This is a genomic window from Azospirillum griseum (assembly GCF_003966125.1).
Taxonomy (GTDB): domain Bacteria; phylum Pseudomonadota; class Alphaproteobacteria; order Azospirillales; family Azospirillaceae; genus Azospirillum; species Azospirillum griseum.
The window spans coordinates 101,926-330,909 of the sequence record NZ_RXMA01000003.1 but is presented as its reverse complement, the minus strand read 5'-3'; the positions used below and the strand labels follow the sequence as shown (position 1 = coordinate 330,909).

General features: G+C 67.6%; 188 protein-coding genes, 3 tRNA genes, 1 pseudogene and 1 riboswitch (1 of these 193 only partly in view). Of the genes and pseudogenes, 75 read left to right on the top strand and 117 right to left on the bottom strand.

Annotation, left to right across the window (positions count from 1 at the left end):
• Nucleotides 1-289 precede the first annotated feature (289 nt).
• From EJ903_RS05905 to EJ903_RS05895, 3 genes are all read right to left on the bottom strand, one after another.
• The gene (locus tag EJ903_RS05905; protein WP_126613037.1) at nucleotides 290-1,885 is read right to left on the bottom strand and encodes an aldehyde dehydrogenase (NADP(+)); all 1,596 of its coding nucleotides are present in this window, start codon (nucleotides 1,883-1,885) and stop codon (nucleotides 290-292) included.
• A gap of 96 nt (nucleotides 1,886-1,981) precedes the next feature.
• A complete protein-coding gene (araD1, locus tag EJ903_RS05900) occupies nucleotides 1,982-2,971 on the bottom strand; it encodes an AraD1 family protein (protein WP_126613035.1) in 990 nt (329 codons plus the stop codon).
• A 16-nt stretch (nucleotides 2,972-2,987) separates the two neighbouring features.
• A complete protein-coding gene (locus EJ903_RS05895) occupies nucleotides 2,988-3,887 on the bottom strand; it encodes an SMP-30/gluconolactonase/LRE family protein (protein WP_126613033.1) in 900 nt (299 codons plus the stop codon).
• Between the two features lie 144 nt (nucleotides 3,888-4,031).
• On the opposite strand from EJ903_RS05895, the gene EJ903_RS05890 reads away from it, so the two are divergent.
• The 3 genes from EJ903_RS05890 (at nucleotide 4,032) to EJ903_RS05880 (ending at nucleotide 8,675) form a co-directional block, all read left to right on the top strand.
• Nucleotides 4,032-5,009 carry a LysR family transcriptional regulator gene (locus EJ903_RS05890; protein ID WP_126613031.1) on the top strand — a complete coding sequence of 326 codons (978 nt, stop codon included), beginning with the start codon at nucleotides 4,032-4,034 and terminating at the stop codon, nucleotides 5,007-5,009.
• Between the two features lie 133 nt (nucleotides 5,010-5,142).
• Complete coding sequence (locus EJ903_RS05885) at nucleotides 5,143-8,211, top strand: hybrid sensor histidine kinase/response regulator (protein ID WP_126613029.1); 3,069 nt, start codon at nucleotides 5,143-5,145, stop codon at nucleotides 8,209-8,211.
• Nucleotides 8,208-8,675, top strand: coding sequence for a hypothetical protein (locus EJ903_RS05880; protein ID WP_126613027.1), 468 nt, complete (start codon nucleotides 8,208-8,210; stop codon nucleotides 8,673-8,675). Before EJ903_RS05885 ends, EJ903_RS05880 begins: the two co-directional genes overlap by 4 nt.
• A gap of 18 nt (nucleotides 8,676-8,693) precedes the next feature.
• Here the strand turns inward: EJ903_RS05880 and EJ903_RS05875 are convergent, their stop codons facing one another.
• The 9 genes from EJ903_RS05875 to EJ903_RS05835 all read right to left on the bottom strand — a co-directional run bounded on the left by EJ903_RS05875 (nucleotide 8,694) and on the right by EJ903_RS05835 (nucleotide 19,757).
• A complete protein-coding gene (locus EJ903_RS05875) occupies nucleotides 8,694-9,959 on the bottom strand; it encodes a glycerate kinase type-2 family protein (protein ID WP_126613025.1) in 1,266 nt (421 codons plus the stop codon).
• Between the two features lie 36 nt (nucleotides 9,960-9,995).
• Nucleotides 9,996-10,961, bottom strand: a complete 966-nt coding sequence (locus EJ903_RS05870) for a D-2-hydroxyacid dehydrogenase (RefSeq protein WP_126613023.1) — start codon at nucleotides 10,959-10,961, stop codon at nucleotides 9,996-9,998.
• Nucleotides 10,962-10,993: 32 nt separating this feature from the next.
• Entirely contained in the window at nucleotides 10,994-12,997 is a 2,004-nt protein-coding gene (gene tkt, locus EJ903_RS05865; RefSeq protein ID WP_126613021.1) for a transketolase, read from the bottom strand.
• A gap of 94 nt (nucleotides 12,998-13,091) precedes the next feature.
• On the bottom strand, nucleotides 13,092-14,966 hold the full coding sequence (locus tag EJ903_RS05860; protein ID WP_377005480.1) for a TRAP transporter large permease: 1,875 nt from the start codon (nucleotides 14,964-14,966) through the stop codon (nucleotides 13,092-13,094).
• A gap of 13 nt (nucleotides 14,967-14,979) precedes the next feature.
• A complete protein-coding gene (locus tag EJ903_RS05855; RefSeq protein ID WP_126613018.1) occupies nucleotides 14,980-16,023 on the bottom strand; it encodes a TRAP transporter substrate-binding protein in 1,044 nt (347 codons plus the stop codon).
• Between the two features lie 147 nt (nucleotides 16,024-16,170).
• Nucleotides 16,171-17,064 (bottom strand): NAD(P)-dependent oxidoreductase, encoded by an 894-nt coding sequence (locus EJ903_RS05850; protein WP_126613016.1) that lies wholly within the window; start codon nucleotides 17,062-17,064, stop codon nucleotides 16,171-16,173.
• Between the two features lie 31 nt (nucleotides 17,065-17,095).
• On the bottom strand, nucleotides 17,096-17,860 hold the full coding sequence (locus EJ903_RS05845; RefSeq protein ID WP_126613014.1) for an SDR family NAD(P)-dependent oxidoreductase: 765 nt from the start codon (nucleotides 17,858-17,860) through the stop codon (nucleotides 17,096-17,098).
• Nucleotides 17,861-17,898: 38 nt separating this feature from the next.
• The gene (locus EJ903_RS05840) at nucleotides 17,899-18,915 is read right to left on the bottom strand and encodes a transketolase family protein (protein ID WP_246015228.1); all 1,017 of its coding nucleotides are present in this window, start codon (nucleotides 18,913-18,915) and stop codon (nucleotides 17,899-17,901) included.
• Entirely contained in the window at nucleotides 18,912-19,757 is an 846-nt protein-coding gene (locus EJ903_RS05835; RefSeq protein WP_246015226.1) for a transketolase, read from the bottom strand. Before EJ903_RS05835 ends, EJ903_RS05840 begins: the two co-directional genes overlap by 4 nt.
• A gap of 179 nt (nucleotides 19,758-19,936) precedes the next feature.
• Here EJ903_RS05835 and gcvA (EJ903_RS05830) point away from each other — a divergent pair, with 179 nt between their 5' ends.
• Complete coding sequence (gene gcvA / locus EJ903_RS05830) at nucleotides 19,937-20,833, top strand: transcriptional regulator GcvA (RefSeq protein ID WP_174237252.1); 897 nt, start codon at nucleotides 19,937-19,939, stop codon at nucleotides 20,831-20,833.
• Between the two features lie 9 nt (nucleotides 20,834-20,842).
• Here the strand turns inward: gcvA (EJ903_RS05830) and EJ903_RS05825 are convergent, their stop codons facing one another.
• From EJ903_RS05825 to EJ903_RS05790, 8 genes are all read right to left on the bottom strand, one after another.
• Nucleotides 20,843-21,784: a DMT family transporter gene (locus tag EJ903_RS05825; RefSeq protein WP_246015224.1), complete on the bottom strand. Its 942-nt coding sequence runs from the start codon at nucleotides 21,782-21,784 to the stop codon at nucleotides 20,843-20,845.
• A gap of 167 nt (nucleotides 21,785-21,951) precedes the next feature.
• Nucleotides 21,952-23,790, bottom strand: a complete 1,839-nt coding sequence (locus EJ903_RS05820; RefSeq protein WP_126613007.1) for an IlvD/Edd family dehydratase — start codon at nucleotides 23,788-23,790, stop codon at nucleotides 21,952-21,954.
• Between the two features lie 113 nt (nucleotides 23,791-23,903).
• Nucleotides 23,904-25,913, bottom strand: a complete 2,010-nt coding sequence (locus tag EJ903_RS05815) for a methyl-accepting chemotaxis protein (protein ID WP_126613005.1) — start codon at nucleotides 25,911-25,913, stop codon at nucleotides 23,904-23,906.
• A 35-nt stretch (nucleotides 25,914-25,948) separates the two neighbouring features.
• Nucleotides 25,949-26,890 carry a Gfo/Idh/MocA family protein gene (locus EJ903_RS05810; RefSeq protein WP_126613003.1) on the bottom strand — a complete coding sequence of 314 codons (942 nt, stop codon included), beginning with the start codon at nucleotides 26,888-26,890 and terminating at the stop codon, nucleotides 25,949-25,951.
• Between the two features lie 74 nt (nucleotides 26,891-26,964).
• Nucleotides 26,965-28,161, bottom strand: a complete 1,197-nt coding sequence (gene mmsB / locus EJ903_RS05805; protein WP_126613001.1) for a multiple monosaccharide ABC transporter permease — start codon at nucleotides 28,159-28,161, stop codon at nucleotides 26,965-26,967.
• Nucleotides 28,158-29,723 (bottom strand): multiple monosaccharide ABC transporter ATP-binding protein, encoded by a 1,566-nt coding sequence (gene mmsA / locus EJ903_RS05800; protein ID WP_126612999.1) that lies wholly within the window; start codon nucleotides 29,721-29,723, stop codon nucleotides 28,158-28,160. Before mmsA ends, mmsB begins: the two co-directional genes overlap by 4 nt.
• A 94-nt stretch (nucleotides 29,724-29,817) precedes the next feature.
• Nucleotides 29,818-30,894, bottom strand: a complete 1,077-nt coding sequence (gene chvE, locus EJ903_RS05795; protein ID WP_126612997.1) for a multiple monosaccharide ABC transporter substrate-binding protein — start codon at nucleotides 30,892-30,894, stop codon at nucleotides 29,818-29,820.
• 409 nt (nucleotides 30,895-31,303) lie between these two features.
• Nucleotides 31,304-32,950 carry an electron transfer flavoprotein-ubiquinone oxidoreductase gene (locus EJ903_RS05790; protein WP_126612995.1) on the bottom strand — a complete coding sequence of 549 codons (1,647 nt, stop codon included), beginning with the start codon at nucleotides 32,948-32,950 and terminating at the stop codon, nucleotides 31,304-31,306.
• 158 nt (nucleotides 32,951-33,108) lie between these two features.
• Between EJ903_RS05790 and EJ903_RS05785 the strand changes: the two genes are divergently transcribed.
• The 6 genes from EJ903_RS05785 to EJ903_RS05760 all read left to right on the top strand — a co-directional run bounded on the left by EJ903_RS05785 (nucleotide 33,109) and on the right by EJ903_RS05760 (nucleotide 40,704).
• Nucleotides 33,109-34,023, top strand: a complete 915-nt coding sequence (locus EJ903_RS05785; RefSeq protein WP_126612993.1) for a uracil-DNA glycosylase — start codon at nucleotides 33,109-33,111, stop codon at nucleotides 34,021-34,023.
• 286 nt (nucleotides 34,024-34,309) lie between these two features.
• Nucleotides 34,310-36,313 (top strand): lytic transglycosylase domain-containing protein, encoded by a 2,004-nt coding sequence (locus EJ903_RS05780; protein WP_246015222.1) that lies wholly within the window; start codon nucleotides 34,310-34,312, stop codon nucleotides 36,311-36,313.
• Between the two features lie 65 nt (nucleotides 36,314-36,378).
• A complete protein-coding gene (moaB, locus tag EJ903_RS05775) occupies nucleotides 36,379-36,915 on the top strand; it encodes a molybdenum cofactor biosynthesis protein B (protein WP_126612989.1) in 537 nt (178 codons plus the stop codon).
• Between the two features lie 41 nt (nucleotides 36,916-36,956).
• Nucleotides 36,957-38,036: a phosphotransferase gene (locus tag EJ903_RS05770; RefSeq protein ID WP_126612987.1), complete on the top strand. Its 1,080-nt coding sequence runs from the start codon at nucleotides 36,957-36,959 to the stop codon at nucleotides 38,034-38,036.
• Between the two features lie 27 nt (nucleotides 38,037-38,063).
• Nucleotides 38,064-39,782: a tetratricopeptide repeat protein gene (locus EJ903_RS05765; RefSeq protein WP_126612985.1), complete on the top strand. Its 1,719-nt coding sequence runs from the start codon at nucleotides 38,064-38,066 to the stop codon at nucleotides 39,780-39,782.
• A gap of 58 nt (nucleotides 39,783-39,840) precedes the next feature.
• Complete coding sequence (locus EJ903_RS05760) at nucleotides 39,841-40,704, top strand: arginase family protein (RefSeq protein WP_210211383.1); 864 nt, start codon at nucleotides 39,841-39,843, stop codon at nucleotides 40,702-40,704.
• Here the strand turns inward: EJ903_RS05760 and EJ903_RS05755 are convergent.
• Entirely contained in the window at nucleotides 40,701-41,474 is a 774-nt protein-coding gene (locus tag EJ903_RS05755; RefSeq protein ID WP_126612983.1) for an AraC family transcriptional regulator, read from the bottom strand. The genes EJ903_RS05760 and EJ903_RS05755 overlap by 4 nt on opposite strands.
• A 230-nt stretch (nucleotides 41,475-41,704) precedes the next feature.
• Between EJ903_RS05755 and yddG the strand changes: the two genes are divergently transcribed.
• From yddG to EJ903_RS05740, 3 genes are all read left to right on the top strand, one after another.
• The gene (gene yddG, locus EJ903_RS05750; protein ID WP_126612981.1) at nucleotides 41,705-42,649 is read left to right on the top strand and encodes an aromatic amino acid exporter YddG; all 945 of its coding nucleotides are present in this window, start codon (nucleotides 41,705-41,707) and stop codon (nucleotides 42,647-42,649) included.
• 94 nt (nucleotides 42,650-42,743) lie between these two features.
• Complete coding sequence (locus EJ903_RS05745) at nucleotides 42,744-43,082, top strand: hypothetical protein (RefSeq protein WP_246015220.1); 339 nt, start codon at nucleotides 42,744-42,746, stop codon at nucleotides 43,080-43,082.
• Nucleotides 43,083-43,246: 164 nt separating this feature from the next.
• Nucleotides 43,247-44,161, top strand: coding sequence for a LysR family transcriptional regulator (locus EJ903_RS05740; protein ID WP_126612979.1), 915 nt, complete (start codon nucleotides 43,247-43,249; stop codon nucleotides 44,159-44,161).
• A gap of 13 nt (nucleotides 44,162-44,174) precedes the next feature.
• Here EJ903_RS05740 and EJ903_RS05735 read toward each other — a convergent pair whose 3' ends face one another.
• Nucleotides 44,175-45,809, bottom strand: coding sequence for a GMC family oxidoreductase (locus EJ903_RS05735; protein ID WP_126612977.1), 1,635 nt, complete (start codon nucleotides 45,807-45,809; stop codon nucleotides 44,175-44,177).
• Between the two features lie 141 nt (nucleotides 45,810-45,950).
• On the opposite strand from EJ903_RS05735, the gene EJ903_RS05730 reads away from it, so the two are divergent.
• Nucleotides 45,951-46,862, top strand: a complete 912-nt coding sequence (locus tag EJ903_RS05730) for a LysR family transcriptional regulator (protein ID WP_126612975.1) — start codon at nucleotides 45,951-45,953, stop codon at nucleotides 46,860-46,862.
• A gap of 196 nt (nucleotides 46,863-47,058) precedes the next feature.
• Complete coding sequence (locus tag EJ903_RS05725) at nucleotides 47,059-47,583, top strand: septal ring lytic transglycosylase RlpA family protein (protein WP_210211382.1); 525 nt, start codon at nucleotides 47,059-47,061, stop codon at nucleotides 47,581-47,583.
• 316 nt (nucleotides 47,584-47,899) lie between these two features.
• Here EJ903_RS05725 and EJ903_RS05720 read toward each other — a convergent pair whose 3' ends face one another.
• Entirely contained in the window at nucleotides 47,900-49,954 is a 2,055-nt protein-coding gene (locus EJ903_RS05720) for an NADPH-dependent 2,4-dienoyl-CoA reductase (RefSeq protein ID WP_126612973.1), read from the bottom strand.
• Between the two features lie 368 nt (nucleotides 49,955-50,322).
• Between EJ903_RS05720 and EJ903_RS05715 the strand changes: the two genes are divergently transcribed.
• Together EJ903_RS05715 and EJ903_RS05710 are read left to right on the top strand one after the other, a co-directional pair.
• Nucleotides 50,323-52,017: a methyl-accepting chemotaxis protein gene (locus EJ903_RS05715; protein WP_246015219.1), complete on the top strand. Its 1,695-nt coding sequence runs from the start codon at nucleotides 50,323-50,325 to the stop codon at nucleotides 52,015-52,017.
• Nucleotides 52,018-52,160: 143 nt separating this feature from the next.
• Nucleotides 52,161-52,775, top strand: coding sequence for a TetR/AcrR family transcriptional regulator (locus EJ903_RS05710; protein WP_126612971.1), 615 nt, complete (start codon nucleotides 52,161-52,163; stop codon nucleotides 52,773-52,775).
• A 20-nt stretch (nucleotides 52,776-52,795) separates the two neighbouring features.
• On the opposite strand, the gene EJ903_RS05705 is transcribed toward EJ903_RS05710, so the two are convergent.
• The 3 genes from EJ903_RS05705 to EJ903_RS05695 form a co-directional block, all read right to left on the bottom strand.
• Nucleotides 52,796-53,359: a hypothetical protein gene (locus EJ903_RS05705; RefSeq protein WP_126612969.1), complete on the bottom strand. Its 564-nt coding sequence runs from the start codon at nucleotides 53,357-53,359 to the stop codon at nucleotides 52,796-52,798.
• 100 nt (nucleotides 53,360-53,459) lie between these two features.
• A complete protein-coding gene (locus tag EJ903_RS05700; protein WP_126612967.1) occupies nucleotides 53,460-54,641 on the bottom strand; it encodes an acetyl-CoA C-acyltransferase family protein in 1,182 nt (393 codons plus the stop codon).
• 45 nt (nucleotides 54,642-54,686) lie between these two features.
• Complete coding sequence (locus EJ903_RS05695) at nucleotides 54,687-55,481, bottom strand: enoyl-CoA hydratase/isomerase family protein (protein WP_126612965.1); 795 nt, start codon at nucleotides 55,479-55,481, stop codon at nucleotides 54,687-54,689.
• A gap of 151 nt (nucleotides 55,482-55,632) precedes the next feature.
• Between EJ903_RS05695 and EJ903_RS05690 the strand changes: the two genes are divergently transcribed.
• From EJ903_RS05690 to EJ903_RS05670, 5 genes are all read left to right on the top strand, one after another.
• Entirely contained in the window at nucleotides 55,633-55,902 is a 270-nt protein-coding gene (locus EJ903_RS05690; RefSeq protein WP_126612963.1) for a hypothetical protein, read from the top strand.
• Between the two features lie 1,326 nt (nucleotides 55,903-57,228).
• Nucleotides 57,229-57,606, top strand: a complete 378-nt coding sequence (locus EJ903_RS05685; RefSeq protein WP_126612961.1) for a hypothetical protein — start codon at nucleotides 57,229-57,231, stop codon at nucleotides 57,604-57,606.
• Complete coding sequence (locus EJ903_RS05680) at nucleotides 57,599-57,934, top strand: hypothetical protein (protein ID WP_126612959.1); 336 nt, start codon at nucleotides 57,599-57,601, stop codon at nucleotides 57,932-57,934. The genes EJ903_RS05685 and EJ903_RS05680 overlap by 8 nt, the downstream gene beginning before the upstream one ends.
• Nucleotides 57,931-58,305 carry a hypothetical protein gene (locus tag EJ903_RS05675; RefSeq protein ID WP_126612957.1) on the top strand — a complete coding sequence of 125 codons (375 nt, stop codon included), beginning with the start codon at nucleotides 57,931-57,933 and terminating at the stop codon, nucleotides 58,303-58,305. The genes EJ903_RS05680 and EJ903_RS05675 overlap by 4 nt, the downstream gene beginning before the upstream one ends.
• A complete protein-coding gene (locus EJ903_RS05670; protein ID WP_126612955.1) occupies nucleotides 58,302-58,610 on the top strand; it encodes a hypothetical protein in 309 nt (102 codons plus the stop codon). Before EJ903_RS05675 ends, EJ903_RS05670 begins: the two co-directional genes overlap by 4 nt.
• Nucleotides 58,611-58,728: 118 nt before the next feature.
• Here the strand turns inward: EJ903_RS05670 and EJ903_RS05665 are convergent, their stop codons facing one another.
• Together EJ903_RS05665 and EJ903_RS05660 are read right to left on the bottom strand one after the other, a co-directional pair.
• Nucleotides 58,729-59,079, bottom strand: a complete 351-nt coding sequence (locus EJ903_RS05665; protein WP_126612953.1) for a hypothetical protein — start codon at nucleotides 59,077-59,079, stop codon at nucleotides 58,729-58,731.
• Nucleotides 59,072-59,398, bottom strand: coding sequence for a hypothetical protein (locus EJ903_RS05660; RefSeq protein ID WP_126612951.1), 327 nt, complete (start codon nucleotides 59,396-59,398; stop codon nucleotides 59,072-59,074). The genes EJ903_RS05665 and EJ903_RS05660 overlap by 8 nt, the downstream gene beginning before the upstream one ends.
• A gap of 149 nt (nucleotides 59,399-59,547) precedes the next feature.
• Between EJ903_RS05660 and EJ903_RS28140 the strand changes: the two are divergent.
• The 3 genes and pseudogenes from EJ903_RS28140 to EJ903_RS05650 all read left to right on the top strand — a co-directional run.
• Nucleotides 59,548-60,249: pseudogene (locus tag EJ903_RS28140) on the top strand (MobA/MobL family protein); the annotation flags it as partial.
• Nucleotides 60,250-60,507: 258 nt separating this feature from the next.
• Nucleotides 60,508-61,935, top strand: a complete 1,428-nt coding sequence (locus tag EJ903_RS27575; protein WP_246015215.1) for an LPD7 domain-containing protein — start codon at nucleotides 60,508-60,510, stop codon at nucleotides 61,933-61,935.
• A 344-nt stretch (nucleotides 61,936-62,279) separates the two neighbouring features.
• On the top strand, nucleotides 62,280-63,434 hold the full coding sequence (locus EJ903_RS05650; protein ID WP_126612947.1) for a hypothetical protein: 1,155 nt from the start codon (nucleotides 62,280-62,282) through the stop codon (nucleotides 63,432-63,434).
• A 32-nt stretch (nucleotides 63,435-63,466) separates the two neighbouring features.
• On the opposite strand, the gene EJ903_RS05645 is transcribed toward EJ903_RS05650, so the two are convergent.
• The 9 genes from EJ903_RS05645 to EJ903_RS05610 all read right to left on the bottom strand — a co-directional run bounded on the left by EJ903_RS05645 (nucleotide 63,467) and on the right by EJ903_RS05610 (nucleotide 72,791).
• Nucleotides 63,467-64,027 (bottom strand): recombinase family protein, encoded by a 561-nt coding sequence (locus EJ903_RS05645; protein WP_126612945.1) that lies wholly within the window; start codon nucleotides 64,025-64,027, stop codon nucleotides 63,467-63,469.
• 258 nt (nucleotides 64,028-64,285) lie between these two features.
• Nucleotides 64,286-66,070 (bottom strand): ATP-binding protein, encoded by a 1,785-nt coding sequence (locus EJ903_RS05640; protein WP_126612943.1) that lies wholly within the window; start codon nucleotides 66,068-66,070, stop codon nucleotides 64,286-64,288.
• Entirely contained in the window at nucleotides 66,063-67,280 is a 1,218-nt protein-coding gene (locus EJ903_RS05635; RefSeq protein ID WP_126612941.1) for a hypothetical protein, read from the bottom strand. The genes EJ903_RS05640 and EJ903_RS05635 overlap by 8 nt, the downstream gene beginning before the upstream one ends.
• A 404-nt stretch (nucleotides 67,281-67,684) precedes the next feature.
• Nucleotides 67,685-67,900 (bottom strand): hypothetical protein, encoded by a 216-nt coding sequence (locus EJ903_RS26925; protein ID WP_158627881.1) that lies wholly within the window; start codon nucleotides 67,898-67,900, stop codon nucleotides 67,685-67,687.
• A gap of 240 nt (nucleotides 67,901-68,140) precedes the next feature.
• On the bottom strand, nucleotides 68,141-69,523 hold the full coding sequence (locus EJ903_RS05630; RefSeq protein ID WP_158627880.1) for a site-specific integrase: 1,383 nt from the start codon (nucleotides 69,521-69,523) through the stop codon (nucleotides 68,141-68,143).
• 137 nt (nucleotides 69,524-69,660) lie between these two features.
• Nucleotides 69,661-71,169 (bottom strand): DUF6538 domain-containing protein, encoded by a 1,509-nt coding sequence (locus tag EJ903_RS05625; RefSeq protein WP_126612937.1) that lies wholly within the window; start codon nucleotides 71,167-71,169, stop codon nucleotides 69,661-69,663.
• 91 nt (nucleotides 71,170-71,260) lie between these two features.
• Nucleotides 71,261-71,336, bottom strand: a tRNA-Glu gene (locus EJ903_RS05620).
• Nucleotides 71,337-71,381: 45 nt separating this feature from the next.
• A complete protein-coding gene (locus EJ903_RS05615) occupies nucleotides 71,382-72,416 on the bottom strand; it encodes a threonine aldolase family protein (RefSeq protein WP_126612935.1) in 1,035 nt (344 codons plus the stop codon).
• 33 nt (nucleotides 72,417-72,449) lie between these two features.
• Nucleotides 72,450-72,791: a hypothetical protein gene (locus EJ903_RS05610; protein WP_126612933.1), complete on the bottom strand. Its 342-nt coding sequence runs from the start codon at nucleotides 72,789-72,791 to the stop codon at nucleotides 72,450-72,452.
• 93 nt (nucleotides 72,792-72,884) lie between these two features.
• On the opposite strand from EJ903_RS05610, the gene EJ903_RS05605 reads away from it, so the two are divergent.
• The 3 genes from EJ903_RS05605 (at nucleotide 72,885) to EJ903_RS05595 (ending at nucleotide 75,440) form a co-directional block, all read left to right on the top strand.
• Nucleotides 72,885-73,889: an RluA family pseudouridine synthase gene (locus EJ903_RS05605; RefSeq protein WP_246015213.1), complete on the top strand. Its 1,005-nt coding sequence runs from the start codon at nucleotides 72,885-72,887 to the stop codon at nucleotides 73,887-73,889.
• Nucleotides 73,890-74,041: 152 nt separating this feature from the next.
• The gene (gene rpoH, locus EJ903_RS05600) at nucleotides 74,042-74,926 is read left to right on the top strand and encodes an RNA polymerase sigma factor RpoH (RefSeq protein WP_126612930.1); all 885 of its coding nucleotides are present in this window, start codon (nucleotides 74,042-74,044) and stop codon (nucleotides 74,924-74,926) included.
• A gap of 37 nt (nucleotides 74,927-74,963) precedes the next feature.
• Nucleotides 74,964-75,440 carry an Lrp/AsnC family transcriptional regulator gene (locus EJ903_RS05595; protein ID WP_126612928.1) on the top strand — a complete coding sequence of 159 codons (477 nt, stop codon included), beginning with the start codon at nucleotides 74,964-74,966 and terminating at the stop codon, nucleotides 75,438-75,440.
• 21 nt (nucleotides 75,441-75,461) lie between these two features.
• Here the strand turns inward: EJ903_RS05595 and EJ903_RS05590 are convergent, their stop codons facing one another.
• From EJ903_RS05590 to EJ903_RS05565, 6 genes are all read right to left on the bottom strand, one after another.
• Entirely contained in the window at nucleotides 75,462-76,688 is a 1,227-nt protein-coding gene (locus EJ903_RS05590) for a winged helix-turn-helix domain-containing protein (protein WP_126612926.1), read from the bottom strand.
• A gap of 125 nt (nucleotides 76,689-76,813) precedes the next feature.
• Entirely contained in the window at nucleotides 76,814-77,785 is a 972-nt protein-coding gene (locus EJ903_RS05585) for a PDR/VanB family oxidoreductase (protein WP_126612925.1), read from the bottom strand.
• A 26-nt stretch (nucleotides 77,786-77,811) separates the two neighbouring features.
• On the bottom strand, nucleotides 77,812-78,555 hold the full coding sequence (locus tag EJ903_RS05580; protein WP_126612923.1) for a GntR family transcriptional regulator: 744 nt from the start codon (nucleotides 78,553-78,555) through the stop codon (nucleotides 77,812-77,814).
• A 30-nt stretch (nucleotides 78,556-78,585) separates the two neighbouring features.
• Complete coding sequence (locus EJ903_RS05575) at nucleotides 78,586-79,665, bottom strand: aromatic ring-hydroxylating dioxygenase subunit alpha (protein ID WP_246015211.1); 1,080 nt, start codon at nucleotides 79,663-79,665, stop codon at nucleotides 78,586-78,588.
• Nucleotides 79,666-79,902: 237 nt separating this feature from the next.
• On the bottom strand, nucleotides 79,903-81,315 hold the full coding sequence (locus tag EJ903_RS05570) for a methyl-accepting chemotaxis protein (protein WP_126612921.1): 1,413 nt from the start codon (nucleotides 81,313-81,315) through the stop codon (nucleotides 79,903-79,905).
• A 62-nt stretch (nucleotides 81,316-81,377) separates the two neighbouring features.
• Nucleotides 81,378-82,532: a serine hydrolase domain-containing protein gene (locus EJ903_RS05565; RefSeq protein ID WP_126612919.1), complete on the bottom strand. Its 1,155-nt coding sequence runs from the start codon at nucleotides 82,530-82,532 to the stop codon at nucleotides 81,378-81,380.
• 218 nt (nucleotides 82,533-82,750) lie between these two features.
• Here EJ903_RS05565 and EJ903_RS05560 point away from each other — a divergent pair, with 218 nt between their 5' ends.
• A complete protein-coding gene (locus tag EJ903_RS05560; RefSeq protein WP_126612917.1) occupies nucleotides 82,751-84,682 on the top strand; it encodes a sigma-54-dependent Fis family transcriptional regulator in 1,932 nt (643 codons plus the stop codon).
• 23 nt (nucleotides 84,683-84,705) lie between these two features.
• Here EJ903_RS05560 and EJ903_RS05555 read toward each other — a convergent pair whose 3' ends face one another.
• The 12 genes from EJ903_RS05555 to EJ903_RS05500 all read right to left on the bottom strand — a co-directional run bounded on the left by EJ903_RS05555 (nucleotide 84,706) and on the right by EJ903_RS05500 (nucleotide 101,849).
• Nucleotides 84,706-87,126 carry an efflux RND transporter permease subunit gene (locus EJ903_RS05555; RefSeq protein ID WP_126612915.1) on the bottom strand — a complete coding sequence of 807 codons (2,421 nt, stop codon included), beginning with the start codon at nucleotides 87,124-87,126 and terminating at the stop codon, nucleotides 84,706-84,708.
• The gene (locus EJ903_RS05550; protein WP_246015209.1) at nucleotides 87,123-88,331 is read right to left on the bottom strand and encodes a WD40/YVTN/BNR-like repeat-containing protein; all 1,209 of its coding nucleotides are present in this window, start codon (nucleotides 88,329-88,331) and stop codon (nucleotides 87,123-87,125) included. Before EJ903_RS05550 ends, EJ903_RS05555 begins: the two co-directional genes overlap by 4 nt.
• A gap of 37 nt (nucleotides 88,332-88,368) precedes the next feature.
• Nucleotides 88,369-89,727, bottom strand: a complete 1,359-nt coding sequence (locus EJ903_RS05545; protein WP_126612913.1) for a DUF1329 domain-containing protein — start codon at nucleotides 89,725-89,727, stop codon at nucleotides 88,369-88,371.
• A gap of 26 nt (nucleotides 89,728-89,753) precedes the next feature.
• Entirely contained in the window at nucleotides 89,754-91,427 is a 1,674-nt protein-coding gene (locus tag EJ903_RS05540) for a DUF1302 domain-containing protein (protein WP_126612912.1), read from the bottom strand.
• 98 nt (nucleotides 91,428-91,525) lie between these two features.
• Entirely contained in the window at nucleotides 91,526-92,644 is a 1,119-nt protein-coding gene (locus tag EJ903_RS05535; RefSeq protein ID WP_126612911.1) for an NAD(P)-dependent alcohol dehydrogenase, read from the bottom strand.
• Between the two features lie 12 nt (nucleotides 92,645-92,656).
• On the bottom strand, nucleotides 92,657-94,135 hold the full coding sequence (locus tag EJ903_RS05530) for a benzaldehyde dehydrogenase (RefSeq protein WP_126612910.1): 1,479 nt from the start codon (nucleotides 94,133-94,135) through the stop codon (nucleotides 92,657-92,659).
• Between the two features lie 297 nt (nucleotides 94,136-94,432).
• Nucleotides 94,433-95,311 (bottom strand): formyltetrahydrofolate deformylase, encoded by an 879-nt coding sequence (gene purU / locus EJ903_RS05525; protein WP_174237250.1) that lies wholly within the window; start codon nucleotides 95,309-95,311, stop codon nucleotides 94,433-94,435.
• A gap of 46 nt (nucleotides 95,312-95,357) precedes the next feature.
• Nucleotides 95,358-96,632: a serine hydroxymethyltransferase gene (gene glyA / locus EJ903_RS05520; RefSeq protein WP_126612909.1), complete on the bottom strand. Its 1,275-nt coding sequence runs from the start codon at nucleotides 96,630-96,632 to the stop codon at nucleotides 95,358-95,360.
• A gap of 46 nt (nucleotides 96,633-96,678) precedes the next feature.
• Complete coding sequence (locus EJ903_RS05515; RefSeq protein ID WP_126612908.1) at nucleotides 96,679-97,218, bottom strand: sarcosine oxidase subunit gamma; 540 nt, start codon at nucleotides 97,216-97,218, stop codon at nucleotides 96,679-96,681.
• Between the two features lie 7 nt (nucleotides 97,219-97,225).
• On the bottom strand, nucleotides 97,226-100,225 hold the full coding sequence (locus EJ903_RS05510) for a sarcosine oxidase subunit alpha (RefSeq protein ID WP_126612907.1): 3,000 nt from the start codon (nucleotides 100,223-100,225) through the stop codon (nucleotides 97,226-97,228).
• Nucleotides 100,222-100,584 (bottom strand): sarcosine oxidase subunit delta, encoded by a 363-nt coding sequence (locus tag EJ903_RS05505; protein WP_126612906.1) that lies wholly within the window; start codon nucleotides 100,582-100,584, stop codon nucleotides 100,222-100,224. Before EJ903_RS05505 ends, EJ903_RS05510 begins: the two co-directional genes overlap by 4 nt.
• An 11-nt stretch (nucleotides 100,585-100,595) precedes the next feature.
• Nucleotides 100,596-101,849, bottom strand: a complete 1,254-nt coding sequence (locus EJ903_RS05500; RefSeq protein ID WP_126612904.1) for a sarcosine oxidase subunit beta family protein — start codon at nucleotides 101,847-101,849, stop codon at nucleotides 100,596-100,598.
• A 142-nt stretch (nucleotides 101,850-101,991) separates the two neighbouring features.
• Between EJ903_RS05500 and EJ903_RS05495 the strand changes: the two genes are divergently transcribed.
• A complete protein-coding gene (locus tag EJ903_RS05495) occupies nucleotides 101,992-102,984 on the top strand; it encodes a GlxA family transcriptional regulator (protein ID WP_126612902.1) in 993 nt (330 codons plus the stop codon).
• A 138-nt stretch (nucleotides 102,985-103,122) separates the two neighbouring features.
• Nucleotides 103,123-104,352: an MFS transporter gene (locus EJ903_RS05490; RefSeq protein ID WP_126612900.1), complete on the top strand. Its 1,230-nt coding sequence runs from the start codon at nucleotides 103,123-103,125 to the stop codon at nucleotides 104,350-104,352.
• Nucleotides 104,353-104,399: 47 nt separating this feature from the next.
• On the opposite strand, the gene EJ903_RS05485 is transcribed toward EJ903_RS05490, so the two are convergent.
• The 5 genes from EJ903_RS05485 to EJ903_RS05465 form a co-directional block, all read right to left on the bottom strand.
• Entirely contained in the window at nucleotides 104,400-105,497 is a 1,098-nt protein-coding gene (locus tag EJ903_RS05485; protein WP_126612898.1) for an alpha/beta fold hydrolase, read from the bottom strand.
• 80 nt (nucleotides 105,498-105,577) lie between these two features.
• Nucleotides 105,578-106,870 (bottom strand): 3-oxo-tetronate kinase, encoded by a 1,293-nt coding sequence (gene otnK, locus EJ903_RS05480; protein WP_126612896.1) that lies wholly within the window; start codon nucleotides 106,868-106,870, stop codon nucleotides 105,578-105,580.
• A gap of 5 nt (nucleotides 106,871-106,875) precedes the next feature.
• Nucleotides 106,876-107,664, bottom strand: a complete 789-nt coding sequence (gene otnI, locus EJ903_RS05475) for a 2-oxo-tetronate isomerase (RefSeq protein ID WP_126612894.1) — start codon at nucleotides 107,662-107,664, stop codon at nucleotides 106,876-106,878.
• A 57-nt stretch (nucleotides 107,665-107,721) separates the two neighbouring features.
• Complete coding sequence (ltnD, locus tag EJ903_RS05470; RefSeq protein ID WP_126612892.1) at nucleotides 107,722-108,657, bottom strand: L-threonate dehydrogenase; 936 nt, start codon at nucleotides 108,655-108,657, stop codon at nucleotides 107,722-107,724.
• A gap of 123 nt (nucleotides 108,658-108,780) precedes the next feature.
• The gene (locus EJ903_RS05465) at nucleotides 108,781-110,085 is read right to left on the bottom strand and encodes an MFS transporter (RefSeq protein WP_126612890.1); all 1,305 of its coding nucleotides are present in this window, start codon (nucleotides 110,083-110,085) and stop codon (nucleotides 108,781-108,783) included.
• A gap of 216 nt (nucleotides 110,086-110,301) precedes the next feature.
• Here EJ903_RS05465 and EJ903_RS05460 point away from each other — a divergent pair, with 216 nt between their 5' ends.
• The 6 genes from EJ903_RS05460 to EJ903_RS05435 all read left to right on the top strand — a co-directional run bounded on the left by EJ903_RS05460 (nucleotide 110,302) and on the right by EJ903_RS05435 (nucleotide 116,153).
• Entirely contained in the window at nucleotides 110,302-111,306 is a 1,005-nt protein-coding gene (locus tag EJ903_RS05460; protein WP_126612888.1) for a LacI family DNA-binding transcriptional regulator, read from the top strand.
• Between the two features lie 70 nt (nucleotides 111,307-111,376).
• Complete coding sequence (gene otnC, locus EJ903_RS05455) at nucleotides 111,377-112,105, top strand: 3-oxo-tetronate 4-phosphate decarboxylase (protein WP_126612886.1); 729 nt, start codon at nucleotides 111,377-111,379, stop codon at nucleotides 112,103-112,105.
• 188 nt (nucleotides 112,106-112,293) lie between these two features.
• Nucleotides 112,294-113,112: a cysteate racemase gene (cuyB, locus tag EJ903_RS05450; RefSeq protein WP_281274745.1), complete on the top strand. Its 819-nt coding sequence runs from the start codon at nucleotides 112,294-112,296 to the stop codon at nucleotides 113,110-113,112.
• Between the two features lie 192 nt (nucleotides 113,113-113,304).
• A complete protein-coding gene (locus EJ903_RS05445; protein WP_158627879.1) occupies nucleotides 113,305-114,093 on the top strand; it encodes a substrate-binding periplasmic protein in 789 nt (262 codons plus the stop codon).
• 37 nt (nucleotides 114,094-114,130) lie between these two features.
• Complete coding sequence (locus tag EJ903_RS05440; protein ID WP_126612882.1) at nucleotides 114,131-115,063, top strand: LysR family transcriptional regulator; 933 nt, start codon at nucleotides 114,131-114,133, stop codon at nucleotides 115,061-115,063.
• Nucleotides 115,064-115,112: 49 nt separating this feature from the next.
• Nucleotides 115,113-116,153: an amino acid ABC transporter substrate-binding protein gene (locus tag EJ903_RS05435; protein WP_126612880.1), complete on the top strand. Its 1,041-nt coding sequence runs from the start codon at nucleotides 115,113-115,115 to the stop codon at nucleotides 116,151-116,153.
• Between the two features lie 212 nt (nucleotides 116,154-116,365).
• Here EJ903_RS05435 and EJ903_RS05430 read toward each other — a convergent pair whose 3' ends face one another.
• The 3 genes from EJ903_RS05430 to EJ903_RS05420 all read right to left on the bottom strand — a co-directional run bounded on the left by EJ903_RS05430 (nucleotide 116,366) and on the right by EJ903_RS05420 (nucleotide 117,429).
• Nucleotides 116,366-117,112 carry a glucose 1-dehydrogenase gene (locus tag EJ903_RS05430; protein ID WP_126612878.1) on the bottom strand — a complete coding sequence of 249 codons (747 nt, stop codon included), beginning with the start codon at nucleotides 117,110-117,112 and terminating at the stop codon, nucleotides 116,366-116,368.
• Between the two features lie 161 nt (nucleotides 117,113-117,273).
• A tRNA-Asp gene (locus EJ903_RS05425) sits at nucleotides 117,274-117,350 on the bottom strand.
• Between the two features lie 3 nt (nucleotides 117,351-117,353).
• Nucleotides 117,354-117,429: transfer RNA gene (locus EJ903_RS05420), tRNA-Asn, on the bottom strand.
• A gap of 210 nt (nucleotides 117,430-117,639) precedes the next feature.
• On the opposite strand from EJ903_RS05420, the gene EJ903_RS05415 reads away from it, so the two are divergent.
• Nucleotides 117,640-118,218 (top strand): hypothetical protein, encoded by a 579-nt coding sequence (locus EJ903_RS05415; RefSeq protein ID WP_126612876.1) that lies wholly within the window; start codon nucleotides 117,640-117,642, stop codon nucleotides 118,216-118,218.
• 27 nt (nucleotides 118,219-118,245) lie between these two features.
• Here the strand turns inward: EJ903_RS05415 and panD are convergent, their stop codons facing one another.
• The gene (panD, locus tag EJ903_RS05410) at nucleotides 118,246-118,692 is read right to left on the bottom strand and encodes an aspartate 1-decarboxylase (protein ID WP_126612874.1); all 447 of its coding nucleotides are present in this window, start codon (nucleotides 118,690-118,692) and stop codon (nucleotides 118,246-118,248) included.
• A gap of 441 nt (nucleotides 118,693-119,133) precedes the next feature.
• On the opposite strand from panD, the gene EJ903_RS05405 reads away from it, so the two are divergent.
• Nucleotides 119,134-119,643: a winged helix DNA-binding protein gene (locus tag EJ903_RS05405; protein ID WP_126612872.1), complete on the top strand. Its 510-nt coding sequence runs from the start codon at nucleotides 119,134-119,136 to the stop codon at nucleotides 119,641-119,643.
• 4 nt (nucleotides 119,644-119,647) lie between these two features.
• On the opposite strand, the gene EJ903_RS05400 is transcribed toward EJ903_RS05405, so the two are convergent.
• The 15 genes from EJ903_RS05400 to EJ903_RS05330 form a co-directional block, all read right to left on the bottom strand.
• Nucleotides 119,648-120,409 carry a LamB/YcsF family protein gene (locus EJ903_RS05400; RefSeq protein ID WP_126612870.1) on the bottom strand — a complete coding sequence of 254 codons (762 nt, stop codon included), beginning with the start codon at nucleotides 120,407-120,409 and terminating at the stop codon, nucleotides 119,648-119,650.
• Nucleotides 120,410-120,445: 36 nt separating this feature from the next.
• Nucleotides 120,446-121,468 (bottom strand): 5-oxoprolinase subunit C family protein, encoded by a 1,023-nt coding sequence (locus EJ903_RS05395; RefSeq protein ID WP_126612868.1) that lies wholly within the window; start codon nucleotides 121,466-121,468, stop codon nucleotides 120,446-120,448.
• Complete coding sequence (pxpB, locus tag EJ903_RS05390) at nucleotides 121,465-122,223, bottom strand: 5-oxoprolinase subunit PxpB (RefSeq protein WP_126612866.1); 759 nt, start codon at nucleotides 122,221-122,223, stop codon at nucleotides 121,465-121,467. The genes EJ903_RS05395 and pxpB overlap by 4 nt, the downstream gene beginning before the upstream one ends.
• 88 nt (nucleotides 122,224-122,311) lie before the next feature.
• Nucleotides 122,312-123,076 carry a substrate-binding periplasmic protein gene (locus EJ903_RS05385; protein WP_158627878.1) on the bottom strand — a complete coding sequence of 255 codons (765 nt, stop codon included), beginning with the start codon at nucleotides 123,074-123,076 and terminating at the stop codon, nucleotides 122,312-122,314.
• Between the two features lie 97 nt (nucleotides 123,077-123,173).
• Nucleotides 123,174-123,956 carry a putative hydro-lyase gene (locus EJ903_RS05380; RefSeq protein ID WP_126612863.1) on the bottom strand — a complete coding sequence of 261 codons (783 nt, stop codon included), beginning with the start codon at nucleotides 123,954-123,956 and terminating at the stop codon, nucleotides 123,174-123,176.
• Nucleotides 123,957-124,050: 94 nt separating this feature from the next.
• A complete protein-coding gene (locus tag EJ903_RS05375; RefSeq protein ID WP_126612862.1) occupies nucleotides 124,051-124,755 on the bottom strand; it encodes an ABC transporter ATP-binding protein in 705 nt (234 codons plus the stop codon).
• A 4-nt stretch (nucleotides 124,756-124,759) separates the two neighbouring features.
• On the bottom strand, nucleotides 124,760-125,479 hold the full coding sequence (locus tag EJ903_RS05370; protein WP_126612860.1) for an ABC transporter ATP-binding protein: 720 nt from the start codon (nucleotides 125,477-125,479) through the stop codon (nucleotides 124,760-124,762).
• The gene (locus EJ903_RS05365) at nucleotides 125,479-126,477 is read right to left on the bottom strand and encodes a branched-chain amino acid ABC transporter permease (protein ID WP_126612858.1); all 999 of its coding nucleotides are present in this window, start codon (nucleotides 126,475-126,477) and stop codon (nucleotides 125,479-125,481) included. Before EJ903_RS05365 ends, EJ903_RS05370 begins: the two co-directional genes overlap by 1 nt.
• Nucleotides 126,477-127,343, bottom strand: a complete 867-nt coding sequence (locus tag EJ903_RS05360) for a branched-chain amino acid ABC transporter permease (RefSeq protein ID WP_126612856.1) — start codon at nucleotides 127,341-127,343, stop codon at nucleotides 126,477-126,479. Before EJ903_RS05360 ends, EJ903_RS05365 begins: the two co-directional genes overlap by 1 nt.
• A gap of 158 nt (nucleotides 127,344-127,501) precedes the next feature.
• Nucleotides 127,502-128,827, bottom strand: coding sequence for an ABC transporter substrate-binding protein (locus tag EJ903_RS05355; protein ID WP_210211380.1), 1,326 nt, complete (start codon nucleotides 128,825-128,827; stop codon nucleotides 127,502-127,504).
• A gap of 147 nt (nucleotides 128,828-128,974) precedes the next feature.
• Nucleotides 128,975-129,883 carry a LysR family transcriptional regulator gene (locus tag EJ903_RS05350; RefSeq protein ID WP_126612855.1) on the bottom strand — a complete coding sequence of 303 codons (909 nt, stop codon included), beginning with the start codon at nucleotides 129,881-129,883 and terminating at the stop codon, nucleotides 128,975-128,977.
• A 34-nt stretch (nucleotides 129,884-129,917) separates the two neighbouring features.
• Nucleotides 129,918-130,487 (bottom strand): hypothetical protein, encoded by a 570-nt coding sequence (locus tag EJ903_RS05345; RefSeq protein WP_126612853.1) that lies wholly within the window; start codon nucleotides 130,485-130,487, stop codon nucleotides 129,918-129,920.
• Complete coding sequence (locus EJ903_RS05340; protein WP_126612851.1) at nucleotides 130,484-131,140, bottom strand: ParA family protein; 657 nt, start codon at nucleotides 131,138-131,140, stop codon at nucleotides 130,484-130,486. The genes EJ903_RS05345 and EJ903_RS05340 overlap by 4 nt, the downstream gene beginning before the upstream one ends.
• Before the next feature lie 128 nt (nucleotides 131,141-131,268).
• Nucleotides 131,269-131,916 (bottom strand): hypothetical protein, encoded by a 648-nt coding sequence (locus tag EJ903_RS05335; RefSeq protein WP_210211379.1) that lies wholly within the window; start codon nucleotides 131,914-131,916, stop codon nucleotides 131,269-131,271.
• Nucleotides 131,913-132,809 (bottom strand): helix-turn-helix domain-containing protein, encoded by an 897-nt coding sequence (locus tag EJ903_RS05330; RefSeq protein WP_126612849.1) that lies wholly within the window; start codon nucleotides 132,807-132,809, stop codon nucleotides 131,913-131,915. The genes EJ903_RS05335 and EJ903_RS05330 overlap by 4 nt, the downstream gene beginning before the upstream one ends.
• A 706-nt stretch (nucleotides 132,810-133,515) precedes the next feature.
• Here EJ903_RS05330 and EJ903_RS05325 point away from each other — a divergent pair.
• Complete coding sequence (locus EJ903_RS05325) at nucleotides 133,516-134,739, top strand: plasmid replication protein (RefSeq protein ID WP_126612847.1); 1,224 nt, start codon at nucleotides 133,516-133,518, stop codon at nucleotides 134,737-134,739.
• 31 nt (nucleotides 134,740-134,770) lie between these two features.
• Here EJ903_RS05325 and EJ903_RS05320 read toward each other — a convergent pair whose 3' ends face one another.
• The 6 genes from EJ903_RS05320 to EJ903_RS05295 all read right to left on the bottom strand — a co-directional run bounded on the left by EJ903_RS05320 (nucleotide 134,771) and on the right by EJ903_RS05295 (nucleotide 141,159).
• Entirely contained in the window at nucleotides 134,771-135,745 is a 975-nt protein-coding gene (locus tag EJ903_RS05320; RefSeq protein ID WP_126612845.1) for an HlyD family secretion protein, read from the bottom strand.
• Nucleotides 135,730-136,482: an ABC transporter ATP-binding protein gene (locus EJ903_RS05315; protein ID WP_126612843.1), complete on the bottom strand. Its 753-nt coding sequence runs from the start codon at nucleotides 136,480-136,482 to the stop codon at nucleotides 135,730-135,732. Before EJ903_RS05315 ends, EJ903_RS05320 begins: the two co-directional genes overlap by 16 nt.
• Before the next feature lie 15 nt (nucleotides 136,483-136,497).
• The gene (locus EJ903_RS05310; protein ID WP_126612841.1) at nucleotides 136,498-137,634 is read right to left on the bottom strand and encodes an ABC transporter permease; all 1,137 of its coding nucleotides are present in this window, start codon (nucleotides 137,632-137,634) and stop codon (nucleotides 136,498-136,500) included.
• A 122-nt stretch (nucleotides 137,635-137,756) separates the two neighbouring features.
• Nucleotides 137,757-139,136, bottom strand: a complete 1,380-nt coding sequence (locus tag EJ903_RS05305; RefSeq protein WP_126612839.1) for a sensor histidine kinase — start codon at nucleotides 139,134-139,136, stop codon at nucleotides 137,757-137,759.
• Nucleotides 139,133-139,807: a response regulator transcription factor gene (locus tag EJ903_RS05300; protein WP_126612837.1), complete on the bottom strand. Its 675-nt coding sequence runs from the start codon at nucleotides 139,805-139,807 to the stop codon at nucleotides 139,133-139,135. Before EJ903_RS05300 ends, EJ903_RS05305 begins: the two co-directional genes overlap by 4 nt.
• Nucleotides 139,807-141,159 carry a glycosyltransferase family 87 protein gene (locus EJ903_RS05295; protein WP_126612835.1) on the bottom strand — a complete coding sequence of 451 codons (1,353 nt, stop codon included), beginning with the start codon at nucleotides 141,157-141,159 and terminating at the stop codon, nucleotides 139,807-139,809. Before EJ903_RS05295 ends, EJ903_RS05300 begins: the two co-directional genes overlap by 1 nt.
• 251 nt (nucleotides 141,160-141,410) lie before the next feature.
• On the opposite strand from EJ903_RS05295, the gene EJ903_RS05290 reads away from it, so the two are divergent.
• Nucleotides 141,411-142,193, top strand: a complete 783-nt coding sequence (locus tag EJ903_RS05290; RefSeq protein WP_126612833.1) for a MipA/OmpV family protein — start codon at nucleotides 141,411-141,413, stop codon at nucleotides 142,191-142,193.
• Between the two features lie 42 nt (nucleotides 142,194-142,235).
• Here the strand turns inward: EJ903_RS05290 and EJ903_RS05285 are convergent, their stop codons facing one another.
• Together EJ903_RS05285 and EJ903_RS05280 are read right to left on the bottom strand one after the other, a co-directional pair.
• Nucleotides 142,236-143,156 (bottom strand): LysR family transcriptional regulator, encoded by a 921-nt coding sequence (locus EJ903_RS05285; RefSeq protein WP_126612831.1) that lies wholly within the window; start codon nucleotides 143,154-143,156, stop codon nucleotides 142,236-142,238.
• A gap of 4 nt (nucleotides 143,157-143,160) precedes the next feature.
• On the bottom strand, nucleotides 143,161-143,790 hold the full coding sequence (locus EJ903_RS05280; protein ID WP_246015207.1) for an NUDIX domain-containing protein: 630 nt from the start codon (nucleotides 143,788-143,790) through the stop codon (nucleotides 143,161-143,163).
• Nucleotides 143,791-143,999: 209 nt separating this feature from the next.
• Here EJ903_RS05280 and EJ903_RS05275 point away from each other — a divergent pair, with 209 nt between their 5' ends.
• The 6 genes from EJ903_RS05275 (at nucleotide 144,000) to fabF (ending at nucleotide 150,357) form a co-directional block, all read left to right on the top strand.
• Nucleotides 144,000-146,186: an O-linked N-acetylglucosamine transferase family protein gene (locus EJ903_RS05275; protein WP_126612829.1), complete on the top strand. Its 2,187-nt coding sequence runs from the start codon at nucleotides 144,000-144,002 to the stop codon at nucleotides 146,184-146,186.
• Between the two features lie 85 nt (nucleotides 146,187-146,271).
• Nucleotides 146,272-146,991, top strand: coding sequence for a DUF6134 family protein (locus EJ903_RS05270; RefSeq protein WP_126612827.1), 720 nt, complete (start codon nucleotides 146,272-146,274; stop codon nucleotides 146,989-146,991).
• Nucleotides 146,988-147,764, top strand: a complete 777-nt coding sequence (locus EJ903_RS05265; protein ID WP_246015205.1) for an SDR family NAD(P)-dependent oxidoreductase — start codon at nucleotides 146,988-146,990, stop codon at nucleotides 147,762-147,764. Before EJ903_RS05270 ends, EJ903_RS05265 begins: the two co-directional genes overlap by 4 nt.
• The gene (locus EJ903_RS05260; protein ID WP_126612825.1) at nucleotides 147,761-148,246 is read left to right on the top strand and encodes a nuclear transport factor 2 family protein; all 486 of its coding nucleotides are present in this window, start codon (nucleotides 147,761-147,763) and stop codon (nucleotides 148,244-148,246) included. Before EJ903_RS05265 ends, EJ903_RS05260 begins: the two co-directional genes overlap by 4 nt.
• Before the next feature lie 177 nt (nucleotides 148,247-148,423).
• Entirely contained in the window at nucleotides 148,424-149,023 is a 600-nt protein-coding gene (locus EJ903_RS05255) for a TetR/AcrR family transcriptional regulator (RefSeq protein WP_126612823.1), read from the top strand.
• Between the two features lie 47 nt (nucleotides 149,024-149,070).
• Nucleotides 149,071-150,357 carry a beta-ketoacyl-ACP synthase II gene (gene fabF, locus EJ903_RS05250; protein WP_126612821.1) on the top strand — a complete coding sequence of 429 codons (1,287 nt, stop codon included), beginning with the start codon at nucleotides 149,071-149,073 and terminating at the stop codon, nucleotides 150,355-150,357.
• A gap of 27 nt (nucleotides 150,358-150,384) precedes the next feature.
• Here the strand turns inward: fabF and EJ903_RS05245 are convergent, their stop codons facing one another.
• Genes EJ903_RS05245 through EJ903_RS05225 form a run of 5 tightly spaced genes read right to left on the bottom strand, consistent with a single transcriptional unit; the run spans nucleotide 150,385 to nucleotide 155,884 of the window.
• On the bottom strand, nucleotides 150,385-151,038 hold the full coding sequence (locus tag EJ903_RS05245) for a DUF3833 domain-containing protein (RefSeq protein ID WP_126612819.1): 654 nt from the start codon (nucleotides 151,036-151,038) through the stop codon (nucleotides 150,385-150,387).
• A gap of 25 nt (nucleotides 151,039-151,063) precedes the next feature.
• Nucleotides 151,064-152,407 carry an MFS transporter gene (locus tag EJ903_RS05240; RefSeq protein WP_126612817.1) on the bottom strand — a complete coding sequence of 448 codons (1,344 nt, stop codon included), beginning with the start codon at nucleotides 152,405-152,407 and terminating at the stop codon, nucleotides 151,064-151,066.
• Between the two features lie 2 nt (nucleotides 152,408-152,409).
• Entirely contained in the window at nucleotides 152,410-153,636 is a 1,227-nt protein-coding gene (locus EJ903_RS05235; protein ID WP_126612815.1) for an SAM-dependent methyltransferase, read from the bottom strand.
• Complete coding sequence (locus tag EJ903_RS05230; protein WP_126612813.1) at nucleotides 153,633-154,502, bottom strand: DUF1365 domain-containing protein; 870 nt, start codon at nucleotides 154,500-154,502, stop codon at nucleotides 153,633-153,635. Before EJ903_RS05230 ends, EJ903_RS05235 begins: the two co-directional genes overlap by 4 nt.
• Nucleotides 154,502-155,884 carry an NAD(P)/FAD-dependent oxidoreductase gene (locus EJ903_RS05225; RefSeq protein ID WP_126612811.1) on the bottom strand — a complete coding sequence of 461 codons (1,383 nt, stop codon included), beginning with the start codon at nucleotides 155,882-155,884 and terminating at the stop codon, nucleotides 154,502-154,504. The genes EJ903_RS05230 and EJ903_RS05225 overlap by 1 nt, the downstream gene beginning before the upstream one ends.
• A gap of 168 nt (nucleotides 155,885-156,052) precedes the next feature.
• On the opposite strand from EJ903_RS05225, the gene EJ903_RS05220 reads away from it, so the two are divergent.
• Together EJ903_RS05220 and EJ903_RS05215 are read left to right on the top strand one after the other, a co-directional pair.
• The gene (locus EJ903_RS05220) at nucleotides 156,053-156,655 is read left to right on the top strand and encodes a sigma-70 family RNA polymerase sigma factor (protein WP_126612810.1); all 603 of its coding nucleotides are present in this window, start codon (nucleotides 156,053-156,055) and stop codon (nucleotides 156,653-156,655) included.
• Nucleotides 156,652-157,356 (top strand): ChrR family anti-sigma-E factor, encoded by a 705-nt coding sequence (locus EJ903_RS05215; protein WP_126612808.1) that lies wholly within the window; start codon nucleotides 156,652-156,654, stop codon nucleotides 157,354-157,356. Before EJ903_RS05220 ends, EJ903_RS05215 begins: the two co-directional genes overlap by 4 nt.
• Nucleotides 157,357-157,418: 62 nt before the next feature.
• Here the strand turns inward: EJ903_RS05215 and EJ903_RS05210 are convergent, their stop codons facing one another.
• Nucleotides 157,419-157,904 carry an acyl-CoA thioesterase gene (locus EJ903_RS05210; RefSeq protein ID WP_126612806.1) on the bottom strand — a complete coding sequence of 162 codons (486 nt, stop codon included), beginning with the start codon at nucleotides 157,902-157,904 and terminating at the stop codon, nucleotides 157,419-157,421.
• A 307-nt stretch (nucleotides 157,905-158,211) separates the two neighbouring features.
• Here EJ903_RS05210 and rbsK point away from each other — a divergent pair, with 307 nt between their 5' ends.
• Together rbsK and EJ903_RS05200 are read left to right on the top strand one after the other, a co-directional pair.
• Nucleotides 158,212-159,144 (top strand): ribokinase, encoded by a 933-nt coding sequence (gene rbsK, locus EJ903_RS05205; protein WP_126612804.1) that lies wholly within the window; start codon nucleotides 158,212-158,214, stop codon nucleotides 159,142-159,144.
• Between the two features lie 29 nt (nucleotides 159,145-159,173).
• The gene (locus EJ903_RS05200) at nucleotides 159,174-159,539 is read left to right on the top strand and encodes a DOPA 4,5-dioxygenase family protein (protein WP_126612802.1); all 366 of its coding nucleotides are present in this window, start codon (nucleotides 159,174-159,176) and stop codon (nucleotides 159,537-159,539) included.
• Nucleotides 159,540-159,580: 41 nt separating this feature from the next.
• Here EJ903_RS05200 and hutG read toward each other — a convergent pair whose 3' ends face one another.
• From hutG to EJ903_RS05185, 3 genes are read right to left on the bottom strand one after another with little or no spacing between them, the layout of a single operon-like run.
• Nucleotides 159,581-160,390: an N-formylglutamate deformylase gene (hutG, locus tag EJ903_RS05195; RefSeq protein ID WP_126612800.1), complete on the bottom strand. Its 810-nt coding sequence runs from the start codon at nucleotides 160,388-160,390 to the stop codon at nucleotides 159,581-159,583.
• Nucleotides 160,390-161,943, bottom strand: coding sequence for a histidine ammonia-lyase (gene hutH / locus EJ903_RS05190; RefSeq protein ID WP_417281843.1), 1,554 nt, complete (start codon nucleotides 161,941-161,943; stop codon nucleotides 160,390-160,392). Before hutH ends, hutG begins: the two co-directional genes overlap by 1 nt.
• The gene (locus tag EJ903_RS05185; RefSeq protein WP_126612799.1) at nucleotides 161,940-163,304 is read right to left on the bottom strand and encodes a formimidoylglutamate deiminase; all 1,365 of its coding nucleotides are present in this window, start codon (nucleotides 163,302-163,304) and stop codon (nucleotides 161,940-161,942) included. The genes hutH and EJ903_RS05185 overlap by 4 nt, the downstream gene beginning before the upstream one ends.
• 105 nt (nucleotides 163,305-163,409) lie before the next feature.
• Between EJ903_RS05185 and hutI the strand changes: the two genes are divergently transcribed.
• The 4 genes from hutI (at nucleotide 163,410) to EJ903_RS05165 (ending at nucleotide 167,449) form a co-directional block, all read left to right on the top strand.
• Nucleotides 163,410-164,675, top strand: a complete 1,266-nt coding sequence (gene hutI / locus EJ903_RS05180) for an imidazolonepropionase (RefSeq protein ID WP_126612797.1) — start codon at nucleotides 163,410-163,412, stop codon at nucleotides 164,673-164,675.
• Nucleotides 164,672-165,397, top strand: a complete 726-nt coding sequence (hutC, locus tag EJ903_RS05175; protein ID WP_126612795.1) for a histidine utilization transcriptional repressor HutC — start codon at nucleotides 164,672-164,674, stop codon at nucleotides 165,395-165,397. Before hutI ends, hutC begins: the two co-directional genes overlap by 4 nt.
• Nucleotides 165,398-165,447: 50 nt before the next feature.
• Complete coding sequence (gene hutU / locus EJ903_RS05170; RefSeq protein WP_126612793.1) at nucleotides 165,448-167,133, top strand: urocanate hydratase; 1,686 nt, start codon at nucleotides 165,448-165,450, stop codon at nucleotides 167,131-167,133.
• A 121-nt stretch (nucleotides 167,134-167,254) separates the two neighbouring features.
• A complete protein-coding gene (locus tag EJ903_RS05165) occupies nucleotides 167,255-167,449 on the top strand; it encodes a hypothetical protein (protein ID WP_126612791.1) in 195 nt (64 codons plus the stop codon).
• A 44-nt stretch (nucleotides 167,450-167,493) separates the two neighbouring features.
• Here the strand turns inward: EJ903_RS05165 and EJ903_RS05160 are convergent, their stop codons facing one another.
• From EJ903_RS05160 to EJ903_RS05135, 6 genes are all read right to left on the bottom strand, one after another.
• Nucleotides 167,494-167,919 (bottom strand): Lrp/AsnC family transcriptional regulator, encoded by a 426-nt coding sequence (locus EJ903_RS05160; protein ID WP_126612789.1) that lies wholly within the window; start codon nucleotides 167,917-167,919, stop codon nucleotides 167,494-167,496.
• Nucleotides 167,920-168,279: 360 nt separating this feature from the next.
• A complete protein-coding gene (locus EJ903_RS05155) occupies nucleotides 168,280-168,924 on the bottom strand; it encodes a 2-dehydro-3-deoxy-6-phosphogalactonate aldolase (protein ID WP_126612787.1) in 645 nt (214 codons plus the stop codon).
• A gap of 17 nt (nucleotides 168,925-168,941) precedes the next feature.
• Nucleotides 168,942-169,967: a 2-dehydro-3-deoxygalactonokinase gene (locus EJ903_RS05150; RefSeq protein WP_126612785.1), complete on the bottom strand. Its 1,026-nt coding sequence runs from the start codon at nucleotides 169,965-169,967 to the stop codon at nucleotides 168,942-168,944.
• Complete coding sequence (locus tag EJ903_RS05145; protein WP_246015203.1) at nucleotides 169,964-170,779, bottom strand: IclR family transcriptional regulator; 816 nt, start codon at nucleotides 170,777-170,779, stop codon at nucleotides 169,964-169,966. The genes EJ903_RS05150 and EJ903_RS05145 overlap by 4 nt, the downstream gene beginning before the upstream one ends.
• A 117-nt stretch (nucleotides 170,780-170,896) precedes the next feature.
• Nucleotides 170,897-174,013 carry a tetratricopeptide repeat protein gene (locus EJ903_RS05140; protein WP_126612782.1) on the bottom strand — a complete coding sequence of 1,039 codons (3,117 nt, stop codon included), beginning with the start codon at nucleotides 174,011-174,013 and terminating at the stop codon, nucleotides 170,897-170,899.
• Between the two features lie 44 nt (nucleotides 174,014-174,057).
• The gene (locus EJ903_RS05135; RefSeq protein WP_126612780.1) at nucleotides 174,058-175,257 is read right to left on the bottom strand and encodes an ATP-binding protein; all 1,200 of its coding nucleotides are present in this window, start codon (nucleotides 175,255-175,257) and stop codon (nucleotides 174,058-174,060) included.
• Between the two features lie 281 nt (nucleotides 175,258-175,538).
• Here EJ903_RS05135 and xdhA point away from each other — a divergent pair, with 281 nt between their 5' ends.
• Genes xdhA through xdhC form a run of 3 tightly spaced genes read left to right on the top strand, consistent with a single transcriptional unit; the run spans nucleotide 175,539 to nucleotide 180,224 of the window.
• Nucleotides 175,539-177,014 (top strand): xanthine dehydrogenase small subunit, encoded by a 1,476-nt coding sequence (xdhA, locus tag EJ903_RS05130; RefSeq protein WP_126612778.1) that lies wholly within the window; start codon nucleotides 175,539-175,541, stop codon nucleotides 177,012-177,014.
• A complete protein-coding gene (gene xdhB, locus EJ903_RS05125; RefSeq protein WP_126612776.1) occupies nucleotides 177,007-179,358 on the top strand; it encodes a xanthine dehydrogenase molybdopterin binding subunit in 2,352 nt (783 codons plus the stop codon). The genes xdhA and xdhB overlap by 8 nt, the downstream gene beginning before the upstream one ends.
• 41 nt (nucleotides 179,359-179,399) lie before the next feature.
• Nucleotides 179,400-180,224: a xanthine dehydrogenase accessory protein XdhC gene (gene xdhC / locus EJ903_RS05120; RefSeq protein ID WP_126612774.1), complete on the top strand. Its 825-nt coding sequence runs from the start codon at nucleotides 179,400-179,402 to the stop codon at nucleotides 180,222-180,224.
• Nucleotides 180,225-180,306: 82 nt separating this feature from the next.
• Here the strand turns inward: xdhC and amaB are convergent, their stop codons facing one another.
• Together amaB and EJ903_RS05110 are read right to left on the bottom strand one after the other, a co-directional pair.
• A complete protein-coding gene (amaB, locus tag EJ903_RS05115; protein WP_126612772.1) occupies nucleotides 180,307-181,803 on the bottom strand; it encodes an L-piperidine-6-carboxylate dehydrogenase in 1,497 nt (498 codons plus the stop codon).
• A 47-nt stretch (nucleotides 181,804-181,850) separates the two neighbouring features.
• On the bottom strand, nucleotides 181,851-183,509 hold the full coding sequence (locus EJ903_RS05110) for a thiamine pyrophosphate-binding protein (RefSeq protein ID WP_126612770.1): 1,659 nt from the start codon (nucleotides 183,507-183,509) through the stop codon (nucleotides 181,851-181,853).
• A gap of 113 nt (nucleotides 183,510-183,622) precedes the next feature.
• Here EJ903_RS05110 and gcvA (EJ903_RS05105) point away from each other — a divergent pair, with 113 nt between their 5' ends.
• The gene (gene gcvA / locus EJ903_RS05105; protein WP_126612769.1) at nucleotides 183,623-184,519 is read left to right on the top strand and encodes a transcriptional regulator GcvA; all 897 of its coding nucleotides are present in this window, start codon (nucleotides 183,623-183,625) and stop codon (nucleotides 184,517-184,519) included.
• 27 nt (nucleotides 184,520-184,546) lie between these two features.
• Here the strand turns inward: gcvA (EJ903_RS05105) and phoU are convergent, their stop codons facing one another.
• On the bottom strand, nucleotides 184,547-185,323 hold the full coding sequence (phoU, locus tag EJ903_RS05100; protein ID WP_126612766.1) for a phosphate signaling complex protein PhoU: 777 nt from the start codon (nucleotides 185,321-185,323) through the stop codon (nucleotides 184,547-184,549).
• Between the two features lie 299 nt (nucleotides 185,324-185,622).
• Between phoU and EJ903_RS05095 the strand changes: the two genes are divergently transcribed.
• The 4 genes from EJ903_RS05095 to EJ903_RS26920 all read left to right on the top strand — a co-directional run bounded on the left by EJ903_RS05095 (nucleotide 185,623) and on the right by EJ903_RS26920 (nucleotide 197,764).
• Complete coding sequence (locus EJ903_RS05095) at nucleotides 185,623-186,294, top strand: hypothetical protein (protein WP_210211378.1); 672 nt, start codon at nucleotides 185,623-185,625, stop codon at nucleotides 186,292-186,294.
• Between the two features lie 13 nt (nucleotides 186,295-186,307).
• Nucleotides 186,308-188,455 carry an adenylate/guanylate cyclase domain-containing protein gene (locus tag EJ903_RS05090; protein ID WP_246015201.1) on the top strand — a complete coding sequence of 716 codons (2,148 nt, stop codon included), beginning with the start codon at nucleotides 186,308-186,310 and terminating at the stop codon, nucleotides 188,453-188,455.
• A gap of 3 nt (nucleotides 188,456-188,458) precedes the next feature.
• The gene (locus EJ903_RS05085; protein ID WP_126612764.1) at nucleotides 188,459-190,198 is read left to right on the top strand and encodes a ShlB/FhaC/HecB family hemolysin secretion/activation protein; all 1,740 of its coding nucleotides are present in this window, start codon (nucleotides 188,459-188,461) and stop codon (nucleotides 190,196-190,198) included.
• 63 nt (nucleotides 190,199-190,261) lie between these two features.
• Nucleotides 190,262-197,764, top strand: coding sequence for a two-partner secretion domain-containing protein (locus EJ903_RS26920; RefSeq protein ID WP_158627877.1), 7,503 nt, complete (start codon nucleotides 190,262-190,264; stop codon nucleotides 197,762-197,764).
• 3 nt (nucleotides 197,765-197,767) lie between these two features.
• Here EJ903_RS26920 and EJ903_RS05060 read toward each other — a convergent pair whose 3' ends face one another.
• From EJ903_RS05060 to EJ903_RS05040, 5 genes are all read right to left on the bottom strand, one after another.
• Complete coding sequence (locus EJ903_RS05060) at nucleotides 197,768-199,111, bottom strand: GH1 family beta-glucosidase (protein ID WP_126612762.1); 1,344 nt, start codon at nucleotides 199,109-199,111, stop codon at nucleotides 197,768-197,770.
• Nucleotides 199,112-199,154: 43 nt separating this feature from the next.
• Nucleotides 199,155-199,490, bottom strand: a complete 336-nt coding sequence (locus EJ903_RS05055) for an acyl carrier protein (protein ID WP_126612760.1) — start codon at nucleotides 199,488-199,490, stop codon at nucleotides 199,155-199,157.
• 396 nt (nucleotides 199,491-199,886) lie between these two features.
• Complete coding sequence (locus EJ903_RS05050) at nucleotides 199,887-203,390, bottom strand: indolepyruvate ferredoxin oxidoreductase family protein (RefSeq protein WP_126612758.1); 3,504 nt, start codon at nucleotides 203,388-203,390, stop codon at nucleotides 199,887-199,889.
• Nucleotides 203,391-203,554: 164 nt separating this feature from the next.
• Nucleotides 203,555-204,895, bottom strand: coding sequence for a GH1 family beta-glucosidase (locus tag EJ903_RS05045; protein WP_126612756.1), 1,341 nt, complete (start codon nucleotides 204,893-204,895; stop codon nucleotides 203,555-203,557).
• A gap of 52 nt (nucleotides 204,896-204,947) precedes the next feature.
• Entirely contained in the window at nucleotides 204,948-206,138 is a 1,191-nt protein-coding gene (locus tag EJ903_RS05040) for a cysteine desulfurase family protein (RefSeq protein WP_126612754.1), read from the bottom strand.
• 133 nt (nucleotides 206,139-206,271) lie between these two features.
• A riboswitch (FMN riboswitch) is annotated at nucleotides 206,272-206,427 on the top strand.
• 136 nt (nucleotides 206,428-206,563) lie between these two features.
• On the opposite strand from EJ903_RS05040, the gene ribB reads away from it, so the two are divergent.
• The 5 genes from ribB to EJ903_RS05015 all read left to right on the top strand — a co-directional run bounded on the left by ribB (nucleotide 206,564) and on the right by EJ903_RS05015 (nucleotide 209,963).
• Nucleotides 206,564-207,250: a 3,4-dihydroxy-2-butanone-4-phosphate synthase gene (gene ribB, locus EJ903_RS05035; protein WP_126612752.1), complete on the top strand. Its 687-nt coding sequence runs from the start codon at nucleotides 206,564-206,566 to the stop codon at nucleotides 207,248-207,250.
• A gap of 110 nt (nucleotides 207,251-207,360) precedes the next feature.
• Nucleotides 207,361-208,017, top strand: a complete 657-nt coding sequence (locus EJ903_RS05030; protein ID WP_126612750.1) for a TetR/AcrR family transcriptional regulator — start codon at nucleotides 207,361-207,363, stop codon at nucleotides 208,015-208,017.
• 4 nt (nucleotides 208,018-208,021) lie between these two features.
• Nucleotides 208,022-208,255 carry a YciI family protein gene (locus EJ903_RS05025; RefSeq protein ID WP_246015199.1) on the top strand — a complete coding sequence of 78 codons (234 nt, stop codon included), beginning with the start codon at nucleotides 208,022-208,024 and terminating at the stop codon, nucleotides 208,253-208,255.
• A 3-nt stretch (nucleotides 208,256-208,258) separates the two neighbouring features.
• Nucleotides 208,259-208,870 (top strand): DNA-3-methyladenine glycosylase I, encoded by a 612-nt coding sequence (locus EJ903_RS05020; RefSeq protein ID WP_126612746.1) that lies wholly within the window; start codon nucleotides 208,259-208,261, stop codon nucleotides 208,868-208,870.
• A 283-nt stretch (nucleotides 208,871-209,153) separates the two neighbouring features.
• Complete coding sequence (locus EJ903_RS05015) at nucleotides 209,154-209,963, top strand: transglutaminase-like domain-containing protein (protein WP_126612744.1); 810 nt, start codon at nucleotides 209,154-209,156, stop codon at nucleotides 209,961-209,963.
• Between the two features lie 15 nt (nucleotides 209,964-209,978).
• On the opposite strand, the gene EJ903_RS05010 is transcribed toward EJ903_RS05015, so the two are convergent.
• On the bottom strand, nucleotides 209,979-210,194 hold the full coding sequence (locus EJ903_RS05010) for a hypothetical protein (protein WP_126612742.1): 216 nt from the start codon (nucleotides 210,192-210,194) through the stop codon (nucleotides 209,979-209,981).
• Nucleotides 210,195-210,792: 598 nt separating this feature from the next.
• Here EJ903_RS05010 and EJ903_RS05005 point away from each other — a divergent pair.
• The 3 genes from EJ903_RS05005 to EJ903_RS04995 all read left to right on the top strand — a co-directional run bounded on the left by EJ903_RS05005 (nucleotide 210,793) and on the right by EJ903_RS04995 (nucleotide 211,736).
• On the top strand, nucleotides 210,793-211,005 hold the full coding sequence (locus tag EJ903_RS05005) for a hypothetical protein (protein WP_126612740.1): 213 nt from the start codon (nucleotides 210,793-210,795) through the stop codon (nucleotides 211,003-211,005).
• A 128-nt stretch (nucleotides 211,006-211,133) separates the two neighbouring features.
• Nucleotides 211,134-211,469: a hypothetical protein gene (locus EJ903_RS05000; protein WP_126612738.1), complete on the top strand. Its 336-nt coding sequence runs from the start codon at nucleotides 211,134-211,136 to the stop codon at nucleotides 211,467-211,469.
• Between the two features lie 6 nt (nucleotides 211,470-211,475).
• Nucleotides 211,476-211,736, top strand: coding sequence for a hypothetical protein (locus tag EJ903_RS04995; protein WP_126612736.1), 261 nt, complete (start codon nucleotides 211,476-211,478; stop codon nucleotides 211,734-211,736).
• A gap of 2 nt (nucleotides 211,737-211,738) precedes the next feature.
• Here the strand turns inward: EJ903_RS04995 and EJ903_RS04990 are convergent, their stop codons facing one another.
• Both EJ903_RS04990 and putA read right to left on the bottom strand, forming a co-directional pair.
• Nucleotides 211,739-213,802, bottom strand: coding sequence for a hypothetical protein (locus tag EJ903_RS04990; RefSeq protein WP_126612734.1), 2,064 nt, complete (start codon nucleotides 213,800-213,802; stop codon nucleotides 211,739-211,741).
• Nucleotides 213,803-214,009: 207 nt separating this feature from the next.
• Nucleotides 214,010-217,144, bottom strand: a complete 3,135-nt coding sequence (putA, locus tag EJ903_RS04985; RefSeq protein WP_126612732.1) for a bifunctional proline dehydrogenase/L-glutamate gamma-semialdehyde dehydrogenase PutA — start codon at nucleotides 217,142-217,144, stop codon at nucleotides 214,010-214,012.
• A gap of 142 nt (nucleotides 217,145-217,286) precedes the next feature.
• Here putA and EJ903_RS04980 point away from each other — a divergent pair, with 142 nt between their 5' ends.
• Both EJ903_RS04980 and EJ903_RS04975 read left to right on the top strand, forming a co-directional pair.
• The gene (locus EJ903_RS04980; RefSeq protein WP_126612729.1) at nucleotides 217,287-217,766 is read left to right on the top strand and encodes a winged helix-turn-helix transcriptional regulator; all 480 of its coding nucleotides are present in this window, start codon (nucleotides 217,287-217,289) and stop codon (nucleotides 217,764-217,766) included.
• Between the two features lie 268 nt (nucleotides 217,767-218,034).
• The gene (locus tag EJ903_RS04975) at nucleotides 218,035-221,001 is read left to right on the top strand and encodes a methyl-accepting chemotaxis protein (RefSeq protein WP_126612727.1); all 2,967 of its coding nucleotides are present in this window, start codon (nucleotides 218,035-218,037) and stop codon (nucleotides 220,999-221,001) included.
• 81 nt (nucleotides 221,002-221,082) lie between these two features.
• On the opposite strand, the gene EJ903_RS04970 is transcribed toward EJ903_RS04975, so the two are convergent.
• Complete coding sequence (locus EJ903_RS04970) at nucleotides 221,083-221,649, bottom strand: TetR/AcrR family transcriptional regulator (RefSeq protein ID WP_126612725.1); 567 nt, start codon at nucleotides 221,647-221,649, stop codon at nucleotides 221,083-221,085.
• 196 nt (nucleotides 221,650-221,845) lie between these two features.
• Between EJ903_RS04970 and pepN the strand changes: the two genes are divergently transcribed.
• A complete protein-coding gene (pepN, locus tag EJ903_RS04965; protein WP_126612723.1) occupies nucleotides 221,846-224,503 on the top strand; it encodes an aminopeptidase N in 2,658 nt (885 codons plus the stop codon).
• Nucleotides 224,504-224,606: 103 nt separating this feature from the next.
• Here pepN and EJ903_RS04960 read toward each other — a convergent pair whose 3' ends face one another.
• Nucleotides 224,607-224,987 carry a c-type cytochrome gene (locus tag EJ903_RS04960; RefSeq protein WP_126612721.1) on the bottom strand — a complete coding sequence of 127 codons (381 nt, stop codon included), beginning with the start codon at nucleotides 224,985-224,987 and terminating at the stop codon, nucleotides 224,607-224,609.
• Nucleotides 224,988-225,131: 144 nt separating this feature from the next.
• The gene (locus tag EJ903_RS04955) at nucleotides 225,132-225,758 is read right to left on the bottom strand and encodes an SRPBCC family protein (RefSeq protein WP_417281842.1); all 627 of its coding nucleotides are present in this window, start codon (nucleotides 225,756-225,758) and stop codon (nucleotides 225,132-225,134) included.
• Nucleotides 225,759-226,069: 311 nt separating this feature from the next.
• On the opposite strand from EJ903_RS04955, the gene EJ903_RS04950 reads away from it, so the two are divergent.
• Nucleotides 226,070-226,507 carry a response regulator gene (locus tag EJ903_RS04950; RefSeq protein ID WP_126612719.1) on the top strand — a complete coding sequence of 146 codons (438 nt, stop codon included), beginning with the start codon at nucleotides 226,070-226,072 and terminating at the stop codon, nucleotides 226,505-226,507.
• A gap of 56 nt (nucleotides 226,508-226,563) precedes the next feature.
• Here the strand turns inward: EJ903_RS04950 and EJ903_RS04945 are convergent, their stop codons facing one another.
• Nucleotides 226,564-228,984 carry the 3' portion of an efflux RND transporter permease subunit gene (locus EJ903_RS04945; RefSeq protein ID WP_126612718.1) on the bottom strand. Its footprint extends 705 nt past the window's final position, so 2,421 of the gene's 3,126 nt are visible here — the last part of the coding sequence; its start codon lies off the right edge, out of view; its stop codon occupies nucleotides 226,564-226,566.

The following is a 228,984-nucleotide window of genomic DNA, read 5'->3' as shown; positions in this document are numbered from 1 at the left end:
GTCGAACTTCGACTTCGACTGCGCAAACGCCGAACCCGACGCGAGCGCGACGGCGGCAACACCAACCATAAGAGCAATGCGTGACATGTGCGTGTGTCCTCACTGAGTTGAAAAAGGTTCTTTTTGTTCTTGTCGATGGGCACCCGGATCATGCGCCGCCCCCCGAACCGCGACGATTGCTTTTCAGGGGTCAACAGCGTTTTCCGGCGGCGAAGTCCAACCAACCGTCTTTCGAACAATCTTTCACACGGACGAAAAACGGTCAATAACTAACTCACCATGATTTATTTTATGGTGAGGTGGTACCGTCCCGGCCAAGAACCCCGTCAACACGCCGCCACAGCCCCAGCGGGTTGCCCCGGCGCAGCGCCTCGGGCAACAGCGCGTCGGGCAGATCCTGGTAGCAGACCGGGCGCAGGAAACGGCGGATCGCCAAGGTGCCGACCGAGGTGGTGCGGCTGTCGGAGGTCGCCGGGAACGGCCCGCCATGCACCATCGCCTCGCACACCTCGACGCCGGTCGGCCAGCCGTTGGCCAGGATGCGCCCGGCCTTGCGCTCCAGCACCGGCAACAGGGCGCGCGCCGCCTCGGCGTCGGCCCCGTCCATGTGCAGGGTCGCGGTCAACTGGCCTTCCAGCCGCTCCAACACCGCGCGCAGGGCCTGCGAGCCGGCGCAACGGATGACCAGCGACGCCGCGCCGAAAATCTCCTCATGCAGCGCCGGATCGTCCAGGAAGGCGTCGGCGCTGGTGGTGAACAGCCCGGCACGGCACTGGTGCGGCCCGCTGGTTTCCGGCCCGCGCGCCCGCGTCGTCACCGCCGCGTTGCCCGACAGACGCGCCACCCCACCGGTGAAGGCGGCGTGGATGCCCGGCGTCAGCATGGTGGCCGGGGCCGCCCCGCCCACCGCCGTGGCGGCGGCGTCCAGGAAGCGGTCCAGATCCGGCCCGTCGATGGCCAGAACCAGACCGGGATTGGTGCAGAACTGCCCGGCCCCCATGGTCAGCGAGCCGACAAAGCCGGTCCCCAGCGCCTCCGCCCGCGCGGCGAGCGCGGCGGGCAGCAGGATCACCGGGTTGATGCTGCTCATCTCGGCGTAGACCGGGATCGGCTCCGGACGGGCGGCCGCGACCTTCATCAGCGCCACACCACCGGTGCGCGAACCGGTAAAGCCCACCGCCTTGATGCGCGGATCGGCCACCAGCGCCGTGCCAACCCGGTTGCCCGAGCCGAACAGCAGCGAGAACACGCCCTCCGGCAGACCGCAGGCGGCGACCGCCGCCTGCACGGCGCGACCGATCAATTCCGAGGTGCCGGGATGGGCCGAATGGGCCTTCACCACCACCGGGCAACCCGCCGCCAGCGCCGACGCCGTGTCGCCGCCCGCCACCGAAAAGGCCAAGGGGAAGTTGCTGGCCCCGAACACGGCGACCGGCCCCAAGGCGATGTGCCGCTGGCGCAGATCGGCGCGCGGCAGCGGCGCGCGGTCCGGCTGGGCCGGGTCGATGCGGGCATCGAGCCAGCTTCCCTCGCGCACCGTGCGAGCGAACAGGCGCAATTGGCCAACCGTGCGCCCGCGCTCGCCCTCCAGCCGGGGACGCGGCAGGCCGGTTTCCGCCATGGCACGCTGAATCAGCTCATCGCCAATCGCCATGATGCCGTCGGCGATGGCCTCCAGAAACGCCGCCCGCGCCTCCAGCCCGGTGTCCCGGAACGCGTCGAAGGCGTCCCAGGCCAGCGCGCAGGCCCGCTCGACCTCAGCGCTGCCGCCACCGCCGAAGCCCGGCTCCAGCGCCGTTCCGGTGGACGGGTCGATGGCGTGAAAAACGGTGTCGGTGCCACGCAGAGCGGTCGCACCGATCAGCATCTCGCCACGGATGGTCATGATCGCAATCCCAAACTGTGAACCGCGCCGCGCCCCGCAGACATCCGTCCGGGGCGCGGCGTGGGAAAGAAACGAAAGGAACGAAGCAAACGGCGCTCAGAGCGCCTTGACCGCGCGATAGGGCGTGTCCGCCGTGCCCAGCGGGTTGCGCAGGGGCCGACCGAAATCGGGAACCTCGATCTCCATCACATCGCCGTCGGTCAGGCGCAGCCCGTCGCTGAAGCTCAGGGTCGCGGTGCCGAAGCAATGCACATGGACGTCGCCCGGACGGCAGAACAGCGGGTATTTGAAATGGTGGGCTTCCAGATTGGCGATGCTGTGGCACATGTTGGCCTCGCCGGACAGGAAGGGCTTTTCCCAGATCACCGCTCCGTCGCGCCGCACCCGCGAGGAGCCGCGCAGGTCGTTGGGCAGCGCCCCGGTCAGCAGTTCCGGCCCGACCGCGCAGGCGCGCAGCTTGGAATGGGCGAGGTACAGGTAATTCTGACGTTCGGTGACGTGGTCGGAAAACTCGTTGGCGAGCGCGAAGCCCAACCGGTGCGGCGTGCCATCGGGACCGATCAGATAGATCCCGGCGATCTCCGGCTCCTCGCCGCCGTCCAGCGCGAAGGAGGGCGAGGCCAACGGCGCGCCCGGCGCGGTCAGGATGGAGCCGTCGCCCTTGTAGAACCATTCCGGCTGAACGCCGAACACGCCCGGTTCGGGGCGACCGCCCTCGACCCCCAGGCGGAACATCTTCATCGAATCGGTCTGCTTGGCCGGATCGGCGAGATCCTTGTGCATCTTGTCCCGCCCCTCGGCGCTGCCCAGATGGGTCAGGCCGGTGCCGGTGACGAAGAGATGCGCCGGATCGGGATGGTCAATCGGCGACAGCAGGCGGCCATCGGCCTCAATTGCCGCCAGATCCACCGCATCACCCAGCCCGTGGCGTTCGACCACCGCCGCCAGACCAACCGCCCCGGCGATGGCCTCTTGCGCCAGCGCGAAAACGGACGCGGCGTCACGGACCAGACGGGTCACGCCGTCCGTTCCGGTTGCGGCCACCGCGCGCGCGCCCGCCGCGTCGAGACATTGCACCAGCCTCATCGATCCTGTCCTTTTCTCAAAGCACGCTCGGCAACCCGAACCGCGCGGGCGGCAGGCCCGTCACGCCGGGGGAGCAGACGAACACACCACCGGCCAGCGGCTCGTCCGTCCGTTCATGGGCGGCGGTGGTGATGAACAATTGGTCCAGCGCCGGACCGGCGAACACGCAGGAGGTGACGCGCGAGGCGGCAACCCGCACCACCCGGTCCAGCGTGCCATCGGGCCGGAAGCGGCTGACCCGCCCGCCGTCCCAATGGGCCACCCACAGCCCGCCCTCGGCGTCGCAGGTCATGCCATCGGGATAGCCGTCGGCCTCGGTGAACTGGATGTGGACGCGCTTGCCCGACAGGCTGCCATCCTCGGCGATGTCAAAGGCGTAAATCCGCCGGGCCGCGCTGTCGGTGTGGTGGATGCGCCGCCCGTCGGGCGACAGCGCCGGGCCGTTGGCCACCGTGTAACCGCTGTCCACCGCCGTCACCGCCCCATCGGGATCGAGCCGGAAGAAGGAGCCGGTCGGCGCGCTTTCGGAATCATCCATGCTGCCGATCCACAGGCGGCCCCGCGCGTCGGCCTTGGCGTCGTTCAGCCGGTTGCCGGGCCGGTCGGCGTCCAGCCTCGCCAGTTCGCCGACGATCTCCACCCCGGACGCCCCCAAACGCAGATGCACCACCCGGCGGGAGCGCAGGCCCGCGACGAATCCGTCGCCGTCGGCGCGCTCCACCAGCCAGCAGGCGGCGTCCTCCAGCGCCCAATCACGCCCCTGTTCGGTTGCAACATCCAGGCGGAGGATGCGCGCGCCCCGGATGTCCACCGCGTAGACCGCGTTGTCGGACGGCGACCACAGCGGGCCTTCACCCAGAACGGCGCGGGGCTGCCAGACGCACCGCGCCTCGATGGTCGTGCCGCCGCTGCTCATCCCCGGTTCTCCGCCGCCGAATTAGTTGACCTTCCAAACGATAAAGCGCGATGCGATAACCGTCCAATACGAATATTTGACGAAATGATACATGTTTGCGTATAATTTTGCCCATCCCTCCTTCCGCAACCCGGAGCGTTCGTCATGGCCCCGCCGCGCTTTGCCGCCGATTGGTTTCAACGGGTGCGGCTGAAGATGCGCCACCTCCAACTGTTCATGGCGCTGGACGAACACCGCAACCTGCACCGCGCCGCCGCCAGCCTGAACATGTCGCAACCCGCCGCGTCGAAGCTGCTGGGCGATCTGGAAGACATGCTGGGGATCGAGCTGTTCGACCGCCATGGCCGGGGCATCGAACCCAACTGGTACGGCAGCCTCATGATCCGCCACGCCCGGATGATCCTGAGCGAGCTGAAGGAGGCGGGGGAGGAGCTGAACGCCCTTCAGGCCGGGCACAGCGGCCGGGTCTCCATCGGCACGGTGATGGCCCCGGCGGTGGAACTGGTGGTCCCGGTCGTCAGCGCGATGACGCAGGAGCATCCCGGCCTGAAGATCGCCGTCGGCGTCGAATCGAGCGACGTTCTGGCCGAACGGGTGCATCAGGGGACCATGGATTTCGCCATCGGCCGCCTGCCCAGCGGCATGGATCCGATGACCTTCGTTTACGAGGAGATCGGCGACGAGGAGCTGTGCTTCGTCTGCCGCGACGACCACCCGCTGCTGCATCTGGGCCGCGATGTGGTGGTGGAGGATCTGATCGGTGCCACCTGGATGCTGCAGCCGGTCGGCACCCTGTTGCGGGAGCGGGTGGACGCGCTGTTCCGCTCGCGCGGGTTGCCGCCGCCGCAACGGGTGATCGAAAGCGCGTCGCCGGTCATGTCGATGGCGATGATCGCCCAGACCGACTCGCTGACCGTCTTTGCCCGCGCCTTGGCGGAGCTGTATTCCACGCCCGGACGTTACGCCATCGTGCCCTTCTACAAACGGTTCAGTGTGGAGCCATACGGCATCTTCCGGCTGCGCGAACGCCCGCTGTCGCCCGGGGCGCAAACGCTGCTGACCGCGCTCCGCGCCGCCGCGCTTGCCCGCCAACGTCCGCCCGACCACCCGGTCAAGCCCTGAGCGTGATCCCCGACCAACGAACTGTTTCACACCATCGTGGTTCCCCGTTAATCTTTTTCCCTGATAACGGGTCTTGCGGGTCAGCGGCGCGCTCCGGCGGTTGGAACGGGCGCGCCAAGCAGTGGGATTGCCGATGGACACAGGCCCATACGCCCTGATGGCGGAGCTGCTCGACAGCCTCAATGTCGGGCTGTGCCTGTTCGACGCGGGCGACCACGCCCTGGTGTGGAACCGGACCTTCCTGGCCCTGTTCCCCGAACATGACGGCCACATCCGGGTGGGGGAGCATTACTCCGACAATCTGCGGCGCTTCTACCAGCAGCGGCTGGACGCCGCCGAACTGCCGATGATCGACCGCTACATCGCCGAAGGCATTGCCCGCCACCGCAGCCAAAGCCAGCCCTTTGTCTTCGCCCATCGCGGCCAATGGGTGCGGGTGGCGTCGCTGCCCATCGGCGGCCCCCATGCCCCGCAAGGCCGCCTGCGCGTGTGGACGCCCCTGGTGGCCCCAACGGGGGGCATGCAATGGGAACGCCCGACCGTCGGACAATCCGCTGGCACCGACGATGCCTTCCTGGAGCATGTCGCCGACGGCATCATGGTGCTGGACAACCAGGGCCTCATCACCGCGATCAACGAACAGGCGCTGTTCCTCTATGGGCTGGCCCACAAGGCGGACGCCATCGGGCTGCGGTACGAGGAGCTGTTGCACCGGGTGTGGACCGGCGACGCCGACCGCGTGTCGGCCACGCTGATCGAGCGCCAGCGCTTTCCCGGTGCGCCGTTCGAGGTGGAGTTGCCGAACGGGCGCTGGTTGCGCGTGATCGAACAGCGCGGGGTGGAAGGCCGCTCCTTCAGCAGCCATGTCGACATCAGCGACCTGAAGCGGCTGCAACGCGCCGCCGACGCCGCCCGCGCGGAGGCCGACCGCGCCAACGCCGCCAAATCGCATTTCCTGGCGATGATCAGCCACGAAATCCGCACGCCGATGAACGCCATCATCGGCATCGGGCGGATCGCCCTGCACGCCGCGCAGGACCCCGCCCAGCGCGGCTATCTGGAAACCATCAACACCTCCGCCGGTCGGTTGCTGGGAATCATCAACGACCTGCTCGATTTTTCGAAGATCGAGGCGGGCAAGGTGGACATCGTTCACCAGCCCTTCGCGCTGGACGAGGCGCTGGAACCGCTGTGCGACCTGATTCTGGGCAGCCCCGGCAACGATCAGGTGGAGATCACCGTGCGCATCCGCCCCGGCACACCCGACCGGCTGGTCGGCGATCCGCTGCGGCTCAGCCAGATTCTGGCGAATCTGACCAGCAACGCCCTGAAATTCACCGAACGGGGCGACATCCTGATCGAGGTGGAGGAGATCACGCGCGACGGCGAGCGGGTGGATCTGCGTTTTTCCGTCGCCGACACCGGCATCGGCATTCACCCGGACCAGCAGGCCGCGCTGTTCCAGCCCTTCGTCCAGGCCGATGGCTCGATCACCCGGCGCTACGGCGGCACCGGCTTGGGCCTGTCGATCTGCAAGCAGTTGGCCGACCTGATGGGCGGTCGCATCGGCGTGGCCAGCGTGCCGGGTCAGGGCAGCCGCTTTTCCCTGGAGGTGACGCTGGGTCTGGCACCCGCCGATGCCGCCCCGGCTCCGCTTGCGGCCTTGCCACCGGCGCGGGTACTGGTGGTGGACGATCACCCCGCCGCCCGCACCGCCTTGGTGGAGATGGTCGGCGCGCTGGGCTGCGAGGTGACGGCGGTCAATTCCGGCCCGGCCGCCCTGCTGGCGGTCGATCAGGCCGCCCGGCAAAACGCACCGATCCACGCGGTTCTGCTGGATTCCGTCATGCCCGGATGGGACGGGGCGTTGACCGCCGAACGGCTGCGCACCAGCCGCCGCGCGGCGGGGGTGCGCGTGATTCCGATGATCGCCGCCAACGCCCGACACAGCGGCGCATGGCCCAGCCACGGAACCGGTCAGACCGACGTGCTGTTCAAGCCGGTGGTCCCGAGCCGTCTGCGCACCCGTCTGGTCGAGGTGTTGCGCCAGCACACACCACCCGACACCCCGCCCCACCCCGCCCCCAGCCCGCGCCCGGTGGCAGCGCGGCTGCGCGGCGCGCGTCTTCTTCTGGTGGACGACAACGCGCTCAACCGCGAAGTCGCCCTGCACATCCTGGCCGACACCCAGGCCAGCGTGGACATCGCCGAAGACGGTGTCCAGGCGGTGGAGCGGGTGTGCAGCGGCGACTACGATCTGGTGCTGATGGACATTCAGATGCCGGAGATGGACGGGCTGGAGGCCACACGCCGCATCCGGCGGATCGAGCGGTTCCGCGCCCTGCCCATCGTCGCCATGACCGCGCACGCCATGGCCGATCACCGGCTGGCCAGCCGCGACGCCGGAATGAACGAGCATCTGACCAAGCCCATCGACCCGGACCTGTTGATCGACACGCTCCTGCGCCTGATCGACCCGGTGCGGCTGGCCGCAAGGCGCAGCGGAGGGACCACCAGTCACCACGCCGCCGCACCGACGACGGCCCCCCCACCCGCCCCGGAAGACAGCGCCGCCGCATCGGAAACCGCTGAACAGGCCCGGCGGATCGGGCTGGATTGGGACGCCGCGCTGCGCCGGGTGGATGACGACACCGCGACGCTGGAAAAGCTCATTCGCGGCTTCTGCAAGGACACCGCGCGCTACCCCGCCGACTTGCGGGCGGCGGCGGCGGATGAAGACGCCGACCGCATCCGCTTCCTCTCGCACGCCCTGCGATCATCCGCCGCCTACATCGGGGCGATGGCATTGTCAGGACTGGCCGGGCGCACCGACGAAACGGCGCGCGCCGGTCATCGCCCCTTGGCCGTCGGGTTGGCCACGGAGCTGGCGGACGAGCTGGAGCATCTGCTGTCCGCCCTGCCCGCCCTCTATTCCGCTCCGGAGCTGGCGACAGGCGGCGGCGATGCCGATCTGGAGCCGGGGTTGCTGCGTCTGGCCGCTCTGCTGGAAAACGCCGATCTGCGCGCCGAGGATGCCTGGACAGAGCTGCGCAAGACGCTGCCCCCGGCACACCGGGAGTTTGCCGAGGCCGTCACCGCCCTGCTCGACGATCTGCGCTACGCCGAGGCGTTGGACCGGGTGCGCGCGTTCACCGCCGATCACCGCCGCACCTCCACCGTCACACCTCGGGGAACCGCATGAGCCACCGTGAACCCCGGCCGTTCCGCCAGACATGGCGCGCGCTGGCCCTGTCCGCCGTGATTGTCACCGCATCGTTGCCAGGCGCAACCACCCCGGCCTGGAGCCAAACGCCCGAAGCCACGGCACCCACCCCACCCCCGGCGGATAGCACGCCCAGCGCGGGACTGGCCCCGATGACCGACACGGAAACGGCGAGTCTGGGATGCGTGCTGGTCGCGGGCGGGGTCGGCTTGGCCACCTTGACGGCGGGCGGCGTCGCCCTGATCGCGGCGGAGGCCGGGGTGGGAGCCGGGGCCACCAGCACGGCGGTGGCCGTGCCGGTCGTGGTCGGGACCATGGCCGCCGGGTGCAATCTGGGCGCGCTCGCCGCCCCGGCCTTCCTGTGGGTGAAGCACCAGGGCCACACGCTGGGCAGCGCCGCCGCCGCCCTGTGGTCGGGCGGCTGGACCGGCGGCGGCCCTTAACGTCAAGACCGCCGCGCCTCACCCGCCGATCAGGATGGCGCGGAAGTCGTTGACGTTGGTCAGCGTCGGCCCCGTCACCAGCGAGTCGCCGAGCGCCCCGAAAAAGCCGTGGCCGTCGTTGTTGGCCAGCGCGTCCTTGGGCCGCAGACCCAGCGCCCAGGCGCGGGCCAGACTGTCGGGGCCAAGGATCGCCCCGGCGATGTCCTCCAGCCCGTCCACCCCGTCGGTGTCGGCGGCCAGGGCGTGCACGCCCGGTTCACCGTCCAGCGCAATGCCCAGCGCCAGCAGGAATTCCACGTTGCGCCCGCCGCGCCCGGTGCCGCGCACCGTCACCGTGGTTTCCCCGCCCGACAGCAGGATGCAGGGCGCGGTGAAGGGCTGACCGCGCTGGGCCACCTGCCGGGTGAGGCCCGCCAGCACAGTGCCGACGTCGCGCGCCTCCCCTTCCAGGCTGTCGCCCAGGATGTGGACCGGCCAACCGGCGGCGCGGCCAACGGCGGCGGCGGCCTCCAGCGAGTGTTGCGGGGCGGCGATCATTCGCACCTCGGCCCCGGCCAGACGGGGATCGTCCGGCTTGACGCTCTCGCCCCGCCCGCTCTCCAGGATCGCTTGGGCCACCGGCGGCAGGGTGATGCCGTAACGGCGGACGATGGCGAGCGCGTCGGCGCAGGTCGTCGGGTCGGCCACCGTCGGGCCGGACGCGATGTCGAGCGGACGGTCGCCCGGCACGTCGGAAATCAGCAGGGTGACGACGCGCGCCGGATGGCAGGCGGCGGCCAGCCGCCCGCCCTTGATCGCCGACAGGTGGCGGCGCACGCAGTTCATTTCCGAAATCGTCGCCCCGGATTGCAGCAGCGCGACGTTCACCGCCTGCTTGTCGGCCAGGGTCAAACCCTCCAACGGCAACGGCAGCAGGGCCGATCCACCGCCGGAAATCAGGCACAGCACCAGATCATCCGGCCCCAGCCCGCCGACCATCGCCAGCATCCGTTGGGCAGCGGCCAGACCGGCGGCGTCGGGAACCGGGTGGGCGGCCTCGACGATCTCGATCCGCTCGCAGGGCTGGGCGTAGCCGTAACGGGTGACGACCAGACCGGAGAGGGGGCCGTTCCAATGATCCTCCACCGCGCGGGCCATGGCGGCGGATCCCTTGCCCGCCCCGATCACCACCAACCGGCCCTTCGGCGGGGCGGGCAGGTGGGGCGGCAGCCCATGGGCGGGCTGGGCCGCCTGAACGGCCGCGTCGAACATCCGGCGCAGCAGGTCGCGCGGGTCAAGGCTCATCGCACACAATCCCCTCTCGGTTTCACCCCAGGCCCGTCAATAGGCCCCGTGGACAAGGTTGCTGGGACGCCCGGCGACAAAGTTTTCGATGTTGTCGATCAACTGGTCGGCCAGGGTCTGTTGCGCCTCGTCCGACGCCCACGCCACATGCGGCGTCAGGATCACATTGGGGCGTCCGGCGATTTGCATCAAGGGGTTGTCGGCGGCGGGCGGCTCCACCTCCGTCACGTCGAAGCCGACGCCGGAGATCAACCCCTCGTCCAGCGCGGTGACGAGATCCGCCTCCACCACCAGACCGCCGCGCGCGGTGTTGACGATCAGCGGGCGGCGGGCCATGCGGCGGAACTCCGGCAGACCGATCATGCCACGGGTCTCCGGAGTCAGCGGGCTGTGCAGGGTCAGCACGTCGCTGGTTTCCAGCACCTCGTTCCACGGGGTGTAGAGCGGGCCAAGGCCGCTTTTGCCCTTGTGGGCGGCGAACAGCGGGATCATGCCGAAGGCCCGCGCGATCTCCGCCACCCGCTGGCCCAGCACCCCTTCGCCGATGATGCCCAACCGCGCCCCGCGCAGATCGCGGATCGGGTGGTTGAAGAAGCAGAACTGCCCGGCCTTCTCCCATTCCCCGGCCAACACATCCTGACGGAAGCCGACGATGCTGCGGCGCAGGGCCAGAATCAGGGCGAAGGTGTGCTCCGGCACCGTGCTGACGGCGTAGCCCCGGATGTTGCTGACGGCGATGCCGTTCCGGCCGCAATAGTCCTTGTCCACGCAATCGGTGCCGGTGGCGGCGACCGCGACCAGCGTCAGGTCGGGCAGCCGGGCCAGGATGTCGGCGGTCAGCTTCACCTTGTTGACGATGGCGACGCTGGCCCCGGCCAGCCGCTCCACCACCTGGTCCGGCGCGGTGCGGTCGTGCTCGATCAGCTCATGGGCGAAGGACGGGCGGCGCAGCCGGATTTGCGGCGCGATGGTCGCGCGGTCGAGAAAGACGATCTTGTGCATGGAACTCGATCCTTGAAGGACAGCGATGGCGGTCACAGACGCGCGCGGGCCTGCGCGACCACGGCGGCGGCGGTGATGCCGAATTTTTCATAGAGCGCGTCGGCGGGGCCGGAGGCGCCGAACCCCTCCATCCCGACAAAGCCGCCGTTGTCGCCCAGATAGCGGTCCCAGCCGAAGCGCACCGCCGCCTCCACCGCCACCCGCGCCGTGCCGGTTCCCAGCACGGCGGCGCGATAGTCCGGCGGCTGCGCGTCGAACAGCTCCCAACAGGGCATGGAGACGACGGCGGTCGGGATCCCGTCGGCCTGGAGCCGGTCGCGGGCGTCGAGCGCGATGGGCAGCTCCGACCCGGTGGCCAGCAGGGTGACGCGGCGCTCCCCACCCTCCGCCTCGGCCAGCACATAGGCCCCCCGGCGGCTGAGATTGTCGGCCACATGGGCGCGCCGCACCGACGGCAGCGTCTGGCGGGCGAAGATCAGGGAGGACGGGCCGTCGCGCCGGTCCATCGCGATCTCCCAGCATTCGGCGGCCTCCACCGCGTCGGCGGGGCGCAGCGTCAGCATGTTGGGCATGGCGCGCAGCGAGGCGAGGATTTCGACCGGCTGGTGGGTCGGCCCGTTCTTGCCGATGCCGATGGAATCATGGCTGAAGACGAACTTCACCGGCAGCCCCATCAGGGCGGCCATGCGCATCGCCGGGCGCTCGTAATCGGAAAAGGCCAGATAGGTGACGGCCAGCGGGTTGACCCCGCCATGGGCGGCCATGCCGTTGGCCATCGACCCCATGACATGCTCGCGCACGCCGCAATGGATGTAGGAGCCGGATTGGTCCCGCGCGGTGAAGGCGGACAGGGTCCGTTTGTGGTTGGTCGGGGCCTCCAGATCGGCGCAGCCGACCAGGATCTCCGGCATGAGCGCGCACAGCAGGGCGGCGATGTCGCCGGAGGTCTGGATCGCCGGTTGCGCCAGCGCCTCGTCCGCCGCGCGCTGTTTGAACGCGGCGAGCGCGTCGCGCCAGCCCTCGGCCATCCGGCCTTCGAACAGGCGGGCAACCTCGGCCCGGCGGTCGGCGGGCAGGGCGGCGATCCGCTCGGCCCAGGCGCGGCTCTCCGCCCGTCCGGCAACACCAGTTTGCCGCCACGGCTCCAGCACGTCGTCGGGGATGACGAAGGGGGCATGCGACCAGTTCAGCCGGGCGCGCATGGCGTCCGTGTCCTCTTTGAACAGCCGGGCGCTGTGGCCGCCGCGCTGCCCTTCCAGGCGGGGGATGCCACGGGCGATGATGGTGCGGCAGGCGATCAGCGACGGGCGCGGGTCGGCCTTGGCCGCCGCGATGGCGGCGGAAACCGCCGCGATGTCGTGGCCGTCCACCGCCTGGACGTGCCAGCCCGCCACGCGGAAGCGTTCGGCCACATCCTCACTGATCGACAGGTCGGTCGATCCGTCGTCGGTGATGCGGTTGTCGTCCCAGAAGAAGGTCAGTTTGCCCAGCCGCAGATGACCGGCGAGCGCGATGGCCTCCTGCCCGACGCCCTCCTGCAAGCAACCGTCGCCGACAAAGGCCCAGGTGCTGTGATCGGCCACGTCCGCGCCGTAACGGGCGTTCAGCCACGCCTCGGCCACCGCCATGCCCAGCGCGTTGGCGATGCCCTGCCCCAGCGGGCCGGTCGTCACCTCGATCCCCGCCGCCGGGTCGTATTCCGGGTGCCCGGCGCAGTGTGATCCCAGCTCGCGGAAGTGTTTCACCGCCTCCAGCGAGATTTTCTCGTGCCCGGTCAAATGCAGCAGGGCGTAGAGCAGCATCGAGCCATGACCGTTGGACAGCACCACGCGGTCGCGGTCGGGCCAGGTCGGGTTGGCGGGGTCGAATTTCAGATGATGGGCGTAGAGCGCGGTGGCGATCTCCGCCATGCCGAGCGGCACGCCCTGGTGCCCTTCGGTCGCCCGTTCGATGGCGTCAACCGCCAGGAACCGGATGGCGTCGGCCATGCGCTGAAGCGTGTCGGCCGGAAGGGCGGTGGTGTCGGGGGTGGACATGAGGGGTGCAGTCTCCCGTTCGCCCCCGCCGGGTCGGGCGGGGGCGTGCTGCGGACAAGATGGATGGAACGGAACGGGCCGTCGGTTGCGGGGATCAGCCCAGGAAGCCGATGGAGATCCAGGGAACCGCCGCCACCACGATCAACCCGACGATCAGGGCCAGGATGTAACCGATGATCGGCTTCATCCCTTCGTCGGGATGGATGCGGCTGATGGCGCAGGCGGCGTAGTACCCGACACCGAAGGGCGGGGCGAACAGGCCGACGCCCATGGAGAGGATCACCACCATCGCGAAATGCACATCATGGATGCCCATCTGGCGGGCGATGGGGAACAGCAGCGGGCCGAACAGCACGATGGCGGGAATGCCCTCCAACACGCTGCCCAGGATGATGAAGGCGACGATCGACACCGCCATGAACATCACCGCCCCGCCCGGCAGGGCCGCCATCGCCCCGGCAAGCTGGCCGGAGAAGCCGGACTGGGTCAGCGCCCAGGCCATGCCGGTGGCCGCCCCGATGATGAGCAGGATGGCACCCGACAGCGACGCGGTGTCCACCAGCATCGGCCCCAGACGGCTCCAGTCAAAGCGGCGGTAGATCAGCAGACCGGCCAGCACCGAATAGACGATGCCGATGGTCGAGACCTCGGTCGCGGTGGCCACGCCCTCCACCACGGCGGCGCGGATGACGAAGGGCAAGGCCAGCGCTGGCAGCGCGATCAGGAACTTGCGCCCGATCTCCGACCCGGTCGCCCGGCGGACGTTGGACAGATCCTCGTTGCGGTAGCGCCACCAGACCACGGCGCACAGCGTGACGGCCAGAACCACACCCGGCAGCATGCCGCCGGTGAACAGCGCGGAAATCGACACGCCGGTGACGGATCCCAGCGTGATCAGCACCAGGCTGGGCGGAATGGTTTCGGTCTGCGCCCCGGTGGCCGACAGCAGCGCCACCAGATCGCCCGGCTTGGCCCCGCGCGCCTTCATCTCCGGGAACAGAACCGGGGCAACCGCCGCCATGTCGGCGGCCTTGGACCCGGAAATGCCCGACACCAGATACATCGCCCCGACCAGCACATAGGACAGACCGCCGCGCACATGGCCGAGCAGGCTGGCGAGAAACGACACCATCGCGGCGGCCATGCCGGTCATTTCGATCAGCAGGCCCAGGAAGACGAACAGCGGCACCGACAACAGGATCAGGTGGGACATGCCCTCGTCCATCCGCCCGACCAGCACCAGCAACGGCGTGTGGGTGGTCAGGGCGAGGTAGCCGAAGGTCGCCAACCCGAAGGCGAAGGCGATGGGAACCCCGGCCAGCACGCCGACGGCGACCAGACCGACGAAGAACACCAGAAGATTGAGATTGCCCAGGCCCCGGAACAGCGGTTCCAGCGCCCAGAAGCCCCCGGCAACGGCGGCGACCAGCGCCAGCGCGCCCACCGTGTGCCGCCAATCGGCGACCTTCAGCAGCCGCAGCGCGCCCACCGCCAGCATCAGCAAACAGCCGACCGGCAGCGCCGCCGCCCGCCAGGAGTTGGCCAGATCGAGCGCCGGGGTGGTGATGAAGGCCTCCTCCTCGGCGAACTCCAGCGCCGGACCGACGATCATCGCCAGGAAGGCCAGCGGCGCGGCGACCGCCACCACATCGAGAAAGGCACGGGTGGCGGGGGCGGCCATGCCGGTCAGGGCGGTCATCCGCATGTGCTCGCCCCGCCGGAAGGCGACCACCGCCCCCAGCATGGCCAGCCAAAGGAAGAGGATGGAGGCCAGCTCGTCCGACCAGACGATGGGCCGGTGCAGCACGTAACGGCTGACCACACCGGCCATCAGCACGATGATTTCCGCCACCACCAGCAGCGCGGCGGGGATTTCGATCAGAGGACCCAGGACGCCGTCGAGTGCGGCGACCCAACGAGGCGGAGGAACGGCGGCGTCGCCGCCGTGCCCCGCGTGAGAGTGTTGCACGGCGGCCATCGGGTCACGCCAGCTTTCCGACCGACTTTTCCAGAACCGACCAGGCTTCTTCGCCGTACTTGGCCTTCCAGTCGGCGTAGAAGCTGGTCTTGCGCAGGTTGGCGCGGAAGGCTTCGGCGTCGGCCTCGATGAAGGTGATGCCCTTGGCCGTCAGATCCTGGCGCAGCGAACCGCTGAGCCGGGCGATGTCGGCGCGCTGTTCAAAGGCGGAGCGGTCAAACTCGCGCTCGACGACGGCGCGCAGATCGGCGGGCAGCCGCTCCCAGGCGCGGCGGTTGCCGAGGATCCAATAACCGTCCCAGACATGGCCGGTCAGGCTGATGGATTTCTGCACCTCGTAAATCTTGGCGGTGGCGATGATCGCCAGCGGGTTTTCCTGCCCCTCGACCACCTTGGTCTGCAGCGCCGAATACAGCTCGTTGAAATTGATCGGGGCGGGACCGGCCTCCAGCGACTTGAACAGCGAGGTCAGCATCGGGGCCGGGGGGACGCGGATCTTGAAGCCCTTCAGATCGTCCGGCGTGCGGATTTCACGGGTCGAGGAGGAGATGTGACGGAACCCGTTGTCCCACACCCGCGACACGGTGATCAGCCCGGCCTTGCCGATCTGGGCGCGGACAAAGCTGCCCATCTCGCCGTCCATCGCCTTCCACACGGCGTCGTAGTTGGCAAAGGCAAAGCCGGTGTTGACCATGCCCGCCGTCGGCACCAGCGTCGCCAGGATCGAGGAGGACAGGTTGAAGAACTCCACGCCGCCGCTGCGCACCTGCGACAGCAGATCGGTGTCGGAACCCAATTGGTTGGCGGGGAACAGGCCGATGTCCAAACGCCCGTTGGTCGCCTCGCGGATGCGGTCCAGCGCTTCCTTGGCGCGGGTGTTGACCGGATGCGTCGGATCCTGCCCGGTCGCCAGCTTGTAGGTGAACTCGGCGGCGTTGGCCGGGCGGCTCAGGATCCCGCAGAGCGGAACCGCCGCCGACAGGGCGGCCCCCGATGCCAGCAGCGACCGGCGGGTGATGCCCGTTGGACGGTTGGTGATCTTGGACATGCGTTCCTCCCGTGGATCGATGGGTGTGTGTGCCCGTTTTCAGGGTCGCGTTCGATAGGGTTTTGCCCGAAGACCGGCGCAGCCGTGCCACAGCCGGGTCCGGTCAGGCGGTCGGGCGGCCTGTGGCCGTTCGACCGGTGCCGTTCTTCAACAGGTGCCGTTCAACAGGTGGTAGGAGCGGATGACCTGGCTGTCGTCCGCCGCCCCGTCACCCCGGCCCGAGGTGGCGAGAAACATCTGATGGGCAACAGCCGCCAGCGGCAGGGCGGCGTGGCTGTCCCGCCCGGCCTCCAGCACGATGCCCAGATCCTTGACGAAGATGTCGACGGCGCTGGTCACGGGCGGATCACCCTGGACCATGCGCGGCCCCCGATCCTTCAGCATCCAGCTCGACGCCGCCGAACCGCCCAGCACGTCGAGCAGCACGTCCGGCGCGATGCCGACCTTGGCGGCCAGCGCCAGCGCTTCCGCCGCCGCCGCGATGTGGACGCCGCACAACAGCTGGTTGACCGTCTTGACCATCGCCCCCTGGCCCGGCGTTTCGCCCGCGTGGACGATCTTGCCGCCGACAGCCGCCAGCAGCGGACGCACCGCCTCCAGCACCGCCGCCGGTCCGGCGGCCATGATGGTCAGCGATCCGGCGATGGCCCCGACCATGCCGCCCGAGACGGGCGCGTCGAGGAAGGCCCGCCCGGCCCCGGTCACGCGGTCGGCCACGGCCGCCACCGCCGAGGGCGGGCAGGTGGACATCAGCACGATCACACCCCCCGGCGGCAGCGCCTCCAGCCCGCCCGCCCCGAACAGGGCGGCTTCGGCCTGTTCGGCGTTGACCACCATCAGCACCAGCGCGTCGGCACCGCTGGCGGCGTCCGCCACGCTGGCCGCAGCGGTTCCGCCCGCCTCGGCCAAGGCCACACCGGCCGCCGGACGCAGATCGAAGCCACGCACCGCGAAACCTGCGGTCAGCAGGTTTTTCGCCATCGGCAGGCCCATGGAGCCAAGCCCGACAAAGCCCACCGTCCGCACCGGCCGGATCGCCATGGTTGTCTTCCTTCCCCGTGTGTCCGGCCGATCAGCCGTGGATCAGCATGCCGCCGTTGACGTCGATCACCGCGCCGGTGATGTAGGACGACAGGTCCGACGCCAGGAACAGGAAGGCCCCGGCCACGTCCTTCGGCTCGCCCAGACGGTTCAGCGGGATGCCCGCCAGGATTTCCGTGGTCTTTTCCGGGCTGATCTTTCCAGCGTTGATGTCGGTCTGGATCAAGCCGGGGGTGACGCAGTTGACGCGGATGCCGTCGATGCCGAATTCGCGCGCCATCGCCTTGGCCAGACCCAGCACACCCGCCTTGGCCGCCGAATAATGCGGCCCGCCGAGAATGCCGCCGCCGCGCTGCGCCGACACCGACGACATGCAGGCGATGGAGCCGCCGCCGCGCTTTTGCAGATGCGGCAGCACCGCTTGCGACAGATAGAGGACGCCGCGCAGATTCACATCCAGGATGCGGTCCCAGCTCGCCGGGTCGATGTCCAGCGTCTTGACCGGCTGGGTGATGCCCGCGTTGTTGATGAGGATGTCGATGCCGCCGAACTCCGCCACCACACGACCGACGGCGGCCACGCAGGACTCCTTGTCGGTGACGTTGCAGGCGTAGCCGCGATGGCCCTCACCCAGTTGGGCGGCGGCCTCCGACGCGGCGGTTTCGTCGAGGTCGAGGATGGCGACCTTGGCCCCCTGGGCGGCGAACATGCGGGCGGTGGCCATGCCGATGCCGCGCAGGGAGGCCGCACCGGAGATGACGGCGATCTTGCCGTCGAGCAGAAGCGATTGGGTCACGGAAAGCACCTTTCGTTGAAACGGACGGGTCGGACGGATCAGCCGAGCCAACCTTTGATGGACGCGGCCATGGCGTTGGCCGAAATGCCGTAGCGGTCGTGCAGGGTCGGCAGCGCGCCCGCGTCGAGGAATTCGTCGGGCAGACCGATTTGACGGAAGGGCGGGTGAACCCCGGCGCGCAGCAGCGCACCGGCCACCGCCTCGCCCAGGCCGCCGATCACCGTGTGGTTCTCGGCCACCACCACCAGACGGCCCGACCGGCCCGCCTCGCGCAGGATGGTGGCGGTGTCGAGCGGCTTGATGGTGGGAACGTGCAGCACCGCCACATCGACCTTGTCGCGCTCCAGCATCGTCGCCACCTCCAGCGCCCGCATCGTCATGATGCCGGAGGACACGACCAGCACATCGGCCCCGTCGCGCAGCAGCTTGGCCTTGCCGATTTCGAACTTGTAGTCGTACTCGTCCAGCACCAGCGGCACGTTGCCGCGCAGCAGGCGCATGTAGACCGGGCCGTTGTGGGCGGCGATGGCGGGAACCGCCTGTTCGATCTCGTGCGCGTCGCAGGGGTCGATCACCATCAGGTTCGGCATGGCGCGGAACAGCGCCAGATCCTCCGCCGCCTGGTGGCTGGGGCCATAGCCGGAGGTCAGGCCCGGCAGGGCGCAGACGATTTTGACGTTCCGGTTCTCCTCCGCGATGGTCTGATGCACGAAGTCATAGGCCCGGCGCGAGGCGAAGACGGCGTAGGTGGTGACGAAGGGGGTGAAGCCTTCGTGCGCCAGACCGGACGCCGCCCCCATCAGAAGCTGTTCGGCCATCCCCATCTGATAGAAGCGGTCGGGGTAGGCTTTGGCGAAGATGTGGAGGTCGGTGTATTTCGCCAGATCGGCGGTCAGCCCGACGATGTCCTCGCGGGTCTTGCCCAGCTCAACCAGCGCGTTGCCGAAGGGCGCGGCCGTGGTCCTCTGCCCCTCACCAGCGATCGACGCGATCATCGCCGAGGTCTTCAGCTTGGGCTTGGCCCCCGTGGCGGGAGCAGGGGTGGGGCGGCTCATGCGGTCCTCCCGGCGTCCAGCGCGTCGAGGGCGAGTTGCCATTCGTGCGCGTCCACGCGGATGAAGTGGTTCTTTTCACGGGCTTCCAGGAAGGGGACGCCCTTGCCCATCTTGGTGTCGCACACGATCATGCGCGGCTTGGGATCCGGGCAGCTCTTGGCGACGTCAAAGGCGGCGACCACGGCGTCGAGGTCGTTGCCGTCCACCCGCTGCACGAACCAGCCGAAGGCGGCCAGCTTGTCGGTCAGTGGCTCGAACGCCATCACCTGGGTGGACGGGCCGTCGGCCTGCTGGTTGTTGACGTCGACGATGGCGATCAGGTTGTCGAGCTTCCAATGGGCCGCCGACAGGATCGCTTCCCAGACCGAGCCTTCGTCCAGCTCGCCGTCGGAAAACAGGGTGTAGACGCGGGCGTCCGATCCCTTGCGCTTCAGCCCCAGGCAACGGCCCACCGCCAGCGACAGGCCCAACCCCAGCGAACCACCCGACATTTCCATGCCCGGCGTGTAGCTGGCCATGCCCGACATCGGCAGGCGGCTGTCGTCGCTGCCGTAGGTCTCCAACTCCTCCTGCGGGATGATCCCGGCCTCGATCAGGGCGGCGTAGAGCGCGATGGCGTAATGGCCGTTGGACAGCATGAAACGGTCGCGCCCCTCCCACTCCGGTTCGGCCGGGCGGTAGCGCATGGCGTGGAAGTAGGACACGGCCAGCACGTCGGCGATGTCGAGCGCCTGCCCGATGTAGCCCTGGCCCTGCACCTCGCCCATCAACAGGGCGTTGCGGCGGATGCGGTAGGCCCGCTCCGCAAGATGTGTGTTGTGCCCGATGGCGGTTGTGGTCACGCGGGTCTCCCTGGTCCGCCGCGCTGGTCAGGCACGACGCGGATGCGGACGAAACGGTGGTGGATGGATGGCGGGGCGGATCATCCGACCCCCGATGTGTCCACAGTATTTCGTTGCTTCGATGCGCTCAAACGAATAATAAAGCTCTATAGATGAACTGAATTCATGTGAATGTCGCCATGCAGCATCGGGTGTCGCTCAAGGCGGTGCAGGCGTTTGAGGCCGCCGCAAGGCTGTCCTCTTTCGCGCTTGCAGCGGACGAATTGCTGGTCACGCCGTCGGCGATCAGCCATCAGATCAAGCTTTTGGAGGATCAGGTCGGCGTGCGGCTGTTCCACCGCGTGCACCGTGCGGTGGTGCTGACCGACGCCGGGCGGCGTTACGCCGAAGAGATCACCGCCGCCTTTGCCCGGATCGACACCGCCACCCGCAACGCCGGGCGGACGGAGAAAAGCGACATCCTGACCATCCACGCCACGCCCAGCTTTGCCACGCAATGGCTGATGCCGCGCCTGGCCCGCTTCAGCCGTCTGAACCCCGACATCGACGTCCGGCTGAACGCGTCCACCGACCCCGCCGACCTGACGTCGGAACGGGTGGATCTGGACATCCGCTATGGCACGAAGCTGCAACCGGCGGGGACGATGGTGCTGCCCTTCCACCCGGAAACCATCGTACCGCTGTGCGCGCCGTCGCTGATGAACGGCCCGCACCCGATCCGCAGCGCCGACGATTTGCGCCACCACACGCTGATCCACAGCGAAGGCTGTCTGGTCGGCTGGCGCGACTGGCTGCGCCAGCACCGCAAGGTGAAACTGGACGTCACGCGCGGCCCGCGCTTCGACCGCTCCTTCATGGCGATCAGCGCGGCGGCGGATGGGTTGGGCGTGTGCCTGGACAGTCTGTTGCTGGCCCAGCGGGAGTTGGAAACCGGCCGCCTGATCGCCCCGCTGGGGCTGGAGGGGCTGAAGGTCCAGGGCTACACGCTCAACCTGCTGAAAAGCCGCGCCGATCTGCCGAAGATCCGCAGCTTTCAGGATTGGCTGTTCCGCGAAATGGAAGCCGGGATGGCGTGACCGCGCCGGTCAGGCCTTGGTCTTCCACAGGCTGATGATCATCACCCCGGCCACGGTCAGGACGGCCCCGGCCAGTTGCAGCCAGCCCAACGGTTCGGCCAACACCAGATAACCGAACACCGCCGCGCTGACCGGCCCCAGCGCGCCGGACAGCGCCACCAGCGTCGCCCCGACCCGCCTCAGCGCCTCCGCCGTCAGGAACACCGGCAGCACGGTGGACAGCACCGCCATCACCGCCGCCAGCCCGAACACCTCTTGCGGCAGATCCAAGGCCGACAGCGGCCGCAGCACCAGGAATTGCGTGATGCAGCACAGGCAGGCCGCCGTCATCGCGTAGGCGGTGAAGCGCATCGAGCCGACCCGCTGGATCACCTGCGAACTGCCGACCAGATAGACCGAATAGAGAAAGGCCCCGCCGAACACCAACGCCGCCCCCAGGGCGAAATCCGGGTGGCCGGTGCCGATTTCCGACCAGACCACCAACGCCACCCCGGCGTAGGACACCAGCAGCGAGATCACCTCGCGCCAGCCGATCCGCTTGCCCAGAAACAGGGCCGACAGCAGCACGACGATGGTGGGGTAGAGGAACAGCAGCAGCCGCCCCATCCCGGCGCTGACGTAGCGCAAGCCGAGGAAATCGCAAAAGCTGGCGGCGTAATAGCCGGTCACGCCCAGCCCGATGGTCAGGGCCAGATCGCGGCCCGACACCCGCGCCTGCCCGCCCCGCAGGCTCTGCCACGCCGCCACCCCGAGGAAAAAGGGCAGCGCGAACACCATGCGCAGCATGATGAGCGTCACCGGATCGACGCCATAGCCATAGGCCAGCTTGATGATGACCGGCCGCAGGGAGAAGGACAGCACCCCGGTGACGGCGAACAACACGCCCACCCATTGATGCAGGGACAGCGCCGTCCGCGCGGGCGCGGCGGGCAGAACGGACGAGGACGACACGGGCTTGCTCGCTCCACAAACAGGGAGCGCCATTCAACCACCCCGAACGCCGTTTGGCTCGCGCCAAGCGGCCCGCCGGACATGCCGCCGCCCGGCCCCTGCCCTGCGCGAAACGCGCGGGCCAGGGAACCGGGCGGCGGTTTCACCCCATCATCGCCGCAAGACGATCAATGGTTGTCGCGCGGAATGCCCATGGTCTGGGCGACGCGCTGGTACTTGACGGCGGGCTTCAGCACCATGCCTTCGTCCAACTGATCGACGATGCCACGCTGAATCTCCTGCCACGGCGTTTGCGAGGCCGGGACCTGATAGCCGCCCGCCGCGTCCAGTTCGGCCCGGCGCGCCGCCAACTCCTCGTCGCTGATCTGGATGTCGGCGCTGCCGCGCCGCAGATCCAGCCGCACGCGGTCGCCGGTGCGCAGGATCGCCAGATTGCCGCCCGCCGCCGCTTCCGGCGAGGCGTTCAGCACCGACGGCGACCCCGAGGTGCCGGACTGACGCCCGTCGCCGATGCAGGGCAGCGAATGGACACCCTGCTTGATGAGGTAGGCGGGCGGGCGCATGTTCACCACCTCCGCCGCGCCGGGGTAGCCGAGCGGGCCGGTGCCCCGGATGACGAGGATGGTGTAGGCGTCGATCGCCAGCGACGGATCGTCGATCCGGTGGTGGTAATCCTCCGGCCCGTCGAACACCACGACCTTGGCCTCGAAGGCTTCCGGATCCTGCGGGTTGGACAGGTAGCGCTCGCGGAATTCCGGCGAAATGACGCTGGTCTTCATGATGGCGCTGCCGAACAGGTTGCCGCGCAGCACGACGAACCCGGCGTTGTCCTTCAGCGGCGCGTCGTAGGAATGGATGACGCGGGTGTCCAGGATTTCCTGGTCGCGGCAATTCTCGCCGATGGTCTTGCCGTTGACCGTCATCGCGTCTTCGCGGATCAGGCCCTTGGTCATCAACTGCGCGACGACGGCGGGGACGCCGCCCGCGCGGTGGAAATCCTCGCCCAGATACTCACCGGCGGGCTGGAGGTTGACCAGCAGCGGGATTTCATGGCCTTCGGTCTGCCAATCATCCACCGACAGCTCGACGCCGATGTGCTTGGCGATGGCGTTGATGTGGATGGGGGCGTTGGTCGAGCCGCCGATGGCCGAATTGACGACGATGGCGTTGTGGAAGGCGTCGCGGGTCAGGATGTCCGACGGCTTGATGTCCTGGCGGACCATCTCGACGATGCGCTTGCCGGTTTCGTAGGCGGCCTGCTGGCGCTCGCGGTAGGGGGCGGGAATCGCCGCCGAACCGGGCAACTGCATGCCCAGCACCTCGGCCAGCGAATTCATGGTGGAGGCGGTCCCCATGGTGTTGCAATAGCCGGTGGAGGGGGCCGACGACGCGACCAGCTCTAGGAACCCGGCGTAATCGATCTCGCCCGCCGCCATCATCTGGCGGGCCTTCCACACGATGGTCCCCGACCCGGTGCGCTCGCCCCGGAACCAGCCGTTCAGCATCGGGCCAACCGACAGGGCGATCGACGGGATGTTGACGGTGGCCGCCGCCATCAGGCAGGCGGGCGTGGTCTTGTCGCAGCCGATGGTCAGCACCACGCCGTCGAGCGGGTAGCCATAGAGCACCTCGACCAGCCCGAGATAGGCCAGATTGCGGTCGAGCGAGGCGGTGGGGCGCTTGCCGGTTTCCTGGATCGGGTGGACCGGAAATTCAATGGCGATGCCGCCCGCCGTGCGGATGCCTTCGCGCAGCCGTTCGGCCAGAACCAGATGGTGACGGTTGCAGGGGCTGAGGTCCGAACCGGTCTGCGCGATGCCGATGATCGGCGCGCCCGATTGCAGCTCCTCGCGCGTCAGCCCGAAATTCAGATAGCGTTCCAGATAGAGCGCCGTCATGTCGGGGTTGCTGGGGTTGTCGAACCACGCGCGCGACCGCAGCCGCTTGCCCTCGGTCGCCGTGGAATCGTCGCCAAAAGCGGATGCGGGGTTGGTGGGGTGGGACATGGAGTGCTCCTTGTCGGACATCTCGGGTTGCCAGTGTCGTCGTTGTTGGGCGCGCCGCCGATGGGGTCCGGACGGTCGCCGATGGTGGGATGAAGGCCGGTTGCGGTTGGGCGTCAGGCCGCCCGCATCTCGGCCAGGAAATGGGACACGCGGCCCCGCAGCTCGGTCGCCTCGCTCGACAGCCCGTCCGCCGCCTGCCAGACCCGTTGCGACGCGTCGCCGGTGGCGGAAAACGCCCCCGCCACCCCGGCGATGTTGTCGCGCACATCCTGCGTGCCGCGCGCGGCCCGCTGGATGTTGCTGCTGATTTCCTGCGTCGCCGCGCGCTGTTCGCTGATCGACGCGGCGATGCTGTTGGAAATGTCGTTGACCTCGCCGATGACCCGACCGATCTCGGTGATCGCCGTTGCGGCGTCGGCGCTGACCCGCTGGATGGCGGCGATCTGGCCGCTGATGTCCTCGGTGGCCTTCGCCGTTTGGGCTGCAAGGCTCTTGACCTCGTTGGCGACCACGGCGAATCCGCGCCCGGCCTCGCCCGCGCGGGCGGCCTCGATGGTGGCGTTCAACGCCAGCAGGTTGGTTTGGCTGGCGATGCCGTTGATGAGCTGCACCACGTCGCCGATCTGGCGGGCGGCGTCGGTCAGGCCGCGCACCGTGTTGTCGGTGACGCGGGCGATGGACACCGCCTGTTCGGCCACCTGCGTGCTGTGCGCCACCTGCTGGCCGATCTGGGCGATGGAGACCGACAGCTCTTCGGCGGCGGCGGCGACGGTTTCCACGTTGCCGGTCGCCTCGTTCGACGCCTTGGCCACCGCGTCGGCCTGCTGGGTGGTCTGGCGGGTGGCGGTCAGGATGCCGTCGGCCGTGCTCTGCAACTGCCCGGCGGCGTCCGAAACACGGCCCAGCGATTCCACCGCCAGCCGGTCGAACTCCTGGGCCAGACGGTCGATGCGTTCGGCGCGGCGGCGGGCCTGCTCGTGCTGGCGTTCCTGTTCGGCGGCCATGCGGTCGGCCTCGACCAGCTTGGTCTTGAACACCGCCACCGCCTTGGCCATGCCGCCGATCTCGTCGCCGCGCTCCAGCCCCGGCACCTCGACGGCGCGTTCGCCTTCGGCCAAGCGGGTCATCGCCGTGGTCATCGCCACCACCGGGCGGGACAGGCTGCGCCCGATCAGCAGCGCGGCGAGAAAGCCCAGCAACAGCCCGCCCGCCGACGCCGCGATCAGGGTGCGGCGCGATCCGGCGATGAAATCCATGGTGTCGTCGCGCAGCGTGCGCACCCGCTCCACCCCCTGCTCCGTCAGGGCGCGGGCCTGATCGCCGACCGTGGTTCCCAACGGCAGCAGCGTGTTTTCGACCAGCTCGTCGCGGCGGCTGGTGGCGGCGACCAGCTTGTCGAACTCCGCGCCATAGCCCGCGAGGCTCTTGAGGAAGACGGTGGCGAGGCTGCGGCGACCGGGATCGGTCAGGGTGGCGACCATCGCCTCCCCCTTCTGCGTCGCGTTCTTCAGCTCCGCGCGGGTGGCGGCGGCCAGACCGGCGGATCCTTCGGCCAGATAGCGCCCCCCGACGATGCGGGCGGATTGGAAATTCGTCATCGACTGGCTGGCCAGAAACAACGCCTCCAGATCCCCGGCGGTCTTGGCCCCGCTGACGATGGTGTTGAGGCTGGTTTGCAGACGGGAGCCGAGCTTCGCCACCTCCGCCGCCGCCGCGACCCGTTCGGCGTGCGCCGCCTGGACCGCCGCGAAGGTGTCGCGGTAACGCGTCATCTCCTCGCTCATCTTGCCAGCGGTGTCGCGCAGCGCCGGATCGTCGGCGGTTGCCAGGGTTTGGCCGATCAGCGCCGTGGCCTCCGCCGCCAGCCCCTGGACCGCCGCCGCGTCCTCCTCCTTCCCGTTCAACAGGAAGGCGGTGGATTTCAGCCGCATGTCGAGCATCAGCGTCTGCATCCGCCCCAGATCGTTGGTGCGCTTGCCCAACGCGCCATAGGTGTCCACGACCTCTCCGGTTTCCGACAGGCCGGAAACGCCGATTCCGGCCACGGCGACCAGAAACAGCAGGATGCCAGCGCTCCCGGCGGCGATCCGAGGGCCAACGCGCAATCCGTTGAAGAGGGTCATGGCACTCACGTCCTTCGTCGAGATGAACGACCGTGTTACCAGTCGAACGCGGCAACCGTCCGGCGGCGGCCCACCGAATAGGCGTCGGCGATCAGATGCAGCGGGGCGGCGTCCACATCGCTGGCGTTGCGGTCGACCAGATCGCGGAAACGGCGGTAGATCCGGCGGTATTCGGTGTCGGGTTCGGACACCGTCACCACCCCATCCACCGCCAGAACAGTCCCGCCACGCGTCAAATCCAGGCGGCGACCGTCCACCATCTCAATGGCGATGCTCCAGGTCTGTTCCCCTTCCTGGAGGAAATCGAAATGCGCCGTCACCGGGCCACGGATGGCGTCCGACGCCGGGCGGAACGCCAGCCGCGCTTCGATCGGGGTGTCGCGGTTTGCCGGGACCAGCAGGTCGGCGGCCTGGACGAAGATGCGGGTCGGCAGGATGCGGGTCAGGATCGACAGGGCGTTGATGCCCGGATCGAACACGCCGAAGCCGCCCGCCGCGAAGATCCAATCCTGGCCGGGATGCCAGCGCCGCACATCCTCCCGCCACGTCACCGCGACCGATTGGACGCCACCGGCGGCCAGCAGGTCGCGCGCCGCGTCCACGGCGGGGTTGAACTGGGAATGCCAGGTGGCGAACAGGCAGCGGTCGGCGCGCCTGGCCTCGTCCACCAGATCCTGAAGCTCCGACACGGTGGCCGCCGGGGGCTTTTCGATCAGCGTGTGCTTGCCCGCCCGCAGGGCTTCCACCGTCAGCGCGTGGCGGACGCTGGGCGGGGTGCAGAGCGCCACAGCGTCGAGCGTCGGGAAGGCCGCGAACATCTCCGCCTGGGTGGCGAAGGTCGGCAGGCCGGGCACGGCGGCCCCCGAGGTGCTGACCAGCGCGACCAGGTCGAACAGGTCGGTTTCGGCGATGGAGGGCAAATGCTGGTCGCGCGCGATCTTGCCCACGCCGACAAGCCCGAGGGTCGGTTTGCTCATGATGACCTATTCCAATGCACGCGGTGGGAAGCCGATGGGGGGCGGGCCGACCGCCCCCGCCGCAGGGACGCGGCTTACGACTTGCCCTTGTTGTAGACGTCGAAGAACACGGCGGCGAGCAGGACCAAACCCTTGATCACCTGCTGCCAGTCGATGCCGATGCCGATGATCGACATGCCGTTGTTCATCACACCCATGATGAAGGCCCCGATCACCGCTCCCGTCACCTTGCCGACGCCGCCGGAGGCCGAGGCCCCGCCGATGAAGCAGGCGGCGATCACGTCCAGCTCGAAGGACACGCCCGCCTTGGGGGTCGCGGTGTTCAGACGGGCGGCGAAGATCAGACCGGCCAGCGCGGCCAGAACGCCCATGTTGACGAAGGTGTAGAAGCTGAGACGGCGGGTGTCGATGCCCGACAGCTTGGCCGCCTTCTCGTTGCCGCCCAGCGCGTAGATGCGCCGCCCGATCGTCGTGTCGCGGGTGATGAAGGCGTACAGCCCGATCAGCACGACCATGATGATCAGAACGTTCGGCAGCCCCTTGTAGGTCGCCAGCAGCGAGCCGATGTAGGCCATCACCGCGAAGAAGGTGATGTTCTTGCCGATGAACAGCGCCAACGGTTCCTGTTCGATGGCGAAGCGGTGGCGGCGGATGCGGGCGGCGACGTTCAGCCCGACCAGGATCAGCGGCGTGGCCACGCACAGCAGCAGCGTCGTCAGGTGATAGCCTTCCATCGCGAAGACATCCGGGATGAACCCGGAGCTGAGGCGCTGGAACTCCACCGGGAAGGGGCCGATCGACTGACCGGCCAGCAAGGCCAGGCTGAGACCACGGAAGACCAGCATGCCCGCCAGCGTCACGATGAAGGACGGGATGCGGAAATAGGCGACCCAATAGCCTTGCGCCGCCCCGATGGCCGCACCGGCCAGCAGACAGATGATGGTCGTGGGGATGAAATGCAGGTGGTACTGCACCATCAGAATGGCGGCGAGCGCGCCGATGAAGCCGACGATGGAGCCGACCGACAGGTCGATGTGACCGGCGACGATGACCAGCAGCATGCCCAACGCCATGATGACGATGTAGCTGTTCTGAAGCACCAGATTGGTCAGGTTCAGCGGCCGCAGCAGCGTGCCGTCGGTCATGTATTGGAAGAAGGCGACGATGGCCAGCAGCGAGATCAGCATGCCGTAATCGCGCAGGTGGCTTTTGACGAAATGCGCCATCGTGGCCTTTTTGGCCGGAGCCGGCATGTTGAGTTCAGCGCTCATTGCGTCATCTCCCGAGACCGCGTGCTGTGGGAGGTCCTGCCCGTCGAGGACATGATGGCCTCCATGATCTTTTCCTGGCTGGCCCCGGCGGCGGGCATTTCCGCGACCATGGCCCCTTCGTTCATCACGTAAATCCGGTCGGCGATGCCCAGCAGTTCGGGCATTTCCGAGGAAATCAGGATGACGCCGCGCCCTTCGGCGACCAGCTGGTTGACGATGGTGTAGATTTCATACTTCGCGCCGACGTCGATGCCGCGCGTCGGCTCGTCCAGGATCAGCACCTGCGGGTCGGAGAACAGCCATTTGCTGAGCACGACCTTTTGCTGGTTGCCGCCCGACAAATTGACGGTTTCCTGGAACACGCTGGAACAGCGGATGCGCAGACGCTTGCGGTATTCGTTGGCGATCTCGATCTCGCGTTCGTGATGGATCACGCCGTTTTTCGACACGCCGGTCAGGTTGGCGAGCGAAATGTTGTGGCGGATGTCGTTGTCGAGCACGAGGCCGTAATGCTTGCGGTCTTCGGTGGCGTAGGCCAGACCGCTCTGCATCGCCCGCCGGATGGTGGAGACGTCGATCTCCCGCCCGTTCAGATAGGCCGAGCCGCTGATGTTCTGGCCATAGGAGCCGCCGAACAGGCTCATGGCGAATTCGGTGCGCCCGGCCCCCATCAGACCGGCGATGCCCACCACCTCGCCCCGGCGGACGGTGATGTTCACGTCCTTGACGACGCGGCGACCGGCGTGGATCGGGTGGTCGGCGTTCCAGCCCTTCACCTCCAGCAGCAATTCGCCCGGCGTGGTGGTGCGCTTGGGATAACGGTCGGCGATCTCGCGCCCGACCATGCCCTTGATGATGCGGTCCTGGCTGATCGGCTCGTCGCGGCAATCCAGCGTTTCCACGGTCGAGCCGTCGCGCAGGATGGTGACGCGGTCGGCGACCTTGGCGATCTCGTTCAGCTTGTGGGAAATCAGGATCGACGTGATGCCCCGCGCCTTGAACTCCAGCAGCAACCGCAGCAGGGCGTCGCTGTCGCTTTCGTTCAGGCTGGCGGTCGGCTCGTCGAGGATGAGGAGCTTGACCTCTTTGGACAGCGCCTTGGCGATTTCCACCAGCTGCTGCTTGCCCACGCCGATGTTGGTGATGAGCGTTTCCGGCGAGTCCTGAAGCCCGACCATGCGCAGCAGTTCGCGCGCCCGGACGGTGGCCGCCGACCAGTCGATGACGCCCTTGGTCGCCTGCTCGTTGCCGAGAAACAGATTCTCGGTGATCGACAGCAGGGGAACCAGCGCCAGTTCCTGGTGAATGATGATGATGCCCAGCTTTTCGCTGTCGTGGATGCCGCGAAACGCGACCTCCTGATCTTGGAAGCGGATTTCGCCGCTGTAGGACCCGTGCGGGTAGACCCCGCTCAACACCTTCATCAAGGTGGATTTGCCGGCCCCGTTTTCGCCGATCAGGGCGTGGATTTCGCCGTCGCGGACCGACAGATTGACGTTGTCGAGGGCCTTGACCCCCGGAAACGTCTTGGTGATGCCGCGCATTTCGAGAAGTGGTTTCATCGGATGACCTTGATCCGGCGGGTGTGTGCCGACCCGGCGTTCAACAGCGGAGCGGCGGGGGCGCGCCCGGTGGACACGCCCCCACCCCCGTCACTCAGCGAATCTGGCTTTCCTTGTAGTAGCCGCCGTCCACCAGAACCTGCTTCCAGTTGGACGCGTCAACCGACACCGGCTTCAGCAGATAGGCCGGGACGACCTTCTTGCCGTTGTCGTAGGTCTTGGTGTCGTTGATTTCCGGGGTGCCACCGGCCAGCAGGGCATCGACCATGCCGACCGTGACCTTGGCCAGCTCGCGGGTGTCCTTGTAGACGGTGGAGCGCTGCTCACCGGCCAGGATCGACTTGACCGACGGGATTTCGGCGTCCTGGCCCGTAACCACCGGCATCGGCAACGACGGCGTGCCGTAGCCGACACCCTTCAGCGAGGAGATGATGCCGATGCTCAGGCCGTCATAGGGCGACAGGACGGCGTCCACGCGGGCCTTGGTGTAGTAGGCGCTCAGCAGGTTGTCCATGCGGGCCTGGGCGACGGCGCCGTCCCAACGGAGGGTGGCGACCTTGTCCATGCCCATCTGGCCGCTGCCGACCTTCAGCTTGCCGCTGTCGATGTAGGGCTGCAGGACCGACATGGCCCCGTTGTAGAAGAAGAAGGCGTTGTTGTCGTCGGCCGAGCCGCCGAACAGCTCGATGTTGAACGGCCCCTTGCCCTCCTTCAGCCCCAGCGCCTTTTCGATGTAGGAGGCCTGGAGAACGCCGACCTGGAAGTTGTCGAAGGTGGCGTAGTAGCTGACGTCGGCCGAGCCACGGATCAGGCGGTCATAGGCGATGACCTTGATGCCCTTTTCCGCCGCCTTGTGCAGAACGTCGGTCAGGGTGGTCCCGTCGATGGCGGCGATCACCAGAACCTTGACGTTCTTCGTCACCATGTTCTCGATCTGGGCGAGCTGGTTGGGAATGTCGTCATCGGCGTATTGCAGATCGGTCTTGTAGCCCTTGGCCTGGGCCGACTTGACCATGTTGTTGCCGTCGTCGATCCAACGCGCCGACGATTTGGTCGGCATCGAAATGCCGATGGTCCCCTTGTCCTGCGCCGACGCGGGCGCGACGAAGGGGGCGGCGAGCGCAAACAGACCAACGGCGACGCCGGCCAATGCGGACGTGAACGACTTCATCAGATTCTTCCTCCCAGTTGCATGACGCCTCTCGCCGAAGGAGAGGGGGGATGGACCCATGTCAAAACCGCCGTCCCGGCACCCGATTGATGAGCGGACGGACTGTCCGTTGAGCGCCGGATTGTCGCCGTAGATTCGATGGGTTTGAGATAACTGTCAAATGCGTATATTGCTTTTTTCGATATCTGTTTTGATATCGATTGACCGCCAGGACCGGCCCAGGCCACCCCTTGAAAAGTTTGCTTGTCCAACCAACAAGATACGCGACAAAAACGCCCTGGCAAGCGTTCCCACGCGCAAACGCTCACACCCGCCGCACCGCCGCGCAATTGCGGCTGACCCTGAATGAAAAACGGCGGATGGTCGCCCACCCGCCGTTTCGTCGACGATTCCGCCGCGAATCCGGGGTTTACATGCCGCCGGGGTAGTTCGGGCCGCCGCTGCCCTCCGGGACCACCCAATGGATGTTCTGGGTCGGATCCTTGATGTCGCAGGTCTTGCAGTGCAGGCAGTTCTGCGCGTTGATCTGCAGGCGCGGGTTGGTGCTGTCCTCGTTGCGGACGATCTCATAGACGCCCGCCGGGCAATAGCGGGTTTCCGGCGCGTCGTAGAGCGCCAGATTGACGCTGATCGGCACCGCCGCATCCTTCAGCGTCAGGTGCGCGGGCTGGTTTTCCTCGTGGTTGGTGTTGGACAGATAGACCGACGACAGCCGGTCGAAGCTGACCTTCCCATCGGGCTTGGGGTAGGCGATCTTGGGCGCGTCGCTGGCGCGGACCAGGGCGGTGTGATCGGCGTGGTGCTTCAGCGTCCACGGGGCCTTGCCCTTGGTGACGGTTTCGAACCCGGCGTTGATCAGGCCGAACCACAGCCCCTTTTGGAAGCCCGGACGGATGTTGCGCACCGCCTCCAGCTCCGGCCAGACCCAGGATTGCTTCAGGCGTTCGGGGTATTCCGTCACCTCGCGCCCGCTGGCCCCGTTGGTCAGATGGTCGAACACCGCTTCGGCGGCGACCATGCCGGACTTCATCGCCGTGTGGTTGCCCTTGATCTTCGGCACGTTCAGGAAACCCGCCGAGTCGCCGATGATGACGCCACCGGGGAAGGTCAGCTTCGGGATCGACTGGAAACCACCCTCGCTGAGCGCGCGCGCGCCATAGGACAGGCGGCGGCCCCCCTCGAAGGTCGGGCGGATCGCCGGGTGGGTCTTGTAGCGCTGGAACTCTTCGAACGGGCTGAGATGCGGGTTGGCGTAATCCAGGCCAACGACGAAGCCGACCGACACCAGATTGCCTTCCATGTGATAGAGCCACGACCCGCCATAGGTCTTGGTGTCCATCGGCCAACCGATGGTGTGGACGATCAGGCCGGGCTTGGACTTGGCCGGGTCGATCTCCCACAATTCCTTGATGCCCAGGCCATAGGTCTGGTGATCGCAATCGCGGCGCAGATCGAATTTTTCGAACAGGGTCTTGGTCAGCGACCCCCGGCAGCCTTCGGCGAAGATGGTCTGCTTGGCGTGCAGCTCCATGCCCGGCGTGTAGTTGCCGGTCCTCTCGCCGTCCTTGCCGATGCCCATGTCGCCGGTGGCCACGCCCTTGACGGCACCGGTCTCGTCATACAGCACCTCGGCGGCGGCGAAGCCGGGGTAGATCTCCACCCCCAGCTCTTCGGCCTGGGTGGCCAGCCAGCGCGCCAGATTGCCCAGCGAGATGATGTAATTGCCGTGATTGTGCATCTGCGGCGGGGTGATCGGCGATTTGAACGCCTTCGTCTCGGTCAGGAACAGGAAATGATCTTCCCGCGCCGGGGTGGTCAGGGGCGCGCCCTTTTCCTTCCAGTCGGGGATCAGCTCCGCCAGGGCGTGCGGTTCGAACACGGCACCGGAGAGCAGATGCGCCCCCACCTCCGAGCCTTTTTCGATGACGCAGACGCTGATCTCCTGCCCGGCTTCGGCGGCGCGCTGTCTCAGGCGGATCGCCGCGCTGAGACCGGCCGGCCCGGCGCCGACGATCAGGACATCATATTCCATGACTTCGCGCGGTTCGCGTTCCATGTCCTCAAACTCCCCCAGGCTTTTTGTTCTGGCGCTTGATGCCGGTCGGTCGTGGTCCCCCGCCTCTCCTGCGGGTCGCTGCTTGTAACACAGGATGCGCCGCAACCAAATCCGGCAAGGATCATGTAAGACCACACGATCTGTGGTAAGGTCAAACGATGATTGACGTATGCGACATCCTCGACGCGCTGCGTTGGCAGGCGGACATCGGCTGCGACGAAGCCATCGCCGACACGCCAACCGATTGGGCGACCTTGACCGCGCGCGCCCCGGCCCGCCCGGCGGCGGCCCCTGGCCTGGCCCGGACCGGCGGCGCGACTCGGGAGGGGGCAACGGCCTTCGGGGCGATGGCCGCCGGTCCCGCCAGCGCCCGCCCGGCGGCCCCGCGCGCCACCCCCGCCGTCAACGCCGACCAGCCCCTGGGGGCGAGCGAAGCGGGGTTGAGCGCCCGTGCCCGCGCCGCCGAAGCCCAAACGCTGGAGGAGTTGGAAGCCGCCCTGCGCGCCTTCGACGGCTGCCCGCTGAAGGCCACGGCGATGAACACGGTGTTCGCCGACGGCAACCCGCAGGCCCCGATCCTGCTGATCGGCGAGGCCCCCGGCGAGGACGAGGACCGGCAGGGCAAGCCCTTCGTCGGCGTCAGCGGCAAGCTGCTGGACCGCATGCTGGCCCAGATCGGCCTGGACCGCAGCGCCGTGCGCATCACCAACATCCTGCCCTGGCGTCCGCCCGGCAACCGCAGCCCGACGGCGGCGGAAATCGCCGCCTGCCTGCCCTTCCTGGAACGCCATGTGGCGTTGGTGCGGCCCAAGCTTCTGGTGGCGCTGGGCGGGGTGTCGGCCAAGACGCTGCTGGACCGGACGGAGGGCATCACCCGCCTGCGCGGCCAGTGGCGCGATTACCCGACTCCGCAGGGGGCCATCCCGCTGTTGCCGATGCTCCACCCCGCCTATCTGCTGCGCAACCCGATCTCCAAGCGCGAGGCGTGGCGCGACCTGTTGAACTTGCGCCAAAGAATGGCCGAAGTCGGCATTGAATGTTCGCAAGTAAAAACGGATCGTTCCGGGTCGTGACCCATCGTTGCGCGGGCTGTGACGAAATTGGTCCGCCCGCGTCCGTGGAATCGCCGGACCGACCGACTGTCCGGCGATTCAGCCCACCGCCGCCGCGCTCCCCAAGCCGTTGTTTGGGAACGCGATTACCCGGCCTGACACAAAACGTGTGAATCCATTGCTTGCGGTTCCGGTGGAACTGGAGTAAGTGGGTCAAATGCTCTGGAAATTGTGCAATGCAGCAATCCGGGCCGCGCACGCGGTCCCGCTGCGACGCAACCTTCTGGGCGCTGTGGGAATGGCGGCGATGGCGGTCGTGATTCTCGCTGGGTCGGGGGCCATGCGCCCGGCCTGCGCCACACTTTTGCTCGATGCCCCGGACGGGCAACGGATCGTCCCGGCACCGGTTGATGAACCCGCGTCTGAACCCTTGCTCCTGGCCCGGGACGCGCAGGCGCGCGCCGTCCAGCTCACCCAGGACGACGCCGACCGCTACACCCGCATTTTCGCCCTGCAGGACCACGCCGATTGGGCCGGGGCGGACGCCGAGATCGCCCGACTGACGGACCGCCGCCTGCTGGGCTATGTCCTGCGTCAACGCTATCTGCACCCCGACCGCAAGGCCAGCTTCGACGAGCTGGCGCAATGGATGCACAAATACGGCGACCTCGCCGGGGCCGACCGCGTCCACGCGCTGGCACAACGTCGCCAACCGGCGGGCGACCGCAGCCTGCGCCCGCCGCGCGGGGAAGAGTCCGTCCGCCTGACCGGCGCGCTGGAACAGTTGGGCGGCCTGCGCACCGTGTCCGCCCGCGCCGATGCGGCGGGGGAGGAGGCCAGCAGCCCCACCGACGGGCCGGACGGCGTGTCCATCGCCCCGCGCAGCCGCACCGTCAGCCGCCCGCGCGCCGACCGCATCGCGGTGGCGCGGGTGGATGATCTCGTCCGCGCCGGGCGCGCCGGGGCGGCGCTGGCCCTGCTGGGGCAGGACGAGTTTTCGCGCAGCCTGGATTCGGCCCAGTACGACGCCGCCCGCACCCGCATCGCCGCCTCGCTCTTCTACAACGGCGAGGTGACGCAGGCGTTGGCGCTCGCCTCGGCCAGCGCCGCCCGCTCGGGCGACGCCGTGCCGGAAGCCCATTGGATCGCCGGTCTGGCCGCGTGGCGGCTGAAGCAGCACGACCGCGCCGCCCGCCATTTCGACGGGATGGCGGCGGCGGAGCCGTCCTCCCCCTGGTTGGCCGCCGCCGCCGATTACTGGGCCGCCCGCGCCCACACCCGCCGGGGCCGCGCGGCGGAGGCGCTGGCCCATCTGACCGCCGCCGCCCGCTACCCGCACACCTTCTATGGCCTGCTGGCGCGCCAGGCGTTGGGCGGGGTGAACGCGCTGGAGTGGCGCGGCCCCGACCTGACCGGGGCGCATCTGGCCGCCCTTGCCCGCAAACCGGCGGGTGCCCGCGCCATCGCCCTGTTGCAGACCGGCCAACGCGACTTGGCCGAGCTGGAGTTGCAGCGCGTCCACCCGCAGGGCAACCCCCTGGTCGAACAGGCGCTGGTCAGTCTGGCCGACCGCGCCGGGCTGCCCACCCTGTCGCTGCGGCTGGGCAACGCCGTGGCCGGGCCGGACGGATCGGCCTACGCCGCCGCGCTCTACCCGCTGCCGCATTGGCGGCCGCGCGACGGGTTCACCCTGGATCCGGCGCTGGTCTTCGCCGTGATGCGGCAGGAATCGCGCTTCGATCCCCGGCTGGTCAGCTCCGCCGGGGCCACCGGCCTGATGCAGATCCTGCCCAGCACCGCCCAGCATGTGCAGGAGCGCAACCCCGACCTGACCAACGCCGACGCCGACCGCGCCGCCCTGGTCGATCCCGCCCGCAACATGGAGCTGGGTCAACGCTATCTGGCCGAACTGCTGGCGATGCCCGACATCGGCGGCAACCTGTTCCTCGCCACCGCCGCCTACAACGCCGGGCCGGGCACGCTGCTGCGCTGGCGGCGCGAGATGAACGACGTCGCCGACCCGCTTCTGTTCATCGAAAGCCTTCCCTTCGCCGAGACCCGCGACTATGTGGAGAAGGTGATGGCGAATTACTGGATCTACCGCTTGCGGATGGGCCAGGACAGCGCCTCTCTGGCGGCGGTGGCCGCTGGCAAATGGCCGGTCTATGCCGCCCCGGCGGTGGCCGCCCTGTCGCCAGCGGTCCCATCGCCAACAGTGCCGGTTTCGGCCCCGGACCCGCGACCCATCCCGGTCGCGGCCCAGGTGGTCGAGCAGGTCGCCGAACAATCCGCCGGCAGCCCGATCGATTGAGAGCCGGGCGGTCGCTTAACCCCAGATCGCCCCCCAGATCGCCCGTCTCCTGATCGGAACCCGTGATGCCGAAGATCGACGAAAGCCGCCCCTTCCTGCCCGTGACCATCGCCGTCGTCACCGTGTCCGACACGCGGGTCGCCGCCGATGACCGATCCGGCGACGCGCTGGTCGAACGGCTGACCGGGGCCGGGCACCGGCTGGCCAGCCGCAGCATCGTGAAGGACGATCTCGCCGCCATCCGCGCGCGGGTCCAGGCCCACATCGCCGACCCGGAGATCGACGTGGTGCTGACCACCGGCGGGACCGGCGTCACCGGGCGCGACGTCACCCCCGAAGCGGTCGAAGCACTGTTCGACAAGACCATTCCCGGCTTTGGCGAGCTGTTCCGGTATCTGAGCTACGCCAAGGTCGGCACCTCGACCATCCAGAGCCGGGCCACCGCCGGGGTTGCCAACGGCACCTACGTGTTCGCCCTGCCCGGCTCGCCCAGCGCCTGCCGCGACGCTTGGGATGACATTCTGGTGTGGCAGCTGGACAACCGGCACCGCCCCTGCAATCTGGTGGAGCTGATGCCCCGCCTGCGCGAACACCAGCGCTGACGTCAGCGCCGCCACGCCGCGCCCACCACACCGCCCGCCCGATGACCGCCCCTTCCCCTGCCCCCCTGGCCGCCGCCCTTGCGGAGGCCGGGATCCCCGATCTGTCCAGTCTTCCCGCCGACGCGCTGGAGCCGATGCCGCAAAAGGGCGTCGCCCACGACCATGTCCGCCTGCGCGGGCGGGGGCTGGTGCTGCGGATCCCGCGCTGGAGCCAGATCGGGTTGGATCCGGCGTCAGCGCTCGCCCATCAGGCCGCCGCGTTCCAGCGGGCGGAGCCGTCGAGCCACACCCCCCGTCTGGTCGCCACCCTGCCGCCGGGGACCACCCTGCCGTCCGGCGCGGAACTGCCGATGGGCGCGCTGCCGATGGGCGCGCTGCTGGTGACGGAGGTGGTCGGGCGCACCCCGCGCCTGCCCGACGACATGGCCGCCATCGCCCGCGCGCTGGCCGCCCTGCACCGGTTGACTCCACCCGCCGATCCCGCACCGCTGCCCTGCCCCGCCGACCCCGCCGCCGCCCTGCTGGCGCAGGTGGAGCGGCAAGCCGCCTGGTTCGACGAGGCCGACCTGTCCGCCGCCGCTCGCGCCCTGATCGCGCAAGAGCTGGCGGCCGCGCGCGCCGAACCGGTCGCAGCCCCGATGCCGTCGGTGATGGTCGGGGTGGACGTGCATCCCGGCAATTTCCTGATCGACGCCCAGGGCAAGGCGTGGTTCCTCGATCTGGAAAAGCTGCAATACGGCCATCCCGCCATGGATCTGGCCCACGCCAGCCTCAGCACCTCCACCCGCTGGGATCCGGCGGTCAACGCGGTGTTGAGCGCGGCGGTGGTCGATGCCTTTCACGCGGCGTGGCGGGCGGCGGTCCCCCCCGCGCTGGCCGACGCGACGCGCCCGGCGCTCGCGCCCCTGCGCCGCCTGACGTGGCTGCGGACGCTGTCCTGGATGGCCCGCTGGTCGCGCCATGGGGCCAGCCTGTCGCCCGGCATGCCCGACGCGCTGCGCGCCCACATGGACGCCCACGCCGCCGCCATCCTGCGGGCCGAGGACATCGAACGGGTGCGCCGCGATTGGATCTGGACCTTTTCCACCGATTGCGTGGTTAATACGGACGCGCCGACCTGACCAACGGCGCGCAGAACGAGGCAAGGCATGACGAGCACGCGGAACGGGAAGCGTCTGAATTCGGCCACGCTGCTGCTGACCGGCCTGCTGTGCGCGCTGTCGCCCGGTCTGGCCACGGCGGTGGAGGCCCCGCAGCCGCGCAACCCGGCGGTCGGCAGCTATCTGGCCGGTCGCTTCGCCCAGCATCAGGATGATTGGTCCGCCGCCGCCCTGTACATGGCCCGCGCGCTGGCCGCCGACCCCGACGATCCGCTGCTGCTGGGCCGCACCTTCCTGCTGAAGCTGGGCGAGGGGCGGTTGGACGTGGCCCTGGATCTGGGCGCGCGCGTGGTCCAGTCGGACCCGGATTCGATGATCGCGCTCGCCCTGCTCGCCGCCGATGGGCTGGCCAGTGCGCGGTTGAGCGACGCCGAGGCCCACGCCGCCCGCATCCCGGCGGATGGCCTGGGCAAATTCGTCGGCCCGCTGCTGAAAGCGTGGCTGGCCCAGGCGCGCGGCCAGACCGACGCCGCGCTGAACGCCCTGACCCCGCTGTCGAAGATCGAGGGCTTCACCGCGCTCTACAACCTGCACGCCGGGTTGATCCTGGATCTGGCCGGGCGCACCGATCAGGCCGCCTTGCGCTATGGGGCCGTGACCGAGAGTGCCGCGCCGTTGCGGGTGGTGCAGATCGTCGGCAACTTCATGGAGCGCACCGGGCGCACGGCGGACGCGCGCAAGCTCTACGACACCTTCCGCGCCGGAACCGCCGATGATCTGATGATCGACGCCACCAACGAGGGAATGAGCGCCGGTCCGACCATGGCCCGCACCGTGCGCGATTCCCGCGACGGGCTGGCCGAGGCCATGTTCGACCTCGCCAGCGCCCTGCATCACGAGAACATCCACGACACCGCCCTGCTGTTCGGGCGGATCGCGCTGCATCTGCGCGCCGACCAGCCGCTCGCCCGCCTGATGATCGGCGACATCCTGACCGCGCGCGACCATCACGACGACGCGCTGGCCGAATACGAACAGCTGTTCAAAAATCCGATCATCGGCTGGTCGGCCCGCCTGCGCGCCACCGACAGCCTCGCCCGGCTCGACCGCACCGACGAGGCCATTACCACCCTGAAAACGCTGACGCAGGAGCACCCGGAGCGCACCGACGCGCTGATCCGGCTGGGCGACCTCTACCGGGTGGCCAAGCGTTACCCCGAATCCGCCGAGGCCTACAGCGCCGCGATCAGCCGCACCGCCAAGCCGACCGAACGGATGTGGCCGCTCTATTACGCCCGCGCCATGGCCTATGAAAAGGCCGGGCGCTGGCCCGACACCGAGGCCGATCTGAAAGCCGCCCTGGCGCTGAAGCCTGACGAACCGACCCTGCTGAACCATCTCGGCTACAGTTGGATCGAACGCGGCGAGAATCTGCAAACCGCCAAGGGCATGGTCGAGCGTGCGGTCGCCCTGCAACCGCGCGATGGCTACATCATGGACAGTCTGGGGTGGGCGCTCTACAGCCTGGGCGATTTCGCCGGGGCGGTGGAAAAGCTGGAACGCGCGGTGGAACTGAAGCCGCTCGACCCGACGATCAACGATCATCTCGGCGACGCCTATTGGCGGGTGGGCCGCCGCACCGAGGCGCGGTTCCAATGGACCCGCGCCCTGCGTCTGGCCGAGGAGGAGGAGCAGAAAGCCTCCATCCAGGCCAAGCTGGAGAAGGGATTGCCCGACAGCGCCCGCGCGGCCAGCGCGAAGCCCTGAGAAGCAGCTTATGATGCCCTGGCTTTGATGAAACGGCCCTGACGGATCCGAAACGATCGTGACCAACGCGACCGCTTCCGAAACAACCCCGGTAACGCCTCGCCTGACCCTGTTCCGGGGCCGCAGCGCCGACCGCAACCCGCGCGCCATGGCCGGGGCCGAACGGCTGGGGGCGGCGTTGGCCCACCGCCTGGGGCGGCGCGTCGCCGCCGTGGGCGCGCCGGAACCGCCGATCCCCGGCGCGTGGCGCGCGCAACTGACCGCCGCCCGCCCCGCCCTGCGTGGGTTGGCCGACGCGTTGGCCTTGGCGCTCAACGATCCTTTCCCAACCGCAACGGTGATGGGCCGCTGCGCCGCCGCGCTCGCCACCCTGCCGGTCGTTGCCCAACGCCACCCGGACGCCTGCGTGGTCTGGTTCGACGCCCACGGCGACGTCAACACTCCCGGTGCCGCCGACGTCGGTTATCTCGGCGGGATGGTGGTCAGCGCCGCCTGTGGCCTGTGGGACAGCGGTCTGGGGGCGGGCCTGGCGTTGGACCGAGTCGTTCTGGTGGCCGCGCGCGACCTCGATCCGCCGGAACAGGCGTTGATCGCGTCGGGCGCGCTGCGCCATCTGCCGGTCGGCCCCGACCTGCCCGCCCGTCTGGCCGAGGCGGTGGCCGGTCGCCCGGTCTATGTCCATCTCGACGTCGACAGCCTCGACGCCGGTCTGGTGCCGAGCGAGTATCAGGTCGCCGACGGCCTGCCCTTCGCCGACCTGCACGCCGCCTGCAAGGGTCTGGCCGACCAGCGCCTGATCGGTCTGGAAATCGCCGAGTTCGAAGACGCATGGCCCGACGGCCGCCCCGGCGACACCGCGCCGCTGCTGGCCGCGCTCGATCCATTGCTGCGGGTGTTGGCGTCCAACACAGGCACCGCTTAACGCCCCCCACCGCGCGACAGGCCGCGCAACGCCCCCGGAGTCACGCCCCGGCGGCGTTTCAGGCAGCGGGTCAGGGCGCTTTGGTCGGAAAAACCGACGGCCTGCGCCACCTCCACCAGGGGCAGATCGCCGCTGCGCAACAGCGCCTCCGCCCGGTCGAGGCGGAGGTCGTTGAGGACGCGGGCGGGGGTGGTTCCCGTGCGGGCGCGGAACAGCTCGTGAAAGCGGCTGGGGGCCAGCCCGACCGCCTCGGCCAGGTCCGCGACGGTCAGCGGTTCGGCGCAGCGGTCGCGCATCAGATTGTGCGCCCGCGCGATGGGGTCGGCCCCCTGCTCCGCCCCCTGCCCCGCCGGGTGCGGCGCGCGGCGGCGTTCCAGCGCGCGCAGCAGGAGGGCCGCCGCGTGGTGGGCGGTGGGATCGTCCAGCGGCGCGTTCGCCGCCTCGCTCGCCAGATAACGGACCAGCGCGTCCAGCGCCGCGTCCACCGCGAAAAAGGCGTCGGCCTGATGCAGCGCGGCGTCGGGCAACAGCGCGTGCGGCGGCAGATCGAGCACGACAAAGCGGTTGTCGCCGCGCGCGGCAAAGCTGTGCGGCGCGCCGGTGGTGACGATCACCCCCTGCCCGTCGCCAACCCGGCCCTGCGCGGCCTCCACCGTCATCTCCAACGCCCCGGCCACCGGCAACACGATTTGGTGAAAGCCGTGGGCGTGCCGCCGCTCCACCCCGTCATAGCTGCGGGTGCTGACGGTCAGGCGGGGGGGCTGCGCCACGCGGGGGGACTCCCTGATTCAGACAGGACGGGTTCAGGCATCACAGGTTCGGGCATCACGGGCCGCCATGCTACGCCGGGGACAGGGTCCAGGTACAGACGCCCACGCACCGCCGCGCCGGAGTTTCGGTCAACACGGCCCGGAGTCCGGGACAAGACGGGCCGCCGCCATCCGGTTAGGATCACACCGTTTTGCGCCGTTCTGCGCCCTGTTCCCAACCGGATCCGACCATGACCACCAGCGCCGCCGCCCGTTCCCCCGCCTCCCGCTCCTCCGTCACCCGCGCCACCGCCATCGGGGCCAGCGCCATCCTGATGTGGTCCACCCTGGCCCCGCTGGCCACGCTGGCCGGGCGGGTTCCGCCCTTCCAGCTGGTCGCCACCTCCTTCCTGCTGGCCTTTCTGGTCGGCTGCGCCTGGACGGCGGCGCGCGGCGGCAACCCGCTGTCCTACTTCCGCCAGTCGGTTCCGGCCTGGCTGCTGGGGGTGGGTGGGTTGTTCGGCTTCCATTTCCTCTATTTCATGGCGTTGCGCGCCGCCCCGCCGGTGGAGGCCAACCTCATCAACTATCTGTGGCCGCTGCTGATCGTGCTGTTCTCCGCCCTGCTGCCGGGGGAACGGCTGCGCTCCTGGCACGTCGGCGGGGCGGTGGCCGGGTTGGCCGGAACGGTGCTGCTGGTGCTGCGCGGCGGATCGGGCGGCGGGGAGGGGGCCGGGTGGTTGGGAATCGACCCGGCGCATCTGCCTGGCTACGCCGCCGCCCTGGCCAGCGCGTTGACCTGGGCGGGCTATTCGGTGCTGCGCCGCCGCCTGGGCCAGATCGGCGAGGCCCCGACCGACGCGTTGAGCGCCTTTTGCCTCGTCACCGCCCTCCTGTCCGGCCTGTGCCATCTGGGGATGGAGGAGACCGTGTGGCCCGCCGACGCGCTGGGCTGGGCCGCCCTGCTGCTGCTGGGGCTGGGGCCGGTGGGGGCGGCCTTCTTCGTCTGGGATCACGGGGTGCGCCACGGCGACATCCGGGCGCTGGGGGCGCTGTCCTATCTGGCCCCGCTGCTGTCCACCCTGCTGCTGGTCGCCTGCGGTCTGGCCCCGAACCAGGGGATCATCTGGGTGGCCTGCGCGCTGATCGCCGGCGGGTCGCTGCTGGCCAGCAAGGACCTGCTGACGCGGCGGTGATTGGGGAACCGGAACGGCGCGGATCCCCCTTCCGGTTTCGTGATGATCTTGGCAGGATGGGGCGATCCATCACCCTAACCCATAGGTCATGATCGTGAAGAAAGTCGCGCTGTTCTGCATCGCCGCCGCGCTCGGCGCTTTGTCCGCCACCGCGCAGGCCGCCGAAACCTACAAGTTCAACCTGCACAACAAATCGACGGATTCGGTCATCAACGGCTTCCGCACCTATGAAAACGGTGCCTGGAGCAAGAACTGGATCAACTTCACCCTGAAGCCCGGTGAAGCCGCCGAAATGGATTGGGGCAGCAACGACGGCAATTGCGTCGTTCCCTTCAAGGTGAGCTGGATCGGCTACGACGCCGAGCAGTTCAAGGTGGATTGGTGCAAGGTGAAGAACATCTACATGCTGGACAAGGGTTTCAGCTTCGACTGAGTCCGGTTCGCCGGTTGTGATCGCACGCCCGCCCCTGGACGCCCCGGGGGCGGGCGTTTTTGCGGGCGCTTTCCCCACATATTCCCCTCAACGCCATATTGACACGCGATGCGTCCATCCCGCCTCATAGCGGTGGATTATCGCCATGCGGAGGGTCGGACGCCATGGATCTGCGCCAGCTTCGCTATTTCCTGGGCATCGTCGAACACGGCTCGATCTCGCGCGCGGCCGAAGCGCTGCGGGTCGCGCAACCGGCGCTCAGCCTGCATCTGAAGCGGCTGGAAGAGGATTTCGGCTGCCAACTGGTGCTGCGCACGGCGCGCGGCGTGGTCCCGACGGAAAGCGGGCGGCGGCTGGCCCAACGCGCCCTGACCCTGATCGAATCGATGGACGGCCTGCGCGACGAGGTGCGGGCGGTGGAATCCACCCCCTCCGGTCCGGCCACCGTTGGGATTCCGACATCGCTGGGGCCGGTGCTGACGGTACCGCTGGCGTTGGCGGTGCGGCGCGCCCACCCGCTGATCCGGCTGCGGGTGGTGGAGGGGCTGTCCGGCCACATGCTGGAATGGGTGCTGTCCGGCCAGCTCGACCTTGCCCTGATTTTCGGGGCGAAGGAGATGGGCGGGCTGAACACGGAGTTCGTGGCCCGCGAACAACTTCATCTGGTCGGCCCCGCCGCCGACCCGCTGCTGCGCGGGCGCACCGCCATCCCCTTTGCCGAGGCGCTGGCCCTGCCGCTGATCCTGCCCGGCCGCCCCCACGGCGTGCGGGAGGAGGTGGAGCACGCCGCCCTGCTGGCGCGCGGAAGCGTCAACGTCGCCATGGAGATCGACGCGCTGGAGCAGATCAAAGCGCTGGTGGCCGAAGGCTGCGGGTACACCGTGCTGTCGGAACGGGTGGCGCGCTATGGGGCCGCCGCCGGGCGTTTGACCGGCCTGCCCATCGCCGACCCGCAGATCGACCGGACCATCCTGCTGGCCCACGCCGCCGGTCGGCCGATGCCGGTCGCCGCCCGCGCCGCCCACGCCATCCTGCGCGGGTTGCTGGCCGACCTGACGGTGGATGGGGCGTGGAAATAGGCGCACACCCCGCTCAGAGCGTCCCCGCCTTGCGCGCCGCCCGCATCAGCTCCGCCCCGCGTTCGGCGATCATCACCGTCGGCGTGTTGGTGTTGCCCGAGGTGATGGTCGGCATGATCGAGGCGTCGATCACCCGCAGGCCGCGCAGGCCCCGGAACCGCAATTCGGTGTCGGTCACGGCGGTGGGGTCGCCGTCGCGCCCCATCTTGCAGGTGCCGATGGGGTGGAAGATCGTCGTGCCGATGTCGCCCGCCGCCTTGGCCAACTCCTCTTCGGTGCGATAGGCCGGGCCGGGAAGATGCTCGCGCGGGTTGAAGGGGGCCAGCGCCGGTTGGGACACGATGCGCCGGGTCAGCGCCAGCGCCTTGGCCGCCTTGGCCCGGTCGGCGGGGTCGGTCAGATAGCGCGGGGCGATGGCCGGGGGGGCGAGCGGGTCGCGCGAGACGATGCGCGTCCACCCGCGCGAGGCCGGGCGCAGATCGCAGACGCTGGCGGTGAAGGCGGGGAAGCGGTGCAGCGGCTCCCCGAACTTGTCGAGCGAGAGCGGTTGGACGTGGTATTCCAGATCCGGCGTCTCCACCTCCGGCCCGGAGGTGACGAAGGCCCCCAACTGGCTGGGGGCCATGCTCAACGGGCCGCTGCGGAACAGCGCGTATTCCAGCCCCATCATCGCCTTGCCGAACAGGCTGTTGGCCCGCTGGTTCAGCGTCGTCACCCCATCGACCTTGAAGATCATGCGCAGTTGCAGATGGTCCTGCAAATTGCCGCCGACCGCCGGGGAATCCAGCACCACCGGCACGCCCAGTTCGGCCAGATGCGCCGCCGGGCCGACGCCGGAGCGTTGCAGGATGGCGGGCGAGCCGATGGCCCCGGCCGACAGCACGGTTTCCAGCCGCGCCATGGCGCGGGCCGGGTGGCCCTTGACCGCATACTCCACCCCGGTGACGCGCCCCTCGGCGATCAGCAGCCGGTCGATCACCGCGTTGACGACGACGGTCAGGTTGGGCCGCGACAGCACCGGGCGCAGAAACGCCTTGGACGCGTTCCACCGCACGCCGCTGCGCTGGTTGACCTCGAACGCGCCGACCCCGGCGTTGGTCCCCCGGTTGAAATCGTCGCTGGTCCGGATGCCCGCCTGCTGCGCGGCCTCGGTGAAGCGGTCGAGCAGGTCCCAGCGCAGGCGCTGGCGCTCCACCCGCCATTCCCCGCCCGCGCCGTGCAGGTCGCTGGCCCCGCGCCAGTAATCCTCCGTCGCCTTGAAGACGGGCAGCACCGCGTCCCAGCCCCAGCGGGAATCGCCGGTCAACGCCGCCCATTCGTCGTAATCGCGGGCCTGCCCGCGCATGGCGATCATGCCGTTGATGGAGGAGCAGCCGCCCAGCACCTTGCCGCGCGCGTAATGGATGCTGCGCCCGTTCAGCCCCGGCTCGGCCTCGGTCCGATAGCACCAATCGGTGCGCGGGTTGCCGATGCAGAAGAGATACCCGGCGGGGATGTGCAGCCACACCCAATCATCCTTGCCGCCCGCCTCCAGCAGCAGCACCCGCACGTCGGGATCCAGCGACAGCCGGTTCGCCAGCACGCACCCCGCCGTGCCGCCGCCGACGATGACATAATCATAGGTGCCGAAATCCTGCCGCTCGCTCATCGGACGCGTCCCCCGCCGTGTTTGATGGGTGTTCAGAGTCTTGATGGGGTCATTAGATTGCTGACCGGGCGGATGATCCAATGATTTATCGCAAAACCTGATATTGGATTTCCTTATAATGCTGGGTCATACTCGCCGCCCATGGACCACCAGCTTCTCCGCGCCTTCGTCACCATCGCCCGCGACGGGACCCTGACCCGCGCGGCCGAACGGCTGTGCATCAGCCAACCCGCGCTCAGCCTGCAACTGAAGAAGCTGCACGAGCAGGTCGGCCACAGCCTGTTCGACCGCACCGCCCACGGCATGCGGCTGACGGAGGCCGGACGCCAATTGCTGCCCGCCGCCGAACGCGCGCTCGCCGCGCTGGCGGAGTGTCGTGGGGTGGCGGACGGGTTGTCCGGCGCGGTGGCCGGGCGGCTGCGGATCGGGACCATCGTCGATCCCGAGTTCCTGCGCCTCGGCCCCTTCCTGAAACGGCTGGTGGAGCGCCACCCGCGCCTGACGACCGACCTGTCGCACGGCATGTCCGGCACGGTGGCGCGCGCGATCGCCGATGGGCGGCTGGACGTCGGCTACACGCTGGGCAGCCCCGGCCTGCCGGAGCACGCCGACCGCTTCGCCGTGATGGCGCTGTCGGGCTTCACCTACCGCGTCGTCGCCCCGCCGGGCTGGGGGGAGCGGGTGCGCGGGCGCGGCTGGCGCGAGCTGGCCGCCCTGCCCTGGATCGGCACACCGCCGGACTCCGCGCACCACCGCCTGACCGCCCGCGTGTTCGACCGCGAGGGGGTGCGCCCGCAGATCGTCGCCCAGGTCGATCTGGAAGCCTCCATGCTCGATCTCGTGCGCTCGGGCATCGGTTTGTCGCTGGCGCGCGACAGCCTGGCCCTGCGCGCCGCCCACGCCGACGGACTGGCGCTGGCCGACGCGGTGTCGGTGGACGCCTGCCTGGGCTTCCTCTGCCTGAAGGAGCGCCAGGGCGAATCCGCCATCGCCGCCGCCCGCGCGGTGATGGCCGATGTCTGGGGCGACGGGCCACGGACCGGCCTGGATTAGCCGAAAAATCGTCTCAAAAATTCGGGGTTCCGAACCGGCGGGGGGAGGCCGGAATTCCGTCGCGAAATCAGTCTTTTACACCCGGGTCATAACCCTTTGGTATTGTATCTGCCGCAGCAACAATGCCGGGGGCTTTTTCCGAATAGGTTGACTCGGGCGCTCGAATGCCCAACAGTGTTGACCGTAGCGCCGGGGCGTGCCCGCACACCCGGTGTTTTTGGATGAACAACAATGTGAGGCCGACGTGCCGGGAACAGCCATCGGGCCATCCCCTGAGCCGCAAAACGGCGACAGCAGGAAGCCGGTCTTTTCTCGTGTCGCGCGGATCGCGGCGCTTTCCATTCTGCTTGGTGGCCTGTCTCTGACGGCGTCCGCCGCAGAGCCGCATCGTGCAAAACCCAAACACAAGCCGACCGGCCAGATCGGTCAGGCGTCTTGGTACGACTACAAGGACGGCCGCAAGACGGCCAGCGGCCAGAAGACCAGCGACAAGGCGTTGACGGCGGCCCATCGCACCGCACCGTTCGGGTCCAAGCTGCGCGTCACCAACATGCGCAACGGGAAATCGGTGATCGTCGTGGTGAATGACCGTGGCCCGTTCCACGGCAAGCGCATCATTGATGTGAACCGCCGCGCGGCGCAAAAGCTGGGCCTGATCCAGAGCGGCGTCGCCGAGGTCCGGGTGGAACGCGTGGTCCAGGTCGCGGAAAACGCGGACTGACCGGATGCGTGGTCGGCTGCCGACCTTGTGGCTCCCGGCCCGAGCAACATCCCCTGTGAGTGGACCACGTTTCAGGCCGCACAACCCGGGAGCAACACGTCCGGGAGGCGTTCACTCGTCGGCATCCTGGTCCTGATTGATGGTCTTGCAGAGGGATTGAAGGAACGCCAAGTCGGCGGCGTGGTCGCCGATCCGCACGGTGAAGCTCTGTTGTGTCGAAATGATGCCCATGACAGCGCTCACCGTTCAGCGGTGGTGCACGCACCGCCAGTGTTCGAGGCATCTACACACCACAGGCCATCGGGTCCTGCGCGCGTCACACCGCCAGCGCCAGCCGCAACCCCTGGCCGATGGCGCGCTTGGCGTCCAGTTCAGCCGCCACGTCGGCCCCGCCGATCAGGTGGACGCGCACCCCCGCCGCCTCCAGCGGGTGGCTCAACTCGCGCAACGGCTCCTGGCCGGTGCACAGCACGATGGAGTCGACCGCCAGCAGGCGGGGGTTTTCGCGCTTTTCGCCGAAGCTGACGGTCAAGCCCTGGTCGTCGATGCGCTCGTAATTCACGCCCGACAGGGTTTCCACCCCCTTCATCTTCACCTGCGCCCGGTGAATCCAGCCGGTGGTCTTGCCCAGACCCGCCCCCGGCTTGCCCGGCTTGCGCTGCAACAGGATGATCTGGCGCGGAGGCGGGACCACATGCGGGCGCAGACCGGCGACGCCGCCGCGCGCCTGTTCGGGATCGCCCACGCCCCACTCCCGCCGCCACAGATCCAGATCCTGGCTGGCCGACGGCCCGTCCTGCGCCAGAAATTCGCACATGTCGAAGCCGATGCCGCCCGCCCCGATCACCGCCACCCGGCGGCCCACCGGCTTGGACTCGCGCAGCACGTCGATGTAGCTCAGCACCATCGGGTGCGACTGGCCGGGAATCTTCGGGTCGCGCGGGGTGACGCCGGTGGCGAGCACCACCTCGTCAAAGCCGTCGCGCACCAGATCATCCGCCGACACCCGGCGGCCCAAACGCTGGTTCACCCCGGTTTCGCTCAGCCGATGGGCGAAGTAGCGCAGGGTTTCGTAAAACTCCTCCTTGCCGGGAATCCGCTTGGCCATGTTGAACTGGCCGCCGATTTCCGCCGCCGCGTCGAACAGATGCACCTCATGCCCGCGCGCGGCCAGTTCGGTGGAGCAGCTCAGCCCCGCAGGGCCGGCCCCGACCACGGCGATCCGCTTGCGCCGCGCCGCCGGGGCGGCCTTGGGCAGGTCTGTTTCGTGGCAGGCGCGCGGGTTGACCAGACAGCTCGCCAGCTTGCGCGAAAAGACATGGTCCAAACAGGCCTGGTTGCAGGCGATGCAGGTGTTGATCGCCTGCGGCAGGCCCGCCGCCGCCTTGGCGACGAACTCCGGGTCGGCCAGCAGCGGCCGCGCCATCGACACCATGTCGGCGCAGCCATCGGCCAGGATGCGGTCGGCCACGTCCGGCGCGTTGATGCGGTTGGTGGTGCAGAGCGGGATCGACACCTGCCCTTTCAGCTTCTGCGTCACCCAGGCGAAGGCCCCGCGCGGCACGCTGGTGGCGATGGTGGGGACCCGCGCCTCGTGCCAGCCGATGCCGGTGTTGATGATGGTGGCCCCCGCCTCCTCCACCGCCTTGGCCAGCTGCACCACCTCCTCCCAACTGCTGCCATCGGGGACGAGATCGAGCATCGACAGGCGGTAGATGATGATGAAGTCGCGCCCGACCGCCTCGCGCATGCGGGACACGATCTCCACCGGGAAGCGCATGCGGTTTTCATAGCTGCCGCCCCAGCGGTCGGTCCGCCGGTTGGTGTGGGCGACAAGGAACTGGTTGATGAGGTAGCCCTCCGACCCCATCACCTCCACCCCGTCATAGCCCGCCTCGCGCGCCAGGGTGGCGCAGCGGACAAAGGCGCGGATCTGCCGTTCCACCCCCCAATTGGTCAGCGCGCGCGGGGTGAAGGGGGTGATCGGCGATTTGATCCGCGACGGTGCCACCGACAGCGGGCTGTGGGCGTAGCGCCCGGCGTGCAGGATTTGCAGGGCGATCTTGCCACCTTCGGCGTGCACCGCGTCGGTGATGACGCGGTGGGCCTGCGCGGTGGAGTGCCGCGCCAGGGTGGAGCCAAAGGGCGACAGCCAGCCTTCCACATTGGGGGCAAAACCGCCCGTCACCATCAGCCCGACCCCGCCGCGCGCCCGTTCGGCGAAATAGGCGGCCAGCTTGGGAAAATCGCGGCGGCGATCCTCCAACCCCGTGTGCATCGACCCCATCAGCACCCGGTTTTTCAGCACGGTGAACCCAAGGTCGAGCGGGGCGAGCAAATGCGGGTAGAGGCTGGCGGCGGGCTGGCTCACGGGCGGTTCCTCCGGCGGGCAGGGGCGCTCTTCTCGGCGCTGGGGTCACGGATCATCCGTGATCCAAAGGCTAGATGACGTTTACGTAAAGGTCAATTTCATTCCGCCATGACAGGGATACAGACGGACCGGATCGGCCCCACCGCTCCGCCTTTGCAAAATGCGACGCGTCCCTGTGTTGCGGTGCAATTTGCGTCGGCGTTTCCACCGGTCACGGATGTTTCCGCGCCAGAGCGGCGGTGATCGTTGCGAATCATCGGAAACATCACGCTTTGCGTAACAATAATACCAAAAATGACCGCTTTCCGGTTGGCGTGGAATTTGCCTTAACCCATGGGACAATGGTTGAACACACGGGAAGCCTGACCATGAACACGCTGTCTTTGAAAGCCAAACTGATGGGGCTGGTCGCGTTGACCGCCTTGGCCGTCGTGACGGTGGCCGGGGGTGGTTTGTGGTTGGGCTATCACCAGATGTACAACGACCGCATCGCCAACCTGCGCACCATCGTGGAAACCGTGCACGGCATGGCCAGCGCCTTTGACGCCGAAATCAAGAAAGGGGCGATGACCCGCGACGAGGCGCTGAACCGGATGCGCTTTGCCGTCAACGCCATGCGCTATGGCGAGAACAAGAGCGACTACGTCATCGTCGCCGACACCGTGAACATCATGAACGTCATCAACCCGGCCCGGCCCGACCTGATCGGCAAATCCATGGCGCAGGTGAAGGATGGCAACGGCAAGCTGTTCGCGGTGGAGATGGCGGACGTCGCCAAATCCGCCAGCGGCGAGGGCGTGGTCGAATACTCCTTCCCGCGCGCGGGCCAGACCGAACCGTCGCCCAAGGCGTCCTTCGTCAAACGCTTCGCCCCGTGGGACATGTTCATCGCCACCGGCGTCTATATGGATGATCTGGAGGCGGAGTTCCGCCGCCACGCCCTGTGGCTGGTGCTGGTCGTCGTCTGCTTTGCCTTGCCGGTGGTGGCCGCCATCGCCTGGACCGGATGGAGCATCAGCACCGCCGTGCGGGGGTTGAGCGGCAAGATGGCGGCGCTTGCCGCCGGCCGGTCCGACCTGACCTTCCCGGAAGCCGCGCGCGGTGACGAAATCGGCGAAATGGGCCGAGCGGTCCAGGTCTTCCAGGACAACGCCATCGCCAAGCAACGGCTGGAAGCCGAACAGGCCGCCACCGAACAGCGCACCATCGCCGAAAAACGGCAGTCGATGGAGCGGTTGGCCTCCACCTTTGAAAGCACCGTCGGTGGCGTCATCCAGGCGGTGGCCGACAAAACCACGGCGATGGAGCGCCAGGCCCGCGCCATGACCGACGCCACCGCCGAAACCGACCGGCTGGCGAACGCGGTGTCCACCGCCACCGAACAGACGGCGGTCAATGTGCAGACGGTGGCCTCCGCGTCGGAGGAGTTGGCCGCCTCGATCAACGAGATCTCCTCGCAGGTCGCCAAATCCAGCGCCATGGCGGCGTCGGCCGAACAGCAGGCCGAGCGGGCCAACAGCCGCATCGCCGGGCTGGCCCAGGCGGTGGAACGGATCGGCGCGGTGGTCGATCTCATCAACTCCATCGCCAGCCAGACCAATCTTCTGGCGCTCAACGCCACCATCGAAGCCGCGCGCGCCGGTGAAGCGGGCAAGGGCTTCGCCGTTGTCGCGCAGGAAGTCAAACAACTGGCCAGCCAGACCGCTAAGGCGACGGAGGAGATCGCCGCCCAGGTGTCGGGCGTGCAGTCGGCCACCGGCGAAACCGTGACCGAAATCAACAGCGTCGCCCAGGTCATCACCCAGCTCAACCAGATCGCCGGGACCATCGCCTCGGCGGTGGAGGAGCAGGGGGCGGCCACCCGCGAGATCGCCCGCAACATCCAGCAGGCGGCCAGCAGCACGAACGAGGTCTCGGCCTCCATCGTCGGCGTCACCGCGTCTGCCGACCAGAGCGGCAAGGTGGCGCGCGAGGTGCTCGACGCCTTCCAACACCTGTCGCAACAGGCCGGAACCCTGCGCCACGAGGTCAGCGGCTTCCTGCGCACCGTGCGGGCCGGGTGATACGGGCCGCATGACGCCCCCGGCTCCGCACCGGGGGCGAGCATCGGGAACGCCACAGCGGGAAGACAAGACAGCGGTAGGACTGGACAGCGGCAAAGCGAGGTGGGAAGGAAGGGCGATCAAGGCACAGGAGCCAACGCACCATGTCGGACTCGCCGTGGAAATCCTCCACCGATCGGCGCAGCGAACGGGAAGAAAAGCGCATCGCCGTCCTGCGGACGGCAGCCCGCGCGTTCAACGATGTCGGCTATTACAACACATCGCTGGACGACATCGCCCGACGGCTGAACGTCACCAAGCCGACGCTCTACTACTACATCAAGAACAAGGAAGAGATCCTGTTCGAATGCGTGCGGATCGGGCTGGAGCGGCTCGAGTCCGCCTCGTCCGAGGTGATCGGCCACGGCGGCAGCGCCTATGACGAGCTGGTGGCGGTGATGACCGCCTATGTCGGCGTTGTCACCATGGAGTTTGGCATGTGCGTGATCCGCGTGGGCGAGGAACCGTTGACGGAGGAAAGCCGCCGCACCCTGCGCGCGCTGAAACGCCGGATCGACCTGAAATTCCGCAGCCTGATCGAACGCGGGATCGCCGAAGGCTCCATCGCCGCCTGCGACCCGAAGATCGCCGCCTTCACCCTGGCCGGTGCCCTGAGCTGGGTCGCCCGCTGGTATCAGCCGGACGGCCCGCAGACCGCCGACGCCATCGCCCGGCATTCGGTGGATCTGCTGCTGAACGGCCTGCGCCCGCGCGGGTGACGGCGCGGGCGTGGGCGCGCTCACAGGCAGGATGGTTTGACCGGTGGAGGGACTCCGGCAGCGGTGGCAAGTTTATCAACGACCACATTCATGCTTTTGATCGTAGACACGATCAGTTTCCGATTGTTTTCATCCGGGATCACGGAAGAGCTGTCCAGGCACTCTTTGATCGTGATCAGGCTCTTGATCGAATCGGCGTAGATCAGCACCGATTTCTTGAAGTTCTCCAGATCCCCGGTGGCGCGCATCGCCGCTTCCGCCTGATCCAGCTTCGCCTTGGTGGCGGCGAGGTCGGCGGCCAGGCGGCCCTTGGCGCTTTCCGCCTCGGCCAGCTTCTGTTCCAGCAGCGTCACCTTTTCCACACTGGCGGCACCGGGATAGATCCGCCCCAGCAGCTCCACCGCACCGGAAAACAGCGCCAGCCCAAAGGCGAACAGCATGAACAGCCGTGCCGATCTGTTGGATTCCGCCGACAGCTTCGGGCTTTTCACCAACAGCCCGGCCACGGCCAGCAGCGCCAGCGCCGCCACCCCCAACGCGCCATAGCGCAGGAATTCCAAACTGTTCTGCGGTTCGACGGACATCGGCGCTCCCCGGATCGCGGCGTGGCAAACGCCGCACCCTACCACAGCGCCCCCGCCCGCTCACCGCTTTCACGCGCGGACGGGGTGCCGTGGCGGCGTGTTACACCCGTTCGAAGATCGCGGCGATGCCTTGGCCACCGCCGATGCACATCGTCACCAGGGCGTAGCGGCCGCCGACGCGGTGCAGCTCGTGGATCGCCTTGACCGCGATGATCGCCCCGGTCGCCCCCACCGGGTGGCCGAGCGAGATGCCGGAGCCGTTTGGATTCACCTTGGCCGGGTCAAACTCAAGCGTGCGGGCGACGGCGCAGGCCTGCGCGGCAAACGCCTCGTTCGATTCGATCACGTCGAGGTCGGCGATGGTCAGGCCGGTGCGGGCCAGCAGCTTGCGGGTCGCCGGAATCGGGCCGATGCCCATATGGTCGGGTTCGACACCGGCGTGGGCGTAGCCGACCAGCCGGGCCAAGGGCGTCAACCCCAGCGCGGCGGCGCGCCCCGCTTCGGCCAGCACCAGGGCGGCGGCCCCGTCGTTCAGGCCGGACGCGTTGCCCGCCGTCACCGTGCCATCCTTTTTGAACACCGGCTTCATCGCCGCCAGCCCTTCGGCGGTGGCGTCGGCGCGCACATGCTCGTCGGTGTCGAACCGGATCACCCCCTTGCGGGTGGCGATCTCCACCGGAACGATCTGCTCCTTGAAACGGCCCTCGGCGATGGCGTGGGCCGCCCGGCGTTGGCTTTCCAGCGCCAACGCGTCCTGGGTGGCGCGGTCGATGCCGTAGCGGGCGGCGACGTTCTCCGCCGTTATGCCCATGTGAATTTTTTGCCAGGGGTCGTGCAGGATGCCGTTCATGTAATCGACCAGCCCGCCATCGCCCAGACGGGTGCCCCAGCGCGCCGTCGGCAGGATGTAGGGACCACGGCTCATCGACTCGGCACCGGCCCCGATGGCGATCTCGGCGTCGCCCAGCGCGATGGATTGCGCCGCCGACACGATGGCCTGAAGGCCCGACCCGCACAGCCGGTTGACGTTGAAGGCCGGGGTGTCCAGCGGCAGGCCGGAATCGATGGCCGCCACCCGGCTGAGATAGGCGTCCTTGGTGTCGGTGGGGATGACGTTGCCCATCACCACATGGCCGACGCGGTCGGGTGCCGCCCCCGACCGTTCCAACGCCGCTTTGACCGCCGTGGTGGCGAGCGTGGTCAGCGGCACATCCTTCAAGCTGCCGCCAAAGGCACCGATGGCGGTGCGGGCCGCCCCGACGACAACGATGTCGGTTTGCATGGTTGGGCTGTTCCTTCCCTTGGGGGTTCGTGCGTTGCGGGGCCGTCAGCGGCCCTGGAAAACCGGGGCGCGCTTGCCCAGAAAGGCGGAGACGCCCTCGCGGAAATCATCGGTGGCCGCACAGCCCTGGAAGGCGGCGCGTTCGGCGTCCAACTGCTCGTCCAGCGTCGCGGTCCAGCTTTGCCGCAGCAGGCGGCGTGTGGCGGCGAAGGCCCGCGTCGGTCCGGCGGCGAGACGTTCGGCCAGCGCACGGGTTTCCGGGACCAGATCGGCGGCGGGAACCACACGGTTGACCAGCCCCAGCCGCAACGCCTCGTCGGCCTTCACCCGCTCCGACAGCAAGGCCAGCTCCATCGCCCGGCGCATCCCGACCAGACGGGGCAGCGCGTGGGTTCCCGACCCGTCCGGCGAGGTGCCCAACCGGGCGTAGGCGGTGGTGAACAGCGCGTCATCGGCGGCGATGCAGAGGTCGGCGGCGCAGGCCAGACTCATCCCCGCCCCGGCGACCGGCCCCTGGACGGCGGCCAGCACCGGCATCGCCAACCCGTCCAGCAGGCGCAAGGCGGCGTGCAGATGGTCGATGATCGCGGTGGCCACCGCCGGAGCCGCCGCCGGATCGTCGTGGAACCGCCCGACATCGCCCCCGGCCATGAAGCCCCGACCGTTCCCGGCCAGCACCAGACAGCGCACCCCGGCATCATCCGCCACGGCCTGGCACGCGGCGCGCAGGGCGGCGGCGGTCGGTTCGTCCAGCGCGTTGAGCACGGCGGGGCGGTTGAAACGAATCCACGCCACCGCCCCTTCGCGGGACAGCAGAACCGGCGCGTCGGTGTCGCTCATGGCGGGAAAACCTTGTGATTGTGGACGGTGGTGCGACGGGCGAATCCTACCGACAGGAATGAATGTTACTTGAAAGTACAATACCGAACCGTCCGGTCGTCGTCAACGCGTGGATGGGGCGTGGTGGGCCATCGCGGGCAAGGACTCCATAGTGATCCAAGACATCGCGGTCCAGATCACCGGATACCAGACGGCCAGCGCCACCACCGTCGGTGCAGTGGTGGAGCCGCAATCGACGACCACGGTGGAAATTTCCCGCAGCGTTCTGGGAGCGGCGGCGAGCACGCAGCAGGTGTCTGCCAACATCGGCGGGGTGTCTGCGGCAGCGGATGCGGCAGGGCGGGCCGCAGCGGCGGTCGTGTCGGCGACGGAATGGATGACCGGGCCGAACGAGTGCTCCGGATCGTCGCCAGCGGCCTGACCGAAGCGGAAAGCGGACAAGGACACCGCCGCCCGATCACCAGCTGAAGATCGGTGGGAACGGCGAGCGGCGCTTAAAAAGCGATCCGACTTTTGTGAAGCAGCCCACAAGCACACTCGGCGAATCGGTTCCGTCGGCCAAGGTCCAGCCGACATTCTCACCAAGCCATGTGACGGGGTAGATTTTGTTTGCAACGCTTGAGCGCTTTCAACGCGCTCATATAGAATGGCGTCCCCAAGGGGAGGAACAACCAAATGACCTACAACATGTTGATCCAGCAGGGGCTTTCCGATCAATATGTTGTTCAAAACCGCGTGTTCTACATCCGTGTATCACACGACTTCCTGGGTGCCGTCAACTAGTTTACATCCCCGTTGACGACGCCCGGTCACGCTGACTCCCGACGACGACGCCCAAGCGACTCCTCCCCTCGCCCAGATGGAAAAGCCTCTGCCCCCAGGGGCACCGGCCTTGCCCGCCGTCTGGCAGGACGGCGGGCACTTCTGCGACCGGATGCCGTCAACTCGTTTACGCGTCCGGATTTGCGAGGACGACCGCACCAGCACGCGCCTTCCTGCCCACGCCGCCCCCGCTTACACACATGTCCACAGGCCAGCCCCAGCGCTGTGGAGGGCGCGGCTGGCCTGTGGACATGCTTCGCTGCGCTTCGGTTCCGGCTTGCCGGGACTGGAAAGCGGGGACGGCGAGTGCCAGCAGAAGGAGACTCGTACATTACGAAGACGAGACTCGAATTACGAAGACAAGTCTTCTATAAAATGAATTACGAGAACGGATCGTCCTCGTAATTGATACGAGTCTTGCTACGGCAAGACTGTATTTAGTGGACGAAATCGCGTGCAATTTTAGCATTACTCGCAACATTATTCCTGAGTTATATTTGACTTCGTTGGTGATTTTGCCAACGACGCCATGGAGGTATCGAATGACTGATAACAAGACAATGGACGAATTTCGTATGGACTGGTGGGGACGTCCTGGCAGTGCCGAGATACCGGGTTGGGTAGAGCGATTGGAAGGAGAAACTCGGATTGGTGCGGCCATTCGTACCATCGAGGATTGCAACCCTGGCTTGGCGGTTGTGACTTGCCGACGCGACGGCTGGGAGCGGCGGCGCAGCGATGGGCGCGCGCTGTCGGAGACTTACCAAATGTCGCTTGCAGACAGCGTGACGCGCTTCGGCGCTTCGGTATCGGGCGAAATCTGGGTGAGACTCGATATCGAGGATGGCGTCGTTGGCCCGGCCTCTGTGCCCAACCTCCTACGGAGCGTAGCAACCCGCGCACTTCCGTCCGTGGAGGGTGGCTCATGCTGACGTTTCTCGATTTCGCGCGCGGTCCTGGCGGAGAGGTGGCCCGCCGCCTTGGCGTACCATGCGACCGCTCAACGACCTGGGGCGACTACACCGCCCGTTTCCTGCGTCACGCCCGCGACTCCAGGCGATACGCCAGCCTCAAGGCCGAGATCGGCGTTATGTCGACGGGGGAGACCGCTGTCGCCTGCGCTCTGCTGCATGCCGTGGACCTGTCCGCCCTCGCCGATGAGATGAGCGCGGGGCTGGCGTGGCAGCGGCTGAACTGCACATTTGGCGGCTACCGCCGCGCCGTGGTCGCCGCCTTGCTGCGGCTGGACACCGCCGCCACCACCGTCAAGGACGACGAAGACGAGGAGGCCGATTTTGGCTGACGTAATGATCCGCATTTGGGGCGAATGGCACCCCTTCGACGCGACCGTTCGCAGCAGAGTGCCGCTTGGCACACCGCTTACCCTCTACGTTGAGGGCGGTGACGGCCCCGGCTGGACCTGGACCGGCGGCGGACGGGTCGGTATCGAGGATCACCGCCCCGGCGCGCTCGCTTGCGCCGAATGTGCGATCACTGGCGCGGATTCCGGCTACGTCATCGACGGCAACGCCTACGCGCCGCTGCGGTGGTACCGGGACCGCCAGGGTATTGAGGCGTATTTCACAGACCCGCTGCCGAGCAATGGCACCGCCACTGGAGAAGCACAATGAAAGATGCACTACACGATTTTCTCGCCATGGCTGCGGCCCACCAGCGAGCGACGGACGCGGCTGTGCAGCAGGCGCGGGCCAACGCTTTCGCCGCAGGCATCGACACGGATGACGAGCACGCATTTGCCGTCTACTGCAAGCGCGTCGTCCGGGCGACTCAGGACGCAGCAGACCTCTTCGGCACAGGCTTCCGGTCACTGAAATGGCCGAATGAACACCACGCACTCAACGCTCTGGCGGCACCCCATCTTGACCTCGGCGGCGGGCTACTGGACGCGTCGTCACCCCGCTGGCGCTGGTATCTGGACCTCGACGACGAGGGACCAATGCCCCAGTCGGGCAGTGGCGACAGCGAGGGAGGAGCAGCATGAGCGATTACGAATTTCGCGGTATTATTCGCAATGATGATGGCGAGGAAATTGAGGTTCTCAATTTCACAGAAGCCGGGAAAATTCTCGCCTTGATGAGATTTGCTATGAATGAAAAACAGGAAAGCGATTACCAAGACGGTGCTATCGTCGGCTCCTATTGCCAACACTGCGACGGAGGTGAGCGCCGTTGTCGCCGTAGCGGGGAATGGGAAGAATGCCCCGAGTGCTGCGGCTCTGGCCACCGTTACCAAACGGACGATGAATTGCTGGAATTGGCAATACGTTGCTGTCTCGCTACTGCGTGAAAACGGGTCATTCCGTACCCGCGCGCCAGCAGTGGCGGCAAAGAACGGAATCCGGGACCGCTCAGCGGTAACAGTGCATGAAATGGGGCGGCCTTGGGCCGCCCTTTTCGTTTCGCGCTCAGGCTGACGGTGGCGGCAAGCCGGCAGCCGCCAGCGCGGTCAGATACTGGTATCTTGCACGTAGTCCGCGAATGCGCGACTTGCGCCACGGCTCTACCGCGCCCGTCCGCGCCATGTCCTGGCACGCATAGCCTTCTAAATCACCGATTTCTCGCTCGATTTTCGCCAGCACGCGCCGAAGGTCAGCATCATCGCCGTCTTCCGCCGTCGCCACTCGGGCGACCGCGATATCGTCAGTGGTGTTCTGCCACCCGCGCCAGCCGCCGAGGCGGGCGGTGACGCGGGCACACTCCGGGCCAGCAGGGCGAGGGTCGGAGCCGAAGGTGTCCAGCGGCTCGCGATCACGCATTTGCACCCCCGTTGTCACCAGCCCCAGCCAGCAGCGGAGCGAGGCCGAGCAGCGCCCGGTCGCGCGGTGCTGTCACCGCTTCATTAAGCACGGCGTGGAGCCGGTCACGAAACTCAGAGTCACCACGAGCAGCAGTAAGCACAGCAGCACCGAGAACGATCTTCCTTCGCGTCTCGATTTTTCGTTGGTCCATGTTAAGTCGGGCCAGCACCTGCTGACTCCGGGCGAGTCTTTGTTCAGCCGCACGGCGACGCTGCCCCAGGTCGCCGTCGCTCAGACTCACAAGCCAGTCATCCACAAATGACTCCGTAATCGTCATGTCGCCTCTCCCCTGCGCTGCTGCTGACCTCAAATGCTGGCTATGTGCGGGCGTTTCGGCGCGGGAGTAGAGCGGCAGCCGGGCACCCGGAAAATTTCGGCCATCAGTCGAGCGGTTGCAGCAGGACTAGTCCCGGAAGGGCGCAACTTATGGAATTGCAAGCAATTCCGTGCGCTCTCCGAGGGCCTGCCACTGGGCGGCAGGGGAAAAATGGAAAAGCCATGACGACACGGGATGCGCAATATCACTGTTCGGTCAAAGCGGTCGGTCGGTCGGCTGGGCGATCCGCCGTAGCCGCCGCTGCATACCGATCTGGCGCACGGCTTGAGAATCCACGTACCGGAGAAGTACACGACTACCGCTTTCGTAGTGGTGTCGTTCACGCCGAAATCATTGTTCCGGCTGGTTGCGAATGGGCCGCAGATCGACAAGCGCTCTGGGGCACGGTCGAGACGGCCACGACCCGGAAGAACGGACGGCTTTGCACGGAAGTTGAAGTGGCCCTCCCCGCCGCATTCACCGACGAACAGCGTCTTGCGCTTGTTCGCGGCTTCGCCCGCAGCCTTACAGACGAGGGGGAGGTAGGCGTCGACTTCGCGATCCACTCGCCGCCACGACGTCGGGGGCAGGCTGACGAACTTCCCGGCAGGGGAGAAAGCAAGAATTGGCACGCTCACATTTTGATGACACACCACTTGCTGACGCCGGACGGCCCATCCAAAACCGTTTCACGAATCGCGGACGGAGCCGATGCCGTGACGGCTCTGCGCGCGCGGTGGGCCGAGTATATCAATGCCAGTCTCGCAGCCGCCGGGATCGACGCGCGTCAGGATCACCGCACGCTTGCGGCCCAGGGCATTGACCGGACGCCGACCCGCCACCTGGGTGCGACCGTCGCCGCGCTCGAACGGCACGGCATCCGCACCGAGCGGGGCGAGATTCACCGCGCTCTTCATCGCGCCCGACAGGAGCAACGCCGGGCTGGCATCGCCATTACCCTCTTGGAAGGCGAGCAGCAGCGCCGCGCAGAGCGTCGTCAACGCCCGCCGCCCCCTGCTGCACCACCAGCGCCAACGCAATCAAAACCACCACAGCAAGGGACACCAGCCATGACCAAAAAATATATCCCGCGCGGTCGCGTCATAGGACGCGGAGGCAGACCGCCCCACCGCTCGCCGGAGCAGCGCGAGCGGAAACACCCGCACGAGCAGACTGACGATTTGCGGGCGTGGCTGTGGACGCAGGCATATGGTCCCGCCGCCATGCCCAGAAATTGGCTGATGAGCACAACGGCGATGTGGACATACGGGCGCGACAGCGACCCGGATGGTATCTACGCCCAACTCGCCAGCAACGCGGGGCGGCTGTACGACAGCGGCGGCGCGATCACATGGTCTCACGACACCACGCCGACCGATGACCAGCGAGCCGCCGCGATTGAGGCTATGCTCGACATGGCCGTCGAGGGGCGCGGGTGGACAGCGCTCTCCTTTTTCGGCGACGAGCCGTTCCGCATCGCAGCCGCACGACAGGCCACGCGGCGGGGACTGACCGTCACTGACGCCGACCTTCGAGCCGTTGTCGATGACGAGCGACGACGGCTCGCCCAGCAGGCGGAAGCGACGGAACCGTCAACACCAGCACCCGACGCGGCACTCGGCATCGTCCAGGCGTCCCCGCCAACACCGGCGGCGATTGCTGTCGCCGCCTTTTCCATGCAGCCGTCGCCTATTGTGGCTACGTTTTTGGCCGCCGGGCGCGAGGCCCATACGAGTGGGGCCGACACGGATAAGTGGCTGTCGCTCTGTTCCGCCCGGATGAGCGAGGCGGAGCGCGCGGAGATCACCGCCTACTTCGCAGACCAGCCCGCAGCGTCGGCGCGCTGGCTTGCGGCCTGCGATAACGTTTTGACAGCCGACGCCCTGTCTGCCGGGCAGATGCGGGGTGGCACACGGTTGCTTCGATCCGTCCTAGACGTGACACCGCCAGATCGAAGGTTGATCGTCAGCGACATTCTGCACGAGCGCGCCGACGCGGCAGAGACCGGCAATCCGACCGACCTTGCCGCCCTGCGGCGACGCAGCGCCGCACAGGCCCTTGCTCAGGCGTGGGACCGCATGTGCGACGAGCATGAGCGGGCTGAGCGAGACGCTGCGCGGGTAGAAGAGTCCCCGCACCCACCGGTGGCAGCCGCCGACATCCGCACCCTAGGCGACGAGGTTCTATCAGCAAAAAGGGCGGAGCGTGACCGAACGGGCGATCCACTGGATACCGTGCGAGCCGAGCGGGCGCTGACGATGGCGCTTGACAGGGCACCACGCGAAACACGCCGCGCATTTGCCGACGCGCTGACCGGCAAAGCCGACGCACTCACGTCCGCCTTGGCTGTCGCGGCGATGGTCGCTGACGACCACGCTGCGGGCCTTTCATCGCTGTCCGAGGTCCCGCGCTCCGCCAGCCGTCCACCCCACACAGAAAAGATTGAAGACGATGACAAAGAGCATTCGGCTGGAATCGATGCTCCGCGTCCAGTTTGAGCGGCGATAGCGGCAAAAGCGAAATCGATATCGCGACGTCGATGCGCCGATTTCAAAATGTTGGACGAAATGGGCGCCATTGTCAAGGCGCGCCCGATTCTGGTGTCGGCTACAATAGACGACACATCAAAAAGAAAACCCCGCACGACATGAACCGGCGGGGCTTTCTATGTGGTCCGATCAACTTTGCTGGCAGGCGGGCCGATGACCGGATATGACTACGATGACAGGGTTATTTATAGGATAACACGGACTCGCTGGCAACGTTATTTAGTCACGCGCCGCCGAAATCCTCACCCCATCACCGTAGTCATCTTCGAGCATCGCCCCCAAAAGGACGATAGATGCCGTTCGATGGTGCCTCATTTCCGTCACTCGTCACCACCGCAGCACGGCGCTCACAGCGCCGTGAAGATGATCAGCGCATTGCAGATTTGCTGATCGAAGGCGGCATTGCGCCGGGTGACGTATACGTGATACCCGACGATGATGAAATCGAAGATATTCTCCTATCTGACGACGGCGAATGGTCGGAGACATGGGGCCGCCCGCTCCGCCGGTGGTCAGGCTTTCCGTCCCAGGCTCAAACCATTAAGTTGCGGCGGGGGCTTTTTTACGCGGCGTTCGCAGCGCAACGCGGGATTGAGAGCGTGCGTCAAATCCGCCTTTCCGCTCCGGTGTGTACCATCCCGTTGACGGCGCTACGGCGTATGCATGCCGACATCAGCAAAAAAATGATGGACCGGTTGCGGGATGGCAAAAAGCGATACGCGCCCGGCATCGCCATTGACATGGTTGCCGCTCACGTGAAGCGTGATGGTCACGGATGCGTGTATTTGCATTTCCACCTCGTCACACGAGGCGGAACATTTGAAGAACTTTGCGCACTGCGACGGTTTATTACTTTCAGACGCGACCTCCCCACAGGCTGGGATTGGTGGGACGATGAGTCGGAGGCTGACGGCGAGGATGACAGCATTGACCGCCATCCCGCTGCCCTGGTGCAATACACAGCAAAGGGTCTAGCGGCGGCCATAGACGATGACTGGACGCCTGATGAACTTGCGGAACTTTTTCGTCAGACGCGCGGTGTCGCGCTGGTTCGCCCAGCGGGCGAGTTCCGCCAGTGGATTGGCGATATCGACCGCGCCGGAATGACTGTGAAGCGCGGCAAATACGGAACAGCAGAGGTCGTGCCCAAGCGACCGGCGACGCTGGGTATCCGCCGTCACAAGGAAAAATTGTTCAAATCTGCTGGGTTTTCGATTCTGCGCCGACTGGACGAATACGATTTCGGCGACGGGATCCGCCGCCGGGCATGGCTGTTGCGTGGGCATGTCGGACTGACTGTCACGGACATCGGCGACATCTACATTCTCGACGGCGCACCTTTTACAGTCTACGCGCCTATCGCGGAATTGGTGCCAGCCGCCACCATCGAACACCATCAGAATCTCGGATGGACCCGACCGCCGCCGCTTCACGCGAGGCCAGACTGACCGTGAATCAGTCCGGCCACCTCTTCCGACCGTCACTCAGCCGTCGCCGCACCGCCTCCCAGCAGTCGGTATACACTGGCACGTCCGCAGCCCAGTCGCTTGGCGATCTCCGATGCCCCCACGCCCTCGGCAGCCAGACGCTTGACATCCTCAGCGTTCAATGTCGGCTTCCGTCCTTTGTAGACGCCCTCCATCTTGGCCTTGGCGATGCCTTCCATTTGACGTTCGCGACGCAAGTTCGTCTCGAACTCAGCGAACACGCCCAGCATGTCAAGAAACGCCTTGCCCGCCGCTGTGCTGGTGTCCACAGGCTGCTCCGTACAGCACAGCGCTGCGCCCTTGTCCCTGATCGTCTTCACGATGTTTTGCAAGTCGGCGATGCTGCGGGCGAGCCGGTCAATGCGCGTCACCATCAGCGTGTCACCGGGCCGCAAGAAGTCCAGCACCGTCGCCAGTTCTGTCCGGCCTGTCGTCGTCGTGCCGCTCGCCTTTTCCTCCCTGACAACATCGCATCCGGCGGCCCGCAGCGCCGCCACCTGTAGCGCCGTGTCTTGATCCGTCGTGCTGACCCGCGCGTAACCGATCTTCGTCATTTTGCACCTCTGTCTCGTTTGAATCTAGACCCCTCCATTGTGCTGTCTCGGAAGTGAAAAATAGATGCAAACGAGACGCGAAAACCTTGGGCTTGGCTGTCTCGCCACCCCGTATCTCTAGGGTATACCCGTGCAATGCAGTTAGCGTGGTGTTGGAGCGACCATCAAAAATTCCCAAGAACTGACCGAGCCGATGGTCTCAGATCGTAAGAAAGAGATTTCAACGGGCGCCCCGATGCGCATTTTACGTCAGAGGGATTATTCCTTTCTCCAACGTTTCACAACACCTTGGAAGTCAACATCCATCCAGAGTTTTTTCCACTCCGAGAGATATGGGATGCTTTGCGAATGAGGCTCTGGATTTGGTCGATCTGCCACTCCCACGCTGGGAATGAGGACCGCATCCCCGACGATCAAGAACTCTCCCTGTGCGAGATTCGGGAGGATCTCTCCGACACCGTCTGCCATGTCTGGAAGCAGGCTTTTGATATAGTTTTGGTCATTTTGGTTGGTCAATCTCAGGGATATAAAGTTACTGCACTGAGAGAATATGGTTTCTGAAACCTCCGAAGGGCGCTGGCTCACCACCATTAAGGTTATCCCGTACTTCCGGCCTTCTTTGGCGATGCGTTCAATAGATTGTCGAGACGCTGCGTGGCTCGATTTTCCAACGCGCGGAACGTAGTTGTGAGCCTCCTCGCAAACCAACATTACCGGAACATCATTAAGGGCTCCACTGGCGTGCTTGATTTTCGAGTAGTTGAAGCAGAACTCAAACATAAGCCTGGACACTAGGCTTACTACAATATCAAGCACCTCGTGCGGAACTCCGCTAAGGTCGAGGATGGTGACGTTCGATTTGTTAGTATATCCGATGAATTGCTTTATGATGTCAGAAAAATCGTCGGTTTTTGGATATGCGCCGCTGCTAGTTTTGGCGTCAAATATGAATTTCAAGCGCTTGTCGGCGATTTTGTTAACTAGGCGCATATGCAAGCGGTCGAAGTCCCCGTTATATGGTCCCGGAGAAGCCTTTGTAGCGTCTGATCTGCTTGTCTGCGCAAACTCTAATTTGCCAGAGAAGTACTTATTTCGATCTTCTACAAGTGTATCATCGTGCAATTTAGGGAGGTTTTGCCCTTTGGCTTTTCCAATCACCTCGTTGTTCATGTTGTCAATGTAGTGGCAAACCTCTTCGATGCTAAAATATATTGGGGTATCAAATGCCACATCTTTCACGCCTGGGTTGTGTATTTCTTTGTTTCTTATAACCGCATGGCGAAATTGGGATACTTGGTTGTAAGACCCATTCTCGCTGCTTTCAATGAAAAGAGTTTCCAGTTCGTCTGAATTCATCATCCAATAAGGAAGGGCAAGATTGGACACATCGAGATTGTTGAGTGTGAAATTTTCCGTGCCTTCTAATTCAAATGTGGCCTTGTATTCGGAGTGAATGTCGAAAATCACGACGTGAGAATTTCTTTGCTCATTCTTATACTTGTTTTTTCCGTGGGATACACCAACCACATCCTGTATGATGCGTGCTACCGTGCAGGATTTCCCAGAGCCGGTGGATCCTACGATAGCAATATGCTTGCTGAAGAGTTTGTCGCCGTCCGCAGTGAGGTCTACGTCTGGATTTTGAGATAGCCTGCCGACGCGAAAATTTGCAGTGCCGGAAGAAGCGTAAATTGCAGAAAGAATGTCTGCATCCATTTTGTATGCTGGCTCTGTGGGAACGGGAAAGCGCTTGCTGCCGCGAGCAAAGCCATCTGCGCGGCTGTAGACTCCCACCGGTTTGGCGTTCACCACGAACTTCAGTTCTAAATTTCCCTCGCCGATTATCCTATGTGTCGCTTTTATGCTTTGTATCGTGCAAACAAGTTGTGTGATGTGCCCGCAAGCCACAAGCAAAAATTTGCCAATCTGCAAGTCTTCCTTGTGTTCAAGGAGAATTGAATCGGAGTCAAGTTCGATGCAGATGCTGCTGGGAGAACTTTCTAAAACATACCCGAGGCGGGTTTGTTGAGATCCGTCACTCATGGTTTCCTCTCAGTCCAAAAATGTATTTCAACTCTGCTGCGTCGTCGATGGTTAGCGCTTCAGAATTGGTATCTTTCCTGAGCGCATCGTCGACTTTGGGATCGCAAACTAGGAAGAGGTCGTCTGGCCGGTGCTGCGTCATACTCGCCATATTGAGGTGGTGCATTATCCTCACCTGGAACTCGCGTCTTGAAACATTCCCGCCGGAAACTTGCACCATCGGCGTCTTGAAAAGTTCGCCCGCATCAAAGAGGGTTTTGTTGATCATCCCGTCTTCAAAGCGCACGGACTTCTTATGGAGGCGCTCCTTTATTTCTTCGATCTTGTCATCAGGACACTCGAAGCAAAAGAGTGGAGGTTTTTTATCGTACGGTTTTGTCTGATACCGATCTATAAAATCTTTGATGAACACGACTATGTCGTCGTCAAACTGATTAACTGCCTCCTCGCTAAACACGAAATATCTGTCCCTCGATTCCCGGTCGAGGTTTGTGAGCAGTTGCTTTCTCACTGCCTGGAGAATTTTCTCCTTCGACTTGAGTTCTTTTGTCCATCTGGATAGAGTAACCTTTTTCAGGTTCTTTAGATCCCTGATAAAACCATCTTTTGTAAATACCCTGTTGACTTTGTCTGCTTGTGTGGCCGCTTCAGCAATCTTGTGTATAGCATTCGGGTAGAATATGCCGCCAACGTCTTTGTCATTCAGCCCAGAGGAGACAAGCAGTCGGTCTGCTTCATCTGATAGTTCATCGTAAGATGGTCCAAATTCTAACCAAAATAGTTTCAAAAAACCGGATCTATCACATGATGTTGCAAGTTTTTCCGCAAGATCTTTAAGTTTTCCATTGCCTGTCAATAATATTTCGTCTAATTCGGCGCTAGTAAGCGTTCTGGAAGTGTTTCCTCCGGGAATATGGCAAAACAAAATATACCTTACATTGGCGACCGTCCCATGTATCGCTCTAAACTTTTCGTGTTGCTCAAGCATCTGAAGAACGGGTTTGTATATATCTGATAAAACAAACTTGTCTTTTGACTCGTGGTACTTGCACTGAATGTATGAAGAGAGCGACGGAGAGATCACCTCCACGTCTTCGATGATGCCTTCAATCGCAATCTCTTCGGGTGGTGTCGATTTGAGGATTTCGACAAGGCATTTGTTGAACTGATACAAATATCCCTTGATCGATTCTGAAGCCACCCTGCTCACGATAGCCCTCTCACTTCGATAATAAAGGCGGCTCAAAGTGGCGTATGCATTCTAGCGTGCCGCTCAGCCGTAGAGCACGATACCAACGTCGGGGTGTATCCGTAAAGCGCGTTCGCAGGACAGGACGCATATGCAAGTTGGCTACGTTTGCAGGCCGTTTTCACCCGATGTAGTCGCCGGTTTCGGCTCCCTGTCTGTCCTCACGCTCAGGGCCGAACGCCACCAACGCTCTGGCGTATCGATCATGCCAAGTGGCCTTTGGTTGAGGGTTTTTGGTGCTTAGCACCGAAAAAGCGGCAATAAGCCGTTGAAAACAAAAGAACGCGCTGCTGCTCAACAACAGAACGAACAGCGCAGAGTCGGTGGGAAAAACCGCTGTTTATGAAGGTAATTTGCGGTCAGCGTCATTTGCGTCCTATCTCATTCGCCTGAAGGTCTGTGGAATCATTCCGGCCCTTTTGGCGCACTACATCAATTCGCCATTTAGCCGATGGTGGAGCAATTCGGTTGCGAATCAGCAGGTTGGTCAAGGGAATGTGAACGGTACAAAACTCAGCCGCCTTGCTGTTCCATTGATGTCCGCAAGTGAGCAGGCAATCTTCATCCAGCGCCTCAATCAACGGCTTTTCGCTGTGGAGGCCATTGAACAGGAGATGCGCAAGTCTGACGGAATGCTGTCCCGCCTCGACAAAGCCTTTGCAGGCAAACTCGTACCGCAGGATCCCAACGACGAACCGGCCTCAGTGTTGCTGGAGCGGATCAAGGCGGCCCGTGCCGCCGCGCCCCCCGTGCGCGTCGCGGACGGCAGCCCGCCGTGGCCTGAGCGCGGTGCGGTGGCGCTTCGGCACCACCGCACCGGATCACCGAGGACGAAAGTCGATGAGATGGGTCAGATCGACAGGCTTCGACAGGTCCGTGTTGACGAACTTGTAATACAGCGCCAATTCGCCGTCATCGAGTTCGCGGGCATAGAATTCACCGATGTCTTTCGGTTTGTGTCCCATGAGGCGGTTTTCGATCTCCGCTTTGAGCGACGATGAGCGAATGTAAGATTTGTACGAGTGTCGGAAGGAGTGGAATGAATACTGCTCTCCGGTAATGCCGATGTGCTCAAGGAAAAACTCGTTGAATGTCCGACCGAAGCGATTGGCAGGAAACAGCGGGGCGTCAGGTCCATGGACTTTCATTGATTCAACATACTCCATGAAACCAAGCCGCTTCATCATGGGATGCACCGGCAGCAGGCGGATACTGAATGGCTTCTTGACCGTCTTCTGTTCTCTTTTTATCTTTTCACCGCTGATCGGGTCACGGTAAACCGTCTTGACGGCCAGTACAGTGTACTCGCCGTTCGGGCCGCGCGATTGGACATCGCGCACAAGCAATTGCTCGATTTCACCGAGGCGAGCGCCGGTTAAAAGGGCCACCAATGGATACCAGAAACGCGCATCCCGGCACAGGTAGGAGCCGGGACGATGAATGCGGTTCTTTGATTGGCACCCAACGAACAAGGGTGCATCAAAGATTTTCTCCAATTGGATTTTGGAGAATTCAAGACGCGGCGGTTCTTCGACCGTCCGTTCCGGCGGGGCTTGCACCTTGCTCGCTGGGTTCTCGTAGACTCTGTTTGTTGATTCCGCCCACGTGAAAAACGATTTGACGTGGCTAAGATGCTTCACCAGCGTGTCACGATCAAGACGGCTTTTTCCATGCTTCGCGCCGTCGGCAACCAGAAGCCTGTCCAAGAACACCAAAACGTCCTTCTGGTCAATGTCCCGCATCGGTTTGTCGCCGACCACATCGCCAAGGAGGGCGAGCGTCGTCCTGTAGGATTTCTGTGTCTTGAGGGACAGTGCCGCATCCTTCCAGGCGAAACAGGTCTCAATGTGCTGGAGCAGCGGCAGTGCGGAATCCTCCGCCAGTGTCTTGCGTGACGGGCCACGCGCTTCCATCGTCGCCAAAGCCGCCAAAACGGCGGCCTGATCCTCCGCATGGCGAATGTGGCGCACTGCGTTGCGGATGCTTTCCGTCTCCGTCACGACCAACAGCGCCTCCGTTTGGATTTGCTGTATCTCCTGCGCCGTGGCGGCGTTGATGACCTTCAGGCGCTTGACCAGGGCGATTCTCACCGGCTGCGGCAGCGAGGCAAGGACATCTGGCATCATCGACAACACGACAACCTGTTCATCAAGCAACAGGTCGAGATCGTCGATTGTCTTTATCCCCTGCTCCAAGGTCATCATCCCGATTTCATCCAGCGCGCAGCAGGCGGGATAACACCACGCCGCCATCCCGTCGAGCCTTCCGCATCGATGTGACGCCAAGGGTGTACAAGTGACGCGGCTGTCCCAGGACAGGCAGGCTGGGCCGGAAAACGCCCCTACGGAAGCACGAGCACATGCGCCAGATCGACGGGCGCCTTCACACGTTGGACGACAAGCCGCGCCTCTTCGGGCGACAGATCACGCCCATACCGCGCGCCCACCGCCTCGCCTTCGTGCCCGAAAATTTTATCCACAATCTCCGGGTGAAGGTCTGCCGCGCGAAGTTGCTGCCTGAAATTGTGCCTCAGGGAATACGCGACGATGGTTGGATCATCCAACCCGACCGCATCCATGTACCTGTTGAGCCATTTGCTCCAATCATCCGACCCGTTCGGTCCCTGAACCATTCCAAGCCCGCGCCGCGCCTGATTCGCCGCCCAACGCTCAACGCCGAGCCGCCGCAACGCGGGCAACACTGGCACCAGCCGCGCGCCCGCTGATGTTTTCGTGGCATGCCGGAAATCCAGGCACAGCGTCCCGCCGACATCGACCAGCGTGGACGGCAGCGCCGCAATTTCTTCGGTGCGCGCGCCGGTCAGCAAGGCGAGCAGCCAGAACCAATAAGGCTCATCCTGGAAGCGGTTGGGGCCGGGTGTCGAACGGCGTGACCGAGACAGGCAGCCGGTGAACAAGGGGCTGTTGAACAAGGTCGTCAACTCCGCTGTCGTCAGCGCCCGCCGCGTTGGTCCTGCGCGTTCCACTCGCGTCTCGGATCGTGGCTGCACGCCATCCGCCGGGTTCGTGGCAATCAGACCCGCCGACATCGCCCAGCCGAACAGTCCCTTGAGGTGCGACAACATCTTGATGATCGACGCACGTGACATGTGCTCGCGGCCTGCCCGGTTGATGGGCCGATCACGGAGATGGTCCGCAAACGCCTTCACGTTGGCCTTGTTCACTTCCACCAACGCCTTTGGGCCGACCAACGATTCAAACTCGCGGAACGCCTGCCGATGGCTGATCTGCGCCCGCTCACCGATGGATGGGCGGTCAGCGAAGAACCTGTCGATGAAGTCCGGCCACGGTTGCGCCGACTCCGGTGGCAGCGAGGGTGTCACGAACCCGGTGGGAGCAACCGGCGGAGTCGTTTCGAGGCGCGCCACCGCTTCCGAAAGACGCTGATACCGGGCCTCCTCAAGCGCCATCCGCGCAGCGTGCGCGTTCACGTCGCTGATCGCCGTCGCTGCGGCTTCGCCCCGCGTTGCTGGCGCATCAGTCTGCGCCCGCGTCTGCATGCGTTGCTGGAGCGCCGGACGCACAGCCAGGGGCATCAGCGCGACCGCCTCAGCGGAGACGTCGACGGGCCAGACCTTTTCGTCCAGCAGGATGGTCAGATCGTCCGGCGTCTTGATTCGCAACGTCGCCGCCACCGTCCGAATTTCCGCAAACGCTCGTTGGATCGATGACAGCCTTTCGCCCGCTCGCAACCGCGCCTCGTCCACGCGGCTGGTGCCGAGCGAACGGGATACATGAGTCTTCCCAATTAGGGAGACGATCTCGGCGGGGACGCGCAGGCGGACAAAAAACGCCTGCCGACGCTGGAAAACGAATGATGGAAGGAGCACCGGAGACCCCCAACGTGTGTATCACAAGCGTGGATCACACGGTTTTGGGCGGTCTAAAATTTTCCTGCAAAATCAATGACTTGCAAGAAAATGGCGTCCCCAAGGGGATTCGAACCCCTGTTACCGCCGTGAGAGGGCGGTGTCCTAGGCCTCTAGACGATGGGGACATCGCGTCGGCGTGGGCGGGTTTGTAGCGGGCCACGCCGACGCGATCAAGCTTTTTCTAGGGTGTCGGTGGCGATTTTCACGAAGGCGTCGACCGCCGCCGCCGGGGTGTCGAAGGCCGTGACCAGACGGATCAGGCCATCGTCCCAGCGGTAGAACTGGAAGCCCGCCGTTTCCAGCGCCGTCAGAGCCGGTTCGGGCAGGCGAACGAACAGTTCGTTGGCTTCCACCGGATGTTCGATCACCACGCCGGGGCGGCCGCACAGGCCAGCGGCCAGACGGTCGGCCATGGCGTTGGCGTGGCGGGCCAGCCGCAGCCACAAGTCATCGGTCAGCCAGGCGTCAAGCTGGGCCGACAGGAAGCGGGACTTCGACACCAGATGACCGCCGCGCTTGCGGGCAAAGCCAAAATCCTCGGCCATCGCCGGGTTGAAGAAGATCACCGCCTCCGCCGCCAGACAGCCGCCCTTGGTCCCGCCCAGCGTCAACACATCGACCCCGGCGCGCCAGGTGATGTCCGCCGGGGCGCAGCCCAGCCGGGCCACCGCGTTGGCGAAGCGCGCGCCGTCCATGTGCACGGCGACACCGTTGCTGTGCGCGGCCTCCACCAGCGCGTCCAGCTCCGCCGGGGTGTAGACGGTTCCGGCCTCCGTCGCCTGGGACAGGCTGAGGGCGGCGGGTTGGACCTTGTGGACCACGCCGACGCCCGCGCGGGCGATGGCGCGGGCCACGCTCTCCGGGGTCAGCTTGCCATGCGCGCCGGGCAGCGGGATCAGCCGCGCACCACCCGTGAAAAACTCCGGCGCGCCGCATTCGTCGGCCAGGATATGGGCCTCGTCGTGGCAATAGACGGCACCGAAGGGCGGAACCAACGCCGACAGGGCCAGCGCGTTCGCCGCCGTGCCGGTGGCGACCGGATAGACGGCGACGGCGGTCTCAAAAATCGCCGACAGGCGTTCGGTCAGCCGCGCGGTCAGCGGATCGGCCCCATAGGGCGACGCGGACCCGATGGACGCGGCGGCCAGCGCGCTGACCACCTCCGGCGCGGCACCGGCCACGTTGTCGCTGCGGAAATCATGCATGGGTCGGGTTCCGTCCGATGGAATGAGAAGGGCTTAAGGGGTGGCCTTGCCGGCGGAAATCGTCGCGGTGACGGCCCCGTTGCGGGGATCGACCACATACAGACGGTCCAGCCCCTGCGGCAGCGTGACCTTGAACAGTATGCGGTTGCCGATCACCTGCGCGTCGCCGATGCGCGACCCGGCGGGCACGTCCAGCGTCACATCGACCGGATCGCGGCCCGTCCCGGCGCGTTCGCCGTCACCGCTCTGGCTGGCGGCCTGGGTGGCCGCGCGGGTGGGATCGGTCATGCGCTTGTACAGCTCCACCCCGAGGACGGCGAAGCCCGCGATGATGAGAACGCCCATGATGACGACGAGTGCCTTGAGGATCTGCACGGTTTGGGGTCCACTCCCGACGACGCGTTCAGCGTCATTGAATAAGGCGACGCGATGCGCGTCCTTGAACAGAACAGAGATCACGGCCAACCCATGCCCGAACCACTTCCCAGCCCTGCCCCCGCGCCGCGCGTCTGCACCATCCCGCAGGATGGCGGCGGCGAACGATTGGACAAGGCGCTGGCCGCCGGGTTGCCGGACCTCTCGCGCTCGCGCGTGCAGGCCCTGTTGGAACAGGGCTGCGTCCGCGAGGCGGGGCGAACGATAACGGACGCGTCCCTGCGGGTCAAACCCGGCCAAACTTTCGACGTCTTTATCCCAGAGGCTGAACCCGCCGAACCGGAGGCCCAGGATATCCCCCTGTCCGTGGTGTTCGAGGATGACGACGTGCTGGTGATCGACAAGCCCGCCGGTCTGGTGGTTCACCCCGCCGCCGGAAACCCCGACAGCACGCTGGTGAACGCGCTGCTGGCCCATTGCGGCGACAGCCTGTCGGGCATCGGCGGGGTGAAGAGGCCCGGCATCGTCCACCGGCTGGACAAGGACACCAGCGGGCTGATGGTGGTTGCCAAGAACGACCGTGCCCATCACGGCCTGACCGAACAATTCGCCGACCGCTCGCTCAGCCGCACCTATCACGCGCTGGTCTGGGGCGTGCCCAACCCGCGCCAGGGCCGGATCGAGGGGGCCATCGGGCGCAGCGGATCGGACCGCAAAAAGATGGCGGTGGTGGAGCAGGGCGGCAAACACGCCGCCACCCGCTACCGCGTCGTCAAATCCTTTGGCATGGCGGCGTCGCTGGTCGAATGCGTGCTGGAAACCGGGCGGACCCATCAGATCCGCGTGCACATGACCCACATCGGCCATCCGTTGATCGGCGATCAACTCTATGGCCGGGGCCGGTCGGGTCGTCCGGGCGGCAAGCACGCCTCCACCCTGCCCGACGAGGCGCGCGCAGCTTTGACCGGCTTTGACCGGCAGGCGCTGCACGCCGTCCGCCTGACCTTCAAACACCCCGCCCATGGCGGCGTCGTGAGCTTTGACGCGCCGGTTCCGAAAGATTTCCATGAACTGCTTGTCATCTTAGAAGCACTTTAAATTAATTCGGCCCGGACGGCGTCTTCGGATACAGTCATGGCCAAGTGTCAGGGGATCACGGTTTGGGGCGTTGCCCCGAACGGCCTTCGGACGCTTTGCCTGCGGGCGGTTTGCCCCAGGCCGCTTTGGTTGTGAATGAAAGGGTTTGTGTCATGGCATCAGGATCCAACCTTCCGGTCATCGGCGCGGAGAACGGCCTCTCCCGCTATCTCCAGGAGATCCGCAAGTTCCCGATGCTGGAACCCGAAAAGGAATACATGCTGGCCAAGCGCTGGCAGCAGCACGAGGATTCCGGCGCGGCCCATCAGCTTGTCACCAGCCATCTGCGGTTGGTGGCGAAGATCGCCATGGGTTATCGCGGCTATGGCCTGCCGCTGTCGGAACTGATTTCAGAGGGCAACGTCGGCATGATGCAGGCGGTCAAGCGCTTCGACCCGGAGCGCGGCTTCCGTCTGGCCACCTATGCCATGTGGTGGATTCGCGCCGCCATTCAGGAATACATCCTGCACAGCTGGTCCCTGGTGAAGATGGGAACCACGGCGGCGCAGAAAAAGCTGTTCTTCAACCTGCGCCGCCTGAAGGGCCAGATGCAGGCGATTGAAGAGGGCGATCTGTCGGCGGAGCAGGTGAACGCCATCGCCACCAAGCTGGACGTGCCCGAACAGGACGTGATCCAGATGAACCGCCGTCTGGCCAGCCCCGACCATTCGCTGAACGCGCCGCTGCGCGTCGATGGCGAAGGCGAATGGCAGGATTGGTTGGTGGACGAGGCCGACAACCAGGAAATCACCCTGGCCGACAGCGAGGAGCTGAAGAAGCGCCGCAAGCTGCTGGTCGGCGCCATGGAGCATCTGAACGACCGCGAACGCGACATCCTGATGGAACGCCGCCTGCGCGAGGTGCCGACGACGCTGGAGGATCTGTCGCAGAAATACGGCGTCAGCCGCGAACGCGTGCGCCAGATCGAGGTCCGCGCCTTTGAAAAGCTGCAAAAGGCGATCCGCAACGCCGCGTTGGAACAAAAGCTGGCGCTGTGACACCATGCCATGATGACACGGACGGAGTCGCGCGGCGGTGACGGTCAAGCTGGATCGGCATGAAAAGGGCATTCTGGCGGCGTTGCAGGACAACGCCCGCCTGACCATGCAGGAACTCGGCGACGCCGTCGGCCTGTCGGCCTCGCCCTGCTGGCGGCGCGTCCGCTCGATGGAGGAGGTCGGCGTCATCCGCCGCTACACGGTCCAGCTCGACCCGCGCAAGCTGGGCCTGACCGAATGCGTCTTCGCCCATGTCACGCTGGAACGGCACAAGGAAAACGCCGTCGAGCAGTTCGAAACCGCCATCGCCGCCATGCCGGAGGTTCTGGAATGCTTCGCCGTGACCGGCGAGGCCGATTATCTGCTGCGCATCGTCGTGCCCTCCACCCAGGATTACGGGCGCTTCCTGAGCGAACGGATCTTCGCGATCCCGGCGGTGTCGCACGTCAAATCGAGCGTGACGCTGAAAGAAGTCAAGTTCGAAACCCGCCTGCCGCTGTCGCATCTGGAGTGACGGACGGGGCCGCCCGGTGCGTCACAGCACAGCCGCCAGCGCCGGACCCAGCGCCGGGGCGAGGTCGCCCGCCCCCACCACCGTGACCCGTTCCAGCCCCAGCCACCCGGCCAGACGGCGCAGTTCCACCGCCAGCGCCTCGGCGACCGGGCCGTGCGTCTCCTCCGGTTCGGCGTGGGCGGCCTGGACCAGCAAGGCCCCGGCCTTGCGGTCGGCCTTCAGATCGACGCGGGCGGCGATCCGTTCCCCCATCAGGAAGGGCAACACATAGTAACCATGCTCGCGCTTCTCCGCTGGGGTGTAGATCTCAAGGCGGAAGCGCAGGCCGAACAGCCGTTCGGTGCGCTGCCGTTCCCAAATCAGGGAATCGAAGGGCGACAGCAGGGCGTTGGCGGCGGTCCGGCGCGGGCGGCGGGCGTCCGGGCTGAGGAAGGCGGGCTGGTCCCACCCCTGCACCGTCACCGGCAGCAGATCCCCGGCCTCGACCAGTTCGGCGATGCGGGCCTTGGCGTCGGCGGTGGGCAGGCGGTGATAGTCGCGCAGGTCGCGTTCGGTCGCCACCCCATGGGCGCGGGCGGCGATGCGCAGCAGGTCACGCTGCGCCTCTTCCGCCGATGGGGTCGGGGCGTTGACCACGGCGGCGGGCAGCACCCGTTCGGTCAGGTCATAGAGCCGTTCGAAGCCGCGCCGGGCGGCGGTCGTCACCCGGCCCGCCCAGAACAGATGTTCCAACGCGCGCTTGCCGTCGCTCCACCCCCACCAGCCGCCCGCCCCGCGCCCGGCCTCGCTGAGTTCGGAGGCCCCCATCGGGCCGCGCGCCGCCACCTCCGCCAACACTTGATCGACGTAGGCGCGCTTCTCCCGCGCGAAGCGGGCGAGCGCGCCATAGGTCCCCTCCCCGCGTTCGGCCCGCTCCATCCGCCAGCGGAACAGCGGTTGCTGCGCCACCGGAATCAGCGACGCCTCATGCCCCCAATATTCGAACAGCGCCCGGCGGCGGCCGTCATAGGCCAGCCGGTCGAGCAGACCGGACTCATAGGCCCCCAACCGGGAAAACAGCGGCAGATAATGCGAGCGCACCAGCACATTGACCGAATCAATCTGGATCAGCCCCAGCCGGTCGATCATGCGGCGGGCGTGCCGCGCCTCCACCGGAGTTTCAGCGGTGGAAGGCGGCGCGCCAAAGCCCTGGGCGGCGATGGCGATGCGGCGGGCGTCGCGGAGCGACAGCGTGTCGGGCAAGGGCATGGCGGGCCTGGGGCTGTGAACAGGGGCTGGGGACAGGGCGCGCCAGGATACACGCGGGGGCGGCGGCGATCACACGCAATCACCGCGCCTCCCCCCATCCATCAGCCCCCGTCCGTCCCCGGCTGTCAGTCCCGGCGCGCGGTGTCGATGGTGACACTGCCGCCGACCACGCGCGAAACGCAGGCGCACATCCGGTGGTTTTCCGCCTTCTGCCCGTCGCTGAAGAACACGTCGCGGTGATCGACCTCGCCTTCGACGCCCAGAATGTCGACGGCGCACAGGCCGCATTCACCCCGGCGGCAGTCGGACAGCAACTCCACCCCCGCCGCCTCCAGCGCGTCGAGCATCGAACGGTTGTCCGGCACGGTGATCGTCGTGTCGAGGCGGGGGATGCGGACGGTGAAGGCTTCCGGGGCAAATCGCCCGCTGTTGCCGAAGGATTCAAAGCGCAACCGCTCCGGCGGGCGGCCGCTCTGCCGCCATTGGCGGCGCACGGCTTCCATCAGGCCGATGGGACCGCAGAGATACAGCTCGCCGTCGGGGTGCAGCGCGTCGATGGCGGCGGCCAGATCCATGCGCTGCCCCTCCTCATCGACGTAGGTTTCCAGCCGGTCGCCCAACCGCTCCGCCAAATCGTCGGCAAAGGCCAGATCGGCCCGGTGCCGGGCGGCGTAGAGCATCCGCAAGGACGCCCCGCGCGACGCCAGGGCCAGCGCCATGCCGTGGATCGGGGTGATCCCGATGCCACCGGCGATCAGCAGATAGTCGGGGCGGCCCAAGGTCAGTTCGAACAGGTTCTGCGGGTCGGAAATCCGCAGCCGCGCGCCGGGCGACAGGCTCCACATGTAGGCCGAACCGCCCCGGCTTTCCGTCAGCCGCTTGACCGCGATGCGGTACGCGCCATCCTCGGCGGTCCCGATCAGCGAGTAACAACGGGTGTCGGCCCGCCCATCGATGGTGACGGCAACGCTGATGTGGCTGCCGGGGGCCGGGGGTTTGGCCGGGGTGGTGGGTTCGATCTCGAACAGGCGGATGTCGGCGGCCACATCGCGCACCGCGCGCAGCCGGGCGTCCTGCCATTCCAGGGCAAAGCGCATGGGAAATCCTTGAAGGAAAAGGGGGGTCAGGCGCGGCGCAACCGGATCAGGGAGGCCCCTGGCACCCGATCAAGCTGGCGCTGGTTTTTGACGGAGATGTCCAGATTGCGGCGGGCCAGCCGGGAATGCTCGCGGGCCAGATGATCGGCGCGGCTGCCCTCGCCATTCTCGATGGCGTCGAGGATGGCGCGGTGATGCTCCTGCGCGATCACCAGAATCTCGCGGGATTCCGGCAGTTCCGCTTGCACCCGGACAAAGGCACCGGGGGAGGCGAAGGGCAGCGACAACACCCGCTCCATCGACCGTTTCAGCACCGGGCTGTCGGCCAGATGCAGCAGAAGCCCGTGAAACCGGTCGTTCAGGCGGATGTAGTCGGAAAAATCATCGATGGTCAGATCGCGTTGGCGGACCAGCGCGTCCAGACTGCCGACGACGTCGCGCAGGTCGCTCAGTTCGTCCCGGCTCAGACGGCGTTCGGCGGCGCGCTGCGCGGCCATGCCCTCCAGCACGCCGCGCAGCTGGATGGCGTCGGCGATGTCGGCCTCGCTGAAGGCGCGCACGACAAAACCGCCGGTGGGCAGGCAATCGACCAGCCCTTCCTCCTCCAGCCGGACCAGCGCGACGCGGACGGGCGTGCGCGACACGCCCAGCCGTTCGACGATGCCCAACTCCGACACCCGTTCGCCGGGGCTGAGATCGCCATTCAGGATCAGTTCCCGCAGTTGCAGGAGCGTGCGCACGGTCTGCGACGCGCGGGGCTGGTCATCCATGGCGATCTCCTCATGCCCTGTGGCGGTGGATCATTCCGCCGCGTGGCGCAGCGACGACGGGGCCGGACCCCGCTCCGCCGCCACCATACGGTCGATCAGGCGGCGCGACCACATCGCCCCGGCGTCGATGTTCAGGTTGTAGAAGGCGCGCTCGGGATGGTCGTTGATCGCCTGCTGCTGGGCTTCCAGGATCACCTCATCCTCGCCAAAGATGCGGGTGACGCCCTCGCGCAGCTCCGCCGTCAGCTTCTGTTCGCCAAGCTTGTAGTTGCGGCAGAAGGCCCAGAAGTAATGACAGGTCTTGTCGGTTTCCGGGGTGATGGTGTTCAGCACGAAGCCGTTCACCCCCTGCGAACGGTCGCCCTCCGGCGCGCCGGTCCCGGTGGGGGCGACGCCGACGTCGATGGTGATGGTGCAGGGCGCTTCAAACCGGATGATCTGCCAGCGGTCCACGTTGCCGGGCTTGCCAAGCTGCTTGGCCCAGAAAGGCGGCGGCTCGATGTCGCGCATCCAGCGGGTGACGGTGACGAACTGGTCGTTGTGGGTCGTTTCAAACGGGGCCTCGGCCACCGCGCGGTTGCCGATGCTGGACGAATGCACAAAGGTTTCGTGCGTCAGATCCATGAGGTTGTCGAGCACCAGCCGGTAATCGCACTTCACATGGATGAGACGGCCATCCCCGGCCCAGGCCGGATCATGGTTCCAATGCATGTCCGGGATCTTGGCCGGGTCGGCCAGCGCCGGATCCCCCATCCACACCCAGGCGAAGCGGTGACGCTCGACCACCGGATAGCGCCGGACGCAGGCCGACGGGTTGATGGTTTCCTGCGACGGCATGCCGACGCAACGGCCCTCCGGGTTGAAGACCAGCCCGTGATAGCCGCAAACGAGGTTGTCGCCCTCCAGCCGCCCTTTGGACAGCGGCAACAGGCGGTGCCAGCAGGCATCCTCCAGCGCGACGATGCCATCGTCGGCGCGGCGGTACAAAACCAGCTTCTTGCCGCAGATGGTGCGCGGCAGCAGGTCCCGCCGCAATTCGATGTCATAGGCGGCGGCGTACCACGCGTTCATCGGAAACGACGGCGTGGCGTCCCTGGCGGTGTCGGTCAACGCTCCCTCCCTCGGGATTGGCGTTCATGGGGCTTGGGGGATCGGCGATTCTCGGATCGTCGCCGCTCTTATTGTATACAGCATGGCGTTATGGATTCCAAGAGCGATTGTCATGAGAAATGACAGTCAGCGCGCAATCTTCCGAAAATTGGCCGATTTTGTCGGAATCCGCCGACCAACCCACGATCTGCCGCTCCACTTGACCAACCACACTGTATACAGAACGCCGCCGATCCGTCACCGCGCCGCGTCGGGCAGGATCGCGGTGCTGAAGGCCCCCCAATGCCGTCCCCGCACGACGACCGGGGCGTTCATGATCTTGATGAGCACGCGGCGACCGCCGCCCATGTCGCGCGGCATGGTGTTGATCGACAGGCGCGGGGAGCGGGCGGCCTTCAGCGCGGAGCGGAACTGATACAGACGCCGCCCCCGGCAATGCGCCATGTTCCAAACCGGATCGGGGCCTTGCGGCTGGTTGTACTGCCGGTTGTGCGTGGGCAGATAGCCGTTGCGGTCGCACAGCGTGGCGAAGGTGATGCGCGGGCTGAGGTCAAGCAGCGGTTCCTGCACCGGCGGCAACAGCCGGTCCGTCAGTGCCGTGAAGCGGGTGAGGAATTGCGGCGGGTTGGTGCCGGGAATGGGCTGATAGGTTTCGTCGAACAGCGCGTCCAGGCTGATGTCGCCGCGTTGCAGCGCCTCTTCGAACAGGGCGGCCACCCGGGCCGCCGCGTCGGCGGTGGCGCGCAGGAACGGGGTTTCGTCGGTCGGGATCGGGCTGGTGCCGACATAATCGATCAGCCCCTCGCTGGTTTCCAGCAACGCGGTCAGCCGCTGGTTGGCCAGCTCCAGATGACGGGCCGACCCCGCCACCGCCGGTTCCAGATCGTCCAACTCCCGTTCCACCGCGCCGCAGCGCTCCCGGTTGCCCTGCACCCGGTCGGCGATGTCGCGGGTGGCGGCGTGAACCTGGGCAAAGATCCCCTCCATCCGCCCGACGACCGTCTCGATCAGGCCGGTGCCCGCGCGGGCCTGGGTGGCGCTGGCGGTCGCCGTGGCGCTGTCGCGGATCAAACCGGCCACCTGGCTGGTCAGGGCCTGCACGGTGTCGCCAATCTGCACCGTCGCGGTTTGGGTTTGCCGGGCCAACTCCTTCACCTCCGTCGCCACGACGGCGAAGCCGCGCCCGGCCTCGCCCGCGCGGGCGGCCTCGATGGTGGCGTTCAGCGCCAGCAGGTTGGTTTGCTTGGCAATGGCCTGGATCGCCCGCGACACCGTCGCCACCTGCGTCAGGGAGGCGTTGACCAAGGCCAACTGGCGTTCCATCCGCGCCACCCCGTCGATCAGACCAGCGATTTCCCGCACGGCGTTGGCGACGGCCGCGTGGGATTCATCCGCCTCCGTCGCCGCAGCGGCGGCGAGCGCGCTGGCCTGCCCGGCGTTGCGGTCGATGTCGGCGTTGGCCGCGCTCATGGCGTCGACCGCACCGCGCAAGGTGCGGAACTGTTCCCCCTGGCGCAGGACGATGGCGGACACGTCCTGCACGTTGGCGGTGATGTCCGCCAGCTCAAGACCGACGCCGCCGATCCGGCGATCAATCTCTTGAACGACGGCCACGGCGGCCTCGGCCAATGCGGGGGAAGAAGGCGTCATGATGCGTGCAATCCACAAAGGTTGAAGGAATGGGCCTGGAGGCGCTTCCCCCAGGCCCGGCGTCATCCGCCGACCACCGTGTCGCGCAGCGCGTCGGCAAAGGGACCGGCCATGCCGGACACCGCCGTGTTGGTCACGGCGACCAGGGTGATCCGGCGCACCGGATCGACCCAGAAATGCGACCCGAACACGCCGAACCAGCCCCAGCTTCCCGGCGCGCAGGGGCTGCCCGCCGCCGCCGGATCGGTCAGCACGCCAAAGCCAAGGCCAAAGCCCCAGCCGGGACTGGGAATGAACACCGGTGCCCCACCGGTGGCCGAAACGGTCATCCGCGCGCAGGATTCCGGCGACAGCACGGCACCACCGCCGGTGCGGATCGTTTCCAGGAAGGTCAGGTAATCGGGCGCGGTTCCCGTCATGCCGCTGCCGCCCGATGGGAACCGATCCTGGGAAAAGGCGCGCGAGGGCCGGTAGAACAGGCGGGCCGGGCCAAAGGCCGCGCTGTCGGGATCCGCCATCCGCCGCGCGCCGGTTTCACCATCGATGTAGGCGGGAGCCAGCGCGCCCGGATCACTCGCACCAAAGCGCGTGCGCATCATGCCCAGCGGTTCCGTCACCCGGCGGGCCACCGATTCGGCCAGATCGCCGCCGTCGGCCTTGGCGATGACCGCCCCCAGCACGTCGGTCGCCACCGAATAGCACCAGCCCATGCCCGGTTCGAACAGCAGGGGCGCGGCGGCAATGCGGGCCAGATTGTCATCCAGCGACCGCCCCTCGATGTCCAACCCATCCGAAATGTCGGCCTGATGATAAGGGCCATCGGGCGGTTGCAGAAAGCGATAGCCCAGCCCGGCGGTGTGGCTCAACAGATGATGGAGCCGGATAACCGGGCGGCGGCCATCGGGCAGAGCGGGTTGAAAGTCCGGCAGCCAATCGGCAACCGGCGCATCGAGCGCCAGCACGCCGCGTTCCACCAGCGCCAGCGCCGTCGCCGACACCAGCGGCTTGGTGAGGGAGGCCAGGCGGACCGGCAGACTGTCGCTCATGGCCACGCCCGCCTCGCGGTCGGCATGGCCAAAGGCACGGTGGTAGACCGTCTCGCCGTCTTGGGCGACCATCAGGGTTCCACCGGCGATCCGCCCGGAAACCACCACCCCATCAAGGATCTGGTCAAGCGCGCGGGAAAGGGGGGAGCCGTTTGTGGTTTGGTTCGTCATGATCGTTGACTCATCGTCATGAGGGATGGGAAGGGAACAAGCGGAGAATAAGCAAAACGAATCAAATGGTTACGATTGACGACGAGGCGACCTCCAACGCGCTGTTTGGTATTATATATAACTGTTTGTTTGTTTATCAATTAGGTTTTATCATCGTTTCTGAATAAACAAACTGCGCTCTGGTGAATGGAGGGCAGCGGACACGGCAGGGGGAAGGCATGACCAACAGCGTCCACCGCATCTCGTTGGCCGAGGCGTCGCGCCAGTCCGGCAAGGTGATGCAGCGCGGCAGCAGCGACGATTTGCCGAAAACGGCCAGCCCGACCTTGCAGGATCTGGCCGAATGCCTGTTCTTCACCTTGGGAGACGGGCGCATCTGGCTGAACGACCGCCGGATGCTGCTGATCGATCTGGCCAGCGTCGGCCATCTGCGCCGGGAGTTGATCGACGCGCTGGGGATCGAGCGCGCCCGCGCGCTCTTCACCCGCATCGGCTACGCCCAGGGTGCCCGCGACGCCGATCTGGTCCGGCAACGCTGGCCGAACGAGGATCTGGCGAGCGCCTTCGCCACCGGCCCGCGCATGCACATGCTGGAAGGCTTCGTGAAGGTCACGACCCGCCGGTTCGAGTTCGATCAGGAACGCGGCCATTATCTGGGCGAGTTCCTGTGGCACGATTCCGCCGAGGCGAGCGAGCATCTCGCCGCCTATGGCGTGGCGTCCGATCCGGTGTGCTGGATGCAGACGGGCTACGCCACCGGCTACACCAGCCGCCTTTTGGGCAAGACCGTGCTGTTCCGCGAAACCGAATGCCGGGGCATGGGGGCGGCGCAATGCCGTTGCGTGGCGAAATCCGCCGAAGCATGGGGGGATGAGGCCTCCGACCTTGCCGCGCTGGGGGTGGAATGGACCGCCCCCCGCCCGCCCGCCGAGGAGAGGCACCCGCCCGCCCCATCCCCCCCGGCCCCGGCCAGCGCCGCCGCCGCGCCGGGGCACGGCCCGGTCATCGGCCTGTCGTCCAGCTTCATCGCCGCCCGCCATTTGCTGGAACGGGTGGCGACGACGCGGGCCACCGTGCTGTTCGTCGGCGAATCCGGCGTCGGCAAGGAGCTGTTCGCCCGCTCCCTGCACGACCTCAGCCCACGGCGCAATGGCCCCTTCATCGCCGTCAACTGCGCCGCCATTCCCGACACGCTGGTCGAATCCGAATTGTTCGGGGTGGACAAGGGGGCCTTCACCGGGGCCGTCGCCTCGCGCCCGGGCCGATTCGAGCGGGCCAGCGGCGGCACGCTGTTCCTGGATGAAATCGCCTCCCTCTCCCTGGTTGCCCAAGGCAAGCTGCTGCGCGTCCTGCAACAGCGCGAGGTGGAACGGGTGGGCGGGACCCGCAACATCCCGGTGGACGCGCGCGTCGTCGCCGCCACCAACGTCGATCTGCGCGACGAGGTGAAGGCCGGGCGATTCCGCGAGGATCTGTTCTTCCGCCTGAACGTCTTTCCGGTGACGCTGCCGCCGCTGCGCGAACGGCGCGACGACATCCCGCTGCTGATGGACCATTTCCTGGCCTTCTACAGCCGCGAGCATGGCCGTTCCCCGCGCGGCTTCACCCGGCGGGCGACCGAGGCGTTGTTGAACTACCGCTACCCCGGCAACATCCGCGAGATGCAGAATCTGATCGAACGCGGCGTCGTCCACGCGCCGGATGATGGGCTGATCGACATCATCCACATGTTCCGCGACGGCGAAACGATGGCGCAAACCGCCTTCACCCTGCTGGCCGACGGTCGCCTGTCCAGCGCACCACCACCCGCCCAACCGTCCACCCCGCAACCGTCCGCCCCATTGCCCACCCGATTGTCCACCTCCCCGCCCCCCGAAGGCGTGGCCCCAACTGGCCAGGGGGTGGGCGGCCCGGGGATGGACGGCCCGGCCACCCGAACCGGCGACCCGGTGGACGCGCTGGTGGACAGCGGATCTTCTCTGCCAGAACTGGAAGGCCGTCTGCTCGCCACCGCGCTCCAGCGGCACAAGGGCAACGTCGCCGCCACCGCCCGCGCCCTGGGGCTGACCCGCCCGACGCTGGAATACCGCCTGCGCAAACTCGGCCTGTATGGAACGGGGGCCAAGGAGACGCGCGGCAGCGGGGGGTGATCCGCCCGCGCCGCGCGTCCGCATCACAGCGTCGCCATCACCGGCTTGGACGCCGTGTCCGCCACCGGCCGGGCCGATTTGGGCAGCAGCACGCAGGCCAGCGCGGGCAGCAGAACCAGCGCGCCCAGCATGTTCCACAGGAACATGAAGGCCAGCAGGATGCCCATGTCGGCCTGGAACTTGATCGGCGACCACACCCAGGTGGCGACCGCCACCGCCAGCGTCACGCCGGTCAGCATCACCACCCGCCCGGTGAACAGCAGCGCCCGGTAATAGGCGTCCGACAGGCTGGCCCCCCGGCGCAGATGGGACAGCATCACGCTCAAGACATACAGCGCGTAATCGACACCGATGCCCACGCCCAGCGCGATGACCGGCAGCGTGGCCACCTTCACCCCCATGCCCAGCCAGACCATCAGCGCTTCGCACAGGATCGAGGTCAGCATCAGCGGCAGCACCGCCACCAGCACCGCCCGCCAGGAGCGGAAGGTGATCCAGCACAGCACCACCACCGCGCCATAGACCCACAGCAGCATGTCGCGCATCGCCTTGTGCACGACGATGTTGGTGGCGGCCTCGATCCCGGCGTTGCCGGCGGCCAGCACAAAGCGGACGTTCGGGCCGTTGGCCTGGGCGGCGAACGCCTCCACCGCCGACACGACGCGGGCCAGCGTGTCGGCCTTGTGGTCCTGGAGATAGACGTAGAGCGACAGCAGCGAACAGCCCTTGTTGAACAGCTCGCGCGGGGCGTGGTTCTGCACCGATCCCAGCGCGCTGTCGTTGGCGATCAGCTCATACCATTTGACGTTGCCCTCGTTGAAGCCGACCCCGGCCAGCTTGCTGAGTCCGGCCATCGAATGGGTGGCTTCCACACCGGGAAGCTGTTCCAGCGACCAGGCGAGCCGGTCCACCGCCGACAGGGTGGCGTAGCTGGTGCAGCGGTCGTTCGGCGTTTCCACCATCACCACGAAGATGTCCGAACTGGCCGCGTAGTTGGCCACCATGAAGGCGCTGTCGCGGTTGTAGCGGGAGTCGGCCCGCAGTTCCGGCGCGCCGGGGTCGAGGTCGCCCACCTTCAAATCCAGGCTGACGACGTAGCCACCCACCGCCAGCCCCGCCGACAGGACGATGGCCGCCGCCGCCCAGCCGCGCCGGGTGAACAGGTCCAAGGCCCGCCACAACCAATGACGCTCCGGCCCGTCCTGCTGGTCCTTTTTCAGACTGAGCGCGGCGGCGTGGGCGCTGACGCCGACATAGGACAGCAGGATCGGCAGCAGGATCAGGTTGGTGAAGATCAGCACGGCCACGCCGATGCTGGCGATCACCGCCAAATCCTGGATCGCCTGGATGGGGATGATGATGAGAACGGCAAACCCCACCGCGTCGCACAGCAGCGCCGTCAACCCGGCCAGGAACAGGCGACGGAAGGTGTAACGGGCGGCGACCACCTTGTGCGTGCCGCGCCCGATGTCCTGCATGATGCCGTTCATCTTTTGCGCGCCATGGCTCATGCCGATGGCGAAGACCAGGAACGGGACCAGGATCGAATAGGGATCCAGCTCGTACCCGCTCAACGCCAGCAACCCGCACTGCCACAGCACCGCCACCAGCGAGCACGCCACCACCAACAGGGTGGAGCGCACGCAGCGGGTGTAGCCGAACACCACCGCTCCGGCGATGGCCACCGCCAGCAGGAAGAACAGCATCACCTGTTCCAGCCCTTCGATCAGATCGCCCACCACCTTGGCAAAGCCGGTGATGTGGATGCGGACGCGGTCGGTCTGGTAGCGCTGGCGGATGTCCTCCAAACGGTCGGACAGGGCGCGGTAATCCAGCGGCTTGCCGGTCTGCGGATCGGCCTCGAGCAGCGGGACGAACAGCACGCTGGAACGGAAATTCGTGGCGACGAGCTGCCCGACCTCGCCCGACCGTTCGACGTTGGCGCGCAGCACCTCCAGGCTTCGCGGCGAACCGTCATAGCCATCGGGAACCACGGTTCCGCCGTCGATGCCGTCTTCGGTCACGGCGGTCCAGCGCGTGGTCGGCGTCCACAGCGACTTCATGAAGGGGCGGTCCACGCCGGGCAGCAGATAGACCTCGTCGTTGATCCGCCGCAGCGTGTCCTGATACCCGGCGTCGAAAATGCTGTCGCCGGTGGTTTCCACCGCGATGCGCACGGCGTTGCCCAACCCGCCCAGATCGGCCCGATGCTCCAGATAGGCTTGGATGAAGGGGTGACGGGACGGGATGGTCTTTTCAAAGCTGGCGTTCAGATCCAGCCGCAGCGCGGCCACCGACAGAATGACCGTGGCGATCAGGCACAGCAGCACGATCAGCGGGCGGTGGTTGAACAGCGCGCGTTCCAGCCGGTCGCCCGACGCCGGATCGAAATCCGCCAGCCGGGCCACCACCGGCTGATGGTCCATGACATCATCCGCTTTCATCGCACGGATCCTTGTGCCGGGGGTTGGGAGGAGGCCGGGGATTGAGAGGGGGCGGGCCGGGAGGGCGCAGACGGATCCAGCGTCATCACCCCGCGCAGGCTGGCCAGCGCCAGACGCCCGCCGCCGCCGTCGGCCAGGGCGGTCAAGGGGGCCTTGCGGGCGGGGGCGGGCTGCACGGTGGCCCCGCCGTCACGGCTGGTCAGCAGGTCGCCGGTCTGGCTGGCCAGCACCACCCGGTTCCCCTCCAACGCCAGCGCCGCGCCGATGCCGCTGGCGACCCCGGTGTCGATGGCGGTCCAGCTTTCGCCCCGGTCGGTGGAGCGGTAGAGGCTGCCGCGCAGGCCATAGGCCAACAGGCCGCCGTCCGCCGTGGTCAGCGCGCCGAACCAACTGCCCTTGTAGGGAGAGGGCAAGGCGGTGAACCGCTCCCCCCCATCGGTGGAGCGCAGCAGCACCCCCTGCTCCCCCACGATGTAAAGGTCGCCCGCCGCCGGTCCCTGCCCTTTGGCGATTCCGTAAAGATGCAGCCCCTTGGGGTTGTCGAGCCGGTGCATCCACGGCGTCCAGCTTCGTCCGCCATCCTGGGTGCGGAAGGCGAGATTGTAGGCTCCGACGATGATCCCCTCGCGCTCGTTGGCGAAAAAGAGGTCGAGGAAGGGCTTGTCCGGCCCCTCCTCGACCAGTCGCAGGGAGGTCTCGCGCAGGCCCTCCGCGTCGGGCGCGCCCAGACGGACCAGATCGGCGGCGGTTTGCGCAACCAGCCGCGCCGCCGCCACCCCGTCCAACTGCTTCGTCCAGCTTTCCCCGCCGTCGTCGGTGCGCAGCACCACGCCGAAATGACCGACGGCCCAGCCCGTCCGCTCCGTCACGAAGCGGACGGCGGTCAGGCTGACGCTGACCGGAACGCGGGCCTGCCGCCAGCGTTCGCCCCGGTCATCCGACAGCAGGATGATGCCGCGTTCGCCGACGGCGACCAGCCGCTGACCGGCGCGGGCCAAGCCCAGCATGGCCGCCCCCGCCGCCTTGGGCGTGGTCAGCGCCGGTTGCGTCAGCACCGGAAACGCGCCAGCCTCGGTTTTGGCGGTCTCGGCTTTCGCGGTTTCGGCGCGGACGGTTCCAGTCATCGGCACCGCCAGCGCAGCCAGCGCCCCGGCGACGGCGACCGCCGCCACCGGGCCACGCCCAAAGGAAATGCGGGTTGTCATGCGCGCTCGTCCTGAACAGATGCGAGGGGGTGGCCGATCACTGGACGCTGCGTCCGGCCAGATCGTCGGGGCTGAAGGCGTCCGCCGGGCGGCGCGGGACCGCCTTGTACTGGGTCGGCAGACCGTTCGACGCCGCGTTCAGATAATAGGACCCGGTGCGCAGGTCATAGCCACCCCACATCACCGTCCCGACCAGGGCGGGCAGATCGGGGGCCAGCAGGGTCAGGGTGTAGTTGTGCCGCCACAACTGCCCCTGCGCGTCCCACCCGTCGAACATCAGGATCTGCCAGCTGTCCTCATCCAGGTAATAGCGGCGCTTGGGCACGACGTGGCGCTTGCCGTCGGACAGGGTCGCGTCCACCACCCACACGCGGTGCAGCTCCCAGCGGACCAGATCGGGATTCAGATGCTGCGGGCCGAGCAGCTTGTCGGGATCGGCGGCCGCCGCACGGTTGTTGTTGTAGGGGACATACATCTCCTTCTTGCCGACCAGCTTGAAATCATGGTGATCGACCGGGCCGAACATCATGAACGCCTCGTCGAAGAAGCCCACGCCCGAGGTGACGAAATCGGGGGTGTCGTAGGCGACCGACGGGGCGCGGCGCACCCGGCGCTGACCGACCAGATACTGCCAGATGGCGCGGGCCTTCTCGGCGCTGGAGGATTCATGCACCAGGATCGCTTCACCGGCGCGCGAGCTGGGGCGGCTCTGGATGAATTTGCCGTATTGGAAAATCCCCTTGTAGCTGTCCAGCGAACCGTCCTTGTAGTTGTAGGGGTATTGCAGATACTCGTCGCCCGCCGACGCCTGGACCTTGTTGCCGTCCGGCGTCACCACCCAGGTGCCCAGCGAATATTCCACGCTCTCGCCCAGCCAGCTCAGGCGGTAGTTCCAGATCGCCTCATAGCCGTTGGTCGGGATGGGAAAGGGAATGCCGCCATAGGCCCCCTCCACCGCGTGGCCGCCGTTGGTCAGCTTGGCGCGGGTCGCGTTCTTGGCGGTGTTGTCATAGACCCATTGCGGGGCCGCCGCGCTGCGCCGGGTGGGGTACACGTCCAGCCGCAGGCCGGGGTGTTTGGCCAGCAGCGCGCGGGTGCCGTCGCTCAATTTTTCCGCGTGTTGGGCGGCGTTCTTGCCGGTGATGGTCAGGGTCGGCTTGTCGTCGGCGAAGGGATCGGGGCGGACGCCACCGGGGGTGTAGCCGGGCAACGGCTTGGTGTACCCCCCCTCCCAGCGGGGAATCGTCCCCTCCTTGTTGCCCGCCCGTTCGGCCCCCATCGGGGTCAGGCTGGTGCTCAGCTTCGCCGCCTCCTCGGCGGTGACAAGGGCGAAGGCGGTCCCGCTGTGAGCGCACAGCAGCGCACCGGCGGCGGCCAGAATCATGGTCACTTTCATGGAACACACTCCTGGAAATTCGGTGTTCAGAAGGAACGCTTCACGTAGGCGCCGATGAAATCGCGCCCCGCCATCGTCTGTTTGAAGGTCAGCTTCTGAACCGGTGTGGCGGTTGGGTCGGCGGCGGTCAGCAGCACACCCGCCGGACCGAAATAGTGGGTGGCGTTGATGCCGAAATTCCACGTCGATTGGTACGTGAAGTCAGCCCCGATGCTGATGTCGCCCCCGCGCGACGCCCCGCCGTTGAAATTGCCGACGGCGGACGAGCGGCCATAGGGGTTGAAACCGATGCCGATCGGGATGTTCACGTCCAGCCCGTTGGCGATCTGGAAATAGGTCGGGGTGAAGACGGCGCGGACGCCCAGCGCCGATTTGGTGCTGTTGGGATCGAGCGCCAGCGGGTTCTTGTCGATGCCGACCCGCGTGTTCCAGGCGATTTCAGCGGCGATCGACGCCCCGTCCCACAAGCTGTTCGGGGTGAAGGCGTAGATGGCCGACGCCTGCGCGTGCAGCGTCCGCCCCACGGCGTAGAGCGGGTGGGCCTTGTTGTCGGCCAGCACGCCCGGCAGCGCGGTTTGTGGATCGCTGACCAGCGGCGCGTTCCAGCGGTAGGACACCTCGCCCGCCACGTTGGCGCGTCCCACCACCGTGCTGACGCTGGCCCCGACCGTGCGGACGTTTTCGGCATAGACGTGGCGCAGTTCGCCGATGTTGCCGGATTGAAGCTGCCCCAGCGTCGGCCGGGCGTTGGGCACGAAATAGAGCTGCGGCGTCTTGTCGTGATACTGGGCGAAGTAAAACCCCAGCTCATAATCGGTGTCGTCCGGGGTGTAACGCACCTGCGCGCCGAACTGGCCGCTGTCGCGCGCCTTGATGTCCTGGCCGCGCCAGAAGGCCGCCGGACCACCGCCGGGCAGCACCGGGCCGCCAACGACGATGCGCTCCGCCCCATCCCCGACGAAATCCGCCGAGCTGAGGGCGCTGCCCGCCGCCGGCAGGCGCGTTTTGCGCCATTGCAGTTGGTAATAGCCGCCCACGGACAGGTTTTCGCGTAGCTGGACATTGCCCGACGCCTGCCAGACCGGCAGCAGAACCTCCTTGAACGGGGTGCTGGGGACGCTCAACAGCTTGATGAGGTCGATGGGCTGCTGGGCGGCGGCGACACCGTTGGCCCCGAAGAACAGACTCTCGCCATAGATCAGCGAATGCCGCCCCAACCGCCCGGACACGCGGGTGTCGCCGACCGTGCCGTTGCCATAGGCAAAGGCGTCCATCAGTTCGACGTTGCGGCCATGCACGGTGCGGGTCGCCCCGGTGAACCGGCTGTTGGACACGCTGGTCGAATTGGCGGTGGCCGGGGAATTGTTGTCGTTGTCACGCAGATAGAGCGTGTCGAACCACGCCGCCCCGCTGGCGCGGAACCCATAATCGCGGGTGCCCACCGTCAGTTCCGACAGGATGTCGGCGCGGTTGGAGGTGAAGCCCGCCTGGAAATTCCGGTTGCCGTCGTCCAGGTTGGTGTCGGTCAGCATCGACGATTTCGGATCGGTCAACCGATAGGACGTGCTGTATTTGACCGTGTTGTCCCAGGTGATCTTGAAATCGCTGTCGTCGAAGGTGAAGCTTTCGGCCTGCGCGGGCAGCACGGGGCCAACGGCGACGGCGACCAACGCCGTACCGGCCAGAAAATACCGTTTCATGCGGTGCGTTTCCCTGTGTGTGGGTTTTCGGATGCGGACGGCCCTTGGGGTGGCGTCCTTTCTTGTTCGTTGGTCTCCAAAAAACGCGGATGTTGCGGTCAGGCGGACGGGGGGGCGGCCTCCATCATCAGGACCGGCTTGATCGTGCGACCGGCCTCCATGTCATGGATCGCCTCGTCGATGGCGGAGAAGGGGTAGGCGCGGATCATCCGGTCGAAGGGAAAGCGCCCCTGCCGGTTCAACGCGATCAGGGTGGGGATGAAGGTGTCGGAATTGGCGTCGCCCTCGACGATGCCGATCAGACGCCGCCCGCCGCTCATGAAATGCACCTGATCCAGGGTGATTTCGCTGCCCATCGGCGACGCGCCCAGCACGCCGCAGCGCCCGCGCGGGGCCAGGCACGCCATCGCGTCGCGGATGACCGCCGCCCGCCCGGTGGTGTCCAACGCGTGATTCAGCCCGCTGCCGGTCAGGGCCAGGATCGGATCGACGACGCTGCCCGCCTGTGGGTTGAAACAATGGGTGGCCCCCACCTCGCGCGCGAAATCCAGACGGGCGTCGTTGATGTCCACCGCGATGATGGTGGTGGCCCCGACCACGCGGGCGGCCATCACCGCCGACAGCCCGACCGATCCCGCGCCGAACACGGCGATGGATTGACCCGCCGTGACCTCCAGCGCGTTCATCACCGCCCCGGCCCCCGTCTGCACGCCGCAGGCCAGCGGCCCCAGCAACGCCAGCGGCGCGTCGGCGGGGACCTTCACGACGTTCTGCTCCCGGCACAGCGCGTGGCTGGCGAAGGAGGATTGGCCGAAAAAGTGGCTGTGGATCCGCTCCCCCTCCCGCGACAGCGCGGTCGTGCCGTCCGGGCGGGCGGCGAAGAAGTTGCGGGGAAAGAACTCGTGGCAATAGCTGTGGGCGTGGTCGGCGCAGCTTGGGCAGGTGCCGCAGGAATTGAAGGTCATCACCACCGGATCGCCCGGCTTGACCTTGGTGACGGACCGTCCGACCCGTTCGACCACGCCCGCCCCTTCATGCCCCAGCACCACCGGCAGCGGTGTGGGCAGCATGCCGTCGCGCACGACAAGATCGGTGTGGCACACCCCGGTCGCCACGACGCGGACCAGCACCTCGTCGTCGCGCGGGTCTTCCAACTCCAGGGTTTCGATGGACAGCGGCCCCTTGGGCACGCGGGCAACGGCGGCGTGAATGCGCATGCCGGGTCCTCCTCAGAACGGGTAGGCGGGCGGGGTGGGCTTGACCGTGGTCCAGCGCCATTGCGTGAACTGCTCCCAGTCGGCGGGGCCGCCCACCGCGCCGCCATTGCCCGACGCCCCGCGTCCGGCAAACGGGTTCACGCACTCGTCGGCCACGGTCTGGTCGTTGACATGGACCATGCCGGTGTTCAGCCGGTCCGCAATCGCCATGGCGCGGGCCAGGTTGGGGGAGATCACGGCACCCGACAGGCCGTAGTCGGTGCGGTTGGCCAGCGCCACCGCCTCGTCGTCGTTGGCAAAGGTGGCGATGGTGGCGACCGGGCCGAACACCTCCTCCTCAAAGGCGCGCATGCCGGGGCGCACGCCCGACAGCACGGTCGGGCGGTAGAACAGCCCTTCGAAGGTTCCGCCCGATTCCAGGCGGGCACCCGCCGCCACGGTGTCCTGCACGATGGCGTGAACGCGGTCACGCTGGGTCTCGTCGATCAGCGGGCCGAGCGCCACGGTCCCGGTCGCCGGATCGCCGACCGGCAGGCGGCTGGCCTTTTCCACCAGGCGCGCGACCAGCGCCGGGGCGATGCGCTCCTGCACCAGGATGCGGCCCGACGCCATGCAGATCTGGCCCTGGTGCAGATAGGCCCCCCAGGCGACGTTGCGCGCGGCCAGATCGAGATCGGCGTCGTCCAGGATGATGAGCGCGCTTTTGCCGCCAAGCTCCAGCGCGGTTTTCTTCAGATGGCGTCCGGCCAATTCGCCGATGCGCCGCCCGACGTTGGTCGATCCGGTGAAACCGATCATGCGGATGTTGGGATCCGTCACCAGCGCCTCGCCCGCGTCGGCCCCGCCGGGCAGGACGTGCAGCACGCCCGGCGGCAAGCCCGCCTCCTCAAAAGCGCGGGCGATGATGAAGCCGCCCGTCACCGGCGTGCGCGGGTCGGGTTTCAGCACCACCGCGTTGCCGACGGCCAGCGCCGGAGCCACCGCGCGCAGCGACAGGATCAGCGGAAAGTTGAAGGGGGAGATGACGCCGACCACCCCGTGCGGAACCCGCCGCGCCAGGCTGAGATGACCGGGGGCGGCGGGCAGAATCTGGCCGGTCGCCTCCAACGGCATCGCCGCCGCGCGGTGCAGGATGGTGATGGCCTCCCGCACCTCGTGCTGGCCCTTGCCCGGGATGGAGCCGGTTTCGCGGACGATGGTCCGGACCAGTTCATCAGCGTTGCGCTCCAGCGCGTCCGCCGCCCGCCGGAACACCGCCGCACGGTCGCGCGCGGGCAGCGCCGCCCAGCCCGGCTGCGCCGCCGCCGCCGCCCGCGCCGCCGCCGCAACATCCTGCGGGTTGGCCATGCCGACGCGGGTCAGGACGCCGCCGGTCGCCGGTTCGCGCACCTCGCGCGCGCCGCCCTGCGGCACCCGCCACGCGCCGTCAAACACACGGTCGGCCCACACCGCCGCGTTTAGAAAGCAGGAATCTCCCTCGCCAACCGTCACAGCATCATCCTCCCTTTCGCGTCGTCGGGCGGGATGGAGGAGCTGTGTGATCCGCACCCCGCCTTTGCCCCTTACAGAGCAAGCGGCGTGCCGAACTGGGGATGGGCGCGATTATCGCGAAGCAAAACAGTTATTGTTTATAATCTTCAAGGGTGCCGCTGGTTCCCATGACGCGGCGCACACAGCGTAAGGGGTGTTTTGAAATCATCTTTTGATGACAATTTCCCCGCTTGCTTTGATGAAATTCATCATATGGTGATGCTGTGATGAAGCGGGGATGAGAACACCCGGTGGCCGTCACCGGAAAACGACGGTTTTTTCATCGTGCAGCATCACCCGCGATTCGATGTGCAGGCGCACCGCGCGGGCCAGCACCACGCTTTCCACGTCGCGGCCAATCGCCACCAGATCGTCCGGTGACATCGCGTGATCGACCCGGGACACCTCCTGCTCGATGATCGGGCCTTCGTCGAGGTCGTCGGTGACGTAGTGGGCCGTCGCCCCGATCAGCTTCACCCCGCGCTTGTGCGCCTGGTGGTAGGGCTTGGCCCCCTTGAAGCTGGGCAGGAAGCTGTGATGGATGTTGATGACCTTCCCCGCCATCCGCTGGCACAGGGCCGGTGACAGCACCTGCATGTAGCGGGCGAGCACCACCAGCTCCACCCCGCCGTCCTCGACGATGCCCATCAGCGCCGCCTCCTGCTCCGCCTTCACCTCGGGGGACATCGGCAGGTGATGGAAAGGCAGGTCGTGGCGCTCCACCAGCTTGCGGAAACTGTCGTGGTTGGACACCACGCCGACGATGTCGGCGGGCAACGCCCCGATGCTGTGGCGGTACAGCAGATCGTTCAGACAATGGCCGATCTTCGACACCATGATGAGGATCTTCGAGCGCCGCCGCACGTCGCGGATGGACAAATCCATGGCGAAGCGCTCGCGGATCGGTTCCATCTCGCGCAACAGGACCGTTTCCCCCTCCAGCCCCGCCCCACCCAGATCAAGGGGGGCGTCGAACGCCATGCGCAGGAAAAAACGCGCGTGCTCGTGATCGACGAACTGCGCGCTTTCGACGATGTCGCACCCCCGGTTCGCCAGCAGCGTGGACAGGGCGGAGATGATGCCGGGACGGCTGGCGCAGCTCACCGTCATGACAAACCGGTTGGAGGTGGGGCGCATGGCGGGTTCTCGCATCAGGGAAGGAGAAGGAGGAGGGCGGTGACGGTCAGCGGTAGATGGGGAAGCGCTGGCACAGGTCGCGGACCTCGGCGAGCACCGTTTCCTCGACCGCCGGGTTGCCGGTCCCGTCGGTTCCGGCCAAGGCGTCGATCACCGTCAGGATCAGCTCGCCGATGCGTTGGAACTCGGCACCGCCAAAACCGCGCGTGGTTCCCGCCGCCGTGCCCAGACGCACACCGGAGGTGACGGCGGGCTTTTCCGGGTCGAAGGGGATGGCGTTCTTGTTGCAGGTCAACCCGGCCCGCTCCAGCGCGCGTTCGGCGTCGCGCCCGGTCACGCCCTTGGGCCGCAGATCGACGAGCACCATGTGGCAGTCGGTGCCGCCGGACACGATGTCCAGCCCGCCCTTGGCCAGCGTGTCGCACAGGATCCGGGCGTTGGCGACCACCTGCCCGGCGTAGGTCTTGAACTCCGGCCGCAGGGCTTCGCCAAAGGCCACCGCCTTGGCGGCGATCACATGCATCAGCGGCCCGCCCTGGTTGCCGGGGAACACCGCCGAATTGAACTTCTTCGCCAGCGCCTCGTCGTTGGTCAGGATCATGCCGCCGCGCGGGCCGCGCAGGGTCTTGTGGGTGGTGGTGGTCACGACATGCGCGTGCGGCAGCGGATCGGGGTAATGGCCGGTGGCGATCAGCCCGGCGTAATGGGCCATGTCCACCATCAGATAGGCCCCGATCTCGTCGGCGATGCGGCGGAAGGCGGCGAAATCGATGGCGCGCGGGTAGGCCGACGCACCGGCGACGATCAGCTTGGGCCGGGTCTCCAGCGCCTTGGCCCGCAGCGCCTCGTAATCGATGCGCTGGTCCTGCGCGCTGACCTCGTAGCTGACCACATCGAACCATTTGCCCGACATGGTGACGGGGGAACCGTGGGTCAGATGGCCGCCATGGGCCAGCGACATGCCCATCACCCGGTCGCCCGGCTGAAGCAGCGCCAGGAACACCGCCTGGTTGGCCTGCGCGCCCGAATGCGGCTGCACGTTGGCGAAGGCGGCCCCGAACAGTTGCTTGGCCCGCTCGATGGCCACGCTTTCGACCTCGTCTACAAAATGGCAACCGCCGTAATAGCGGCGACCGGGATAACCCTCGGCGTATTTGTTGGTCAGAACCGAACCTTGGGCGAGCAGCACATCGACCGACACGATGTTTTCCGACGCGATCAGCTCGATCTCGTTCTGTTGGCGGTGGAGTTCGCGGGCGATCGCCGCCGCGACGACGGCATCACCAAGGGTGGCCTGCAAAGCGGGCGTGGGCAGAGTCATGCGGAATCCTCGCGGGTTGGATGGCGTCCGGCACAGGCCGGTGGGGTCACAGATCCAGATCGATTTCGCGGCTGGCCGCGCGCAGCAGACCCCAGACGTGATCGGCGAAGGAACGCCAGACCTCGATGCGGAAACGGTCGGCGGCCTCGCGGATCAGCAGGATTTGCGCCTTGTCGAACAGGGTGCGGCAGCCGGTTCCCACCGCCATCGCCTCCAGATCAAAGGCGATGGCCGAGCGCAGGGCAAGCGTGGCCGCCGCCCCCTCCACCACAATCCCGACCTCGCGGTGGCTGATGTCCACCAGGCTGTGCGGGACCGGCAGGGCGGCAAAGGCGGCGGACAGGGCGTCGACGTCCCCCGGCGGGGCGAGGATCTGCCACTCGTCGGGGCCAAGTTGCAGGGCGGTGCGCCCGTTGCTTTGGCTCATCGCGCCGATGCGGGCGGGCAACGGCCCGCCGAAGGCGGCGGCGGCCTGGCCGGTGTCGGCGGGGGCCAGACGCAGGCTGAAGCGGGCGACCTCGTCCGCGAGACGGACGGAGAGCGCGCCGTTGCGCACCAGAAGGGAAGCGGGGGCGTGCGGCACCATGGGCCTCCTACGCGCTCAAACGGGTGTTGTCGGGATCGAAAAAGACGGTGCCGGTCACGGTCGCGCGGTGGACCCGGTCGGGCATCGGCACATGCACCGTTTCGCCCTGCCGCGCCCGCCCGCCCTCGACCACCGCCAGGGCGATGGACCGGCCCAGCGCGGCGCTCCAATAGGACGAGGTGACGTGACCGACCATCTTCATCGGCAGCGGCTGGTTGGGGTCGAGGACGATTTGCGCCCCCTCCTCCAACACCGTTTGTGGATCCTCGGTCAGCAGACCGACCAGCTGCTTGCGGTGGGGGACCAGCATGTCGGGGCGGGTCAGCGACCGTTTGCCGACGAAATCCGGCTTGGTCTTGCCCACGGCCCAGCCCAGCCCGGAGTCGTCCGGCGTCAAGGTGCCGTCCGTGTCCTGCCCAACGATGATGTAGCCCTTTTCGGCGCGCAGGACGTGCATCGTCTCCGTGCCATAGGGGGTGATGCCGAACCGCTGCCCGGCCTCGTGCAGCGCCTCCCACACCGCGCGGCCATGGCGGGCGGGAACGTTGATTTCAAAGCCCAGCTCGCCGGTGAAGGAGACGCGGAACAGCCGGGTCGGGACCCCGCAGATCCGGCCTTCCGCCACCGCCATGTGCGGAAAGGCGCTGTCGGCCAGATCGATGCCCTCGACCAGCGGTTCGATCAGCTTGCGGGCGTTGGGACCTTGCAGCGCGATCACCGCCCATTGTTCGGTGGTGGAGGTCAACCAGACCTTCAGATCCGGCCATTCGGTTTGCAGATAGTCTTCCATCATCGCCAGCACGCGCGCGGCCCCGCCGGTGGTGGTGGTGACGTGGAAACGGTCGTGGGCCAGCCGCCCGATCACGCCGTCGTCGCGGATGAAGCCATCCTCGCCCAGCATCAGGCCGTAGCGGCAGCGCCCGGGGGCCAGCTTGGTCCACGCGTTGGTGTACATGCGGTTCATGAATTCGGCGGCGTCCGGGCCGACGATCTCGATCTTGCCGAGCGTCGAGGCGTCGAACATCCCCAGCGAGGAGCGCACCGCCGCGCATTCGCGGGCGACCGCCGCGTGCATGTCCTCGCCAGCCTGCGGGAAGTACCAGGCGCGCCGCCACAGCGACACCGGTTCGAACACCGCGCCCTGCGCCTCCGCCCAACCGTCGATGGGCGTCTTGCGCGTCACCTCGAACAGGTCGCCCCGGTTGTAGCCGGCGAAGGCCCCGAAGGTGGTCGGGGTGTAGGGCGGGCGGAAGGTGGTCAACCCCACCGCCGGGGCCGGGCGCTTCAACGCGTCCGCCGCGATGGCCAGACCGTTGATGTTGGAAATCTTGCCCTGGTCGGTCGCCATCCCGGTGGTGGTGTAGCGTTTGATGTGCTCGATGGATTGGAAGCCCTCGCGCACCGCCAGCCGGATGTCCTTGGCCATGACGTCGTTCTGGAAATCGACGAAGGCCTTGATCCGCGACGGGTCGCGGTCGGTCGGCAGCTCGCGCAGGCTGGTCCCGGTCAGCGGCGTTTCGTCCGTCACCCGGTGCGCCGTCGCCTCGGCGGTGAAGCCCAGCGCAGCCACCGCCGCGCGCCCGGCCTCCGCCCCATCCTCCAGCGCGGCGGCCAGACCGAAGCGACCGGCGCAGGCCCCGACCGGGCAACCGTCCTCCACCGTTTCGCCCGGCGTGAACATCTGGCGGTCTTCCTGCCAGCGCAGCGACCCCTTGGTGTGGGAAAACAGATGCACGCTGGGCGTCCAGCCGCCCGACATCAGCAGCGCGTCGCAGGCAAGGGTCTGCCCCGCCCCGACCGTGCCGTCCGCCGCCACCGGGTTGATCCGCACCGACTCCACCCGCAGCCGCCCGGCGGTGTCCGTCACCGTCCAGCCGATCCGGGTGGGGATGCGCAGCGCCTCGGCCCGCGCCACCAGCCCGGCGGGAACCGTGCCGCGCGCGTCGACGATGGCGGCGACCGCCACCCCGGCCCGCGCCAGATCGAAGGCGGCCAGCCACGCGCTGTCATGGGTGGTGACAATGGCGACGCGGCGGCCCACCGCCACGCCGTAGCGGTTCAGATAGGCGCGCGCCGCCCCGGCCAGCATCACGCCGGGACGGTCGTTTCCGGCGAAGACCAGCGGCTTTTCAATCGACCCCTGCGCCAGCACCACGCGCTTGGCCCGCACCTTCCACAGACGCTCGCGCGGCGCGCCGTCCGGCACCACGGTCAGATGGTCGGTCAGGCGCTGGCACAGCCCCAGGAAATTTTGATGGTAATAGCCGATGGCGGTGGTGCGCGGCAGCAGCGTGACGTTGGGCAGGGCCGCCAGCGCCGCCCGCGTCTCGTCCAGCCAGCCCCAACCGCTGCGGCCATCGATGCCCGCGTCGGTTTCCGACAGCAGCGAGCCACCCAATTCGGCCTGTTCGTCGCACAGGATCACCGACGCGCCGCTGCGCCCGGCGGCGAGCGCGGCGGCCAGACCGGCCGGACCGCCGCCGACGACCAGCAGATCGCAATGGGCGAAGCGGCTGGCGTACACGTCGGGATCGACCGCCACCGGGGCGGGGCCGAGACCGGCGGCGTTGCGGATGAACGGCTCATAGACCTTCGTCCAGAAGCTTTTCGGCCACATGAAGGTCTTGTAGTAGAAACCGGCGGAAAACAGCATGTAGAGCGCGTCATTCACCGCGCCAACGTCGCGCCGCAAAGACGGCCAGCGGTTTTGGCTGGTCGCGGCCAAACCGTCATACAGCTCCAGCATGGTGGCGCGGGTGTTCGGTTCGAAGCGGCCCTGGCCCCGGTCGGTGCTGACCAGCGCGTTCGGCTCCTCCGACCCGGCGGACAGGATGCCGCGCGGACGGTGGTATTTGAAGGAGCGCCCGACCAGATGGACGCCGTTGGCCAGCAGGGCCGAGGCCAGGCTGTCGCCCGCCACGCCCTGGAACGGTTGGCCGTCGAAGGTGAAATGAACCGGCGCGGCGGCGGTCAGGCGGCCCTTGCCGGGGATGCGGAAGCTGGTCATGAGCGCGCCTCCTGGTTCTGGGCCGCCGGGGCGTTCGTTGCCGGGGTTTGGGCCGCCGGGGCGTTGGCCGCCTCGATCTCCGCGTCGGTCGGGCGGGGCAGACCGGCCTTGTAGGTCAGGGCGAACCGGTCGCTGACGGTGTCACGCACCGCGTTGAAGAAGCGCCCGCAGCCGTGCAGATGCCGCCAGCGTTCGAAATGCCGCCCGCGCGGGTTGGTGCGGGTGAACAAATGGTCCTTCCACGCCTCGTCCGACAGCGCCGACGGGTTGGTCGGGCGGGTGATGTGCGCCTCCCCGGCGTAAACGAACTCGACCTCCGGGCGTTCGGCCTCGCAATAAGGGCAGCGGATCAACAGCATCTCGTCACTCCTCAATGCGCCACGGCGGCGGCGGCGGCCTCGTCGATCAGGCGGCCGGTGGTGAAGCGCTCCAACGTGAAGGGCGCGTTGATCGGGTGGGGTTCGTTGCGGGCGATGGTGTGGGCGAAGACGTGCGCCGATCCCGGCGTCGCCTTGAAGCCGCCGGTGCCCCAGCCGCAATTCACATACAGCCCCGGAACCGGGGTCAGGCCGATGATCGGCGAGCGGTCGGGCGTCACGTCCACGATGCCCGCCCATTTGCGCAGCATCCGCATGCGGGTGAAGATCGGGAACACCTCGCAGATGGCGGCGATGGTGTGTTCGATCAGCGGCAGCCCGCCGCGCTGGCTGTAGGAGGTGTATTGATCGGTCCCCGACCCGATCACCAACTCGCCCTTGTCGGATTGGCTGATGTAGGCGTGGACGGTGTTGGACATCGCCACGCAGGGGAACACCGGCTTGATCGGTTCCGACACCAGCGCCTGCAACGGGTAGCTTTCCAGCGGCAAACGCACGCCGGCACTGTCCATCACCACCGACGTGCTGCCCGCCGCCGACACGGCGACCTTTTTGGCCTTGATGAAGCCGCGCGGCGTCTGCACCCCCGTCACCCGCCCCGCCGCGTCGCGACCGATCGCCGTCACCGGGCAATTCTGGATGATGTCCACCCCGCGCGCCGCCGCCCCACGGGCGTAGCCCCAGGCCACCGCGTCGTGCCGGGCCACGCCGCCGCGCCGTTGCAGCGCCGCCCCCATCACCGGGTAACGCGCGTTGGGATCGGTGTTCAGCGGCGGGCAGAAGGCCTTGGCCTGCTCCGGCGTCAGCCATTCGTTGTCGATGCCGTTCAGCCTGTTGGCGTGGATGTGCCGCTTGAAGCTCTGCACGTCATGGACCGTGTGCGCCAGCATCAGAACGCCGCGCTGGGAGAACATGACGTTGTAGTTCAGATCCTGGCTCAACCCCTCCCACAGCTTCATCGCGTGCTCGTACAGCATCGCGCTTTCGTCGTAGAGGTAGTTGGAGCGGATGATGGTGGTGTTGCGCCCGGTGTTGCCGCCGCCCAGCCACCCCTTTTCGATCACGGCCACGTTGGTGACGCCGTGCTCCTTGGCCAGATAATAGGCGGCCCCCAGCCCATGGCCGCCCGCCCCGACGATGATCACGTCATACTCGGCCTTCGGTTCGGCGTCGGGCCATTGGGGTTGCCAGTTCCGGTTGCCGGTCAGGGCGTTGCTGAGAAGGGAGGAGAAGGAGAAGCGGGTCATGGCGGCACCGCGCAGTTCAACACCCCATCACTATCGGGAAAGCCATCGGGCTTGGACAGAATGGGTGCGTCAGCGTAATGTCACCCATGCGACAACACAACAGACCGAACAGACCGGCAGCCCCGGACTGGAGAGACACCGCATGGACCGCCACAGCCGCCCGCCGGGGCGCGGCACGCCGCGCCTGTCGGTCGGTTTCATCCTGGCCCACCGCTTCACGTTGGGGGCCTTCGCCAATTTCGTGGACGTGCTGCGGCTGGCCGCCGACGAGGGCGACCGCAGCCGCCCGATCCTGTGCGAGTGGACGGTGCTGTCCGACACCATGCGCCCGGTGGCGTCGAGCAGTGGCGTTCTGGTGCAGCCGACCGAACGGCTGGGCGACCCGGCCCACTTCACCTACATCGTCGTTGTCGGCGGCCTGATCGACGAAACCCCGGCTCTCAGCCCCGAACACACCGCCTATCTGCACCGCGCGGCCGCCGCGCGGGTCCCGCTGGTGGGGGTGTGCACCGGGGCCTTCATCCTGCAACGGGCGGGGTTGATGGACGGCTACCGCTGTTGCGTCAGTTGGTTCCACCACGCCGATTTTCTGGAGCAGTTCAGCGGCCTGACCCCGGTGTCCGACCAGATTTTCATCGTGGACCGCGACCGGCTGACCTGTTCGGGCGGAACCAGCTCCGCCCATCTCGCCGCCCATCTGGTGGAAAAGCATGTCGGGCGGGCGCAGGCGCGCAAGAGCCTGCACATCATGATCATCGACGACGCCCTGCGCGCCGAAAAACCCCAGCCGGGCATCCCGCTCGACCTGACCACCACCGACGAGATCGTGAAAAAGGCGTTGCTGCTGATGCAGCAGAACATCGACGCCCCGCTGTCCATCGCCGACCTGTCGCGCCGCCTGGGCGTGGCCCGCCGCCAGTTGGAACGCCACACCCACAGCGCGCTCGGCCTCACGCCGACCGACGCCTACAAGATCATCCGGCTGGAACACGCCGAGTTTTTGCTGACAACCACCGACCAATCCGTGACCGACATCGCCGCCGCCGCCGGATTCTGCGACTCCTCCCACTTTGTCCGCGCCTTCAAGGCGCGGCGGGGGGTGACGCCGTCGGTGTTCCGCAAAAGCGGGGCCTGATGACGCCGCCGGAGCCTTGCGGCGAACGCAAGGCTGTTCGTCATTTCAACAAACCATTTCCGTTCAACCAGCCCTCCGGTTCATGCTGACGGGCAACGGGGCCATTCCGGTGCCGCACGCGTTCGTTGAGGGCACCCGATGGCACAGGCCGCCTCCATCCCCACCGCCGACAGCCTCTATCCCCATGAGACCAGCAACGTGCTGCGGCTGTCGGTGGCCCAGGCCCTGGCCGGGTCGAACGCGGTCGTCGCCTACGCCACCGGGGCCATCGTCGGCAACAGTCTGGCTCCCAGTTCGGCGCTGGCCACCCTGCCGATTTCGATTTTCGTGGTCGGGATGGCGGTTTGCACCCTGCCCTTTGGTGCGCTGGCCCGCCGCCATGGCCGCCGGGCGGCGTTTCTGACCGGGACCGGCTGCGGCGTGCTCACCGGGCTGCTGTCGTCGCTGGCGGTGGTGCTGGGATCCTTCTGGCTGTTCAGTCTGGCGATGGCGTTCGGCGGGGCCTACGCCGCCGTCGTGCTGTCCCTGCGCTTTGCCGCCGCCGATTGCGCCCCGGCGGACCGCCGCCCGCGCGCGATGTCCGCCGTGATGGCGGGCGGCGTGTTCGCCGGGGTGATCGGGCCGCAGCTTGTCACCCTGACCATGAACTGGTCGCCGCCGCACCTGTTCGCCGCCACCTACATCGCGCAGGCGGGTGTGGCCGTTGTGTCGGCGTTGGTGCTGATGGGGGTCCGCCTGCCCAAGCCGACGCTGGCGGAAAGCGCGCAGGGTCGGCCCTTGGGCGTCATCCTGCGCCAGCCGCGCTTCATCAACGCGGTGGTGTGCGGGGTGGTGTCCTATCTGCTGATGAACTTCATCATGACCGCCGCCCCGCTGGCCATGCACCTGTGCGGCCTGCCGCAAGAGGCGTCGAATCTCGGCCTGCAATGGCACGTCATCGCCATGTACGCCCCCAGCTTTTTCACCGGGCGGCTGATCGCCCGCTTTGGTGCGCCGCGCATGACCAGCGCCGGGCTGGCCCTGATCGCGGCCGCCGCCGGGGTCGGCTTGACCGGGGTGGAGGTCGCCCATTTCTGGGGCAGCCTGATCCTGCTGGGGGTGGGGTGGAATTTCGGCTTTCTCGGCGCGTCCGCCCTGGTGCTGGAATGCCACCGGCCGGAGGAACGGACGCGGGTGCAGTCGCTCAACGACTTCTTCGTTTTCGGGACGATGGCGGTGGGGTCCTTCGCCTCGGGCGGCTTGCTGTCGGCCTTTGGCTGGAACGTGGTGCTGCTGGTGTCCTTTGTCCCGCTGCTGATCGCCGCCACCTTCCTGACGGTGACGGCGATGCAACGGTCGGCCTCACCTCAACAGTCGTCTTCGACGTAAGCACGGACGATCTCGGCGAATAAGGTTGACCGGTCAGGGTTGACCACTCAGGGCCGGGGCGCGCGCGGGGTTGCCGCCAACGCCTCGGCCAGACGGTCTTTCCAGAAGCGGGCAAAGGCGGTTGTGCTGTGGCCCAGTGTTTCGGCGCTGGCCGGGATCACATGCAGGCTGCCCCGCGCCACCGCCGCCATCGCGCGCGCCATCACCCCAGTTTCGGGCGGGTTGCGCTCGTCATCGGCGGCGTTGATCGCCAGAACCGGATCGGTGATCCGCCCCAGCGCCGACGACGGGTCGTAATCGCGCGACGCGTTCCACTGATACAGCGCGTCGTTGGCGTCGCCCTCGAACGGCGCGGCCAAGCGGCGCTCCAGCAGCCGGTCGGCGGCCTCGCGGGTGGGGGCGGCGGCTTGCAGCGCCAGGGTGCCGCCGTTGGTCGCCGTGCCGAACACGAGGTTGGCGAAGGCCAAGCCCTTGGGTTGGTTGGTGTAGTTGCCGCCGTTCCAATCGGGATCGCGGCGGATGCTTTCGATCAGCAGGCGGCGCATCATCCAATTGCGGCCCGACATCGCCGTCGGCTGCGCCGCCATCGGCACCAGCAGGTCGGCAAAGCCGGGGTGGGTGGCTCCCCACAGCCAGACATGCATCCCGCCCATCGAATGACCCAGCAGCAGCCGAACATGGGTGATGCCCAGCCCTTCGGTCAACAGCCGGTGTTGGGCGGCGACCATGTCGTCATAAGTGTATTCGGGAAAGCCCATGCGCAAACCGTCGGACGGTTTGGCCGACGCCCCCGCCCCCAGCGCGTCGGGCAGGATGATGCGATGGGTGGCCGCGTCCAGCGGTTGACCGGGGCCGAACAGCTCCCCGGCAAAGGCCGGGGTCAGCATCGCCTTGCCGCTGCCCGCCGTGCCGTGCAGAACCACCACCACATCGCCCGTGGGGTTGCCGAGGGTGGTGTAATGCAGCCGCAATTCCGGCATCACCGCGCCGTTCTTGAAACGGAAATCGCGGGCGATCCAATCGCCCTCCTGCGGCGTTGGGTAGTTGGCCGGTGCCGCCGGAGCGCTCGGACCACCGCCGATCAGCACGGCCCCCACGGTCAACGCCGCCAGGGCGGCGCGCCGGATGCGATAGCGCAAAGTCATCGTCGTTTCACTCCCCGGTCGGGACCGGGCGACGTGGCCCGGTCCTCGTTCGTGTCACCACCCCATCGCAGATCTGTTCCTCACCCCATCATCGCCAGCGCCTTGGCGAAAAAGTCCGGGCCGCCGAAATTGCCGGACTTCAGCGCCATCAGCCGGTCGCCGCCGGGCAGACCGGCGGTGCGCAGCACCGGCACGCCGGGGGCGATTTCCGGACCAACGAGGAAGGCCGGGATGCCCAAACGGTCCACCACCGCGCCGGAGGTTTCGCCCCCCGCCACCACCAGCCGCCGCACGCCGCGTTCGGTCAGCCCCGCCGCCACATCGGCCAGCGCCTGTTCGATGCGGTGGCCGACCGCCGCGCGCCCGTGGCGGGCTTGCAGGGCGGCCACCTTGTCCGGCGTGGCGCTGGACGCGACGACGACCGGGCCAGCGCCCAGGCGCGCGTCGGCGAAGGCCAGCGCGCGGGCCACCTCGGCCGACGGATCGGCCAGCAGCGCGTCGGTGTCCAGCCGCAGCACCGGGAACAGCGCTTCCGCCGCCGCCAACTGCTCCAGCGTCGCCTTGGAACAGCTTCCCACCACGATGGCCGCCGGGCCGCCGACCGGGCGGGCCACCGCTTCAGCCCCGCCGGTGGCGGGTGTCACCCGCCCCGACGCCACCAGGGCGCGGGCCAGCCCCAAACCCAGGCCGGACGCCCCGGTGGACAGCGGGCCGTCCAGCGCCGCCGCGCCGATGATCGCCAGATCCGCGTCGGCCACCGCGTCCACAATCGCGGCCCCCTGCCCCGCCGCCGCCACGGCGTCGCGGCGCGCCCGCACCGCGTCGACGCCTTGCGCCACCGTCAGCCGGTCGATCAGCCCGACCCCGCCGCTGGATTGGCGATCCAGCACGCGAACCAGATTGGAATCGCGCATCGGGTTCAGCGGGTGATCCTTCAGCGGGCTTTCGTGCAGCGGCTGGCTGCCGACGAACAGATGCCCCATGAACACGGTGCGCCCGGTTTCCGGAAAGGCGGGCGTCACCAGCACCGGCCCACCGCCGCACGCGGCGCGCAGAGCGTCGGTGACAGGGCCGATGTTGCCCTGGTCGGTCGAATCGAAGGTCGAGCACACCTTGAACAGGGTGTGGGCGACGCCGCGCGCCGCCAGCCAGCGTTGGGCGTCCAGCGACAGCGCCACCGCCGTGTCCGGCGCGATGGAGCGGCTTTTCAGCGCCACCACCACCGCGTCCACCTCCGGCAGGTCCAACCCGTCGGCGGGAACGCCGATGGTCTGGACGGTGCGCAGACCCGCACGGGTCAGCGTGTTGGCAAGGTCGGACGCGCCGGTGTAATCGTCGGCGATGCAGCCGAGGGCAAGCGTGGTCTGGGTCATGGCGCTCACGCTCCCGTCACGATGGCGCGCTGCGGCGTGAACCAGCCCAACCCGGCCAGCGTCCCGGCGCGCGGGCGGTATTCACAGCCGACAAACCCCTCGTAGCCCAGCCGGTCCAGCTCCGCAAACAGGAAGGGGTAATTCAACTCCTCCCCCGCCGGTTCGTGGCGCGAGGGGACGGAGGCGATCTGCACATGCCCGGTGATCGGCAGCAGGCGGCTCAGCGCCATCGTGCAATCGCCGTGCAGGATCTGCCGGTGGTACAGGTCGAACTGAAGCCGGACGTTGGGGCGGTCCAGATCGGCGATCAACCGCTCGGTCGCGGTGAAATCATTCAGGAAATAGCCGGGCATGTCGCGCCCGTTGATCGGCTCCAGCAGCAGATCGATCCCGCGTTCGGCCAGCGCGTCCGCCGCGTGCTCCACCGCGCGGCGGTAGCTGGCCTGGGCCGTCGGGTCGGCGGCGTCGGCCAGACCGGCCATCAGATGCAGACGGCGGCAGCCGGTGGCCTCGGCGTAGCGCAAGGCGGTCTCCACCCCGGCCTGAAGCTCGGCGAAGCGGTCGGGCAGGGCCGCCAGCCCGCGTTCCCCCGCCGCCCAATCGCCGGGCGGCATGTTGAACAGCGCCTGGGTCAACCCGTTGCGCCGCAACCGCTCGCCCACCGCGTCGGGCGTGTGGTCATAGGGAAACAGATACTCCACGGCCCGGAAACCGGCGTCGGCGGCGGCGTCGAAACGGTCCAGGAACGACCATTCGTTGAACATCATGGTCAGGTTGGCGGCGAAGATGGGCATCTGTGGCGGCCTCGTGTCGGCGTCGGGCTGGGGGGTGGGTGTTGGAGCGGCTTCGGATCAGGCTTTCGGCGTCACGGCGTCGGGGAGCGCCGCACCGGACAGCGCGGCGTAGGTGCGGGCCAGCGACGAATCGTCGTCCCGTCCCATCCCCGCCCCCGCCGTGGCCAGATACATTTGCAGGGCGGCGGCGGCGACCGGCACAGGGTAACGGGCGCTGCGCGCCATGTCCTGGATGATGCCCAGATCCTTGACGAAAATCTCCACCGCGCTCAACGGGCGGTAATCCCCGGCCAGAATGTGCGGCACGCGGTTTTCGAACATCCAGGAATTGCCCGCCGACGCGGTGATGACCTCGTACACCTTGGCCAGATCCAGGCCCTGCTTGGCGGCAAAGGCCATCGCCTCGCAGGCGGCGGCGATGTGCACCCCGGCCAGAAGCTGGTTCACCATCTTGAAGGCGGCCCCTGTCCCGGCGGCGTCGCCCAGCTCGTACAGCTTGCCCGCCATGGCGTCGAGCGCCGGGCGCGCCTTGGCGAAGGCGGCGGCGGTCCCGGAGGCGAGGATCGTCAACTGCCCCTGCGCGGCCTTCGCCGCCCCGCCGCTGATCGGCGCGTCGAGATAAAGCCGCCCGGTCGCCTCCAGCCGGTCGGCCAGACGGCGGGCGATCTGCGGATCCATGGTGGCCGACGACAGGAACACCGCCCCTTCGGCCATTCCCTCCACCGCGCCCGACGGGCCGAACAGAACCTGTTCGGTCTGGTCGGCGTTCACCACCACGCACACGACCACATCGGCCCCGCGCGCGGCCTCCGCCGGGTTGGCGGCGGCGTGGCCACCCTCGGCCACCAGACGGTCGACGTTGGCCGCAACCACGTCGCAACCGGTCACATGGAACCCGGCGCGGCGCAGCGATTGGGCCATGCCGAAGCCCATCGACCCCAGACCGATGACGGCGGCGCGCAACCCGGCCCCGCTGTTGGACGAAACGCTCATCACTCACACTCCCGTTTGCACAGACCCGCGCGGAGAACGGCGGCGAAAGAAACGGGCGGGAACCGGATCACGGATCGGAAACGGTCCCCGCCCAAGGCTTGCGCACCAGCGCGGGAGGATTCCTCAGCGATTGACCAGCTTGGCCGGAACGGTCAGCACCGCCGCCGCCCCCACCAGCAACACCCCGGCCAGCACATACATGCCCATCGCCGTGTTGCCGGTCAGATCCTTGACGTAGCCGATCATGTAGGGACCGGCGAACCCCGCCAGATTGCCCACCGAATTGACGATGGCGATGCCCGCCGCCGCCCCGGTGCCGGTCAGGAAGGCCGTGGGCAACGACCAGAACAGCGGCGCGCAGGTGATGACCCCGGCGGCGGCCAGCGATAGGCAGGCGATGGCGATGGTCGTGCTGCTGGCGGTGGCGGCGACGATGAAGCCGGCAGCACCGAACAGGGCCGGGATCACCAGATGCCAGCGGCGTTCCTGCATGCGGTCGGCGCTGCGGCCGCACAGGATCATCACCACCACCGCGCACAGGAACGGAATGGCGCTGATGAGGCCGATGTTGAAGTTGCCCACCACGCCGGTCGCCTTGACCAGCGACGGCATCCAGAAGGTCAGGCCGTATTGGCCGGTGACGAAAGCGAAATAGATCAGGCACATCAGCCACACCCGGCCATCCTTGAAGGTGGCGGCGGTGGTCTGCGGGCTTTGCTTGGTCCGGCTGTCGGCCTCGATGTTGCGGGCCAGCACGGCCTTTTCATCGGCGTCCAGCCACTTGGCCTCCTCGATCGAATTGTCGAGGTGGAGGAAGACCGCCACGCCCATGATCAGGGCCGGAACCGCTTCGATCAGGAACATCCACTGCCACCCCGACAGACCGCCGGTCTGGTGGAAGCTGTCCATGATCCAGCCCGACAGCGGGTTGCCGAAGATGCCCGACACCGGGATCGCCGACATGAAAATCGCGATGATCTTGGCCCGCCGGTTCGACGGGTACCATTGGGTCAGATACAGGATGACGCCGGGGTAGAATCCCGCCTCCGCCAGACCCAGCAGGAACCGCAGGACGTAGAACATCTCCGCCGAATTCACGAACATGAAGGCGGCGGACAGGATGCCCCACGTCACCATGATGCGGGCGATCCACAGCCGCGCGCCGACCCGGTGCAGGATCAGGTTGCTCGGCACCTCGAACAGGAAATAGCCCAGGAAGAAGATCCCGGCCCCCAGACCGAACACCGTTTCGCTGAAGCCCAGCGCCTGGGACATCTGGAGCTTGGCAAAGCCCACATTCACGCGGTCGAGATAGGCGACCACGTAGCAGAGCATCAAAAACGGCACGATCCGCCAGAACACTTTGCGATAGGCGCGCGTCTCCACGGCCTCCACCGGGCCGTCGGCCGTCAGCACTTGCTGCGACATCGTTTCCTCCAAGGGGGGGTTTTCCTGCCGGGCGTTCTTGATCCGCCCTTCGCCGCCATCAGGCTCAGAAATTCATTTGGCAGCGCTGCCAAAAGGACATAACATTGTTTGGCAGCGCTGCCAATCATTTTTGGTGGCGCTGCCAACAAATCTTGCGGCCCATCGACGGAAAGCGGAGAATGTCCAGAATTTTGAAGCTTCTAAGGACGTGCGACGGTGGACGGGCGGGGCAAGACGGCGGCAACGGTGACGCTGGCGGAGGTGGCGGCGGCCGCCGGGGTGGGCGAAAGCACGGTGTCGCGCGTGCTGCGCAACCACGGCTCCTTTTCGGCCAAAACCCGCGACCGGGTGATGGAGGCGGTGAACCGGCTGGGCTATGTCCCCAACATGATCGCCGGGACGCTGGCGTCGGCGGGCTCGCGGCTGGTCGGCATCGTCGTGCCGTCCTTCTCCAACATCGTGTTCGCCGATGTGCTGCGCGGGGCCAGCCAAGCGATGGAGGGCAGCGGCCATCAGGCGGTGATCGGGGTCAGCGACTACGACCCGGCGCGGGAGGAGGAGTTGATCGCCTCCATGCTGTCCTGGCGACCGGCGGCGATCCTGCTGGCCGGGCTGGAGCACACCGAGCGGGCGCGCGCCATGCTGACCGGCGGCGGGGCGCGGGTGGCGGAGATGCTCGACATCGACGGGCCGGGGCTGGATCTGGTGGTCGGCTTCGCCACCGCCGAAACCGGCCGGGCCAGCGCCCGCCATCTGCTGGCGCGCGGCTATCGGCGGATCGGCTATGTCGGTCACGACCTGACGCGCGACACCCGCGCGGCCAAGCGGCTGGCCGGGTTCGAAGCCGCGTTGGCCGACGCCGGGCTGGCCCTGACCGACCGCGACATCGCCCCGGTCCCTTCCTCGGTGGAGGTTGGGCGCGACGGGCTGGACCGGCTGCTGGCCCGCGCGCCCGATCTCGACGCGGTTTATTTCTCCAACGACGACATGGCGGTCGGCGGCTATTTCCTGTGCCTGTCGCGGGGGATCGCCATCCCGGACCGGCTGGCGCTGTTCGGCTACAACGGCTTGGACGTCGCCCGCCTCACCCCGCAACCCATCGCCACCATCCGCACCCCGCGCGTGCGCATCGGGGAACTGGCCGCACAGCTCGCGCTGTCCGGCGCGCCCGCGCAGACGGTGGATGTCGGTTTCGAAGTGATCGAGGGCGCAACCGCCTGACGCCGGAGCGCGGCGGCGGCTGGCCCCAAACCCCGGCCCAAAACCCGCCCCAAACTCCAAGGATCACAGCATGAGCGACAGCAAATGGCGCGAGGAGATCTGCCGTTATGGCCGGTCCCTGTTCGAACGCGGCCTGACCCCCGGCTCGTCGGGAAACATCTCCTACCGGATGGACGATGGCGGGTGGCTGGTGACGCCGACCAACGCGTCGATGGGATTCCTGGATCCCGCCCGGCTGTCGCGGCTGGATTCCGCCGGACGCCTGCTGTCGGGCGACCCGCCGACCAAGGAAATCCCCCTGCACAGCGCGCTCTACGACAGCCGGACCAGCGCCCGCGCCATCGTCCACCTCCATTCCACCCACGCGGTGGCGGTGTCGATGCTGCCGGAGATCGACCCGCGTTCGGTCCTGCCGCCGATGACGCCCTATGGCCTGATGCGGGCCGGTCAGGTGGCCTTGGTCCCCTATCACCGCCCCGGCGATCCGGCGGTGGCCGACGCCATCCGGGGGTTGGCCGGGCGCTATTCCTCCGTCCTGCTGGCCAACCACGGGCCGGTCGTCGCCTCCACCAGCCTGGAAGGCGCGGTGTTCGCGACGGAGGAGTTGGAGGAAACCGCCAAGCTCTATCTGCTGCTGCGTGGCCTGAACCCGCGTTACCTCACCCCGGCGCAGGTCGGCGACCTCGTCACCACCTTCGGGCTGGAAGTGCCGCACCCGGGCCATGTGCACAACGCCTCCTGCGTCGATGGCTCCTGCGTCGGCCTGGCGCGCTTGGCCACTCCGGCGTCGGACGATTGACACCAGAGCAGTCCCGGCCTTGCTCTGTGGCTGACGGACAAAGGGAGGTTCCATCTCCACCCCCCAACATTCTATGCCGTTTCGGCATGAAGTGAGGCCATATCGGCATTGGCCGAAGCGCAAGAAAAACGCTTTAAATCTCAAGACAGCGAGATTGATCCGCGCCTGATGGCGCTGTGGAGCGTGACATGCCGCCGATCTTCGGAATATTGGGTGGAATGGGCCCCCTGGCCACCGCCGACTTTTTAAGGAAGTTCATCGAAAGCACCCCCGCCAGAACCGACCAGGACCACATCCCAACTCTGGTGCACAACATTCCCCAAATTCCCGATCGCAGCGCCAGCATCTTGGGTGATGGTCCATCGCCGCTGCCGGTTCTGCTCGCGGGGGTGCGTTTTCTGGTGGAGAACGGGGCCTGCGCCATCGCCATACCCTGCAACACCGCTCACCACTGGCACCGTGATCTTCAAACGGCGTCCCCCGTGCCCATCCTGCACATCGTCGACAGCGTGCGGTGGGCGTTGACCCACAGCACCGCAAAGGCCGACCAACCGACGGTGACACAGGTGGGGCTGCTGGCCACCACCGGCACGCTGACCGCCGGTTTCTACCAGCGCCGCCTCGCCGACCACGGTCTCGTCTGTCACACGCCCACACCAGAGGATCAGGCCGACCGCGTCATGCCGGCCATCGCGCGGGTGAAGGCCGGGCAGATCGACGAGGCGCGGGATCTGTTGCGCGGGGTCGTGGAGCGGCTGCGCGCGGTTGGCGCGCAGCGCTTGATCCTGGGTTGCACCGAAATCCCGCTGGCCCTGGCCGACGCCGATCCCCCCGCCACCCCGCTGTTCCTCGACGCCACCGCCGCGCTCGCGCGGCACTGCGTTGATTGGTGGACACATGAACGTCCACACCGCACCCCCGCCACACTGGGATCAACATCGGACACAAACCTGTTCACATTTCGTCAACACAAACAAACACCGGGTTCAGACCTGTCCTCATTTTGATAAAATTCGCATCCATCAATGGAATTATTGGTCGCCCTGTTCACTCCGAACCGCAAAATTCGCCGCTTCTCTTACAGCTTCATTACATATCTTGGTTTTGCTGATACCATTGGAGCACCCCTCAACACACAATCCCAGCGCTCAAGCGCAAGGCCGACCGGACACACCAGGAGACTCCCGATGCCCCTTCCCATGCCCACGTTCCTTTCCTCCCCACGCGCCCGGCTGCGCACGGTGTTGCTCGGCGGTGCGCTTCTCGCCGGATCCTGGACCAGCCACGCGGGCGCGGCGGACTATCGTTTCGTGACGGAGCAGTTTGCCCCCTTCTCCTACGAAACGCAGGGCAAGGCGGCCGGCCCCATGACGGAGGTGGTGGAATCCCTCTGCGCGGCGATGAAGAAGAGCTGCGAGATCCAGGTGCTGCCCTGGCGGCGGGCGTTGGACATGGCCGAGTCCGGTGAGGTCAGCGGCATTTTCTCCATGCTGCGCTCACCGGAGCGGGAGGCGAAATTCTTCATCACCCAACCGATTGTGCGCTCCGCCTACTCCTTCGTCGCCCCGGCCAACGCCGGGTGGAGCTACAGCGGCCCGGCCAGCGTCAAGGACCGCTCCATCGCCGTCTATGGCCCCTCGGGCACCTCGGCGGTGGCCGAACGGATCATCAAGGAGGCGGGCGGCGGTGAGATCCAGATGGAGGTCGCCAACGACGCCCTGCTGAAAAAGCTGTCGGTCGGGCGCTTCAGCGACAAGACCGTCGGTTTCATCAACCGCGACGTCGGACAGGACATCATCGCCAAGCAGGGCATCACGGGTCTGGCCTTCGTTGGCGACGGCGCGCAAATCCTCTACGGCATCGGGCTGTCGCGCAAAAGCGTCACCCAGGCCGACGCCGACGCCTTCGATGCGGCCTTGGCGACGTTGAAGGCGTCGGGCACGATCAAGGCGATCCTGACCCGCCACAACCTGCAAACGGCGGAGTGACGGCACGGCGGCGGCAACCGGACGGGTGGACGGTCCCATGGAACTGAAATGGCTTGAGGACTTCGTCAGTCTGGCCAACACGCGGAGCTTCTCGCGCTCCGCTCAGGAACGGAACGTCACCCAACCGGCCTTCAGCCGCCGCATCCGTCAATTGGAGCTGTGGCTGGGAGCCGACCTGATCGACCGCAGCACCTACCCCACCACCCTGACCGACGCCGGTCGAACCTTTCGCAGCGTGGCGGAGGACTTCATCACCGCCATGCACCGCCAGCGCGACGAGTTTCGCGGCGCGCGCAGCCGGGCCGGGGCCGCGATCCGCTTTTCCGCTCTGCACACGCTCAGCATGACCTTCTTTCCCCGCTGGCTGCGCGAGGTGGAACGCGCGCTTGGTCCGCTGAACACCCGGATGATGCCGGGCAACCTGCATGATTGCGTGGAGTCGCTGACCGAAGGGGATTGCGATTTCCTGCTGTGCTACGGGCACGACCGGGTTCCGATCCTGCTTGATCCGGCGCTCTACCCGTCGCTGACGCTGGCCCGCGACCGGCTGTTGCTGGTGGCCACACCCGAGGAGGCGCGCCGTTTCCCCGGAACCCCGGCGGAGCCGTTGCGGCTGCTGGCCTACACCGCCGATTGCCTGCTGGGTCGGGTCGTCGATCATCTGATGGAGCGGATCGCCGGGCGCTGCCATCTGGAGGTCTTTTACGAGAACCCAATGGCCGAAGCGCTGAAGGCGATGGCGCTTGAAGGGCACGGCGCGGCGTGGCTGCCGGAAAGCTCCATTCCACGCGAATTGTCCAGCGGCGCCCTGGTGACGCTGGGCGATGCCGATGTTGTCAGCCCGCTGGATGTCCGGCTCTACCGCTCCCTGCGCAAGGCCGCGCCGTCGGTGGTCGGCGTCTGGAGCCACCTCACCAACCGCCCCCCGGCCCCGATTCCGTTGCTGGTGGGCGGCGCGCCGGGCGCGTGACCACCCACACCATCCCTGACCTGTTCCCCGACCAACCGGAGATGCGACCATGATCGTCCGACGCACTGTTCTGCGCGCCCTGGGCGCGGCCTGCGCGCTGTTTGCTGCCCTGGGGGCCAGTGGCCCGGCCCGGGCGGGCGGCACCTTTGACGCGGTGAAGCAACGCGGCCACGTTGTGTGCGGCGTCAACATCGGGGTGTCCGGCTTCTCCGCTCCCGACCAGCAGGGCCGCTGGACCGGGTTGGACATCGATCTGTGCCGGGGCATCGCGGCGGCGATGTTCGGCGACCCGACCCGCGCCCGATTCGTGCCGACCTCCTCGGCGCAGCGCTTCACCGCCCTGCAATCGGGCGAGGTTGACGTGCTGACCCGCAACGCCACCCAGACGCTGACGCGCGACACCGCGCTGGGCCTGAACATGGCCGGGGTGAATTTCTTCGACGGCCAGGCTTTCCTGGTCCGGAAGGCGCTGGGGGTGGACCATGTGGACAAGCTGGCCGGGGCCGCCATCTGCGTGATGCCGGGAACCACCAGCGAGCAGAACATGGCCGATTATTTCCGCACGCGCGGCATGGCCTTCACCCCGGTGGTGATCGAGAATGTGGACGAACTGGCGGGCGTCTTCTTCTCCGGCCGTTGCGACGCGTTGTCCACCGACGCCTCACAGCTGGCGGCCATCCGCGCGACCAACGCCCCCGATCCCAGCGCCTTCATCATCCTGCCTCAACGCATTTCCAAGGAACCGCTGGGGCCGATGGTCCGCCAGGGCGACGAGGAATGGTTCAATCTGGTGAAATGGACCCTGTCGGCGATGATCGAGGCCGAAGAGCTGGGCATCACCCAGGCCACGGTGGATCGGCTGCTCGACAGCCCCAGCCCGGAGGTCGCCCGCTTTCTGGGGGTGAAGCCCGGTTTCGGCAAGGCGCTGGGCGTCGATGAGCGGTGGGCCTACAACATCATCAAGGCCGTGGGCAATTACGGCGAAAGCTTCGAACGCAATCTGGGCCAAGGCAGTCCGATCAAGCTCGAACGCGGGATGAACAATCTGTGGACCAAGGGCGGCTTGGTCTATTCCCTGCCGATGCGTTGAGGACATGGTGGGCGGGGGAGAGGGGCCGCCCCCGCCGGTGCCGGGAACGCACACCGGCGGACGCACCGCGCTCTCACCGTGAAACAGCGCGCGGTGCTCTGCGCCTTGATCGATCGGGCCGGTTCACGCGTCAAATCCTTTCCGGTTTGACGCGATCCGCTCCGGTGTTCGATGCCCCGAACGAATCCCGAGCCTGTGCGTCAGCCCCCAGATCAGACGCAGCGCCCGCCATCGACCTCCAGGCAGACGCCGGTCAGGAACTCCGCCTCGTCGGAGCAGAGATACAGCGCGGCGTTGGCGATGTCCGCCGGGGTGGAGAGCCGCCCCGCCGGGATGGAGGCGAGGAACTGCGCCCGCCGTTCGGGCGAATCCTGCCCCATGAAGCGGTGCAGCATCCCGGTTTCCCCGGCCACCGGGTTGATGGCGCAGACCCGGATCTTGTCGGGGGCCAGTTCGACCGCCATGGATTTGGTCAGGGTGATGACCGCGCCCTTCGATCCGTTGTACCAGGTCAGGTTGGGGCGCGGGCGCAGCCCGGCGGTGGAGCCGATGTTCAGGATCACCCCGCCGCCCTGGTCGCGGAACACCGGCACGGCGTGGATGGCGCTGTGATAGATCGATTTGACGTTGACGGCGTAAATCCGGTCGAAGGTGGCTTCGTCCACCTCCAGCATCGAGCCATAGCGGTGGGTGTAACCGGCGTTGTTGATGAGGATGTCAAGCCGACCATAGGCCCCGACAGCGGCGGAGATGATGGCCTCGTAATCCTCGCCCACCGCGACGTCGGCGCGGACGGCCAGACCGGACTCGCCCAGGGAATCAGCGACCCGCCCGGCGGCGGCCTCGTCCAGATCGGCGACGATGACGCGGGCACCTTCCGCCGCGAAGCGTCGCGCGATGCCTTCCCCGAACCCCGACCCGCCACCGGTGACGACGGCAACCTTGCCCGAAAGACGCATGAGACGATCCTCCCACGGATGGGCCGCCCCTTGCATTCGGGCGGCGATTGGCACGCGGCGAACACAGCATGGTAGCGCGAAACCGCCCGGCAGGGCAGCCGCCAAAACGTGCAACTTGTGTGGGGGTTTCCCCCAGCAAGGGGGGACGCTTTTCAGGAAAGTGGCGCGAGTGACGGGACTTGAACCCGCGGCCTCCGGCGTGACAGGCCGGCGCTCTAACCAACTGAGCTACACCCGCGTCTGGCTCCCGGTGCTGGACTCGAACCAGCGACAAGCGGATTAACAGTCCGCTGCTCTACCAACTGAGCTAACCGGGAACGGAGTGCGGCTTATAAGGGTGATTTCCGGACCTGGCAAGAACAAAAATGAAAGCCGATGCATTTTTTACCATAGGGTGTGAAAAGCCCTAATTTGGAAAATCCTGAACCCGCCCTGATTGAAACCCAATCGTCCAGAATCTTGACAAACGCCGCGCCCTGCGGCTTCTTCACCCCCACTTTCCCCACCCCGTGATGCGACAAGGCCCGATGCCCGAGGTCGTTCCGTTTGCCGCCGCCCGCGCGGCGCTGGTCGCCCGCCTGACCGAACAGCTTCCGCCCGCCACCGAATGGGCGGGGCGCCTGATGCTGATGCCCGACGGCCGCCGGGTGGAGCCAATGCCCGCGCTTGCCGCAGCGGCCACGCTGCGCGCCTTCCGCGCCGGTCTGGACCACGCCATCGGGGCCGCCCCCTGTTCGGTCGGCGGCGTCTGGGTGTCGCGGGAGGATTGCCTGGATTGGGATGGGCTGCTGGCCCCGCTGGCGGTGGCCGCCGCCTATGTGGTGGGCCGCAACCAGGGCCGGGATTGCTTGACCGCCGAGCTGTTCCGCTGCAAGGCCGCGCTGTCAGGCTGGGGCGTGCGCGGGCTGCGCGCCGACGCCACGGTGGCCCGCGCCGCCGGACACGCGGTGATCGCCGTCAGCCGCCGCCCGGACGATCAGGAGATCGTGTTGGACCGGGTGATGGACACCTTCGCCTTTGCCATGCAGAGCCTGGGCGAACCGACGGTCGGGTCCGGCGACCTCGACCGCCGTCTGGTCCGCCGGGCCGCGCCGATGCGGCGCTGACGGCCCCCCAGCGCCGGAAAGCCGCCCTCAGACCCGTTCTGATTCCGGGGCCGGTTCCGGGATCAGGCCATCGCGGATGGCAAAGCCATAGCGCCCCTCCTCCAGGGCGGTGACGTCGTAATGCAGCGCCTTGTCGACGCTGTTGTCGGCGTGGAAGGTCAGGACGCGCGGCTTCAGCGTCGCCACCTCCGTCGGCTGGCAATACCAGGACGCGGCGACGATCACCTCGTCCCCCGGCTGGCAACTGCGCGCCGCCGACCCGTTCAGCACGCAGGCGCGCGAGCCGCGTTCGCCATAAATCACATAGGTGCTGATGCGGGTGCCGGAGTTCTTGTTCCAGATCTCCACGAACTCCAGCGGCACGATGCCGACCGCTTCGCAATGCTCAGGATCGAGCGTGATCGACCCCTGGTAATTCAAATTGGCGTCCGTCACCCGCAGGCAATGCAGCTTCGCCCGTACCACCTTAATCATCGACGCCTCCCCCGAATCGTCCGTGACCATACCGTCTGTGGTCGAAAGGGTGTGTTTGTAGCGCCCATGGTGGAAAGGGCAAGCGATGTTTGTGCGGCGCAACACAAACCCGTCTCCCCCGCCAAACCGCCTATGGAGTCCCGGCCCGCGATGGTCCGGCGGCGGGCAAAAAGACGGGTCCGGCGCGGGGGAGCGACGGACCCGTTGCAGTCGGGAGGAGTGACGCGACCATCCCCAGACAGACAGGGGGACGAGGACAGCCGACGTCTTCGGATGGACCGCTGGCCATCCGAACCGGGATCACCATCGCCCGCCGGACCATCGGTTCCGGTTGAGACGACGGCGAATTGTCGATAAATTGCCAAGCAAGATTGCGGATTCACCCCCGAAACCATGCGTCTTTCGCTGGCGATCGGTGGCTTGACGAAAGAAAACCACCCGATGAACGCTCAACCGATCGTGTCGTCCTCCCATCTGGTGTCGGACCAGGGCAGCGAGACCAGCGAGTTCGAATATGGCTTGATCGTCGCCGGGAACGCCTTTCACCGCTGGGTGGTGCGCTGCATGACGGCGGCGGGCCTGCCGGAGCTGTCGGCGTTGGAGGTGTTGCTTCTGCACAGCGTCACCCACCGCGCCCGCGACAAGAGTCTGGCCGACATCAGCTTTGTCCTGAACATCGAAGACACCCACATCGTGAATTACGCCCTGAAGAAGCTGCACCGGCTGGGGTTGGTCGAACGCGGCAAGCGCGGCAAGGAAGTGACTTACCGCCCGTCGGACGACGGTCGGCAGGCGGTGGAGCGCTACCGCAGCATCCGCGAGGACTGCCTGTTGCGCTCGCTGGAGGCGCTGGGAACCGTCGATCACAAGCAGATCGGTGAGGCCGCCAACCTGCTGCGCGCGCTGTCGGGCATCTACGACCAGGCCGCGCGGGCCGCCACCTCGCTCTGACGGTTCATTCGACCGCGCGCACCGTCACACCGGCGGCCTCCAGCGCGCTGCGCACCGCCGCCGCCATCGCCACCGCCGTCGGCGTGTCGCCATGGACGCAAATGGTGTCGGCGACGATGGGCAGGCGTTTGCCGTGGCGGCTCGTCACCGCGCCATCCAGCACCATCCGCACCACCCGCTCCGCCGCCAACTGCGGCACATGGATGACCGATCCGGCGATCTTGCGCGGGGTCAGGGTCCCGTCATCCTCATAGGTGCGGTCGGCGAACGCCTCGCGCACCACCCGCAACCCCACCGCGTCCCCCGCCCGGTCCATGGCGCTGAGCGGCGGGACCACGAACAGCAGCGCCGGATCGACCGCCTTGACCGCGCGGGCGATGGCCTGGGCCATGTCCGCATCCACCGCCGCCATGTTGTAGAGCGCCCCGTGCGGCTTGACATGGGTGACGCGGTGGCCGGACAGCGCGGCGCAGGCCTGCAACGCGCCGATCTGGTAGGCAACCATGCGCTCGATGCTGGCCGGGCTGTCGCCCTGGATGTTGCGGCGGCCAAAGCCGAGGATGTCGTTGAAACCGGGATGCGCGCCAATGCGCACGCCCTTCTCAAACGCCAACCGCGCCGTGTCCGCCATGATCGACGGGTCGCCCGCGTGAAAGCCGCAGGCGATGTTGGCCGAGGTGACGATGTCGAGCATCGCCCGGTCGTCGCCCATCGCCCAGGCCCCGAAGCCCTCGCCCATGTCGCAATTCAGATCAATGCTCGGCATTTCTTCACCCTCCCCCCTCATGTCCCTGCCGGACCATCACTCCCACCCGGTGATGGCCCCACCGATCAGGTTGAATCCCAGCAGCCGTTCGCTGTCATACAGGGCAAAGCCACCCGCCGCGCGCAACAGGCCGGGCAGCCCGTCCATCACCGCCCGGTGCTGGGCGTGGATGGCCTGCGCCTCCGCCACCGTGACGGCGCGGAAGCGGAAGCGGTCGCCCGGCTTCTTCTGCGCCAGCGCGGCCACGTCGGGGCCAATCACGCAAGCGATCTTGGGATAGCCGCCGGTGGTCTGGCGGTCGGCCAGCAGAACGATCGGCTGCCCGGTTCCCGGCACCTGCACCGCCCCCAGCGGAATGCCGTCCGACGTGATGTTGAAGCCGCGCGCGTGCTCGATCACCGGGCCGGTCAGGCGGTAGCCCATGCGGTCGGCCTCGTGGCTGACGCTGTATTCCCCACCAAGAAAGGCGGCGATCCCCGCCGGGGTGAAAGCGTCGTCCTGCGGCCCCAGCACCACGCGGATGACCTCCCCGCGCGGCGGCAGCAGGGACGGGTCGAGCGTGGATTCGCCCCGGTCCACCGCCGCCGCCAGCCGCAGGGGGATGCGGTCGCCCGCCTTCAGCGCGCCGCCGTGCAACCCGCCCAGACGGCTGCGGCTGTGGGTGGCGACGCTCCCCAGGACGGGGTCCAGGGCCATCCCCCCTTCCACCGCCCAACAGCCGCGCACCCCGTCGCGCAAAGCGCCGATGCGCAGCGTCTCGCCATCGCGCAAACGCAGGCTGGTCCAGGATGAGACCGGCTGGTCATCGACGAACAGCGGGGCGTCGCCCGCCACCGCCAGCCGCACCGGCCCGCCTTCCACCGTCAACGTGTCGCCCATCATGGTGAATTCCACCACCCCGGCGTCGGCGGGGTTGCCAACCAGGGCGTTGGCGGCGGCGTGCAACAGAGGATCGGCGGCCCCGGCCACCGACACGCCATAGCGCTGATAGCCGAAGCGCCCGCGATCCTGCACGGTGGAGCTGGGTCCGGCGGCGACGACGCGCAGATGGGTGGTCATGCCTCGGCTCCCTCGGTCACGGTTTCCTGATCGGGCAACAGGCCGTCGCGCGCGGCCAGACGGTCGTATTCGGCCACCGAAATCGACGAAAAGCGGATGCGGTCGCCCGGTGCCAGCAGAAAGGGCTGCGCCCGCCGCAACTCAAAGGTCTTGATCGGCGTCCGCCCCAGCAGATGCCAGCCGCTGGGCATGGCGATGGGCGAAATCGCCGCCTGTTCCCCGCCCTGCATGACGCTGCCCGCCGGCGTCATCATGCGTGGGTTTTCCCGGCGCGGCTGGTGCAGCGCCTCGGGCAGACCGCCGAGATAGGCGAAGCCCGGCGAGAAGCCCAGCATGTAGACCCGGTAATCGGCGGCGCAATGCAGCGCCACCACCTCGTCCGTGGACAGCCCGGCGCGGCGGGCCACGTCGTCCAGATCCTCGCCATGCGCGCCGCCGAAGCAGACCGGCACGATCCAGCGCCGTTGCGGTTCGCGGCTGGCCCGCGCCAGATCCCGCGCCAGATCAAGCAGGGCGGGGCCAAGCCGGTCGGGGTTGGTCTGCCCCGGATCATACTGCACCAGGACGGAACGATAGGTCGGGACCGTTTCCACCACCCCCGGCAACCCGGCGTCGGCGATGCGGCGGTCCAGCCGGTGGACGGCGGCGTTCAGCGCGGGGGCGATGCCCTCGCCCAATTCGACGATCAGCGCGCCGTCACCGGCAACGAGCAGGCGCGGCGACAGGCTGGGCGGCGACGGTGATGTCACGCTCATGGTCGGTCTCGGGGAACGGGAAATGAAAGATCGGGTCGAGGGGGCGGTGGAGCCGGTGAAACCCGGCCCCACCCGCACCCGGCACGGGTCAGCGCGCGAACTTGTCCAAAATCTGCTGATAGCTGCCGTTGGCCTTCATCGCCGCCACCCCGGCATCGAAATCGGCGCGCAGTTTGGCGGTGTCACGCGCCTTGGTGAAGGCGATGTAGCTGGGGATGCTCTGCACCTCCGGCGTCAGTTCCTTCACCTGATCCAGGGCACCCTGTTGCTTGAGGAAATACTGCGCGACGTAGCGGTTGCTGGGCATCACGTCGTACCGGCCCGACAGCAGCTTTTTCACGTTGCTGTCGCTGTCGTTCGACTTCTCGACGCTGGCCAGCACGCCGCTTTTGATCGCCTCGTCGATCACCGATCCATAGCTGATCTGGTTGACGACGCCGATCTTGGCCTTGCCCAGCTTGGTCAGGTCGCCGTCAAAGGTGATGGTCGAGTCCTTGGTGACGAAGAAGGACACCACCTGCGGGACCAGCACCTCGGTGGAGTAGTTCAGGAACTGCTCGCGCTCCGGCGTCTTGTAGGCGGTGAAGATGGCATCGGCCCCGCCCTCCTTCACCGTGTCGAGCGCGCGCGCCCAGGGCATGATCTCCACCGAAATGGTGTGACCGGCCTTCTTCATCGCTTCGGTGACGATTTCATAGGCGATGCCCGCCGGTTTGCCGCCGTCGTCGTAGATCAGCGGCGGAAAGCTGAGCGCCACCATCCGCAGCGCGTCGGCCGAGGCGGGCAGCGCAGCGAACACGCCGATGGACAGGACGGTGGTGGCGAGGATTCGGGCCTTGATGCTGTGGGACATGGAAGAAGCCTCCGCTGTTCGGGGAAGAGGGGTGGTCATTGTTGTCGCATCCCCTCTTCTGCGGAGGGGCCGGTTGGTCACGGCGAGGCCGTGCGAATTAGAGCACAGAGAGATGGGTGTTGAGCAAGTCAGTGATGAGCATAGTGCCGGGGCTGTGGGTGATGGCGATGGGCGGGCGCGCGGTGCGGATCGCGACCTGCGGCGTCACCCCGCAGGCCCAGAACACCGGGACCTCGCCCGGCTCCACCGGCACCGCCTCGCCATGCTCGGGCTTGGTGATGTCGCGGATGCCGATGGCCGCCGGATCGCCGAAATGCACCGGCGCACCGTGGACCGAGGGAAAGCGCGAGGTGATCTGGATCGCCCGGATGGCGTCGCGCGGCGCCATCGGCCGCATCGACACCACCATCTTGCCAGCGAAGCGCCCGGCCGGAACGCAGTCGATGTTGGTTTCGTACATCGGCACGTTGCGGTTCATCGCGATGTGGCGCACCGGCACGCCATCGGCCAACAACGCCTCTTCAAAGGAGAAGGAGCAGCCGATCAGGAAGCTGACGAAATCCCCCTGCCACAGGTCGCGGATGTCGGTCGGCTCCTCGGTCAGCACGCCGTCGCGGTAGACGCGGTAGCGCGGCACGTCGGTGCGGATGTCGATGCCGGTCCCCAGCGTCGGCAAGGCCGGATCGCCCACCTCCGACACCGCCAGCAGCGGGCAGGGCTTCGGGTTGGCCTGGCAGAAGCGCAGGAAATCCCCCGCCCAGTCGGCGGGCAGAATGGCGAGATTCGCCTGAACATGCCCACGCGCCAGCCCGGCGGTTTGCCCGGCGTAGGCACCCGAACGGATGCGGAGGCGTTCAGCGGCGGCGGAGAGTGCGGTCATGGCTGGGGTTCCGTTTGGAAGGGGGCCTGTAGTCCCCTCTCCCACCCATGGGAGTGGGGAGAGAAGGGGGGAAACACACGATGGTGCGACGACCTCACATGCCCAGATAGGCTTGGCGGACCTCGTCGTTGCCGAGCAGATCGGCACCGCTGCCCTCCATCACCACCCGGCCGGTCTGGATGACGTAACCACGGTCGGCGATTTCGAGCGCGCGGTGGATGTTCTGCTCGACCAGCAGGATGGAGATGCCACGCTGGCGGATCTGCTGGATCGTCTCGAAAATGCGCGTCACCAGCTTCGGCGCGACGCCCCAGGAGGGTTCATCGAGCATCAGCAGGTCGGGTTGGCTCATCAGCCCCCGGCACATGGCGAGCATCTGCTGTTCGCCGCCCGACAGCGTGCCCGCCTGCTGCTTGCGCCGCTCGCCCAGCACCGTGAAGGTGTCGTAGGCGAACTGCATGGTTTCCTGGCGCTTGTGCGGGTCGTTGGTGGTGAAACCGCCCAGCATCAGGTTCTGTTCCACGGTCAGGCGCGGGAACAGCCGACGCCCCTCCGGGACCAGCACCAGCCCCCGTTTCACCCGGTCATGGGCGGGGACGCTGGACAGGTTCTGCCCCTTCAGCGTGATCGACCCGCCATCGAGCGCGTTCAATCCGGCGATGGCGCGCAGCGTGGTGGATTTGCCGTTGCCGTTGCCGCCGACGATGGCGACGATCTCGCCCTGCTTCAGCGTCAGGCTGACGTCGCGGATGGCGGGGACGCGGCGGTAGCTGGATTGGATGTTGCGGACCTCAAGCATGGTCTCACTCCCCCAGATAGGCGGCGATCACGGCCGGATTCTCGGCGATCTCCGCCGGGGTTCCGTCGGCGATCTTCGCCCCGTAATCCAGAACCAGCATGCGATGGGCGATGGGCATGATGCCTTCCATCACATGCTCGACGATGATGCTGGCGATGCCGCGCTGGTGGATGCGCACCACCAGTTGCGAGGCTTCGCGGACCTCGGTCTGGTTCAGACCGGCCATCACCTCGTCCAGCAGGATCAGCTTGGGGTCGGTGGCCAGCGCCCGGGCGACCTCCAACCGCTTCTGTTCCGACACCGTCAGGCTCGACGCCGGGGTTTCGGCCCGGTGCGACAGGCCAACGAAGGCCAGTTCCTGTTCGGCGCGGTGACGGGCATCGGCCACACGCTTGGTGCGCAGCATCGCCCCGACCATCACGTTTTCCAGCGCCGTCATCGAATGGAAGATGCGGACGATCTGGAAGGTGCGGGCGATGCCCAGTTCCGCCGCCGCTTCCGGCGTGGTCCCGGTGATGTCGTGGCCTTCGAAGGCGATGCGCCCGGTGGTCGGGGTGTGGAACCCGGCCAGACAGTTGAACAGCGTCGTCTTGCCCGCCCCGTTGGGACCGATCAGGCCGACGATTTCGGCGTGGTGGATGATGAAGCTGATGTCGCGGTTGGCGACCAGACCGTCGAACGCCTTGCCCAGGCCATCCACGGCCAAGAGAGGGGGAGTGTTCATCAGCGCGTCTCCGACGTCTTGCCCGCGCCGGGCAGATGGCGGCGCAGATCCTGCAACAGACCCATGACACCCGCCGGGCTGAACACGGCGACCAGGATGATCATCATCGCGTAGATGATCATGTCGGTCCCCGACCCGGTGCTGCCGAACAGGGTGCGGCTGTATTCCTCGATGGTGATGAGGATGACGGCCCCCAGGACCGGCCCCATCAGCGTGCCGACCCCGCCCAGGATGGCGACCAGCGCGATCTTGATCGAAATGGCCCCGACAAAGACCGAACCCGGATCAATGAACATTTCCTTCTGGGCGTAGAAGCTGCCACCCACCGCCGTCAGGAAGGCCGACACGCTGAGCGCGATCAGCTTGTAGCGGGTCAGGCTGACGCCCAGGGCGCGGGCCGCTTCCGGCTCGTCCTTGATGGCGCGGAAATAATAGCCGATGTGGCTGCGCTCGATGGCCCAGGCCACCAGGACCGTCACCACCAGCAGGCCGAGGATGATGTAGTAGTAGGGCAGCTTGGACAGGAAGACCATGGCGGCCAGACCGCTGCGGTCGAGCGGCAGGGACAGGCCGACCGCGCCTTCCAGGAACTCGCTGTTCGTCACCAGGATTTGCACGATCTCGGCCACCGCGATGGTCGCCATCGCGAAATAGTGACCCTTCAGGCGGAAGCAGGGCCAGCCCATCACCAGGGCGAAGACCACCGCCAGCAGGCCACCGGCCAGCATGCCGATCCAGGGCGACAGCCCCAGCGACAGGGCCAGCATGGTCGAGCAGTAGGCCCCGATGCCGTAGAACACGGCGTGCCCCAGGGAGACCTGACCGGCGTAGCCGCCGACGATGTTCCAGGCCACGCCCAACTGCGCGCCCATCAGGATCAGGATGAAGAAGTTCAGCCGCGCCGGATCGGTGATGCCCAGCGGCAGGAGAAGGGCGAAGGCGAGGAGAGCAACCGCTCCCAGGGCCTTGCGCGGATCAAGGACGGTTCGGTTCGACATCACGCTTTCCCCATCAGGCCCTTCGGGCGCACCAGCAGCACGATCAGCAGCAGCGACAGCACGATGGCGGTCTTGTATTCCGGGCCGATCAGGAAGCCGCCCAGCACCTCGATCAGGCCGACGATGATGCCGGCGAGAAAGGCCCCGGTGACGCTGCCGAACCCGCCCAGCACCACGACCACGAAGGCGATCAGGATGAAGTTCGAGCCGACCTCGGGAAAGATCGGGAAGAAGGTGGCGATCAGGCCACCGGCCAGACCGGCGCAGGCCGCACCGATGCCCCAGGCCAGGGCGAACATCTTCTGACCGTCGATGCCCATCAGGGTCGCGGCCTCGCGGTCAATCGCCGTGGCCTCCAGCGCGGTGCCGAGACGGGTGCGGTGCAGGAAGAACCACAGGGCACCGGTGACGCCCACCGCCCCCAACGCCGCGATCACCTGCGGCAGACCGAACTGCACCGGCCCCAGGGCGATGTTGCCGCTGACCAGCGAATCGGGGATGAGCCGATGGTCGGGCTTCCAGAAGAATTGCGCCAGACCGCGCAGCAGGATCATCAGGCCGAAGGTCGCGAAAATCTGCGAGAGCATCGGCGCTTTCAACACCCGGCGGATGACCGTCTGATAGACGACGATGCCGACCCCGAACAGCAGCACCGCCGTGATGGGCAGCGCGATCACCGGATCGACGTGGAACAGGGTGAAGGCCCAGAAGCTGGCGTACATGCCCAGCATGAGAAATTCGCCATGGGCGAAATTGACGATGTCCATCACGCCGTAGATCAGCGTCAGGCCAACCGCGACCAGGGCGTAGATCAGCCCGATCAGCAGGCCCGAAACGAGCACTTGGAGAAGAATGTCGGCGGTCATTGCCGCGCCCCCATGAAACAGGGTGGGCCGTAGGGCGTGCGTGCGTGCGTCCTGCCCCGATCCGTGCCCCCTCTCCCCAACAGGGGGAGAGGGGGTGTGGTGCGTTCGGTCAGGCAGGGTCGCAGCCGCGACAGCCCCGCTTGTGTGTCAGAACAGGATCAGCGCTTGTCCCAGGCGGGCATCGGGAAGACGATGGGCTTGGTCGCCACCTCCGTCGGCCACACGGTGACGTATTGGCCGCCCTGGACCTGGACGATGATGCCCTGGCCCAACTCGTTCTGGCCGCTGGCGTCGAACTTGATGCCCTTCCATGGCATGATCAGGCCGCTGCCGGGGATGTTGGTCTCTTGCAGGGCCTTGCGGATGTCCTCCGGCTTGGTCGACCCGGCGCGGTTGAGCGCGTCGGCCAGCACGGCGATGCCGGTGAAGGAGCGGGCCGAGTTGCCGTTGAAGTTCACGCCCGACCGCTCGCGCATCAGGTCGTTGACCTTCTTGATCAGCGGGTTGCGTTCGGCCTGGTCCAGCGCCCAGACCTCGCGGCTGATGATGTATTCGCCGTCCTTGCCCAGCGTCTTCAGGAATTCGCTGTCGTTGAACCCGGCGTCGTTGGCCAGCAGCATGCTGGGCGAGAAGCCCAACTCCTTGTAGGTCTTCATCGACAGGATGGCGTCGCCGAGATAGGAGCTTTGCATGATGACCGCCGGGTTGGCGGCCTTCAGGCGCTGCACTTCCGACGTCATCTGCGTGGTCTTGGCCGGGTAGATGATCTTTTCGGCGATCTTGAACTTGCGCTCGTCCGACAGCCGGACCTGAAGCTTGGTCGTCTCGTTGCCCCACAGGGTGTTCTCGTTGAACAGGCCCAGCGTGCGCAGCTCCTTGCCGGTCTTCTTCTCCATATCCTCCAGGAAGGTGAAGAAGTTGGTCACGAACAGATCGTCGTGCGGCGTGGTGCGGAAGAACCATTTGAAATTGCGCTGGGTCAGCGAGGCCGACGAGGATTCCGCGTTCAGGAAGGGAACGCCGTAGCGTTCGGCCACCTGGCTGGCCGTGGCGGTGACGTTGGAGAAATAGGCCCCGGTCAGCGCCACCACCTTTTCGCTGGTGATCAGGCGTTCGGCCTCGGTGGCCCCCACCTGCGGGTTGCCCTGGTGATCGCCGAAGATCAGCTTGATCTTGGCCCCTTTCAGGCCGGGCAGACCGGCGGCGACGGTCAGCCCGTCGGGGGCGGCGATCTCCTTGTTGACCATCGCGGCGGCCAGCTCGGCGGCGGCCTTCAGCTCCACGCCGGTGGAGGCGGCGGCCCCGGTCAACGGATAGATGACGCCGATGCGGATCTCATCCTCCGCCCGCGCGCCGCTGCTGCCGAACATCACACCGGTCAGCGCGGTGGTGGCCATCAGGGCCGCCGTCGCCACGAACCGCGTGATCACCTGCCGACGGGTGGCGGACCGCTGCCCTTTGGCCTTCCCAACCATGAACCGCATCGTGAAATCTCCTCTGTTCTGTGCCGTCATTGGCCGTCGCGTCAGCCTTGTCGGCTGAATTGATTGTGCGCTTGGGTTGATGATGACACGAACAGTACTGATGCCGTCCAATCGTTTATTGTGATCCGAATTGATCACGGATTTTTATCAATCTGTCGAATCGCCAGCCATCGCTCCATAGTCCGTTGCCACCTCGACCGCGAGTTGCGCGACGATGGCGGCCATGTGGTTGTCGTGGTTGGCCGGGTAGGCGGCGGAAAAGGACAGGTCTGGCAGGGCCGCTTGCGAGCGGATCAGGCGCAACCGTCCGTCGGCCAACTCGCGCTGGACGATGGCGATCGGAATCACGCTGACGCCCACCGAATCCAGCGTCATCCGCACCACGCTGGCGAGCGAGCTGTTGCCGAACATCCGCACCGGCAGGCCAATCGATGAAAACAGTTCGCGGATCACGCCATAAGGCTGGGTGGTGCGCGAAAAGGTGATGATGGGAAAGGCCGCCAGTTCGGCCAGCGACACCGGTTCCGACGGCAGCGCCAGCGACGGGCTGACCACCCAGCCCAAGGGGTAGCTGCCGACCGGCACGGTTTTGAACCGGATGTCGGTATAGGACCCCAGCATCACCGCCACGTCGATCTCGTGGCGCAACAGCGCCTCGCGCAGGCTGGGGGAGGTTTCAACCTCGATCTCCAGCGACACGGCGGGGTAGAGCGCGTTCAGCCGCTCAATCAGGCGGCTGAGCCAGGTGTGGACCACGGTTTCCGCCACCCCCAGCCGGATCACCCCCCGGATGGCCCGGCGGTCGGCCACCGCGTCGAGCAGTTCGGCGCGCAGCGCCATCATCCGCTCGGCGTAGGACAGCAGGACCATCGCCTGCGGGGTGGGAGCCACCCGCCGCCCGACCCGTTCGAACAGCAGCACGCCCAACTCGTCCTGAAGCTGGGCGATGCGGGCGGAAATCGCGGGCTGGGTGGTGTTCAACCGCTCCGCCGCCTTGCGAAAGCCCCCCAACCGCATGGTCCAAATGAAGGTTTCCAGCGTCTTGAGATCCAGCATCGCCCGCCCTTCCCGATCCGGTGAAACCGTCGCGTCACTCCGCGTCGAACGCGTGCAGTTCGGCTTCCACCACCGCCAGCCGCGTCCGCAAACGGTCGCGCTCCTCCAGCAAGGCGGTGCGCCGATCCACCGGTGCGGGGGTGCTGGTCTGGCGCAGGTCGCGCTTGAAGCGGACGATCTCCGGGCGGGTCACGTCGGGGCGGATCAGGTTGCGCTGATCGGCCAGGCGAAGCTGTTCGGTGGTCAGCGTCGCCAACTGGTAGACGGTGGCGTAGCTGGGCGGCAGCTTGGCCCCGGGCAAACGGCCGCTGTCCACCGCCTCGGCCACCATGCGCAGCTGGTAGGCGACCTGATAGCCGAAGGGCAGTTCGTTTTCGACCATCGCCTGAAACTCGCCGTGCGGCAGCCGGTTGCGGGCCTGCACCAGATAGCGCCCGATCAGCAGGAATTTTTCCTGGGCGCTGCGCCACAGCGTGGCGATTTCCTGGACGAACTCCTCCCGCCGCAGCAGGTCGAGCGGCGCTTCGGCCATCCGCTCGATCCGTTCATCGACGGCGATGTGACGGCGCGCCTGGGCCTTGGACACCTGCTTGAAGCCGCTCATTGCCCCAACTCCAGCTCGTGACGGACGAAAGCCCAGACTCCGGCGAGATGCTCCACACCCTTGCCGCCCTTCAACTCCAACAGCCCCAACCCGCGCCCGGCGGTGAACTGGATGTCTTCGTAGTCCGGCACCTCGACCGGGCAGATCCGGCCATCGCCCAGCAGCTTGCGCTGCGCCTCGGTGAACCCGCGCGTGCGCGGCTTGACCCGGTTCATGACGAAGGCGGCGTTCTTGCCATAGCGTCGGACAAAACGCATCCAGGGCCGCACGGAATCCAGATCATCGTCCGACTGGCCGGTCGGGACCACAATCAGGTCGGAGGACAGCGCCAACAGCTTGAACTCTTCCGGGTGATCCTCAATCGACGGCGGGGTGTCGATCACCAACAGGTCGAACCCGGCGATTCCCTCCAGCGCCGCGCGGATGTCGGCGGGCGTCATCCCCGCTTCGAAATGGGTGATCGGGGCCATGCCGTCCGGGCGTTTGGCGTACCATTTGGTCAGGCTGCGTTGCGGATCCAGATCCAGCGTCGCCACCGAACAGCCGTCCAACGCCGCCGCGACCGCGATGTTGCGGCTCAAGGTGGTTTTGCCGACGCCCCCCTTCGGGCCGTTGACCAACAGCCGTTTCAACGGCGCGCGCCCGTCCATCATGGTCCATCCTGTGTGGTGTGTGTCCGCTTTGGCCCGGCCGACCGTGCCCATCCTTGTGATAGCAGAGTGGCTGCGCGGGGCAAAGTTAAGACATGTCTTAGCTTTGACTGGATGGCCCGGCACACCGCTCACCCCGGCATCCGCCGCAACGCCCCGGTGAAGTCGCGCACAGGCGACGGTTCGGCCAGCGCCCCAACCGGACGCCCGGCGCGGACGATGGCGCGCAGGCGATCGGCCAAGGCCCGTTCCGATGCGCACGCCTCCTCGCACAACGCCCGCATTTCGGCGATGCTGGGCCGCCATTTCCGGGTGCGCCGCCAGACCCGCGCGGCCTGATCGATCGCCCAGGATGGAAACTCGCCCAAATCGTCGGCCCAGTCCATCGCGAGCAATTGCTCCACCTCCGGGCTGGTCGCCTTGGCCGGGTAATGGCTGAGAAGCGCCAGAATGCGCCCCAGCAAATGGTTGGGAGCGGCTGGGGCGAGGATGTCAGCCTCCAGATCGTCCAACACCCGCCGGGCCAGTTCGGCGTCGCGCGGGGTGATGCCATCCGGTGGCGTCCACATCTCATCCAAACCGGCAAAGCCATCATCGGTGAACCGGCTGTGCCGTTCGATCCTTCCGCTGTCCAGCGCCGCACGCAGTGGTGCGGGCAAAGCCTCGGTCAGGGTCTGGCGACGCAACCCGGCGGGTTGTGCCGGGTCGAACGGCAAAGTGACGGTGGAGATGACCGCGCTGCGGGCCGTGGTCGGGTGCAACGGATGCAGGTTGCTCATGCGCGTGTTCCGGATGAGGGGGACGACACGGCGGACAGACGGGCGGCGACGCTGGACCACGCGTTCAACCGCTGTTCGACCGAGTCGGTCCGGACGGTTGCGGCGGCGGCGGGAGGACGGGGTGGCCCGTTCCTGGTGATGGTTTGAGCGGCGGCGGTGGTCCGACCGGCAAAATCCTGCAACAACCACGACCGCCACGCCGCGCCAACGTCCTTGTAACGGTAGCCATGGGCTTGGCAGCGTTGACGGAACAGTTCCGCGTGGCGGTCCAGATCGACGTCAGGGAAGCGCGTCGCCGCCCAAGCCCGATCCCCGGCGGAGGGCGACCAATGGTCCGAAACCCCGTGACGGTCGTTCTGCCCCTCTGCTGTTGATCCATCCGTCACAGGCGTGCGTTCGGAGAGCGAGTCTGGAATCTGTTTTGTTTGAAGCTGTTCGTGACTCAGCGATGAACAGGGGGCGTTCAACCATGAGTCAAGGGGTGTCGGCTTGTGAATCAGGGCGTCTCCCGGGGAAACGCTGGCCGACGGCTCATTGGCCTCGTCCGCCGACAGGCGCAGGCGATAACGGCAGCTCAGACGCCCACCGTTGGCGGCGTTGCGGTGTTCGACCGTAACCAACCCCATGGCTTCCAACCGACCGATCAGGCGATTGACGGTTGGGCGGCTTCGTTTCAGCTTGGCCGCCAGAGTGGTTTGCGATGGCCAGCACACCCCGGCCTCGTCGGCGTAGGTGCTGAGCGCCGCCAACACCGCCAGCCCATCGGCGTCCAGATCGGGATGGTCGAGCCACCAGGCCGGAATCCGGCCCCACCGCTGTCCGTTGTCCGTTGCGGCTTTGGCGGTGGCGGTCTGTGGCGCGCGCGTGGGGGGGAATGGCTGTTGGTTGGGCATGATGGGGTGACATCTCCACCGCTGAACAGGGAACACATTGGCGGCGAGGATTTGAAGGGGATGCGGGGAAAGTCGAATCGCGGGCAACCGCTCCATGACGCGACAGCCCGCACCCCCGACGCCACAGCCCGCGACGGTGGAGCGATGGCTTGCGATCATGGAGTCACAGCCCGCGATGGCCGCCCGAATCGGGTTTCTGGTGTCTTTGGTCGCGAACATGGAGCGTTGACTCGCGATTCCGACGCGGGAGTCCTGGAGCCATTGCTCGCGATTCCCCGCCGTGACTTGCGCGCTGCCGGTATCGGTCCTGACAAGGGGGATGGAAGGGGCGAGTCGCCTTCGCTCTGGACCAGTCAAAACCGCTCTTGGCCTGTCTTTTTTCTGTCACTCATCGCAACTCCCGCTTTGATCGTTGCGAATGATGGGGTGGCCCAGCGGTTCTCTGGCGCGTTTGCTCGCGATTCGCGATTCGCGGTTGTGGCTGGAGCCTTTGCCCGCGATTTCCCTGATGCGGACTCGATTCGCCCGGACCGTCGTGGAATCGCGAGCTGTGGCTTTATGGTCGCGAGGCGCTGCTCCATCATCGCGGGGCAACGCGTCACACGCGCGGGCTGCCGCTCCATGGTGGTGAGGGGGGATTCGGTCGCTTTTGTTGCACCCGGCGGCGGCGCGCGCCATGCTGGGTTTCGACCCTCTGGAGATGACGATGTCCAAAACGGCCCCGAGCAGCGCGGCCCAGCTCATCCTGTTTGAGCTGGAAGACCGTTCGCAATCGCATTTGATCGCGCTGTACGATCTGGCCCCGCGCTTTGTCTTCGTGTCGCGTGACAACGACACCAAGGACAAGGGGGAAATCGTCACCAAGGACAGCTTCATCAAGTCGGTCCGCCGGGAATTCTCCTTCCGGGGCCGCAATTACCGCCTGACTGTGCAACCCGCCCGTATTGATCGGCCCAGCGCCCAGCGCAAGGACGACCGCGCGCCGGGCGCGCCGCCGGATCTGGTCGAAGTGGAGATTTTTCCGTCCGAACGCGAACAGGTGGTGGAACAGGTCGTCCGCCGCCTCGCCATGGACCGTTCGCGCCTGTCGCTGACCGGGGAGAACCGCGACAAGGTGCAGATGCGCTTCAGCCTGTACGAGATTCAGCGCGAATTGCGCGCGGTGAATCACACCTTGTCGATCCAGGACATCCGCGAATCGCTGACCATTCTGGCGCGGTCGCGCATCATCATCTCCACCGGCCCCGCGCCGGAGCCGGGCAAGAAGAGCCGGGGGCAGAATTTGTTGGAATCGACCGCTTTTCCGGTGCTGGCGATTCGCTCGCGTCCGGATCTGGTCGATGAGGATGGCGGGGTCGAAGAAACCTATCTGGAGTTCAACCCCCTTGTTTCCGCCGCCATCCGCGATCTGGAGTTCAAGCCGATCTCCTACGCCTGGCTGATGAAGCTGAAATCCCCGGTGTCGCGCTGGCTCTACAACCGCCTGTCGATCGAATGCGACAGCGCGGAGGACGAGGCCAAGCCGGTGGCGATCAGCGCCGACGAAATCATCAAGAACAGCGGCATGAACGAATGGTCGCGCCGCCGCGACACGCTGCGCGTCGTCACCGCCGCCGTGGACGCGCTGGTGGACGAGGGCATCCTTGATCAGGCCGACAAGGAATACACCAAGGTCGGCAAACGCATCGACGCCATTGATTACCTGCTGACGCCGTCGGCCAAGTTCCTCGATCAGGTCCGCAACGGCCGTCGGGTCCAGCGCACCAACATCGACGCGCTGAAGGCCATCGTCGGCAACGCCATGCGTCCCGACGGCTTCGTCCCGGTCAAGACGGTGGACGCCGCCGATCTGCGCAGCAAGCGCAACAAGCGCCTGAGCGCCGCCGCCCAGATGGCCGCCCAAGTGTCGCTGCCGCTCAACGACGAGTGAGCGGGGCGACGAGGGAACCGGGCGTCGCTGCTCAGGATCCGGCGTTGGTCGGGTCCTCGCCGGGGGCGGTCACATAGGCGCGCACCCGTTGGCCGATCAGCAGCGACCCGGCATCATGCAAGGTCAGCACGGTTTCCACCGTGCGGATGTCCTGGCGGGCGGTGGGATCGCCGGACGGGGCGGGAACGCCGAACACGGATCCAACCCGTTTGACGGTGGCGGGCAACCGCACCGACTCATCGGATTCCAGCACGATGGTGGCGGGCCGACCAACGGACACCCGGCCCAGGAACGGTTCCTCCAGATCGCAGCGGGCGATGCGCGGCCCGTCGGGAACCAGTTGAAACAGCTCCGTCACCGTTTGCACCGTCACCCCATCGCCAGGGCGGGCGCGCCGCTTGACGATGGTTCCATCGACCGGGGCGCGGATCACCCGCGCCTCGATCTCAAAGGCCGCCTCCGCCGCCCGCTTCCCCGCCGCCGTGGCGGTGGCGATGGCCGTGGCCAATTGGGTGCGGCGGGCTTCCATCTCCGTGTCGGCCTCTTCGCGCAGGCGTTGGCTGAAGGCGGCGGCCCCGCCCTCGTGACGCCGCCGCGCCTCCCGTTCCGCCGCCGCCAGACGCACCCGCTCGGTGGCGACGGCGCTGCGCGCCTGCTCCCATTCGGCCTCGGTGACGGCGGCGCGCAACTCGGCCTGGCGGGAATCGATGCGGGCCAGGCTTTGGCCGGTGCGGACGCGGTCGCCCTCCTCCACCGCCACCTCGCGGATCAGCCCCTCGCGTTGGGCGGCGAGCCGGATCACCCCGCCTTCCACGTCGATGCGGCAGCGGGCGATGGCGGCCGGGCCGACGAAGGCCACCGGGCTGGCCCCGGCCGGCTCAACCGGGTCGCAGCCCGCCAGCAACGGCGACAGCAGACCGAGCAGCAGGGCGGCGGACCGGGCGGTGTTCGGGCGAATGGTCTTTGGGCGGGCGATCAAAGAGGGGCCGATCAGAGGGGCGCGCATGCAACATCACCATGGGCGGGCAAAGGGAAAGGGTGGGGCGAGGCCGGGCGCTCGTCGGATTGAATGCGCCCGTCCTCCATGGTCAGAACCCGGTCGGCGAAACCGATCAGCCGGGGATCGTGGGACACGCAGACCACCGTGGCCCCGTCGTCGTGGGCGCAGCGCCGCAGCAGGTCGCCCACGGTCTGGCCGTTGCGCTTGTCCAGCGCGCTGGTGGGTTCGTCGGCGAACAGCAGGCGGGGGGCTTTGGCCAGCGCGCGGGCGATGGCGACCCGCTGCTTTTCCCCGCCCGACAGCGCGCTGGGGCGCAGATGGGCGCGCGCCTCCAGCCCGACCCGGGCCAACGCCTCGGCGGCCCGCGCCCGCGCCTGGGCGGGCGGCAGGCGCAGATAGCCCAGCGGCAGCAGCACCTGTTCCAGGGCCGTCAGGGCGGGGAACAGGTTGAAGCCCTGGAAAACGAAGCCGACGCGGTCCAGGCGGAAGCGGTCGAGCGCGGCCGCGCTGAGCGTGGCCAGATCGGTGCCGTTCACCGTCACCCGCCCGCCGTCCGGTTGCGACAGGCCGCTGAGCAGCGCCAGCAAGGTGCTTTTGCCGCAGCCCGAGGGTCCGACGACGACCGTCAGCTCGCCCGGCGTCACCGACAGCGACAGGCCGGTCAGCACCGGGGTGACGACCGGGCCGGTGGAAAAGGATTTGGTCAGGGCGTGGGCCGTGATCGGCCAGCCGTTTGCGGTCATTGTTGGTGTGTCCCATCAACGCAGAAGCAGAACCGGGTCGGCGTGGCGCAGTTGGCGCAGGGCGAACAGGCTGGACGCCAGGGCGACGGTGAGAACCACCGCGACGGTGGCCAGAACCAGCCCGCCATCGACGCGCACCGGCACCCGTTGGGCGTGGGCCAGCCACAGCAACCCCGCCCCCAGCGCCGCCGCCAGCAGCAGGCCGCCAAAGGCCAGCCACAGCGCTTGCGCCAGCACGATGCGGCGCAGATCGCCGACCGACACCCCCAGCGCGCGCAAGGTGGCGTATTCGCGGATGGAACCGGCGATGGCCGCCGACAGGGTTTGGCTGGTGATGACGATGCCGACCAGCAAGGCCACCGCCGACCCGAAGGCGACGCTGACCCCCATGCCCGATTCGAACATCCAATAAGTCACGGTGCGCTCGGCGAAATCCGGCGCGGTCCAGATCTCGAAGGGACGGCCCGTGGCCAGATGCTGCAACTCCCGCTGCACCGTCTCGGCGTCGTGGCCCGGGTGCAGGCTGACGACGAAATAGGCGACGTCGTCGCCGTCGGCCGCGCTTCCCAGCGTGGCGGCGGTTTCCAGCGAGGCGATGACGTTGACGCCGCCGATGGCCCGCATCCCTTCGGTGACGCCCACCACGCGGACGCGGCGTCCGCCGATCTCGCCGCTGTCGCCCACCGTCACCCCCAGCTTGCCCAGGTCGGCGGCGTCCACCAGGATCGACCCCGGTTCCATCAGGCGTTGCCGCTGCGCGGGCGTCACCGCGCGGGCCAGAACGCCGCTGCCGGGACGGGTGTCGATGCCGGTCAGGATGACGGACACGCCGCCGCGATCCCCCTTGGGCGCGCGCCAGTCGCCGCCGGTCCATTGCAGCCGCTCGACGCGGGCGACCGCCGGATGCCGGTGGAGGAACACCTCCGCCCCGGCCCGGATCGGCCGCCCGGTGTCGATGGTCTGGGTGCCGGGAAAGCCGACCCACAGATCGCCGGTGGACGCGGTGATGTAGAGCGAGATGGTGGAAAACAGGCCGACCAGCAACGCGACCTGGACCAGCACCAGCAAACCGGAAAAGGCGATGGCCAGGGCGGCGGGCAGGAAGCGTTGCCAGTCGTGCAGCAGCGTGCGGCGGGCAAGGGGGACAAGCATGATGGCGGGCAATCGGGAAAGAGACGGGGCGGGCGGATCGGGGGGATCGGGTGCGCCGGTCAGCGCGTCGATCCTCCCCACTCTGCCCGCCCTGCATTGCCGCAAGCTTGCCTCTGCGCCGGTCAGACCGAACGCGGCAGGGGTTGGAAGTGCAGACGGAAGCACGCCCCGGATCCGGGCGCGGCACCGTCCAGGCTGACCGACGCACCGGGATGGGCGCGCACGATCTCGCGGACCAGATGCAGGCCAAGCCCGGTTCCCTGCCCGGTCTTGGACCCGCGAAAGAAGGGATCGAAGACACGGTCGGCGTGCTGGGGCAGAACGCCCGGACCGTCGTCGGCTACCGTCAGATCGCCATTGTCCTCGATCGACACGCGGATCACGCCGTGCCGCCCGCCATGGCGGATGGCGTTGTCGATCAGATTGCCGATGGCCCGCCGCAGCGCCAGCGCGTCGCCCAGAATCTCCAGCCGCGCGGTGTCACCGAAAAAGGCGATCTCGTAGCCCTCCTGCGCGGCGAGCGGGGCGAAATCGGCCACCGCCTCGCGCGCCAGCGCCACCAGATCGAGCGGGACCAGGGCGGATTCGGCGACGCGCAGCCGTTCCAGATCGAGAAGCTTGGTGGACAGATCCGACAGGCGGCGGGCGTCGCGCAGCAAGGCGTCCTTCAGCGGCTCGTCGGGCAGCGCGTCCAGCCGGGTCCGCAGAATGGCGATGGGGGTGCGCAGCTCGTGCGCGGCATCGGCGATGAAACGGCGCTGCTGTTCGCTCCACGCGTCCAGCCGTTCCAAGGCGGCATTGATCGAACGGATCAGCGGCAGCACCTCGCGCGGGATGCGCTCCTCGGGCAGGCGGGTGCCGCGCCGGTCGGGATTCAGCCCGGCGGCGGCGGCGGACACCCGGAGCAACACCCGCAATTGCCGCCGCACCACCAGCACGATGGCGATCAGGGCGGCGACCACCGACGGCCCGAACACCGGCACGACGCCTTCGAGGTTGTAGAGGGTGTCGATGATCAGATCGGGGATGTCCTCGGCTTGCAGGGCGAGCACGCCCGCTTCGATGACGACGCCCTGGATGACCGGGTGATCGGTCTCCGGCGATTTGACCACGGCGGTGATGTGGCCGTTCTGGCGCACCGCCCAGGACAGGGCGTAATCCACGTTGTCGGCCAGCGGACGCGTCATGGTGGGGGGCACGGAGTCCGGGCGCTCCCCCCGGGCCAGATTGCCGCTGGTGGTCCAGGCGCGGAACCACAGGGTCGGGTGGCGCTGGTAAATCTGCCGGAGCAGCGGCGATTCGGCGAGCACGGCGTGGCCCTGATCGTCCACCTCCAGCGACTCGGCCACCACGTTGATGACGAAATTCGCCATCACCGCTTCCGAGCCGTACCGGTACATCTGGAAACCGATGTGCAGCGCGATGATGATCAGCATCACCAGGGTCTGCACGATCGCCAGCGTGGCGATCAGACGCAGCGTCAGCGAGGGCGGACGCGTCATGACGACACCCGCAGCAGGTAGCCGACCCCACGCACGCCCTGGATCTCCAACCCCGCCTGTTGCTCCTCCAGCCGACGGCGCAGGCGCGACAGGTGGGGTTCGATGGCGGATGGGCCGACGATGTCGTCCTGGCCGTAGACCACCGCCTCCAGCGCCTCGCGCGTCACCACCCGCCCGGCCCGGCGCATCAGCAGCTCGAAGGCCAGCAACTCCCGCCGGGGCAGGGTCAGCGGCTCGCCGTTGATCGTCACGCTGCGGCTGTCCAGATCCAGGGTGGCGCGCGCCACCGTGATCGTCCGGTCGACCGGTTGCGGCGGGCGGCGCAGCACCGCCCGCATCCGGGCCAGCAACTCGTCCATGTCGAAAGGTTTGGCGACGTAATCGTCGGCCCCGGCGTCCAGCCCGGTCACGCGGTCGCGCACGTCGTCCAGGGCGGTCAGCAGGATGACCGGCGGCGAGGAGGCCGAGCGGCGGATGGCGGGAATCAGGCTGACCCCGTCGCCGTCGGGCAGGCGGCGGTCGAGCAGCACCAGGGTGTGCACCCCGGCGTTCAGCGCCTCGTCCGCGTCGGCCAGCGTTTCGACGTGATCGACCAGACAATCGCGCCGGATCAGGGCGGCGACCAGCGCGCTCGCCAACTCCGGTTCATCCTCGACCAACAGAATGCGCATCACAGATACCCGTTGTCGCGTGCAAGGGGAGGAACGATCCGGCTGTTGGACAGCCGACCGATGACAAAGCTTCGGGCCGCATGGGCGGGGTGCGGTCGCTGCCCGACCGTGGCCCGGCAGGTCAGCGACCGCCGCGCCATGATGACATGGACCAGACAGCCGACATAGCCCACGGCCATCACCTGCTTCAACCAGAAGGCCGTCGGGCGGTACAGCGTGTTGCCGTACATGTGGGTCCCCAGGGCCAGGCAGAGCAGCGCCAGCAGGGCGGCGCGGCGGCCGTTGGCGGGCCGTTCGCCCTCCACCACCGAGGCCCCCGCCGCCAGCACGGCGAGCATGACGTAGGAGCCTTCCTCCACACGCGGGTTGAACAGCAGCAGATAGCAGCAGCCCAGGCTCATCACCACGATCACCGCCGTGCGCGGATCCAGCCGCCGCACCGCCAGCCATGCCAAGGCCAGACAGACGATGGCGGCGGCGGCGCGCGGGCCGAACAGCGTGGCGTCGGGGGCGAGCCAACCGGCGGTCTTCAGGGCCGCGCCCACGTCGAACCAGGTGCCGCTGTCGGGGGCGGCGGCCACGCCCAGCTTGCCCACCATCGCGACCCATTGCTCCACCACATAAATCGGGTCGTTGTGGAGAAAGCTCAGCAGAACGCCGCAGACCCCGCCGAGGAGCAGGCCGCGCCGGGCTTCGGGCAGCGTGGCGAACACCAGCAGCGCCGGGACCAGGGCCAGCGGCTTGACGAAGACGGCGGCGGCGAGCAGCAACCCGCCCCGCCGGTCCCGCCCGCTGGCGAGATCGACGGTGGCGAACAGCAGCAGGGCGAGCATCGGCAGGGTCATTTGGCCGCGCAACAGGTCGATGGTGGCGGCGGGCGCGCTCAACAGCAGGATGGCCCCCGCCGCGTATCCGGCGTTGCGCGGGGCGATCAGACGGGCGTAGCGCCGGATGGCGACCCACAGCAGCGCCGACAGCGCCACGCGCCAAAGGTGGCTGGCCAGCGGTTCGGGCAGAACCAGAAAGGGCATGTAGGCCACCGCACCGGTGGGAAAATACAGATAGCCGTGCAGGCCCGGCGCGTAGAGCGGTTCGGCGTTCATCCAGGCGACCGCCGCCGCCCGGTAGATTCCGGCGATGCAGCGGTGCGGCTGGACGATGGCGATGACCGCGATCACCAGCGTGGTCAACACCCAGACGATGACGCCCAGACGGGGCCAGGGGCGTCCAAGCGCGGAGAGCCGCGACACCGGCGCGGTGAGGCGGTCGGCTCTCAGGCGGTCGGTCCAGGCAAAGGGGGGCGTCAGCGGCACCCGCAACGCCTGCGGGGACAGCATGGAGGGGGAAGGCATGGCCGGAACATCCGTTGCGATCGGGATGCGGTGGCGGACCCCGATCCGCAAGGGTGGGATGGGACGTCGGCTGACCGCGCTCCCCCGATCTATCCGGCGGCGGGCTTGCCGGAAGCTTGCAACACAGCGCAACTTTCGTTCGCGTTTTCGCAAGCTCCGCGCAAGCCACCCCGGCTAGACAACGGACCGTCGGCGCTGCGGGTTGCGGTGCCGAATCCTGATGGTGAGGAGAAGGTCCGGTGACTGGAGTGATGACAAGGACCGCGCGCGGTGCGGTCGGGGCCGCCCTGACGGCGGCGGTGGCGGTTGGTCTGTCCAGCGCGGCGCACGCCGCTGGCCCGGATGCCCGGCGCGGCGATTGGTCGTTCATGGTCGGCGGTGGGGCCGCCTATGTCCCGAAATACGAAGGGGCGAAGACCATGAAGGTGGCCCCGATTCCGCTGGCCGAGGTGACGTGGAAAGACACGGTGTTCCTGGGGGCGAAGGGGTTGGGGGCCAAGACCACGGTCTTTGAAAACCTGACGCTGGGCACGTCGGTCAATTACCAGGCGGGGCGCAAGGAAAAAAACCACAGCCGTCTGAAGGGGCTGGGCGACATCAAGGACGCGGCGGCGGGCAGCCTGTTCGCCAATTACGAATTGGGCTTCCTGTCCTTCGACCTGTCGGCGACCAAGGATTTCGGCGGCTCGAACGGCCTGACCGTCCGCGCCGGGGTTGGCCTGCAATACCCGGTGACGGAGCGGTTGAGCCTGACCAGCGGGGTGTCGGCGACCTGGGCGGACGAACGCCACATGCGCGCCAATTTCGGCATCAGCGCCGCGCAGGCCAAGGCGTCGGGGCTGAAGGCCTACACGGCGGAGTCCGGGGTCAAGCGCATCGACGTGACCGTCGGGGCCAATTGGATGGTGACGGACAATTGGTTTGTCACCGCCAACGGCGGCGTCGGCATCCTGACCGGCAACGCCAAGAAAAGCCCGGTCGTGGTGGAAAAGGTCCAGCCGATGGCCATGGTCGGCGTCGGCTACCGCTTCTGATCCGGCGCTTTCGGATCCGGCTGTGGGGCGGGATCGGGCCGGTCAGACACCGGCCAGCGCGTGGGCGTGGCGGCGGAACAGGCGGACCAGCGCGTCGGCCACCGCCGCGACGGCGGGCAGGTCGCGCACGTCGCGGTGCACCAGCAGATGGACGCTTTCGCGCAGCGCCTCGGGCGGGTCGATCACGCGGACCAGCGTGGGGTCGGCGTCGCCCAGCACGCAGGGCAGCAGCGTCACCCCCACCCCGCGCCGGGCGGCGTCGAGCCGCATCGGCAATTCGCTGAGACGGGCGACGATGCGCCCGCCGCGCTCCAGCGCGGTGTCGTCCACCCAGCCCGATTGCGACGGGCGGCGGCGGGTTTCCGGCAGGCCGACCACCGGCGCGCCGGTCCAGTCGCCCGACCAGTCGTCGCGCAGGCCGCGCGCGGCGTAGAGGGTGAAGCCGAAGCGGCCCAGACGCCGCGTCACCAGATCGCCTTCGGTCGGCACCCGGTCCATGCGCAGGGCGATTTCCGCCTCCCGCTGGGCGAGGTTGAGCGTGGCGCGGGTGCTGAGGATGGTCAGATCGGCCCCCGTCTCCGCCAGCAGGGTCGGCAGATGGGTGGTGAGAAAGGTGGAGACGGAGGACGTGGCGGTGACGCGCACCGGCTGGGGAACCGCGACCTGCCGGTCGGCCCGCCGGGCAAAGGCGGCGGCCGCCGTTCCCATCGCTTCGGCCGATTCCAACACCGCCTGACCCAGCGGGGTCAGGGCCAGCCGGTTGGGCAGCCGGTCGAACAGCGGCGCGCCCAGCACGCCTTCCAGCCGTTTCAGCCGCCGCCCCAGCGTGGGTTGGCTCAGGCCCAGGTGGCGGGCGGCGTCGGTCAGGCTGCCGCTGCGGGCGGTGGCGAGGAAGGCGCGGATGTCCTCCCAGTCAAGCGCCGCGTCGTCGATCATCCATCCCCCATCGCCGCCCGCGCCCATGGCGTCACCCCTCCATCAGCCGGTGCAGGGCGGCGTGTTGCAGCAGCATGATGGTCTTGCCATCGACGATGGCCCCGCGTTCGACCATGGCAAGCGCGTCGCGCAAGGTCAACTCGACGACGTCGATGTCCTCGCCCTCCTCGATGTTGCCGCCGCCCTCACCCCGGTCCGCCGCGCGGTATTCGGCGACGAAGAAGGCCAGGCGCTCGGTGACGGATCCGGGACTCATGTAGGCGTCGAACACCCGGCGCGGGGCGGCGACGGCCACGCCCAACTCCTCCATCGCTTCGGCGCGGATGGCGTCCTCCGGGCTGCGGTCGTCGAGCAGACCGGCGCACACCTCCAACAGCGGTTCGGGATGGCCGTTGACGTAGGTGGCGTAGCGGAATTGCCGGGTCAGCAGCACGGTCCCGCGCGTCGGATCGAACAGCAGCAGCGCCGCCCCGTTGCCCCGGTCGTAGGTTTCCCGGCTCAGGGTCTGCCACGAGCCATCGCGGCGGCGGTAATCGAAGACGGTCTTTTTCAGCACGTACCAATCGTTCGACAACAGGGTGACGTCGCGCACCCGCACACGGTCGGCCATGCTGGCTTCGGTGGCGCTGGTTGATTGGCTGGGCTGGGCGGTGTCGGGCATCGGTGGTGATCCTGTGAGCGGCGGCTGATGCGAACAGCCGGTGATGCGGTGTGCCGCCATCCTGCCGCCGCCGCCCGCGCGCCGCAGCCCGTCAGAATTGAAGGGTGGCTGTGCGGATTTGGCCCCGTCGCGGAATCGCTGGACGCCACCCCCGCCAGCGGGCGACAACGGGCGGCAAGGGGCGTGGGGCTGGACCGGTCGGGGACGCGATGGCGACGATTGCGGAAGCGTTGGGTGTGGCGCTGGATCATCACATGGGCGGGCGGCTCGACGCCGCCGAGACGCTCTACCGCCGCATCCTCGACGCCGACCCGGGGCAGGCCGACGCGCTGCATCTGCTGGGGGTGTTGGCCGGGCAGACCGGGCGGGCGGATCGGGGGGCGGATCTGATCCGTCAGGCGATGGCGCAGCGGCCCGACGCCGCCGACTACCCGTCCAACCTGGGCGCGCTGCTGGATGCGGCCGGGCAACCGGCGGCGGCGGCGGCGGCCTGCCGCCGGGCGCTGGCGCTGCGCCCGGACTTTGCCGTGGCCTGGGCGCGGCTGGGTGGGGCGGCGCACCGGATGGGGGCGGCGGACGCCGCGCTGGACGCGCTGCGGCGGGCCGCCAGCCTGGATCCCGCTGACCGCGACAGCGCCGGACGGGCGGCGTTGCTGCTGCGCCGACGCGCGGTTGCTCTGCGGGAGGGTGGGCGGCTGGACGCGGCGTTCGACGCGCTGCGCCGCGCGGTGACGCTCGACCCCGGATCCGCCGACGGCTGGCTCGACGCCGCGCAGCTGGCCCATCGGCTGGGCGACCGGGCGGCGGCGTTGGCGGGCTTTCGCGCCGCGCTGGCGCTGGCCCCCGCCCAGCCCGACGGCTGGGGCGCGCGCGCCGCGCTGCTGGACGAGGGCGGGGAGAGCGCCGCCGCGCTGGCCGCCAGCCGCCGCGCCCTGATCGCCGACCCGACCCTGACCGCCGCCTGGATCAACCGGGGGGCCGCCTTTTTGGGGCGCGGGCGGCACGCCGCCGCCGCCCAATCGGCGCGGCGGGCGCTGGCGCTCAACCCCACGGCGGCGGCGGCGCTGTGCAATCTGGCCACCGCCTTGCGCTCCCTGGGGGCGGTGACGGCGGGGGTTCCGCTGCTGCGGCGCGGGCAACGGCTGGGCAGCTACGACGCCGAACGCGGCCTGCTGTCGGCCATCCTCTACGACCCGACCCTGACCGAAGAGGCGCGTTACGCCGAGGCGCTGGCCTTCGCCCGCCGCCGCGCGCCGGCCGGTCTGCCTGCGGTTCCAACCTTCCGCAACGATCCCGCCCCGGACCGGCGCTTGCGCATCGGCTATCTGTCGGCGGATCTGCGGGACCACCCGGTGGCGCGCAACATCGCGCCGATCCTGGCCAACCACGACCGCGCGGCGGTGGAGGTCGCGCTCTACGCCACCGATCCCCGGACCGACGCGATGACGGAGCGGCTGCGCGGCTTTGCCGATCTCTGGCGGCCGGTGGCGGGTTTGGGCGACGCCGCCATCGCCGAGCGGATCCGGGCCGACGGCGTCGATGCGCTGGTGACGCTGGCCGGGCGGTTCGACGCCAACCGCCCGTTGGTCGCCGCCCACCGCCCCGCCCCGGTCCTGATCAGCGCCCATGATGGCGGTACCAGCGGCCTGCCGGGGATGGACGCGCTGTTCACCGACCGCGTGCTTGCCCCGCGCAGCGGGGCGGAGCGGTTCCGCGAACGGCCCTTCCGCCTGCCCGGCTTCTACGCCTTCGATCCGATGACCGACGCGCCGCCGCCGCACCCGGTGGGTCATGGCGCTGACCGCCCCCTCACCTTCGGCAGCCTGAACAACCCGGCCAAGGTGAACGACGCGGTGCTGACGCTGTGGGCGCGGGTGCTGCGGGCGGTTCCGGGATCGCGCCTGCTGCTGCGCTACCGCGATCAGTTTTTGGAACCGCTGTTGCGCGACCATGTGGTTGCGGTGCTGGCCGGGTGCGGCGTGGCGGCGGACCGGCTGGTGTTCCCCGATGGCGCGGCGGACCGACGGCACCATCTGGCGGTCTATCACGAGATCGACATCGCGCTGGACACCCACCCGTTCAGCGGGGCGACCACCAGTTTCGAAGCGCTGTGGATGGGCGTGCCGGTGGTGACGCTGTGCGGTGACAGCATGATGGGGCGGGTGTCCGCCGCCCATCTGCGCGCGGCGGGCGCGGCGGAGCTGATCGCCGGGGACGCCGACGGCTTCGTCGCCATCGCGGCGGATCTGGCCGCCGACCCGCAGCGGCGCGCGGCCTATCACGCGGGCCTGCGCGCCCGGCTGGCGGCGGCCCCGCTGATGAACGGACCGTTGCGGGCGCGCCAGTTCGAACGGGCCTGCCGGGCCTTGTGGCGGCGTTGGCTGAAGCACCGCTGAACGTGAACAGCCTTGTGATCCGGCGTCGCGCCGGTGGCGTACCGAGGGGGAGCGACCACCCGCAGAGGATCCGATGATGCCCCGATTGCCGCTCCCCCGCCTGGTGTGGAGTGCCGCGCTGTTGCTGGCGCTGCCCGTCTCATGTCCGGCCCTGGCCAACCCGGTCCCGCTGGAAACCGATTATCGGTTCGAGATCCGGCGCGACGGCAGCCCGGTCGGCGACCACCGCGTGACCCTGCGCCCGACCGCCACCGGCCTGACGGCGGAGGCGATGAGCCGGATCACCGTGCGTCTGCTGGGGATCCCCGTCTACCGCTTCGAATACCAATCCACCAGCCAATGGACCGACGGGCGGATGGTGGCGCTGGACAGCCGCAGCAACGACGACGGGACCATCACCACCGTGACCGCGCGGGCGGACGGCGACCGGCTGCGGGTGTCGGCGGCGGGTGGCGAGGGCGGCGGCGGGGACACGGGGGGCGGGCCGGTTGTGGCCCCGCTCGGCCTGTTCCCAACCGACCATTGGCATTCCGGCGTCATCGGGGCCGATGCGGTGCTGAACACCATCACCGGAGACATCAACCGGGTGACGATGACCGCGCAAGGGCGCGAGACGGTTCCGACCGGCTTCGGCCCCCGCCTGTCCACCCGTTACGTGTATGACGGCGACCTGCGGGCGACGGTCTGGTACGACGACCGGGGCCTGTGGACCGGCCTGCGCTTTGCCGCGCGCGACGGCTCCACCATCGACTATGTGTGCCAGCGCTGCGGCTCCAGCCCGACTGTGGCGGAGCGCGCGCCATGAGCGGCCCGGCCATGGGTGTGGCGGCGGGAACCCGCGTCTGGATCACCGGGGCGGGCAGCGGCATCGGCCGCGCGCTGGCCCTGCGGCTGGCGCGCGATGGGGCCGCCGTCGCCGTGTCGGCCCGGTCCGCCGACGCGCTGGACGCGCTGGCGGCGGAGGCACCCGGACGCGTCCACCCCTTCCCGCTCGACGTCACCGACGCCGACGCGGTGGGGCGCTGTGTCGCGGCGGTCGAGGAGCGGTTGGGGCCGCTCGATCAGGTGGTGCTGAACGCCGGAACCCACATCCCGATGGGGCTGGAGGATTTTTCCACCGCCACCGCGCGCGCCCTGATGGAGGTGAATTACATGGGCGTCGTCCATGGTCTGGACGCCGTGCTGCCGCGCCTGCGGGCGCGCGGCGGTGGCGGGGTGGCCGTGGTGGCGTCGGTGGCGGGCTATGGCGGCTTGCCGACGGCGGCGGCCTATGGCCCGACCAAGGCGGCGCTGATCAACCTGTGCGAATCGCTGAAGCTGGACTGCGACCGGGCCGGAATCCGGCTGCGGCTGATCTGCCCCGGCTTCGTCGCCACGCCGCTGACCGCGCGCAACCCCTTTCCCATGCCCGACCTGATCGGGGCGGAGGAGGCCGCCGACCGCATCGCCGCCGGGTTGGCCGGGGGTGGGTTCGAGATCGCCTTTCCCCCGCGCTTCGCCCGCATCATGAAGACGCTGCGCCTGTTGCCCTATGGCGTGTATTTCCCATTGATCCGCAGAATCACGGGGGCCGGATGAGCCAGGACGCCAACCACAGCGCCATCAGCGACAACGACGATGACGCGATCCGCCGCGCCGGGCTGGACGGCTGGGTCCACCTGTTCGAAACCCTCAGCCCCGCCGCGCTGGCGCGGTTGCCGGAGCTGACGACCGACGACGTGCGGTTCCGCGACCCCTTCAACGACGCGCGCGGGCGCGACGCCCTGCGCGCGGTGCTGGAGCACACGTTGGTTGGCTGCGCCGATCTGCGCTTCACCATCACCCACCGGCTGTTCGCCCCGGATCTGGCGTTGCTGCGCTGGCGGTTTGAAGCAACGGTTTCCGTGATTGGCCGGTTGGACGTGATCGGAACCAGCGAGGTCCGCCAAGCCGCCGATGGCCGGGTGCGCGAGCACATCGACCATTGGGATTCCGGCGAACATCTCTACCTGCGGGTCCCGCTGCTCGGCGCGCCGCTGCGCGCCCTCCAGCGGCGGCTTGGCGTTTGCCCGCCGGGATAAGGCGCAGCGGCCATTGGTGGAGCATCGTTTCGTCCGGGTCGCCGGTCGCGGCCCAACGCAGAAACGCGCTTGAAAATATGATGTTCATCATATAAATGATGAACATCATATTCGTGCGGTTCGACCGGAACCGGCGCGACGATCCCCCTCGAACACCGGCGGCAAGGCGCTGCGCCCATGACCAAGGCTTCTACACACACAGGCCCCACCCACAAGGAGCGCACCCACGCGCGGATTCTCGACGAAGCGGCGGCGGCGATGCGGCTCGACGGGCCGGACGGTATCAGCGTCGCCGCCCTGATGAAGCGCGCCGGGCTGACGCATGGCGGCTTCTACGCGCATTTCCCCTCGCGCGACGCGCTGGTGACGGAGGCCATCGAGCGGATGTTCCAGGACAGCCGGCGGATCCTGGACGACCGTCTCACCCAGCGCGAGGCCGCTGAGGGGGTTGCCGGGCTGATCGACTGGTATCTGTCCGAAGCGATACGCAGCGCCCCGGACCAGGGATGCCCGCTCCCGGCGCTGTCCGGCGGGGCGTCGCGCATGCCCGAGGCGGCGCGCGGCCGGTTCAACCAGGGCGTTGCCTATTTCCAGCGCGCGTTGGCCACCGCATTCGACGCGCTGGGGCTGCCGGAGCCGGAGATGACCGCGCGGTCGGTGCTGGCGGAACTGGTCGGGGCGATGGCGCTGGCCCGCGCGGCGTCGGACGAAGCGGCGGGCAACGAGATTCTGCGGTCGTCGCGACAGCTTTTGAAAACGCGGCTGGGGCTTGCCTGACGCCTGCGATCAACCCTTTTGCTGATGGATCGGGGAACGGTATTCACATGGTTGGACACAGCAAGACACGCGTTGTCGTGACCGGCATGGGCATGGTCTCACCGCTGGGGTGTGGGGTCGATCCGGTGTGGCGGCGGCTGCTGGCCGCCGAATCCGGGTTGCGGCGCTTGCCGGAGGGTTGGGCGCCCGATGTCGGCTGCCAGGTGGCCGGTCTGGTGCCGACCGCCGAGGAGGAGGGCGGGTTCGACCTCGATTCGGTTGTTCCGGCGAAAGACCAGAAGAAGACGGATCGCTTCATCGCGCTGGCGCTGGGGGCCGCCGACGAGGCGATCCGCCAATCGGGCTGGACGCCGCGCACGGAGGAGGAGCGGACCCGCACCGCCACGATCATCGCGTCGGGCATTGGCGGCTTTCATTCCATCGCCGAGGCGATCCGCACAACGGACGCGCGCGGCACCCGGCGGCTGTCGCCCTTCACCGTGCCGTCCTTTCTGTGCAATCTGGCGGCGGGGTGGGTGTCGATCCGCCACGGCTACAAAGGCCCGCTGGGCGCGCCGGTGACGGCCTGTGCCGCGAGCGTGCAGGCGATTGGCGACGCGGCGCGGCTCATCCGCGCGGGCGAGGCCGACATCGCCGTGTGCGGCGGGGCGGAAGCGGCGATCGACCGGGTCAGCCTGGGCGGCTTCGCGGCGGCGCGGGCGCTCTCCACCGCCTACAACGCGGATCCGACCGCCGCGTCCCGCCCGTTCGACACCGGGCGGGATGGCTTCGTGATGGGCGAAGGAGCGGGCGTTCTGGTGATCGAATCGCTGGACCACGCGCGGGCGCGTGGCGCAACCCCGCTCGCCGAACTGGTCGGGTACGGGACCAGCGCCGACGCGCATCATCTGACCTCCGGGCCGGAGGATGGCAACGGCGCGGCGCGGGCGATGCGGGCCGCGCTGGCGCAGGCGGGGCTTGAGCCGTCGCGCGTGCGTCACCTGAACGCGCACGCCACCTCCACCCCGGTGGGCGACCGGGGGGAGATTGCGGCGATCAAAACCGTGTTCGGCGAGGCCCCCGATCTGGCCATCAGCGCGACGAAGGCGGCCACCGGCCATCTGTTGGGCGCGGCGGGCGGGGTCGAGGCCATCTTCACCATCATGGCGCTGCGCGACCAGATCTTGCCGCCGACGCGCACGCTGGTCACGCCCGACCCGCTGGCGGTCGGTCTCGACCTTGTCGGCCCAACCCGCCGCCCCTGGGCGTTCGACCACGCGATCTCCAACGGCTTCGGCTTTGGCGGGGTCAACGCCAGCGTGATTTTCCGCCGCTGGAATGATGACAACCGGTGATGCGGGGCGAAGGGAACGGCCCCCGCATCACCCGGCGGCGGCTTGGCGTTTGCCCGCCGCGCCGTTTGGAGCCGGGACATTGGGAGTCGGGCCGTTCAGCGTCGGGTTTGGCGGGGTGACGCCCGCCTTGCCCTCCGGCTGAAAAAACAGGCTGACGGTGCCGATCCACAGGCCCCAGCGATAGACATGGGCGCGGTTCATCAGGACGCCGCCGGGTTGCAGCCACATCCAATCGTCGAAGCGCACGCGCCAACGGTCGTCGCCGACCTTCATCAACAGCTCATAGGTCCAGTTCAGCGCGTTGCCCGCCGATTGCCCCTCGGCGGTGCCGATCACATCGTCGGCGCGGCCCTCGTACCGGCCCTCGGCGGTCTTGGTGATGCGCCATACCCGGCGGTCGGTCTCGCCGTCGGAATAGAGGAAACGCTCGTCCAACGTCAGCTCGCGGCCATTCCACGCGCCGTCGATGGTGACGGTGAAGCTGCGGCGCAGCGTGCCGAACCGGTCCTCGAACAGGCCCCAGGCGGTGGTCCGCCCGGCGAAATACTCCTCGATCTTCAGAACCGGGGTCTGGTTGGCGAAATCCTGGATCTTCATGGACGAGCATCCGTTCAAGCCGACCAGCAGGGCGGCGGCCAACAGGAGGCGGGAGACAAAGGCGCGGGGGCGACCGGTCGGCATGGGGGGCTTCCCTGGAAAAAGGCGGTCAGCGGATGGTGGACCGGCGGTCCAGCCGGTGGCGGATGGCGGCGTGGCGGCGGCGGGTCAAGGGGTGCCGCCAGACCAACGCCACGGCGATCAGCTTCGCTACGGTCGGAACCCCGGCGTAGATCACCGCCACCGCTGCCGATGGCCCCGCCGCCTCGGCCCCCGGATCGAATCCCAGGGCCGACAGCAGCGGCAGCGCCAGCGCCACCGACAGGGCCAGCGCCAGCTTGGACGCCATCGTCCACAGGGCGAACAGCCACCCGGCGCGGGCCGGGCCGCCGTCGCGCCAGCGGGTGTAATCGACCACGTCCGCCTGCATCGCGGCGGGCAGGGCCAGATCCGCCCCCAGCGCCGCCCCGGTGACGACGCAGACGAGGGCGAAGGCCCAGCCGTCGCCCGGCCCCAGCCAGGGAACCGGGGCGAAGGCGGCGCAGGCCATCAGCATGGCCAGACACCACACCCGGTGCTTGTCCAACCGCGCGGTCAGCCGCAGCCACAGCGGCACGGCGGCGACGGCGGACAGGAAATAGAGCAGCAGAAACACCCCCTTCGCCCCGTCCCCCGCCATCAGCACCGAACCGACGAAGAAGGGAAACAGCGTCGCGGGAACCCCGGTCGCCAATCCGTTGACCATCCAGGCCGCCAGCAACCGCCGGAACGGGCCGTTGGTCAGCGCGGCGCGCAGCATCACGGCCATCGATGCCGGGTGATTGGTTGCGTGTGGGCCGGTCGGTGTGGGATCCTCGCGCCGGATCTCCGGCACGCCCCACAGCAGGCCGGACAGCGCCACCGCCCCGACCGCCAGCGTGATCCAGGCGAGCGCCCGCAGGCCATCGGCCAGATCGCCGCCCAGCGCGGCGGCGGTGGCGGGAACCGCGCCCGCCAGGATCAGGCCGAGCACGCCCACCCCTTCCCGCGCGCCGCTGACGCGGGCGCGGGCGTCGTATCCGGTCGCCAGCTCCGCCCCCCAGGCCTGATAGGGGATCTGCGCCAGACTCCAGCCGACATAGAGCAGCAGGCTCCAGCCGAACAAATGCAGCGCGCCCACCGGCTGCGGCGGGCTGAACAGCATCAGCAACCCCAGCCCGGCGAGCGCGCCGCCCAGCGCGATCCAGGGCTTGCGCCGCCCGCTGCGGTCGCTCACCGCGCCGATCACCGGATCGGCCAGCAGATCGAGCAGGCGCGCGGCCCCCAGCGCCAAGGCCACCCGGTCCAACCCCAGCCCCAGCGTGTCGGCGTAATGGGCGGGCAGCAGGGCGGCCACCGGCAGCACCGGCAGCGCCAGCGGCAAGGCCGGGGCGGCGTAGAGCGCCAGCCGCCGCCCCGGCAGAGCGTCCGTCATGGTCAGGCGCGCCGGAAGCGCCACAGCCCGACGTCGATGGTTCCGGCGCGGAATCCGGCCTCGCAATAGGCCAGGTAATATTCCCACAGCCGCCCGAACCGCGCGTCGAACCCCTGGGCGGCGATCTGCGGCCAGGCGGCGAGGAACCGCCGCCGCCATTCCGCCAGGGTTTCGGCGTAGCTGAGGCCGAAGGTTTCGACATGGTCGATGGTCAACCCCGCCTTGGCCGCCTGCGCCCGCATCGCGTCGGGACAAGGCAGCATGCCGCCGGGGAAGATGTGGCGCTGGATGAAGTCGCAGCCGCGCCGGTAGCCGTCGAACCGGGAATCGTCGATGGTGATGGCCTGGATCACGGCGCAGCCGCCGGGGGCGAGCCGGTCGCGCAGGGTGGCGAAGTAGCGCGGCCAATGCGCCTCGCCCACCGCTTCGATCATTTCGATGGAGACGATGCGGTCGAACCGGCCATCGACGTCGCGGTAATCCTGCAAGCGGAACTCGGCCATGCCCGGCGGCGCGTCGGCCAACCGGTCTTGAGCGATGGCGAGCTGTTCGGTGGACAGGGTCAGCCCGACGACCGACGCGCCGCGCGCGCGCACCAGATGGTCGGCCATGCCGCCCCAGCCGCAACCGATTTCCAACACGCGCTGGCCCGGCGACAGCTCCAGCAGGTCGCCGACGCGGCGGATCTTGGCGTCCTGCGCGTCCTCCAGGCTTTGGTCCGGCCGCTCGTACAGCGCGGAGGAATAGGTCATGCCGGGGTCGAGCCACAGCCGGTAAAAGGCGTTCCCCAGATCGTAATGGGCGGCGATGTTGCGGCGGCTGCCGCCGCGCGTGTTGTCGTTCAGCCGGTGGTGCAGGCGGTTGACCAGCGCCATCAGGCGGGAGGCGAGCAGGCTGTCGCCCAACTCCGCCTCGTTGCGGATGCCCAGCTCGATCAGGGCGGGCAGGTCGGTGGTGCGCCACAGCCCATCGCCATAGGCTTCGGCCAGACCGATGTCACCACCCAGCACGAGATGGCGCGCCGCCGCCGGGTCGTCCAGCGTCAGGTCGGCGTTCGGCCCGGCCGCCGGGTTGCCGACGGTCATCGACCGGCCATCGGGCAGGTTCAGCGTCAGGCTGCCGTGGCGGATGCGCGAGGCGGCTTGCAGGAACAGACCGATCCACAGGTCACGGACGGGCGTCAGCCGACGCCACCAGGGGCGCGCGGCGGTTGCGGCGAGATCGGTCATGCGGGGGTTCCCTTGCTGGGGGCGTGGATCGGGGCCATTGGGATGGAGGCCGGGGTGCGGGCCGGGATGGAGACGATGGGCAATCTGGCGATGGTGACGGGGTCGGCGGGCGCGTCCGGGCGCGGGCGGATGGTCATGCCCTTGCGCCACAGGCGCAGCGCCTCCCAATGGATGCCCGCCACCACCTTCAGCGTCATCAGCGGGTGGCGCGCCCAGGCGCGCAGCAGCGCGCCGTCGGTGATCGGAACCCGCTTGGCCGACAGGGTGGCGTGCAGCACCGGCCCGGCCGCGTCGGTCTGGCGGATCGCCAGCAGCAGATCGTCGGCGGGCGGGCGGATGCGGAAGTGATAGGCCGTCTCCATGTCCATGAAGGGGGAGACGTAAAAGCGCTTGTCGCATTCCTGCCGCACCAGCCCGTCGGAGCCGATGTCGGCGGGGATCAGATAGGAATGGCGCTGTCCAAAGGTGTTGGACACCTCGTGGATGATGGCGGCGAGGCTGCCGTCGGCGCGGTGGCAGAACCAGACGCTCAACGGGTTGAAGACGAAGCCCAGCACGCGCGGGAAGCACAGGATGCGGATCGGCCCGTCGGCGGTGATGCCCGCGCGCTCCAGATGGTGGCGCGCCCAGGCGCGCAGACCCATCCCCGCGCCGGGCTGGTCGGCCTTCGCCCCGAAATCCCGGTCGTGGAAGCCCAGCAGGCCAAAGCGGTTGTGCGCGAACAGCCGCAATTCGGCGTCAAGCCGGGGCAGCTCGTCCACATCGATCAACAGGCTGACGACGCGGTAGGACAGGCGGTGCGTCACCGGTTTCACCCGACGGTGCATCACCGCGCCGACGTAAAGGCCCGAGGCGAAGCGGTCCATCAGGCGGCCTCGCGCGCGCCGACACGGTGGTGGGGGCCGAGATGGATGCGGCCGGATTCATTCTCCACGCTCCAGGGGCGGCGGACCCTGCCCAGCGCCTCGGCGGCGGCCAAACCGGCCTGCGCCCCGTCCTCGTGGAAGCCGGCACCGAAATAGGACCCGGCGAACCACGTGTTGCGCTGGCCTTGCAGGCTCCAGAGCTGCTTTTGCGCGTCCAGGGCGGCCATGCCGAAGATCGGGTGGTCGTAGAGGAAGCTGCGCAGGATGCGCCCCTCGCCCGGCGGGTGGATGGGGTTGAGCGTGACGAACAGATCGCGCTCCGGCGGCAGGAAGCCTTGCAGCCGGTTCATCCAATAGGTGACGCAAACGGCGTTGCTGCCCTGGTCCCCCGCTTGCGACAGGTAATTCCAACTGGACCACACCGACCGGCGGCGCGGCATCAGCGACGGGTCGTCGTGCAGGATGGCGAGGTTGCGTTCGTAGGCGAAGGCCCCGAGCAGGCGGCGTTCCTTCGCGCTGGGGTCATCGAGCAGGGCCAGCGCCTGATCGGCGTGGGTGGCGATGACGACATGGTCGAACTCGTGCAGCGCGCCGCGCCGGTCGCGGATGCGCACCCGGCCATCGTCGCGGCTGATCGATTCGACGGCGCTGTTCAGGCGCAGGGCGTCGGGCATGTCGGCCAGGATGCGACCGACATAGGCGCGGCTGCCGCCCTCCACCGTGCGCCACACCGGGCGGTCGGTGATCTTCAACAACCCGTGGTTTTCGCAGAAGCGGATGAAGGCGGCGGCGGGGTGGTCGCGCATCGATTCCGCCGGGGTGGACCAGATGGCGGCGGCCATCGGCAACAGATGGTCGCGGACGAAGGCGTCGGAATAGCCGCCCTGGTCCAGCAACTCGCCCAGCGTCAAACGGTCGGCGTTGGGACCGTTGGCCCGCGCCGGGGCCTCCTTATAAAAGCGCAGCAGGTCGCGCAGCATCCGCCAGAAGCGCGGGCGCAGCAGGTTGCGTTTCTGCGCGAACAGCGTCCCCAGCGAGGTTCCGGCGTATTCCAACCGACCGCCATCCATCGACACGGCAAAGCTCATGTCGGTGGGGCGGGTGGCGACGCCGAGGTGATCGAACAGCGCCACCAGATTGGGGTAGCTGGGCGCGTTGTAGACGATGAAGCCGGTGTCCACCGGGCCGCTGAGATCGGTGTCCACCGTGTTGGCGTGGCCGCCGGGCCGGTCCTCCTTCTCGAACAGGGTGACGCGGTGGGCCTTCGACAGCAGCCACGCCGCCGACAGCCCGGCGATGCCGGACCCGACAACGGCGACGGAGAGGGGAGCGGTGCCGGGGGTGTGCGCGGGGCGGAGCGGCAGGATGTCGGCGCTGGTCATCGGCGGGCGTGTCCTGAACGGCGGGGGGGAGGGCGGTGACATGTCCGTTTACGCCGCTGTTTGACCGGCGGATCACCGACCGCGTTGTTTTTCCCCACCGAATGAAAAAATGCGGAAACGGCGCCTGGCGCGGTGATCCATCGCCGGGGCCGCCGCGTATGGGAGGTTATGCGTGGAATTGCCCCCTCCTCCTCGTCGTTGACGACCGGCGCGGCCCCCGATGACGGGGCCGACCCGATGTCGTGCGCGCTGGTCGCGGTGGCGCAGCGGGGCGACCGCGAGGCGTTCGCCCGGCTGTTTGCCCATTTCGCCCCCCGCGTGAAGTCCTACATGCTCAAGCTGGGCGCGCCGCCGCAGCGGGCGGAGGATCTGGCGCAGGACACGATGCTGGCGGTGTGGCGCAAGGCCGCGCTGTTCGACCCGGCGAAGGCGGAGGCGGCGACCTGGGTGTTCACCATCGCCCGCAATCTGCGCATCGACGGCCTGCGGCGCGAACGCCACCCGGAGGTGTCGGACGAGGCGCTGGCCGAGCATGAGGACGACCGGCCGCGCGCCGACGCGCTGATGGACGGGGCGCAGCGGGCCACGCGGCTGCGCGGTGCCCTGCGCGATCTGACGCCGGAGCAGGCGCAGGTCGTCCATCTGTCCTTTTTCGCCGATCTGGCGCACCCGGCGATCGCGGAGCGCCTGAATTTGCCTCTGGGCACTGTGAAGTCACGCCTGCGTCTGGCCATGGGCAAGATCCGCAAGGCGTTGGGAGATGAGTCATGACCGAATCCGGTGAGATCGGCCCCTGGTCGTCCGGACAATCCGCCGGACGCCACCCGCAGCACCACCCCAGCGACGCCTTGCTGGTCGGCTATGGCGCGGGCGGCCTGGGTGAAGGGCTGTCGCTGGCGGTGGCGCTGCATCTGGCCGCCTGCCCGGAATGCCGCGCCGCGTTGGCCGACATCCAGGCGGTGGGCGGTGCTCTGCTCGACGATCTGCCGCCCGAGCCGTTGGAGCGTCTGACCCTGGCCGACACGTTGGCCCGGCTGGACCGCGAGGGCTGCGCCGCGCCGCCCCGCCGCCGTTGCCGTCCGGAGGAGGCCGGGACGCCCGACCTGCTGCGCCCCTACATCGGCTCGCTGGCGGCGGTGCCATGGCAACGCTTGGCCCCCGGCGTGCGGCGGGCGGAACTGCTGCCGCGCACCGCGCGCGGCGGCTGCGCCCAACTGCTGCGCATCGCGCCGGGCACGGCCTTGCCGCACCATGGCCATGGCGGCCTGGAATTGACGCTGGTGTTGGCGGGCAGTTTTTCCGACGAGTTGGGCCGCTATGTGGCGGGCGACATCGCCGAGGCCGATGGCGACGTGCGCCACCAGCCCATCGCCGACAGCCATGAAGAATGCCTGTGCCTGATCGCCACCGAAGCGCCCTTGCGCTTCACCGGCCTGATGGGGCGCTTGATGCAGCCCTTCATCGGCCTGTGACCCGTTTCAGACCCTGACCCGTTTCAGACTGTGACCCGCCGCGTTGGCAGCGCAGTCACCGGTCAGCCTTCGCAGCGGATTTGATAGAGTTCCATGGCGCTGCGGATGTCGTCCGGGATTGGCACGGAGGCGAAGCCGTCCAGCGAGGTCGTGACCACGGTCAGGCTGCCCGACAGGCGGACCTGACCGCCCACCTCGCCGTTGATGCGCAGTTGCAGGGAACTGCGCCCCAACCGTTCGATCAGCACACCCAGGGTCAGCGTGTCGCCCATCCGGCTGGGGGCGAGGAAATCGCATTCGGCGTGAACGATGGGCAACCCCAGCCGCCGTTCCAGGATCATGCTGGCGTAATCGATGTCCAGGCCCTGGGTGAACCAGTCCTCCACCGCGCCGTTGAACATGTCGAAATAGACCGGGAAATAGACGATCCCGGCGGGGTCGCTGTGGGAAAAGCGAATGGGCCGCTGCACCCGGAAACAGCCCGGCGGCAGAGGCCGGTGGCAGGGGTGGTCATCGGGGCGGCGCGGTCGCTCGCTGGCGTCATGCATCTCAACATCAATCCTTGTTTCCACGACGGCGTCCGTAGTTCGGGCGCGCCGGTCGGGGCGGAGCCGTATATCAGTTGTGGCCCTGTCCAACAATCCGGGAAAAGCACCTTTTGTTCAACGTGTTCCTGCGGCATAGGGGATTCCCCGACGCATTCGGGTCTTTGGGCTGTTGCCAAAATGCTGCACCGCATCATAGCCCTTCGCCGCCGCACCGGGGTTTCGCCGGGGGGAGAGGGCGGCTTTTCGCTTGGCTTGGGGGCCGCGCTTGCTATCGTGGCCGCCGCAAGCCTGTGTGTGAGGAGACAGCATGACCCGGCCCAAGATCGCCGTCATCGGCAGCAGCATGACCGACCTCGTTGCCTATGTGTCCCGTGTGCCCGAGCGTGGCGAGACGGTGGAAGGCTTGTCCTTCAGCCAGGGCGGCGGCGGCAAGGGGGCGAATCAGGCGGTGGCGGCGGCGCGGCTGGGGGCCGAGGTGCTGTTCGTGGCCAAGCTGGGCGACGACGGATTCGGCGACACCACCATCGCCGCGCTGGCCCGCGCCGGGGTGGACACCCGCCATGTCGGGCGCGTGCCCGGCGTGTCGAGCGGGGTGGCGACGATCCTGGTGGAGCCGTCGGGCGAAAACCGCATCGTCATCGCCAAGGGGGCCAACGACCATCTGCGCCCCGCCGATGTGGACGCGGCGGCGGAGGATCTGAAGGGCTGCGCCCTGATCGTCCTGCAATTGGAAGTGCCGCTGGAAACGGTCTATCACGCCATCGCCTTTGGTGTGGCGCACGGCGTGCCGGTGCTGCTGAACCCGGCCCCCGCCCGCACCGACCTCGATCCCGCCAAGCTGGCGGGGCTGCGCTTCTTCGTGCCGAACGAAACGGAGCTGGCGACGCTGACCGGCTGCCCGGTCAACAGCCCGTCCGACGCCGAGGCGGCGGCCCGCCTGCTGATCGCGCGCGGCGTGCGCTGCGTCATCGTCACGCTGGGCGCGCGCGGCGCGCTGCTGGTGACGGCGGAGTCGGCGACCCTGATCGACCCGGTGTCGGTCACGCCGGTGGACACCACCGGGGCGGGCGACGCCTTCATCGGCTCCTTCTCCCGCGTGTTTGCGGAGGGCGGCGACGTTCCGGCGGCCCTGCGCACGGCGGTGCGCTACGCCGCCGATTCGATCACCAAGCGCGGCGCGCAGGCGGCCTACGCCACGGCGGACGAGTTCGCCGCCTTCCTCGCCCGCGTCGGGGCGTGAGGGCGATGGACGCGGGGCCTGGAACGGACATGGGGACGGAATCGGGCGCGGATCGGGTGGAAACGATCACCGAATACCACGCCCACGTCTATTACCGGCCCGAGACGAAGGCCGAGGCCGCCGCCCTGCGCGAGGCGCTGGGCGCGCGGTTTCCGGTGCGGCTGGGGCGCTGGCACGACGCGTTGGTCGGCCCGCACACCCAGAGCATGTATCAGGTCGCCTTCGCGGTGGAGGCGTTCGCCCAGGTGATGCCCTGGCTGATGCTGCACCGGGGCGGGCTGGACGTGCTGGTCCACCCGATGACCGGCGACGAACTGGCCGACCACACCGCGCACGCCGCGTGGCTGGGCCAACGCCTGCCCTTGCGGTTGGAGGCGTTGGCACCGGGCCGGTGATGAGGGGCCGGTGATGGCGGGCAAGCGGTGGCGGGGCGTTTTCACCCCGTCGGACGCCACCCCGCCAGCGTTTCCAAAAGCGGGCGCAGCGCCCGTTGCAGCCGCTCCGCCCGGTCGGGGCGGTAGGCGAAGGGCGGGGCGTCCTCGTCCATATACCGGTCTTGCGCCAGCTCCATTTGCAGGGCGTGGACATTCTCCGCCGGTCGCCCGTACCAACGGGTGATGTGGCCGCCGACGAAGCGCCCGTCGGTGACGCAGGTCAGCCCCTCCGCCGCCGTCGCCCGCTCCATCGTCGCCACCACGGCGGCGATCAGATCGGGCGCGGCGCTGGTCCCGCGCGCGGTGCCCAGGTTGAGGTCGGGCAACCGCCCGTCGAACAGGCGCGGCACCCGGCTGCGGATCGAATGGGCGTCGTAGAGCAGGGCGAAGCCGTGGCGGGCCTTCACCCGCGCCAGCTCCGCCGCCAACGCGTCGTGATAGGGCCGCCAATAGGCATCGACCCGCTCGGCGATCTCCGCCGCATCCGGGGCCTGCCCGTCCCGATACAGCGGTTGGCCGTCGAACAGCGTGTCGGGGCACAGGCCGGTCGTCGCCTGACCGGGGTAGAGGCTGGCCCCGTCCGGCGGGCGGTTGAGATCGACGACGTAGCGGGAACAGCGCGCGCTGAGCAGCGTCGCCCCCGCATCCCGCGCGAAATCATAGAGCCGGGGGATGTGCCAATCGGTGTCCGACAGGGTCAGCGCCTGCGGGGTCAGCCGTTCGGCCAGCCCCGGCGACAGCGCCGTGCCGCAATGGGGCATGCTGATGACCAGCGGGCCATCGCCCGGCGCAAGGTCGAAAACCGGGTCCATCACGCCTCCAGCGACGCGGGCATCACGCCGTCCAGCGCGCCCCGGCGGACCAGCGCGCCGATGGCGGCCAGATCGGGGGCGAAGTAGCGGTCCACCTCGTAACGCGGCACCTCGGCCCGCACGGTGGCGATGGCGCGTTCCAGCGTGGCGGAGGTGGCGAGCGGGCGGTGGAACTCCAGCCCCTGAATCGCGGCCAAAAGCTCTATGCCGACGATGTCGGCGACGTTGCCCGCGATGTCGCCCAACCGCCGCGCCGCGAAGGTCGCCATGCTGACATGGTCCTCCTGGTTGGCGGAGGTCGGCAGGCTGTCCACGCTGGCCGGGTGGGCGTGCGTCTTGTTTTCCGAGGCGAGCGCTGCTGCCGTCACATGGGCGATCATGAAACCGGAATTCAGCCCCGGTTCGGCCACCAGGAAGGGCGGCAGGCCGCTGATGGTGGTGTCGATCAGCATGGCGATGCGGCGCTCCGACAGCGCGCCGATCTCCGACGCGGCGATGGCGAGCTGGTCGGCGGCCATCGCCACCGGCTCGGCGTGGAAATTGCCGCCGGACAGCACCTCGTCGGTGTCCACCAGCACCAGCGGGTTGTCGGTGACGCCGTTCGCCTCGATCACCAGGGTGCGGGCGGCCTGGCGCATCTGGTCGAGCACCGCGCCCATCACCTGCGGTTGGCAGCGCAGCGAATAGGGATCCTGCACGCGGTGGCAATCCGGCCCCTGGTGGCTGGCGTTCAGCGGGCTGCCGTCCAGCGCGGCCCGGAACAGGGCGGCGACGGCGATCTGGCCCGGCTGGCCGCGCAGGGCGCTGATGCGCGCGTCAAACGGGCGATGGCTGCCCTTGACCGCTTCGACCGACAACGCACCGGCGACCAACGCGGCGTTGAAGGCGCGTTCGATTTGGAACAGCCCGGCCAGCGCCAGCCCGGTGGACACCTGGGTCCCGTTGATCAGCGCCAGACCTTCCTTGGCCTTCAGATCGAACAGCGGCAGACCGGCGATGCGCAGCCCCTCTGCGGCGGTCAGGATCTGGCCGTTGACGCGGACATGGCCGATGCCCAGCAGCACGCCGCAGAGATGGGCCAGCGGGGCGAGGTCGCCCGACGCGCCGACCGACCCCTTGCCCGGAATGACCGGCAGCACATCGGCGGCGTGCAGCCGCAGCAGCGCGTCCACCAGTTCGGGGCGCACGCCCGACGCGCCGACGGCGAGGCTGACCGCCTTGATGACCAGGATCAGGCGGACCACGCCGTCGGCCAGCGGCTCGCCCACGCCGGTGGCGTGCGACAGGATCAGGTTGCGTTGCAGCGTCTCCAGATCCTCGGCGGCGATGTGGGTGTGCGCCAGCTTGCCAAAGCCGGTGTTGACGCCATAAACGGCCTCGGTCCCCCCGGCGATGCGGTCGATCAGGGCGCGCGAGCGGGCCATGCGCGGGTAGGCCGCCGGATCGAGCGTCAGCGCCGGGCGGCCCCAATAGATGGCCCGCAGCGTGTCGAGCGGCAGCGCGCCCGGAACCAGGGTGATGGTGGTGTCGGTGGTCGGCATGGTCGCGCTCATCCCAAAAGTCTCCCCAGCGTGTTTTTGAAGCGTTCCGCGATGTCGTCTTCGCGCGGGTGGCGGCGGTCGCGGACGACAACCCGCCCGCCGACGATCACGTCGCGCACCAACCCGGCGTTGCCGGCGAAAATCCAACTGTCGAGCCACGCGTCGCTCCGGCGGGCGGCGAGCAGCGGGTGATCGGTGTCCAGCACCACAAGGTCGGCGCGTTGACCGACGGCGATGCGCCCGGCGTCAAAGCCGGTGGCCTGCGCGCCCCCCGCCTGCGCGTCCTCCACCAGCCGCCGGGCGGTGGCGCGGCGCGGCCCGCCCGCCAGCACGGTGCGCCGCCCGCTGGTCAGGCGCGCGCCATACTCCAGCCAGCGCAGATCCTCCACCGGGCTGACCGAAATGTGGCTGTCGGAGCCGATGCCCCAACGCCCGCCCTGGGCCATGTAGGAGTCGGCGGGGAAGAAGCCGTCGCCGAGGTTGGCCTCCGTCGTCGGGCATAGCCCGGCCACCGCCCCGCTTTGGGCGACGCCGCGCGTTTCCGCCTCCGTCATGTGGGTGGCGTGGATCAGGCACCAACGCGCGTCGACCGGGGCGCGCTCCAGCAGCCATTCGACCGGGCGGCGTCCGCTGTGGGCCAACGAATCCTCCACCTCCTTGCGCTGTTCGGCGATGTGGATGTGGATCGGCCCGGCCGGGTGGGCGGCGACCATGTCGGCCAGCAGCCGCTCCGGCACGGCGCGCAGCGAATGGGGGGCGATGCCGAGTCGCACGTCGTCGTCGCGGCCATAGGCCCGGTGCAGCGCCCCGGTCAGGCGCACAAAGGCGTCGCCGTCGTGGATGAAGCGGCGCTGGCCGTGGGTGGGGGCGGTTCCGCCAAAGCCCGACGCGGCGTAGAGCACCGGCAGCAGCGTGATCGGCAGGCCGACGGCGCGGGCGGCGGCCACGGTGCGGTGGCTCATCTCCGCCGGATCGGCGAAGGGGCTGCCGTCGCGGTCGTGGTGCAGGTAATGGAACTCCGCCACCGCCGTGAAGCCCGCCTTCAGCGTCTCCACATACAATTGCGCCGCCACCGCCTCGAAATCCTCGGGATCCATGCGGTCGAGCGCGCGGTACATGACGTCGCGCCAACTCCAGAAGCTGTCCGTTCCCTCGCCCGACATTTCCCCCAGCCCGGCGATGGCGCGCTGGTGGGCGTGGGAATGCAGGTTGGCGATGCCCGCGACCACCGCGCCGTCGAACCGCTCCGCGTCCGGTGGGCACGCGGCGTTGGCGGTGATGGACGCGATGCGGCCCCGACCGTCCAGCGCGACGGCGACGTTGTCCGCCCAGCCCTGGGGCAACAGCGCGGCGGCAAAAAACAGGTTGCTCATGCAAGCGGCCTCGTTATTATAGACAACACTATACAAGCATAGACAACCCGATGCCAAGCGCCTTTTCCAACGGCGCGCGGCCCGGCCCCGCTGGAGGACAAACCGATGCCGACCGCCGCGCTGTGGGACTCCCTGTGGATCGACCTGTCGCTCGCCACCCTCCAAGACGGGGCGGCGGACGGCTATGGCGCGGTGGCCGACGCGGCGGTGGGGGTGAAGGACGGCACAATCGTGTTTGCCGGTCCGCGCCGCGACCTGCCGGGGCCTATGGAGTCTTTGGCCGCGCATGTCCATTCGGGCGGCGGCGGCTGGATGACGCCGGGGCTGATCGACGCCCACACTCACCTTGTTTACGGCGGCAACCGGGCGCGCGAGTTCGAGATGCGGCTCCAGGGCGCGAGCTATGAGGAGATCGCGCGGGCGGGCGGCGGCATCGTCTCCACCGTCGCCGCGACCCGCGCGGCGGACGAAGACGCCCTGCTGGCCGCCACCCTGCCGCGCCTGGACAGCCTGCTGGCCGAAGGGGTGACGACGGTCGAAATCAAATCCGGCTATGGCCTGGACACCGCCAGCGAGATGAAGATGCTGCGCGTCGCCCGGCGGTTGGCGACGCTGCGCCCGGTCGCGGTCCGCACCAGTTTTCTTGGCGCGCACGCGGTCCCGCCGGAATGGCGCGGCAACCCCGATGGCTACATCGATCTCGTCTGCGGCGAGACGCTGCCCGCCGTCGCCCAGGCCGGGTTGGCCGACGCGGTGGACGCCTTTTGCGAGGGCATCGGCTTTTCCATCGACCAGACCCGCCGGGTGTTCGAGGCGGCGCGGGCGCACGGCCTGCCGGTGAAGCTGCACGCCGAACAGCTCAGCAATCTGGGCGGGGCCAAGCTGGTGGCCGCGTTCGACGGCCTGTCCGCCGACCACATCGAGCATCTGGACGAGGAGGGCGTGGCCGCCATGGCGCGGGCCGGGACGGTGGCGGTGCTGCTGCCCGGCGCCTTCTACGCCCTGCGCGAAACCAAGCTGCCGCCGATAGATCTGTTGCGCCGGTATGGCGTGCCGATGGCGCTGTCCACCGACAACAACCCCGGCACCTCGCCGGTCTGCTCGCTGCTGCTGATGCTGTCGATGGGCTGCACCTTCTTCCGGCTGACCCCGGCGGAGGCGCTGGCCGGGGTGACGCGCCACGCCGCCCGCGCGCTGGGCCTGACCGACCGGGGCGTGATCGCGCCGGGGATGCGGGCCGATCTGGTGCTGTGGGGGATCGACCATCCGGCGGAATTGTCTTACGCCATCGGCCTCAACCCCTGCCGGGCGGTGGTGAACGCGGGCGTCGTCCGCGCGCCCCACGCCCTTCAATCGAGTGCCGCACCATGAGCGCCGTGTCCGCCGCGCAACCGCGCTACGCCCAGATCAAGGAAACCATCCGCCGCCGCATCCAGTCCGGCGACTGGCGCGAGGGGTTTCAGATTCCCTCCGAACACAAGCTGTTGGAGGAGTTTTCGGTCAGCCGGATGACGGTCCACCGTGCCCTGCGCGACCTGACCGACGAAGGGCTGCTGACCCGTGTGCAGGGGCTGGGGACCTTCGTCGCCGAACGCCCGACCAGCATGGATGTGGTGGAGCTGCGCAGCATCGCCGACGAGATCGCGGCGCGCGGCAACCGCCATTCCTGCGCGGTGGAAAGCCTGTCCGCCGTCACCGCCGACACCGGGTTGGCCCGCCGCTTCAACCGCCCGGTCGGCTCGGCGCTGTTCCACTCCATCGTCGTTCACCGCGAAAGCGACGTGCCGGTGCAATTGGAGGAGCGTTGGGTCAACCCGGAGGTGGCACCCGACTATCTCGACCAGGATTTCACCCGGCAAACCCCCGGTGCCTATCTGATGCGGCTGGAAGCCTCCCCGCAGGTCGAACATGTGATCGAGGCGGTGGCCCCCACCCCCGACATCGCCCGCCTGCTGGAGATCCCGGACTCCGAACCCTGCCTGCGCGTGACCCGCCGCACCTGGGTCAACGGTCAGGTCGTGACGGTGGCGATGCTGGTCCATCCCGGCAGCCGCTACCGCCTGGGTGCGCGGTTCCAAGCGCCGCCACCGTAAGCGTTTCTCTCAATCCCCGTTCTTCACCCCTCCCACCAGGAGCATGACCCATGTCGTCGTCCCGTCTCGACAACCAGCGCGTCATCCGCGCGCCGCACGGCACCGAGTTGAGCTGCAAAAGCTGGCTCGCCGAGGCGCCGTTGCGCATGCTGATGAACAACCTCGACCCCGACGTCGCCGAACGCCCGCAAGAGCTGGTCGTTTATGGCGGCATCGGCCGGGCGGCGCGCGACTGGGACAGCTACGACCGCATCGTCGCGGCGCTGCGCGACCTGAACGACGATGAAACGCTGCTGGTGCAGTCGGGCAAGCCGGTCGGCGTCTTCCGCACCCACGCCGACGCGCCGCGCGTGCTGATCGCCAACTCCAACCTCGTGCCGCGCTGGGCCAACTGGGAGCATTTCCAGGAGTTGGACCGCAAGGGTCTGGCGATGTACGGCCAGATGACCGCCGGGTCCTGGATCTACATCGGCAGCCAGGGCATCGTCCAAGGCACCTACGAAACCTTCGTCGAGGCCGGGCGTCAGCATTACAACGGCAGCCTGACGGGCAAATGGATCCTGACCGGCGGGTTGGGCGGCATGGGCGGGGCGCAGCCGCTGGCCGCGACCATGGCCGGGGCCTGCATGCTGGCGGTGGAATGCCGCCCCAGCAGCATCGAGATGCGCCTGCGCACCGGCTATCTCGACCGCCACACCGCCAGCCTGGACGAGGCGCTGGCCTGGATTCAGGAGGCCTGCGCGAAGGGCGAGGCGATTTCGGTCGGCCTGCTCGGCAACGCCGCCGACGTCTTCCCTGAACTGGCCCGCCGTGCCGCCGCCGATCCGTCGGTTCGCCCGCACATCGTGACCGACCAGACCTCCGCCCATGATCCGGTCAACGGCTATCTGCCGCAGGGCTGGACGCTGGAGCAATGGGACGCCGCGCGGGAAAGCGATCCGGCCTCCGTCGCCGCCGCCGCCCGCAAGTCGATGGCCGTCCATGTCGAAGCCATGCTGGCCTTCCACGCCATGGGCGTGCCGACGGTCGATTACGGCAACAACATCCGTCAGATGGCCAAGGAGGAGGGTGTTGAAAACGCCTTTGCCTTCCCCGGCTTCGTTCCCGCCTACATCCGTCCGCTGTTCTGCCGGGGCATCGGTCCCTTCCGTTGGGCCGCCCTGTCGGGCGATCCCGAGGACATCTACAAGACCGACGCCAAGGTGAAGGAGTTGATCCCCGACGACGCGCACCTGCACAACTGGTTGGACATGGCGCGCGAGCGCATCCACTTCCAGGGCCTGCCCGCGCGCATCTGCTGGGTCGGTCTGGGGCAGCGCCACCGTCTGGGGCTGGCCTTCAACGAGATGGTGAAGTCGGGTGAGTTGAAGGCCCCCATTGTCATCGGCCGCGACCATCTGGACAGCGGCTCCGTCGCCAGCCCGAACCGCGAGACCGAAGCGATGAAGGACGGGTCGGACGCCGTGTCCGACTGGCCGCTGCTGAACGCGCTGCTGAACACCGCCAGCGGGGCGACCTGGGTCAGCCTGCACCATGGCGGCGGCGTCGGCATGGGCTTCTCCCAGCATTCCGGCATGGTCGTGGTCTGCGACGGCAGCGACGAGGCCGCCCGCCGGGTGGGCCGCGTGCTGTGGAACGATCCGGGGACCGGCGTGATGCGCCACGCCGACGCGGGTTATGACATCGCCATCGCCTGCGCCAAGGAACAGGGCCTGAACCTGCCGTTCCTGAAATAAGCGGCTGAGGGGAGACGCGCCCTCACCCTCTGGGCGAGGGCGTTGACCTCTCTGTCCGCATTGATCCGGGGCCGCTTCAGGCCTGCTGCAGGCCATCGGCCTTTTGCGGCGGGTGTTTGCCGTGCCCGCCCTGACCGGCATCGATCGGGCGTCCGACGCGTCCCCGGTTGACCGGGCGACGGCGGTGTTCACCGCCATCAACCCGTTCGGCGGCGTCACTTCCGGCTCCGTCCACCGCAGGCGGATGCCGTCGCATTCGGGGTTGCCCTCCGGCACCGGGAGTTTGGTGGCTGGGCGCGACAACCGTCAGCCGTGAACGGAAGAATCTGGGCTGCCAGCCAAGCCTCGCCGATTCAGCCGTCACCGGTCCATCTTGGTGGACAGGATGATCGATGACATCGTCTTTTCCACCCCCGGCAACCGGCCGATGGCGTCCAGCGCGGTGTCCAGCGCGTCGTGGCTGTCGGCGCAGACGGTGGCGCACAGGTCGTGTTGGCCGCTGATGCTGTGCAGGCGGGTCAGCTCCGGCATCTTGCGCAGGGCGTGGACCACGCGGTCGGCCAGCTTGGCGTTCACCGTCATCATCACCAGCGCCGTCACCCCGCGCCGGGGGGCGCTGTCGCCCAGCCGCACCGTGTAACCGGCAATCGCCCCGCTGCGCTCCAACCGCGCCAAGCGGTCCTGCACCGTGGACCGCGACAGCCCCAACGCCCGCCCCAGCGCCGCCGTGCTGGTGCGCGCGTTCAGCGTCAACAGGTCGATCAACTGGCGGTCGAGGTCATCCATGGGCGGGACGGGCGGATCCGGTGAAAGCGGCGATGCCCCGCTTGATATCCGTCGGCGCGCCCAACGGCAAGGGCGGTGCCCGTTCTGTTCAGGGTGGTTTTGCGGAAAAGCCTGGATTGCCAACCGCGCAAGAAAGACAATAATCCTCACGGAAAGGCCAAAAATCCCAAACCAACCGCGCGGTCGGAGTCTCCGATGCCCCTGTTTCCACGTCCGCCGCAGCGCGCTCCCCACCCCGGCGCGCGCCTGATGGAACCGGTGAACAGGGGCGCGGAATCTGTTGCACGGTGTTTCAAACGTTCCATTCGCCCATCCCATCGGGCCACGGATGGGGTGGGCGATGGAACGGGCGACGGGGTTTCAGGCCGCGCGCAGGGCAGCGCAGGCGGTGACGAAGCGTTCGGCGCGGCTGGCGATCTCCGTCACCGGCAGGCCGGGGGTGAAGAGCGCGCCGCCCAGGCCGAACCCGGCGGCACCGGCCTGCCAATAGGGGGCCATGCTGTCGGGGGTGATGCCGCCGACCGGCAGCAGACGGGTGGTGCGGGGCAGCACCGCGCGCAGGGCCTTCACCACGTTGGGCGGGATCATCTCCGCCGGGAACAGCTTCAGCGCGTCGGCCCCGGCGGCGAGGGCGGCAAAGGCCTCCGTCGCGGTGCCGACGCCGGGGGTGCAGATCAGGCCGTGCGCCTTGGCCGCGCGGATCACCGTGGTGTCGGCGTGGGGCATCACCACCAGATCGGCCCCGATGGCGGCCAGCCGGTCCACCGCCTCCACCGTCAGCACGGTTCCGGCCCCGACCAGCGCGTCGGGCGGCAGCCGGCGGCGGATGGCGGCGATGCTGGCGAAGGGATCGGGGGAGTTCAGCGGCACCTCGATCAGGCGGAACCCGGCGTCGTACAGCGCCTGGGCCACCGGTTCGGCGTCGGTCGGGGTCAGGCCGCGCAGGATGGCGACCAGCGGCAGGGCGGAAAAGGCGGCGTCGAAGCGGGCGGTCAGGTCGGTCATGGCGGGTGGTCCTGCGGTCAGGCGGCGTCGGTGTGGGTGCTGGGTGCGATCAACCCGGCGGCGGCGGCGAATTGGAACAGCCCGCGCGGGGCGGTGTTGCCCAGTTGCGCGGTGACGGGGGTGCCGAAATGATCGAGCGCGCGGGCGTAGCGGCGGCACAGCCCGGCGTCGCCGATCAGCAGCAGCGGCGGGGCGCGGTCCGGCCAGACCCGACGCATCATCGCCAGGCTGGCGGTCAGCTCATGCCCGATCAGCAGGCCGGACAGGTAATGGCTGAGCGCCTCGGGTGGCAGCCGCCGGGTCAGGCCCAGCGTGCGGGTGGCGAACAGCTGGTGCGGCAGCGCGCCGGGTTCGCTGGTTCGCGCGGCGTCCAGCCCCATAGTGAAGGCGGCGGCGGTGAAGGCGGCGGCCTCGTCCTCCGCGCGGGCGGGCGGGGCGTCGGGGCCGGGCATCAGGCGGCCCAGCAGCGAATGGGTTTTCAGCACGGCGAACAGCTCGCCGGTCATGTGGGTGGCAAAGCCGGTGATGCGGCCGTCGGCGATCCGCACCCATTTGGAATGGGTCCCGGGCATGGCGACGCAGGCGTTGGCCGCCCAGTCCGGATTCTCGGCCAGCGCCCCGGCGATCTGCACCTCCTCCCCCCGCATCACGTCGGGCGCGCCGTCGGCGGGATCGTGCAGAACGCCGGGGGCGATCAGGATGCGGGTGCCGTCGGCGCTCTCCACCCAGGCCGCGCGGTCGGCCAGACTGCGGGCGTCGGCGGGGCAGGGGACATAGGGGGCCTCGACCCAGCCCTGCGCGCTGCCGACCATGCCGCCCGCCACCACCGGCAGGGCGCGACCGACCGACAGCCAATCGCCGCACAGCGCGGTGAAGGCGGCGTCGAACCCGGCCGGGCCGGGTTTGGGCAGATGCTGGATCCCGTGCGGGCTGGACCGTTCGGCCAGGATGCGCCCGGCCCCGTCCATCAGAAAGCCGCGCAAACTTGATGTGCCCCAATCCAGCGCGATCAGGGCCGGTCGGTCGTGGTCGTGATCCGTCATTCTGCGTTCCATCCCAATGCGCCGGAAATCGCGTCCGCCGTCGCGCGGACCTGCGGGCCGAGCGCCCGCATCCGCGCGTCCGGCATGTAGGGGGCGGCGCTGGCCACGCTGATGGCCGCCACCACCCCGCCGCCCGCGTCGCGCACCGGGGCGGCGACGCAGCGGATGCCCAATTCGTTTTCTTCCAGATCGAAGGCCCAGCCCCAGGCGGCGTAATCGGCCATGCGGGCGGCGAACTCCGGCCAGGGCGGCGGGCTGGGCCGGACCGGCCCAGCCGCGTCATCCGTGGCCTTGTCAGGACAGGCCTGCGTGTGCAGCCCGGCCCAGCGCGCCACCGGCAGCCCCAGCATCAGCGCCTTGCCGATCCCGGTGGAGGCCAACGGCATCCGCTGCCCGGTGCGCGAGCGCATCTCCAGCCCGCGCGTGCCCGCGATCTTGTCGAGGTAAAACACCTCGTCCCCCTCGGCGATGCCAAGATGGATGGTGTCGCCGGTCCGGGCGGCCAGCGCCTCCAGATGCGGGCGGGCGATGGCGACCAACGGGCGCTGTTCCAACGCCTTCTGGCCCAAATGGATCAGCTTCGACCCCAGGCGATAGCCCTTGTGCGGGATGTGGTGCAGATAGCCTTCGGCCACCAGGCTGGTCAGCATCCGGTGGGTGGTGCTGCGCGGCGTTCCCAGCTTCGCCGCGATCCCCTTCACGTCCGTGACCCCCGCCGCCACCCACTCCAGCAACGCCAACCCCCGCAGCAACGTCTGCGTTCCGGCGGGTTTGGCGTGGGCGTCGGTGTTGTCGGCGTCGTCATGGGGCATCGGGGCGGTCATGGGGGCGCGCGCGTCGTCCAGGAATGGCGCGATGCTAGGGCGAGGGGCGGTAATGTGTCAAATAGTAAACTCATGTCTCATATAGTGAGATATTGGGCGCTCTGGTCAGTTCTTGAGCGCGCCTTCCTCCTCCGCTTTCCGGGTCAGGCGTGCATAGAGGCTTTCCGCCGCCCCGCGCGCCTCCGGTTCGACGTTGGCGAGGCTTTCGGGGGAGCCAGCCACCGCCGCCTCAAGCGCCATCACCAGCGGCGCGGCCAAACGGTCGACGCCAAGCTCGCACAACAAACGCAACAGCCTCTCTCCCTGGCCAAGTTGCAAAGCGCCGCCGACCACAACGTCGATCATCGCTTCGCTGGCCCATAGGTCTGGCTCACTCTTTGAATTTGCAACAACTTTCTCCAATTGCTCTCGCGCAATTCCCCAATTTTCAGCGGCGATGGCCTCGCAAATTGGCAGGGACGCACGCAAATATTCCAGTGATTTCCATGCATTGAATTGCCATTCATTGGATGGGTCGATAATATACGAGCGGAAAAATGCACTTTCTGCTTCATTGATTTTATCAATGCTCCTTGAACTTTTGCACATTGCTGATGCAATTTCAGACCAAGAAAATGCTTTTGATGGATAAAGCGCAATTGATTTTTGGAGAAAACATTCGGCCTCTTTGTGTCGTTCGAGATGATTGGTTAACAGCGTTGCCAAACAAGTCCAGAGCCATTCCGTTGATGGACTCAGTTTAATTGCCTTGCGGAACGCTCCTTCAGCTGCTTCGTATCGTTGGAGATGGTAAACGGAGAGATGACCCAAGCACACCCATGGCAAAAAATCTGAGGGGTCAAGTTCAATGGCTTTGCGGAACGCCACGCCAGCCTTGTCAAAATGCCCGAGGTGGTTGGACAACAATTGGCCCAAGCGGGTCCACAGCAAGGAGGTTGAGGGGTTGTGTTCGATTGCTTTGCGGAATGCCGTTTCGGCTTCCTCATATCGACCGAAATGATCCGCCAGCAAATCTCCTAGATCCCTCCATGCCCAATGGTCTGAGGGGGCAAGATCTATGGCCTTTCGGAACGCCGCTTCAGCCGCGTCGTATTGGCCAAGATGATCATCAAGCACTCCAGCCAAGCGGCACCATAGAATGGCCCTTGATGGGTCAAGAGCAATGGCTTTGCAAAACGCCGCCTTGGCTTCTTTGAAATGCTTGTCGTGAATCAGCAAGTTGCCCCGCTCAAACCATGCTCGGGCGGATGGGCCGTGCAAGAACGCTTCTTTCACTGCGTCCGCCGCAGCGTCGATGAAGCCATCAAGTCGCAATGCCCAGGCCACAGCCGCCCAATTGTCCGTATTCAGTTCAGGCGCGCAATTACGGCCAAACGTGATCCAATCCTGGGCTTCGGTCGCCGATGAGGCCTTGATCAGTCGGCTGCCCAGCAGCCTCCAAGCGAGGCGATGCAGCCTCGCGGGCTGCGCTTGGGTGGTTTTCACCGTCGCGTCCACCTCCGCCACGGTCAGGTTGGGCAAACGCCAGAGATCGCGGCTGCGCAATTCATACAGCAGATCAATGTCCGCCGCCGAAAGTCCGGCCCGTTGCAACCGATCACGCTCATCGGCGAAGAGGGATTCCAAGCGCTTTTGCTCCGCCTCGGACGTGGCGGGATCGCACAGGCGGTTCGCGCGGTCGCAACGCTCTTGCACGTTCAGGCTCAGCGAGCCAAGCAGAAGCTTGGGATCCAGGGACCCAAGATGTTTTTTGTTCGCGCGCAGTTGGTCGGAGCATTTGGTCAGCGCTTCCAGATCGGGCGCGAAGTCGCCCGGCGCGGCGGGGGGCGAAAGGCCGTCGGGGTCGCAAAGCAGGCCGTCGGCGGCGCGGGCCTTCAACGCGCGACCGATGGCGGTCTGGTCGCCCTGCCATTCCGCCATGGCGAAATCGCGCAGGGCCGCCGCGCGCGGTCGGCTGGGCAGCCGGTTGTCGGTGGTCAACAGAGCGCCCAACTCCTCCTGATCGAACCAGGCCTCCAGGAATTCGGTCAGATACTGCACCCGTTGGCGCAGACGCCGCGAACTGCGCATTTGCAGCCAGATGCGGAAGAGCTGTTCGGCGACGATGTAGTGGGTTTTCTTGCCGGGAGTCTTTTCAACCACCCCTTCGTTGACCAGCAACTCCAACTGGGCCGAGACGGTGCGGGTTTCCAGCCCGGCTTCACGGGCGATGTCGGCGGCGGGGACGCGGCGGCGCAACTGGGCCATGGCGTGAACGATCACCTGCGCCTGTTCCGACAGATCCTCCATGCGCGCCTTGTAATAGGGTGTGGTGAGATCCAGCAGCCGTTCAAAATCGTCGATGGCTCTGCCCGTGGCCCCCTGGCGCAGCAGATCGAAGATGAGTCCCAGCGCGCGCGGGTTGCCGCCGGTCATTTCGTAGAGCGCCTTGATCCGACCGCGCCCCCCACGAACCCGCTGGTCCCAATCGCCCATGCCATGGTCGATGGCGAGATGGCGCAGGACGTCCTCCACCTCCTCCAGCGACAGCTTGGGCATGCGTTTGGTGGCGAAGAAGTCGTAGAACGCCTTGTCATAGCCCGAAAAAGGTTCGCTGACCCGCACCGAGCCGCCGATCATGATCGGCGCGTCGGCGGTGGACAGCGCTTCGCGCAAGGCCCAGTAGGTGGGCGACAGCGGGTCGTTGCGCTTGCGCCCCCGGGTGTCGAGGCGCTGCATGACCATGTCCAGATTGTCCACAAGCAAGACCGGGCGCCGCTGCAACTCCGCGCAGATCCGCAAGAGAAGGCGAAGGCCGACATCGTCGTGCAAATTGGTCGGCAAGCCGGGATTCCCCCGCTTGCGCGCGTCGATGGCGTCGGTCAACCGGTCGGCGTCGGCGTTTTGGCCGGTGCGTTCCAATTCGTCGAGCAGCGCGTCGCAGGCGGCCCACCAGAAATCAGACAAGCCCTTGATTTGGTAAAGTTCTTCCTGAAAAGACAGGGGAATGAGATGGTCGGTCAAATCCTCGTCGCGCCGAAGCGCCACGGCCAGCCGTTTCAGCAAAGTGGTCTTGCCGCTGCCGCGCGGACCGACCAGCAGAAAATGCTGGACGCTGCCATGGCGTGGCATCCGCTTCAACTCGTCGCGCAGAAACGTGAACAGCGCGCGCCGCGCGATGAAACCCGCCACCAAATCATCGTCGTTGATCCAGTTGGGATTGTAGAAGCGTTGCGTGGTCATCGTGGCGTCATCATCATGGGGAGCGGGCGGGAGGGATTCGGATTTTACAAGGTGTTGCGGCGGCTCCACCAGCGGCGCAACGGCTCCAGCCGGAAATGGCAACGACGCGTGCCGTCGGTTTCGCTGATGGCCCAATACCCATCGCGAATCAGCACGTCACGCAGGGCGATGAAGCGCTGCTTTTGCTGCTCCTCGCCAAGATCGGGAAGAAGCCGTTGCGCCTCGGCGAACAGCGCTGTCGTGCTGGCCCCGTCCGGCTTGCGGCAGGCGACGGTCAGCAGGGCGATGGCCAGATCGGCGACGCTCTGCTCATGCTGGATCCGAAGGCGCTCTTCCCAATGGTGGAAATCATTGTCCTCGCCGGGTTCGATCAGGCAGTTGATGGCGTCGTCGATGAGGGGGCCGACAGGCTGGCCCTCCCGCCACATGGCGCGGATGTTCTGGAACGCAAGCTGGAGGTAATAGGGTTGCGGCCAACCAATGGCGGCGACCAGACGCTTTCGGTCATCCAAGGAGACGGGCAGTTTGTAAGATTCCGCCAGACGCTCAAGGAAGGCCAGGGCTTCTTCGTCGCTGAAGGGATCCAACGCCCGCTGCCGCAGAGTGTTGATCGCGTCGGCCATGCCATGGGTCTGCACCAGCGTGTCCAGGCCGACGGATCCACTCATGAGCCAATGCAGCCCTTTTCCCCGCGTCGCGTCGCGGGCGTCGTTGCGGAACCAATCAAGGAAACGGCGGACCCGCTCCTTTCCCGTTTTGACGTCAAAACGCAGCAGATTGAACAGGAAGATCGGCAATTCGTCGATGTAGATCAACGTCTCGTTGGATTGGCGCGTCAGCAGGGCGAGCGCATCGGACGCGATGGCTTCCCACGCTTCCGGCTTGGCGGACAGGTCGAATCCGGCGTCGCCCGGCAAACGCACCCGATCAATCCGGTTGAGCAGGCCGCCAACCGCTTCCAGCGCTGCGCCAACCCGCGAACCGGCTTCGCTCTTGATCGCTTGGGCAAGCTTTTCGACGAAGGCCCGTTCATCGGTGCAACTCGCCACATTCGCCTCGATGGTGGACCAGCCATGCTGTCTCGCTTCGACCATCAACCTTCGGGACAAGGAGGTCTTGCCGATCCGTCGAGGCCCCAGCAACAAGATGTCGTGGTTGCCGAGGAGATCCCAGAAGGAGTGGATGGCCCCTTCACGACCGAAAAAGTCGTCGCCCTCCACGGGCGTGCCAGCGATGTTCTGCATGATTGGTCTTCCAAAGACGAAGCGCTTTAAAAAATAATCACAAAAAATACATATCGCAAAGAAAATTTTGCACAAACCGTATCTTGCTCAAACTCTGCCGTTGCGCCGAGAGGCTCTGCCGCCATCCCTCCTCCGCCAGTGCCCATTCTCTGACCACGCCCATTTCATGATCGTTTGAAAGTCTTTTCAGCCGGGCCGATCTGGTGGACAGTTCATGGAGGTGAAACACTGGAAGGGTCGCAGCGTTCCCGCCACCCGAACGACCCGGCAGGAGTCGGCCCATGCGTGAGACGATTCGTTTCTATCTGGGGGATGAGTTGCGGGAGATCCGCGACGTTGACCCAACCCTGACGCTGCTCGACTGGCTGCGCGGGGAGGAGCGGCGCACCGGCACCAAGGAGGGTTGTGCGGAGGGCGATTGCGGGGCCTGCACCGTGGTGGTGGGCCGTCTCGATCCAGCGGGCGCGCTCTGCTACGAGGCGGTGAACGCCTGCATCCGCTTCCTCGCCACGCTGGACGGCTGCCGGGTGCTGACGGTGGAGCATCTGAAGGGGCCGGACGGCGCGTTGCACCCGGTGCAGCGGGCGATGGTGGAGTGCCATGGTTCGCAATGCGGTTTCTGCACCCCCGGTTTCGTCATGTCGCTGTTCGCGCTCTATCTGAACGAGGCGCAGCCCGACGACGCGCGGATCAACGACGCGTTGGCCGGGAATCTGTGCCGCTGCACCGGCTACGCCCCCATCGTCCAGGCCGCCCACCGGATGTATGAGCTGGGTGAACCGGCGGGCGACCGGCTGGCGGATCGCGCGGCGACGGCGGCGCGGCTGGCGGCGCTGGCCGATGGGGCGTGCCTGTCGGTCGGGTCGGCGGGCCGCCGCTTCCTCGCCCCGGCCACGGCGGACCAGTTGGCCGATCTGTACGCCGCCAACCCCGACGCCACCCTGGTTGCCGGGGCCACCGACGTCGGGCTGTGGGTGACGAAGTTCCAGCGGGTGTTGGCGACCGTGCTCTACACCGGGCGGGTGGGGGAGTTGCGCCGCGTGATCGACCGTGGCGACGCGCTGGAGATCGGGGCGGGCGCGACCTACCGCGACGCCGCCGGTCCCATCGCCGCGCTGTACCCCGATTTCGGCGAGCTGATCCGCCGGATCGGGGCGGAGCAGGTGCGCAACGTCGGGACCATCGGCGGCAACATCGCCAACGGCTCCCCCATCGGCGACAGCCCCCCGGCCCTGATCGCGCTGGGGGCGGCGCTGCGGCTGCGCCAGGGGACGGTCTGGCGGACCATCCCGCTGGAGGATTTCTTCATCGCCTATGGCCAGCAGGATCGCCAGCCCGGCGAGTTCGTGGACGCCGTGCTGCTGCCCAAACCCAAACCGGGCGAGCGGTTCCGCGTTTACAAGATCGCCAAGCGCTTCGATCAGGACATTTCCGCCGTCTGCGGGGCGTTCCGTTTGAGGGTGGGCGACGATGGGCGGGTGGAGGATGTCCGCATCGCCTTTGGCGGCATGGCGGGAATCCCCAAACGCGCCCGCCACGCCGAAGCGGCCCTGATCGGCCAGCCCTGGACCGAGGTAAGCGTGCGGGCGGCGATGGCCGCGCTGGCGGGTGATTTCACCCCGCTGTCGGATTGGCGGGCCAGCGCCGCCTACCGCAGCGCCGTGGCCGCCAACCTGCTGATGAAGCTCTATGTCGAGACGACCGACCCCGACGCCGACACGCGTCTGGTCGGCGACCGGAGGCTTGCCCATGCCTGACGCCGTTGCTGACGCCGCCCCGGTTCCCACCATCGTCGGGGGTGTCCACAGCGCCCGCCCGCACGACAGCGCCCACAAGCATGTCAGCGGCGAGGCGGTCTATGTCGATGACATCGCCGAACCCGCCGGGATGCTGCACGTCGCCCTTGGCCTCAGCGCCAAGGCGCACGCGCGGGTGCTGGCGCTCGACCTGACGCGGGTGCGGGCGGCTCCGGGGGTGGTGGCGGTCGTCACCGCCGCCGACGTGCCCGGCGTCAACGACATCGGCTGCCTGGGCAAGGGCGACGAGCCGCTGTTCGCCAGCGATCGGGTGGAGCATGTCGGGCAGCCGCTGTTCGCCGTCGCCGCGACGAGCCGCGATCAAGCCCGGCGCGCGGCCAAGCTCGCCGACGTGACCTATGCGGAGCTGCCGCCGGTCCTGACCATCGCCGCCGCGCGCGACGGCGCGCGCGACCTTGTCACCGCGCCGATGACGCTGGCGGTGGGCGACAGCGCGGCGGCGCTGGCCACGGCCCCGCACCGCATTGATGGGCGGCTGGCCATCGGCGGGCAGGAGCATTTCTATCTGGAAAGCCAGATCGCCATGGCGGTCCCCGGCGAAGATGACGAGGTGCTGATCCACGTCTCCACCCAGCACCCGACGGAGGTGCAGCACATCGTTGCCCACATCCTGCGCGTTCCCAACGGCGCGGTGACGGTGGAGGTGCGGCGGATGGGCGGCGGCTTTGGCGGCAAGGAAACTCAGGCCAACCTGTTCGCCGCCTGCGCCGCCCTGATCGCCAAGAAGACCGGGCGGGCGGCCAAGCTGCGCCCCGACCGCGACGATGATTTCCAGATCACCGGCAAACGCCATGATTTCGAGATCGACTACCGCGTCGGCTTCACCGGCGAGGGGCGCATCACCGGGGTGGAGATGCTGTTCGCCGCGCGGGCGGGTTACGCCGCCGATCTGTCGGGGCCGGTGACGGACCGCGCGCTGTTCCACGCCGACAACGGCTATCACTACCCCGCCGCGCGGCTGGACTCGCTGCCGCTGAAGACGAACACGGTGTCGAACACCGCCTTTCGCGGCTTTGGCGGGCCGCAGGGCATGGTGGCGGCGGAACGGGTGATCGACGAGATCGCCTTTGCCCTGGGCGAAGACCCGCTGACCATCCGCAAGCGCAACCTCTACGGAACCACCGACCGCAACCTCACCCCCTATCACCAGACCATCACCGACAACATCCTGCCGGAGCTGATCGCCGATCTGGAGGCCGATTGCGGCTATTGGGAACGTCGGGCGGCGATCCGCGCCCACAACGCGGGCAGCCGGATCATGAAAAAGGGGCTGGCGCTGACCCCGGTGAAGTTCGGCATTTCCTTCACCGCCACCCATTACAACCAGGCGGGCGCGCTGGTCCATGTCTACACCGACGGCAGCGTCCAGGTGAATCATGGCGGGACCGAGATGGGGCAGGGGCTGTACACCAAGGTCGCGCAGATCGTCGCCGAGGAATTCCAGATCGACATCACCCACATCCGCCCCACCGCCACCACCACCGGCAAGGTCCCCAACACCTCGGCCACCGCCGCGTCGTCCGGCACCGATCTGAACGGCAAGGCCGCCCAGAACGCCGCCCGCGCGATCCGGGACCGGCTGACCGCCTTCATCGCCGAACGGTGGGGCGTCGATCCGGCGTCGGTCCGCTTTGCCGCCGGGCGGGTCACGGCGGGCGACCGGTCGATGAGCTTCCCCGATCTGGTGCGGGCGGCCTACATGGCGCGGGTGCAACTGTCGGCCACCGGCTTTTACAAGACGCCGAAGATCCATTGGGACCGCGCGGCGGGGCGGGGGACGCCCTTCTACTACTTCGCCTATGGCGCGGCGTGCAGCGAGGTGACGGTGGACACGCTGACCGGCGAATATGTGGTGGACCGGGTCGACATCCTGCACGATTGCGGCCATTCGCTGAACCCGGCCATCGACAAGGGGCAGGTGGAGGGCGGCTTTGTCCAGGGCATGGGCTGGCTGACGATGGAGGAATTGTGGTGGGACGCGCAGGGCCGCTTGCGCACCCACGCGCCCAGCACCTACAAGATCCCTGCCTGCGGCGACCGCCCGCGAAGCTTCAACGTCCGCCTGCTCGCCAACGCGCCCAACCGCGAGGACAGCATCCACCGGTCCAAGGCGGTGGGGGAACCGCCCTTCATGCTCGGCATGTCGGTGCTGCACGCCCTGTCCGACGCGGTGGCCAGCGTCGCCGATCATCGGTTTTGCCCGCAGCTCGACGCGCCCGCCACGCCGGAACGGGTGTTGACGACCATCGCCCGGCTGCGCGCCCGCGCCGCCGCCGCACCCTGAGGAATGTCGGGCGATGAGCGGCGGGCAATGAGCGTCAGACGATGACCGGGTTGGCGGAGACGCTGGCCGAGTGGCTGGCGCGCGGCGACGCGGTGGCGCTCGTCACCGTGGCCGACACGCGCGGCTCCACCCCGCGCGAGGCCGGGGCGGCGATGCTGGTGGCCCGCGACCGCACGCGCGGAACCGTCGGCGGCGGGCGGTTGGAATGGCTGGCGGTGGAGCGCGCCCGCGCCCTGCTGGACAGCGACCATAACGCCGACCGGCTGGAGGTCCCCTTGGGTCCGGCCATCGGCCAATGCTGCGGCGGCCATGTCACGCTGACGGTTGAGCGGGCCGACGCGCACACGCAGGACGCGTTGGCGGCGGGGGAGCGGCGGGCGGCGGACGCGCGCCCGGTGCTGCTGCTGTTCGGGGCCGGTCATGTCGGCAAGGCGCTGGCGGTGGCCCTGGCCCTCTTGCCCCTGCGGCTGCGCTGGATCGATTCCCGCGCCGGGGAGTTTCCCGACCGCCTGCCGCCGGGCGTGGAGGCGGTGGTCAGCGACCGCCCGCTCGACCATCTGGCGGCGGCCCCTGCCGGGGCGGGCTATCTGGTGTTGACCCACAGCCACGCGCTGGATTTCGACCTGACCGAAGCCGCGCTGCGCCGGGGCGACGCCGCTTACGTCGGGCTGATCGGATCGGCGACCAAGCGCAGCCGGTTCGAACGCTGGTACGCCGCGCGCGGGCGCGACGCCGCCACGCTGGCGGGCCTGACCTGCCCGATTGGCGCGGCCCTGACCGGGGACAAGCGCCCGGAGGTCATCGCCGCCCTGGTCGCGGCGGAAATCCTGGTCGCCTTCGCCGGCCACGCCGCAAAAACGACGTGAGCCGCCCCCCGCACCAACCCTTTGGGCGGTGCGGTGCGGGGAGCGGCTCATGCCTTCATTCAGTGCGATGGAGCGGGGTCGATCAGCCCAGATCGAACTTGATGCCCTGGGCCAGCGGCAGCGCGGAGGAGTAGTTCACCGTCGCGGTCTGGCGGCGCATGTAGGCCTTCCAGGCGTCGGAGCCGGACTCGCGCCCGCCGCCGGTTTCCTTCTCACCGCCGAACGCCCCGCCGATTTCCGCCCCGCTGGGGCCAATGTTGACGTTGGCGATCCCGCAATCCGACCCCGCCGCCGACAGGAAGCGTTCCGTTTCCCGCACGTCGGTGGAGAAGATGCAGGAGGACAGACCTTGCGGAACCGCGTTCTGCAAGGCGATGGCCTCGTCCAGCGTCTCATAGGTCAGGACGTAGAGGATCGGGGCGAAGGTCTCGTGGCGGACGACGTCGGTTTGGGCCGGCATCTCGACGATGGCCGGGGTGACGTAATAGCCGTTGGGGAAACGGTCGGTCAGGGTGCGTTCGCCCCCCGTCACCACGCCGCCCTCGGCCTTGGCCTTGGTCAGGGCGGTCTGCATGGCGGCGAAGGCGTCGGCGTCCACCAGCGGCCCCATCAGCACGCCGGATTCCAGCGGGCTGCCGATGGGAACGGTGGCGTAGGCCGCCTTCAGGCGCGGCAGCAGCGTCGGCGCAACGTCCTTGTGGACGATCAGGCGGCGCAGCGTGGTGCAGCGCTGGCCGCAGGTGCCGACGGCGGAAAACAGGATGGCGCGCAGGGCCATGTCCAGATCGGCCGACGGGGCGACGATCATGGCGTTGTTGCCGCCCAGTTCCAGGATGCTGCGGCCAAAGCGTTCGGCCACCACCTTGGCGACCTCGCGGCCCATGCGGGTGGAGCCGGTGGCCGAGACGACCGGCAGGCCGGGATGGGCGACCAGCGCCTCACCCACGGCGCGCCCACCCTGGACGACCTGATTCAGATGGGCCGGGGCGTCGCCGAAGCGGGCGACGGCGCGCTCGAAGATCACCTGACAGGCGGCGGCGGTCAGCGGGGTCTTTTCCGACGGCTTCCAGATCACCGGATCGCCGCAGACCAGCGCCAGCGCGGCGTTCCACGACCACACCGCGACCGGGAAGTTGAAGGCGGAGATGACCAGGCAGGGACCCGCCGGGTGCCAGGTTTCGCGCATGGCGTGGCCGGGGCGTTCCGACGCGATGGTCAGGCCGTAGAGCTGGCGCGACAGGCCGACGGCGAAGTCGCAGATGTCGATCATCTCCTGAACTTCGCCCAAGCCTTCCTGGTAGATCTTTCCGGCTTCCAGCGACACCAGACGGCCCAGATCCTCCTTGGCGGCGCGCAGTTCCTCGCCCAGCAGGCGGACCAGCTCACCCCGGCGCGGGGCGGGCACGACGCGCCACGCCTCGAACGCGCGGGCGGCGTTGGCGACGAGGTCCGGGACCAGCGCCGGATCGGTCTCCGCCACGGTGGCGAGGGTGGCACCATCCACCGGCGACCGCGCGGTCAGGCCGGTCTGGCTGGAGGAGGTGATGCCGAAACGGGAAAGGATGTCGCTGTGCTGCACCGGGGTGGTTCCTTCTGACAAAACTGTGCGCGTCGCGTGGACTGACATCAGCGCTGCGCGCCGGCGGCGCGGATTTCGGACAGGGTGCGGGTCGGCGTCAAGGCCTCCAGGTCGATCGTGACGTGCAGGATCGCGGGCAGGCCGGACGCGCGGGCGCGTTCAAAGGCCGGGGCGAACTCCTCCGTCCGTGTCACGCTCTCGCCATGGCCGCCATAGCTGCGGGCCAGCGCGGCGAAATCCGGGTTGCGCAGGACGGTCCCGGACACACGGCCCGGATACTCCCGCTCCTGGTGCATGCGGATGGTCCCGTACATGCCGTTGTCGATGACCAGCACGATGACGGCGGCCCCCTCCTGCACGGCGGTGCCGAACTCCAACCCCGTCATCTGGAAACAGCCGTCACCGGCAAAGCAAATCACGTCGCGCTCGGGAAATTCCAGCTTGGCCGCCAACGCGGCGGGCAGGCCATAGCCCATCGAGCCGCAGACCGGAGCGGCCTGGGTGTTGAATCGGCGGAAGCGGTGGAAGCGGTGGATCCAGGTGGCGTAATTGCCCGCCCCGTTGGTGAAGATGGCGTCGTCGGCCAGGGTCTGGTCCAGCCACACCATCACGGCCCCCATCTGCACGTCGCCGGGGATGCGGGCGGGCGGGGTGCTCCAGGCTTCGAAGGCGGCACGGGCGGTTTCCGCGCGGGCGGCCCAGGCGGGCTTCGGCGTCACGGCGAGGCCCGCCACGGCGTCGAGGAACCCGGCGGGGGTGGCGACCACGCCCAGCGTCGGGCGGACGACGCGCCCGATCTCCTCGGCCCCAGGATGGACATGGACCACCGCCTTGTCCGCATGGGGAATGCCGAGCAGCGTGTAGCTTTGCGACGGCACTTCGGAGAAGCGATCGCCCAGCAGAATCAGCAGATCGCTGTCGGCGACCAGCGCGGAGAGCTTCGGGTTGATGCCCAACCCGATGTCACCGGCGTAAAGCGGGTGGTTGTGATCGAACAGCATCTGGCGGCGGAAGGTGACGGCCACCGGCAGCGACAGCTTTTCGGCAAAGCCGCGCAGGGACGCCACCGATTCCTCGGTCCAGCGCGACCCGCCGACGACCAGCAGCGGGCGTTCGGCCTGGGCCAGCAGCTCGGCGAAGCGCGCGACCTGGGCCGGGGTGGGGGCGCTGTCCACCGGCTCGGCGCGCGGGGCGACGGCGACGTCGGCCAACTCGGTCAGCGTGTCTTCCGGCAGGGCCAGCACGACCGGGCCGGGGCGTCCGGCCATGGCGGTGTGAAAGGCGCGGGAGATCATTTCCGGCACGCGGTCGGCGCTGTCGATTTCGGCCACCCATTTGGCCATGCCGCCGAACAGGCGTCCGTAATCGACCTCCTGGAAGGCGTCGCGCCCGCGCATCCCGCGTTCGATCTGGCCGATCAGCACGACCAGCGGGGTTTCGTCCTGCTGGGCGACGTGGATGCCGGACGCCGCGTTGGTGGCCCCCGGCCCACGGGTGACGAGGCAGACGCCGGGGCGGCCGGTCAGCTTGGCGTGGGCCTCGGCGGCCATCGCCGCACCGCCCTCGTGGCGGCAGACCACCATGTCGATCGGGCTGTCGTGCAGCGCGTCCAGCACGGCGAGATAGCTCTCGCCCGGCACGCCAAACACCCGCCGCACGCCCTGCGCTTCCAGCGCTTCGACGATCAACTGCCCGCCGCTCTTCATTGCGTCCTCGTCCTGTCTGTCCCAATCCGCGACGCTGCCAACGTTGCGCCCTTGCGCGCCATCCCGCAACCGACTTTCTTTCCGGGGGTCATGAGCTGTGGTAATGATGTGGGATGGATCTGCAACGCCGCCTCCTGCCGTCGATGAGCGCGCTGACCGCCTTTGAGGCGGCGGCGCGCACCGGCAGTTTCACCGCCGCCGCCAACGAGCTGTCCCTGACCCAAGGGGCGGTCAGCCGCCAGATCAAGGCGTTGGAGGCGCAGATCGGCACGCCGCTGTTCGTCCGCAAGGACCAGCGCGTGACCCTGACGCCGACCGGCGCGCTCTACGCCGATCCGATCCGCGACGCGCTGCGCCAGATCGCGGCGGCGACGGTGCGGACCATCGCGGCCCCCAAGGGCGGCGAACTCAATCTGGCCATCCTGCCGACCTTCGGCACCCGTTGGCTGGTGCCGCGCCTGCCCGCCTTTCAGGAGGCGCACCCCCATGTGGTGATCCATTTCACCACCAAGCTGGCCCCCTTCGATTTCCGCACCCATGATCTGGACGCCGCCATCCATTACGGGTTGGACGATTGGCCCGACGCCGTGTGCGATCATCTGCTGGATGAGGAGGTGTTGCCGGTCTGCGCCCCGTCCTTCCTTCAGGCCCACCCGATCACCGAACCGGCGGATTTGATCGCCCTGCCGCTGCTGCACACCAGCACGCGGGCCGACGCCTGGGCCGACTGGTTCACCGCGCAGGGGCTGGCGGCGCGCACCGGGGCCGGGATGTTCTTCGAACAGTTCATCACCACCGCGCAGGCGGCGGAGGCGGGTTTGGGCGTGGCCCTGCTGCCGACGCTGCTGGTGCAGGGGGAGTTGCGCGACGGCAGCCTGATCCCGGCGCTGGACCGGCCCCACCGCAGCGCGCGGGCCTATTATCTGGTCCACCCGCGCAGCAAGTCCAACCACCCGCCGCTCGCCGCCTTCCGCCGCTGGCTGCTCGACGCCGTCGGCAAGGGGCGGTGAGGGGATCGGGAGGGGAGTGAAACGGCGTTACATCGCGTCGTTGCTGGCCTCGTCCACGCCCAGCGCTTCGGCCAGCGCCCCGGGCAGCCCGGCGGCCAGCGGCGACACCACGGCGAAGCTGGATCCGTCGCTTTTCGGGCGGTTGAGCGCCAGCGGCGTGCCGACGACCAGATAATGGATGGTTTCGGCGATGTTGGTGGCGTGGTCGCCGATCCGCTCCATGTTCTTGGCCATGAACAGCAGATGGGTGCAGGGCGTGATGTTGCGCGGGTCTTCCATCATATAGGTCAGCCCCTCGCGGAACAGGCTGGTGTAAAGATCGTCCAGTTCCTCGTCCCGCTCCCACGCCGCGATGGCCTTTTGCACGTCGCGTTCGGTGTAGGCGTCCAACACGTCCTTCATGATCGATTCGACCAGACGGCCCATGCGCGGGATCGCCACCGCCGGGCGGGCCACCGGCAATTGCGCCAGGGCCAGCGACCGTTTGGCGATGTTGGCGGCGTAATCGCCGATCCGCTCCAGATCGGCGGCGATCTTCAGCGACGACACGATTTCCCGCAGATCCTGCGCCATCGGCTGGCGCAGCGCCAGCAAACGGACGGCCTCGGCGTCGATGTCGCGTTCATAGGCGTCGAGCCGGGCATCGGCCTGCATGACCTGGGTGGCCAGGCCGACATCCCGCCGCGCCACCGCCTTGACGGCGGCCTCCACCTGGGCTTCGGCCACCCCGCCCATCTGGGCGATGAGGTTGGAGAGGCGTTGCAACTCCTGTGCGAAAGAGCGGACGATGTGTTCCGTGCCCATGGCGCGCCAACCTGCCTCTTTCCAGTCGATGTCATACGCCGGTGTGCCGATGGGACACACGCGATGGCGCAGAATAGCCATGGGCGATGACGCGATGGTTGCGTCTGTGTTGCGGTTTCATGACAATCGGCGGGCTGCTTCCAATGGCCGCTGATCCGCCATCGCCGGACGCTGTGAAGGGGTTTGAAGTGACTCGGTAACTTCGCTAAGGATGATTCGGTGTTGTCCGTTTGGGCTGGGGGACGCCGTTTGCCCCTGCCCATGCGTGTCCCGCCCGTGTACCGGAGGATCTGTCCATCATGACCGTGACGTCCCACACCTTCCTTGCGGCGCTGGCCGTCGGATCCGCGCTGTGCCTTGGGACCGTTTCGACCGCCGCCGCCGGTCCCGTCGCGCTGGTGGAGGATGTGTCCGATGGCGTGACCGGGGTCCAGCCGATGGATTACCTGAACGTCGGGCAGACGGTCACGCTTCCGGCTGGCAAGAGCCTGACCCTCAGCTACCTCGATTCCTGCGTGAACGAAACCATCCTGGGCGGAACCGTCACCATCGGCACGCGGCAATCCGAGGTGTCCGACGGCAAGGTGGACCGGCACACCCTGCCCTGCGACGGCGGCAAACTGCTGCTGGCCGCGAGCGAAAGCGGCAAGGCGGGGGTGACGGTGTTCCGCAGCGTCACCGTGGCGCTGCCGGGGGCCAAGCCGAAACCCGATTTGACGCTCTACAAGACCCGACCTTTGCTGGTCCTGTCGGCCCCCGGCCCGGTGCGGGTCGAGCGGTTGGACGAGGAAGCGGCCCCGATCACGGTGGAGGTCGCCGGGACCACGCTCGACACCGCCAAGAGCGGGACGGCCCTGGTGGCCGGTGGCCTTTACAAGCTCACCGCCGGGAGCAAATCCTACATCGTCAAGATCGACCCCCAGGCCAAGGACGAGGCGGGTCCGGCGCTGGGCCGTCTGATCCGCTTCTGACCACGGCCCGCGTGTGACGATCCGATTGACCCGGCGCGCGCGCCTGATCCTGTTGGGGGCCATGACCCCGCTGCTGGCGGCGGTCATGGTCGCGCTGTTCAGCGCCTCGCTGCAAGGGCCGTCGATCGACACGCTGTATCGGCTGCGGGAGATGGTGCACGGGCCGAAACCCGCGCCCAGCCCCTCGCCGGTGGTGGTGGTGGGGATCGACGAGGAAACCTACCGCCGCCCGCCCTTCGCCGGGACGCCGCAAGCCCTGTGGGGGCCGAAGCTGGGCAAGGCGCTGGCCGGGATGCTGGACGGCGGGGCGACGGCCATCGGCCTCGATCTTGTGCACCCGACCTCGGTCGAAACGCTGATTCCCGGTTTCGAGCGCGAGTATCTGCTCACCCTGCGCCGGGGCGGCAAGGAGGGGCGGCTGGTTCTGGCCAAGGTTCAGCACCAGAGCAACCCGTTGATGCCTTATCGCGGCTACATGATCGCGGCGGGGGCGGGCAACATCCGCTCGGTCAATCTGGTGGAGGATCCCGACGGGGTGCTGCGGCGCATCCCGATCACGCTGCTCGTCACCGACTCCCAGGGCGGGCCGCCGCGCCCGGAACCCGGCATGGCGGCGGAGGTGGCGTCCCGCGCGCTGGGTGCGCCGCTGGTGCGCGACGCCGATGGCGGCCTGAGTCTGGCGGGCTACCGCCTGCCGGGCGGGACCAGCAACCGCATGCTGGTCAACCACGCGACGGTGGCGGGGGCCATCCCCACCTATTCCCTGGCCGATCTGCACGCCTGCGCCGAAGCGGGCAACACCGCCTTTTTTGAAAAGCATTTCAAGGGCAAGGCGGTGATGGTCGGCACCGTCCTGGATGTGGAGGACCGCAAGCTGTCCTCCAACCGTTGGGTGACGAAGCCGGAGGGCGTCAACCTGCCCGAACGCTGCGCCCTGCCGGTGGTGAGCGACCTGTACGTCGCCGGGCTGCGGCGCGATTCCATTCCCGGCGTGTTCATCCACGCGGCGGCGATTTCCAACCTGATGGCCCGCGACGGGCTGGCGGAGACCGGCGCGCCGGTCGGTTTTGGCCTGATCCTGCTGTTGGCCGGGCTGGCCGCCGCCATCACGCTCGCCACCCGCCCGGCGCTGGCCGCGCTTGGGCTGCTGGGGGTGGTGGCGCTGTGGAGCGGGGTGGCGGTGGAATCCTTCCAGGCCGGGTTGGTGCTGCCCTATCTGCAAGGGGTGGTGGGGGTGGCGCTGGTGTTTCCGCTGCTGCTGGGCTTCCGCTTTGCCGTGCTCGACCGCGACCAGCGGCGAATCCGCAACGCCTTCAAGCTCTATCTGCCCGGCTCGCTGATCGACGACATGATCGCGTCCGGCCAATCCCCCAGCCTGGGCGGGGAGGAACGCGAGCTGACCATCCTGTTTTCCGACATCGCCGGTTTCACCAAAATGTCGGAGGGGATGGAGCCGGAAGCCCTGGTTCTGGTGCTGAACCGCTATTTCACGGTGATGACCGACATCGTCGAGGCCCATGGCGGCTTTGTCGACAAATACATCGGTGACGCCGTGCTGGCCGTGTTTGGCGCGCCCCACACGCTGGACAACCACGCCCGCGCGGCGGTGGACGCGGCGTTGGCGATGGCCCGCGCGATGGAGGAGGATCCCACCCTGCTGGCGACCGACAGCGGGCGCGGCTCCGCCCGCATCGGGCTGGCCAGCGGCCCGGCGCTGATCGGCAACATCGGCTCGCCGCGCCGCTTCAACTACACGGTGATGGGCGACACGGTCAATCTGGCCTCCCGCCTGGAAGGGGCCAACAAATATTACCACACGCCGATGATGGTCAGCGGCGAGACGGCGGCCCGCCACGGCGATCCCGACGCCTTCCGCCCGCTCGACATCGTCCAGGTGGTGGGGCGGGGCGAACCGGTGGCGATCTTCGAACCGCTGTCCGACGCCCGCCGCGCCGATCCGGCGGACCGCGCCCGCCGGGCGGCCTACGCCCGCGCGCTGGCTGATTGGCAGGCCGGACGCTTCGACGCGGCGGCGGCGGGGTTCCGCGACCTCGCCGCCACCGACCCGGCGGCCGCCACCATGCTGCGCAAGGCCGAGGCGCGGTGCGGCCACGCCCCGGAACCGGGTTGGACCGGCATCACCGCCCTGACCGAGAAGTGAGCGATGCGTTCCCCCCGCCTGTTCCACCATCCGCCCCGTTGCCCGCGCCGTCGCTCTCTCGCCACCCTGCTGCGCGGCGGGGTGCTGTGCGTGGCGCTGAGCGCTCCGGCGGCGTTGGCGCAAAGCGTGCCGCCGGTGTCGTTGCCGCCCTCGCTCGACCCCAACCGGTTGGAGCAGCGCTTCGACCGTCCGGTCACGCCGCAATCGCTGCCCGAGATCGAGATGCCGGCCCCGGAAAAGGCCCCGCCGCCCAAGGACGCCGAACGGGTCAAGCTGACGCTGACGGATCTGCAGATCAGCGGCAACAGCGTGTATGACGCCGACGCGCTGTCGCCCCTGTGGCGCGATCTGCTGAACCGCCCGGTGACGCTGGCCGATCTCTACGCCGTGCGCGACGCCATCACCGGCAAGTACCGCAGCGACGGCTATGTGCTGTCGCAGGCCATCGTTCCGGCCCAGCGCATCCGCAACGGCGTGGTGCGGCTGGAGGTGGTCGAGGGCTATGTCAACGCGGTGGTGATCCAGGGCGACGCCACCGACCGTTTGGGCCTGCTGCGGCGGATGGGTGACAAGATCACGCAATCCCGTCCGCTGCGCATGGCCGACATGGAGCGTTACGTCCTGTTGGCCGATGACCTGCCCGGCGTGGCGGTGAAAACGGTGTTGGAGGCCTCCCCCGACACGCCCGGTGCTTCGCAACTGACGATGACGCTGGAGCGCACGCCCGTCGATGGATCGTTGACGCTCGACAACCGTGGCACCCGCTCCGTCGGGCCGATCCAGGCGACGGCAACGGTGAACGTCGAGGATCAGACCGGGCTGTTCGAACGCACCACGCTCCAGGCCATCGGGACGCAGCAATGGCGCGAGCTGCGCTACCTCGACCTGGGGCAGTCGGTGCCGATCGATGCCGAGGGGACGACGCTGAGCTATGGCGTCCGCCGGTCCTGGTCGCGGCCCGGCGACAGCGTGCGTCCGTTGGAACTGGACAGCCTGACCTCGTCCGTCCGCGTCGGTCTGTCCCATCCCTTTCTGCGCAGCCGGGCGGAAACGTTGCGCGGGGAGGTGAGCGTCACCTATCGCAACAGTCGGACCACCGCGCTCAGCAACCTGTTGTCGGAAGACCGGTTGCGCATCGTATCGGCAGACCTGTCCTATGATGTGTCCGATTCCTGGGATGGCACCAACGTCGTTTCGCTGCAACTGTCCAAGGGGCTGGACATCCTGCATTCCACCCGCAGCGGATCGGCGGGGCTGACCCGGTCGGGCGGGCGCAGCGATTTCCGCAAGGCCAACCTGACCGCCCAACGCAATCAGAAGCTGGGCGACGCGCACATCCTGGTGCTTGCGGGCGAGGCGCAATACAGCCCCGACGAATTGTTGTCGTCGGAGGAATTCGGCGTTGGCGGCAAGGCCTATGGCCGGGCGTTCGACTCGTCTGAAATCAGCGGAGACAGCGGTTTTTCATTGCGTGCGGAGCTTCAACGCATTCTGGAGGTCTCGTCGGGCGGGCCGGATTATGCGATGATTTATGGCTTTGGCGATTACGGGGCGGTGTGGAATTACGAAAGCGGATCGCGCCATGGCCGTCGTTCTCTGGCGTCGGCGGGTGTGGGGGTGCGATTTGGACTTTTTCAACACATTGACGCCAGCCTCGAACTTGCCAAACCGTTCATCGCCGTTCCCACCAGCACGTTGGACCGGGGCGCGCGGGTCTTTTTCACGCTGTCCACGCGGTTTTGAGCACACGGGTATTGTCGGATGAGGACGTCGTCACACCGGTTCCGCCATTTTGCGCCGCCACCCGTGTCCGCGCGTTTGCGTGGGGCGTCGGCGCTGGCCGGGCGGACGGGGGTGGTGATTCTGGCGGCGACGCTTTTGCCCGGAACCGCCTTCGCCAACCCGGAAGGCGGGGCGGTGACGGCGGGGGCTGTGGCGATCCGGCCCGGCGGGCCGGGGCAACTCGACATCGTGCAGACCACACCAAAGGCGGTGATCGACTGGCAGCGCTTTGGTGTGAAGGAGGGGGAACACACCCGTTTCGTGCAACCGGACCCGCAATCCATCACCCTCAACCGCGTGGTCGGGCCGGATCCCTCGGCCATCATGGGGCGGCTTTCGGCCAATGGTCAGGTCTGGTTGGTCAACCCCAACGGCATCCTGTTCGGCCGCAACGCCCAGGTCGATGTTGGTGGCCTGATCGCCACCACCCACGACATCCGCAACGATGATTTCCTGGCGGGCCGTTATCAGTTCGAGGGGAAGTCCGGCTCCACCGCGACGGTGGAGAATGAGGGCGTCATCACCGTGGCGCAGGCCGGGCTGGCCGCCTTCGTCGCCCCCGGTGTGGCCAACCGTGGGACCATCGACGCGCGGCTGGGCGAGGTGGCGCTCGCGTCTGGCCGACGCTTCGTCGTCGATCTGTTCGGCGATCAAAAGATCAATCTGGCGATGGATGCCAAGACCGACGCCCGCCCCATCGGGGCCGACGGCAAGCCGGTCGATGCGCTGGTCCGCAACGACGGCCAGATTTTCGCCGATGGCGGGCGGGTGCGGATGTCCGCCGCCGCCGCCAAGGGGCTGGTGGACAGCGTTGTCAACATGTCCGGCCGCATCCAGGCCCGCAGCGTTGAGGAGCGCGACGGCGAGATCATCCTGAGCGGGGATCCGGAGGCTGGGACGGTGCGCGTCACCGGCACGCTCGACGCGTCCGGGGTGGTCGCGGACCGAACGGGCGGCAGCGTCACCGTCAGCGGCGAGCGGGTGGAGTTGGGGGCCAGCGCGCGGGTGAACGCCAGCGGTGTGGCGGGCGGTGGAGAGGTGCTGATCGGTGGCGACGTGCAGGGGGGGCACGCCGATTTCACCACCTACGCCCTCTACAACATCCGCCCGGCCCGCAAACCGGTTCCTCCCGCCCGCAACCTGACGGTGGAGGCCGGGGCGGTCATCACGGCGGACGCCACGGCGCAGGGCAAGGGCGGCAAGGTGGTGCTGTGGTCGGACGAAGCCACGCGCTTTGACGGAACCATCAGCGCCAGGGGAGGGGGGGCAGGTGGGGATGGCGGTTTTGTTGAAACCTCCGGCAAACTGACCTTACACGCGCGGGGTGTCGTGGATGCCAGTTCCCGCACCGGCGGGCTGGCCGGTCATTGGTTGTTGGATCCCCGCAACGCCACCATCACCAGCACCGGCTATGACCTCAGCGCCGGGGGAACGTTCGATCCGGCGACCGACGCGCAGCAGGTGGACGCTGCGTCCATTGTCACGGCGCTGCAAAACGGCAACGACGTGACCGTCACCACCGGCAGCACCGGGACGCAGGTTGGCAATCTGATTGTCGACACCGCGATGGCGATGACGCTCACGTCGGATCGCACCCTGACCTTGCGGTCTGCCGCCGATCTTTTTCTGGGGGCCAGCATCACGGCGTCGGGATCAAACAAGTTGCACCTTGTGTTGAACGCCAACTCCGATTCTGATGCAACGGGCGCTGTCGAAATTCAGTCGTCGGTCTCGATCAACACCAACAACGGCAACCTGACCATAGGTGGTGGTGCCAATCCGGCGACCACGGCGGCCAAGGGGGATAACAGCTCCAGCAAGGTCGGCGTTCTGATGACCAATGCCAACCTTACCACCGGAACGGGCAACATCTCGATCCGGGGAGAGGGAGGCACCTACAGCAACGGCAGCAATTACGGCGTCAGCGTCGATGGTGGGTCGATCACCACCACATCGGGCAACATCACCATCGTTGGGCAGGGTGGAACCGCAAACGACGGATCCAACACCGGCATCCGGGTGAACAACGGTGCCGCAATCACAACCGGCTCCGGCGCGCTCACCTTGACCGGCACGGGTGGCTCCGGCACCGCCGACCGCAGCAGCAGCGGCAGCAACAACGGCGTGCACGTGCTCGGTGGGGCTGTTGTGCGCGCCGATTCCGGGGTTTTGACGATCAACGGCACCGGAGGAACCGGAACGGGCAGTTCCGGCGGTGCCAATCACGGCATCCACATCAACGGCGGTGCTGAGGTGCGCTCCACCACCGGCGCGCTGACGCTGAACGCGGTGGGTGGCAGCGCCGGATCGTTGAACGAAGGGCTGCGGTTGGAGGGGGCGGCCAAACTGTCGTCCTATGGCAGCGCTCCCATCCACATCACAGCGTCCACCCCGGACACGGTCAACTCCTTTGCCATGACCGCCGGGGATGCCAACAACACCATCGGCGGTGCATCGGCCGCCGGGGACATCACGTTCACCCTCGACAGTCTCCAGACGTCCGGCGGCATTGGCACGGTGCGCAGCAGCGGGGCGCTGACCCTGCGTCCTGCCACCCTGTCCAAGGAGATCAACGTCGGCTCCGGAACCTCCGGTCTGGTGCTGACCGGCACCGAGTTGGGCGCGTTCCAAGACGGCTTCTCATCCATCACCATTGGCCGGTCGGATGGAACCGGGGACATCACCGTTGATTCGGCAACCTTCAAGGACCCCTTGGTTTTGGCCACCGGTGGCAACATCACCGTGTCGTCGTCGTTGGGAACCGGATCGGGGTCGGAGGTTGGATCCATCGCGTTGCGGGCCGGTGGCGACATCTCCATCCAGGAAGCCGCAAGCCTCACCAGCTACGGCCAGGCCATCACGCTGAACGCCGACCGTGACGGTGCCAATGGCGGCGCCATCGCCATCAGCAGCGCGAGCATCAGCAGCCAGGGTGGTGCGATCATCATGGGCGGTGGCTCCGATCCGTCCAGCACAGCGGCCAAGGGCAGCGCCACCCGCGCGTATGGTGTGCGGATTTCAGGTGGGTCGGTGCTGTCGGGAGGGGGTAACATCAGCATCATCGGCCAGGGCAAGGACGCCGATGGTGGCCATGGTGTCTCGATGGTCAACGGCCTGTCGATGGACGCCGGAACCGGGACGATCCGGATCAAGGGCACGGCGGTTGCGACCACTGGAACGGTGGCGGGTGTCAGTGTGGACGCCAACACCGCCGCGATGACCATCCGATCGGCGGCAACCGGCACCACGGCGATCCAGATCGATGGGGATGCCAGCGGTGCCAACGCCAACAGCGCCTATGGTCTGGCGATCGGTCGGAATGTCAAAGTCCGGGCCAGTGGGGCGAACGGTGGCCTGACCCTGAGCGGAAAGGCAGGGCGGTCCTTGGCCAGCGGGACGGCGGGTGTGTCTCTGGTCAATCTGGGCACCGGCCCCTTCATTGAAGCGGCCAGCGGGCCGATCAACATTGTTGGAACACCGGGAACGGGTGACGATCCGCTTGGGATCGGCCTGTATGGCGCGGTCAAGATTGGGGTCGGCAGCCAGACCGGCGGCAGCAGTTCCAACATCACCCTGACCGCAGACACCATGAATCTGGCCCAATCGGGCAAGCCGGAGTTGAAAAGCACTGGCACCTTGACCTTGCGGCCGGAAACCCACTCCACCACCGTCGGTCTGGCGGGCGGGGCGGGAACGCTGTCGCTGTCGAGCACCTCGCTGACGGCCATTGAAACCGGCTTTTCGGAAATCGTGATTGGCGACGTGGCTGATTACGGCGCGATCACGGTGGGCGGCAGCCTGACCTTTGGCAGCCCCTTGCGTCTGGTGAACGCGGCCAGCGGCAGCGGCGGCATCGCCATCAATGGCGCTTTGTCGGTCGGGTCCAACCGCCTGACCCTCAACACCGCCGGCTCGGTGACGCAGAGCGCTGGCATCACAGCGGATTCGCTGGAACTGCTTGGGGCGGGGGCGACCTATGACCTGACGGGCAGCAACACCATTTCCACCTTGGCGGCCAACACCGGCTCCGTGCGTTTTCACAACACGCAGGGCTTTGGGGTTTCGACGGTGGGGGCGACGGCTGGGATCACAACCAGCGGGTTGACCTCTCTGGGGGCGGACACGGGCAGCATTTGGCAGGGGGAGGCGATCATCGCCTCCACCCTGGAACTGACCGGAACCGGTGCACATCCCAGTCTGGACGGTGCCAATTCGGTTGATGTCATCGCGGCGGATGTTGCCGAGCTGACCTTCCGCAACCGGCGTGGCTTTGTCATCGGGACGGCGGGATCGACCACGGGGATCGACACGCATGGCGGCAACACCGTGCTGATCGTCGATGCTGGAACGGTGACGGAGACCAGCGGAATTGCGGCGGGCACCCTGGAGCTGTCCGGGTCGGACGCGCATTTTTCCTTGAGCGGGAGCAACACGATTGATGTGCTGACGGGGTCGGTGGCGGAGTTGATCTTCCGCAACACCCGTGGCTATTCGATTGGCGCGGGCGGCAGCCACACCGGGCTGTCCACTGCGAGCGGCTTGCTGTCGTTGCGGGCAGACAGCGGCACGATCAGCCAAACCGCCAGCATCACCGCCGGTGATCTGGAGCTTTTGGGCAGCAGCGCGACCTTCACCCTGACCGACAGCGCAAACGCGGTGGAGGAATTGGCCGGACGGGTTGGAACCCTGACCTACCGCAACAGCGGGACGTTGACGATTGGCACGGCGGGAGGAACCTCCGGGTTGGAAGTCAACGGAACGACGCTTGGGTTGACTTCCAGCACCGGGTCGATCCAGGGAAATCAGGGGTTGCTCAATGTCGGCACCCTGAACGCCACCGCCACGGCGGGCAGCATCAATCTCGGTGTTGCAGGAGTCAGCAACAGCATCGGGGTGTTGGGTGATGTCCAAAGCGGTGGAACGCTTACCCTGACGGACAGCGTGGGGGGCTTGAACATCAATGGTGCGGTGTCGGCGGCGGGCAACGCGTCGATCCGCACGATTGGGGCGCTCACCTTGGCTCCAACCGCATCGGTCACGGTCACTGGCCCCTATGATCTGTCCTTGGTGGCCAGCGAAAATTTCGTCAACAACGGCACGGTTTCCAGCCTGTCTGTGGGTGGGCGTTGGCTGATCTACGCTGCGGACCGGGCCGCCATACAGTTGGGCGGGTTGGCCGCTGCGACGATCTATGGAAGGACGTTTTCCACACTGCCCCCGGCCTCCGTCACGGCCACCGGCAACATGATTGTCGCCGCCAACGCGGAGCCAGGCACCACCACGACCGACACCACACCAGAGACCACGACGGAGACCCCGGTGTCTCCGCCGGTATCCCCTCCGGTCTCTCCACCAGTCTCTCCACCGGTGTCTCCTCCGGTTTCGCCCCCCGTTTCGCCCCCCGTTTCGCCCCCGGTCTCTCCTCCGGTTTCTCCGCCTGTGCCCCCGCCGGAGCCGCCGCCTGTTCTTCCACCGGTGTCTCCACCGGTTGCTCCACCTGTTTCGCCTCCGGTTTCGCCTCCGGTTTCTCCGCCACCGGTGGTTTCTCCGCCGCTGCCGCCCAGCGTCGTGCAGACCTCCGAACAGACCATTGATGCGGTTCTGCAGACCGTGTCCCGCGTGGTGCCGGTTGTCGTGTCGCCTCCTGCGCTGGCACCGGTGACGCCGACGGCGGTCCCATCCGTTCCCACCGGGTCGGGGGCAACCGGGGCGCGGAGCGCGGAACCGCGCAGTTTCCTGACGGCCCTGGAAAAACCGACCGGTTCCGCAAGCGCCGCCCCGACTGCCACTGCCACTGCCACTGCCACTGCCGTCAGCGGAAGCGCAACCGCGCCCGCCGCGTCGTCGGCCGCCGCAGGAACGACCAGCACCGGATCCACGACCTCGGAGGCGTCCACATCCTCTCAGTCCACCAGCGCGCAGTCGGGAACCAGCGCGACCTCGTCAACCTCCTCCGGCTCCACGCCAACATCTCCACCGGTCACGCCAACCCCGGCGGTGGTGGCGTTGGCCAGCGGTGAGACCGTGTCGTTCTCCTCCAGCGCCACGGTGGCCTACACCACCGGGGCGACCCTGTCGCAACCCGGCCCGCAGGTTCTGACCTCTCCGGTGGTGCAGGCGGCGGCGGGCACGGTGACGCAGGCGGCGACCACCGGCTCGATCACGCAGGCGGTGGCATCGGTTGCCAGCAGCGGCATGAGCATCACCGAACAAAAGGCGGTGTTCCAAAGCGTGCCGGTGGCCACCCTTGTCACCGGTCTGGTCAACAGCCCCGACCCTGTGGCCAAGCAGGTTGGTGGCTTGCTGCAAACCACCGCCACCAGCGGGCGGGCGGCCTATGCCGAGGTGAAATCCGTGCTGAAGCAGGCGGGTTATGATCCGGCGACGACCAAAACCTACCTCGCCATGTACCAGCGGGTGCGGCGGGAGCAGCGGACCCGGTCGCTGGCCGGGGCGCTGCGTCAGTTGGCGGCGGAGCCCGGTGCGGCCGATCTGTTCCCGTCCCGCGCCAACGACGGAACGCCACCGCCCAACATCGTGGAGTTTGCCAACGCGGGCGCGCGGCGCACCCGCGCTGTTGTGCGTGGCTTGATCGACAGCAACGAGCGGGTGGCCGAGGCGCGCGTCAACGGCCAATGGGTGTTTGTGGATGAGCAGGGGCGCTTCGGTGCCAATCTGGTCATCGCCCCCGGCCAGACCGAAGCCGTCCTGACCGTCACCGACGACACCGGGGCGACGAAGGAGCGCCGCATCGCCGTGCAGGCCCCGGCCACCGCCGCCGCTGCGCCACCGGCGGTGACGGACGGGCGCAAGCTAGCGCTGATGATCGCGGTGGACACCTACCGCAACCCGGAGATTCCGGCGCTGGGGACCCCGGCGGCGGACGTGGCGGAGGTGGGCCGGGCGCTGAACGAGCGGTTGGGGTACGAAACCCGTGTGTTGCGCAACCCGACCAAGGCGCAGATCGCCGACGCCCTGCGCAAGCTGGGGCGCGAGGTGACGGAACAGGATCAGGTGATGGTCTATTACGCCGGTCACGGCTATGAGCTGGCCGAAACCGGAACCGGCTATTGGCTGCCATCGGACGCGGAAACCACCAGCGCCCGCAATTGGGTGTCCAACAACGACATCGCCCGTTTCCTGAACCGGATGCCCGCCAAACAGGTGATGCTGGTGTCGGACAGCTGCTACTCCGGGGCCTTCACCAAGGAACAGAAGCTCGACGCGGCCAGCCGGGCCAAGACGGGCGAGGAGCTGCGACAACGCCGGTCGGTGATGGCGCTGTCGTCGGGCGGGGACGAGCCGGTGGCCGACGGTGAGACAAACTCGCCCTTCGCCACCGCGCTGATGGCCCGTATCCGCGCGCTGCCGCGCGAAAGCGGCGGGTTCGAGCTGTACGAGCAGGTGCGCGAGGACGTGACCCGTGACGTGCCGCAAACCCCGCAATACGGCGTTATCAAAGCCGCCGGTTACGACGAGGGTGGCGACTATGTGCTGTCGCCCAAGGCCAGCACGGCAACCAACTGACGGTTATGTGGCGATCAGGCGGGGTGCGCGGGCCTGGGCGATCAGGTCGGCGTACCAGCGGGCCGACGCCTTGGGCGTGCGCGTCAGCGTGGTGAAATCGACGTGGATCAGGCCAAAGCGCTGGCCGTAACCGCTGCCCCATTCGAAATTGTCCAACAGCGACCACAGGAAATAGCCGCGCACGTCGGCCCCCTGCGCCATCGCCGCGCGCAGCGCCTCGTTGTAGATGGTCAGATAGCGGATGCGGTGCGGGTCGTTGACGCTGCCGTCCGCCTCCACCCTGTCGCTGCCGCCGCAGCCGTTTTCCGTCACCACGATGGGCAGCCGGTAGCGGCGGTGGATGGTCAACAGCTCGTCGCGGAAGGCGTCGGGGAAGATGGCCCAGCCGACGCCGTGGGTGGGGGAATCGGGCGGCGCGTCGCCCCAGCCATAGCCCCAGACCCGCGACGGGTCGGCCTTGGCGAAGATCGGGCCGTAATGGTTCAGGCCGAACCAATCGGTCGGCTGGGCGATGCGCGCCATGTCGCCCGCCTGGACATGGGGCGCGATGTGATCGGCGGTTTGCAGCGGGTAATGGCCAAGGATCTGCGGGTCGCAGAACACAAGGTTCCAATGCTCGTCCAGCAGCGCCGCCGCCGCCCGGTTGTCCGCCGTGTCGGTTTCCGGGATGACGATCTGACGGTTGTGGATCGCGCCGATGGAGGCCCCGGGAACCAGCGCGCGCAGCACCGACACCCCGTCGCCATGGGCGAGGTTGACGTGGTGGATGGCGCGCAGATGCTGGGTGCGGTCGACAATGCCGGGGGCGGCCCAGGGGATCGCGTAGCCGAACAGGGTGAAGACGGAAAACTCGTTGAAGGTGATCCAGCGTTTCACCCGGTCGCCGTAGCGCTTGGCGCACAGGGCGGTGTAATCGGCGAACCAACCGGCGCAATCGCGGCTGGACCAGCCGCCCAGATCGTGCAGCGCCTGCGGCAAATCCCAGTGATACAGGCACAGCCAGGGTTCGATTCCCGACTCCAGCAGCCGGTCGATCAGCCGGTCGTAGAAATCCAACCCGGCCGGGTTCACCACACCGCGCCCGCGCGGCAGCACACGCGGCCACGCGACGGAGAAGCGGTAGGCGTCCACCCCAAGCCCCTTCATCAGGGCGACATCCTCCTCCCAGCGGTGGTAATGGTCGCAGGCGACATCACCGGTGTCCCCGTTCACCACCCCGCCTTGCGTGCGGCAACGGGTGTCCCAGACGCTGGGGCCGCGCCCGTCCTCGGCGGCAGCACCCTCGATCTGATAGGCGGAGGTGGACACACCCCAGGTGAAACCGGGCGGATAGGGGGTGGTGGTCATGCGTCCTCCCGCTGGTTGGGTGGGTCGCTGGGGTGAAAGGCGGTCAGGCGATGGTGTTGATGGCGCGGCAGCGCGCCTCGAAATCGTCGGAGATGAAATCCGGGCGCTTGTAATAGCCCTTGATCCAGCTTGCCAGCAGGCACAGCTCCTCCAGCCGCACCAGCTCGTCCAGCGTCCCCTCGGGGAAACGGATGTCGAAGCTGTCGGAAATGAACTCCAGCACCTGTTCGACCTTGTCGATGGTCAGGCCGATGTCGGTTTCCAGCGTGGCGTTCCGGGTCAGCAACGCTTCATCAACGCCATATTCGTCGCGGATGAGCTTCACGATCCAACGGAACATGTGCATCCAGTTGGAAATGCCCTCAATCGATTTGCTCATCACGACACTCGTTGCGGTTCCCGGTGGGTCAGGAGGGCGTTTGAGAGAACGGGACTAAGCCGAACGGCATGGACTATACACGACCGCATCCTAAGAAGAACTCCGGATCATCACCAGCCCCCTGCGCGTGGTGAGAAAAATTCCGTTATGGTTTTGCCACCGAAGCGGGCGGGAGAACGGCGACTCAACACGTCCCGGTGCGTCTGCGCCGAAGCGTCGCGGCCCGGTTGGTGTGGGCGCGCGGCGGCCGGTGGCCGACTCCGGCGGTGTCGAAAACGGCAAACGCCCCGGCGGCAGGCCGGGGCGTTGCGGGGGCGTCTGTGGGGGTGTCTGCGGGATCGGGGGCGCGAATCGGGGGGCCGCCGACTCGTGTCCTTCTGCTGGATGTCCGGCGGATTACCCGACTCGCACGGCCGGTGTGCTCGACGCGGGGGCGTGCAGCTGGTCGGTCAAGGTCTGCCAACGCGGTTCGACCGCCGCCAACGCCCGTTCCTTGACGTGACCGAATCCCCGGATCTCCAGGGGCAGGGCCGCCAGCTCCACGGCGGTCGCCAGCCGCTCCGCCGTCAGATGATCGAGGATGTCGGCCACCGTGGCCTCGTAACGGGCGATCAGGGCGCGTTCCATCCGGCGTTCGTGGGTGTAACCGAAGGGATCGAACGGGGTGCCGCGCAGCCGCTTCAGCCCGGCCAAGCCCCGGAACACCGGCAGGATCCAGCGCCCGAAGGCGATCTTGCGCGGCTCGCCCGCCGCGTTGCGGTTGGTCGCCAGCAGCGGCGGGGCGAGGTGGAAGACCGGCGTCCAATCCCCCTCGAACCGGTCGTCGAGGCTTTTCAGGAAGGCCGGGTCGCTGTGCAGCCGGGCGACCTCATACTCGTCCTTGACGCTCATCAGTTTGAAGGCGCTGCGCGCCACCGCGTCGGCCAGGGCGGTGGAGCCGGGGGCCACGCGCTGTTCGGCTTGCCACACCCGCTCGACCAGGGCGCGGTAGCGGTCGGCGTGGGCGCGATCCTGATAGGCGGTGAGGAAGGCGGCGCGCCGCGCGATCAGGTCCGGCAACGCTTCGGTGGGGGGAGCTTCCTCCGCGCCCAGATCGGCGAGGATGACCGGTTGGTGGGCGGCGAGGCGGCCAAAGGCGAAGGCGCGCTGGTTGGCGGCGACCCCGGTGCCGTTCAGGTCGATGGCGCGGCTCAACGCCTCCAGCCCGACCGGCAACAGGCCCTTTTGAAAGGCGTAGCCCATCAGGAAGACGTTGGCGAGGATGCTGTCGCCGAACAGGGCGGTGACGCGGCGGTTGGCGTCCACCACCTCCACCTGTTCCGGCCCGGCGGCGCGGCGCAGGGCACCGGCCAGGGCGCTGGCGTCGGGCAGCCGGGCCGCGTCGCGGGTGAAGGCTCCGGTCGGCGCGACATAGGCGTTGGCGATCACCCGTGTCCGCCCCAGACGGATGGTGCGCAGCGCGTCGGCTGCGGCGGCGACCACCGTGTCGCAGGCCAGCACCAATTGGGCCTGACCGGGGTCGATGCGGGCCTGATTCAGCCGGTCCGGGTCGCGGGCCACCCGAAGATAGCTGTAGACGGCCCCGCCCTTCTGCGCGAAGCCCATGAAATCCAGCACCGACGCCGCCTTGCCCTCCAGATGCGCGGCCATGGCGAGCAGCGCGCCGATGGTGACGACGCCGGTCCCGCCGACGCCCGCGATCAGGATTTCCGCCGGGTCGTCGTTGGCCGTCCGCACCGGCAGCGGCAGGGCGGCCAGCGCGTCGGCGTAGCGGGCGGCGACGGCCGCCGGGTCGGGTTTGCGCAGCCGTCCGCCCATCACCGACACGAAGCTGGGGCAAAAACCCTCGACGCAGGAGAAATCCTTGTTGCAACTGGATTGGTCGATCTGGCGCTTCACGCCGAAGGCGGTGGGTTTGGGCAGCACCGACAGGCAGTTCGATTTCTGCCCGCAATCGCCGCAGCCCTCGCACACCGCGTCGTTGATGACCACCCGGCGGGCGGGATCCTCCAGCGTGCCACGCTTGCGGCGGCGGCGCTTTTCCGCCGCGCAGGTCTGTTCGTAGATCAGGGCGGTGACGCCGGGGATCTCCCGCAACTCGCGCTGGACCGCGTCCATCTCGTCGCGGTGGTGGATGGTTGTGAAGGGAGCCAAGCCGGAGCGCGGCCCGTATTTCTCCGGCGCGTCGCTGACCAGGGCGATGCGGGTGATGCCCTCGGCGGCCAATTGCCGGGTGATGGCGTCCACCGAAATCGGCCCGTCCACCGGCTGCCCCCCGGTCATGGCGACGGCGTCGTTGAACAGGATCTTGTAGGTGATGGTGATGCGGGCGGCGATGGCCTGCCGGATCGCCAGCAGACCGGAGTGGAAATAGGTCCCCTCGCCCAGATTCTGGAAGACGTGCGGGCGGCGGACATAGGGCGATTGGCCGATCCAGCTCACCCCCTCGCCCCCCATCTGGGCCAGCCCCACGGTGTCGCGGTCCATCCACGAGGCCATGAAGTGGCAACCGATCCCGGCCAGCGCGACGCTGCCCTCCGGCACCTTGGTCGATGTGTTGTGCGGGCAACCGGAGCAGAAATAGGGGGTGCGCGCCACCGACGGGCGGGGGACGGAATCCACCGGCAGCAGCGTGGCCAGCCGGTCAGCGAAGCCCCGGTCGGGGAAGCGGCGCTGCAGGCGGGACACCAGCGCCTTGGCGACGATCCAGGGCCGCAGTTCCCCGGTGGCGGGCAGCAGGGGGGCACCCTGTTCGTCGGTCTTGCCGATCAGGGCGCGCGGGCGTTCCCCGTCGGGCAGATGATACAGCAGGTCCTTCAACTGGCCTTCGACCACCGGGGCCTTTTCCTCCACCACCAGAACCTCGTCGGCCCTGCGCGCGGCGTCCAGCGCGCCCTCGGGTTCCAGTGGCCAGGACAGGCCGATCTTGTGGACCGACAGGCCCAGCTCCGCCGCCTCGCGCGCGCCGATGCCCAGCAGGCGCAGCGCCTCCATCAGGTCGAGATGGGCCTTGCCGGTGGTGACGATCCGCAGCCAGCCGCCCCGGCCCAGGACCGGGCCGTCGATGCGGTTGACGCGGGCGAAGGCCTTGACCGCCGCGATCTTGGCGGCCAGCCGTTCTTCGATGCGCAGGCTGGGCAGGTCGGGCCAGCGGTAATGCAGGCCGCCCGGCGGTTGGGGGAAGTCCACCGGGGCAAAGGCGCGGTCCAGGGCGGGGAGTTGCACGGTCGCCCCGCTCTCCACGCTTTCCGAAATCGCCTTGAACCCCACCCAGCAGCCGGAGAAGCGCGACAGGGCGTAGCCATACAGGCCGAAATCCAGATACTCGCGCACGCCCGACGGGTTGAGCACCGGCATCGACCAGGCGATCATCGCCAGATCGCTTTGGTGGGGCATGCTGGACGACACGCAGCCGTGATCGTCCCCGGCGATCGCCAGCACCCCGCCGCGCGGCGAACTGCCATAGGCGTTGGCGTGTTTCAGCACATCGCCCGCCCGGTCCACCCCCGGCCCCTTGCCGTACCACAGGCCGAAGACGCCATCGACGGTGGCGTCGGCGGAGGATTCCACCTGTTGGCTGCCCATCACGGCGGTGGCCCCCAGATCCTCGTTCACGCCGGAGACGAAGCGGATGGCGCTGCGGTCCAGATGCGCGCGCGCCTGCCACAGCGCCATGTCCAACCCGCCGAGGGGGGAGCCGCGATAGCCGCTGACGAATCCGGCCGTGTTCAACCCGGCCCGCGCGTCGCGCTCCCGCTGAAGCAGCAGCAGGCGGACCAGCGCCTGGGTTCCGGTCAGAAAGACCTGACCCTCCGCGCGGGTGTAGCGGTCGTCCAGGCGATAGCTCTGGTCAACGCGCGCCGGTTCGTCAAACAGGCCGCCGCCCGCCATGCCGTCCATGTCTCGGTCCTCGGTTCGAGTCTTGTGTGAACCGAGTGTGCGCCCAAGTCGCGCAAATGGTTTTGCGCGTTGGCGGTGGGTGGCCGGTCATCCGGGAATGGTCATGCGGATTGTTCGTTCATTCCGCAAAGATCATGCGTATGTTCGTGTGCAGCGCCAGAGTTTTACCCCGGATTGCGGGAGCGGCGGATCACGTCGGCGTACCAGCGCGCCGACTCCTTGGGGATGCGGGCTTGCGTTTCATAATCGACGCGGACGATGCCGAAGCGGGTGCCATAGCCCCCACCCCATTCGAAATTGTCCAGCAGCGACCAGACGAAGTAACCGCGCACGTCGGCCCCCTCCGCCCGCGCGCGGGCCATCATGCCGATGCAGTCGCGCAGATAGCCGATGCGCTTGTCGTCCCGCACCCGGCCATCGGCGTCGGGCCGCTCGTCCTCCTTGGTGCCGAATCCGTTCTCGGTCACATAGATCGGCAGGCGGTACCGCCGGGTCAGGTCGAGCAGCACGTCGCGGAAGGCGCTGGGGTCATAGGGCCACCCGACATCGGTGCGCGGCATCTCCGGCGGCGGCGCGCCAAAGCCGAAGCCCCAAATCAGGCTGTCGTCCTTGCGGCCATAGACCGGGGCGTAATGGTTCAGCCCGAACCAATCCACCGGGCGGGCGATCCGCGCCATGTCGCCGGGCCGGACATAGGGGTCGATGGCCTCGGCGATGCGGCGGGGGTAGTGGGCGCGCAATTGCGGGTCGGGAAAGGCCCAGTTCCAATGCTCGTCGAACAGGGCGGCGGCCTCGACATCCTCCGGCCGGTCGGTTTCCGGCCGCATCGGCTGGACGCTGTGAACCGAGCCGATGGAGGCCCCCGGCACCAACGCGCGCACCACATCCACCGCCGCGCCATGGGCGAGGTTGACGTGGTGGATGACCTTCAGATGCACCGACCGGTCGGCGATGCTGGGCGCGCCCCAGCCAAAGGCGAAGCCGAACAGGGTGAAGACGGAAAACTCGTTGACCGTCGCCCAGCGTTTCACCCGGTCGCCGAAGCGGCGGGCGCACAGCGCGCTGTAATCGGCGAACCACCCCACGCTGTCGCGGTTGGCCCAGCCGCCCCGGTCCTGCAAGGCTTGCGGGAAATCCCAGTGATAGAGGCACAGCCAGGGTTCGATTCCCGCCGCCAGCAGCGCGTCGATCAGGCGGTCGTAAAAATCCAGGCCCTTGCCGTTGGGCGCGCCGGTCCCCTGCGGCAGCACGCGCGGCCAGGACACGGAAAAGCGGTAGGCGTTCAACCCCAGCCCGGCCATCAGCGCCACATCGTCGGCGTAGCGGTGGTAATGGTCACAGGCGACATCGCCGCTGTCGCCGTTGTCCACCCGGCCTTTCAGATTGCAAAAGCTGTCCCAGACGCTGGGCGCACGCCCATCCTCCTGCGCCGCCCCTTCGACCTGATAGGCGGAGGTCGAGGCCCCCCACAGGAAATCGGGCGGAAAGCCGGGCGTGTCGGTCATGGTGGGGCCTGTCATGGCGGGGCCTTGCGGGTCGGTGGCGCGTGCGACCAGCCTACCCCTTTCCCGGTGTGGGGGAAGAGGCGCGCGCGGGCATGATGTCGCGGAAGCCGTCGGGGGAGCCAGCGTGGATGGCGGCGATCACCCAGGCGGCGGCGCGCTCCACCTCCTCCGCCGTCGTGGTCCGGCCCAGGCCAAAGCGCAGGGTCCCGTGGGCCTCCTCCGCCGAGCGGCCCAGCGCGCGCAGCACGTGGGACGGTTCCGCCGCGTCGCTGTGGCAGGCCGACCCGGTGGCGGCGGCCAGATCGGGCAGGCCAAGCAGCAGATCGGCGGCGTCCAGGCCGGGCAGGGCGACGCTCAGGCAGCCGGGCAACCCATCGGGCGCGCCGTTCCGGCGCAGGCCGGGCAGCGCCGCCGACAGGCGCGCCCACAGCCGGTCCCGCAGCGCCGCCACCCGCCGGGCATCCGCCGCCGCGTGCGCGCGGGCCAGACGGCAGGCGACGCCGAAGCCCACGCACAGGGCCGTCGGCAGGGTGCCGGGGCGCAAGCCCCGCTGCTGCCCACCGCCGGGGGAGGGTGGACGCAGCGGCACCGCTTCCCCCACAACCAGAGCGCCGATGCCCATCGGCCCGCCCAGCTTGTGGCCGGACAGGCTGACCAGATCCAGGCCCATGGCCGTCGCCTCGACCATGCCCCACCCCGCCGCCTGCGCGGCGTCGCTGTGGAAACGCCCGCCCCGCGCCCGCGTCACCGCCGCGAGTTCGGCCAGCGGTTGGCGGGTTCCGACCTCGTTGTTCGCCGCCATGATCGACACCAGCGCCGGGGCTGGCTGGCGGGCGAGCGTGTCGGCCAAACGGTCGGGATCGACGCGTCCGTCGCCGTCCACCGCCAGCAGGATCACCGGATGGCCGCGCCGCCGCAGTTCCGGCGCGCAGCCCAGCGCGCTGGCGTGCTCGACCGCCGACAGCACGCAGGCCCCGCCCGGCGCGGCCGCCCCCAGCAGGGCCAGCGTGTTGGCCTCCGTCGCGCCGGAGGTGAAGAGCACGGCCCCCGGCGGCGCGCCGACCAGGGCCGCCACCTCCGCCCGCGCCGCGTCGATCGCCTCGGCGGCGCGCCAGCCGGGCCGGTGGGCGGCGTGCGGGTTGCCGACCGCCGCCGCCGACAGCCAGGGCAGCATCGCGTCCAGCACCGCCGGGGCCAGCGGGGCCGAGGCCAGATGATCGAGGTAGATCGGTGTTGTCGTCATCGTCGTCATCGCTGATCGGCACAGGCTGGTGCACGCGTTTGCGTTGCTCTGCTCTGCGCTGGCCGCGCGTTGACAGCGGCCCGCGCCTGCGGCTAGGTGCAGGGTGCCGTCCCTTGCGGGGCGGCGTCCATACGCTTGTTCTCAGGGCAGGGTGAAATTCCCGACCGGCGGTGATCCGTTCCACGGAACGGCAAGCCCGCGAGCGCCCATCGTCCTTGCGGCGGTGGGGTCAGCAGATCCGGTGAAACTCCGGGGCCGACCGTCACAGTCTGGATGGAAGAGAATGAGCGGGTCAACGGGGGCACCCGACGCGGAGGCGCGTTGGTGCCGTCGCGGGTCCGTGCGCGGCGTTCCGGGGGATACTCCGGGGGCCGAACCCTCTTTTGCGCCCTGATTCAGGCTCGCCCAGAAACGGAGTGGGTGTCATGAATCAGATCAATCACCAAGACAACCACCAGAACAACCAGCAAGACAGCCTTCTCAGCCCCTTCGGCGACGCCCGGGAACGGGTCGCCCGCGCGGTTGACGCCATCCGCCTTGGCGGTGGTGTCATCGTGGTGGACGACGAGGACCGGGAAAACGAAGGCGACATCATCTTCCCCGCCGACAGCCTGACGGTGGAGCAGATGGCGCTGCTGATCCGCACCTGTTCGGGCATCGTCTGCCTGATCCTGACCGACGAGCGGATGAAGGCGCTGGAGTTGCCGCCGATGGTGTCGGCCAACTCCTCGCGCTTCGGCACCGCCTTTTCGGTGTCGATCGAGGCGCGGGTCGGCGTGACCACCGGCGTGTCCGCCGCCGACCGTGTCACCACCGTCCGCACGGCGGTGGCCGACGATTGCCGGCCCGAGGATCTGGCCCGCCCCGGCCATGTCTTCCCCATCCGTGCCCATCCTGGCGGCCTGCTGGCCCGGCGCGGCCACACGGAGGCAACCGTCGCCCTGATGCAATGGGCCGGGCGATCCCCGGCGGGTGTGCTGTGCGAGGTGATGAACCCGGACGGCAGCATGGCCCGCCTGCCCGAACTGGTCGTGTTCGCCCGCGAGCATGGTCTGCCCATCGTCAGCATCGCCGATCTGGTCGCCGCCGAAACCCAGGCGCAAGCGGCCTGATCGGGGCTTGACGCCTCTCGGACGATTGTCCTAATCTCATGTCTAGGACGGTCGTCCGAGTCCGCGTTCACGCCGACGGGACGGCGAACTCTTGCCAGTGAGGGGAAAGGATGGGCGGTGCCATCACGCGCGATCAGATCATCGAGCAGGCGGACCGGCTGTTCTACGAACGCGGGTTCGAGCACGCGTCCTTCACCGACATCGCCGCCGCCGTCGGCATCTCGCGCGGCAACTTCTATTATCACTTCAAAACGAAGGATGAGATCCTCGACGCGGTGATCGACCGCCGCCGCGTGAAGGTTCAGGCCATGCTCGACGGGTGGGAGGCGGAGGGCCGAACGCCGGTGGAGCGTGTCCGCCGCTTCGTTCACATCCTGATCGCCAACCAGACCGCCATCCTGCGGCATGGCTGCCCGATCGGCACCTTGTCCACCGAGTTGATCAAGCTCAACCACACCGCCCAGGACCGCGCGGCGGGTCTGTTCACCTTGTTCCGCGACTGGCTGGCCCGGCAGTTCCACGCCATGGGGTGGGGCGCTGACGCCGACGCCCTGGCGATGTGGGTGTTGGCCCACAGCCAAGGCGTGGCGACGCTGGCCAACGCCTTTCGGGATGACGCGTTCCTTCAGCGCGAAGTGGCGGACTTGTGCGCCTGGTTGGAGCGTCTGTCCGTCACCTCGCCGTCCACCACCCCCGCAACCGTTGGAGCCGCAGCCGATGTTCGTCGTGAGTTTGAGGTTTTCCGCCAACCGGTCACGCGCGCCTGAACTGATGGCGGCGCACAACGCCTGGATCCAGCGCGGGTTCGAGGATGGTGTGTTCCTGTTGACCGGCGGTCTGAACGCCGGGGAGGGAGGGGCGGTGCTGGCCCATGGACTGACACGCGCGGAGTTGGACGCCCGTGTGGCCGAGGATCCTTTTGTCGCCGCCGATGTGGTGCGGGCGGAGATCCTGGACATTGCGCCGGGGCGAACCGATCCTCGTCTGGCTTTTGTGAAAGGGTGAGCGATGAGCGCGACGATTCCCGGTCCCGATGGCCGTCCCCGTTGCCGCTGGTGCGGAGCGGCCCCGGAGTTTTTCGCCTACCACGACGCCGAGTGGGGCTTCCCGGTTGGCGACGACCAGCGCCTGTTTGAAAAGCTGTGTCTGGAGGCCTTCCAGTCCGGCTTGAGCTGGCGGACCATTCTGGCCAAGCGGGAGAATTTCCGCGCTGCCTTTCACGGCTTCGCCATCGACCGCGTCGCCGCCTTCACCGACGACGATGTCGCCCGGCTGTTGACCGACGCGGGCATCGTCCGCCACCGGGGCAAGATCGAGGCGGTCATCAACAACGCCCGCCGGGCGCAGGAATTGATCGCGGCGGAAGGCTCGCTCGCCGCCTATGTCTGGCGGTTCGAACCCGATCTGGCCACCCGCCCGCCGCCGCAATCGGCCACCACCTCGGCTGAATCGGTGGCGATGTCGAAGGATTTGAAAAAGCGCGGTTGGGCCTTTGTCGGGCCGACGACGGTGTTCGCCTTCATGCAGGCGATGGGCCTCATCAACGACCACGCCGACGGCTGCGCCATCCGCGCGGAGGCCGAACGCGCCCGCGCGGCCTTCACCCGGCCGACGCGCTGATCCGCTACACAGTTCCAGCCGCCTCGGAATTGGGCTGGAATCGCTTGTTTTTCAGGCACTTTTCCCGGTTGCGCGCGGGAGAGTGCCTTTTTTCACGCTTGCTCCCTCCGCCGACGAATCAACGCTGGCCGCTGGGTTGACGCGCGTGCCATGATCGGTGCGTTCGGGGCGTGTCCGCCCCCTGCGTTCCCGTCAACCCGGCCCCCACACCGCGTTCGCGCCCGGCGACCGTGGCCTGTCCGCCTGTTCCTTTCAGCTTCGGCCCTTTTTGGGAGACCGCTCCATGCGCATTCGCTTGGGCTATGAGTTGACCTATTCCTTTGCCGCGCCGACGCCGATGATCGTGCTGTTGAACGTGCATTATTCACGGGTGGCGGCGCTGGAAAGCCCCGACCATGTGCGCACCAGCCCGCTGGTGCCGATCCAGGGCTACCGCGACAGCTTCGGCAATTGGTGCAGCCGTCTGGTGGCCCCCGCCGGTCTGTTTTCGCTGACCAGCGACAGCGTCATCCGCGACGATGGCCAACCCGACCTCATCGCGGCGGACGCGGGGCAGCACAAGGTGGAGGAGCTGCCGGCGGACGTGCTGCTGTTCCTGCTGGGCAGCCGCTATTGCGAAACCGACGTGTTGGCGGACGAGGCGTGGCGGCTGTTCGGAACCACGCCGCCGGGCTGGGCGCGGGTTCAGGCGATCTGTGATTTCGTCCACAACCACATCCAGTTCGGGTACGAGCATTCCCGCCCGACCCGCACGGCGGTCCAGGCCTACGCCGAGCGGCGTGGCGTGTGCCGTGACTACGCCCATCTCGCCGTCGCCTTTTGCCGCTGCATGAACATCCCGGCCCGTTATTGCACCGGCTACATCAGCGACATCGGCACGCCGCCGCCCCATTCGGCCGGTGATTTCGCGGCGTGGATGGAGGTCTATCTGGGTGGGCGCTGGCATGTCTTCGACCCGCGCAACAACGCCCGCCGGATCGGACGGGTGTTGATCGCCCAAGGCCGCGACGCCGCCGATGTGCCGTTGACCCACACCTTCGGCCCGAACACTCTGACCGGATTCCGCGTGTGGACCGACGAGATTCCCGGCTGAGGGGAGCGGGTGAGGTTATGCGGTGGGGGAGCGGGACCGCTTTTTGACGGGCGGGGGCAGATCGGGGGGCAGGATGGGCCAGCCCGCGATGGTGCGCGCCCACCGTCCGGCCTCGTCGTCGTTGTCCAGACCGGGAATGTGACGCCGCAGGACCAGCACGGCTGCCGTCACCCCGTTTTCGAGGTAGGCGGTGCGGATCGCGGCAGCCATGGCGCTATCGACGACGAACATCAGGACGGACCTTTCAAACCCGGTGGCGACCGCAGCACCAAAACAAACGGCAACCGGCGGCGATGCGAGGGCATCATGAATCACCTGCGTCCTGCCAGTGGCGGCGAACATCAGGACGACAGTGAAAAAAACGGGAGGACATCAATCCGTTCCCCATCCAAATCGTAAACCAATCTACTCCCAAATTCAGGCATCGTTCAGAAAATCATTGGATCAAACCCGATGATGCATCGGAAAATATTTTTGGGTGGTTCTGTATGATAAAGTTATGGAATTGATCGATTGTGGATCATAGTGACTGTATCTTTATAGAAAGACCAAATTGGCGATGACAGACGCTCATGACCGGTCCCCCGTTCCGTCTGGCAACGATGACCAGTGGGAGCATGTTGCGTTTCTCGCTGGAAAGCTGGCGGCAGCGGCGGGTTTGGCGCGTGATGCAAACCCGCACCCGATGGGCAGCCGGTCTTCCGTTGGATGGTTTTCGGGTTGGCAGACCGTTGGAGGAGCGGCACCCGCCCCATCAAGGACGTCCAAGGTGGCGGCGCGGACGCCCGTTGCCAGACGCAGCAGCGCAGACCCAAGCGTGGCCGTCACCATGATCGACCGCCTTCCGAGCCTGGGGGTGGAGGATCTCCGCACCCTGGCGATCAACGCAGAGAACTTGGCCCTGACGGGCACGCCCGAGAAGCGGGCTTTGGCGCACGCGTTGTTGCCAGCGATCCATTTGGAAGTCTCCGGGCGGCTGAACAGCGGATTCGGAGCGCTTTCGCCGAAGGAGGAAGCCGGTCGGACATCCCGGCTTGTGTGAGCCACAGAGTATCGCGTCTGAAATACCAAACAATGCGCGGCGCTCTGTTTTTGATTTGTTGAGCAGCTTCACGCGAACTGCTCCAACGCGATCCGCTCTGTGCGGCGGCGGTGGATGGGAGACAGGCCATGAATGGCCCCAAATACCATGTGGGACAGATTGTCCATTTTGCCGAACCGGCGGTGAAGCACGGCGCACCGCCTGGCGATCACCGGATCGAACGCCTTTTGCCGCCGGAACTGGGCGAGCGTCAATACAGGATCAAGGGTCTGGACAGCGGGCGCGAACGGGTGGCGCGGGAAAGCCAACTTGACGGGCAACTGGCCGTCGAAACGCTGGCCCAGCGCCTGTACGAGGCCGCAAACGCGACCAACGTGCCATGGGCGCAGCGTGACCGCACGATCCGTTCCCCTTGGCTCAAGGAAGCCTTGAACCAGTTGTCCAACCCGGAAAGGAGCGCCTGACCCGCCATGCCGGTCCGCAGAAGCCAGCGAACGATCACGTTCAGCAAGCCTTTTCACCTTACGGGGCTGGACGCGGTCCAGCCGCCCGGTGTCTACAGCGTCGAGATTGAAGAGGAGTTGATCGAAGGCTTGTCCTTCCCCGCCTACCGACGGGTGTCGACGGTCATTCTGTTGCCAGGACCACCCGCCAGCGGAATTTTGATGCAGGCGGTTGCGGTCAGCGGTGCCGAATTGGAGGATGCCGAACGTCTTGACGCGCTCCCATAAGGTCAGCGCATGAGTGGTGCCGTCGGCGGGCTGTCCGGCAGGGTGGCGGTCGAGGTGGTGACGCGCGCGCGCGGTGGTGGCGGTGCCGTCCAGGCGGTGGGAGGGATCGGCGTCGGAACCGGGCCGGTCAGAGACGCAGGTGTGACCGACAACGGTTTGGGGGCTGACGAGGCGTGCAGCAGCTTCGGAACCCCTTCCGTCTGCATCCGCCACGCGCGCAAGGCGAGCAGGGTGGAGTTCTGATCGGGCCGGGAATAGGCGGCGAAACGGCGGTCGCGGATTTTCGCCTCGGCGTCGGTCCACACCTTGGTCCAGTTGATGGTCCCGTCGATCAACAACCGGTCTTCGATGGTCCGCAACAAGGCCTGGTTCACCAGCGCGGTGCCGATGTTCTGGGTGGCGAGCACCAACGCGTCCGGGGCCTGTTCCAGCGTGGCGCGCAGGCGCAACTGCCCGCCGCAGGACCCCCAGAACACGAAGGCTGTGTTCGTCGAGATCTCCGGCATGGTGTCTTCCTCGTGATAGCTGTGGCCGCGATGCACGACCACGCTGGGCACGAGATTCTTGTGGCGCAGCCAAAGCTGCACCGCCATCCGGCCATTCTCGCCGCCGTCGGGGGTGTCGGCGACGATGATGATCTTCCGACCGGCCCGCTCCGGGCTGGTGACGACGACAAAGCCCAGATACTCCTCGATCGCCCAACCCGCTGCGCGGTGCGACTTGATGAAGCCGCTGAACGACGATTTTCCGTCCGGGTCGTTGTAGAAGGTCATCCGCTGAACGTTGATCCCATTCTGGAACAGCCGGTCCTCGCTCAACACCGGGGCCGGGACCGGGGGGTAACGTTCGGCGAAGCGTTCCGCCGCGAAGGACGGTGTGGTCGGTCGGGTGCCCATCCGTCCGGCGTGGATGCCCCCGGCCACGCCGGTTGTGGCGCGCACCAGCGGCAGATGGGTGGTGCGATGAATCTCCGCCACTTCATCTTCCAGCGCGGCGCGGATGTCGTCGGACTTGGTGTCCATCGCGTCGGCCAGCGCCCCGGCGGCGATGGGGGGGTCGATGCGGCTTTCCTGGGCCAACAGCGCCCGGACGCTGCCGCGCGCCAGATCACGGGCGTTGCCCGCCATCGCACCGAACAAGGTGTCGGCCCGCCCGCTCGTCACCACGGCGGCGAAGAAGTCGCCCCAAAGCGTGTGGGCCGCCGGATCGCGGGCCAGATCGAAGAAGGTCCGATGGTCCATCTTCAGTTTCAGGGTCAGGATGTCGAGAATGCCGTCAAAGGAGGAGGTGTAAAGCTGAGGCCCGATGCGGGCGATCATTTCGAACAGCACCGGGATCGGCAAACCATTGACGATGCGGAAACGCTCGCGCCCCGAATCCTCGGTCATGTCGTCCAGCAGCGCGCCGATCTTGGCCGACAGGCCCGCCGGATCCTTGGCGAAGGCGGCGGTCAGGGCTTTGCGCGCCTGCACCTCCAACGCCATCAGATTGTCCGGTGGCATCAGCTTGTGCAACTCGTGTCGGGTTTCGAAAAAGATCATCCCGGTGTCGAGCGAGCGCACCAGCAGGCTGGGCGTCAAGGCCCGCCCGATGATGGCCGCGCCGCCGGGGCGCAGCGACAATTGGTCAATGGCGCTGATGGCATCGTAAGGGGCGGCAAGCACCGCCTCGTGCAGGATGGCGGTCGCCGTCGCGCTGGGGAACAGGCTGGCGCAGCGGAAGGCCTCTTCGGGTTGTTCGCGCGCCAGCGCCTGGAACCCGGCATCGCCATTGGCCAACGCGCTGAGGATCGCCGGACCCGCCGCTTCGCCGTCCCAACAGGTCGGGTTGTTTTCGTCAAAGACAAAGGTCTTGGGCGGCGGACGGTGCCGGGGCGCGGGGGGGCGGCTGTGCGCCGCCGGGGCAACGACCGGGGCAACGGTCGGGGTTGCCCCGACCACCGGAGGCGAAACGGGTTGGGCACCGGCCAGGGACGGAAGCCCGACCAGCAACGCCGCGCAGGCTGCCATGCTCCGCAGACGGTGGCGGAAGGATGACCGTGATGAACGGGCGACGGTGCTCGGCATGCGTCCCAAATCGGCTGAAGGCGAATCCAGACCTTTTATGGACCGGGCAACGAACGCGGTTCAATGATGGAAATCACAGGGGGTGCTTTCCTTGGGCCAAAGCCGATCACCCTTGCGCCGTTTTTGCAGGAACCGTTGCAAAAGCGCCGAAGGGGCAGAGCGTCCGTTGGTTGCTCTGCCCCTTCCCGGTGTTGCGCGGACGCGCGATCAATCCTCTTCCAGCGACACCAGCGAGGTGTTGCCGCCCGCCGCCGTGGTGTTGATGGTCAGCGTCCGTTCGGCGGCAAAGCGGGCCAGATAGCGCGGGCCACCCGCCTTGGGGCCGGTGCCGGACAGACCCTCGCCGCCAAAGGGCTGCACCCCCACCACCGCGCCGATCATGTTGCGGTTGATGTAGATGTTGCCGACCGGCATCCGCTCCGCGATCTTGCGGGCGGTGCGGTCGATGCGGGTGTGAACGCCCAGCGTCAGGCCGTAGCCGGTCGCCTCGATGGCGTCCAGCGTCGCGTCGAGCTGGTCGCCCTTGAAGCGGATGACGTGCAGGACCGGCCCGAACACCTCGCGCGGCAATTGGGCCAGGCTGTCGATTTCAAAGGCGTGCGGGGCCAGGAAGCTGCCCTGGGCGCAGGAATAGGGCAGTTGCCCTTCGAACAGCGTGACGGCCTCCCGCTTCATCCGCTCGACATGCTGGCGCAGCACCGCCAGAGCTTCCCCGTCGATCACCGGGCCGACGTCGGTGGAGAGCAAGGCCGGGTCGCCCAAGCGCAGTTCCGCCGCCGCGCCCTTCAGCATCTCGATCACCTTGGGGGCGATGCCGTCCTGCAGGAACAGCACCCGCAGGGCCGAGCAACGCTGACCGGCGGAGCGGAAGGCGCTGGTCAGCACATCGTCCACCACCTGTTCGGGCAGGGCGGAGTTGTCCACCAGCATGGCGTTCTGACCGCCGGTTTCGGCGATGAAGGGCACGATCGGCCCGCCGCGCGTCGCCAAGGTCTTGTTGATGATGTGCGCCGTTTCGGTCGATCCGGTGAAGGCGACACCGGCCACCCGGCGGTCGCAGACCAGCTTGCCGCCAACCGTGGCCCCGTCGCCCGGCAGCAGATGCAGGACCTCGGGCGGGACACCGGCTTCCAGCAGAAGCTTGACCGCCGCCGCCGCGATCAGCGGGGTCTGTTCGGCGGGCTTGGCGATCACGGCGTTGCCCGCCACCAGGGCGGCGGCGACCTGACCGGCGAAGATCGCCAGCGGGAAGTTCCACGGGCTGATGCAGACGAACACCCCGCGCCCGGTCAGGCGCAGCTCGTTGCGCTCGCCGGTCGGGCCGGGCATCACCATCGGTTGGAAATCGGCGCAGGCGCGGGTGGCGTAGTAGCGGCAGAAATCCACCGCTTCGCGCAGTTCGGCGATGGCGTCGGGCAGGACCTTGCCCGCCTCGCGGGTCAACAGGGCGAGCAGGCTGTGGTGGTCCCGCTCCATCAGATCGGCGGCGCGCGTCAGGCAATCGGCGCGCTCCGTCACCGGGCGGGCGGCCCAGGCGTGATGCGCGGCGCTGGCCAGCGTCAGGGCGCGTTCGACATCCTCGGCCGTGGCCTCCACCACATGGCCGACGACGCGGCTGTTGTTGGCCGGATCGACGATGGGGCGGCCGGTTCCCGCCGGGGTGTGGCCGCCGACGATGGGGCCGCCGGTCCACGGCTTGCTCCAGGACGCGGCCATGCCGGACAGCAGCGGGCCGACCAGCAGCGGGTCGCTGAGATCGACGCCCTGGCTGTTCAGCCGTTCGGCCCCGTAGAGATCCTTGGGCAGCGGGATGCGCGGGTGCGGCTTCACCGCCAGACCGGCGATGCGGGCGACCGGATCGGCGACGATGTCGGCGATCGGCACCTGTTCGTCCTGGATGCGGTTGACGAAGGAGGAGTTGGCCCCGTTTTCCAGCAGGCGGCGGACCAGATAGGCCAACAGATCCTCGTGGCTGCCGACGGGGGCGTAGACGCGCACCGGCATGTCGGGACCGACGATCTGGTGGTAGAGCGGCTCGCCCATGCCGTGCAGGCGCTGGAACTCATAGCCGACGCGGTCGCCCGCCATTTCCATCACCGAGGCGACGGTGTGGGCGTTGTGGGTGGCGAACATCGGGTGGAAGACGTCGCGGCGGCTCAACAGCTTGCGGGCGCAGGCCAGATAGGACACGTCGGTGGACGCCTTGCGGGTGAAGACCGGGTAATTGTCCAGCCCGCGTTCCTGGCCGCGCTTGATCTCGCTGTCCCAATAGGCCCCTTTGACCAGCCGGATCATCAGCTTGCGGCCCACCCGCGCGGCCAGGTTGCCCAGCCATTCGATGACCGGCAAGGCGCGCTTCTGATAGGCCTGGACCGCCAGCCCGAAGCCTTCCCATCCGTTCAGGGCCGGGTCGCTGAACACCGCCTCGATCACGTCGAGCGACAGGTCGAGCCGGTCCGACTCCTCGGCGTCCACGGTCAGGTGAATCCCGGCGGCCTTGGCCTTCAACGCCAGCTCCAGCAGGCGCGGGCGCAGTTCCGCCATCACGCGGGCCTGCTGGGCGATCTCGTAGCGCGGGTGGATGGCCGACAGCTTCACCGAAATGCCGGGGCTGGTCAGCACGGTACGGTTGCCGCGCGCCTTGCCGATGGCCTCGATGGCGCGGCCGTAGGTCTCCTGATAGCGGTCGGCGTCGGCCTGGGTGCGGGCGGCCTCGCCCAGCATGTCATAGGAATAGCGGTAGCCCAGCTTTTCGCTGTCGCGGGCGCGGTCCAGCGCCTCTTCGATGCTGCGGCCCATGACGAACTGGCGGCCGAGAATGCGCATGGCCTGCATCATCGCCTGACGGATCACCGGTTCGCCCGCGCGGCTGACCAGCCGGTCGAGCAGTCCGGCGGGCTGGCGCTGGTCCTCGTCGTCCAGTCGCACCACCTTGCCGGTCAGCATCAAGGCCCAGGTGGAGGCGTTGACGAACAGGCTGTCGGCCTTGCCCAGATGGCGTGTCCAATCCGCCCCGCCGATCTTGTCGCGGATCAGCAGATCGGCGGTTTCGGCGTCGGGGATGCGCAGCAGCGCTTCGGCCAGACACATCAGCGCCACCCCTTCCTTGGTGGACAGGCCGAATTCCTGCAGGAAGGCGTCGAGCGCGCCGAAGCGCGGGCGGGTTTCGCGCAGCTTGGCGACATAGCCACCCGCCGTGTCCTGCACCCGGCGGCGGGCGTCGGGGGGCAGGGCGGCGATCTGGATCAGACCATCGAGCACCCGCGCCTCGTCGGCGCGGTAGGCGGCGACGATCGCGGCACGGTCCGGACGCACGGCGGGGAACTCGGCGGATGCAAGCATGGTCAGATCCATCGCTCAGGCTGTTGTGAAGATAATTCAGTATAGTGATAAATTGACCGATCATGGTCCGTTTGATAGGGTGAAAAACAGAATTTTTCGTGCTATTCTAAGATAGAAACCATATGAAATTTGGATGAATGGGATGGAACGCTCGCTCGACCCCACCGACATCAAGATCCTGCGCGAATTGCAGGAGGATGGGCGGCTCAGCAACGTCGAACTCGCCCGTCGGATCAACCTCAGCCCGGCGGCCTGTCTGGAGCGGGTGAAGCGCCTGCAGAATGACGGGGTCATCCAGCGCTACGTCGCCTTGCTCGATCCCCACCGGTTGGACGCCGGGATGCTGGTGTTCGTGGAGGTGGTGTTGGACCGCACCACCCCGGACAATTTCGAAGACTTCAAGGGGACCGTGCTGCGGATGCCCCAGATCATGGAATGCCACATGGTCGCCGGTGGGTTCGATTACCTCGTCAAGGCGCGGGTGCGGGACATGAATGAATACAGATTGTTCCTGGGCGAGCTGTTGTCCACTGCGCGCGGCGTGCGCGAAACCCACACCTACGCGGTGATGGAGGAAGTCAAGAGCGTGACCGCGATCCCGCTGGGCGGATCGAATGGGTGATGACAGTTCAGCATCGTAACAAATTCCCAAATTGCAGACGTGTTTTCGAATCCCGACGCAAATTGCGACCGTTTCCGCGCTGCACCCGTTTCTTCGCGTGCGAATCAACCAGTTTGGCGTCGATTCTTGGTTAATGGTTGCGGCACGGCGATTGCTTCTGTACGTCGCCGGTTGGTAGGCCACGATATATTGTTTCTGGACGGTTTTGCGTTTTGGACCAATTGTTGGATGCTGACTTTCGTTGCAACGACCAAGGTGGACCAGGGTCATGCGCGTGAACATGCCGATCACCACGACTGAAGTGCATCTGTCGGATGGTGTTCCCCTCGTGTCTCGCACCGACACGGGTGGGCGCATCACCTTTGTGAACAAGGCGTTCGTCGAGATCAGCGGCTTTGCCGAGCATGAGTTGATCGGATCGCCGCACAATCTGGTCCGCCATCCCGACATGCCGAAGGAGGCGTTCGCCGACCTGTGGGCCACCATCAAGGCCGGCAACCCATGGGAGGGGCTGGTCAAGAATCGCACCAAGTCCGGCGATTTCTATTGGGTGCGAGCGAATGTGACTCCGGTGCTGACCAATGGACAGATCACCGAATACATCTCCATCCGTTCCAAGCCGACGCGGGAAGAGGTGGCGGCGGCGGAAAAACTCTACGCCGCGATGCGCAGTGGGTCGGCCCCGGTGTCCTTGACGCAGGGTGAACTGGTTCCGCGCAGCCGGATGGCCCGCGTGGTCGGCACCGTGCGTCACAGCGTGGCCGGTCAGCTCGCCGCTGTGTTCGCGGTGCTGATCCTGGCTATGCTGCTGGCGGGTGGGCTAGGATTGGGCGGCATGTCCGATTCCAACGAGTCGTTGCGCACCGTGTATGAGGACCGGACGGTTCCGGCCTATCAGATCGGTGAAATCCTGAATCACACCCGCGAAAACCAGCAGATCATCACCGATCTGGTCATCGGCCTGCGCGACGGCATGCCCGACAAGGAAGTCAAGGAGCAGGTCAAGGAGATCAACGAAAACATCGAATATATGGCCAAGCTGCTGAAGGATTACTTGGCGACCTACCTGACGCCGGAGGAAGCCATTCTTGCGGCGAAGTATCAGGAGTTGAGCGCCAAATTCCACAAGGACGCCACCCTTCCGGCGCTGGAACACATCAAGGAAAGCAACTCCCTGGCGTTGGAACTGCACGTCCGCAAGGTGCTGAAGCCGCTGTTCGCCGAACTGCACGACGTCAACGACAAGCTGCTGGAGCTGCAAATCCGTGTGGCGCGCGAGGAGTATGAGAAGGCGGCGGCGGATTTCAAAGAGCGCTTCATTCAGCTGATGGCCGCCATCGCGATCAGCTGCGCGCTGGCCACCCTGTTTGCGTGGCGGATCCTGCGCACCGTGCGCGGCCCGCTGGTGGCCCTGGAAAAGACCTATGGTCGCGTGGCAATGGGCGACTATCTCAGCCCGGCCGAACCGATCCGCATCGCCGAATTCAAGCGGGTGGCGGCGGAATTGAACGCGATGAAGGCCAAGATCGGCTATGGCCTGCATGAAAAGCTGGAGGTCGAGATCCGGCAAAAGGATTTGACCCGCCAGACCCTGCTGGAAACCTGCAAGGCCATCGAAAGCGATCTGGACGCCACCTGGATCGGCGTGGATCAGGCCGGACGGCGGGCGGGCGACGGCATCACCCACCTGATGGAATCGCTGACGGTGGTGCGTGAAAACACCGTGGTGGTGTCGGCGGCGTCGGAACAGGCCAGCGCCAACGCCTCCTCGGTGGCGGCGGCGACGGAGGAGTTGAACTCCGCCGGGCACGAGATCGCCCGGCAGGCGGCGCGCTCCAGCGAGGTGGCGCGGCGCGCGGTGGACAGCGCGCGGGATTCGGCGTCGGCCATCACCCGGATGGAGGTGGCGACGGAGGAAATCGGCAAAGTCGCCAGCCTCATCAACGACATCGCCGGACAAACCAACCTGCTGGCGCTGAACGCCACCATCGAGGCCGCGCGCGCGGGCGAGGCGGGCAAGGGCTTCGCCGTGGTGGCGGGCGAGGTGAAGAATCTGGCCGGGCAGACGGCGCGCGCGACCGACGACATCGCCCGCCAGATCGAGCAGTTGAAAGCGGCGGTGACGGGCAGCGTCTCGGCCATCCAGACCGTGATCTCGGTCATCCAGGAAATCGACGAGGCGGCATCGGCCACGGCGGCGGCGGTGGAGGAGCAGGCGGCAGCCAACGCCGAAATCGGGCGCAGCGCCACCAACTCCGCCGAAGGGGCCTCGCAAGTGACCGCCAACGTCGTGAGCATCCGCGACCAGACCGACGAGATCACCGACATCGCCCGCGACGTCAGCCGCCGCATGAGCGACACGCAATCCGCCGTGTCCGACCTGAAGCGCCGTCTGGTCATCGCCCTGCGCCAATCGGTGGCGGGCGACCGCCGCACCTCCGACCGCATCCCGTGCGAGGAGCCGATCACGCTGGTCCAGGGCAGCAACCGGTTCTCGGCGACCATGCTCGATCTGTCCATCGACGGGCTGCTGGTCGATACCAAAGGGTTGCCGACCCTGTCCGAACAGAGCGTGGTCCGCGTGATCCTGCGCGACGCGGGGGAATTGCCCGCCATCATCGCCGGCACCAGCGACCTGGGCCTGCATCTGGCCTTCGCCAAGCTGTCCGATGCGGAATCGGCCCGGTTGGAGGACGCCTATCACCGCATGATCGAAACCGACCGCCCGTTCATCACCACCATCCAGGAAGCGGCGGCGTCGATGGCCAAGATGCTGGACGACGCGCTGCGCAACGGCCAGATCACCGAAGAGGCGCTGTTCACCACCAAGCTGACCAGCATCCCCGGCACGGAGCCGGAACAGTTCATGGCCCCCTTCACCGACCTGACCGACCGGCTGTTCCCGGCCTTGCAGGAACGGATCCTGTCGTCGAATCCGCGTTTCCAATTCTGTGTGGCGGTCAACAGCGTCGGCTATCTGCCCACCCACAACGCCCGCTATTCCGAACCGCAACGGCCGGGCGATGTGGTGTGGAACACGGCGCATTGCCGCAACCGCCGGGTCTTCGCCGACCGTGCCGGGTTGGCGGCGGCGCGCAACACCCGCGCCTTCCTGTTGCAGGCCTACAACCGCGACATGGGCGGCGGGCAGTTGGTGCGGCTGAAGGAGGTTGATGCGCCCATCGTGGTGCGCGGTCGCCATTGGGGATCGCTGCGCCTGGGTTATCGCTCCTGATCCTATCGCGCCTGATCCGGTTGGGACCGGTTCACCAGCGCCCCTGTCGTTCCTGCGACGGGGGCGCTGGTGCGTCCGGACTCAGGTGGCGGTCGGGGCGGGGACCAGCACCGCGCCGCAGATCGCCTTGATCGCGTCGGCCCGTTCCGCCCCGGTCGAGCGGGCCAGCAGCCCCTGGCCAAAGGCGAAGGCGTAGAAGAGATAGGCGCGGGCGAAAGCCTGATCGGGCGGCAGCCCCAGCGCCACGAACAGATCGGCCACGCAGCGCAGGCGCTCGCCGTCCACCTCGGCCACCACGGTTTCGGCGTCGGGGGCGTGGCGCGCCCAGTCGCGCACCGCCAGTTCGATCGCCATGCCGCGCGGGTTGTTGCCGCTGTACAGCGCCAGCAGGTCATGCAACTGGCGGGCGGGTTCGCGCCCGTCCAGCCGGGTTTGCTCCTTGATCGCGGCGATGCGGCCCTGTTTCCAACTGTCCAGCAGCGCGGTCATCAGATCGGTGCGGTCGCGGAAGTGCCAATAGAAGCTGCCCTTCGTCACCTTCAGCTTTTTCGCCAGCAACTCCACCCGAACCTGCTCCACGCCCCCCTCGGCCATGGCGGCAAAGGCGGCGGTCAGCCACGAGTCCCTGGTCTTTGTTTTCGCTTCCATCCCGCCGATCCGTTCCCTGTCCCCCGCAAGACCCCGTCCGAAACGCCGGATGGAGCGGACGATCTATACCCGAACAGTCGGCGGATTGCAGCTTTGTTGCCAAAAGCGGGGCGGGACAGCCCGGTTTCCCCTTGCTACAGTCCCTGCCCACGGAGTCCCCGCGACCAACGTTTCAAAAAGCAAGAGACAGGGCATCATGGACAAAGGCACGCCGAAGGCCATCCGGCTTCAGGATTACCGCCCCCCCGCGCACCGGATCGACCGCGTCGATCTGCACGTCGATCTGGGGGAGGACGTCACGACCGTCCGCGCCGTGCTGGCGATCCGCCGCAACCCCGACCGCGCCGACGCGGGTACCGAAGCCCTGACGCTGGACGGCCAGCGGCTGGTTCTGCGCTCCGTCGCGGTGGATGGCCGGACCCTGGACGCCGCCGATTACACCCTGACCCCCGATCACCTGATCCTGACCGACACGCCGGACGCCTTCACCCTGGAAACGGTGGTGGAGATCAAGCCGCAGGAAAACACGGCGCTGGAGGGGCTGTACAAATCCTCCGGCAATTTCTGCACCCAGTGCGAGGCCGAAGGCTTCCGCAAGATCACCTATTTCCTCGACCGGCCCGACGTGATGGCGGTCTACAGCACCACCATCACCGGCGACAAGGCGCGCTATCCGGTGCTGCTGTCGAACGGCAATCTGGCCGACTCCGGCGATCTGGCCGACGGGCGGCATTGGGCGCGCTGGGAGGATCCGTTCCCCAAGCCCTGCTACCTCTTCGCCCTGGTCGCGGGAACCCTGGTGCATGGCGAGGAGCGGTTCCGCACCGCGTCGGGCCGTGACGTCACCCTGCGCATCTATGTCGAGCCGGGCAACGAGGACAAGATCGGCCATGCCATGCGCTCGCTCGTCAAATCCATGCGCTGGGACGAGGAGGTCTATGGCCTGGAATACGACCTCGACATCTTCAACATCGTCGCGGTCGGCGATTTCAACATGGGGGCGATGGAAAACAAGTCGCTCAACGTCTTCAACACCAAATACATTCTGGCCAAGCCGGAAACCGCCACCGATCTGGATTTCCAGAACATCGAGGCGGTGGTCGCCCACGAGTATTTCCACAATTGGACCGGCAACCGCGTCACCTGCCGCGACTGGTTCCAACTGTCGCTGAAAGAGGGGCTGACCGTTTTCCGCGATCAGGAATTCTCCGCTGACATGAATTCCCGCGCGGTCAAGCGCATCGCCGACGTCCAGGGCCTGCGCACCGTGCAGTTCCAGGAGGATGCGGGCGCGATGGCGCACCCGGTGCGCCCTGACAGCTATGTGGAAATCAACAACTTCTACACCCCGACCGTCTACAACAAGGGGGCGGAAGTCATCCGCATGATCCACACGCTGCTCGGTGCGGAGAACTACCGCAAGGGCATCGACCTGTATTTCGCCCGGCACGATGGGCAGGCCGTGACCTGCGATGATTTCGTCGCCGCCATGGCCGACGCCAGCGGCGTGGACCTGTCGCAATTCCAGCTTTGGTACCGGCAGGCGGGCACGCCGGAATTGGCCGTCACCGGCCGCCACGACCCGGCGACCGCCACCTACCGCCTGACCATCCGCCAGACCGTGCCGCCGACGCCGGGCCAGCCGACCAAGCAGCCGATGCACATCCCGGTCGTCGTCGGCCTGCTCGGGCCGGACGGGGCCGATTTGCCCTTGCGGTTGGAGGGCGAGGCGGCGGCGGCGGGAACCAGCCGCATCCTGCACGTCACCGCCGAAAGCCAGACCTTCACCTTCCAGGATGTGGCCGCGCGCCCGGTCCCGTCGCTGCTGCGCGGTTTCTCCGCGCCGGTGAAGCTGACCTCCGACCTGTCGGACGCCGACCTCACCTTCCTGATGGCGCACGACAGCGACGCGTTCAACCGTTGGGAGGCCGGGCAGATTTTGGGCGGGCGCATCCTGCTGGGGCTGGTTGCCGACCAGCAGGCCGGGCGGGCGCTGGTCCTGCCCGACAGCTACGTCGACGCCGTGGCGGCGGTGCTGGCCGACGCCGACCGCGACCCGGCCTTTGCCGCGCAAGCGCTGGTGCTGCCGACCGAGGCTTATCTCGGCACCCAGATGGCGGTCATCGACCCCGACGCCATCCACACGGTGCGCGAATTCGCCCGCAAGACGCTGGCGACCGCGTTGCGCGCCGACTGGCTGGCCGCCCATCGCCGCAACGTCACGCCGGGGGCCTTTTCGGTGGACGCCGCCGCCATCGGCAAGCGGGCGCTGAAGAATCTCTGCCTGGCCTATCTGATGGCGGCGGAGGATGCGGAGGCGCTGGGCCTGTGCCTGGGCCAGTATCACGGGGCCACCGGCATGACCGACGTCATCGCCGCCCTGCAATTCCTGTCCAACTCCCCGGCGGCGGAGCGGGAGGAGGCCATCGCCGATTTCTACAACCGCTGGAAGGCCGAACCGCTGGTGGTGGACAAATGGTTCAGCGTGCAGGCGATGTCCCACCGCGCGGACGCGCTGGCGCGGGTGCGCGCGCTGCTGGACCACCCGGCCTTTGAAATCCGCAATCCGAACAAGGTTTATGCCCTGATCGGCGGCTTTGCCAACGGCAACCCGGTGCGCTTCCACGCGGCGGGCGGGGAGGGCTATCGCTTCCTGGCCGATCAGGTCCTCCGCCTCGACCCGATGAACCCACAGGTTGCATCCCGCCTGATGGGTCCCTTCTCCCGTCTGCGACGCTATGACGCGGCCCGTCAGGCGCTGATGAAGGCGGAGTTGGAGCGGATCGTCGGCACGACGGGCCTCTCCTCCGACGTGTACGAGATCGCCAGCAAGAGCCTGGAGGCGGCGGGCTGACGCCCGTCGGCGCGTTCAAGCCCACGGGTTCATGACCAAACGAAACGGGGCCGGAGGTTTCCCTCCGGCCCCGTTGTCAGCGCACCCGTTGCCGGGAGGGCTGTTACTTCTGCTCGGCCAGGAACGTGACCAGATCGTCCACCTTCTGCGGGTCCTTCAGACCGGCGAAGGCCATCGTGCCACCGGGAACGATTTCCTTCGGGGCGGTGATGTAGGCCTTCAGGTTGTCAGCGGTCCACGTGTAACCGGCAGCACCCTTTTCCTTCATCGGGGCCGAGTATTTGAAGCCGTCGATCGAGGCGGCCTTGCGGCCAACGACACCGAACAGCGACGGACCGACCTTGTTCTTGCCCTGTTCGGTGGTGTGGCAGGCCATGCAGACCTTGAACACGTCCTTGCCGGCGGCGGCGTCGCCCGCCTGCGCGGCACCCGCGCCCATGACGACGGCGGCGACCAGGGCCGCGCCCATCAGATGCTTCTTCATTCCTCGGCTTCCCTTCCGATGTGATGGCCGACGATCAGCGCGCCGACCGGAATCGCGCGGCAGAATACACATTCCCGGGGGCAGGCCAACCCCCCAACATGTCGCTGCCGACCCATGTTACAGCCCGCTCCGGCCCTCATCGCCTCAATGGGCGCTGGCCAGATACACAACCATTGCAACCACCACGAGGATGGCGGCCCAGGGCAGATAGAACCCGCTTCCCGCCGGTGCGGCGTATCCGCCTGCGCGCGGCGCGCTGGCCGTCGGAGCGGCCGCAACCGGTGCCGTGTCGGCGCTGGACGCCGGTGCGGTGGTTTCGGTGGGGCTGCTCTCCGCCGGGCTGTCGAGCAGCGCGCAAAAGCGGGTGAAGAAATCATCGGCCATCTTGCGGGCGGTGGCGTCCACCAGACGCGAACCGATCTGCGCCAGCTTGCCGCCCACCTGGGCGTGCGCGGCGTAGGTCAGCACGGTGGCCGTTCCCTCGCTGGCCAGCGTCACCTTGGCCCCGCCCTTGCCAAAGCCCGCGACCCCGCCCGACCCCTCGCCGGTGATGGTGTAGCCGTTGGGGGGATCGAGGTCCGACAGCGTGACCTTGCCGGAGAATTTGGCGCTGACCGGTCCGACCTTCGCCACCACCTTGGCGGTCAGTTCGGTGTCGGACTGCTTCACGACCTCCTCACAGCCGGGGATGCACTGGCGCAGCACCTCCGGGTCGTTGAGCGCGGCCCACACGCGGTCCCGCGTGGCTTCGATCCGGTGGCTTCCGCTCATGTCCATGATTCGCCCTACCTCCAAACCTGTTGTCGTTGGCGGTTGTTGGTCGCCGCTGTCGGGTGCCGTTCCAGCCCACGCGCCCGAACCGCGCGCGACGGACCTCCGGCCCGCCAACAAGATAGGGGATCGGTGGTCGGTGCGACAGCCCCCACGACGCACACCGACGATTGTGGGGCGATGCGTCTGTGGGCCTGGATCACAGTTCCGTTAACGGATCGTCAATAGTGTAAGAATGACACTGAAATCACTAAGATAGTTTCCATACAAACGATATGCCGCGCGACGCGCCGCGCACGGGGAGGTGCGGAATGGGGATCGAAGCAAACGGTGGCCGTCGGATCCGGTCCATCGCCGACTTGGGCGTTTTGCTGATCGAGGACGAGGATTTCACCCGCAAGCTGATCGCCCGGCTTCTGCACGATCTTGGGGTGCGTTTGGTGTTCGAGGCGGCGGACGGCGTCCAGGCGCTCGATGTGCTGCGCAAGAACGGTCACGACGTGAATGTGGCGATCTGCGATCTGGAAATGCCGCGCATGGGCGGGCTGGACCTGCTGCACGCGCTGCGCACCGCCACCGGCAACCCGTTGGCTGAACTGCCGGTCATCGTGCTGACCAGTCACCGGGAGGCGGAGGTGGTCAAGCGCGCCATCGCCTATGGCATCACCGGCTATATGGTGAAGCCGGTGTCCAAGGCGGATCTGAGCAAACGGCTGACCTTCGTCCTGCAACAGCGCGAACAGGCCTAACCCGCCGTCACCGGAACACAAGAAAGGGGGCGCTGTGTGGCCCCCTTTCCGTTGACTCAGTCGCCCAGCGCGCCGTCTGGAATGGCGCCGCCGAGTCCCTGGTCCTCCTCCACCGTCTCCCGCTCCACGCGCGGCACCCGGAACCACGCCGCGTAGAGGGCGGGCAGGAAGAAGATGGTCAGCACGGTGGCCCCGGCCAGACCGCCCATGATCGCGACGGCCATCGGCCCCCAGAACACGCTTTGGGTCAGCGGGATCATCGCCAGGATGGCGGCGGCGGCGGTCAGCACGATGGGACGCGTGCGGCGCACCGTCGCCTCGATCACGCTCTCCCAACGCCCCTTGCCGCTGCGGATGTCCTGCTCGATCTGATCGACCAGGATGACCGAGTTGCGCATGATGATGCCCGCCAGCGCGATCACCCCCAGCATGGCGACGAAGCCGAAAGGCAGGTTGAACAGCAGCAGCGACGCCGTGACCCCGATCAACCCCAGCGGGGCCGTCAGCAGCACCAGGAACACGCGCGAGAAGCTTTGCAGTTGCAGCATCAGCGCCGTGACCATGATGAGCAGCATCAGCGGCATCATCGCGTTGATCGAATCCTGGCCCTTGGCGCTTTCCTCGATCGCCCCGCCCATGGCGATGGCGTAACCGTCGGGCAGGGTGGCGCGCAGGGCGTTCAGTTCGGCGTTCAACTGGGTGCTGACCACGGGGGCTTGCAGGCCGCCGGTGACGTCGCCCTTGATCGTCATCGTCGTTTCGCGCGACCGCCGCCACAGCACCGGCTCCTCCAGCTCATAGCGCACGCTGGCGATCTGGCTGAGGGGAACGGCGGTGTTGCGGCTGGTGCGCACGTTCAACTCGCCCAGCCTCGACAGGTCGCTGCGCTCCTCCGGCGTGGTGCGCAGCATGACGCCGATCAGCTCCGTGCCCTCGCGGTACTGGGTGACGGTCATGCCGTTCAGCAGCAGTTGCAGGGCGTTGGACAGATCCTGCTTGGTCACGCCGAGCGCGCGGGCCTTGGCGGTGTCCACCTCCAGCCGGACGCGTTTGGACAGCTCGTCCCAATCCAAATGGACGTTGGCGGTGTGGGGATGGGCGCGCATGGTGTCGCGCACCTGATAGGCGATCTTGCGGATGACCGCCGGATCGTCGCCGGTGACGCGGAACTGGACCGGATAGCCGACCGGGGGGCCGTTTTCCAACCGGCTGATGCGCACGCGGGCGGCGGGGTAATCGGCCTCCAGCGTCGGTTCAACCCGGTTCAGGAAGACCTCGCGCTCCTTCAGCCCCTTGGTCATCACCATGAATTGGGCGAAATTGGCGGTGGTCAGTTGCTGGTCGAGCGGCAGATAGAAGCGCGGGGAGCCGCCGCCGGTGTAGGCCACCCAGTAATCCACGTCGGGATCCTTGGCCAGCAGGGCTTCCATCTTGCGGACCTCCGCCTGTGTGGCCTCGAAGGACGAGCCTTCGGCCAGACGGATGTCGATCAGCAGTTCCGGGCGGCTGGCGCTGGGGAAAAACTGCTGCTGGACATGGCCGAAACCGACCAGCGCCGTGACGAAAGCGGCGATGGTGACGGCGATGGTCAGCCAGCGCGCCCGCACGCAGGCGGCGATCATCGACCGCAGGATGCGGTAGCCGCGCGTGTTGTAGATCTCCAGCTCATGCCCCTCGGCGATCACATGCTTGGGCTTGGGCAACAGCATGTAGCCGAGATAGGGGGTGAAGATCACCGCCACGATCCAGGACAGCATCAGCGACAGCCCGACCACCCAGAAGATCGAGTTGGTGTATTCACCCGCCGCCGACGCGGCGAAGCCGACCGGGACGAAGCCCGCCGCCGTCACCACCGTGCCGCTCAGCATGGGAAAGGCGGTGGATTGGTAGGCGAAGGCCCCGGCCTTCAGCCGGTCCCAGCCCTGTTCCATCTTCACCACCATCATCTCCACCGCGATGATGGCGTCGTCCACCAGCAGGCCCAGCGCGATGATGAGCGCGCCCAGCGAGATGCGCTGCAAATCGATGTGCATGATCTGCATCGCCACCAGCGTCATCGCCAGCACCAGCGGGACCGCCAGCGCCACCACGATGCCGGTGCGCCAGCCCAGGCTGACCAGACTGACCAGGATGACGATGGCCAGCGCTTCGGCCAGCGACTCCATGAACTCGCCGACCGAATGCTCGACGACGCGCGGCTGGTCGGAGATCTGCGCCACCTCCAGCCCGGCGGGCAGTTCGGCCTTGATCGCCTCCATCGCGTGGTCGAGCTGTTCGCCCAGCCGCAGGACGTTGCCGCCCTTGGCCATCACCACGCCCAGGCCGATGGCGTCGCGCCCCTTGTAGCGCAGGGTGTAGCGGCGGGGTTCGACGTAGCCGCGCTTGACCTCGGCCACGTCGCCGATGGTCAGCATCCGCCCGTTCACCTCCACCGGGATGGCGCGCACGGCCTCGGCCGATTCCAGCCCCAGATCGAC

Excerpts from the sequence above, each read along its gene's own strand:
- EJ903_RS05905 (WP_126613037.1), bottom strand. The coding sequence starts at position 1,885 with ATGACCATCCGTGGCGAGATGCTGATCGGTGCGACCGCTCTGCGTGGC.
- araD1 (WP_126613035.1), bottom strand. The coding sequence starts at position 2,971 with ATGAGGCTGGTGCAATGTCTCGACGCGGCGGGCGCGCGCGCGGTGGCC.
- EJ903_RS05895 (WP_126613033.1), bottom strand. The coding sequence starts at position 3,887 with ATGAGCAGCGGCGGCACGACCATCGAGGCGCGGTGCGTCTGGCAGCCC.
- EJ903_RS05890 (WP_126613031.1), top strand. The coding sequence starts at position 4,032 with ATGGCCCCGCCGCGCTTTGCCGCCGATTGGTTTCAACGGGTGCGGCTG.
- EJ903_RS05885 (WP_126613029.1), top strand. The coding sequence starts at position 5,143 with ATGGACACAGGCCCATACGCCCTGATGGCGGAGCTGCTCGACAGCCTC.
- EJ903_RS05880 (WP_126613027.1), top strand. The coding sequence starts at position 8,208 with ATGAGCCACCGTGAACCCCGGCCGTTCCGCCAGACATGGCGCGCGCTG.
- EJ903_RS05875 (WP_126613025.1), bottom strand. The coding sequence starts at position 9,959 with ATGAGCCTTGACCCGCGCGACCTGCTGCGCCGGATGTTCGACGCGGCC.
- EJ903_RS05870 (WP_126613023.1), bottom strand. The coding sequence starts at position 10,961 with ATGCACAAGATCGTCTTTCTCGACCGCGCGACCATCGCGCCGCAAATC.
- tkt (WP_126613021.1), bottom strand. The coding sequence starts at position 12,997 with ATGTCCACCCCCGACACCACCGCCCTTCCGGCCGACACGCTTCAGCGC.
- EJ903_RS05855 (WP_126613018.1), bottom strand. The coding sequence starts at position 16,023 with ATGTCCAAGATCACCAACCGTCCAACGGGCATCACCCGCCGGTCGCTG.
- EJ903_RS05850 (WP_126613016.1), bottom strand. The coding sequence starts at position 17,064 with ATGGCGATCCGGCCGGTGCGGACGGTGGGCTTTGTCGGGCTTGGCTCC.
- EJ903_RS05840 (WP_246015228.1), bottom strand. The coding sequence starts at position 18,915 with ATGAGCCGCCCCACCCCTGCTCCCGCCACGGGGGCCAAGCCCAAGCTG.
- gcvA (WP_174237252.1), top strand. The coding sequence starts at position 19,937 with ATGCAGCATCGGGTGTCGCTCAAGGCGGTGCAGGCGTTTGAGGCCGCC.
- EJ903_RS05820 (WP_126613007.1), bottom strand. The coding sequence starts at position 23,790 with ATGTCCCACCCCACCAACCCCGCATCCGCTTTTGGCGACGATTCCACG.
- EJ903_RS05815 (WP_126613005.1), bottom strand. The coding sequence starts at position 25,913 with ATGACCCTCTTCAACGGATTGCGCGTTGGCCCTCGGATCGCCGCCGGG.
- EJ903_RS05810 (WP_126613003.1), bottom strand. The coding sequence starts at position 26,890 with ATGAGCAAACCGACCCTCGGGCTTGTCGGCGTGGGCAAGATCGCGCGC.
- mmsB (WP_126613001.1), bottom strand. The coding sequence starts at position 28,161 with ATGAGCGCTGAACTCAACATGCCGGCTCCGGCCAAAAAGGCCACGATG.
- mmsA (WP_126612999.1), bottom strand. The coding sequence starts at position 29,723 with ATGAAACCACTTCTCGAAATGCGCGGCATCACCAAGACGTTTCCGGGG.
- chvE (WP_126612997.1), bottom strand. The coding sequence starts at position 30,894 with ATGAAGTCGTTCACGTCCGCATTGGCCGGCGTCGCCGTTGGTCTGTTT.
- EJ903_RS05790 (WP_126612995.1), bottom strand. The coding sequence starts at position 32,950 with ATGGAACGCGAACCGCGCGAAGTCATGGAATATGATGTCCTGATCGTC.
- EJ903_RS05785 (WP_126612993.1), top strand. The coding sequence starts at position 33,109 with ATGATTGACGTATGCGACATCCTCGACGCGCTGCGTTGGCAGGCGGAC.
- EJ903_RS05780 (WP_246015222.1), top strand. The coding sequence starts at position 34,310 with ATGGCGGTCGTGATTCTCGCTGGGTCGGGGGCCATGCGCCCGGCCTGC.
- moaB (WP_126612989.1), top strand. The coding sequence starts at position 36,379 with ATGCCGAAGATCGACGAAAGCCGCCCCTTCCTGCCCGTGACCATCGCC.
- EJ903_RS05770 (WP_126612987.1), top strand. The coding sequence starts at position 36,957 with ATGACCGCCCCTTCCCCTGCCCCCCTGGCCGCCGCCCTTGCGGAGGCC.
- EJ903_RS05765 (WP_126612985.1), top strand. The coding sequence starts at position 38,064 with ATGACGAGCACGCGGAACGGGAAGCGTCTGAATTCGGCCACGCTGCTG.
- yddG (WP_126612981.1), top strand. The coding sequence starts at position 41,705 with ATGACCACCAGCGCCGCCGCCCGTTCCCCCGCCTCCCGCTCCTCCGTC.
- EJ903_RS05740 (WP_126612979.1), top strand. The coding sequence starts at position 43,247 with ATGGATCTGCGCCAGCTTCGCTATTTCCTGGGCATCGTCGAACACGGC.
- EJ903_RS05735 (WP_126612977.1), bottom strand. The coding sequence starts at position 45,809 with ATGAGCGAGCGGCAGGATTTCGGCACCTATGATTATGTCATCGTCGGC.
- EJ903_RS05730 (WP_126612975.1), top strand. The coding sequence starts at position 45,951 with ATGGACCACCAGCTTCTCCGCGCCTTCGTCACCATCGCCCGCGACGGG.
- EJ903_RS05715 (WP_246015219.1), top strand. The coding sequence starts at position 50,323 with ATGAACACGCTGTCTTTGAAAGCCAAACTGATGGGGCTGGTCGCGTTG.
- EJ903_RS05710 (WP_126612971.1), top strand. The coding sequence starts at position 52,161 with ATGTCGGACTCGCCGTGGAAATCCTCCACCGATCGGCGCAGCGAACGG.
- EJ903_RS05705 (WP_126612969.1), bottom strand. The coding sequence starts at position 53,359 with ATGTCCGTCGAACCGCAGAACAGTTTGGAATTCCTGCGCTATGGCGCG.
- EJ903_RS05700 (WP_126612967.1), bottom strand. The coding sequence starts at position 54,641 with ATGCAAACCGACATCGTTGTCGTCGGGGCGGCCCGCACCGCCATCGGT.
- EJ903_RS05695 (WP_126612965.1), bottom strand. The coding sequence starts at position 55,481 with ATGAGCGACACCGACGCGCCGGTTCTGCTGTCCCGCGAAGGGGCGGTG.
- EJ903_RS05685 (WP_126612961.1), top strand. The coding sequence starts at position 57,229 with ATGCTGACGTTTCTCGATTTCGCGCGCGGTCCTGGCGGAGAGGTGGCC.
- EJ903_RS05675 (WP_126612957.1), top strand. The coding sequence starts at position 57,931 with ATGAAAGATGCACTACACGATTTTCTCGCCATGGCTGCGGCCCACCAG.
- EJ903_RS05670 (WP_126612955.1), top strand. The coding sequence starts at position 58,302 with ATGAGCGATTACGAATTTCGCGGTATTATTCGCAATGATGATGGCGAG.
- EJ903_RS05665 (WP_126612953.1), bottom strand. The coding sequence starts at position 59,079 with ATGCGTGATCGCGAGCCGCTGGACACCTTCGGCTCCGACCCTCGCCCT.
- EJ903_RS05660 (WP_126612951.1), bottom strand. The coding sequence starts at position 59,398 with ATGACGATTACGGAGTCATTTGTGGATGACTGGCTTGTGAGTCTGAGC.
- EJ903_RS27575 (WP_246015215.1), top strand. The coding sequence starts at position 60,508 with ATGACCAAAAAATATATCCCGCGCGGTCGCGTCATAGGACGCGGAGGC.
- EJ903_RS05650 (WP_126612947.1), top strand. The coding sequence starts at position 62,280 with ATGCCGTTCGATGGTGCCTCATTTCCGTCACTCGTCACCACCGCAGCA.
- EJ903_RS05645 (WP_126612945.1), bottom strand. The coding sequence starts at position 64,027 with ATGACGAAGATCGGTTACGCGCGGGTCAGCACGACGGATCAAGACACG.
- EJ903_RS05640 (WP_126612943.1), bottom strand. The coding sequence starts at position 66,070 with ATGAGTGACGGATCTCAACAAACCCGCCTCGGGTATGTTTTAGAAAGT.
- EJ903_RS05630 (WP_158627880.1), bottom strand. The coding sequence starts at position 69,523 with ATGATGACCTTGGAGCAGGGGATAAAGACAATCGACGATCTCGACCTG.
- EJ903_RS05615 (WP_126612935.1), bottom strand. The coding sequence starts at position 72,416 with ATGCATGATTTCCGCAGCGACAACGTGGCCGGTGCCGCGCCGGAGGTG.
- EJ903_RS05605 (WP_246015213.1), top strand. The coding sequence starts at position 72,885 with ATGCCCGAACCACTTCCCAGCCCTGCCCCCGCGCCGCGCGTCTGCACC.
- rpoH (WP_126612930.1), top strand. The coding sequence starts at position 74,042 with ATGGCATCAGGATCCAACCTTCCGGTCATCGGCGCGGAGAACGGCCTC.
- EJ903_RS05590 (WP_126612926.1), bottom strand. The coding sequence starts at position 76,688 with ATGCCCTTGCCCGACACGCTGTCGCTCCGCGACGCCCGCCGCATCGCC.
- EJ903_RS05585 (WP_126612925.1), bottom strand. The coding sequence starts at position 77,785 with ATGCGCTTTGCCCTGGAATGGCAGGACGCCCGGCTGCGCGCGGTGCGC.
- EJ903_RS05580 (WP_126612923.1), bottom strand. The coding sequence starts at position 78,555 with ATGGATGACCAGCCCCGCGCGTCGCAGACCGTGCGCACGCTCCTGCAA.
- EJ903_RS05570 (WP_126612921.1), bottom strand. The coding sequence starts at position 81,315 with ATGACGCCTTCTTCCCCCGCATTGGCCGAGGCCGCCGTGGCCGTCGTT.
- EJ903_RS05565 (WP_126612919.1), bottom strand. The coding sequence starts at position 82,532 with ATGACGAACCAAACCACAAACGGCTCCCCCCTTTCCCGCGCGCTTGAC.
- EJ903_RS05560 (WP_126612917.1), top strand. The coding sequence starts at position 82,751 with ATGACCAACAGCGTCCACCGCATCTCGTTGGCCGAGGCGTCGCGCCAG.
- EJ903_RS05555 (WP_126612915.1), bottom strand. The coding sequence starts at position 87,126 with ATGAAAGCGGATGATGTCATGGACCATCAGCCGGTGGTGGCCCGGCTG.
- EJ903_RS05550 (WP_246015209.1), bottom strand. The coding sequence starts at position 88,331 with ATGACAACCCGCATTTCCTTTGGGCGTGGCCCGGTGGCGGCGGTCGCC.
- EJ903_RS05545 (WP_126612913.1), bottom strand. The coding sequence starts at position 89,727 with ATGAAAGTGACCATGATTCTGGCCGCCGCCGGTGCGCTGCTGTGCGCT.
- EJ903_RS05540 (WP_126612912.1), bottom strand. The coding sequence starts at position 91,427 with ATGAAACGGTATTTTCTGGCCGGTACGGCGTTGGTCGCCGTCGCCGTT.
- EJ903_RS05535 (WP_126612911.1), bottom strand. The coding sequence starts at position 92,644 with ATGCGCATTCACGCCGCCGTTGCCCGCGTGCCCAAGGGGCCGCTGTCC.
- purU (WP_174237250.1), bottom strand. The coding sequence starts at position 95,311 with ATGCGCCCCACCTCCAACCGGTTTGTCATGACGGTGAGCTGCGCCAGC.
- glyA (WP_126612909.1), bottom strand. The coding sequence starts at position 96,632 with ATGACTCTGCCCACGCCCGCTTTGCAGGCCACCCTTGGTGATGCCGTC.
- EJ903_RS05515 (WP_126612908.1), bottom strand. The coding sequence starts at position 97,218 with ATGGTGCCGCACGCCCCCGCTTCCCTTCTGGTGCGCAACGGCGCGCTC.
- EJ903_RS05510 (WP_126612907.1), bottom strand. The coding sequence starts at position 100,225 with ATGACCAGCTTCCGCATCCCCGGCAAGGGCCGCCTGACCGCCGCCGCG.
- EJ903_RS05505 (WP_126612906.1), bottom strand. The coding sequence starts at position 100,584 with ATGCTGTTGATCCGCTGCCCTTATTGCGAGGCCGAACGCCCGGAGGTC.
- EJ903_RS05500 (WP_126612904.1), bottom strand. The coding sequence starts at position 101,849 with ATGACCCGCTTCTCCTTCTCCTCCCTTCTCAGCAACGCCCTGACCGGC.
- EJ903_RS05495 (WP_126612902.1), top strand. The coding sequence starts at position 101,992 with ATGGACCGCCACAGCCGCCCGCCGGGGCGCGGCACGCCGCGCCTGTCG.
- EJ903_RS05490 (WP_126612900.1), top strand. The coding sequence starts at position 103,123 with ATGGCACAGGCCGCCTCCATCCCCACCGCCGACAGCCTCTATCCCCAT.
- EJ903_RS05485 (WP_126612898.1), bottom strand. The coding sequence starts at position 105,497 with ATGACTTTGCGCTATCGCATCCGGCGCGCCGCCCTGGCGGCGTTGACC.
- otnK (WP_126612896.1), bottom strand. The coding sequence starts at position 106,870 with ATGACCCAGACCACGCTTGCCCTCGGCTGCATCGCCGACGATTACACC.
- otnI (WP_126612894.1), bottom strand. The coding sequence starts at position 107,664 with ATGCCCATCTTCGCCGCCAACCTGACCATGATGTTCAACGAATGGTCG.
- ltnD (WP_126612892.1), bottom strand. The coding sequence starts at position 108,657 with ATGAGCGTTTCGTCCAACAGCGGGGCCGGGTTGCGCGCCGCCGTCATC.
- EJ903_RS05465 (WP_126612890.1), bottom strand. The coding sequence starts at position 110,085 with ATGTCGCAGCAAGTGCTGACGGCCGACGGCCCGGTGGAGGCCGTGGAG.
- otnC (WP_126612886.1), top strand. The coding sequence starts at position 111,377 with ATGAGCGACAGCAAATGGCGCGAGGAGATCTGCCGTTATGGCCGGTCC.
- cuyB (WP_281274745.1), top strand. The coding sequence starts at position 112,294 with ATGCCGCCGATCTTCGGAATATTGGGTGGAATGGGCCCCCTGGCCACC.
- EJ903_RS05445 (WP_158627879.1), top strand. The coding sequence starts at position 113,305 with ATGCCCACGTTCCTTTCCTCCCCACGCGCCCGGCTGCGCACGGTGTTG.
- EJ903_RS05440 (WP_126612882.1), top strand. The coding sequence starts at position 114,131 with ATGGAACTGAAATGGCTTGAGGACTTCGTCAGTCTGGCCAACACGCGG.
- EJ903_RS05435 (WP_126612880.1), top strand. The coding sequence starts at position 115,113 with ATGATCGTCCGACGCACTGTTCTGCGCGCCCTGGGCGCGGCCTGCGCG.
- EJ903_RS05430 (WP_126612878.1), bottom strand. The coding sequence starts at position 117,112 with ATGCGTCTTTCGGGCAAGGTTGCCGTCGTCACCGGTGGCGGGTCGGGG.
- EJ903_RS05415 (WP_126612876.1), top strand. The coding sequence starts at position 117,640 with ATGCCCGAGGTCGTTCCGTTTGCCGCCGCCCGCGCGGCGCTGGTCGCC.
- panD (WP_126612874.1), bottom strand. The coding sequence starts at position 118,692 with ATGATTAAGGTGGTACGGGCGAAGCTGCATTGCCTGCGGGTGACGGAC.
- EJ903_RS05405 (WP_126612872.1), top strand. The coding sequence starts at position 119,134 with ATGAACGCTCAACCGATCGTGTCGTCCTCCCATCTGGTGTCGGACCAG.
- EJ903_RS05400 (WP_126612870.1), bottom strand. The coding sequence starts at position 120,409 with ATGCCGAGCATTGATCTGAATTGCGACATGGGCGAGGGCTTCGGGGCC.
- EJ903_RS05395 (WP_126612868.1), bottom strand. The coding sequence starts at position 121,468 with ATGACCACCCATCTGCGCGTCGTCGCCGCCGGACCCAGCTCCACCGTG.
- pxpB (WP_126612866.1), bottom strand. The coding sequence starts at position 122,223 with ATGAGCGTGACATCACCGTCGCCGCCCAGCCTGTCGCCGCGCCTGCTC.
- EJ903_RS05385 (WP_158627878.1), bottom strand. The coding sequence starts at position 123,076 with ATGTCCCACAGCATCAAGGCCCGAATCCTCGCCACCACCGTCCTGTCC.
- EJ903_RS05380 (WP_126612863.1), bottom strand. The coding sequence starts at position 123,956 with ATGACCGCACTCTCCGCCGCCGCTGAACGCCTCCGCATCCGTTCGGGT.
- EJ903_RS05375 (WP_126612862.1), bottom strand. The coding sequence starts at position 124,755 with ATGCTTGAGGTCCGCAACATCCAATCCAGCTACCGCCGCGTCCCCGCC.
- EJ903_RS05370 (WP_126612860.1), bottom strand. The coding sequence starts at position 125,479 with ATGAACACTCCCCCTCTCTTGGCCGTGGATGGCCTGGGCAAGGCGTTC.
- EJ903_RS05365 (WP_126612858.1), bottom strand. The coding sequence starts at position 126,477 with ATGTCGAACCGAACCGTCCTTGATCCGCGCAAGGCCCTGGGAGCGGTT.
- EJ903_RS05360 (WP_126612856.1), bottom strand. The coding sequence starts at position 127,343 with ATGACCGCCGACATTCTTCTCCAAGTGCTCGTTTCGGGCCTGCTGATC.
- EJ903_RS05355 (WP_210211380.1), bottom strand. The coding sequence starts at position 128,827 with ATGCGGTTCATGGTTGGGAAGGCCAAAGGGCAGCGGTCCGCCACCCGT.
- EJ903_RS05350 (WP_126612855.1), bottom strand. The coding sequence starts at position 129,883 with ATGCTGGATCTCAAGACGCTGGAAACCTTCATTTGGACCATGCGGTTG.
- EJ903_RS05345 (WP_126612853.1), bottom strand. The coding sequence starts at position 130,487 with ATGAGCGGCTTCAAGCAGGTGTCCAAGGCCCAGGCGCGCCGTCACATC.
- EJ903_RS05340 (WP_126612851.1), bottom strand. The coding sequence starts at position 131,140 with ATGATGGACGGGCGCGCGCCGTTGAAACGGCTGTTGGTCAACGGCCCG.
- EJ903_RS05335 (WP_210211379.1), bottom strand. The coding sequence starts at position 131,916 with ATGAGCAACCTGCATCCGTTGCACCCGACCACGGCCCGCAGCGCGGTC.
- EJ903_RS05330 (WP_126612849.1), bottom strand. The coding sequence starts at position 132,809 with ATGCCCAACCAACAGCCATTCCCCCCCACGCGCGCGCCACAGACCGCC.
- EJ903_RS05325 (WP_126612847.1), top strand. The coding sequence starts at position 133,516 with ATGTCCAAAACGGCCCCGAGCAGCGCGGCCCAGCTCATCCTGTTTGAG.
- EJ903_RS05320 (WP_126612845.1), bottom strand. The coding sequence starts at position 135,745 with ATGCGCGCCCCTCTGATCGGCCCCTCTTTGATCGCCCGCCCAAAGACC.
- EJ903_RS05315 (WP_126612843.1), bottom strand. The coding sequence starts at position 136,482 with ATGACCGCAAACGGCTGGCCGATCACGGCCCACGCCCTGACCAAATCC.
- EJ903_RS05310 (WP_126612841.1), bottom strand. The coding sequence starts at position 137,634 with ATGCTTGTCCCCCTTGCCCGCCGCACGCTGCTGCACGACTGGCAACGC.
- EJ903_RS05305 (WP_126612839.1), bottom strand. The coding sequence starts at position 139,136 with ATGACGCGTCCGCCCTCGCTGACGCTGCGTCTGATCGCCACGCTGGCG.
- EJ903_RS05300 (WP_126612837.1), bottom strand. The coding sequence starts at position 139,807 with ATGCGCATTCTGTTGGTCGAGGATGAACCGGAGTTGGCGAGCGCGCTG.
- EJ903_RS05295 (WP_126612835.1), bottom strand. The coding sequence starts at position 141,159 with ATGCCTTCCCCCTCCATGCTGTCCCCGCAGGCGTTGCGGGTGCCGCTG.
- EJ903_RS05290 (WP_126612833.1), top strand. The coding sequence starts at position 141,411 with ATGACAAGGACCGCGCGCGGTGCGGTCGGGGCCGCCCTGACGGCGGCG.
- EJ903_RS05285 (WP_126612831.1), bottom strand. The coding sequence starts at position 143,156 with ATGGGCGCGGGCGGCGATGGGGGATGGATGATCGACGACGCGGCGCTT.
- EJ903_RS05280 (WP_246015207.1), bottom strand. The coding sequence starts at position 143,790 with ATGCCCGACACCGCCCAGCCCAGCCAATCAACCAGCGCCACCGAAGCC.
- EJ903_RS05275 (WP_126612829.1), top strand. The coding sequence starts at position 144,000 with ATGGCGACGATTGCGGAAGCGTTGGGTGTGGCGCTGGATCATCACATG.
- EJ903_RS05265 (WP_246015205.1), top strand. The coding sequence starts at position 146,988 with ATGAGCGGCCCGGCCATGGGTGTGGCGGCGGGAACCCGCGTCTGGATC.
- EJ903_RS05260 (WP_126612825.1), top strand. The coding sequence starts at position 147,761 with ATGAGCCAGGACGCCAACCACAGCGCCATCAGCGACAACGACGATGAC.
- EJ903_RS05255 (WP_126612823.1), top strand. The coding sequence starts at position 148,424 with ATGACCAAGGCTTCTACACACACAGGCCCCACCCACAAGGAGCGCACC.
- fabF (WP_126612821.1), top strand. The coding sequence starts at position 149,071 with ATGGTTGGACACAGCAAGACACGCGTTGTCGTGACCGGCATGGGCATG.
- EJ903_RS05245 (WP_126612819.1), bottom strand. The coding sequence starts at position 151,038 with ATGCCGACCGGTCGCCCCCGCGCCTTTGTCTCCCGCCTCCTGTTGGCC.
- EJ903_RS05240 (WP_126612817.1), bottom strand. The coding sequence starts at position 152,407 with ATGACGGACGCTCTGCCGGGGCGGCGGCTGGCGCTCTACGCCGCCCCG.
- EJ903_RS05235 (WP_126612815.1), bottom strand. The coding sequence starts at position 153,636 with ATGACCGATCTCGCCGCAACCGCCGCGCGCCCCTGGTGGCGTCGGCTG.
- EJ903_RS05230 (WP_126612813.1), bottom strand. The coding sequence starts at position 154,502 with ATGGACCGCTTCGCCTCGGGCCTTTACGTCGGCGCGGTGATGCACCGT.
- EJ903_RS05225 (WP_126612811.1), bottom strand. The coding sequence starts at position 155,884 with ATGACCAGCGCCGACATCCTGCCGCTCCGCCCCGCGCACACCCCCGGC.
- EJ903_RS05220 (WP_126612810.1), top strand. The coding sequence starts at position 156,053 with ATGCGTGGAATTGCCCCCTCCTCCTCGTCGTTGACGACCGGCGCGGCC.
- EJ903_RS05215 (WP_126612808.1), top strand. The coding sequence starts at position 156,652 with ATGACCGAATCCGGTGAGATCGGCCCCTGGTCGTCCGGACAATCCGCC.
- EJ903_RS05210 (WP_126612806.1), bottom strand. The coding sequence starts at position 157,904 with ATGCATGACGCCAGCGAGCGACCGCGCCGCCCCGATGACCACCCCTGC.
- rbsK (WP_126612804.1), top strand. The coding sequence starts at position 158,212 with ATGACCCGGCCCAAGATCGCCGTCATCGGCAGCAGCATGACCGACCTC.
- EJ903_RS05200 (WP_126612802.1), top strand. The coding sequence starts at position 159,174 with ATGGGGACGGAATCGGGCGCGGATCGGGTGGAAACGATCACCGAATAC.
- hutG (WP_126612800.1), bottom strand. The coding sequence starts at position 160,390 with ATGGACCCGGTTTTCGACCTTGCGCCGGGCGATGGCCCGCTGGTCATC.
- hutH (WP_417281843.1), bottom strand. The coding sequence starts at position 161,943 with ATGAGCGCGACCATGCCGACCACCGACACCACCATCACCCTGGTTCCG.
- EJ903_RS05185 (WP_126612799.1), bottom strand. The coding sequence starts at position 163,304 with ATGAGCAACCTGTTTTTTGCCGCCGCGCTGTTGCCCCAGGGCTGGGCG.
- hutI (WP_126612797.1), top strand. The coding sequence starts at position 163,410 with ATGCCGACCGCCGCGCTGTGGGACTCCCTGTGGATCGACCTGTCGCTC.
- hutC (WP_126612795.1), top strand. The coding sequence starts at position 164,672 with ATGAGCGCCGTGTCCGCCGCGCAACCGCGCTACGCCCAGATCAAGGAA.
- hutU (WP_126612793.1), top strand. The coding sequence starts at position 165,448 with ATGTCGTCGTCCCGTCTCGACAACCAGCGCGTCATCCGCGCGCCGCAC.
- EJ903_RS05160 (WP_126612789.1), bottom strand. The coding sequence starts at position 167,919 with ATGGATGACCTCGACCGCCAGTTGATCGACCTGTTGACGCTGAACGCG.
- EJ903_RS05155 (WP_126612787.1), bottom strand. The coding sequence starts at position 168,924 with ATGACCGACCTGACCGCCCGCTTCGACGCCGCCTTTTCCGCCCTGCCG.
- EJ903_RS05150 (WP_126612785.1), bottom strand. The coding sequence starts at position 169,967 with ATGACGGATCACGACCACGACCGACCGGCCCTGATCGCGCTGGATTGG.
- EJ903_RS05145 (WP_246015203.1), bottom strand. The coding sequence starts at position 170,779 with ATGCCCCATGACGACGCCGACAACACCGACGCCCACGCCAAACCCGCC.
- EJ903_RS05140 (WP_126612782.1), bottom strand. The coding sequence starts at position 174,013 with ATGACCACGCAACGCTTCTACAATCCCAACTGGATCAACGACGATGAT.
- EJ903_RS05135 (WP_126612780.1), bottom strand. The coding sequence starts at position 175,257 with ATGCAGAACATCGCTGGCACGCCCGTGGAGGGCGACGACTTTTTCGGT.
- xdhA (WP_126612778.1), top strand. The coding sequence starts at position 175,539 with ATGCGTGAGACGATTCGTTTCTATCTGGGGGATGAGTTGCGGGAGATC.
- xdhB (WP_126612776.1), top strand. The coding sequence starts at position 177,007 with ATGCCTGACGCCGTTGCTGACGCCGCCCCGGTTCCCACCATCGTCGGG.
- xdhC (WP_126612774.1), top strand. The coding sequence starts at position 179,400 with ATGACCGGGTTGGCGGAGACGCTGGCCGAGTGGCTGGCGCGCGGCGAC.
- EJ903_RS05110 (WP_126612770.1), bottom strand. The coding sequence starts at position 183,509 with ATGAAGAGCGGCGGGCAGTTGATCGTCGAAGCGCTGGAAGCGCAGGGC.
- gcvA (WP_126612769.1), top strand. The coding sequence starts at position 183,623 with ATGGATCTGCAACGCCGCCTCCTGCCGTCGATGAGCGCGCTGACCGCC.
- phoU (WP_126612766.1), bottom strand. The coding sequence starts at position 185,323 with ATGGGCACGGAACACATCGTCCGCTCTTTCGCACAGGAGTTGCAACGC.
- EJ903_RS05095 (WP_210211378.1), top strand. The coding sequence starts at position 185,623 with ATGACCGTGACGTCCCACACCTTCCTTGCGGCGCTGGCCGTCGGATCC.
- EJ903_RS05085 (WP_126612764.1), top strand. The coding sequence starts at position 188,459 with ATGCGTTCCCCCCGCCTGTTCCACCATCCGCCCCGTTGCCCGCGCCGT.
- EJ903_RS05060 (WP_126612762.1), bottom strand. The coding sequence starts at position 199,111 with ATGACCACCACCCCCTATCCGCCCGGTTTCACCTGGGGTGTGTCCACC.
- EJ903_RS05055 (WP_126612760.1), bottom strand. The coding sequence starts at position 199,490 with ATGAGCAAATCGATTGAGGGCATTTCCAACTGGATGCACATGTTCCGT.
- EJ903_RS05050 (WP_126612758.1), bottom strand. The coding sequence starts at position 203,390 with ATGGACGGCATGGCGGGCGGCGGCCTGTTTGACGAACCGGCGCGCGTT.
- EJ903_RS05045 (WP_126612756.1), bottom strand. The coding sequence starts at position 204,895 with ATGACCGACACGCCCGGCTTTCCGCCCGATTTCCTGTGGGGGGCCTCG.
- EJ903_RS05040 (WP_126612754.1), bottom strand. The coding sequence starts at position 206,138 with ATGACGACAACACCGATCTACCTCGATCATCTGGCCTCGGCCCCGCTG.
- ribB (WP_126612752.1), top strand. The coding sequence starts at position 206,564 with ATGAATCAGATCAATCACCAAGACAACCACCAGAACAACCAGCAAGAC.
- EJ903_RS05030 (WP_126612750.1), top strand. The coding sequence starts at position 207,361 with ATGGGCGGTGCCATCACGCGCGATCAGATCATCGAGCAGGCGGACCGG.
- EJ903_RS05025 (WP_246015199.1), top strand. The coding sequence starts at position 208,022 with ATGGCGGCGCACAACGCCTGGATCCAGCGCGGGTTCGAGGATGGTGTG.
- EJ903_RS05020 (WP_126612746.1), top strand. The coding sequence starts at position 208,259 with ATGAGCGCGACGATTCCCGGTCCCGATGGCCGTCCCCGTTGCCGCTGG.
- EJ903_RS05015 (WP_126612744.1), top strand. The coding sequence starts at position 209,154 with ATGCGCATTCGCTTGGGCTATGAGTTGACCTATTCCTTTGCCGCGCCG.
- EJ903_RS05010 (WP_126612742.1), bottom strand. The coding sequence starts at position 210,194 with ATGTTCGTCGTCGATAGCGCCATGGCTGCCGCGATCCGCACCGCCTAC.
- EJ903_RS05005 (WP_126612740.1), top strand. The coding sequence starts at position 210,793 with ATGATCGACCGCCTTCCGAGCCTGGGGGTGGAGGATCTCCGCACCCTG.
- EJ903_RS05000 (WP_126612738.1), top strand. The coding sequence starts at position 211,134 with ATGAATGGCCCCAAATACCATGTGGGACAGATTGTCCATTTTGCCGAA.
- EJ903_RS04995 (WP_126612736.1), top strand. The coding sequence starts at position 211,476 with ATGCCGGTCCGCAGAAGCCAGCGAACGATCACGTTCAGCAAGCCTTTT.
- EJ903_RS04990 (WP_126612734.1), bottom strand. The coding sequence starts at position 213,802 with ATGCCGAGCACCGTCGCCCGTTCATCACGGTCATCCTTCCGCCACCGT.
- putA (WP_126612732.1), bottom strand. The coding sequence starts at position 217,144 with ATGCTTGCATCCGCCGAGTTCCCCGCCGTGCGTCCGGACCGTGCCGCG.
- EJ903_RS04980 (WP_126612729.1), top strand. The coding sequence starts at position 217,287 with ATGGAACGCTCGCTCGACCCCACCGACATCAAGATCCTGCGCGAATTG.
- EJ903_RS04975 (WP_126612727.1), top strand. The coding sequence starts at position 218,035 with ATGCGCGTGAACATGCCGATCACCACGACTGAAGTGCATCTGTCGGAT.
- EJ903_RS04970 (WP_126612725.1), bottom strand. The coding sequence starts at position 221,649 with ATGGAAGCGAAAACAAAGACCAGGGACTCGTGGCTGACCGCCGCCTTT.
- pepN (WP_126612723.1), top strand. The coding sequence starts at position 221,846 with ATGGACAAAGGCACGCCGAAGGCCATCCGGCTTCAGGATTACCGCCCC.
- EJ903_RS04960 (WP_126612721.1), bottom strand. The coding sequence starts at position 224,987 with ATGAAGAAGCATCTGATGGGCGCGGCCCTGGTCGCCGCCGTCGTCATG.
- EJ903_RS04955 (WP_417281842.1), bottom strand. The coding sequence starts at position 225,758 with ATGAGCGGAAGCCACCGGATCGAAGCCACGCGGGACCGCGTGTGGGCC.
- EJ903_RS04950 (WP_126612719.1), top strand. The coding sequence starts at position 226,070 with ATGGGGATCGAAGCAAACGGTGGCCGTCGGATCCGGTCCATCGCCGAC.